At 71.9% G+C, this 171,600-nt stretch carries 124 protein-coding genes and 2 pseudogenes; 56 read left to right on the top strand and 70 right to left on the bottom strand.

The annotated features are described in order from the left end of the window. Positions 1 to 151 precede the first annotated feature (151 nt). From ACGFWJ_RS18225 to ACGFWJ_RS18190, 8 genes are all read right to left on the bottom strand, one after another. On the bottom strand, positions 152 to 1,603 hold the full coding sequence (locus tag ACGFWJ_RS18225) for an APC family permease (protein ID WP_392950553.1): 1,452 nt from the start codon (positions 1,601 to 1,603) through the stop codon (positions 152 to 154). A 135-nt stretch (positions 1,604 to 1,738) separates the two neighbouring features. Continuing rightward, positions 1,739 to 2,344: a TetR/AcrR family transcriptional regulator gene (locus tag ACGFWJ_RS18220; protein ID WP_392950550.1), complete on the bottom strand. Its 606-nt coding sequence runs from the start codon at positions 2,342 to 2,344 to the stop codon at positions 1,739 to 1,741. A 28-nt stretch (positions 2,345 to 2,372) separates the two neighbouring features. Further along, complete coding sequence (locus ACGFWJ_RS18215) at positions 2,373 to 3,218, bottom strand: fumarylacetoacetate hydrolase family protein (protein ID WP_387859054.1); 846 nt, start codon at positions 3,216 to 3,218, stop codon at positions 2,373 to 2,375. Positions 3,219 to 3,231: 13 nt separating this feature from the next. Next, a complete protein-coding gene (locus ACGFWJ_RS18210) occupies positions 3,232 to 4,158 on the bottom strand; it encodes a 3,4-dihydroxyphenylacetate 2,3-dioxygenase (protein WP_392950547.1) in 927 nt (308 codons plus the stop codon). Then, positions 4,151 to 5,614, bottom strand: coding sequence for an aldehyde dehydrogenase (locus ACGFWJ_RS18205; protein WP_392950545.1), 1,464 nt, complete (start codon positions 5,612 to 5,614; stop codon positions 4,151 to 4,153). The genes ACGFWJ_RS18210 and ACGFWJ_RS18205 overlap by 8 nt, the downstream gene beginning before the upstream one ends. 29 nt (positions 5,615 to 5,643) lie before the next feature. Then, positions 5,644 to 6,456 carry an acetoacetate decarboxylase family protein gene (locus ACGFWJ_RS18200; protein ID WP_387636028.1) on the bottom strand — a complete coding sequence of 271 codons (813 nt, stop codon included), beginning with the start codon at positions 6,454 to 6,456 and terminating at the stop codon, positions 5,644 to 5,646. Positions 6,457 to 6,465: 9 nt separating this feature from the next. Next, a complete protein-coding gene (locus ACGFWJ_RS18195) occupies positions 6,466 to 7,662 on the bottom strand; it encodes an NAD(P)/FAD-dependent oxidoreductase (protein WP_392950573.1) in 1,197 nt (398 codons plus the stop codon). Between the two features lie 19 nt (positions 7,663 to 7,681). Beyond that, positions 7,682 to 7,870 (bottom strand): ferredoxin, encoded by a 189-nt coding sequence (locus ACGFWJ_RS18190; RefSeq protein WP_387636030.1) that lies wholly within the window; start codon positions 7,868 to 7,870, stop codon positions 7,682 to 7,684. A 290-nt stretch (positions 7,871 to 8,160) separates the two neighbouring features. Between ACGFWJ_RS18190 and ACGFWJ_RS18185 the strand changes: the two genes are divergently transcribed. Further along, positions 8,161 to 9,516 (top strand): glutamine synthetase family protein, encoded by a 1,356-nt coding sequence (locus ACGFWJ_RS18185; RefSeq protein WP_387636032.1) that lies wholly within the window; start codon positions 8,161 to 8,163, stop codon positions 9,514 to 9,516. Positions 9,517 to 9,533: 17 nt separating this feature from the next. Next, positions 9,534 to 10,820, top strand: coding sequence for a cytochrome P450 (locus ACGFWJ_RS18180; protein WP_392950540.1), 1,287 nt, complete (start codon positions 9,534 to 9,536; stop codon positions 10,818 to 10,820). 91 nt (positions 10,821 to 10,911) lie between these two features. On the opposite strand, the gene ACGFWJ_RS18175 is transcribed toward ACGFWJ_RS18180, so the two are convergent. The 4 genes from ACGFWJ_RS18175 to ACGFWJ_RS18160 all read right to left on the bottom strand — a co-directional run bounded on the left by ACGFWJ_RS18175 (position 10,912) and on the right by ACGFWJ_RS18160 (position 15,364). Then, positions 10,912 to 12,012 (bottom strand): Gfo/Idh/MocA family oxidoreductase, encoded by a 1,101-nt coding sequence (locus ACGFWJ_RS18175; protein WP_392950537.1) that lies wholly within the window; start codon positions 12,010 to 12,012, stop codon positions 10,912 to 10,914. Positions 12,013 to 12,031: 19 nt separating this feature from the next. Continuing rightward, positions 12,032 to 13,153, bottom strand: a complete 1,122-nt coding sequence (locus ACGFWJ_RS18170; RefSeq protein ID WP_392950534.1) for a DegT/DnrJ/EryC1/StrS family aminotransferase — start codon at positions 13,151 to 13,153, stop codon at positions 12,032 to 12,034. 34 nt (positions 13,154 to 13,187) lie between these two features. Continuing rightward, positions 13,188 to 14,417 (bottom strand): UDP-N-acetylglucosamine 2-epimerase, encoded by a 1,230-nt coding sequence (locus ACGFWJ_RS18165; protein ID WP_392950531.1) that lies wholly within the window; start codon positions 14,415 to 14,417, stop codon positions 13,188 to 13,190. A 215-nt stretch (positions 14,418 to 14,632) separates the two neighbouring features. Further along, positions 14,633 to 15,364: an SDR family NAD(P)-dependent oxidoreductase gene (locus ACGFWJ_RS18160; RefSeq protein WP_387636047.1), complete on the bottom strand. Its 732-nt coding sequence runs from the start codon at positions 15,362 to 15,364 to the stop codon at positions 14,633 to 14,635. A 146-nt stretch (positions 15,365 to 15,510) separates the two neighbouring features. On the opposite strand from ACGFWJ_RS18160, the gene ACGFWJ_RS18155 reads away from it, so the two are divergent. Together ACGFWJ_RS18155 and ACGFWJ_RS18150 are read left to right on the top strand one after the other, a co-directional pair. Continuing rightward, on the top strand, positions 15,511 to 16,434 hold the full coding sequence (locus ACGFWJ_RS18155; RefSeq protein WP_392950528.1) for a carbohydrate kinase family protein: 924 nt from the start codon (positions 15,511 to 15,513) through the stop codon (positions 16,432 to 16,434). A gap of 91 nt (positions 16,435 to 16,525) precedes the next feature. Further along, entirely contained in the window at positions 16,526 to 18,544 is a 2,019-nt protein-coding gene (locus ACGFWJ_RS18150) for an HAD-IIB family hydrolase (RefSeq protein ID WP_392950525.1), read from the top strand. Between the two features lie 14 nt (positions 18,545 to 18,558). Here the strand turns inward: ACGFWJ_RS18150 and ACGFWJ_RS18145 are convergent, their stop codons facing one another. From ACGFWJ_RS18145 to ACGFWJ_RS18130, 4 genes are all read right to left on the bottom strand, one after another. Continuing rightward, positions 18,559 to 19,584 carry an alcohol dehydrogenase catalytic domain-containing protein gene (locus ACGFWJ_RS18145; RefSeq protein ID WP_392950522.1) on the bottom strand — a complete coding sequence of 342 codons (1,026 nt, stop codon included), beginning with the start codon at positions 19,582 to 19,584 and terminating at the stop codon, positions 18,559 to 18,561. 29 nt (positions 19,585 to 19,613) lie between these two features. Then, positions 19,614 to 21,455: a glycoside hydrolase family 15 protein gene (locus tag ACGFWJ_RS18140; protein ID WP_392950519.1), complete on the bottom strand. Its 1,842-nt coding sequence runs from the start codon at positions 21,453 to 21,455 to the stop codon at positions 19,614 to 19,616. A 157-nt stretch (positions 21,456 to 21,612) separates the two neighbouring features. Continuing rightward, entirely contained in the window at positions 21,613 to 24,258 is a 2,646-nt protein-coding gene (locus tag ACGFWJ_RS18135) for a glycosyl hydrolase (protein ID WP_392950571.1), read from the bottom strand. 274 nt (positions 24,259 to 24,532) lie between these two features. Beyond that, on the bottom strand, positions 24,533 to 25,900 hold the full coding sequence (locus ACGFWJ_RS18130; RefSeq protein ID WP_392950517.1) for a DUF1254 domain-containing protein: 1,368 nt from the start codon (positions 25,898 to 25,900) through the stop codon (positions 24,533 to 24,535). A 486-nt stretch (positions 25,901 to 26,386) separates the two neighbouring features. Between ACGFWJ_RS18130 and ACGFWJ_RS18125 the strand changes: the two genes are divergently transcribed. Further along, complete coding sequence (locus ACGFWJ_RS18125) at positions 26,387 to 29,092, top strand: glycosyl hydrolase (protein WP_392950514.1); 2,706 nt, start codon at positions 26,387 to 26,389, stop codon at positions 29,090 to 29,092. Positions 29,093 to 29,158: 66 nt separating this feature from the next. Here ACGFWJ_RS18125 and ACGFWJ_RS18120 read toward each other — a convergent pair whose 3' ends face one another. Continuing rightward, positions 29,159 to 30,049 (bottom strand): hypothetical protein, encoded by an 891-nt coding sequence (locus tag ACGFWJ_RS18120; RefSeq protein WP_392950512.1) that lies wholly within the window; start codon positions 30,047 to 30,049, stop codon positions 29,159 to 29,161. Positions 30,050 to 30,065: 16 nt separating this feature from the next. After that, positions 30,066 to 36,470 carry an RHS repeat-associated core domain-containing protein gene (locus ACGFWJ_RS18115; protein WP_392950509.1) on the bottom strand — a complete coding sequence of 2,135 codons (6,405 nt, stop codon included), beginning with the start codon at positions 36,468 to 36,470 and terminating at the stop codon, positions 30,066 to 30,068. 314 nt (positions 36,471 to 36,784) lie between these two features. Here ACGFWJ_RS18115 and ACGFWJ_RS18110 point away from each other — a divergent pair, with 314 nt between their 5' ends. From ACGFWJ_RS18110 to ACGFWJ_RS18065, 10 genes are all read left to right on the top strand, one after another. Further along, positions 36,785 to 37,705, top strand: coding sequence for an ABC transporter ATP-binding protein (locus ACGFWJ_RS18110; RefSeq protein ID WP_392950506.1), 921 nt, complete (start codon positions 36,785 to 36,787; stop codon positions 37,703 to 37,705). Positions 37,706 to 38,105: 400 nt separating this feature from the next. Next, positions 38,106 to 39,473, top strand: a complete 1,368-nt coding sequence (locus tag ACGFWJ_RS18105; RefSeq protein ID WP_392950503.1) for an ABC transporter permease — start codon at positions 38,106 to 38,108, stop codon at positions 39,471 to 39,473. Positions 39,474 to 39,475: 2 nt separating this feature from the next. Beyond that, positions 39,476 to 42,214: an alkaline phosphatase family protein gene (locus ACGFWJ_RS18100; protein ID WP_392950501.1), complete on the top strand. Its 2,739-nt coding sequence runs from the start codon at positions 39,476 to 39,478 to the stop codon at positions 42,212 to 42,214. A 419-nt stretch (positions 42,215 to 42,633) separates the two neighbouring features. Beyond that, on the top strand, positions 42,634 to 43,473 hold the full coding sequence (locus ACGFWJ_RS18095) for an IS5 family transposase (protein ID WP_392950498.1): 840 nt from the start codon (positions 42,634 to 42,636) through the stop codon (positions 43,471 to 43,473). 459 nt (positions 43,474 to 43,932) lie between these two features. Then, a complete protein-coding gene (locus ACGFWJ_RS18090; protein WP_392950496.1) occupies positions 43,933 to 45,060 on the top strand; it encodes a helix-turn-helix transcriptional regulator in 1,128 nt (375 codons plus the stop codon). 96 nt (positions 45,061 to 45,156) lie between these two features. After that, positions 45,157 to 45,600: a hypothetical protein gene (locus tag ACGFWJ_RS18085; RefSeq protein WP_392950493.1), complete on the top strand. Its 444-nt coding sequence runs from the start codon at positions 45,157 to 45,159 to the stop codon at positions 45,598 to 45,600. Positions 45,601 to 46,016: 416 nt separating this feature from the next. After that, entirely contained in the window at positions 46,017 to 46,259 is a 243-nt protein-coding gene (locus ACGFWJ_RS18080; protein WP_392950491.1) for a DUF397 domain-containing protein, read from the top strand. A gap of 299 nt (positions 46,260 to 46,558) precedes the next feature. Beyond that, positions 46,559 to 47,047 (top strand): hypothetical protein, encoded by a 489-nt coding sequence (locus tag ACGFWJ_RS18075; RefSeq protein WP_392950488.1) that lies wholly within the window; start codon positions 46,559 to 46,561, stop codon positions 47,045 to 47,047. A gap of 14 nt (positions 47,048 to 47,061) precedes the next feature. After that, positions 47,062 to 47,958, top strand: a complete 897-nt coding sequence (locus ACGFWJ_RS18070) for a JmjC domain-containing protein (protein WP_392950486.1) — start codon at positions 47,062 to 47,064, stop codon at positions 47,956 to 47,958. A gap of 410 nt (positions 47,959 to 48,368) precedes the next feature. Further along, positions 48,369 to 49,634 (top strand): acyltransferase, encoded by a 1,266-nt coding sequence (locus ACGFWJ_RS18065; RefSeq protein WP_392950484.1) that lies wholly within the window; start codon positions 48,369 to 48,371, stop codon positions 49,632 to 49,634. Positions 49,635 to 49,724: 90 nt separating this feature from the next. Here the strand turns inward: ACGFWJ_RS18065 and ACGFWJ_RS18060 are convergent, their stop codons facing one another. From ACGFWJ_RS18060 to ACGFWJ_RS18045, 4 genes are all read right to left on the bottom strand, one after another. Beyond that, positions 49,725 to 50,129 (bottom strand): hypothetical protein, encoded by a 405-nt coding sequence (locus tag ACGFWJ_RS18060; protein ID WP_392950481.1) that lies wholly within the window; start codon positions 50,127 to 50,129, stop codon positions 49,725 to 49,727. A gap of 109 nt (positions 50,130 to 50,238) precedes the next feature. After that, on the bottom strand, positions 50,239 to 53,160 hold the full coding sequence (locus ACGFWJ_RS18055) for a BTAD domain-containing putative transcriptional regulator (RefSeq protein WP_392950479.1): 2,922 nt from the start codon (positions 53,158 to 53,160) through the stop codon (positions 50,239 to 50,241). A gap of 176 nt (positions 53,161 to 53,336) precedes the next feature. After that, entirely contained in the window at positions 53,337 to 53,891 is a 555-nt protein-coding gene (locus ACGFWJ_RS18050; protein WP_392950476.1) for a hypothetical protein, read from the bottom strand. A gap of 128 nt (positions 53,892 to 54,019) precedes the next feature. After that, complete coding sequence (locus ACGFWJ_RS18045) at positions 54,020 to 55,327, bottom strand: BTAD domain-containing putative transcriptional regulator (protein WP_392950473.1); 1,308 nt, start codon at positions 55,325 to 55,327, stop codon at positions 54,020 to 54,022. A 167-nt stretch (positions 55,328 to 55,494) separates the two neighbouring features. Between ACGFWJ_RS18045 and ACGFWJ_RS18040 the strand changes: the two genes are divergently transcribed. The 5 genes and pseudogenes from ACGFWJ_RS18040 (at position 55,495) to ACGFWJ_RS18020 (ending at position 58,187) form a co-directional block, all read left to right on the top strand. After that, positions 55,495 to 56,103 (top strand): VOC family protein, encoded by a 609-nt coding sequence (locus tag ACGFWJ_RS18040; RefSeq protein WP_392950470.1) that lies wholly within the window; start codon positions 55,495 to 55,497, stop codon positions 56,101 to 56,103. A gap of 25 nt (positions 56,104 to 56,128) precedes the next feature. Next, a pseudogene (locus ACGFWJ_RS18035) lies at positions 56,129 to 56,575 on the top strand (ATP-binding protein); the annotation flags it as partial. A gap of 177 nt (positions 56,576 to 56,752) precedes the next feature. After that, positions 56,753 to 56,941, top strand: a pseudogene (locus ACGFWJ_RS18030) (helix-turn-helix transcriptional regulator); the annotation flags it as partial. Between the two features lie 29 nt (positions 56,942 to 56,970). Next, positions 56,971 to 58,011: an alpha/beta fold hydrolase gene (locus ACGFWJ_RS18025; protein ID WP_392950468.1), complete on the top strand. Its 1,041-nt coding sequence runs from the start codon at positions 56,971 to 56,973 to the stop codon at positions 58,009 to 58,011. Beyond that, the gene (locus tag ACGFWJ_RS18020) at positions 58,008 to 58,187 is read left to right on the top strand and encodes a hypothetical protein (RefSeq protein WP_392950466.1); all 180 of its coding nucleotides are present in this window, start codon (positions 58,008 to 58,010) and stop codon (positions 58,185 to 58,187) included. Before ACGFWJ_RS18025 ends, ACGFWJ_RS18020 begins: the two co-directional genes overlap by 4 nt. Before the next feature lie 28 nt (positions 58,188 to 58,215). Here ACGFWJ_RS18020 and ACGFWJ_RS18015 read toward each other — a convergent pair whose 3' ends face one another. From ACGFWJ_RS18015 to ACGFWJ_RS17995, 5 genes are all read right to left on the bottom strand, one after another. Beyond that, positions 58,216 to 59,547 (bottom strand): alpha/beta fold hydrolase, encoded by a 1,332-nt coding sequence (locus tag ACGFWJ_RS18015; RefSeq protein ID WP_392950464.1) that lies wholly within the window; start codon positions 59,545 to 59,547, stop codon positions 58,216 to 58,218. A 57-nt stretch (positions 59,548 to 59,604) separates the two neighbouring features. After that, positions 59,605 to 59,952 carry a hypothetical protein gene (locus tag ACGFWJ_RS18010; protein WP_392950463.1) on the bottom strand — a complete coding sequence of 116 codons (348 nt, stop codon included), beginning with the start codon at positions 59,950 to 59,952 and terminating at the stop codon, positions 59,605 to 59,607. Positions 59,953 to 60,259: 307 nt separating this feature from the next. Beyond that, positions 60,260 to 61,489 carry a biotin carboxylase gene (locus ACGFWJ_RS18005; protein WP_392950461.1) on the bottom strand — a complete coding sequence of 410 codons (1,230 nt, stop codon included), beginning with the start codon at positions 61,487 to 61,489 and terminating at the stop codon, positions 60,260 to 60,262. Between the two features lie 8 nt (positions 61,490 to 61,497). Further along, a complete protein-coding gene (locus tag ACGFWJ_RS18000; RefSeq protein WP_392950459.1) occupies positions 61,498 to 62,487 on the bottom strand; it encodes a hypothetical protein in 990 nt (329 codons plus the stop codon). A 247-nt stretch (positions 62,488 to 62,734) separates the two neighbouring features. Beyond that, positions 62,735 to 64,360 (bottom strand): tannase/feruloyl esterase family alpha/beta hydrolase, encoded by a 1,626-nt coding sequence (locus ACGFWJ_RS17995; RefSeq protein ID WP_392950457.1) that lies wholly within the window; start codon positions 64,358 to 64,360, stop codon positions 62,735 to 62,737. 195 nt (positions 64,361 to 64,555) lie between these two features. Here ACGFWJ_RS17995 and ACGFWJ_RS17990 point away from each other — a divergent pair, with 195 nt between their 5' ends. Next, positions 64,556 to 65,374: an alpha/beta fold hydrolase gene (locus ACGFWJ_RS17990; protein WP_392950455.1), complete on the top strand. Its 819-nt coding sequence runs from the start codon at positions 64,556 to 64,558 to the stop codon at positions 65,372 to 65,374. 7 nt (positions 65,375 to 65,381) lie between these two features. Here ACGFWJ_RS17990 and ACGFWJ_RS17985 read toward each other — a convergent pair whose 3' ends face one another. The 8 genes from ACGFWJ_RS17985 to ACGFWJ_RS17950 form a co-directional block, all read right to left on the bottom strand. After that, a complete protein-coding gene (locus ACGFWJ_RS17985) occupies positions 65,382 to 68,096 on the bottom strand; it encodes an ATP-binding protein (protein WP_392950454.1) in 2,715 nt (904 codons plus the stop codon). A gap of 77 nt (positions 68,097 to 68,173) precedes the next feature. After that, positions 68,174 to 70,015, bottom strand: a complete 1,842-nt coding sequence (locus tag ACGFWJ_RS17980; RefSeq protein ID WP_392950452.1) for a hypothetical protein — start codon at positions 70,013 to 70,015, stop codon at positions 68,174 to 68,176. Next, positions 70,008 to 75,275, bottom strand: coding sequence for a hypothetical protein (locus ACGFWJ_RS17975; RefSeq protein WP_392950450.1), 5,268 nt, complete (start codon positions 75,273 to 75,275; stop codon positions 70,008 to 70,010). Before ACGFWJ_RS17975 ends, ACGFWJ_RS17980 begins: the two co-directional genes overlap by 8 nt. After that, positions 75,257 to 78,469 carry a hypothetical protein gene (locus ACGFWJ_RS17970; protein WP_392950448.1) on the bottom strand — a complete coding sequence of 1,071 codons (3,213 nt, stop codon included), beginning with the start codon at positions 78,467 to 78,469 and terminating at the stop codon, positions 75,257 to 75,259. Before ACGFWJ_RS17970 ends, ACGFWJ_RS17975 begins: the two co-directional genes overlap by 19 nt. Then, positions 78,466 to 79,626: a Kelch repeat-containing protein gene (locus ACGFWJ_RS17965; protein ID WP_392950446.1), complete on the bottom strand. Its 1,161-nt coding sequence runs from the start codon at positions 79,624 to 79,626 to the stop codon at positions 78,466 to 78,468. Before ACGFWJ_RS17965 ends, ACGFWJ_RS17970 begins: the two co-directional genes overlap by 4 nt. Before the next feature lie 83 nt (positions 79,627 to 79,709). Continuing rightward, on the bottom strand, positions 79,710 to 84,404 hold the full coding sequence (locus tag ACGFWJ_RS17960; RefSeq protein WP_392950444.1) for a DUF6603 domain-containing protein: 4,695 nt from the start codon (positions 84,402 to 84,404) through the stop codon (positions 79,710 to 79,712). Continuing rightward, the gene (locus ACGFWJ_RS17955) at positions 84,397 to 86,958 is read right to left on the bottom strand and encodes a hypothetical protein (protein WP_392950442.1); all 2,562 of its coding nucleotides are present in this window, start codon (positions 86,956 to 86,958) and stop codon (positions 84,397 to 84,399) included. The genes ACGFWJ_RS17960 and ACGFWJ_RS17955 overlap by 8 nt, the downstream gene beginning before the upstream one ends. A 141-nt stretch (positions 86,959 to 87,099) precedes the next feature. Further along, complete coding sequence (locus tag ACGFWJ_RS17950) at positions 87,100 to 88,254, bottom strand: cytochrome P450 (RefSeq protein WP_392950439.1); 1,155 nt, start codon at positions 88,252 to 88,254, stop codon at positions 87,100 to 87,102. 155 nt (positions 88,255 to 88,409) lie between these two features. Between ACGFWJ_RS17950 and ACGFWJ_RS17945 the strand changes: the two genes are divergently transcribed. The 6 genes from ACGFWJ_RS17945 to ACGFWJ_RS17920 all read left to right on the top strand — a co-directional run bounded on the left by ACGFWJ_RS17945 (position 88,410) and on the right by ACGFWJ_RS17920 (position 103,544). After that, positions 88,410 to 89,306 carry a sterol desaturase family protein gene (locus tag ACGFWJ_RS17945; protein ID WP_392950568.1) on the top strand — a complete coding sequence of 299 codons (897 nt, stop codon included), beginning with the start codon at positions 88,410 to 88,412 and terminating at the stop codon, positions 89,304 to 89,306. A gap of 45 nt (positions 89,307 to 89,351) precedes the next feature. Next, positions 89,352 to 98,627 carry an amino acid adenylation domain-containing protein gene (locus ACGFWJ_RS17940; RefSeq protein WP_392950437.1) on the top strand — a complete coding sequence of 3,092 codons (9,276 nt, stop codon included), beginning with the start codon at positions 89,352 to 89,354 and terminating at the stop codon, positions 98,625 to 98,627. Beyond that, positions 98,614 to 100,248, top strand: a complete 1,635-nt coding sequence (locus ACGFWJ_RS17935) for a phytoene desaturase family protein (protein ID WP_392950434.1) — start codon at positions 98,614 to 98,616, stop codon at positions 100,246 to 100,248. The genes ACGFWJ_RS17940 and ACGFWJ_RS17935 overlap by 14 nt, the downstream gene beginning before the upstream one ends. 20 nt (positions 100,249 to 100,268) lie before the next feature. Continuing rightward, positions 100,269 to 101,903 carry a phytoene desaturase family protein gene (locus ACGFWJ_RS17930; RefSeq protein ID WP_392950566.1) on the top strand — a complete coding sequence of 545 codons (1,635 nt, stop codon included), beginning with the start codon at positions 100,269 to 100,271 and terminating at the stop codon, positions 101,901 to 101,903. 61 nt (positions 101,904 to 101,964) lie between these two features. Continuing rightward, complete coding sequence (locus ACGFWJ_RS17925; protein WP_392950431.1) at positions 101,965 to 103,020, top strand: MDR family NADP-dependent oxidoreductase; 1,056 nt, start codon at positions 101,965 to 101,967, stop codon at positions 103,018 to 103,020. A 32-nt stretch (positions 103,021 to 103,052) separates the two neighbouring features. Next, a complete protein-coding gene (locus tag ACGFWJ_RS17920) occupies positions 103,053 to 103,544 on the top strand; it encodes a peroxiredoxin (protein ID WP_392950428.1) in 492 nt (163 codons plus the stop codon). Positions 103,545 to 103,714: 170 nt separating this feature from the next. Here the strand turns inward: ACGFWJ_RS17920 and lysA are convergent, their stop codons facing one another. Together lysA and ACGFWJ_RS17910 are read right to left on the bottom strand one after the other, a co-directional pair. Next, positions 103,715 to 105,067, bottom strand: a complete 1,353-nt coding sequence (gene lysA, locus ACGFWJ_RS17915; protein ID WP_392950425.1) for a diaminopimelate decarboxylase — start codon at positions 105,065 to 105,067, stop codon at positions 103,715 to 103,717. Positions 105,068 to 105,128: 61 nt separating this feature from the next. Beyond that, complete coding sequence (locus ACGFWJ_RS17910; RefSeq protein ID WP_392950422.1) at positions 105,129 to 105,326, bottom strand: hypothetical protein; 198 nt, start codon at positions 105,324 to 105,326, stop codon at positions 105,129 to 105,131. 277 nt (positions 105,327 to 105,603) lie between these two features. Here ACGFWJ_RS17910 and ACGFWJ_RS17905 point away from each other — a divergent pair, with 277 nt between their 5' ends. Together ACGFWJ_RS17905 and thpR are read left to right on the top strand one after the other, a co-directional pair. Continuing rightward, positions 105,604 to 105,924, top strand: a complete 321-nt coding sequence (locus tag ACGFWJ_RS17905) for an SAV_915 family protein (RefSeq protein WP_392950420.1) — start codon at positions 105,604 to 105,606, stop codon at positions 105,922 to 105,924. A gap of 104 nt (positions 105,925 to 106,028) precedes the next feature. Further along, positions 106,029 to 106,622 carry an RNA 2',3'-cyclic phosphodiesterase gene (gene thpR / locus ACGFWJ_RS17900; protein ID WP_392950418.1) on the top strand — a complete coding sequence of 198 codons (594 nt, stop codon included), beginning with the start codon at positions 106,029 to 106,031 and terminating at the stop codon, positions 106,620 to 106,622. A gap of 3 nt (positions 106,623 to 106,625) precedes the next feature. Here the strand turns inward: thpR and ACGFWJ_RS17895 are convergent, their stop codons facing one another. Further along, positions 106,626 to 107,138: a hypothetical protein gene (locus ACGFWJ_RS17895; protein ID WP_392950415.1), complete on the bottom strand. Its 513-nt coding sequence runs from the start codon at positions 107,136 to 107,138 to the stop codon at positions 106,626 to 106,628. 347 nt (positions 107,139 to 107,485) lie between these two features. On the opposite strand from ACGFWJ_RS17895, the gene ACGFWJ_RS17890 reads away from it, so the two are divergent. Then, entirely contained in the window at positions 107,486 to 108,061 is a 576-nt protein-coding gene (locus ACGFWJ_RS17890) for a hypothetical protein (protein ID WP_392950412.1), read from the top strand. Between the two features lie 113 nt (positions 108,062 to 108,174). Continuing rightward, positions 108,175 to 108,468, top strand: a complete 294-nt coding sequence (locus tag ACGFWJ_RS17885; RefSeq protein ID WP_392950563.1) for a DoxX family protein — start codon at positions 108,175 to 108,177, stop codon at positions 108,466 to 108,468. Between the two features lie 337 nt (positions 108,469 to 108,805). Here the strand turns inward: ACGFWJ_RS17885 and ACGFWJ_RS17880 are convergent, their stop codons facing one another. The 4 genes from ACGFWJ_RS17880 to ACGFWJ_RS17865 form a co-directional block, all read right to left on the bottom strand. Continuing rightward, complete coding sequence (locus tag ACGFWJ_RS17880; RefSeq protein ID WP_392950409.1) at positions 108,806 to 110,548, bottom strand: hypothetical protein; 1,743 nt, start codon at positions 110,546 to 110,548, stop codon at positions 108,806 to 108,808. Positions 110,549 to 110,568: 20 nt separating this feature from the next. Then, positions 110,569 to 113,619: a helicase-related protein gene (locus tag ACGFWJ_RS17875; RefSeq protein WP_392950406.1), complete on the bottom strand. Its 3,051-nt coding sequence runs from the start codon at positions 113,617 to 113,619 to the stop codon at positions 110,569 to 110,571. Beyond that, on the bottom strand, positions 113,616 to 114,761 hold the full coding sequence (locus ACGFWJ_RS17870; RefSeq protein WP_392950403.1) for an RNA polymerase sigma factor RpoD/SigA: 1,146 nt from the start codon (positions 114,759 to 114,761) through the stop codon (positions 113,616 to 113,618). The genes ACGFWJ_RS17875 and ACGFWJ_RS17870 overlap by 4 nt, the downstream gene beginning before the upstream one ends. A 1,684-nt stretch (positions 114,762 to 116,445) precedes the next feature. Beyond that, positions 116,446 to 117,084 (bottom strand): ScbR family autoregulator-binding transcription factor, encoded by a 639-nt coding sequence (locus ACGFWJ_RS17865; protein ID WP_392950401.1) that lies wholly within the window; start codon positions 117,082 to 117,084, stop codon positions 116,446 to 116,448. A gap of 123 nt (positions 117,085 to 117,207) precedes the next feature. Here ACGFWJ_RS17865 and ACGFWJ_RS17860 point away from each other — a divergent pair, with 123 nt between their 5' ends. The 3 genes from ACGFWJ_RS17860 to ACGFWJ_RS17850 all read left to right on the top strand — a co-directional run bounded on the left by ACGFWJ_RS17860 (position 117,208) and on the right by ACGFWJ_RS17850 (position 119,794). Further along, positions 117,208 to 118,131: a ScbA/BarX family gamma-butyrolactone biosynthesis protein gene (locus ACGFWJ_RS17860; RefSeq protein ID WP_392950398.1), complete on the top strand. Its 924-nt coding sequence runs from the start codon at positions 117,208 to 117,210 to the stop codon at positions 118,129 to 118,131. Between the two features lie 13 nt (positions 118,132 to 118,144). Further along, positions 118,145 to 118,990 (top strand): SDR family oxidoreductase, encoded by an 846-nt coding sequence (locus tag ACGFWJ_RS17855; protein ID WP_392950396.1) that lies wholly within the window; start codon positions 118,145 to 118,147, stop codon positions 118,988 to 118,990. Positions 118,991 to 119,104: 114 nt separating this feature from the next. After that, the gene (locus ACGFWJ_RS17850) at positions 119,105 to 119,794 is read left to right on the top strand and encodes an antibiotic biosynthesis monooxygenase (protein WP_392950393.1); all 690 of its coding nucleotides are present in this window, start codon (positions 119,105 to 119,107) and stop codon (positions 119,792 to 119,794) included. A 73-nt stretch (positions 119,795 to 119,867) separates the two neighbouring features. Here ACGFWJ_RS17850 and ACGFWJ_RS17845 read toward each other — a convergent pair whose 3' ends face one another. The 4 genes from ACGFWJ_RS17845 to ACGFWJ_RS17830 all read right to left on the bottom strand — a co-directional run bounded on the left by ACGFWJ_RS17845 (position 119,868) and on the right by ACGFWJ_RS17830 (position 123,165). Beyond that, positions 119,868 to 120,023 (bottom strand): hypothetical protein, encoded by a 156-nt coding sequence (locus tag ACGFWJ_RS17845; RefSeq protein WP_387636175.1) that lies wholly within the window; start codon positions 120,021 to 120,023, stop codon positions 119,868 to 119,870. A gap of 215 nt (positions 120,024 to 120,238) precedes the next feature. Next, positions 120,239 to 121,210, bottom strand: a complete 972-nt coding sequence (locus ACGFWJ_RS17840; protein WP_392950389.1) for an alpha/beta hydrolase — start codon at positions 121,208 to 121,210, stop codon at positions 120,239 to 120,241. After that, complete coding sequence (locus ACGFWJ_RS17835; protein WP_392950386.1) at positions 121,203 to 121,853, bottom strand: DsbA family oxidoreductase; 651 nt, start codon at positions 121,851 to 121,853, stop codon at positions 121,203 to 121,205. The genes ACGFWJ_RS17840 and ACGFWJ_RS17835 overlap by 8 nt, the downstream gene beginning before the upstream one ends. A 58-nt stretch (positions 121,854 to 121,911) precedes the next feature. Further along, complete coding sequence (locus tag ACGFWJ_RS17830) at positions 121,912 to 123,165, bottom strand: MFS transporter (protein WP_392950383.1); 1,254 nt, start codon at positions 123,163 to 123,165, stop codon at positions 121,912 to 121,914. Between the two features lie 162 nt (positions 123,166 to 123,327). Between ACGFWJ_RS17830 and ACGFWJ_RS17825 the strand changes: the two genes are divergently transcribed. Then, positions 123,328 to 124,206 (top strand): hypothetical protein, encoded by an 879-nt coding sequence (locus tag ACGFWJ_RS17825; protein ID WP_392950380.1) that lies wholly within the window; start codon positions 123,328 to 123,330, stop codon positions 124,204 to 124,206. Between the two features lie 71 nt (positions 124,207 to 124,277). Here ACGFWJ_RS17825 and ACGFWJ_RS17820 read toward each other — a convergent pair whose 3' ends face one another. From ACGFWJ_RS17820 to ACGFWJ_RS17745, 16 genes are all read right to left on the bottom strand, one after another. Further along, positions 124,278 to 124,778, bottom strand: coding sequence for a nuclear transport factor 2 family protein (locus ACGFWJ_RS17820; RefSeq protein WP_387858964.1), 501 nt, complete (start codon positions 124,776 to 124,778; stop codon positions 124,278 to 124,280). Continuing rightward, complete coding sequence (locus tag ACGFWJ_RS17815; RefSeq protein WP_392950377.1) at positions 124,775 to 125,014, bottom strand: acyl-CoA carboxylase subunit epsilon; 240 nt, start codon at positions 125,012 to 125,014, stop codon at positions 124,775 to 124,777. The genes ACGFWJ_RS17820 and ACGFWJ_RS17815 overlap by 4 nt, the downstream gene beginning before the upstream one ends. Positions 125,015 to 125,043: 29 nt before the next feature. Then, on the bottom strand, positions 125,044 to 126,606 hold the full coding sequence (locus ACGFWJ_RS17810) for an acyl-CoA carboxylase subunit beta (RefSeq protein WP_387636191.1): 1,563 nt from the start codon (positions 126,604 to 126,606) through the stop codon (positions 125,044 to 125,046). 67 nt (positions 126,607 to 126,673) lie between these two features. Further along, the gene (locus ACGFWJ_RS17805) at positions 126,674 to 127,444 is read right to left on the bottom strand and encodes a 4'-phosphopantetheinyl transferase family protein (RefSeq protein ID WP_392950375.1); all 771 of its coding nucleotides are present in this window, start codon (positions 127,442 to 127,444) and stop codon (positions 126,674 to 126,676) included. Continuing rightward, positions 127,441 to 127,842, bottom strand: coding sequence for an acyl carrier protein (locus ACGFWJ_RS17800; protein WP_387636196.1), 402 nt, complete (start codon positions 127,840 to 127,842; stop codon positions 127,441 to 127,443). Before ACGFWJ_RS17800 ends, ACGFWJ_RS17805 begins: the two co-directional genes overlap by 4 nt. 67 nt (positions 127,843 to 127,909) lie before the next feature. Further along, complete coding sequence (locus tag ACGFWJ_RS17795; protein ID WP_387636198.1) at positions 127,910 to 128,491, bottom strand: NADPH-dependent FMN reductase; 582 nt, start codon at positions 128,489 to 128,491, stop codon at positions 127,910 to 127,912. Positions 128,492 to 128,512: 21 nt separating this feature from the next. Further along, positions 128,513 to 129,940, bottom strand: coding sequence for an MFS transporter (locus ACGFWJ_RS17790; RefSeq protein WP_392950372.1), 1,428 nt, complete (start codon positions 129,938 to 129,940; stop codon positions 128,513 to 128,515). A 150-nt stretch (positions 129,941 to 130,090) separates the two neighbouring features. Then, complete coding sequence (locus tag ACGFWJ_RS17785; RefSeq protein WP_392950369.1) at positions 130,091 to 132,388, bottom strand: SDR family oxidoreductase; 2,298 nt, start codon at positions 132,386 to 132,388, stop codon at positions 130,091 to 130,093. 2 nt (positions 132,389 to 132,390) lie between these two features. Next, positions 132,391 to 133,350, bottom strand: coding sequence for an aromatase/cyclase (locus ACGFWJ_RS17780; protein WP_387858956.1), 960 nt, complete (start codon positions 133,348 to 133,350; stop codon positions 132,391 to 132,393). 48 nt (positions 133,351 to 133,398) lie between these two features. Next, on the bottom strand, positions 133,399 to 134,184 hold the full coding sequence (gene fabG / locus ACGFWJ_RS17775; RefSeq protein ID WP_387636208.1) for a 3-oxoacyl-ACP reductase FabG: 786 nt from the start codon (positions 134,182 to 134,184) through the stop codon (positions 133,399 to 133,401). 111 nt (positions 134,185 to 134,295) lie between these two features. Continuing rightward, positions 134,296 to 134,568: an acyl carrier protein gene (locus ACGFWJ_RS17770; RefSeq protein ID WP_392950366.1), complete on the bottom strand. Its 273-nt coding sequence runs from the start codon at positions 134,566 to 134,568 to the stop codon at positions 134,296 to 134,298. A gap of 43 nt (positions 134,569 to 134,611) precedes the next feature. Beyond that, the gene (locus tag ACGFWJ_RS17765) at positions 134,612 to 135,829 is read right to left on the bottom strand and encodes a ketosynthase chain-length factor (RefSeq protein WP_392950363.1); all 1,218 of its coding nucleotides are present in this window, start codon (positions 135,827 to 135,829) and stop codon (positions 134,612 to 134,614) included. Then, positions 135,826 to 137,094: a beta-ketoacyl-[acyl-carrier-protein] synthase family protein gene (locus ACGFWJ_RS17760; protein WP_392950360.1), complete on the bottom strand. Its 1,269-nt coding sequence runs from the start codon at positions 137,092 to 137,094 to the stop codon at positions 135,826 to 135,828. The genes ACGFWJ_RS17765 and ACGFWJ_RS17760 overlap by 4 nt, the downstream gene beginning before the upstream one ends. Before the next feature lie 37 nt (positions 137,095 to 137,131). Beyond that, complete coding sequence (locus ACGFWJ_RS17755; protein WP_387636218.1) at positions 137,132 to 137,461, bottom strand: TcmI family type II polyketide cyclase; 330 nt, start codon at positions 137,459 to 137,461, stop codon at positions 137,132 to 137,134. 30 nt (positions 137,462 to 137,491) lie between these two features. Next, entirely contained in the window at positions 137,492 to 138,148 is a 657-nt protein-coding gene (locus ACGFWJ_RS17750; protein ID WP_392950357.1) for a TetR/AcrR family transcriptional regulator, read from the bottom strand. A 46-nt stretch (positions 138,149 to 138,194) separates the two neighbouring features. After that, positions 138,195 to 139,670, bottom strand: coding sequence for an FAD-dependent monooxygenase (locus ACGFWJ_RS17745; RefSeq protein WP_392950354.1), 1,476 nt, complete (start codon positions 139,668 to 139,670; stop codon positions 138,195 to 138,197). A gap of 277 nt (positions 139,671 to 139,947) precedes the next feature. On the opposite strand from ACGFWJ_RS17745, the gene ACGFWJ_RS17740 reads away from it, so the two are divergent. Then, positions 139,948 to 141,408 (top strand): FAD-dependent monooxygenase, encoded by a 1,461-nt coding sequence (locus ACGFWJ_RS17740; RefSeq protein WP_392950351.1) that lies wholly within the window; start codon positions 139,948 to 139,950, stop codon positions 141,406 to 141,408. A 129-nt stretch (positions 141,409 to 141,537) separates the two neighbouring features. Here ACGFWJ_RS17740 and ACGFWJ_RS17735 read toward each other — a convergent pair whose 3' ends face one another. Next, positions 141,538 to 142,227, bottom strand: a complete 690-nt coding sequence (locus ACGFWJ_RS17735) for a ScbR family autoregulator-binding transcription factor (RefSeq protein ID WP_392950348.1) — start codon at positions 142,225 to 142,227, stop codon at positions 141,538 to 141,540. Between the two features lie 434 nt (positions 142,228 to 142,661). Here ACGFWJ_RS17735 and ACGFWJ_RS17730 point away from each other — a divergent pair, with 434 nt between their 5' ends. The 4 genes from ACGFWJ_RS17730 to ACGFWJ_RS17715 all read left to right on the top strand — a co-directional run bounded on the left by ACGFWJ_RS17730 (position 142,662) and on the right by ACGFWJ_RS17715 (position 146,021). Further along, positions 142,662 to 143,357, top strand: coding sequence for a response regulator transcription factor (locus ACGFWJ_RS17730; protein WP_387636234.1), 696 nt, complete (start codon positions 142,662 to 142,664; stop codon positions 143,355 to 143,357). A gap of 194 nt (positions 143,358 to 143,551) precedes the next feature. Then, positions 143,552 to 145,324, top strand: a complete 1,773-nt coding sequence (locus ACGFWJ_RS17725; protein WP_392950344.1) for an acetyl/propionyl/methylcrotonyl-CoA carboxylase subunit alpha — start codon at positions 143,552 to 143,554, stop codon at positions 145,322 to 145,324. A 6-nt stretch (positions 145,325 to 145,330) separates the two neighbouring features. Further along, the gene (locus tag ACGFWJ_RS17720) at positions 145,331 to 145,819 is read left to right on the top strand and encodes a nuclear transport factor 2 family protein (protein ID WP_387858944.1); all 489 of its coding nucleotides are present in this window, start codon (positions 145,331 to 145,333) and stop codon (positions 145,817 to 145,819) included. A 106-nt stretch (positions 145,820 to 145,925) separates the two neighbouring features. After that, complete coding sequence (locus ACGFWJ_RS17715) at positions 145,926 to 146,021, top strand: alpha/beta fold hydrolase (RefSeq protein ID WP_392950341.1); 96 nt, start codon at positions 145,926 to 145,928, stop codon at positions 146,019 to 146,021. A gap of 7 nt (positions 146,022 to 146,028) precedes the next feature. Here ACGFWJ_RS17715 and ACGFWJ_RS17710 read toward each other — a convergent pair whose 3' ends face one another. After that, on the bottom strand, positions 146,029 to 146,694 hold the full coding sequence (locus ACGFWJ_RS17710; protein WP_392950338.1) for an ABC transporter ATP-binding protein: 666 nt from the start codon (positions 146,692 to 146,694) through the stop codon (positions 146,029 to 146,031). Further along, on the bottom strand, positions 146,691 to 147,800 hold the full coding sequence (locus ACGFWJ_RS17705; RefSeq protein ID WP_392950335.1) for an FtsX-like permease family protein: 1,110 nt from the start codon (positions 147,798 to 147,800) through the stop codon (positions 146,691 to 146,693). Before ACGFWJ_RS17705 ends, ACGFWJ_RS17710 begins: the two co-directional genes overlap by 4 nt. A gap of 98 nt (positions 147,801 to 147,898) precedes the next feature. Here ACGFWJ_RS17705 and ACGFWJ_RS17700 point away from each other — a divergent pair, with 98 nt between their 5' ends. The 6 genes from ACGFWJ_RS17700 (at position 147,899) to ACGFWJ_RS17675 (ending at position 153,586) form a co-directional block, all read left to right on the top strand. Beyond that, positions 147,899 to 148,495: a TetR/AcrR family transcriptional regulator gene (locus ACGFWJ_RS17700; protein WP_392950332.1), complete on the top strand. Its 597-nt coding sequence runs from the start codon at positions 147,899 to 147,901 to the stop codon at positions 148,493 to 148,495. Between the two features lie 16 nt (positions 148,496 to 148,511). Then, positions 148,512 to 148,910 (top strand): alpha/beta fold hydrolase, encoded by a 399-nt coding sequence (locus ACGFWJ_RS17695; RefSeq protein WP_392950329.1) that lies wholly within the window; start codon positions 148,512 to 148,514, stop codon positions 148,908 to 148,910. A 152-nt stretch (positions 148,911 to 149,062) separates the two neighbouring features. Beyond that, positions 149,063 to 149,716 (top strand): hypothetical protein, encoded by a 654-nt coding sequence (locus tag ACGFWJ_RS17690; RefSeq protein ID WP_392950327.1) that lies wholly within the window; start codon positions 149,063 to 149,065, stop codon positions 149,714 to 149,716. Next, a complete protein-coding gene (locus ACGFWJ_RS17685) occupies positions 149,713 to 151,671 on the top strand; it encodes a GMC family oxidoreductase (protein WP_392950324.1) in 1,959 nt (652 codons plus the stop codon). Before ACGFWJ_RS17690 ends, ACGFWJ_RS17685 begins: the two co-directional genes overlap by 4 nt. Continuing rightward, complete coding sequence (locus ACGFWJ_RS17680; RefSeq protein ID WP_392950321.1) at positions 151,668 to 152,852, top strand: ferritin-like protein; 1,185 nt, start codon at positions 151,668 to 151,670, stop codon at positions 152,850 to 152,852. Before ACGFWJ_RS17685 ends, ACGFWJ_RS17680 begins: the two co-directional genes overlap by 4 nt. A 47-nt stretch (positions 152,853 to 152,899) precedes the next feature. After that, on the top strand, positions 152,900 to 153,586 hold the full coding sequence (locus tag ACGFWJ_RS17675) for a ribonuclease H (RefSeq protein ID WP_392950318.1): 687 nt from the start codon (positions 152,900 to 152,902) through the stop codon (positions 153,584 to 153,586). A gap of 12 nt (positions 153,587 to 153,598) precedes the next feature. Here ACGFWJ_RS17675 and ACGFWJ_RS17670 read toward each other — a convergent pair whose 3' ends face one another. Together ACGFWJ_RS17670 and ACGFWJ_RS17665 are read right to left on the bottom strand one after the other, a co-directional pair. After that, a complete protein-coding gene (locus ACGFWJ_RS17670) occupies positions 153,599 to 154,090 on the bottom strand; it encodes a flavodoxin family protein (protein WP_392950315.1) in 492 nt (163 codons plus the stop codon). A 120-nt stretch (positions 154,091 to 154,210) separates the two neighbouring features. Beyond that, complete coding sequence (locus ACGFWJ_RS17665) at positions 154,211 to 156,724, bottom strand: glycoside hydrolase family 65 protein (RefSeq protein ID WP_392950312.1); 2,514 nt, start codon at positions 156,722 to 156,724, stop codon at positions 154,211 to 154,213. A 141-nt stretch (positions 156,725 to 156,865) separates the two neighbouring features. Here ACGFWJ_RS17665 and ACGFWJ_RS17660 point away from each other — a divergent pair, with 141 nt between their 5' ends. The 5 genes from ACGFWJ_RS17660 to ACGFWJ_RS17640 all read left to right on the top strand — a co-directional run bounded on the left by ACGFWJ_RS17660 (position 156,866) and on the right by ACGFWJ_RS17640 (position 161,785). After that, entirely contained in the window at positions 156,866 to 157,909 is a 1,044-nt protein-coding gene (locus ACGFWJ_RS17660; protein WP_392950309.1) for a zinc-dependent alcohol dehydrogenase family protein, read from the top strand. Between the two features lie 20 nt (positions 157,910 to 157,929). Continuing rightward, positions 157,930 to 158,613 carry a pyridoxamine 5'-phosphate oxidase family protein gene (locus tag ACGFWJ_RS17655; protein ID WP_392950306.1) on the top strand — a complete coding sequence of 228 codons (684 nt, stop codon included), beginning with the start codon at positions 157,930 to 157,932 and terminating at the stop codon, positions 158,611 to 158,613. Positions 158,614 to 158,749: 136 nt separating this feature from the next. Then, entirely contained in the window at positions 158,750 to 160,048 is a 1,299-nt protein-coding gene (locus tag ACGFWJ_RS17650) for an extracellular solute-binding protein (RefSeq protein ID WP_392950303.1), read from the top strand. Continuing rightward, the gene (locus ACGFWJ_RS17645) at positions 160,038 to 160,964 is read left to right on the top strand and encodes a carbohydrate ABC transporter permease (RefSeq protein WP_387858909.1); all 927 of its coding nucleotides are present in this window, start codon (positions 160,038 to 160,040) and stop codon (positions 160,962 to 160,964) included. Before ACGFWJ_RS17650 ends, ACGFWJ_RS17645 begins: the two co-directional genes overlap by 11 nt. Next, positions 160,961 to 161,785 (top strand): carbohydrate ABC transporter permease, encoded by an 825-nt coding sequence (locus ACGFWJ_RS17640; RefSeq protein ID WP_392950300.1) that lies wholly within the window; start codon positions 160,961 to 160,963, stop codon positions 161,783 to 161,785. The genes ACGFWJ_RS17645 and ACGFWJ_RS17640 overlap by 4 nt, the downstream gene beginning before the upstream one ends. Before the next feature lie 14 nt (positions 161,786 to 161,799). Here ACGFWJ_RS17640 and ACGFWJ_RS17635 read toward each other — a convergent pair whose 3' ends face one another. Next, positions 161,800 to 162,864, bottom strand: a complete 1,065-nt coding sequence (locus tag ACGFWJ_RS17635) for an NAD(+)/NADH kinase (RefSeq protein WP_392950298.1) — start codon at positions 162,862 to 162,864, stop codon at positions 161,800 to 161,802. Positions 162,865 to 163,102: 238 nt separating this feature from the next. Here ACGFWJ_RS17635 and ACGFWJ_RS17630 point away from each other — a divergent pair, with 238 nt between their 5' ends. The 5 genes from ACGFWJ_RS17630 (at position 163,103) to ACGFWJ_RS17610 (ending at position 167,122) form a co-directional block, all read left to right on the top strand. Continuing rightward, positions 163,103 to 163,258 carry a hypothetical protein gene (locus ACGFWJ_RS17630; protein ID WP_392950295.1) on the top strand — a complete coding sequence of 52 codons (156 nt, stop codon included), beginning with the start codon at positions 163,103 to 163,105 and terminating at the stop codon, positions 163,256 to 163,258. Positions 163,259 to 163,343: 85 nt separating this feature from the next. Further along, complete coding sequence (locus ACGFWJ_RS17625) at positions 163,344 to 163,682, top strand: hypothetical protein (RefSeq protein WP_392950292.1); 339 nt, start codon at positions 163,344 to 163,346, stop codon at positions 163,680 to 163,682. 135 nt (positions 163,683 to 163,817) lie between these two features. Beyond that, positions 163,818 to 164,981: a radical SAM protein gene (locus ACGFWJ_RS17620; RefSeq protein WP_392950290.1), complete on the top strand. Its 1,164-nt coding sequence runs from the start codon at positions 163,818 to 163,820 to the stop codon at positions 164,979 to 164,981. Positions 164,982 to 165,031: 50 nt separating this feature from the next. Further along, complete coding sequence (locus ACGFWJ_RS17615; RefSeq protein WP_392950287.1) at positions 165,032 to 165,835, top strand: class I SAM-dependent DNA methyltransferase; 804 nt, start codon at positions 165,032 to 165,034, stop codon at positions 165,833 to 165,835. Between the two features lie 15 nt (positions 165,836 to 165,850). Continuing rightward, a complete protein-coding gene (locus ACGFWJ_RS17610) occupies positions 165,851 to 167,122 on the top strand; it encodes an MFS transporter (RefSeq protein WP_392950284.1) in 1,272 nt (423 codons plus the stop codon). Positions 167,123 to 167,128: 6 nt separating this feature from the next. Here ACGFWJ_RS17610 and ACGFWJ_RS17605 read toward each other — a convergent pair whose 3' ends face one another. Together ACGFWJ_RS17605 and ACGFWJ_RS17600 are read right to left on the bottom strand one after the other, a co-directional pair. Beyond that, the gene (locus ACGFWJ_RS17605) at positions 167,129 to 169,999 is read right to left on the bottom strand and encodes a S8 family serine peptidase (protein ID WP_392950282.1); all 2,871 of its coding nucleotides are present in this window, start codon (positions 169,997 to 169,999) and stop codon (positions 167,129 to 167,131) included. 54 nt (positions 170,000 to 170,053) lie between these two features. Further along, on the bottom strand, positions 170,054 to 171,229 hold the full coding sequence (locus tag ACGFWJ_RS17600) for a radical SAM protein (RefSeq protein WP_392950280.1): 1,176 nt from the start codon (positions 171,227 to 171,229) through the stop codon (positions 170,054 to 170,056). Between the last annotated feature and the right edge of the window lie 371 nt (positions 171,230 to 171,600).

The raw sequence follows: 171,600 nt of genomic DNA, 5'->3' as shown, positions 1-171,600 counted from the left end.
CGCCGCCGGCCTCGTGGGCGCCTTCTATCTGGTGGGTGGTGCGGGGGCGCTGGGCCTCGGCCGGGCGCAGCCTGTCCTGGTGGGTCAGGCGGGGCCCGCCGGGGGGGGGGGCCCCCCCCCCCCACGGGCGGGGGGCCCGCCGCAGGTTGAATCAGGTGAGTGAACGCCGTTGCCGGATCCGCTGGTTGACCACCCCGGCCGCGAGTACGACGGGCACCGACAGCACCAGCCAGAGGGCGGTGCTCAGTTGGCCGCCGATCAGGGTGGTGAAGTTGGCCAGGATCAGCCAGATGGCGCCGGCGATGCCGAGTGCGCCCAGTACGGGGGCGATCAGGGTGTTCCACAGCCGGGTGTCGACCTGCTTGCGGCGGAAGAACACCACCACGGAGACCGAGGTCAGCAGGTAGAGCAGCATCATGGCGAGGACGGCGAGGCCGCTGAACCAGGAGAACAGGGTGAGCACCGGGTCCTGCCCGGCGATCGCGAACGGCACCACCAGCAGCGCGGCGATGGCGGTCTGCACCCGGCCGGCGATGGCGGGGGCGTGCTTTCCGTTCAACCGGCAGAGTGCGGCGGGGAGTTGACCGTCGCGGCCGAGGCAGAACAGGTAGCGGCTGGCGGAGTTGTGGAAGGTGAGGACGCCGGCGAACAGCGAGGTGGCGAGCAGCACCGGCAGCACGCCGTTCACCCAGCCGCCGAACAGGTCGGCGATGGGCGCGAACACGAACCCGGCGGAGTCGCCGGCGGCGAGGGCCTGGTTGGCGGCCTCGGGGGCCTTGGAGGCGCCGTGCGCGGAGATCAGCGACCAGGAGGTGAGAGCGAAGAATCCGGTGACCACCAGCACCGAGAGGTAGGTGGCGCGCGGCACGGTCTTCTTGGGCTCGCGGGCCTCCTCGCCGTAGATGGCGGTGGCCTCGAAGCCGAACATGGACGCCAGGGCGAACATCACGGCGATGCCGGGCGCGCCCTGGAGAGCAGCCGACGGGGAGAAGCTCTCGGCCAGTCCGAGCCCTTCGGGGCCGCCGCCCTTGAACAGCGTGACCAGGCTGAACACCAGCAGGATGCTGAACTCGGCGAGCACGAACGCGGCGAGCACCTTGGCGCCCATCTCGATGCCCGCGGCGCCGAGTGCCTGCACCACGGCCATGGTGACCAGGGTGTAGACCCACCAGGGCAGGTCGACCGAGGTGTGGTCGGCGACCAGCGAGCTGACGATGGAGCCGTACAGGCCGTACATGCCGGCCTGGATGACGCAGTAGGAGAACAGCGCGACACTCGCGCCGCCCGCGCCGGCGGTCCGGCCGAGGCCGGTGCCGATATAGGTGTAGAAGGCGCCGGCGTCCACGACGTGCCGCCCCATCGCGATGAAGCCGACGGAGAACAGCAGGACCACGGCGCCGGCCACCACGTAGGCGGCGGGGGTGCCGGAGCCGTTGCCGATGGCGACGGAGATCGGGGCGGCGCCGGCGATGCCGGTCAGCGGCGCCTGGCCGGACAGGACGAAGAAGAGGATGCCCAGGACGCCCAGGGCGTTGGGCTTGAGGGTGGCACTGGTGGGGGCGTGCCGCACGGTCCGTTCACGGGAAGCCGTCTGACTGTCCACACGGATCACCTGCCAGATCGAAGTGGGGGGAATCGTTTCAGGTCAAACGAGTTGCCTCATCGTGGAGGCAGGCGATCCGTTTGGCAAGGGTTTCGCACCGCTCCCGCGGTAACGGTTTGAAGCAGGCCGCGCAGGTCAGCGGTCCGCCAAGCCCTCCAGCAGGGCGCGGAGTTCGGACAGCGCGTCCTCGGTGGCCGCCCGCTCGCCGAACACCAGCTGATGCAGCACCAGGCCCTCCAGCGCGGCGAACACCAGCCGGGACAGGCCGGGGCTCACCGGCTCGGGCAGCAGGCGGCCCAGCTCGCGCCGGCTGGCCTCGAAGTACTCCTCGTACAGCCCGCGCAGGTGCGCCAGCAGCTCCGGACGGCGGCGCGCCTCCAGCAGCAACTCGTACTGGAACACCTGGAGTTCGGGCCCGGCCTCGACCATGTCGGCCAGGCCGGTGGCGAACTCCGCCGGGCTCTCCGCGCCGGCCTCCAGGGCGCTGCTGCTGATCGAGGAGCGGACGGCGTGCGCCACCGCCTCCTCGATCAGCGCGTCGCGCGAGCCGAAGTGGTGCACGACCAGGCCGTGGGTGACCCCGGCCTCCTCCGCGACGGCCCGGTAGGTGAGGTTGCGCAAGCCCCCCCGGGCCACCACCCGCACCGCCGCCTCCAGCAGCGCGGTGCGGCCCGTCCCGTAGTTCTTCACGCGCTTGCGGGTGGTGGGGTTCGCGGAAGGCAGCTGGTCGGGGTCGTTCATGGCCGTGACCCTACCGGGAGGCACCGGTTCAGCGCTTCGGAGGCCGGATGCCGCGGAACTCCCAGTCCCCGCCCAGCGCGGTGGACAGCACCTCCTCCGACTCGGTGGGCTGGGCGCCCACGTCGGTGCGGATCGCCGTCGGGCCGGTGACGATGTGGTTGGTCAGCTTGCCGAGGCCCTCGACCTCCACCTCGACGACGTCACCCGGCTGCACGGGGCGGGAGTTGGCGGGGGTGCCGGAGAGCAGCACGTCGCCGGGGTACAGGGTGATGGTGCGGGCGATGTCGGCGACCAGGTAGTGCATGTCCCAGGTCATCTCGTCGGTGGAGCCGTCCTGCACCACCTCGCCGTTGACGTAGGTGCGCAGCTTCTTCCCGCGGAAGTCCCAGTCGGTGACCAGGCCGGGGCCGAGCGGGCACAGCGTGTCGGCGCCCTTGACGCGCAGCATCGAGCCGGCGTCGGTGTCCCGGAAGTCGTGCAGGCCGTAGTCGTTGGCGACGGTGTAGCCCGCGATGTAGTCACCCGCCTCCTCGGGGGAGATGTTGCGCGCGGTCTTCCCGATGACGATGGCCACCTCGCCCTCGTAGTTGAGCCACTTGCAGCCCTCGGGGCGGACGATGGCGCCGCCGTGCGAGTTCAGCGAGGAGGTGGGCTTGTGGAAGTAGGTGGGGGTGTCGGTCAGGTTGATCTGGAACTCGTCCACCCGGCTGCGGTGGTTGAGGTGGACGGCGATCACCTTGGACGGCACCACGGGCGGCAGGTGGTGGGCGTCGGCGATGGCGACCCGGCGGCCGTCACCGGCGACCAGCTCGTCGCCGTCGCGGACGGTCTCGACGACGGCGCCGTCGAGGAGGATGCGGCGGTACTCGGGCACGGTGGGGCCTTTCTCAGACGAGGCTGTGGGGATTGCGCGGGGCGGGCAGGCCGGTGCCGGTCCAGCCGTCCTCGGGGCGGTCGAACCAGAGGTGGACCTGGCCGGTGCCGATGGAGTTCTCGTACTCGCCGTACTGGCGGGCCTTCGCGGTGCACGCCCGCTCGCCGAGGGCGCCGGCCATCATCAGGTAGTGGGCGAACCTGGCCTCGGGCTTGTAGGTGGCGAACTCGTCCATGGTGTCGAGCACTTGGTCGTGCCGCCCTTCCTTGAACCATTCGATCCGCTGCTCGTCGGCGGCCCGCGCCTCGGGGGTGAAGATGTGCGAGGGGTCGCTGGACTCGTGCCCCCGGAGCTCGCGCAGCGGCCAGAAGGTGTGCGACAGCGCGCCGGAGGCGATCACGATCACCCGGCGGCCGGGCGTGGCGGCGATGCCGTCGGCCAGCGCGCGGCCGAGGCGCAGGTGGTCCTCCGCGTCGCCGGTCTGGCAGACGCCGATGGTCACCCAGCGCTTGTCGGGCAGGCCCTCGCCGAGGTACTTCCACAGGTTGACGGTGGCGTAGAAGATCGGCAGGTACGGGTCGTCGATCGGGGTGATCCAGGTGCCGTGCTTGTCGGCGAACTTCCCGATGTTGTAGGCGAGTTCGGGGTCGCCGGGGTAGTCGTAGGGCATCCGGCACATGCCGCGCGGCAGTTCCTCGGAGGTGAACAGCCCGGCCCGGCGCTGCTGCGCGGTGACCACGAATTCGACGGTGGTCGCCCAGTGCGAGTCGAGCACCACCACGGTGTCGTAGTCGTCGCGCCCGAACACCTCCTCGCGCAGCTGCTTCAGGCCGGTGACGAGGGTGATCTCCTTGCCCTCGTTCAGCTCCCGCCGGATCTCCTCGGGGAGCACGACGGTGGGGACGTGGGCCAACAGGCCGGCCCCGACGATCTCACCCATGGTCCTTCCAACCCTTCGGCGCGGTGACGGTGTTCTTGACGTCGCAGTAGAAGTCGAAGCTCCAGGTGCCGCCCTCCCGGCCGACGCCGGAGTGCCGGGAGCCGCCGAACGGGGCCTGGAGGTCGCGGACGAAGAAGCAGTTGACCCAGACGGTGCCCGCGACCAGCTGCCCGGTGACCCGCGCGGCCCGCTCCTGGTCGCCGGTGGCGAGGGTGGCGGCCAGGCCGAACCGGGTGTCGTTGGCGAGGCGGACGGCCTCCGCCTCGTCGCGGAAGGTCTGGAGCGTCAGGACGGGGCCGAACACCTCCTCCTGGACGATCTCCGAGTCCTGCGCGACGTCGGTGAGCAGGGTCGGCGCGTAGAACTGTCCGGCCAGGCGCTCGCCGCCGATGACGGCGCGGGCGCCGGCCTCGATGGCCCGCCGCACGAAGCCGTCGATCTTCTCCAGCTGGCGCTCGTGGATGTTCGGGCCGATGTCGGTCGGCAGCTCGCGCGGGTCGCCCTGGCGCAGCTCGGCGGCCTTCTCGGCGAAGCGGCGGGTGAACTCCTCGGCGACGGACTCCTCGACCAGCAGCCGGGTGGCGGCCAGGCAGACCTGTCCGGCGTTGTCGTACTGCTCGACGGCGAGGTCGACGGCGAGGTCGAGGTCGGCGTCGGCGAACACCAACAGCGGTGACTTGCCGCCGAGTTCGAGGCTGAGCGGGGTGAGGTTGGCGGCGGCGGACGCGGCGATGTGCTTGGCGGTCGGCACCGAGCCGGTGAAGCTGATCCGGCGCACGTCGGGGTGCGAGGTCAGCGCGTCGCCGATCTCCGAACCGAGGCCCTGCACCACGTTGAACACGCCGGCCGGCAGCCCGGCCTCGGCGGCGATGTCGGCGAGCAGCGAGGCCGTCATCGGCGTCCACTCGGCGGGCTTGAGGACGACCGTGTTGCCGGCCGCCAGCGCGGGGGCGATCTTCCAGGTCGCGAGCATCAGCGGCGCGTTCCACGGCGTGATCAGCACGCAGGGGCCGGCCGGGTCCCAGCTGACGTGGTTGGTGTGGCCGCGGGTGTCGAAGTCCTCGTGGCCGAGGGTCAGCAGCCAGTCGGCGAAGAACCGGAAGTTGTGCGCGACCCGGGGCATCACGCCGCGCCGGTGCGAGCGCAGCAGGGCGCCGTTGTCGGCGGTCTCGACGACGGCCAGGTCCTCCAGCCGCCGCTCGACGCCGTCCGCGATGGCGTGCAGCAGGCGGGCGCGCTCCTCGCGGGAGGTGGCGGCCCAGGCGGGGAAGGCGGCCTTGGCGGCGGCGACGGCCGCCTCGGCCTCGGTGGCGGTGCCGCGGGCGATCTCGCCGAGGACGGTGCCGTCGATCGGCGAGTGGTCGGTGAAGGTCGCGGCGGAGGCGACGCGTTCGCCGCCGATCCAGTGCCGGGTGTCGACGGTGACCCCGGCGACGGTGGTGAGGTGTCCGCTCATTGCGTCAATTTCCTTGCTGGGCACGGGAGTTACTCGGCGGCGACGGTGGTGGTGTTGGAGGCCAGCAGCCGGCCGCCGTCCCAGACCACGCCGACCTGGCGGTAGTAGGCGGCGATGGGCTCGCGGATCTCGAGCCGGGCGAGCTCCTCGGTGGGCGACTCGAACAGGTCCAGGTCGAAGTCGCCGACCCAGGCCGGTCCGGCTTCGAAGGAGGCGGCGCCGGAGGCGACCAGCTCGTCCAGGGCGAGGCCCTGGCCCTTCTCGATCGAGGGCAGCCAGCGGTGGTGGGCCATCGGGTGGCCGTTGACGAACCCGTTGGTCTCGGACGGCTCGCGCAGCGTCACCACGGCCTGGGCGAGGCGGCGGTCGGCGGCGGCGAGGGTGGCGCCGAACCGGGCGCCGGCCTCGATCCGCGGCGCGGGGCCGTAGGGGTGCGGGCGGGTCTGGTGGATCGAGCCGAGCTTCTTCGGGTAGCCCTGGTGCAGGCCGCGGGCGATCGCGAAGTCCTTGTCGACCCAGATGTACACACAGCGCGAGTACGTCTGCCCCTGGAACTTGCAGCGCACGACCGCGAAGGCTTCCTTGTACTGGGCGAGCACCGGGTCGAGCAGTTCCCGGCCGGAGGCGGAGCAGGACTGCCAGTCGGCCCAGATCAGCGCGACCGCGCCGGGGTCCTCGTCGGCGAGTTCCAGCGGCTCGGGCAGCAGTTCGCGCACCCGCTCCGGGTCGGTGCGGTACTCGATGGTGAGCAGGTCGCCGGAGTAGCGCCACGGCGGCGAGGGGATCAGCGACGAGGAGCCCGTCGCGGTCTTGGGGTGGAAGTATCCACGGACATCGGCCACTTGGGTTCCTTACGCGGTGGGGGCGGGCTGCTTGAGCAGCTCGGCGCGGTAGCGGGCGGCGGCGGCCGCGGCCTGCTGGCCGCCGAGGGCGACGACGCCGACCAGGCGTTCGCCGTGGTGGTAGCCGACCAGGACGTCCCCGTCCGGGTCGCCGTCCAGGACGCGCACGTCCTCGCGGCCGAGGGCGGGGGCGCCGAACGACTGGAGGCGGAAGTCGTGCTGGTCGCTCCAGAAGGTCGGCAGCGGCGCGAACGGGTCGAGGCCGTGCTCGGTGCCGGTGAGGTGCGCGAGGAGCACCTTGGCGGCGTGCTTGGCGGTGTCGGTGGGGATCGACCAGTGCTCGACGCGGCGCGGCACTCCGTCGTAGCGGGCGTTGGGGAAGCGGGCGACGTCGCCGACGGCGACCACCTCCGGCCGGCCGCCGACCCGCAGGTGCTGGTCGGTGAGCACGCCGTCGGTGAGGTCGAGTCCGTTGCCGTCGAGCCACTCGGTGTTGGCCACCGAGCCGACCGACTCCACCACCACGTCGGCGGGCAGCACCCGGCCGTCGGCGAGTGCCACGCCGGTGACGTGCTCCTCGCCCTCGAAGCCGGTCACGCCGCAGCCGAGCGCGAAGCGGACGCCGCGCTGTTCGTGCCGGCGCTTCAGCGCGCCGCCGAGCAGTTCGCCGAGCGGTCCGGCCATCGGCAGCGGCAGCGGGTCGACCACGGTGACCTCGGCGGCGCCGAGCGCCACGGCGGTGGCGGCGACCTCGCAGCCGATGAAGCCGGCGCCGACCACCACCACCCGCGCGCCGGGCGCGGTCAGTGCGGCGCGCAGCTCCTGGGCGTCGTCCAGGGTGCGGACGGTGTGCCGCCCGGCGGTGGGGCCGGGGCAGCGCAGGCGGCGCGAGCGCATGCCGGTGGCGGCGACCAGCGCGGCGTACGACAGGCTCTCGCCGTCGGAGAGTTCGACGATCTGCCGGGCGAGGTCGGCGCGGACCACCGAGGTCCCGAGGCGCCACTCGACGTCGGCGACGGCGGCCCGGGGGCGGAAGGCGAGCGACTCGAAGGTGGCCTTGCCGGCCAGCACTTCCTTGGACAGCGGGGGCCGGTTGTACGGCGCGTGGGGCTCGTCCCCGACGAGGGTGATCGGGCCGGTCCAGCCGGCGGCGCGCAGCTGTTCGGCGGTGCGCAGGCCGGCCATGGAGGCGCCGGCCACCACGATGGGTGCGGCGTTCACCGGCTCAGCCTTCGATCCGGATGGCCTGCAGCGGGCAGACGTCGGCGGCTTCCTCGACGTCGGCGCGCAGCGCCTCGTCGGGGTCGGCGACGTACGCGAGACGGCCGGCTTCGTCGAAGGAGAAGACGTCGGGGGCGGCGAAGACGCACTGGCCGTGGTCCTGGCACTTGTTCATGTCGACGACGACCTGCATGGCCGGTCCTCCTGGGGGTGGGTGGGGCTGAGGGGGCGCCGGAAAGTCATTTGGCGTCAAACAACATAGGAAGCAGCCAGCCCCGGGTCAATAGCTATACGGATGGATAAATTTATGTGCCGGACCCCTTGCGGGCCGGTGACCTGCGTCTCTACGGTTGGCCACCAACAGCGAGCGGTTCCTGCGCCCAACCGCAGTCCGAACCTGCCGCTCCCCTCCCCCCAGCACCGCGAGCGCCCGTACCCCGCGCGTCCTGGGCGGCGCCCCACACTTCCCCACAGGAGACACCGGTGAGCGCATCCGACACCCCGCCCGTCCGCCACCACCAGGAGCGGCTGGCCGCCCAGGGCATCGACGTGGTCCGGGTGACCTATCCCGACCTGATCGGCACCGAACGGGCCCGGGACGTGCTGCTGGACCACCTGCCCTCGGCCTGCGACCACGGCCTGGCGTTCTGCCGCGCCGTCTACCACACCAGCCCGCAGGGCGACGTCGTCGCCGTCCCCGGCGGCCTGGACGCGGGCCTGCCCGACATCTGCGTGCGCCCCGACCTCGACACCCTCACCCCGCTGCCGTGGGAGCCCGGCGTCGCCACCTGCCTCGGCGACGTCACCGACCCCGCCACCGGACGCCCCGCCCCCGAGTCGCCCCGCGACCTGCTGCGCGCCGTCGTCGAACGGGCCCGCGAGTACGGGCTGCACCCGATCGTCGGCCCGGAGCTCGAGTACTTCCTGTGCGACCCGGCCCCCGACACCGCCCGCGGCTGGCGCCGCTACAGCGACGCCTCCGGCGTCGTCTACACCGCGGGCCTGCGCGCCGACGGCGACAACCACCTGCTGCGCACCCTGCGCCGGCTGCGCGAGCTGAACATCGGCGTCACCAGCGGGAACCACGAGTTCGACGGCTCGCAGTTCGAGATCAACCTGACCCACTCGGACGCCATGTCGGCCGCCGACCGGGCCTTCCGCTTCAAGTCCGCCATCAAGGAACTGGCCCGCACCGAAGGCCGGTTGGCCACCTTCATGGCCAAGCCGTTCATGGGCGCCGGCGGCTCCGGCTTCCACCTGCACCTGTCCTGCACGGACGACGAGGGCGGCAACCTGTTCGACGACCCGTCCGCCCCGTACGGGCTGAGCACCACCGCCCGCCACGCGGTCGCGGGCATCCTCGCGCACGCCCCCGCGCTCGCCGCGCTGTCCAACCCGACGATCAACTCCTACAAGCGCTTCGGCCCCGACACCCTCGCCCCGTGGCTGATCGACTGGGGCCTCGACAACCGCAGCGCCATGGTCCGCATCCCCCCGGAGCGCGGCGGCGGCTCCCGCTTCGAACTGCGCCTCGGCGACGCCAGCGCCAACCCCTACCTGCTGATCGCCGGCACCCTCGCGGCCGCGCTGCTCGGCGTGATCGCCGGAGACGAGCCGCCCGCCCCGCTGGAGGGCTACGGCTACGACCCCGCCAAGTCCCCGGTCCTGCCGCAGTCCCTGCCCGACGCGCTCGACGCGCTGGAGGCCGACACCGCGCTGACCGAGGTGCTCGGCAAGGACTTCACCACCGCCTACCTCTCGTACAAGCGCGACGAGGTCGCCCGCTTCCATCGGCACGTCACCGACTGGGAGTTCACCGAGTACGCCTACCACCTGTAAGCCGAGGAGCGATTCCCATGACCACCGCTGCCGTTTCCGGTGCCGTGCCCGAGCCGATGCCGCTGGACCAGGTGAACCTGGCCGATCTCGACAACTTCACCGACGGTGTCACCCCGTACCGGATGTTCCACACCCTGCGCCACCAGGACCCGGTGCACTGGCAGGAGGAGGAAGCGCCCAACTCCGGCTTCTGGGCGCTCACCAAGCACGCCGACATCGCCCGCGTCGACCGCGACGCCGAGACCTTCACCTCCGCCCGGTTCGTCAACCTGGAGGAGGTCGACGACGACCAGATCAAGAAGCGCGCCTCCATCCTGGAGCTCGACGGCGTCCGCCACCGCGCCCTGCGCAGCCTGCTCCAGCGGCAGTTCGGCGCGAGCGTCATCAACAGCTACGCCGACTTCCTGCGCGGCCTGACCGCCACCACGCTGGACGCCGCGCTCGCCAAGGGCACCTTCGACTTCGTCAAGGAGGTCTCCGCCGACTTCCCGATCAACGTCCTGGCCCGGCTGCTGGACGTCCCGCCGGAGGACAACCAGCAGCTCATCGACTGGGGCAACCGGATCATCGGCAACACCGACCCCGACTACGCCGACGTCCTGCTGCACAGCGCGGAGAGCGAGAAGTACCGCGACCTGCCGTTCCGCTCCCCCGCCTCGCTCGAGGTGTTCGCCTACGGCCGCGAACTCGCCGCGCAGCGCCGCGGCGGCAACGGCACCGACCTGATCTCCCGCCTGGTCAACGAGACCCCGAAGGACGGCGTCCCGCTGACCGCGCAGGACTTCGACAACTACTTCCTGCTGCTGGTCGTGGCCGGCAACGAGACCACCCGGCACACCATCAGCCACTCCATGCTGGCGCTGCTCCAGCACCCCGAGCAGCTCGCCCGCCTCCAGCAGGACCCCTCGCTGATCCCCGCCGCGGTCGAGGAGTTCCTGCGCTGGGCCTCCCCCGTCTACCACTTCCGCCGCACCGCGACGCGCGACGTCGAGCTCGGCGGCAAGAACATCAAGGAGGGCGACAAGGTCGTCATGTGGTTCGCCTCCGGCAACCGCGACGAGGAAGTCTTCGGCAACCCCTACGACTTCGACGTCACCCGCCAGGACAACGACCACATCACCTTCGGCAAGGGCAGCCCCCACCTCTGCCTGGGCAACCTGCTCGCCCGCACCGAGATCCGCATCATGTTCGAGGAGCTGATCCCGCGCCTGGCCTCCATCGAGCTGGCCGGCGACGTTCCCCGGGTCCGCTCCAACTTCGTCAACGGCATCAAGAAGCTCCCGGTCTCGGTGACCCTCGCCTGACCTTCCGCCGGCCGCGCCAAGGCCGCCCTGGCCGTCCGGGGCCTCTCCTCGTCCCGAACGGCCAGGGCGGGCCTGAACGCGACAGCGGGCGCTACACCTTGACGGTCGTCCACGTCCCCGGCTCGGCCCGGCGGTAGGCCTCGAAGAGCTGGAGGATGTGGAACGCCTGGTCCAGCGAACCGAGTTCGGGGGACGTGCCGTTCAGCACGCAGTCGCAGAAGTACCTGATCTCGTCGACGTAACCGAGGAAGAACAGGTTCTTGTTGTACAGCTGCCCGTACGAGTACTCGGGCTCCCAGTGCAGCGGCGCGTCCTCCGTCGGCACCAGGTACGACCCGGTGCGGCCGTACGCACGGGGCGGCGTCGGCCGGTAGTAGGTGACCGAATTGCCGTTCTCCACCACCACGTTGGCGTTGTGGCCGATCACCTCCACCCGGCTGGACGGGCTGCTGGGCGACTCCCCCGCCGTCAGGTGCAGCGTGCCGATCGCGCCCGACTCGAACCGCATCACGGTGACGCTGGCGCCGGTGCGCTCCTCCCACTCGTGGCTGATCCGGTCCAGCGGGCCCATCAGGTGCAGCAGCACGGCGGCCGGATGGAAGATGCAGTCGAGGAACCAGTTCATCTCCACCAGGCTGTCGCGCCGTTCGAACGCCGGCATCGACAGCGGGTAGCGGACGGAGATCGACGACGGCCCGCCGAACTCGGCCCCGGAGACGATCTCCTTCACCCGGGTCATGGCCGGCGAGAACACCGTCTTCATTCCGGTCACCACCACCCGGCCGGCCTGCCGCGCCGCCTCCTGGAGCAGCCCCACCTCCGCGCTCGACGTCGCGGTGGGCTTCTCCATCCACACGTGCGCGCCCGCCGCCAGGCAGTCGAGCGCCAGATCGACCGCCTGGAGCCGCCCGTCCTTGTCGTACGCCGTCACGATGAACACCGCGTCCGGCCGCTCCCGCTCCAGCATCTCCCGGTGGTCGGTGTAGCTGTGGGCGGCGCCGAAGATCCGCGCGTACTTCGCCGCCCGGTCGCCGTCGAGGTCGCAGATCGCCCGCAGGTCGACCGGCGCGTACTGGAACGACGGATAGACGTTCCGGTACGAGTGCCCGCCCGCGCCGATGAAGGCGCAGCGGATCGGGTTCTCGTACTCGAACTGGTAACGGACGTGCCCGTCGAAGTCCGTTGTGGTCATGGTCTCCTCCGCCTGTAGCTCAGCCCGCGAGCAGCGCTTCGCGGGTGCTGGTCACGACGTGGGCGATCTCCTCGTCGGTGAGGTAGGGGTGGATCGGCAGCGAGATCACCTCGGCGGCGTGCTTCTTCGCCCGGCCGTCGCCGACCACCCGGTGCGGGTGCCGCTCCAGGAACGGCAGCGTGTGCAGCGCGTACGGGTAGTGCACCAGCGTCTCGACGCCGGAGGCCCGCAGGGCTGCGGCCAGTTCGTCCCGCTTCGGGGTGCGCAGCACGTACTTGTGGAAGATGTTCTCGCGCAGCGAGCCGTGCTCCGGCAGGCCGCACCCGAGGTCGCCGAACCCCGCCGAGTAGGTCGAGGCGGTAGCACGGCGTTGCTTCAGCCACCTTTCCTCCTGGGCGAGTTTCACCGCGAGGACGGCGGCGGTCAGCGAGGACATCTGCGAGTTGTGCCCCAGCCGCACCACACGCCGCTTCTCGGCGTCCGCGAACCCCCAGTGCCTGAGCTGCTCGACGCTCTCGGCCACCGCCGGATCGTCTGTCAGCACCACCCCGCCGGTGCCCGGTGCGGGAATGACCTTCATCGCGTCGAAACTGTGGCAACTGGCCAGCCCCAGCGTGCCGCTGCGCCGCCCGTTCACCTCGGCGCCCAGCGACTGCGCCGCGTCCTCGACCAGCGCCAGGCCGTGCGCCCGCGCGAACTTCTCCACCGGGTCGGGCGCGGCCATCCGCCCGTACAGCTGCACGACCACCAGCGCCTTGCTGCGCGGCCCGACAGCCTCCTCTGCCAGGTCGAGGTCGATGGTGCCCTCGTCGGTCACGTCGACGAACACCGGTGTGGCGCCGGTCCGGACGATCGCGTGCAGGGTCGCGACGAACGAGACGTCACCGAGCAGCACCTCGTCGCCGGGCCCGATTCCGGCCGCCACCAGGGCGAAGTACACGGCGTCGGTGCCCGAGTTGACCACGCGTGCGTGGCGGCGGCCGGAGAGCTCGGCCAGCGACTGCTCCAGGCGCGGCACGGACTCTCCGTTCATCACCTGCCCGGAGCGGAACACCTTCTCGATCGCCGCCATCATCTCCTGGCCGATGTCGTCGAATTCGCGATCGGCTCCGGTGAACGGCACATGCAGAACTCTGCTCATGGCTCGGTCTCCTGGGGTTCTCGGTGTTTCCGGCTCAGCGCCCGGAACGCGCCCGGGTGCGGGCCCGCGACTGCCGCGACTGCCGCAACTCCCGCGACTCCCGCGACTCGCGCGGCTGGCGCGGCGTCCGGCTGCCCAGGCGCTCCGCGCGCGGGTGGACGCCGCGGTGCGGCAGCGCGGGCAGGATGCCGTCGAGGGCGGTGGCGATGCGGTCGCTGACCCGGGAGTCCCAGCGTTCCGGCCGCCGGGTGGGCCGGCCGGCCGCCAGCGCGAGGATGTCCCGGGTGGGCAGGTGCAGCCAGCTGTCCGCGAAGTGCGTGCTGCCGACGGCCCGGGTGACTTCGCGGGCACTGCCGGGCACCGTGGCCAGGCAGGCGACCTGCGCGGCGGCGGCCTCCTCCTGGACGCCGTCGGAGTCCGTCACCACGAACGCGCAGTTGCGCAGCAGCGCCCCGAAGGCCAGGTACGGCTGCGGCGGCAGCACCCGTTCGCTCAGGCTGCGGTCGAGCAGGCCGTTCTCGGCCAGATGCCCGGCGGCCCGGGGGTGCAGCGGGAGGACGGGCGTCAGGCCGTGCGCGGCCAGGTCGCGCAGCACGTCCAGCACCGGCTTGGGGTGGCTGAGCGCGGCCGGCTTGTGCAGCGTGGCCAGCACGTAGGTGCCCGGGGTGAGGCCGAGCCGGTTCAGGGTCGCCGCGTCCCGGTCGGGGTCGTGGTGGGCGAGGTGGCACTCCGCCATGGGGTTGCCCACGAAGTGCACGGACCCGCCCGGTATGCCCTCGCCGTGCAGCGCGTCCACGGCCTCGGCGGTGGTGGCCAGGTGGTGGTCGGTGCAGGCGGTGACGATGCGGCGGTTGGCCTCCTCGGGGGTGCGGTCGGGCGAGCGCAGGCCCGCCTCCAGGTGGATCACCGGAGTGCCCCGGCGGGCGGCGACCAGCGCGGCGGCGACGGTGGAGTTCACGTCGCCGACCACCACCACGGCCTCCGCCGGGTGCTCGTCGAGGTCGCGCTCGACCAGGGCGCACAGCCGGCCGATCTGCTCGGCGTCACTGGCGGCGTCGCCGCAGCGCAGCCACCGGTCCACGTGCAGGTCGAGCTCGTCGCAGAGTCCCTGCCCGAGGCGTGGGTCGAAGTGCTGGCCGGTGTGCACGTACGTCCAGGCGGCGCCTGGCGTGCGCATCTTGCCGACCGCCTGCTGAAGCGTCCAGACCTTGGGCGTGTTGGGGCGGGCGCCCAGGTACACGGTGATCGTCGGGCCGGTGTCCATGTCTCCCACCTGCCTCCCTGGCAGCTGTCGCAAGGCTGTTCGCCGAGCTACGAGGAGCCTAGGTTCGGCCGGGGCGGGCCGGTCCGGCGCTTGGGCCAGGTGGCCCAAGGGGGCGGTGCCCGGCCGTCGGACCGGCCTTCACGGTGCTTCCGCGGGCCCGACGGCGCCCCGCCGCTGGGCCCGCCGCCACTCGTTCGAGTGACACCGCTTGCGCGCTACTTACCGGCCAGGCCATACCCGCCGTCGACCACCAGGGTCTGGCCGGTGATGTGCCGCGCGGCGTCCGAGGCCAGGAACGCCACCGCCGACGCCACCTCGTCCGGCTCCGCGGGACGGCCGAGCAGATTGCCGCGGGCCTGCCGCCAGGTGCCCTCGTCCCAGGTCGCGACCATGTCGGTGACGGTGAACCCCGGCGCCACCGCGTTGACCCGCACCGCCGGAGCGAAACGCTTGGCCAGCGAAACCGTCAGGTTGCCCAGGGCGGCCTTCGCCATCGAGTAGAAGACCGTGCGGTCGCTGGCCAGGCCGTCAACACCCCGGATCGAGGACACCAGCACCACCGCCCCGCCGCCCTGCGCGGCCATCTTCGGCAGCACCTCCTGCAGCACCCCCACCGCGCCCCACACGTTCACGGCGAACGCCTCCGCGAGATCCGCGCGCGACGCGTCCTCGAACGGCACCACCCGGTTCACGCCCGCGCTGTACACCACCACCTGCGGCAGCCCGTGCTCCGCCACCAGATCCGCCACGCCCCGGCGCACCGCCGCCCCGTCCGCCAGATCGAACGCCGCCGTCGGCGCCCCCAGCTCACTCCCCAGCCCCGCCAGCGCCGCACTCGGCGCCCGGCCGTGCAGCACCACCCGATGCCCCTGCGCGCTCAACGCCCGCGCGGTCGACGCACCGATCCCCCGGGACGACCCGAGCACCAGCGCCATGCACTCCGCCATGTCCACTCCCTCTGCTTTCGGCTACATGGCGATGCTGCCGCGCTGCGTGCCGCCTGTACGGGGACCCGCCCGTGGGCGGACGAAGACGCCCCGATCGGCGGCCGAAACCCACCCGTCCGCTCCCCGGCCACCCGTATGCTCCTCCGATGGAGAGCGACAGCAGCTGTGAAGTCCTGGTCGCGGGGCCCTACTTCGCGGATCTGGTGTTCCACGGCCTGCCACGCCCGGCCCAACCGGGCGGCGAGGTGTTCGCCGACGGCTTCGCCCTGGTCCCCGGCGGCGCGTACACCCTCGCCATGGCAGTCCACCGGCTCGGCCGCACGGCGGTGTGGAGCGTCGACTTCGGGACGGACGTCTTCAGCGCCGAGGTCCTGTCGGCGGCCCGCGCGGAGGGCCTGGACGAGCGAGCCTTCCGCCACCACCCGTCCCCCGTACGGAGCTTGACCGTCGCCCTCTCCGGCCCGGACGACCGGGCCATGGTCAGCTACCAGGACCAGGTGACGCCCGCACCGCTCGTCCCGCTGCTGCGCCAGTACCGCCCGCGCGTCCTGATGCTCCCCCAACTCCACTGGGACTCAACGACATTGGCCGCCCTGGAGGTCGCCCGACAGCTCGGCACGCTGGTGGTACAGGACTGCCACGACGTCCCGGCCTCCCTGACGGACCCGGCGGTGCGCCGCATCCTCGCCGAGGTCGACGTCTTCACCCCGAACGCCGCCGAGGCCCTCCACCTCACCGGCGCCACCGACCTCGACGACGCGATCACCGAACTCGCCGCCCTGGTACCGACCTTGGTGGTCAAGCGCGGCGCGGACGGTGCCGTCGCGCTCCGGTCCGGCAAGCGCCACGACGCCCCCGCCGTACCGGTGCGCGCCGTCGACACCACCGCGGCCGGCGACTGCTTCAACGCGGGCCTCGTCCACGGCCTGCTGTCCGGCCACGACCTCCCCACCTGCCTGACCATCGCCACCACCTGCGGCACCGCCGCCGTCACCGCCCCGGGCTCCAGTGCGGCCCTGCACGCGGCCGACCTCGAAAACCGGCCGGAACGGCTCCCCCGAGCCCAATAGGGCGCACAACTACGATGCGGATCACCGAGTTGCCCCGGTGTCCCGAAGTGACCTCTTCACCACATCCGGCCGTCGTGTTAGCGTCCGTCAGATGTCGAGGATTCTGGTCACGGATCTGGACGGCACCTTGCTCGGCGGCGACGCCGACGACCGGCTCCGGCTGCGCGAAGCACTCGCCCGCCACCCCGAAGTGACGGTGGTCTTCGCCACCGGCCGCGGCCCGGACTCGGTCCGCGACGTCCTGCGCGACCCCCTCGTCCCGCGCCCGCGCTGGATCGTCGCCGATGTCGGCGCCACCGTCCTCGACGGCACCGACTTCTCCCCCGTCGAACCCTTGCAGGGGCAGCTGCGCACCGGCTGGCCGGGATCGCACCGGGTACGCGCCGCGCTGAGTGCCTTCCCCGCACTCCAGTACCAGAGCGAGGTACCGCAGGACGGCCGCTGCTCGTACTACCTGACGCCGGACGGCCTCACCGGCGAACTCCTTTCAGCCGTCCAAGAGTTGGGCCTCACCTGGATCTACTCCGGGGACCGCTACTTCGACGTCCTGCCACCGGAGGCGTCCAAGGGCGGGGCGGTCCGGGCGCTGGCCGAGAAGCTGAACTGGCCCGCCGAGTCGATCCTGGTGGCCGGGGACTCGCTCAACGACCTGTCGCTGTTCCGGCTCGGCACCCACGGGGTGATCGTGGGCGGCGCCGAAGCCGCGCTCGACGCGGCCGTCGGCGACGACCCGCTGGTGCACCGGCCCGACCGGCCGGGCGCGGCGGGCATTCTGGCGGCCCTCCGGACCCTCGGCTGGGTGACTCCCTCCTCGCCGCCGCGCCGCCAAGGGCTCGTCGTCGGCTACCACCGCCCGCCCCCGCAGGACCGGCCGCCTGCCAGCCCCAACGGCATCCTGCCCACCCTGAGCAGCGCCTTCGCCGACGGCTTACCGGGCATCTGGGTCGCTGCCGCGCCGGCTCCGTCACCACCCCCCGATCAGCCTTTCCTGGTCTCGCTGAGCCCCGAACAGTGGAGCGGCTTCGTCCACCGGGCGTGCAAGGAGATCCTCTGGCCGGTCCTGATGTCCGAACCGGGACGCTCCGTCTTCGACCCTCACGCCTGGGCCGTCTACCGCGCCGTCAACGCCCGCTTCGCCGAGCACATCACTGCTCTGGCCGCACCCGGTGCGACGGTCTGGCTGCACGACTACAACCTCTGGCTGGTCCCCGGGTTCCTCCGCGCCGCCCGCCCCGACCTGCGCATCGGGCTGTTCCACCACACGCCGTTCCCGTCGCCCGAGGTGTTCGCCACCCTTCCGGTCGCCGCCGAACTGCGCGCCTCCCTCACCCGCCTCGACTGGGCCGGCTTCCACACCGCCGGCTTCGCGTCCCGCTTCCGCCGCGCTCTTCCTTCCCCGCCGCGCACCGGCGTCCACCCGCTGGGCGTCGACCGCCCCGCCATCGAGGCACTCGCCCGCACCCGCACCCCCGCGCCCCGCCCGCCGACCGGCCAACTGGTGCTGTCCGTCGAACGGCTCGACTACGCCAAGGCCCCCGTCCAGAAGGTCGACGCACTCGACCGCCTGCTCGCCACCCGCCCCGAGCTCCGCGGCCGACTGACCTTCCGCCTGATCTGCCCACCGCCCGAACCCGGCATCACCGCCTACGACACCACCCGCACCCAGCTCGAAAGCCGCATCGCCGAGGTGAACGCCCGCTGGCAGCACGGCAGTTGGCAGCCCATCGACTACCACCCGCACAGCCTCCCGTTCGCCGAGGTGGTGGACGAGTACCTGGCGGCGGACGTCTTCTGGGTGACGTCGCTCCAGGACGGAATGAACCTGACGGCCAAGGAGTTCATCGCCGCCCAGGCCGCCCTCCCCCGCCCGGGCGTCCTGGTCCTCTCCCACCACGCGGGCGCCGCCGAGGAGTTCGGCCCCGCCGCCCTCCTCACCGACCCGCACTCCCCCGAGGACCTGGTCACCCAACTGGCCCACGCCCTCACCACCACCCCCACCGACCGCCGCACCCGCATGACGGCCCTCTCCGGCCTCCTCGGCCACCACCGCCCGGTGGACTGGGCCCACCGCGTCATCGACGCCATCCGGCAGGCCCCGCACCGCACTTGAGCCCCTCGGCGCCGTCAGGCGGTGGTGAGGACCATCCGGAAGCGGGCGCGGCCGTCGAGCATCTTCTGGTATGCCTGTTCGGCCTGGTCGAGAGGGACGGTCTCGGTCATGGGGCGGATGTTGTGCAGGAGGCTGAACTCCATGGTGTCCTGCACGTCCTGGGCGGTGCCGGAGGGGTGGCCGCGGATGATGCGGCCGGCCATCAGGAGTTGGGCGGGGGTGATGCCGAGGGGGGCGGTGTCGGCGCCGATGACGACGAGTTCGCCGCGGGGGGCGAGGCCGTCGGCGGTGGCGGTCATGGCTTCGGCGTTGGCGGCGGTGGCAAGGACGACTTTGGCGCCGCCGAGGGCTTGGAGGGCGGTGGCGACGGGGGTGTCGGAGGTGCTGTCGAGGTAGTGGTGGGCGCCGAGCTGTTCGGCGAAGGCGGCTTTCTCGTGGCCGCGGGCGATCGCCACGGTCTCGAAGCCCATCGCGGCGGCGTACTGCACGCCGAGGTGTCCGAGGCCGCCGAGGCCGAGTACGGCGACCAGGTCGCCGGCCCGGGCGGAGCTGCGTCGCATGCCGTTGAAGACCGTCACGCCCGCGCAGGACATGGGTGCGGCGTCGGCCGCGTCGAGCTTCGCGGGGATCCGGGCCAGGGCGTCGACGGGGGCGATCACCTTCTCGGCGAATCCGCCGTCGTACGCCCAGCCGGGGACCTTGAGGTTGGGGCAGACGATGAAGTCTCCCTCCCGGCACTGCCGGCAGTGGCCGCAGCTGCCGCCGAACCAACCGACCGCCACCCGGTCCCCGACCTGCCAGCCGAAGATGTCGGCGCCCGCGCCCAACTCCTCGATCCGGCCCGCGATTTCGTGGCCGGGGACTTCGGGGAAGGACACGCCCGGCAGCACGCCGCTCAGGAAGAGCGCGTCGCTGTGGCAGACCCCGCACGCTTCGACGGCGATGCGAACGTGGCCCGGGCCCGGCGGTGGCACCGCGCGTTCGGCCGGCTCCAGCGGGCCGTTGGGGGCGGTGGCCTGCATGACGCGGTAGGTGCCCATGTCAGCACTCCTAACAGAGGTACGAGCGGTCAGCCGAGCGCGCGGTCCAGGTTGAAGGCGGCGCTGATCAGCGAGAGGTGGGTGAACGCCTGTGGGAAGTTGCCGAGTTGCTCGCCGGTGCGGCCGATCTCCTCGGCGAACAGGCCGACGTGGTTGGCGTAGGTGAGCATCTTCTCGAACGCCAGCCGAGCCTCTTCCAGCCGGCCGGCCCGGGCCAGTGCCTCGACGTACCAGAACGAGCAGATCGAGAAGGTGCCTTCGGCGCCGCGCAGGCCGTCGGGGCTGGACTCCGGGTCGTAGCGGTACACCAGGGAGTCGGAGACCAGGTCGGCGGTGAGCGCGTCCAGGGTGGACAGCCACTTGGGGTCGGTGGGTGAGATGAACTTGGCCATCGGCATCATCAGCAGCGACGCGTCGAGGACCTTGTCGTCCAGGCCCTGGACGAACGCGCCGCGCTCGGCGGACCAGCCGCGGGTCATGATCTGCCGGTAGATCGCGTCGCGGGACCGTTGCCAGCGCGCCAGGTCGGCGGGCAGGCCGCGCCGGTTGGCCATCCGGATCGCCCGTTCGAGGGCGACCCAGCACATCAGCCGCGAGTACACGAATTCACGCCGGCCGCCCCGGGTCTCCCAGACGCCCTCGTCGGGCTGGTCCCAGTGGTCGCAGAGCCAGTCCACCACGGCGCCGACCTCGTCCCAGTGCGCGCTGCTGATCGGCTGACCCCACTTGTCGTACAGGTAGACGGAGTCGATCAGCGCGCCGTAGATGTCCAGCTGGAGCTGCCCGGTGGCCGCGTTCCCGACCCGGACCGGCGCGGAGCCCGAGTAGCCTTCCAGGTGCGACAGTTCCTGCTCGGGCAGGTCGCTGCGGCCGTCGATGCCGTACATGATCTGGAGCGGGCCGCTCTCCCGGGTGCCGCGCATGATGCCGTACTCGGAGATGAAGCCCATGAACGCCTCGGCCTCCGAGCTGAAGCCCAGCCGGAGCATGGCGTAGATGCAGAACGCGGCGTCGCGGACCCAGACGTAGCGGTAGTCCCAGTTGCGTTCGCCGCCGATCTGCTCGGGCAGGCTGGTGGTCGGGGCGGCGATGATCGCGCCGGTGGGCGCGTAGGTGAGCAGTTTCAGCAGCAGCGCCGAGCGGTGCACCATCTCCCGCCACCGGCCGTGGTAGCGCGAGCGGGACAGCCAGTTGCGCCAGAACCGGACGGTGGCCTCGAACTGCTGCTCGGCCTCCCGGTTGGGGCAGGCGCGCGGGCCGATCTCCTCGCTGACCCGGTCGAGTACGAACACCGCGGACTCGCCCTCCAGCAGCTTGAAGTGCGCCCACACGTCCCGCCCGTCGGTCTCGACCGGCACGGTGGCGGTCAGCGCGATGTCCAGATCGGGCGAGCGGAACACCGCGTGGCCGGCCTCGAGCTCGACGGTGTGCTCCTGCGTCCCGTAGCCGAACCGCGGCGCGACCTTCGCCCGGAACGGCAGCGTGCCGCGGACGGAGATCACCCGCCGGATCAGCCGGTGCCGGTCCGCCTCGCGGGACTCGTCCACCACGGGCATGAAGTCCTGGATCTCCGCCACCCCGTCGGCCGCGAAGAACCGCGTGATCAGGACGTTGGTGTCGGGGAAGTAGAACTGCCGGGTGCGGGCCGGCGTGTCCGCGGCCAGTTCGAAGCGGCCGCCGCGGTCCGCGTCCAGCACGGACGCGAACATGCTCGGGGCGTCGAAGCGCGGACAGCAGTACCAGTCGATGGTGCCGTCCGTCGCCACCAGCGCGGCGGTGCGCAGGTCGCCGATCAGTCCGTGTTCGGAGATCGGCAGGTACCGATAACCGCCGAGGTCTCCGAATCCGCCAGTACTGCCTGGCCGTCCCATACGGCCTCCTCACCTGAATGGTGCGGGGCATCGAGCCGAACCTTCCAGTTCATGCTAGATCGCATGCCGCCGGAGCGCCGAAGCGGACCGTGGACCGCAGAACGCCGGTGCCCGGCGTCCGCCCGGGTGAGCGGGGCCGGGCACCGGCGTGCCGAGGTCACTGCCGGTCGTCGTCCTCGCGGTGGACGCGGCCGAAGCGGTCGGGGTCGATGGACCAGATGCCGCGGCCGTGGGTGGCGGCGTAGAGCCGGCCGTCGGGGCCGGTCCTGAGCTGCATCACCGTGGTGGTGGGCAGGCCGTCGCCGATCACCTTCCAGTTCTTCTCGCCGGGCGCGCGGTAGAACGCGGCCAGGTCGGTGCCGAGCGCGAGGCCGCCGTTCGGCAGCAGGCGCAGCGAGTTGGTCGGGACGTCGGGCAGGTTCGCCGAGACGTCCGTCCAGGTGGCGCCGCCGTCAAGGCTGTCGAAGACGTGGCCGTAGCCCGCGCCGGGGCCCTCGCTCCACGCCCGGGAGAAGCCGCTGAACGCGACCAGCACGTGCTTCGCGTTCGCCAGGTCGACGGCGAACGAGGAGACGTACCGGTTGGGCAGGGTGCCGTCCACGGGCAGGTTCAGCTGGTGCCAGCCGGTGCCGTCGGCGTTCCCGACCGCGATGCCGCGGGTGAAGCCCTGGTTGTTGCAGGGACCGCACCAGCCGGCGTACACGGTGCCGCCGGAGGCGGCGACGGCGGTGGCGTAGTGCCCGGCGCCGAGGTCGTAGGCGCTGTTCCACTCCTCGCCGCTGCGGATCGCGAAGCCCTTGTTCTGCACCCAGACGTGCCGGCCGCCGGTCACCCAGGTGTCGGGGTTCTTCGCGTCGGTGGTCATCGGCGCGATGAACCGGGCGGCGTGGGTGTCGTGGTCCGGCGGGGCGATCTCGTAGCTGGTGGCCTTGGACGGGTCGTCCTGCCAGGAGCCGTCGTTGACGGCGCAGTTCTGAGTGGACCGCAGCTCGGCGTACGCGTACTCCGCGACGATGTTGCAGCCGTTGTTCGGGTCGACGATGGTGTCGCCGCCGTCGCCGCCGAAGTTCGAGCCCATCGCCTTGTCGCGGGCCCGCAGGATCGACTGGCCGTTGTCCTGGAGGCCGCCGGAGACGACGACGCCCTTGCCGGAGCGGTCCGCCGGGTCCTTGCCGATGCCCACCGAGTAGTACTGGAGGGTGTCCATGGAGCCGTCGTTGAGGGACGTCCAGTCGGTGGCGTGGCCGGACGGGTCGGCCTTGCCGTTCAGCGGGCGGCCGTAGATGCCGCCGTCGTTGCCGACGTACACGGAGGTCCTGCCCCGGTAGCTGCCGAGGGCGATGGCGTGCTGGTCGGAGTGCGGGGTCGTCGAGCAGGTCCGCTTGGCCGGGTCGATGTTCCAGCACGGGAAGTAGAAGTTCCAGTACGGGCCGGGGGTGGTCCAGTCGGTGCCGCCGTTGCGGCTCTCGTAGACCTCTTCGAGGCCCAGGTAGACGTGGTCGGCGTCGTTCGGGTCGACCTGGAGGAACTGGTTGTACCAGGACTGGATGCCCGGGTGGTAGTTGTCGTCCTGCTGCGCGGAGCCGGAGCCCTTGAGCTTGTCCGAGTCCGCGACGAGGGTCCACGGGCCCAGCGGCGAACCGGACTTGGAGACGTACACGCCCTGCAGGTTGGTGTCCGGATCGCCGGCCAGCTTGGTCGGCGACTCGTCGATCGCGTAGTAGCGCGAGCCGTCCTTGGACCGTTCGAAGGTGACGTTGCCGACGTCCGCGGCATCGGTCGGCAGATCGCCGAGCGAGCTCAGCCGCTGCCAACTGCCGTCCGCGGCCTTGCTGTAGAAGCCGTTGTAGGCGTCACCGCTGCGCCAGCCGAACGCCAGCACCACCTTCGACGGGTCCTTCGGGTCGAAGGCGATGTCGTTGGCGATGTTCTTGTACGGGGCGTTGGGCACCTTGGAGTCGGCGCCGCCCGGCAGGAACGTCGGGTTGGGCGCGAACTCCAGCTTCCACGGGCCGGACAGGTCGGTGGTGGAGTGCGTCCACACGCCCCGGCTGGTGGCCGCCCACACCTTGTCGCCGTTGAAGCGCAGGGCGTGGATGACGGTCGACTCCAGCTCGGTGCCGCCGATCCGGTCGCGGGGCTGGAACTCGCCGCGCTTCGGGTCCGCGAGGACGTACACGCCGGTGCCCACGTACGCGGTGCCACCGGTGTTCGCCTCGCCGGTGGCGTACCAGAGCCGGCCGGAACCGTCGAGGCTCAGCGCGCCGGTGGACAGCGACGGCAGCTTGTCCGAGATCGCCTGCCAGTGGCCGCCGCCCGTCCGGGAACGGTACACGCCGCCGTTGGCGCCGCCCGCGTACACGTAGCCGCCGTCGTCGGCGGCGATGCCGGTGACCCGGCCGGTGACAAAACCGGACCCGGCACCGGAGTTGGAGTCGATGTCGCGGTAGCGCGGGTCGTCGGAGTTGTACGGCTTGTCGGTGACGTGGCCCCAGGACCCGCCGGTGTGCGGCAGCGACCGGAGCTGCGCCCAGGCCGCGCTGTACGCGCCCGGCGCGACCAGGCCGGGCGCGGTGCGGGCCTCGGTGAACTGCTCGGTGGCCTCGGCGGAGTTCTCCGCCTCGTCGCCCGGGTCCTCGCCGCCCGCGAGGGCGGCGGACGTCCGGGCCTTGACCTGCTGCGCGTGCTGCTGGCCGAGTTCGGCCATCTGGCGGACCGGCCAGGGCTGCGGCTTGGGCCCCGCGGGCGCTGCGATCGCCTGCGAGGTGGTCAGTCCGAGCGCCGTGATGGTGACGGCGCACATCAGCAGCCGTCGTCTCTTCCCGTTCGGCACGATGCGGTGTCCTCCCCAGAAGTGGTCCGGGCCGCGCGATCGCGCCACCCGGCGGAACCAGTCGCAGCTTTCCGGTTCACACCGTCCGGGTAAAGAGCATGCGCCTAAGCGGCGCTTAAAAACCGGTACAGGGCATTGGAGTTGACGGGGTATCAGAATATGGGAGTGCCCGCCGTGCGGGGGCACGGCGGGCGAGGGGTGCCGGTTCGGGGAAGCGGGAACCGGCTGGGGGGGGAGGGCTGGGTCAGTCCTGCGGCTGCACCGGGGTGAGCGCCGGCGGCCAGTCGGGGAGGATCTCGTCGGTCACGGGGGCGTACAGGCGCAGGGTGACGGAGAAGTTGCCGGCGGTCGGGATGGGCAGCCAGTTGGCCGTCGCCATCTCGGGGTCGGCGGGCTCTTCGGCCTGCACGTAGAGGGTGGTCGAGCCGTCGGCGTTGGCCAGCGGGGGCGCGAAGTGGCCGATCGCGTAGATGTTTTCGTTGTTGTCGACCAGGAAGCTCGACGCGTCGTAGGCGGTCAGCGACCAGAAGGCGTCCACCGGCGGCAGCTGGCCCTCGGGGAAGGTGACGGTGTAGGCGATCGGCGTGCCGTCGGCATCGGTGGAGGTGTTGAAGGTGCTGGGGTAGAGCGCGTCCTGCGGCAGGTTGGCGCCGAGGCCGAACATGGCGATGTTGGCGCGCTGCAGGTAGTCGGTGCCGTAGGTGCCGATGTTGGTCTTGGCGAACTTCCACCCGTTGATGAACGGGGCCCCCTGGTGGTTGGTGATGGCCGGCAGCGCCGCGCCCTTGGCGGCGTCGAGGGTGGCGGCGTCGGGCAGCCGGCTCTCGTCGCGCGGGTGGACGCCGAGGTCGGCGAGCAGCGCGGAGGTCTTGTCGTCCGGCGGGTCCAGGGGGGTGTGCTCGAGCAGGGCGGACAGCTCGGCGAAGAACTCGGTGCCGCTGAACTGGGTGATCAGCTCGGACGGCGGGGTGGTGGGCACGTTCGGGTCGTAGTGGCCGTCCGGGGCCGCCCAGGTGCCGCCGTCGGTCCAGGCGCTCAGCGGCATCAGTCGCATCTGGTTCTGGTAACCGACGACGGTCTGCACCTCGTCCGGGCTGAGGTTGTGCAGCTCGATGCGGCCGATCAGCCAGAGGGTGTCGGTCGGGAACGTCACCTGCTTGATGCCGGCGGGGATCTCGCCCTCCCAGCCGGGGCCGGTCAGCGCGTAGGCGTAGACCGGGATGTCCTGCACGGGGTCGGTGCTGGTGGCGGTGAGCGGCGTGATGCTGCTGGGCGAGTCCTCGCTGGTGTTGGACCAGGCGTCCATCAGCTGCATCAGCCAGTAGCGGTCGTCCATCTGCGGCACCGTCAGCACCATCGGCCCGTCCGCCAGGTCGATCCAGGCCTGGGTGTAGAGGGTGTCGACGTTGGGCCGGACCACGTCCTTCATCTCGGGAGTGGGCGGCGAGGTGTACTGGCAGAACTGGTTGACCGGCGCCTGGGTCGCGTTCACCTGCTCGGTGTTGGTCTGGAGCCGGCGGGTCAGCTCCATCATGATCAGCGCGTAGCCGAAGACGTAGAGGTCCGTCGCCCCGGCCAGCGGGTCCTGCTCGTTGGTGGTCGGTGTCGTCATGTCGTCCGTCCTCTCCCCCGGTGTGTTCGAGCAGCGACGCTAGTGGCCGGTGCCGGACCGCCACAGCGCGAGAACAAGCCGTTGTGAAGATCCCTCACAATCGGACGATTTGATTCCGATTCATCTCGCCAATCACCTCAGTCACACCAGTCGCAGCCCGCGAGGACCTCGGATCCGCGGCCACCCGGCACCCGGCGGCGGCAAGCCCCCTGCTCGCAGCGCCGGGCCACCCCCGACCCGCCCCTCCCGGCCGCCCGCCGGCGCAGGGTTCGGGCTCCGTGGCCGAATCCGGCGCTGTCCGGTCGCGGCCCGGGCGGAGTGCGGAGCGCCGCGCCCCGAACCGACCGCCGCCCGCTCAACTCCCGTCCACGGTTCGGGTTTTAACCATTCATTGCCTCCAGTCCCTTCCCAGCGACCCGCCGAACCGCGAAGCTTCGCTCTGCGCACACGCACCCCCACCCGTCCGGGAAGGACACCATCGTGCCCATGAGGCAACGCCGACGGCTGCTGCTGCCCGCCGTCGCCCTGACCGCGCTCGGCCTGACCACCTCGCAGGCGCTCGCGGCACCGGCTCCGACCAAGGAGCTCCCGCGTCAGGCACAGCAACTCGCCAAGGGCGGCAAGCAGCATGCCGCGAAGGTGCAGGGCAAGGTCACCGGCCGGTCCGCGTTCGCGGCGGCCGAGGCCGGCGGGGACGACGGCGCGGACGAGGCGGAGAACTCCGCCGAGGGCGTCGCCCAGTACACCGAGGCCCGCACCGCCCCGGGCGTCATCGCCCCGGGTGCGTACGGCGCGGCCTGGGCGCAGCTCCAGTCGCTGCCGCACACCGGCGGTTCCTGGAACCACGTCACCAACAAGCCGTACAACTCGGACGACCCGCGCTACCGCGACATCAACTCCAACTCCAGTGGCGGTTCGGGGTACGTGACGGGCCGGATCACCGGCATCGCCGCCGACGACGACGGCTACGTGTACGCGGGCGGCGCCAACGGCGGCGTGTTCCGCTCCCGCACGGGCGGCGGCAACTGGGAGCCGATCGCCGACAAGCTGCCCACGCTGTCGACCGGCACGCTGGACCTCGACGAGCGCGGGCGGCTCTGGTACGCCACCGGCGAGTCCAACACCGGCGCCACCTCGTACGTGGGCACCGGCGTGTACCTGCTCGCCGACCCGCAGCACGGCCGGTTCGAGCCCCGCAACCGGGTCGGCGGCCCCGAGCTGGAGTCGACCGTCATCCACGCGCTGCGCTTCGGCGGCGGCAAGGTGTGGGCGGCCACCAGCCGCGGTGTGTGGAGCCACTCCAGCACCGACCTGTCCGGCCCGTGGAAGCTGGAGTTCGCACCCAACCCGGACTACCTGCCGGGCGGTTCGAAGGCCAAGGACCCGGCCGCGCCGTACAAGAACATCGCCAACGACATCGCGATCGACCCCAAGGACCCGTCCAAGGTCGTCCTGGCGATCGGCTGGCGCGGCGGCGACACCTACAACGGCTTCTACAGCAAGGCCGCGGACGGCAGCTGGCAGCGCGTCGGTTCGCTCGGCGAGCTGCCGACGGACGCGGCGAACGTCGGCAACGTGACCTTCGCGCGTTCGGCGGACGGCTCGCGCTACTACGCGATCGACCAGTCGCCGCTGCTCACCAGCACCGACCCGGACTCCGGCCTCAAGGGCATCTACGTCTCCAAGTCCGGTTCCCCGTACGGCCCGTGGACGCAGATCGCGGACAAGGACAAGCTCAAGGACTCCGGTTCGGCGCTGCAGGACGAGGGCTACCAGCCGGGCATCCAGTCCTGGTACAACCAGTTCCTCCAGGTCGACCCGGTCGACCCCGACCACGTGTACGCGGGTCTGGAGGAGGTGCTGGAGACCAAGAACGGCGGCGCCAGCTGGACCGTCCCCGGCCCGTACTGGAACTTCCCGTTCTCCTGCTGGAGCATTGACCCGAGCAAGCAGACCGGTGACTGCTCGCCGACCACCCACTCCGACCAGCACGCCGTCGCCATCGGCTCGTACCACGGCAAGCCCAGCGTGTACGTCGGCAACGACGGCGGCGTCTACAGCCGCCCGGTCGCCGGCGCGGCCGACGCCTCCGGGCACGCCACGGACTGGAAGTCGCTGGCGGACGGCACCATCGACACCCTCCAGTACTACTCGGTCGGCATCGGCAAGGACCCGGCGGACCGCTCCGGAAAGGGCGTCATCGTCTCCGGCGGCCTCCAGGACAACGGCGAGTCCATCCTGCGCGCGGGCGACAAGGTGATGGGCTCCAACTTCGGCGGCGACGGCGCCGACACCCTGGTCGACCCGAACAACGGCTGCAACATCGCCGAGGAGTACGTCTACCTCGACATGTGGGTCACCCAGAACTGCGCCGTCAACAACGGCGCCGCCCTGGACGACCCGAGCAAGGCCACCTCCTACGAGGTCGCCCCGCCCGACCAGAAGCTCGGCGGCGCCGGCGCCCGCTTCATCGCGCCGATCACCAGTGACCCGAAGAACGGCGACACCTGGATCGCCGGCGGCCGGCACGTCTGGGTGCAGAACAAGGGCTACGCGATCCGCAGCGGCAGCGAGTGGAGCAACGCCTACGACCTGGGCGCCGGGCACCTCGCCACCGCCGTGGCCACCGTCGACGGCACCGTGTACGCGGGCTGGTGCGGCCCCTGCAACAACCAGGGCTTCAGCCGCGGCATCGCGGTCGGCAAGACCGACGGCACCGGCTGGCACCAGCTGAACCTGCCGGTCGACGGCACCCTGCCGAACCGTTACATCAGCTCCTTCGGGGTGGACCAGAAGGACGCCCAGCACGTCTTCGTCGCCTTCAACGGCTTCTCCCGGACCTGGACCGAGGGCCCCGGCGCGGGCATCGGCCACCTCTTCGAGACCCGTGACGGCGGCGCCACCTGGACCGACGTCTCGGCCAACCTGCCCGACGTCCCGGCCACCTCGGTGAAGATCCTGCCGGACGGCGCGCTGGTGCTCGGCACCGACCTCGCCGCGTTCTACCGCGCGCCCGGCGAGAAGAACTGGAAGGTGCTCGGCAAGGGCCTGCCCACCACCTCGGTCCAGCAGCTCAAGACCGGCCCGGACGGGCGCCTGTACGCCGCCACCTTCGGGCGCGGCATCTGGTCGATCGACCCGCGCTCGCTGAGCGACGACGACAACCAGGGTGACGACAACAACCAGCACTGACCCCCGCACCACCGCTGCCCGGCCCGCTCACCCGAGCGGGCCGGGCAGCCGCGTTCCGTCGACTCCTCAGCCACCCGGCCGCAAGGTCTGCTCGGGTCCGGCCCCGAACAGCTCCGGGTGCAGGTAACGCCCGTGCTCCGCCCGCGATTTGGCCTGCTCGACCTCGACGCGGTGGGCGCCGGCCCAGGCATCGGCGCGCACGCCGGTGACCTGCCAGGCCACCTTCAGCCCGGCCGGTGCCCCGGCGATGCGGAAGCGGCGGTGCTCGATCTCCGCGGCGATGTGCAGCTCGGGGGCCGGTGCCCCGATCGGGGTCAACTGGTAGCGGAACTCCCGGTTCAGGGCCTCGAACCAGTCCGGTAGCTCGACGCTCGCCGTGCCGTCGGCCTCCGTGGTGACGACCCCGTCGTAGACGTTCTTCATCTCCGACGATTCGACGAACGAGTGCGTCAGGAACTTCTCGGCCGGCGCCAGGGGATGGTCGATGCGGAAGCCGCCGCTGCTCTTGAACAGGTTGCCGGCGATGTTGACCGGGCCGGTGAACCAGGCCGCGCAGCAGTCGCTCGCGAGGTACGCGGCGTGGTCGTTGTTCGGGTTGAACGCGGCCACTCCGGCGTTCGGCGCGATGCCGACCACGCCGAAGTCGCCGCCCAGGCAGGTGCCCTGGACGGCGGCCGCCGAGCTGCTCTGCGCCAGCACGGCGATTCCGCTGTCGCTGGTGGCGTTCACCGCCATGCCCTGCTGACTGCGAGCCAGGACGCCGATCCCGGTGCCGAGGCAGTTGCCGACCACGCCCACCCCGTTGGTCGTTGCGCCGAGCAACGCCGTGGAACGGTTGTTGGTCACCTCGACGGCCATGGCCGCGTCGCTGGTAGCGGAGATCGCGGCGGCGCCGCCCGTGCCGGTGGCGGTGACGGCCGGGGTGGCCGGGGCGGAACTGCTGAAGTCGCCTTGCACGGTGGTCTCAACTCCCTCACATGATGTGTCTCGTGTAGTCCAGGAATTCGAAGCCCTCCAGCTCGAACCGCTCCAGAAGATCGCCAAGGAAGTAGCCGATCTCTTCGGCCGACGGTGCGCCGCCGTGCTCCAGGATGAAGGCGGCCCACAGGGCATTCCACTGGCTGTGCAGCCAGACGTGCAGCAGGTGCGGGATGCGGATGCAGTACAGCTGGGTGTTGATTCCGGCGGCCTGGAAGACGCGGAGGAACTGGGTGGGCAGGAGGTGGTGCAGCTCCATCTTGAGCGCGGTGACGATCCGGTCCAGGTTGAGCCAGGTTTCGGCGCTCTGTTGCAGGACGCCTCCGGCCGAGGCCCCGGCGGCTGCCGTTCCGCCGGGTGCCGAAGCCGCGCCTGCGGCCGTCCCGGCCGCCACGACGGCGCCCAGCCCCAGCGCGGCGAGACCGGCGCCGGTCACCCCGGCGAGGACGGACCCCACGCCGATCAGTGGCACGTTCCGCTGCCGGCTCCCGAACGGTGTCGCGCTGTACGCCGTCACGGGTCGGTCGGCCCACCGCAGCAGCAACTCCGCCGGGTCGCGCTGGGGTCGTCCAGCATGACTGCGGTTGCCCGTGGCGACCCCCGCGTTCGGCGGCAGGCCGACCTGGGCGGCGCCGCCGCTGCCGTCGTCGTTGCGCGGGGGCGACGGCGGTGGCGTGACCGGGCCCGGTGTGGGAGGTCCGCTGCCGGGCGGCACGGCTGCCGTCGGCCCGGCGGGCGGCCGGGAGCCCGCCCCGGCAGCGGCCCGCCCCGGCTCGGGCGGCCGCCGGTGCCCGATGACAACACTGCGGTAGACCGGCTGCCGGGGCGCGGTGCCAGTGGTGGGCTGCGCCGGCGGCGGGGTGGGAGGCGGCGGGGTGGGAGGCGGCGTCCGGTCCTCGTCCGGTGGCTCGTCGTCGAACCCGGTGGGGTCGCGCAGCGACAGCGGGTTGTTGACGACGTAGGCGTAGCGGTTCCAGGACTGCGGGTTCAGCGGGTTCGGGGTCAGCGGGTCGGCGCTGAGGAAGCGGCCGGTGACCGGATCGTAGAAGCGGCCGTGCATGTCGATGAGGTACCAGCCGTCGACGTGCCGCTGCCCGGTGTACCCGGTGTGCAGGGGGGTGTCGTGCTCGGCCAGCGGCAGGGCGGGGTCGGTGGGGTCAGTGCGGCGGCCGAAGGGGTCGTAGGCGTAGCGGTGCAGCACTTTGCCGTGGCTGGTGGTGACCAGGTCGATGGACTGCTGGTGGTCGGCGTGCAGGTATTCGACGCGGTCGGCGGTGCGGGCGCCGGCGGCCAGCACCCAGGTGCGCCGGGCGACCAGCCGTCCCGGTACCACGATGTCGAAGATGTGCTGCCCGTCGGGCCGTTTGGTGCCGATCGGGCGCCGGTACTCGTAGAGTCCGTCGAGGCTGTCGGTGGCCAGGCCGCTCAGCCGGTCGACGGTCTGGACCCGGCTGCCTTCGCCGTCGTAGCGGAGTTCGACGGCGCGCGGCTGCTTCGGGCCGCTCTGGGTGATGCGGGTCGGCAGGTTGCCGCGGCCGTAGCGGACGGCCCGGCCGGGTGCGCCGGTCTGGTTGCCGCGGGCGTCGTAGGTGTAGGCGCCCAGGGTGGTGGCGACGACGGCGTGCGGCCCGGCGACCGCCGGGTTGTAGGTGTAGGCGAGGTCGGTGCCGGGGCCGGCCTCGATGGCGCGCAGGGTGATGTCGCCGATGTCGTCGTAGTCCCAGCGGACCTTGCGGTCCCCGGGGTCGCCGCGCCAGGTCCAGCGGCGCAGCCGGCGGCGGTTGTCGTAGCCGAACGCCTCCTTGGTCCGGCCCACGCTGTCGGTGCGTCCGACCAGGTTGAGGTTGGCGTCGAACCGGTAGCGGGTGTCGCGCAGCAGCTGCTTGGCGCCGTCGAGGGTCTGGATCCGCTGGAGCACGCCCGGGCGGGCGCCGTCCTCGATCCGCCGGTCGGTCAGGCCGTTGCCGAGTGCGTCGTCGCCGAACAGGCCGGAGGCGTCGGCGTTGACCCACTGCCAGTAGACCCGCCGGTCGGCGGCGTCGACGGCGCGCAGCAGTTGACCGAACTTGCCGTACTCGTAGCGCAGTTCGAACGGTTGGAGGTTTCCGGCCTTCGGGTAGACGATGGCGCTGAGGCGGCCCATCGCGTCGTACTCGTGGGTGAGCGTGTACCGGTTGGGGCCGACCGAGCAGGTCTTGGTCACCGGGCGGCCGATCGCGTCGTAGCCGAACACCACGGTGACGGCGGATTGCGGCGCCGCGATCCGGGTCACCTGGCCGGTGGCGCCCACGTCCCAGTCGATCGTCACATCGCCGTCGAGGGCGTCCCGGATCGCGGTGGGCCGGCCGGCCGGGTCGTACTCGTAGCCGACGGCGTGGCCGTCGGCCTGGATGTCGCGCAGCGGATCGCCGAACACGTTGTACGCATAGGTGAGGTGGCCGCGGTCCGGATCCGTCTCGCTGATCAGGCGCCCGAGCCGGTCGGCTTCGTAGCGGGTGACGTTGCCGGCGATGTCCGTGACGGACGCGACCTGGCCGAACGGCGCGTAGTCGACGGTCATCCCGGCGGGGGCGGTCGCCGTCCCGACCAGCGCGGCGTCGCGGTCCGTGACGAAGACCGGGCGCTCCAGGCAGTCGGTCCGGGTCGCGGTGGCGTTGTGCTCGCCGTCGGTGGCGATCAGCCACTCGCCTCGGTACTCGTAGCCCGCGCTGGTTCCGTCGGCCCCGGTCCGCGCGGTGATCCGCCCGAGCGTGTCGTACGTGAAGGTGTCCCAGCTGGGCGCGTCGGCGGCGAAGTGCGGCAGCGATTGGCGGACGGCCCGGCCGAGCGCGTCGTACTCGGTGTCGCGGATCACGGCCTTGCCGTCGTCGCGTGCGAAGAGCGTCCGGGTGACCACCCGGCCCAGCTCGTCGTGGTCGAACAGGGCCTCCTCACCGGATCCGGCCAGCACCGAGATCCTCGCCCGGCCGCCCACGTCGAGGTGGTGGGCGAGGGTGCGGGTGCCGTCCGGGGCGAGTTCGCCGCGCAGCCGGCCGAAGCCGTCGTACTGCCGGAAGGTCTGCACGCCGTTCTGGTCGGTGCTGCTGATCTGAACGCCGAGCCCGGGGTGGTGGGTCGCGCTGACCGTGTGCCCGAGGCCGTCGGTGATCTGCACCGGGAACTGGTGCTCCAGGCCGTCGTACTGGACCTGGACGGAGCGTTTCGCGCCGCCCGGGCCGATGCTCTCCTCCAGGGTCACCCGGAGCAGGTTGCCGTCCGGGTAGCGCTCAAGGGTCCGGTAGAGCGTCCGCACGCCGTCCGGCTGGGGGCCGATCGGCAGCCAGCCGTCGGGGCCGAGCACGCCGGGTTCGACGGTCTCGCGGGTGAGCAGGCCGTCGCTGCCGTACTCGTACCCAAACCGTCTGATCTGCGCCGAGCCGTTCGGGCTGGTGCTGCGCTCCGTCACCTCGGTGCACAGTCCGATCAGCCAGCTGACCGGGTCGTTGCTGTAGGCGGACTTCACGGCGAGCGCGTTGCCGTCGCTCCAGGTCTGCGAACGGACGGTCAGGTTTCCGTAGGCGTCCATGTCCTGCGCCGTGGTGCAGCGCCGCACCGGCATGGTGGGCACCCCGTTGCGGGTGACGACCTGCTCCTCGTCGATGCCGATCGGAACGACGAAGTACGGGACGGTGCCCGCCGGGCCCGGCCGCTCGGTGTAACTGGTCGTGATGCTCGCGCGGTGCTGGAGGCCGTGGCCGAGCGGGGTCGTGGTGACTTCCTTGACGGGCAGTCCGAGCAGCGGGTAGCTGCCGGCGGCCGGGGCCAGGTCGGGCAGGTAGTCCGAGACGGTGCTGACACCGGTCTCGACGTGCACGGCCGTGCGCCGGCGGAAGCCCAGGAACCCGGCGCCGGTGACGTCCTGGACGCCGCCCGCGTAGGTGTACCGGTGCGTGTTCACCCCGCCGACGCCGTTGTCCTCGCGGTACTCGGCGACCACCCAGATCTTCCCGGTGCTCGCCCGCAGCGGGAAGGTGAACCCGTACTGGGGGGTGTGCACGGCCGGGTCGGAGATCGGCCGGTAGCCGATCGCGGTATGGGCGCCCAGCCCGTCGGTGATGCCGGTCAGCAGGTCGGCCCGGTTGCCGCCGCGGACGAACAGGCGCAGCTGGCCGTCGCTGTACATCACCACGCCGTCCAGGCCGTCGCCGTTGTGGTCGATCACCTCGCAGAGGTCGAAGCCCTCCGGGAACTGCTGGTCCCAGCTGCTGGTGAACGGCAGCTGGATCTGCGAGAAGCCCTGGCCGTTCCAGCGCAGCACGTACATCGGGTCGCCCAGTTCCTCGGCGGTCCGGGTGCGGACCAGCACGGTGGCGTGGCCGTCCTCGTTCCAGTCGATGACCCGCAGTGCGGGAGTGAACTTGCTGGGCGGCTGCGGGAGTTGGAGCGCGACGGGGACCGCCTGGCCGAACGTGCCGCCGAGGTTCTCGGTCAGCGTCGGGTCGGACACGGCCGCCGGGGCGGGTCCGGGTGCGCCGCCGAGGCTGAACGCGGACGGCAGACCGCTGCGGGTGAAGTCGCCGAACAGGTAGTCCTGCCCGCGCGGGAGCGTGCCCAGCGCCACGGTGGTGCTCACCTGACCGGCCTGCCTGGTCACGCCGACGGCCGACCAGCGCGGGTCCCCGCCGGTGGTGCCGGAGTCGTCGACCAGCAGCGCCGTCGCGCTGCCGCCGTCCGGGGAGACCGTCAGGTGCGGGAACGGGTAGGTGCCGAGCGGCTGCTCCACGTCGAAGTTGAGGTTGCCGCCGAGGTTGGCGCGCAGGTACCAGTTCGGATCGACGCCGCCGCCACCGGTGAAGCCGTGCACCAGGTCGGGCAGCCCGTCGCCGTCCAGGTCGGCCACCTCCACCGGCCCGTCCACCGAACCCGCCGGGTTGAAGACGTCCCGGCCCCGGAAGACCCAGAACGAGCCGATGCTGCCCGACGCGCCCGAGCGGTCTATCCCCGCGTGGTGGACGCGGTAGGTCGGGCTCCCTGCGGTGCCGGGCTGCGCCGAGTCGTCGAGGACGAAGATGTTCATGAAGTCCCCGGCCGGGTCCGGATACACGTACACCCGGCCGTCCGCGTTGTCCGCCGGGACGGGGATGTCGGTGTAGTACGGGTCCAGGAAACCGGTGGGCGAGGCCGGATCGGAACGCAGGATCGCGAAGTGGTCCGGATCCGAGCGCGGCACGTAGAGGATGTCGTCCCGCCCGTCACCGTCGAAGTCGGCGACCCGGATCCGGCCGGGGAGCGTGCTGCGCCCGGCCGGTGTGGTCTTGATGTCGGTGATGCCCGTCGCGATCTCCTGGAAGCCGCTCCCGCCGAGCTCCCAGTCGAAGGTGTGCCCGCCGAGCGCGATCCCGGCGCCGTCGAGTTCCTGGACGCCGGCGAGCAGGCTGCGGCCGCTGACACTGGTGTTCCGGTACGCGAACAGGTAGCGGCGCAGCAGGGCGACGTTCGACGGGTCGGCGGCGGTCGGGTCCGGGCCGCTCATCCGCAGCTCCCGCAGCCGGGTGTGCTGGGTGACGGGGAGACCGGACAGCAGCCGGGTCTCGGGGTCGGGGCGCGGCTCCCACCCGAAGTCGACCGAGCGCAGCGCGGGCACGCCACCGCCCCGGGAGCCCGTGTACTGGATGCGGACGGGCACGAAGTCGCGTTCGGGCGGCGGCAGGTCGGGCCGGAACGGGTAGCCCTGGTAGGTGATCCGGAGCTCGTTGCCGGAGCGGTCCCTGATGCTGCGCAGGCCCCAGCCGTAGCGGACCAGTTGCTGCGACACCGCGACGGCGTCCCGCACGGCGGCGGGCAGGGTCCCCTCCGGCACCTGGACCGGCGTCACCACCTGGGCCAGGCCCTCGAAGCGCGAGCCGAGATCCTCCCGCCCGAGGCCGCCGAAAGTCAGGATCCGGCCGTCCTTCTGGAAGGCCTCGAACCAGGTCGGGCCGAGCGGGCGCCCGTCGGGCGCGGTGTCCACGTCGTGCAGCACGATCTTGGTGAAGGTGTCGCGTTTCGTCCGGTACTCGGCACCGTCCGCGCCATGGGTGCCGCCCACCAGGACCAGCGGCTCACCGTCCAGCGCGAACGGGTCGGTGCTGTCGTACCTGATCGGCCCGTCGGCGCCCTCGTCGGGGATGGTGCGGCGGCGACGGGTGATCCGGGGCAGCCCGCTCAGCGACCAGCCGACACCGAGCGGCCCGTTACCCCCTCGGCTGTGATAGTGCAGGTCCAGCTCGGGCTGAACCCCCAGCCGCCCGGCAGGCACCCAGAGCGACAGCGTCAGGCTGCCCGCACCGTCCGGCGTCACCCCGAACGCCCCGCCGTCGAGCTTGCCCGGCGTCACACCCGCCACGTTGTCGGTCGGAACGATCGGAGTGGGACCAGCCATGGCATGTCCTCCCAGACGCCAGGAATCACCGAACCGGCCAGGTCCACAGGCCCGCTCGGAGCGCAACCCCTGTTCCACCGTACGCATGACCCCACCCCCACGCGCCCGCTGACGCCCACCCGCCGGGCGCCCCGCTCCCCGTCGCCGAAGGCCTATTCATCGGATGATTTCCGGCCCGGTCCACCGATTCGGTGACGAATCGTCAATTCCCCTTCGGGTCCTCGCCTTCCGTTCCATGAATGTTCAGAAAGCGGTCCCTGATCGCGTCGCGTCAACTGCCTAGGGTCTCCAACGGCTTGGGAGGGAAGAAACTCATGGACACACCGCTCGCGGTCCGGGCCCGGGGGATCACCAAACGCTTCGGCGAGGTGATCGCCCTCGACGGCGTCGACCTCGATGTGACGCAGGGGCAGATCCACGGCCTGGTGGGGCCGAACGGCGCCGGAAAGACGACGCTGCTCGGGCTGCTGCTGGGGCTGGCCGTCGCCGACGGGGGCCGGCTGGAGATCCTGCGGACACCGGTCGGGCGGGCGCTCGCCGCGCCGGACGGGGTGGCCGGGTTCGTGGACGGGCCCGGCCTCTACCCCGCCCTGACCGCCCGGCAGAACCTCACCGCACTGGCCGCACTCCAGGGCCGGGCCGCGAGCGTCGAGGAGCAACTCGACCAGGTCGGCCTCACCGACGTCGCCGACGACCGGGTGAACGGCTTCTCACTCGGCATGCGCCAGCGCCTCGGCCTCGCCGCCGCCCTGCTCACCCGGCCCCGGCTGCTGGTCCTGGACGAGCCGTCCAACGGCCTCGACCCGGCCGGCAAGCGCCAGGTGCACGGCGTACTGCGGCGGCTCGCGGCGGACGGCTGCGCCGTCGTGCTCTCCAGCCACCGCATGGACGACCTGGAGGCCCTGTGCTCCGAGGTCACCGTCCTCGCCACCGGACGGGTAAGGTTCTCCGGCCCGCTGACCGAACTGGCCGCCCGGAACCGCGAACTCGACCACCGGCTGCTCACCTCCGACCCGACAGCAGCCCGCCGCGTCGCCGCCGAAACGGCGGGCGTCCGCCTCACCGACGACACCACCGACCGCCTCGTGATCCGCGCGGCCGTACCCGCGCTGGACGCCCTGGTGACACGACTCGTCCAGGCCGGCATCGCCGTGCGCGAGCTCGCGCCGGTGGTGTCGCCACTGGAAGCCGCCTTCCTCGCCCTCACCAACCAGCCGCAGGCGGACGCCCAATGACCACCACCCACCGCCTCGACCTACTCGCCTACCGGCCCGCCCCGCCGCTCGAAGCCGCCTTCCCCGCCCTCACCAACCAGCCGCAGGCGGACGCCCAATGACCACCACCCACCGCCTCGAACTACTCGCCTACCGACCCACCCCGGCGCTCGAAGCCGCCTACCTCGCCCTCACCGACCAGCCGCAGGCGGACGCCCGATGACCACCACCCACCGCCTCGAACTGCTCGCCTACCGGCCCGCCCCGGCGCTCGAAGCCGCCTTCCTCGCCCTCACCGACCAGCCGCAGGCGGACGCCCGATGACCACCACCCGCCGCCTCGAACTGCTCGCCTACCGGCCCGCCCCGGCACTCGAAGCCGCCCTCCCCGCCCTCACCAACCAGCCGCAGGCGGACGCCCAATGACCACCACCCGCACGCCCGCCACCGCCACCACCCCCGCCGCCACCCGCGTGCCGGTGTCCCGCGCCTACCGCTTCGAGCTGCTCAAGCTGCTCGCGCAGTGGCGCATCCGCGTGCTCCTGCTCGCCTGCTGGCTGGCCCCGGCGGCCTTCGTCGCCGCCGTGAGCCAACAGAGCACGCTCCCCACCGACACGCTGTTCGGCCGCTGGATGCACGCCACGGGCTGGGCGGGGCCGCTGGTGACGCTCGGGTTCGCGGGGAGTTGGGCACTGCCGCTGCTGACCTCGATGGTCGCCGGTGACGTGTTCGCCGCCGAGGACCGGCTCGGCACCTGGCGCCACCTGCTGGTCGCGGTCCGCTCACCGCGCCGGATCTTCGCCGCGAAGGCGCTGGCCGCGCTCACCGTGCTGGTGCTGCTGGTGACGGGGCTGGCGGTGTCCGCCTCGGCCGGCGGCCTGCTGGCGGTCGGCCACCATCCGCTGGTGGGCCTCGACGGCCACCTGCTGTCGCCGGGCGACGCCGCGCTGAAGGTCCTGCTGGCCTGGCTGTGCGCGCTCGCACCGACGCTGGCGCTGGCCGGGATCGGCCTGCTCGGTTCGGTCGCCCTCGGCCGCTCCCCGATGGGGCTGCTGCTGCCCGCGCTGGTGGCGCTGGCGATGCAGCTCGCCCAATTGCTGCCGCTGCCGGTCGGTGTGCGGCTCGCCCTGCCCGGTTACGCGTTCGTCTCCTGGAACGGCCTGTTCACGGGCCCGGTGCAGCTCGGCCCGCTGCTGATCGGCGTCGCGGTCTCCCTGGTGTGGGCGGTGGCCGCCACGCTGCTTGCCCGACTGCTGTTCCTGCGGCGCGACTTCACCAACCCGGTGCACGACGGCTCCGGCCGCCGCGCGCTCGCCCTCGGCGGGCTGCCGCTGGCCGCCCTGCTCGCCGCCACGATCGGCGTCCTGATCCCGGCACTCGGGGCGACGGGCTCCGGCATCGAGCAGGACAAGGTGCAGCGTTCGGTCGCCACGGCCTTCGCGCACCTGTACCGCCTGCAGACCGCCGAGCTCAACCGTCCCGACGTCACCGAGGCGCAGTTGCAGGTCACGGCGGCGTGCGACAAGGGCAGCACCGGGGTCGAGCCCGAAGGCGCGGGCAACGACTGGCGCTGCGTCGTGTCCTGGCACCTCCCGGGCGTCGAGGCCACCGGGACGGCCGTCTACCAGCTCGACATCGCCCCCGACGGGAGGTTCGTCGCCGACGGCGACGGGCCGAAGGAAGTGAACGGCTACTTCCTGGTACGCACCTCCACCGGTGACGCGCCGAACCCGCTCTGGCAGTTCGACGGCAACGTCGAGCTGCTTCCGGCACCTTCGAAGGGACAGTAACGATGCAGGTCACACGTCGTCGTGTGAAGGACACCCCGAGCACGTCCGGCCGCCGGACCCGCCGCCGGACGCTGGTCACGGCCGCCGCCACGGCCGTGGTCGTCGCGGCCGGCGCCGGTGTCGGCTGGGCCAAGTCGGACACCTTCGGCACCAACCGGGTCGGCCAGGTCTACGACCAGGGCGCACTGGTCTCCAGCAACCAGTACCTCGCCCCCTACGGCGAGCGGCTGGTCATCAACAACGGCAAGATCATGTCGTCCACGGTGAGCCCGGACGGCACCCACCTGGCGGCCTCGGTCACCGACGGCGGCGCGGCGCTGGCGATCGTGGACGTGCGGAACTGGAAGGTGCAGCAGCTGGTCGGCAGCGGCGCCTCGTCCACCCCGAAGATCAGCAGCAACAACGTGGGCCAGGAAGGCCCGACGTACTCCCCGGGCGGCAAGCAGCTGTGGCTCGGCCAGCCCGACGGGTACACCCGGTTCGACGTGAACCCGGACGGCAGCGTCACCAACCCGGTCGTCGTCAAGATCGCCAAGACCGGCTCGCAGCGCGCGCTGGTGGCCGGCCTGGTGTTCTCGGCGGACGGCGCGACCGCGTACGCGGCGGTCAACGGCCAGAACCGGGTGGTGGCGATCGACACCGCGAGCGGCACCGTCAAGCAGAGCTGGGCCGTCGGCAACGCCCCGCGCGGCCTGGTCCAGGCCGGCGGCAAGCTGTACGTCAGCAACGAGGGCGGCCGCCCGGCGCAGCCCGGCGAAAACACCGTCAACTCGTACGGCACCCAGGTGCCCGCCGACCCGAACACCGCCGCCACCACCTCCGGCACGGTCAGCGTGATCGACCTGGCGAACCCGTCCGCCGCCCCGGCGAGCATCGACGTCGGCCTGCACCCGACCGCCGTGTACGCCAAGAACGGCGCGGTGTTCGTCACCAACACCGCCGGCAACAGCGTCTCGGTGATCGACACCCGGAACGACAAGGTCGTCCAGACCATCGCCACCCGGCCCTGGTCCGAGGCCTCGATCGGCTACGAGCCCAACGCGGTGACCCTCACCGACGACGGCCACCTGCTGGTGACCCTCGGCCGGGCCAACGCGGTAGCCGTCTACCGGTACAGCGGCCCGCAGGAGCCCGCCAGTTACGTCGGCCTGCTGCCGACGGACTACTTCCCCTCCGAGATCTCCTCGTCCGGCAACCAGATCCTGGTCTCCAACACCCGCGGCATCGACGCCCGCCGGGTGGACGGCGCGCACGGCACCCACGACACCACCTCCAGCGTGGTGCGGTTCGCCCTGCCCAGCGACAAGGAGATCCGGAAGCAGACCGGCAAGGTCTTCGCGCAGAACAACTGGACCAACAACGCGGCCAAGCTCGCCACCGGTGACAAGGCCAAGGCCGTGCCCGTCCCCAACAGGATCGGCGACCCGTCGACGATCAAGCACGTCTTCCTGATCGTCAAGGAGAACCGCACCTACGACCAGCTCTTCGGCGACCTGCCGCAGGGCAACGGCGACCCGTCGCTGGCCCAGTTCGGCCAGAACGTGACGCCCAACCAGCACGCACTCGCCCAGCAGTTCGGCCTGTACGACAACACGTACGACATCGGCACCAACTCCGCCGAGGGCCACAACTGGCTGATGCAGGCGGACAACCCGGAGTACACCGAGTCCTCGGCCGGCGAGTACATCCGCAGCTACGACACCGAGGACGACGCCCTCGGCCACCAGGCCAGCGGCACCCTGTGGAGCGGCGCCCAGGCGTCCGGCAAGAGCGTGCGGGACTTCGGCGAGTTCCACCAGTTCCTCACCAAGCCGGCCGACGCGACCTGGCAGAACCTGTACTGCGACGCCAAGACCATGCAGACCACCGGCAACCCCTCGGCGTACAAGCTGAACTCGTCCTCGCCGATCCCCTCGCTGAACAGCGTCTCGGTGCCCGGCTTCCCGATGTTCGACACCAGCGTTCCCGACATCTACCGCGCGCAGATCTGGCAGCAGGACTTCGAGAAGAACGGTCCCGCCAACCTCAACATGCTCTGGCTCTCCAGCGACCACACCGGCGGCCCCGCCAACGGCGCCGCCCAGGTCGCGGACAACGACCTCGCGGTCGGCCAGATCGTCGACAAGATCACCCACAGCCAGTACTGGAAGGACTCGGCGATCTTCGTCGTCGAGGACGACTCCCAGGCCGGCCTCGACCACGTCGACGGCCACCGCGCCCCCATCCAGATCATCAGCCCCTACGCCCAGCGCGGCGTCGTCGACAGCCACTACTACTCGCAGATCAACATGATCCGCACCATCGAACAGATCCTCGGCATCAAGCCGATGAACCAGAAGGACACCGCGGCCACCCCCATGGCCTCGGCCTTCACCAGCACCCCCGACCTCACCCCCTTCAACGTCCAGCCCAACCGCACCTCCCTCACCAACGGCCTCGCCACCGCCCCCTCCTGCGGCCTCGACGTCCCCGCCACCCAGAACCCGGCCGCCGCCCGCGCCGCGACCGGCACCGTCCCCGCCGAACAGTCCGACCTCGTGCAGAAGTGGTCCGACTGGAAGCAGCAGCAACACCTCACCGGCACCGGCGCCGCCCCCGACCGCGCCAACCCGTCCCAGATGAACCACCTCACCTGGTACGAGGCCCACGACTGGACGACCCCGTACCCCGGCGAACAAGCGCTGCTCGCTCCGGCGGACGTCCCGGGCGCAACCTTGCCTTCGGCGGAGCTCGACGGCTGACGAGCGCAGGCGGGTACGCAACCAGGGACGCGGGGAACTGCGCGACAAGCGCAAGACCCGTCCGCAAGGTCGCGATCAAGTGCAGGTCATTGTCCTGCGTTGCGATCTTGCGGTCGGGTCCTTTCGCTTCGCGCAGTTCCCAGTAGGCGCAAAGGTCTGGCAACGCCTACTCGAGCCGGGCCGACCCGCGTCTCTGAGTGGGCGTTTTGGTAGCCCTGGTGCGATATGCGGCCCTTGCGTCTGACCGACTTCGCTACGTTTGCCGGGTAAGTCGGCATTCTGCCCGAGCTGCCAGCAAGGACCGCCGCCCGTCTCGTCCGCTTCTGCGACTCGAAGTCCGTCTGGTTTGCGGACGTCATGGAATCGCCCAACCAGCAACGGAACTGCATCCTCCGGCATGCTCGTGCTGACCCTGTGTCATGACCCAGCGCAAGCCGTACCCCAGCGACCTGTCCGACGCTCGATGGGCCCTGATCGAGCCGACTCTGACGTCCTGGAGAAAGGCTCGGCTCGACCGCAGGCCTACCGGACAGCCGGCGAAAGTCGACCTGCGCGACGTCTTCAACGCGATCCTCTACGTCAACCGCACCGGAATCCCCTGGAAATACCTTCCACACGATTTCCCCAGCCACGGCACCGTCTACGCCTACTATGCCGCGTGGCGCGACGAGGGAATCTTCACCCAACTGAACTACGATCTCACCGGGCTGGCTCGAGTGAAGGAAGGCCGCAGGCCCGAGCCGACCGCCTCGGTGATCGACACCCAGAGCGTGAAGACCTCCACCAACGTGCCTCTGGCCAGCCAGGGAACAGACGCCGCCAAGAAGATCGTAGGCAGGAAGCGCGGCATCCTGACCGACACTGTCGGACTGATCCTCGCCGTTGCCGTGACCGCCGCAAGCCTGTCCGAGAATGCCGTGGGAATACAACTCCTCAACCAGGCCAAGAAGACCTACCCCAGCATCTCCAAGAGCTGGGTCGACACTGGCTTCAAGAACGCCATGATCGAGCACGGAGCAAGCCTCGGAATCGACGTCGAAGTCGTCCACCGGAAGTCCGACGTCCCCGGATTCCACGTTGTGAAAAGGCGGTGGGTGGTCGAACGGAGCCTGGGATGGATCATGCTGCGGCGGCGCCTCGCCCGCGACTACGAGACCCTCCCGGCCAGCTCCGAAGCCATGATCCACATCACCTCGATCGACAACCTCACCAAACGCATAACGGACGAGACCACGCCAACCTGGCGAGGGACTTACTAGGGCACAAAGGGCAATTCGCTCACATCAAACGCCCTCTGAGCTTGTTGCTCAACCTCGTGGGTCACTCGACCTGCCGGGGCTGGTGCGAGCCCGCGCGCCTGCGCCGCGCCCTGACCGGCCTGCCGCTGCCGAAGGCGGCGGACCGGCGGATCGTGCCCGCCGTTGGGACTGAACGAACCTGGCTCGGCCAGCAGTTGAACCGCGCCACAGCACATGCCCCGCCTTGTCCTCCCCATGCGGGTGGTCGAGGCGGGGCCATTGTCGCTTCCGGGGTCTTCTGGCCGCGCTGGTTGACCGTAGCCGGATTGCCGGTGCCGCCGCTGGCGACCGGGCAGATGCCGATGGCCGGACGCGCCGTGGCGGTCGAGTTGCGGCGATTGGCTGCATAGATGCTGCGTACGCCGTTGGGGAGAATCAAGTGGACGGCTTTGCGGCACGGTCCGGCGTAGGCTGCCGGTCATGACGACGGCGGTGGGCAGTCTGATCGAAGAGTTGCGCCGTGGCCTGGGCATGTCTCAGGACCAACTTGCGGCGCGGCTAAATGAGTTGGGCAACCGTACGACGGTGACGCGGCAGTTGATCAGCCGCTGGGAGAACGGATACCAGGGACGGAAGCCTGGCCCGCTTTGGCTACGTCATTTGGCTACCGCCTTGCAGGTGCCCCTTCACGCTCTTGAGAGTGCGGACGTGAACCGACGAGCCTTTTTGACGAACGTTGCCGCGACAGCCATAGCACCCGCGACCGCCTCGGACTTGTTGTCCCACGGCTTCGCGACTGCTCTCCGCGGCGGGCCCTCCCTGGACGACTGGCAGGAACGGCTCTACACCTACGGCCAGGACTACATGTCGTCCGGTGCGGAGGAGATCCAACGCCGTCTCGCCGCGGACATGGTGGTGCTACAGCGGCAAGCCGACGGCCCGCATATGTGGGAGGTGGCTGCTCGGCTCGCAACTCTGTTCGCCAAGACGTTCCCTGGCACCGATGCGGCAAGAACCACGGGTTGGTACGGCATGGCGGCAGCTGCGGCCGACCGGTCCGACGACCAGACTGCTCGGGTATGGGTACGGGGGCGTGCTGCGATCGCACTCGGCTATGAAGGCGCATCGCTGGCGGTCGCGGAACGGCTCGCCGACCAGGCTTTGGCGATCGACTCGCGTCCCTCCCTCGGCCGACTCAACGCGCTCATGGGCAAGGCGCACGCTGCCGCGATCCGCGGCGACCGGCGGGCAGCTTTGCAGCTCAACGACGAGGGGTGGCGCGTCTTCGAGCGGGTTGCCTCACCAGCGAACGAGCAGTCGGACTACGCGGTGCCCGAGTGGCGAATGAACGTCTTTTCGTCTCTGCTACTTGCTCGGCTCGGTGAGGAGAAACGAGCCGAACACGCTCAGGAGCAAGCACGCTTGTTGCTTCCGCCTTCGCTCCCGCGGTTCGCCACGCATCTTGAGCTACATCGCGGACTCATGCTCGCTCAAGCAGGAGATCGTGTCGGCGGAGTGGCGTATGCGCGAGCGGCGCTGAGTCAACTCCCCTCAGGCAAAAGGTCACTGACGCTACGCCTGCTGATGGCTGAGGTGGAAGCGGCCTAAAGGGTCTGGCTACCCCAAGCGGATACCCCCTGTCTGACGACCTGTTGCGGCACGCAAAGTTGTGTCCCCGCACGGTTCGGAGCGATCGGGGACAGCGTGATCAACGAGCTACTTGCACAACTTCGAGCAGAACAGTTCGAGCAGGCGCGTACCGCGTGCGACTACCTGGGAAGTGCGCTCAAGTCCATCGGTGTCGCGCTGCCGGGACTCAAGGTGGAGCAGACGGAGTCGGGCGACTTTCGGTTGGCACTCGGCAATTTGGACATTGACCCCGGCAAGGAGTTGGCGTTCGTCGTTCTCGCAGGTGCGTCGGTGCTCCACGCCATCAAGGCGGTCCCGAACGCCGGCGAACTGCTGGTCGACACGTCTACGAGCCGACTCGGCAAATTCTGCGGTGTGGAGGGCGAACAGTGGCGGCTCGCCGGGGCGTTCGGCAATGGCGAACCGTGGACGGCCGATCCGCTCAAGGTGAGGGAGCCGACCGTCAACGAACGGGTCCGCGCGGACATGGCGGCAGTCATCGGCGGGAAGGCGGGGTGAACGGTGACCCGCTTGACTGCCTTGACGGGCCTTGCGGTGCTCGGATTTGGCGCTGTGCCGGCTGGCGCAGTACTCGCGTTCGCCATGCTGGCACCGGATGACGGGGTGCGGTGGGTGGCGTGCTCCGTCGCTCTGGCGCTCGCCATGATCGGCGGCGCGTACGGCCCGGACTGGCTCGAAGCATGGCAGCGCCGCAGACGGGCCCGCGCTGCCGCAGGGACCGAACGGCGAGTGCCGAGGCCGAGACACCGCACGAACTCGCCAGCACTGTCCGGTGGGCAGATGTCCTGGCCTGCCCCACCGAGTAGCCCCAACAACTCCCGTTTGGGTCGCGTGCCAACCCCGCGAGCGGAACGGGCGCACCACCCGGCCGGTCACCCGATTGGCCGGACACTCAATCACCCCTTGGAGGGGAAATGACGACCAACCTGTACGACCTGCCGGCCGAGGGCCTGGCGCTGTCCAAGGCGTGCGGCGGCAACAGCGGCGACGGCGAGTCCGAGTCGTGCGCGACCATCGGTGCCATCCCGGGCGCGGTGGACGCCTACGCGCTCGGTGACAGCAAGCTGGGCGACGGTTCGCCGCTGCTCCGTTTCACCGGGGCCGAGTTGGACGCCCTCGCCGACCGGATCGGCACCATCCGGGGCACGGCGGCCTGAGTCCCAGGCTGACGCGCCACTGAATCCCACGGGGGGGGGGGGGGGGGGGGGGGGGGGGGGGGGGGGGGGGCCCCCCCCCCGCGGGGCCCGGCCCCCCCCCCGCCGCCCCCCCACCCCCCCCCCCCCCCCCCGGCGCGCGCCCCCCCCCCCGCCCGCCCCCCCCCCCCCCCCCCCCGCGCCGCGGGCGGGCCCCCCCCCCCCGCCCCCCCCCCCCCCCCCCCCGGCCCGGGGCCCCGCCCCCCCCCCCCCCCCCCCCCCCCCCCCCCCCCCCCCCCCCCGCTCCGTGGAGGATAACCCCAGTGACAGAACTCGCCCACTTCCACGGCTACGGCCCGTGGATCGGCAGGCCCGACCAGTACCACGCCGAGTATCTGCGGCGGCCCGCCCCATTCAACACGGAATGGCGCGACATGGTGGACGCGATGAGGCGCCCCGACCAGGAGGCATACCTCCGGTTCGAAGAACGGACGATTCCGCCGATGCGTACCGGGCATTGGCTGTTGCGTCGACCGGACTACCTTGCAGGCCAGACGTGGAGGGAATCGAAGGAAGCTGCGGAGTGGCTGGCCGGCGAGTTCGAGCGCCACCCGCCGGTGCCGCTTCCGGACGGCCGCCCGGTCCACCCGGGCCTCTCCGCCAAGGTGGAGTACGCGGCTGCCGCGCTCACCAACGGCACGGACGTGGTGTGGATGCACTACCTGCCCGGGGACTACATGTTCAACGCGTGCGTGGTCGTATGTCCGAACCGGCACTTGCCCGATCTCCCCTGCCCGCTTCCCCCCTCGTGATCGGAGAAGACTGCATGGCGCTGGCAACCCTGGTCGGCCCCGAAGCGGCTGAGGCACTGCTACGTGCCTGCCCTGTCGAACCGGCGGTGTACCGCCGCGACGGGTCCGAGCTGGACGAGCGAATCACGCTGCCTTTCATGGGGGCGTACATCGACCACGGGCTGACGGACCCCGCGTTCACGGCCGCTGTGAAGGACGGGAAAGCCGTTCACCCGGGACGGTTCTCACGGGACGGCAGGATGCGTCCCGGGAAGCTGCGGGAGCTGTTCGAAGGCGGGCACACGGTCAACCTGCGGTACCTGCAAACGCGAGTACCGTACGTGGCCGAGCTGTGCCGCGAGATCGAAGCGGAGACCGGGTACACGCTGTTCGTCTCGGGCTTCGTCACCCCGCCCGGAGCGCAGGGGCTCAGGCATCACTGGGATCAGTTCCTTGCCGTGGTGACACAGCTCCACGGCCGCAAGCGCTGGCCGATCTGGCGTCCGGAAGTGGAGTTCCCGGTGGACGAGTACCTGTCGTCTCCCACCACGTGGACGGCAGACATGCAAGATCGGTGGAACAACACCGAGCCGTACGCGGTGTTCGACCTGAACCCTGGCGACACGCTGGTCATGCCGCGTGGGTGGGTCCACAGTCCGCACTGCCTCCCGGACGATCCTGATCCGTCGCTGCACCTGACCTTCGCCCTGCGGGAGCGCATGCCGCTCGACCTGGCGGAAGCACTGGTGCGTACCGCGCTCGATCGTCCCGAGTTCCGGGCCGGGATCGCACCTTGCCGGCTCACCCCCGAGAACCTGCCTGCGACGCTGACAGACGTGCTGGAACAGACAGTTCGGCACCTGGCTACCACTTCCCCGGCAGACGTCGCGGACACCGTCCGTGCGGCACTGCTCCCGAAACCCGCCGGATAGGGCCGTAGCGGACGGGGCCGGGTCGTCAGCCCGCTCGTCCTGGTCTGTCACCAAGCTACCCATGCCGAACTCGGTCCGGACCAGCTTCCGCCACCGAAGTTCCGTGAACACCTTCGCCGAGGTTGCCTTAGCAAGACCGAACTCGGCCTGCACCATCGGGCGGTGATCACCGAACCGTGCGTAAAGCCGGAGTCTCCGCGTTCGATGCGGGCAGCAAGCTCGGCAGCAACCTGCGGCCACTTCGGGCGGGTCGGGTCTGGTCGCGCCCTGGTTTCGCACCCGCCTGCTCGCGCAAGTCTCCCCGCGCCCCTGTTTTCACGCCCGCCTGCGTCCACACCCCGCCACACCTTGCGGGGCAGCCGGATAATGAGGTGTACGGGCCAAGACCTCCCGGATCCGGCGCGAACCCCATGCCCCACCACCCCGCCGACCACAACCACTACGCGGATCTCCTGCGGGTAGCAGCCATCTGCGCCGTCGTGCTGGGCCACTGGCTGCTGACCGACCTCACCTATCGCGCCGGGCGGGTGACCGGCCACGACGCCCTGGCGTATGTCGGGTGGGGGCGCTGGGTCACCCTCCTCTTCCAGGTGATGCCGGTCGTCTTCCTGGTCGGCGGCTACGCCAACGCCGCCTCCTGGACGGCGCACCGCGAGGAGTCCTGGGCGGGCTGGGTGCACCGCCGCGCGCTACGGCTGCTGTGGCCGACGGCGGTGTACGTCGGCGTGATGGCCCTCGCCGCCGCCGCGGCCTGGGCGGGTGGAGCGGACGCGGGCGAACTGGCGCAGGCCGGCTGGTACTTGGCGCTGCACCTGTGGTTCCTCCCGGTCTACCTGCTGCTGATCGTCCTGACCCCGGCGCTGCACGCCGCGCACACTCGCTGGGGGTTCGCCGTACCTGCTGCCATGGCGACCGCCGCCGCGCTGGTGGATCTCGCGATCCTGGGTCCGCGGCTGCCGGTGGTCGGGTTCGTCAACTACGTGCTGGTGTGGGGCGCCATGCACCAGTGGGGGTTCGCCTGGCACGACGGCAGCCTCACCCGGGGACACCGCCCGCTCGGGCTGGCGCTCGCGGGGACGCTTCTCCTCACCGTCCTGCTGACATGGGGCCCGTTCCCGGTGGACATGGTCGGCGCGGGCCTGCACGCCGGCAACACCACGCCGCCGTCGATCGCCCTGCTCGCTTTCGCCGCCGCCCAGTGTGGCCTCCTGCTGGCGGCCGAGCCCGCCGCGCAACGTTTCCTGGCCACCCCGGCGCGACGGGACGAGGTCACCCGCCTCAACCGGGCGGCGATGACGGTCTACCTGTGGCACCCCGTCCCGGTGCTCCTGGTCGCCGTCACCCTCTACCCGGCCGGTCTCGTCCCGCAGCCGGGCATCGGCTCCTGGCAGTGGTTCGCTCTGCGCCCGGCCTGGTTCGCCGTCCTGACCGTGCTCCTCGTCGCCCTGGTCGCCGTCCTGCAACGGGCCCAGCGCCCCCTGCTCGGCCTCACCGGCAGCACCGGGCGATCCCCAGCCCTGCTCCTCGGCGGCCTCGCCGCCGCTCTCCCCGCCCTGGCCTGGCTGGCCGTCAACGGCTTCGCCCCGTCCGGCCACCCGCCCGTCCTCGCCCTCGCGGCCTTCGCCTGCGGCTTCGCCCTGGTCCTGCGCTCCGGCCGCCGCCCTGCCCGGTCCTGAACGGCTCCGCCCCACCGCCGAAGGGGGTGGCGGTGGGGCGGAGTGGCGTCCGGGGGGAGAAAGCGTCGGGTCAGATCTTCAGGGGCGTGCTCAGAAGTGCAGGTCGGGGCTGGTCTGGTAGGTGTAGCCGCTGCCGGGCTGCCAGTAGAAGCGGGCCTCGGCCTTGTAGTCGTGGCCGGCGGTCGGGTTGGAGAGGGCCCAGGTGAAGGTGAACTGGCCGGCACGGCAGGGGAACGAGGTGTTGATCGCCTGGGTGTTGGTGGTGTAGTCCCAGATGATGACCTGCTCGGTGCAGTTGTTGCTGGCGAAGTTGGTGGTCACCGAGGTGTTGACCTGGGTCCACCCGTCGCTGATGCAGACCTTCTGGTAGTCCGGCCCGGCGCAGCCGCCGCCGACGGACGCGGATGCGGACCCGGCGCCCGTCAGTGCGATACCGCCGGCCATCGCCATCGTCGCCAGGGCCAGCGTGGCCTTGCGGAGTCCCTTGATGGACATGTGCGTCCCCTCTCTCGGACGGCCCGGCCGGGGTGACCGGGCACGTGGGAGAGATTCGTCGGCCGCGATGGACATCCGATGAGCATGGGCATGACCACCAGGCCGGACCTCACGGCAAAAGGCCCAGCAGCTCCTCGACCTCCGCCGCGTCGCCCGCCAGCTCCAGCTGCCGGTAGTGGCCCAGCGCCTGCTGGAGACAGATCCGGGCCCGGTCGGTGTGGCCCAGCCGGGTCAGCGCCTCGCCGAGGGCACGCAGCAGCCCGCCCTCCAGCAGGCCGCCGACCTGCCGGGCCTTCGGCAGTGCTTCCTCGGCGGCCCGGACGGTGGCCCGGTCGCGGCCGGCCGCCAGGTGGATGCGGGTGATCAGGCTGCCGGTGGCCGCCTCGAAGGCCAGCATGCCGAAGGAGCGGAAGCGCTCCACCACGTGTTCGGCCTGCTCCAGCGCGGGGCCGAGGTCGCCGCACAGGTGCAGTACCCGGGCCAGGTAGTACCGGCCGATGGACTCGGGGATCGAGATCTGGCGGCCGGTCAGTTCGACGCACCGTTCGGCGGCGGCGCGGGCCTGGTCGAGGCGTCCGCACTGGGCGTGGTTGAAGGCCAGTTCGCCGAGCACGAGCCCTTCGCCGCTCTCGTCGCCCTGCCGGTGGAAGAGCTCCGCCGCCTCCTCCAGGCAGAGCACCGCCTGCTCGAAGTCCCGCAGCGCGCGGGCGTTCGCGCCGAGCAGTTTCAGCGTGTCGGCTCGCAGCCGCAGCCGGTCCGGGCCGTCGCACAACGCCAGGCAGCCGCGCAGTTCCTCGCCCGCCTCCGCGTAGGAGTTGGCGTGCCAGAGCATGCCGCCGCGCACCGAGCGAGCCAGTGCCTCGGCGTCCCGTTCGCCGCGGGACATGGCGGCGGCGGCGACCTGCCCGGCCAGGTCGGCGACGGTGGTCACGTAGCCGCGGCCGAACAGGACCGAGCTCATCTTGTCCAGCAGGTCCACGGTCCGGGCCAGCGACAACCCGTCGTCGCGGCAGGCCCGTTGGATCACCGCGCGGTGCAGCGCGGTCCGCTCGCGCATCCAGGCGGTGGCCTCCTCGATGCTGGCGAAGCCGTGTCCGTCGGGGTCGCGGTGCGCCGCGTTCTCGGCGTTGCGGGCGCTCGCCACGCAGAAGTCGAGGAGCCGGGCGAACGCGGCCGTCACCGCCGCCGGGGTGTCCCCGTCGCGCTGCCGGGCGAACACCTTCAGCAGGTCGTGGAAGCCGTACCGGTCGGCGGCGGGCGACTGGAGCAGGTTGAGGTCGACCAGCGCGTCCAGCAGTTCGCGGGTCTCGGCGGGGCCGCGGTCGAGCAGCACGGCGGCGTCCGCGGGGCCGAGGTCGGGGGCGTCGGGCAGGGCGAGCAGCCGCAGGGCGCGGGCCTGTTCCTCGGTGAGCCGGGCGTAGGAGAGAGCGAGGACGGGCTCCACCGCGGCCTGTTCGTGGGTGAGTTCGCCGAGCCGGGTGCGTTCGTCGGCGAGGTTCGCGGCCAGCTCGGCCAGCGACTGCGCGGGGTCGGCGGCCAGCCGGGAGCCGGCCACCCGGACCGCGAGCGGCAGGCAGCCGCAGGCGGTGACGATCGCGGCGGCCGCCTCGGGTTCGGCGTCGATCCGGGCCCGGCCGACGACGGCGGCGAGCAGGTCGAGCGCCTCGTCCGCCGTCATCGCGTCGAGCGGCAGGTGGCGGGCGCCGGGAAGCGTGGTGAGCCAGCCGCGGCTGGTGACCAGCACCGCGCAGGTCCGGGAGCCCGGGAGCAGCGGGGCGACCTGTTCGGGGGTGGCGGCGTTGTCGAGCAGGACCAGCAGGCGACGGCCGGTGACGGTGGTGCGGAACAGCGCGGCGCGCTCGGCGAGATCGGCGGGGATGTCGCGGTCCGCGACGCCCAGCGCGGTCAGGAAGCCGGCGAGCGCCTCGCCCGGGTCGAGCGGTACGGGCTGCGCGCCGCGCAGGTCCACGTGCAGCCGTCCGTCGGGGAAGCGCGCCCGCAGGGTGTGTCCGACGTGGACGGCCAGGCTGGTCTTGCCGACGCCGCCGAGGCCGTTGATCGCCGAGATGACGACGGCGCCCGGGTCCGGGTGGGAGAGGGCGTCGGTGAGCCGGACGATGTCGGCCCGGCGGCCGGTGAAGTCCGGTAGCCGGGTGGGCAGTTGCTCGGGCACCGCGGGCGCCGGGCCGGTCGGCCGTTCGTCGGCGGCGGCAGGGCGGGCGGCGGCGGGGCGGGCGGCGGTGGCGAGGCCCGGGTCGGAGCGGAGGATGCGCCGGTGCAGCGCGTCCAGGTCCGCGCAGGTCAGCCCCTCGCCGAGGTAGAACCGCCGGGCGTCCTCGTACACCGCCCGGGCCTCCGCGGGCCGGCCCGACAGGTGGTACTCCAGCATCAACAGAGCGCGAAATCGCTCACGGAAGGGGTGGGCGAAGACCGCCTGGTCGAGCTCGACCAGGCAGGACGGGCCGCTCCCGAGTTCGACGTCCAGGCCGAGCTTGGTCTCCAGCGCGTCCAGCCGGCGCTCGGTCAGGTGGCGACGGAGTTCGGCGGCGTGCCGGCCGGGCAGTCCGGCCAGCGGCTCGCCCTCGTGCAGGGCCAGCGCGTCGGCCAGCAGGTCCCGCGCCCGGGGCCGCTCACCGGCGGCGAGCGCCTCGGCGGACCGGGTGACCAGGCGGTCGAAGGCGACGAAGTCCAGCGCCTCGGCGGGGACGTCCAGGCGGTAACCGCCGTCGACGGTGACCAGCAGGTGCCCGACCGCGTGGTTGCGGAGCTCCCGGCGCACCCGGTAGGCGTGGGTGGCGAGCACGGACTTGGGGTTGCCCGGCGGGTTGTCCTCGTCAAAGATCCCGTCCCCGAGGCGACCGGTGGTCAGCACCCGCCCGGGCGCGGCGATCAGCATGGCGAGGAACGCCTGCTGCTGACGGCGGCCGAGCGCCAGGCCCTGCCCGCCCGCCCACCCGGCGAGCGGCCCGAGCAGCCGGAACCGGATCCCAGCCTTCCCGGCCCCGTCGGCGGCGATGGCGGCTGTCTCCATGTCAGGTCTCCCCGTGAGCTCGGTGCCCCCGTGCCGTCGCGGGCGCCGGACCGGCCGGACACCCACGACGGCACGGGGTGGTGCGTGGTGGTGCGTGGTTCTGCGTGGTGCGTGGTGCGTGGTTCTGCGTGGTGCGTGGTGCGTGGTGCGTGGCGGTGCGAAGTGACGGGCCCGGCTCAGCAGTCGGTCGGCACCGGCATCACGACGTACGGGCTCTCGACCGAGCTGGGCGCGTAGATCCCGCCGTGCGTCTGCCCGGGGACGTACGTCGTGCCGGGCTGGCGCTCGAAGACGGTGCGGTTGCAGGCGTCGGTGATCAGCAGGTCACCGCTGCGCCAGAGCGTCACCCGGGCGTGCGGGTACCCGGCGGTGCCGCTCTCCCAGCACAGGCCGCCGTTCGCGTCGAGGACGACCAGGTTGCCGTCGGTGCGGATGACGGCCTTGGCGCCGCACCCGACGGTGCCGGTCGCCCAGGTCGGGTACTGGCGCGAGAAGTCGTTGTTCGGCGCGTAGTAGGCGACGAGGTTGCCGTCGGGCTGCAGGACGAGCCGCGCCGTACCGAACCCGCCCCGGTTGTCGATGTGCGCGCCGTTGTTCGTGAGCTGTTCGCCGTCCCAGATGGTGGCGGTCGGCTGGTCGTAGACGGCGTGGGCGGTGCCCTGGGCGGTCAGCACGCTCGCTGCCGCCAGTGCGACGGCGGCGAGGGTGGTTCGTACGGTGGTGCGGCTCAACGGTCCGGTCCTTTCGATGGTGCTGTCCACGACGGCCGGCCATGCCCGCAAGCTGCGTCTCCGGGCAGATGATCACGTCGCAATCGGATTCTGCGGCGCCCGGATTGACGCGCGATGAACGGTGGCGTTTACGCGTCGGCGGACAACCCGGACGGGAGCACCGCGGAGATCGGCCAGGCGGGGCGGCGCACCAGCCGCTCGGCGGCGTCCCGCAGCGCGCGGGGCAGGTGGCCGCAGGCGGCGGCGAGCGCCCGGGCGGCCTCCGGTTCGCGGTCGGTCCGCTCCCGGCCGATCATCCGGCCGAGCAGCTCCAGCGCCTCGTCCGGGGCCAGCGGCCCGACCTGGACCGAGCTCGAACTCCCCTCCCCCGCCGTCCCGTTGACGACCACGACGGCGGCGCAGCCCGGCCCGGCGGGCAGCAGCGGCCGGACATCCTCGACGCCCCCGGCGCCGTCCAGTACGACCAGGATCCGGCGGTCGGCGAGCAGCCGGAGGTACAGCGCACGGCGCTCGGGGGTGCTCGCGGGCACCGCCTGTTCCTCGACGCCCAGTGCGCGCAGGAACGGCGCCAGGTACCCGGAGGCGTCGTCCGCGCCGTGCAGGTCGGCGTACAGCTGCCCGTCCGGGTGGTCGGGGCCCGCGAGGTGGGCGGCGCGGACCGCCAGCGCGCTCTTTCCGGCGCCGGGCGGGCCGGCGACGGTGACGAGCGGCGACTGCGTCCGCCCTGGCACGGCCAACAGCTCGCTGATCCTGGCGAGTTGAGCGACCCGACCGGTGAAGTCGCCTGGATCGGGCGGCAGTTGGAAGGGCCGCAGCACCGACCGGGCGGCACCCGCCCTGAGTTCGACCGGCCCCGAGCCCGGCCCCGCGCCCAACTCCCTGACCGGCAGGTCGAGTTCGCGCAGCGCCTCGTCCCGCCGCCCGGCCAGCATCCGGCGTTCGTGTTCGGCGAAGGGGCCGGGGACGCCGTCCAGGGCGGCCGGGCCCTGCCAGAGGTCGAGCGCGGCGGTCAGCAGCTCGCGGGCACGCTGCGGCTGCCAGTTCAGGCGGGCGGTGGCGGCGTCGGCGAGCGCGGAGAGGAAGACCGTCCGATCGATGCCGGCCGGGTCGACGTCCAGGCAGTACCCCTTGCCGACGTGCCGCAGGAGGTTCCCGTCGCCGCCCAGCGCGCTGCGCAGCCGGTACATGTTGCCCGGGAGCGCCCCGGCCCGGTCGGGCGCCTCGTCCCCCTCCTCGCCCCAGACCCCGTCGATGATCTCACCGACCGTCACCGGCCGGCCCGCCTGCGCGAGGAGCACGGCGAGCACCGCCCGGTCCCGGGCCCGGTTGATGCGCAGCTCCTGGCCCGCGCGCCGGGCTGTCAGGGGGCCGAGGGTGGTGAAGTGGAGCTCCAGCGCGTCCTCCCCGAGACGATCGCCATGTTGACGTTCCGTCATGTTATCGCTCTCCGTCACGCCACCCCCGGGCCCGCATATGGCCTGGCCCGTGCCCGTGCCCGGGTACCGGCCAGGGTTCTCCACGGGCTCGACCGGCCCGCGTTCCCGGGATCGTGAGCGGTGGAGGCCGAAGGGCGGCTTCCCGCACCAGCAGAGGGAGCTGACGAATGATGGAGTTCAAGATCGAGGTTCTGGTCCTCCCGGTCTCGGACGTGGACCGGGCCAAGGACTTCTACGCCCGGATCGGGTTCCGCGAGGACGTCGACCACTCCGGCCCCGGCGGCTTCCGGGTCGTCCACTTCACCCCGCCCGGCTCGGCCGCCTCGCTGATCATCGGCAGCGGCGTGACCGACGCGGCGCCGGGCTCCGAGCGCGGCGTGCACCTGATCGTGGACGACGTGGTCGCGGCCCGCGCCGAACTGGTGGCGGCCGGGGTCGAGGTCAGCGAGGTCTTCCACGACGCGGGCGGCGTCTTCCACCACGCGGGCACCGCCGGCCGGGTGGCCGGCCCGCACCCGGAGCGGCGCTCGTACGGCTCGTTCGCCTCGTTCGCCGACCCGGACGGCAACGTCTTCGTCCTGCAGGAGGTCACCGTCCGTGGCCCGGGCCGGATCAGCCACGTGGTGCACCGCGATGCCGCCGAACTCGAGTCGGCGCTGCGCGACGCGGCCGCCGCCCACGGCAAGTACGAGGAGAAGGAGCTCGGTCACCACGACGCCGACTGGCCCGCCTGGTACGCCGCCCACATGGCCCGCGCGGCCGGTCTCGACAGCTGAGACGGCTGAAACGGAGGAATCAGGCATGACCGGGTACGGCGAGCAGGCCGAACTCACCGCGTTCGTGACATCCGCGTCCGGCGGGGCCCTCGTGCTGCGCGGGGAGGCGGGGTCCGGCCGCAGCACGCTGCTGCACCACGCCGCCGCGCTGGCCGAGCAGCAGGGCCGGGCCGTGGTCCGGGCGGCGGGCGCCGAGGTGGAGTCCGCGCTGCCCTGGGCGGGCCTGCACCAGCTGCTCCACCCGCTGCTCGGCCACCTCGCCCGTCTGGACGACCGGACCCGGGCGGTGTTCGACTCCGTCTTCGGCGGCCTGCGGAGCTGCTCGCCGCCGGTCATGCCGATGGGCATCGCCGTCCTCCGCCTGCTGGAGCTCGCCACCGAGCAGCGGCCACTGCTGCTGGTCCTCGACGACGGGCAGTGGCTGGACGAGGCCAGCGCCGACGTCTGCGGCTTCGTCGGCCGCCGACTGGCCGGCCGGCCGGTGCAGCTGCTGGTCGCGGTCCGCACCGACCTCCCGTCGCGCTTCGACGCCGCCGCCCTGCCCGAACTCCCGGTCGCCTCCCGCCCCGACGAAACCGCGCTGCTCCGGCCGGCCCCGGACGAACTGCACGCCGCCCGGGCCGCCCGCCGCGCCTGCGCCCCCGAGCCGGGCGCGCTGACCTGGCAGGAACGCCGGGTCGCCGACCTGGCGGCGGGCGGCCTGACGAACAAGCAGATCGGCGTGCGGATGCACCTGTCGCCGCGCACCGTCAGCTCGCACCTCTACCGCGTCTTCCCCAAGCTGGGCGTCACCAGCAGGGCGGCGCTGCGCGACGCGCTGAGCCGCGCCGCCGGATGACGTTCTCCCCCCCTCGGAAAGGACCGAACATGATCAGCAGGCGTACCTTCACCACCGCGGTCGGCCTCGGCCTCGGCGCCACCGCCCTCACGGGCACCGCGTCCGCCGCCGCACCCACCCCGACCGTCCCGGACATCGCCCCCGGCACCCACACCGCCTTCACCGACCTGAAGCGCGTCCAGGCCGGCGTGCTCGACATCGGCTACGCCGAACTCGGCCCCGAGCACGGCCCGGTGGCCGTCCTGCTGCACGGCTGGCCGTACGACATCCACAGCTACGTCGACGTGGCCCCGCTGCTCGCGGACGCCGGGTACCGGGTGATCGTGCCGTACCTGCGCGGCCACGGCACCACCGCGTTCCTGTCGCCGACCACGCCCCGCAACGCCCAGCAGTCCGCGATCGCGCTGGACATCCTCGCCCTGATGGACGCCCTGAAGATCCGGCAGGCGACGCTGGCCGGCTTCGACTGGGGCTCGCGGACCGCCGACATCATCGCGGCCCTCTGGCCGGAGCGGGTCCGGGCCCTGGTGTCGGTCAGCGGCTACCTGATCACCAACGTCGCGGCGCAGCGCACCCCGCTGCCGCCGAAGGCCGAACACACCTGGTGGTACCAGTACTACTTCGCCACCGACCGCGGCCGCCTCGCCATGGAGACCAAGCAGAACCGGCACGACCTGTGCCGCCTGGTCTGGGACGAGGTCTCCCCCACCTGGGACTTCGACGACGCCACTTTCGAACGCACGGCCGCCGCCTTCGAGAACCCCGACTACGCCGCCATCGTGATCCACAACTACCGCTGGCGCCTGGGCCTGGCCGACGGCGAACGCCGGTACGACCAGTACGAACAACTGCTCGCCGCCCGGCCCACCATCCCCGTACCGACCATCACCCTCGACCCCGCCCTCGACCCGTTCCTCCCCTCCACCGACGGCGCCGCCTACCGGCAGCTCTTCACCGGCCCCTACGACCACCGCGTCCTCCCGGGCATCGGCCACAACGCACCCCAGGAGGCCCCGACCGCATTCGCCCGGGCAGTCCAGGACGCCGACCGGCTGGCGGCCCACAAGTGACCGGCCCCGAGCAGGTCGCCGAGGCCCGCCGCACCCGCTTCGGCACCCTCCCCCAGCGAATCCCCTTCGCGGACATGGTCGAGGAACGCCCGGAGATGTCTACCGATCCGGCCGCCTTCGACCCCGACAGCCAGGCAATCCGGTTCTCCTGCCTGGCTGCCGATCTGGGCCTCTGACCACCCCGGCCGAAGCGGGGACGCCGTCCTACCTCAGCGACCTGAAGGCGGTGCGGAGTTCCTCGGCCAGCAGCTGCGGCTGCTCCCAGGCGGCGAAGTGGCCGCCCCGGTCGACCTCGTTCCAGTGGATGATGTTGCCGAAGGTCCGCTCGCCCCAGCTGCGCGGCGCGGGGTAGATCTCGGACGGGAAGACCGTCACCGCGACCGGCAGCTTCGGGATGGACACCGCGTTGAACGGTCCGCCGCCCGCCTGGGCGCCCTCCCAGTACAGCCGGGACGACGACGCGCCCGTGCCGGTCAGCCAGTACATCGAGATCGCGTCGAGCATCTCGTCGTACGTCAGCACCTTCTCCGGCTCGCCGCCGGAGTCCGTCCACTCCGCGAACTTGTCGTAGTAGTACGACGCCATGCCGACCGGGGAGTCGGTGAGCGAGTAGGCGATCGTCTGCGGGGTCTGGTTCATCATCGCCGCGTAGCCGAAACCGTCGCGGTAGAAGTGCAGCAGCCGGTCGTACGCCCGCTTCTCCTCGGCCGACAGGTTCGTGGGGGCCGAGTCGAAGTTGCGCACCCGGCGCAGGATGTCGTCCGGCACCGTCCCCGGCATGTTGACGTGGATGCCGAGCAGCCCCTTCGGCTGCTGGACGGCGAGCACCTCGGAGAGGATCGCGCCGTGGTCGCCGCCCTGCGAGACGTACTCCGGGTACCCGAGGCGCAGCATCAGCTCGTGGAAGGCGTGCGCGATGCGGGTGAAGTTCCACCCCGGCCCGGTCGGCCTGCCCGAGAAGCCGTAGCCGGGCAGGGTCGGCAGGACCAGGTGGAAGGCGTCCTCGGCGCGCCCGCCGTGCGCCGTGGGATTGACCAACGGGTCGATGACCTTCAGCAGTTCGACGATCGAACCGGGCCAGCCGTGCGTCATCAGCATCGGCATCGCGCCCGCGTGCGGGGAGCGGATGTGCGCGAACTGGATGTCCAGCCCGTCGATCTCGACGATGTACTGCGGCAGGTCGTTGAGGCGCCGCTCCAGCGTCCGCCAGTCGTACCCGCTGCCCCAGTACTCCATCAGCGGCCGCATCTTCGCCAGTTGCGCACCCTGGGTGCGGTTGTCGACGGTCTCACGGTCCGGCCACCGGGTCGCCCGGATCCGCCGCCGCAACTCATTGAGGTCCGCCTGCGGAACCTTGATCCGGAACGGACGGATACCCGCCCCCGGTCGCGGCGCCTCCCCGGCGCCCGTCGATCCCGCCGCCCGCCCGGTGACCGCCTGCGCCGGAGCGGACAGGGCAACCTGGCCGGCAACGACCCCGGCCGCCGCCAGACCGAGGAAACGGCGTCGGCCGGTGGTGTTTTCGTGCGCTGCCATCGAGGCCTCCTTGCATGAGAAAGAGATGTGAGGTGTTCCGCCCGCGACAGGACGGAATCAGACCGGGACCACCCGGTAGCTCAGCGCCGGCCACGGCAGGTCGAACTGGGCCAGCGAGCCGGTGGCCCACGGGTGGTCGCCGGTGCAGCCCGCGCCGGTGTACAGCACCACGGACGCGGCCCCGGAGGCGACCTGCACCGACCGGGCGGGCGCCGACAGCGTGTGGCAGGTGCCGAAGTCGTCGAGATCGACGACGGTCACCGCGCCGCTCCCGCCGCTGCCCGAGTAGAGGTGCGCACCCGGCTGCAACGGGGGCCAGCCGGCGGCCTGCGCCGATCCGGCACCGAGGCCGATCACGGCCGCGACGAGAGCCGCCGCGACGGCCGAGGCCTTGGGAGTGAACATATGAACCACCTTCCGTTCGTGGGACGTTGTTGCTGAGGGGATCAGGCCCGGTTCTCCGCCCTTCGGAGCGGGCGCGCCCTGTCCATCATTGGCGCCGAACCGCCTTTCGAAATCGGTCATTTGACCGCACATCCGCTTCCCCCGATCCGGCCCCGGGTGCGCGGCGCATTCAGTCAAATCACGGCCGCCGGCAGGGGGAGCTTTACGCTGAAGCACCAGTGGGAGTACGAGGTGACGGCCGGAGGCCGCGTGCGAACTGGCCTCAACTTGACGTTCAACCTCGCGCGTCACCGCACCCTGGTCCGATTCAGGCGATCTCGTACATCCCGGCGCCGTCGAGGTACCGCACCGTGTTGAGGTCGCGCTGGAGTACGGCGTCCACCGGGTGCTCCAGCGTGAGGGTGGCCGGGTAGCCGCGGTCGTAGGTGGTCGGGGTGATCGGGGCGCCGGGTTCGAGCAGCACGGTGAGGTCGCGGAAGCTTTCCAGCTCGCGGATCCGGTCGAGGGCCCGGTAGCGGACCAGTCGCCCGGCTGCGGGGGCGACCAGTGCGGCCCAGGCGAACGCGTGCCGTCGTTGGTACGCCCGGCCGGCCCGGGTGCGGAAGCGGTCGGGGCGGGCGTAGGCGTCGACGATCCATTCCAGTTGGCCCTCGCCCAGCAACCGGTCGGTGTAGTACGGGAGTCCGGACATCCGGGCGCCCGCCTCGATCAGCCGGGGGCCGTCCGGCGTCAGCTTGATCTCCAGGTGGGCGGCGCCGTGCCGGATGCCGAGCGCGTCCAGCACCTGGCGTCCGTACGCGGCGAGTTCGGGCACCGGCGGTTCGTCGGAGCGCAGCAGCACCTGGGCGACGACCAGGTCGCGGACTCCGTTGGCGGTGATCCGCTCGGTGCGCCAGGCGTCGGTCAGGTGGTGAACGCCCCTGCTGCTGACGGTGTTCAGGATGTACTCGGTGCCGACCAGGTACTCCTGGGCCACCACTTGCTCGATCGGCTCGCCGTGGATCGTCCCGCTGCCGCGGAGCCGGCGCAGCGCCACGACCGATTCGTCCGGCGAGTTACAGAACGACACGCCGTCGCCCCAGTAGCTGCGCAGCGGTTTGACCACCGCCACCCCGCCCAACTGCGCGTGCCAGGAGTGGAGTTCGCTCTCGTCCCCGGTGCGGAGCTGCCGCATCGCGGGGACGCCCCGGGCCCTGAGTGTCTCGATCTGTACATACTTGTCCCGGCGCGCGGCGCTCAACTCGGTGCCGTTGGTGGGCAGTCCGAGCTTCTCGGAGAGCGCGTCGGCGAGTTCCACCCCGGTCTCGCGTCCGGGCAGCACCGCGACGACCCCCTCCAGCCGCGCGGCCAAGGCGTCCAATTCACCGTCGTGGACCAGCACTTGAGCAAACCGCGCCGCATCCACCGGCTCGACACCGAACGGCAGCCCGGGCGTGCTCTGCACCTGGACGACCTCGCCGCCGACCGCCGCGAAGGCGTCGATGTGGCCGTAGGCCGGCCCGAACGCGTCGACGACTGCCACACGGAACGCGGACATTCTGCCCCCTACTGGTTGGCCGGAGCCGATGCGGACGAAAGGACTTCCCGGCGGAGTTCGAGCAGCCGGTGGACGGCGTTCGTGAGGACGTCGCGCACGCTGAACCCGGAGGTGCCGGGGTGCTCGGCGTTCAGAACCCCCCGCTCGCCGGCCTGCGCGCCGATCTCCCTGCGGGTCAGCCCGGTCCGGTCCGGGAACGCCTCCGGCAGCATGCGCCGGGTGATGCCGAGGTGCACCATGCGGAAGTCGACGAACCTGTCGATCAGTTGGACCAGCCGTTCGGCCCCGGCGCCGTCGAGCACCAGCCTGCCGTCCCGCACCGACTGCCACACGTTCATGCCCAGGCTGGAGGCGCTGCGCCACTGGGCGACGACCGGCCGGGACCAGGTCGGGAAGTAGGACATCGCCAGGTCCAGGTAGCTGCCGTACTCGGTGGTCGGCGGCAGCAGGGCCAGTTCGAGCAGCTGCACGCTGGGCATGAACGCCCCGCTCGCGCCGCGCGGACCGCCGGGGTGGCCCATGTGGAAGTGCCGGAACCGGCCGAACGCCTCCCCGGACAGCCGGCGGTAGCTCGCCATGTGCGAGGTGAACTCCGCGACGCAGCGGGCGGCGTCGTCCAGCACCGCCACCGGTTTCACGGCGTCCGGCGCGGTGATCAGCGCGCGAAGCCCGTACGCGGCGGACCTGATCCACGGCTCGGAGAGGTAGTGTCCGAGGTAGAAGTCCCGTTCCAGGGTGCCGAGTTGGCCGGGCGAGAACACCCGGATGTCACCGCAGCGCCGGTACTCCTCGCAGTTCACGTCGATCAGCAGCTCGTAGCTCAGGTGCGGATCCAGCGAGCGGAACCGCGCGCTCTGCGCGGAGATCAGCTCCGTCAACTCGCGGGGCGCGGCCAGCGGCCCGGCGGGGGCGAACCCGCCCAGCATGAACAGCAGGTCGAGCTGCGTGACGCGCGCGGCGCGCGGGTCGTCCCCGACCAGACCGAATGCCTTCACCAACTCCCGTTGCTTAAGCGCCAGTTGCCGATAGGAAAGGCCGCCACGCCCGACCTCGGCCAGGTCCCCCGGAAGGTCGTGCAGAACGTAGTCGCGAAACGGCGACGGGGACCGAACCAACGCACGAGGCGCGGATTCCACGGAACCGTTGAAGAGATCGTTGCTGTCCACTTCCACTCCTTGTCCGCAACCGAAGCAACCGAAGCAACCGAGGACGGGGGGCGGATCGGCGACCCGCCCCCCGTTCAGGTCAGGGCTTGACGCAGCGGAAGCTGCTCGCGGCGTTCGGGTCGCCGAAGGCGTAGCGGGAGACCATCGGGTACTGGCACACGTCCCGGGTGACGTTCCGCCCGTCGGCGGTGGGCAGGGTGGCGTGCAGCACGCCGGGGGCCTGCCCGCGCTCGACCCAGGCGGTCAGCGCGGCCATGTCGTCGGCGCCGTTCAGGGCGCAGTGCCCGACGCCGGGGGCCAGGAAGACCCGGTAGAAGTCGTCGACCTTCGCGCTGCCGCCCATCCGGTCCTCGACGCGCTTGCGGTAGTCGACCGTGCCCGCGGTGGGGATCACCGGGTCGGCGTCGCCGTGCCAGCTGAGCAGCTTGCCGCCGGCGTCGCGGAACGCGGACAGGTCCGCGTCGCGGGTCCCGATGGCCGGGTCGAACTCGGTGCGGGCCTTGCGGAAGATCTCCTCGAACTGCGGGTACGTCAGGTTCGCCGAGCTGAACCCGAGCTGCTTCTGCACGAAGTTGGCGACCCACTCGGCGGGGACGATGAACGGCGCGCCGGTGGTGACGCCGTCCGTGGTGGTGCTGGCGGCGAGGGGGCCGAAGTCGGCGCCGATCGGCAGCCCGTACCAGAGCCGCTTGCCGCGGCTGTCGCGCGGGCCGTCCCAGATCTTGCGGACCACCTCGGCGTCGGCGGCGCTGATCGTGTACTCCTTGCCCTCGCACACCACCTTCATGCCGATCAGGCGGCGCGGGTCGAAGTCGCAGCGGTTCGGGTCGCTGATCAGCCCGTCCGCGATGCCGTCGAGCTTGTCGCAGGCCTTCAGCGCGGCCTGGTTGAACGCGTTGAACTCGCAGGCGGTCGGGTAGGTGTGCTGCTCGTTCATCACGACCTGCGGCCACAGCGTGGCCACCTCGAACTGGTTCCAGTTGACGGCGGGGGACGCCGCGTTGATGCCGTCGAAGTCGGTCGGGTACTTCTGCGCCTCCATGTAGCCCTGGCGGCCGCCGGTGGAGCAGCCGTTGAAGTAGGAGTGGAAAGCGGTGTGGCCGTAGACGCCGTCGACGACCTGCTTGCCGACGAGCGCCATCTCGTGGACGGAGCGCGAGGCGAAGTTCTCCAGCAGCGCGGCGTTGATCCGGCCCTGCCCGTCCAGCGCCCAACTGCTGTCCAGGCCACTGGTGTCCACGCCCGCGTCGGTGGTGGCGGCGGCGTAGCCCTGCTTGACGGACGCGGCCACCGAGCCGATGTTCCCGGCGGCGTACGCGGCGCCGCCGGCCGCCTGGAAGCGACCGTTCCAGCCGGACTCCGGCAGCCAGATCTGCACCTTGGCACGGTCGTTGGCGCCCGGGTGGGTCAGCGTGACGGTCACCTCGCAGTGCGCCGGCACGTCGGGGACCACGCCGCCACCCAGCGGCGGACTGCCGGGCACCTGGAACGCGCCCGCCGGCACGGCCGTCGCCGTCACCGACTCCACCGAGGCACCCTCCGGCGCCGAGGGCTGGAACGGGGTACAGGCGAACGGTACGGAACCGGAGGCGGTCAGCGTCGCGCCGCCCGCCTGGCCGGCCGAGGCGCTCGCCGGTGCGTTGACGGCCGCGGCCGCCGCCAGCGAGAATCCTGCCGCCGCGAGCCTCAGAAGCCGTCGATTCATGTGTCTCTCCTCGAATTTCGGGAATCGCGCGAACACTGTCGCCGCCCCGCCGACTGGAACACATCAGTCATCCGACGCTCTGTGGCCATGCAGTCATCCAACCGATGCGGACGCCCGGCGCGCGGGAGACAGTGAACGCCCAAGCCCCCGAAGACCAAAGACCGAAGACCGAAGACCGAAGCCAGGAGCGTCGCCATGTCGATCACCCAGAACGGCCGCGGACGGCGGCTCGTCGCGGCCCTCGCCGCAGCCGCGGGCGTCCTCGCCCTCACCGGCGCGACAGCCGGCCCTGCGGCGGCCGACCGCGGACCGAAGCCGACCGTCGTCCTGGAGCACGGCGCGTTCGCCGACGCGTCGAGCTGGAACGGCGTCATCGCCCGCCTGCGCCACGACGGTTACCCGGTCGTCGCCGCCGCGAACCCGCTGCGCGGCCCCGCCTCCGACGCCGCCGCGCTGCGCGGCGTCATCGACCACATCGACGGCCCCGTCGTGCTGGTCGGCCACTCCTACGGCGGCTCGGTCATCAGCGCCGCCGCCGTCGGCGAACCGCGCGTCAAGGCACTGGTCTACGTCGCCGCGTTCCTGCCCGCACCGGGCGAGTCCGCCCTGCAACTGACCGGACAGTTCCCCGGATCCACCCTGGCCGGCGCCCTCGACCCGGTGCCGTACCCGCTCCCCGACGGCAGCACCGGCACCGACCTGTACATCCAACAGGGCAAGTTCCGCGCGCAGTTCGCCGCCGACGTCCCCGCCGAGAAGGCCGCACTGGCGGCCGCCACCCAGCGCCCGATCGCCCAGGCCGCGCTGACCGAACCGGCCACCGCCGCCGCCTGGCGGACCGTCCCCAGCTGGGACATCGTCACCACCCAGGACCTGAACATCCCGGCCGCCGCCCAGCGCTTCATGGCCGAACGCGCCCACGCCCGCACCACCGAGGTCGCCGCGTCCCACTCCGTCGCGGTCTCCCACCCCGACCTGGTGGCCGGCGTCATCGAAAAGGCGGCCATGAGCTGACGCTCGGTCAACTCAAAGCCAGCGCCCCCTCGATCTCCCGCCGGTTGGTGATCCCCAGCTTGCCGAACACCTTCCGCAGGTGCCACTCCACCGTCCGCGGGCTGAGGAACAGCTGCGCGCCGATCTCCGCATTCGGGTGCCCGGCGGCGGCGAGGCGGGCGATCTGCGCCTCCTGCGGCGTCAGTTCCGGCCCGCCGACGGCCCGCTTGCGCACCGTCTCACCGGTGGCGAGCAGCTCGCGCCGGGCCCGCTCGGCGAACGCCTCCTGGCCCATCCGCGCGAACTCCTCGTACGCGGCGCGCAGTTCGTCGCGGGCCAGGGCCCGCCGGTTCTGGCGGCGCAGCCATTCGCCGAACAGCAGCCGGGCCCGGGCCTCGAACACGCCGAGCCCGCCCGCCCCGAAGTGCCCGACGGCCTCCCGGTAGCGGTCCTCGGCCTGCTCGGGCGGCCCGGCCAGCGCCTCGGCGACCGCCCGCGCGCCGAGCGCCCACGGTGTACCGGCCCGGCCCCAATCGGCCAGCCGCTCCCGCGCCCCGGCCGCCGCGGCCGGGTCCCCGGCCCGGACGGCCGCCTCGACGAGTTCGCCGCACGTCCACTGGTGCACCGCGAGATCCCGGTACTCCGCGCCCCGCAGCGCCGCCTCCAGCGCCAACGGGTAGTTGCCGAGGCCGTTGTGGAGCACGGCCCGCGCCCACGCCGCGGTCGCGGTGAGCCGGCCGAGGCCGCACCGCTCGCCCTCCCGTTCGGCCGCCCCGATCGCGGCCAGGGCCGGCCGTTCCCGGCCCTGGTACGCGCCGATGCCGGCCGTCGCGGCCAGGCGCATCGCCAGGCCGGCGCCGTTCTCGACGGCGGTCGCCCCGGCCAGCAGTTCACGGGTCTCGGCGAGCCGCCCCGCGAAGCCCAGCGCGGCCGCCCGGTGCGGCAGCGCCGTCGAGAGGATCGACAGCGCGCCCGTCGTCCGGGCGGAGCGGACCGCCCGCTCGGTGACGTCCAGCCAGGCCGCGAGGTCGCCCAGCTCGGCGGCGGCGTTCGCGGCCGCCCACAGCAGGGCCGGGTCGTCGATGTCGGGGACGGCGCGCAGCGCCCGCGCCAGCAGCGGGTGCGCGGCGGCGGGCCCGTCCGTGGTCCACGCGGCGAGGGCGCGCAGCAGGATGCCCGCCGGCTCGTCGCCGGGCGGCAGCGCGCGGGCCGCCCCGGCGACCTGCCGCAGCGCCCCGTCGTCGTGCCGGCCGGCCCAGATCGCGGCGCCGAACGCCATCAGCGCGGTCTCCCGCGCGGCGGCCGGGTCGAGCGCGCCGAGCCGGTCCGCCGCGTCCAGCAGCGGCCGCACCACACCGAGTTCCGGGCCGGCCAGGGCCGCCACCCTGGCCCGCAGCCGGTGCACGTGGGCCTGCTGGAGCGGGTCCAGCGCGCCGAGTTCGGCGGCGGCGAGCAGGTCGGGCACCCGGGCCGTCAGCCCGGCCGCGAGGTACGCGTCCGCGGCGGCCAGCGCGCGCCGCGCCCGTCCCTTCGGGTCGGGGGTGAGCGCGGCGGCCCGTTCCAGGAAGGACGCGGCGGCGGCCCGCCCGCCGCGGGCCAGCGCCCGGTCGGCGGAGCACTCCAGCTCGACGGCGACCTCCTCGTCCGGCCCGAGCGCGGCGTGCGCCCGGTGCCAGGCCCGCCGGTCGGGGTCGCGCCCGCCGTCGGTGGCCTCGGCCAGCGCCTGGTGCGCGGCCCGCAACGCGGTCGCGTCCGCGCCCCGCCAGACGGCGGAGCGCACCAGCGGGTGCCGGAACCGCACCGCGGCCCCCACCGTGATCAGCTCCCCGGCCGGCGCCGCCGCCTCCGGCCCGACGCCGAGGAACCGCAGCGCGTCCCACAGCAGCGGCCCGTCGCCGACCGGTTCGACCGCCGCGACCAGCAGCAGCGCCCGGGTGTCGGCCGGCAGCGCCTGCACGCGGCGCCGGAAGCCGTCCTCGACCCGGGTCGCCAGCGGCCCGGCCCCGGGCCCGCCGAAGCCGAACGCCAGCTCCGCGGGCGACAGGCCCCGGGGCAACTCCAGCAGCGCCAGCGGGTTTCCGCCGGTCTCGGCGACGATCCGGTCCCGCACCCGGGCGTCCACCGGCCCGGGCAGCACGCTGTCGAGCAGCGCCCGGGCCTCGGCGTCGCCCAGCCCGCCCAGCGCGAGGTCCGGCAGCCCGGCGAAGCCCTCGTCGCCCGCCCCGTCCACGGCCCGCTCGGCGAACACCAGCGCCACCGACTCGGCGTCCAGCCGCCGTCCGACGAACGTCAGGATCCGCTGCGACATCAGATCCAGCCACTGCGCGTCGTCGACCAGGCACACCAGCGGCGCATCGGCCGCCGCCTCCGCGAACAGCCCCAGCACCGCCATCCCGACCAGCAGCATCTCGGGCGCCGCCCCACCGCTCAGCCCGAACGCCACCCGCAGCGCGTCCCGCTGCACCTCGGGCAGCCGCTCCAGCCGGTCCAGCAGCGGCGCGCACAGCCGCTGCAACGCCGAGTACGCGAACTCCGCCTCGGCCTCCACCCCCGCCGCCCGCACCACCTGCAACTGCCCGGCCAGCCCCGCCAGTTGATCCAGCAGCGCCGACTTCCCGACCCCCGCCTCCCCCCGCACCACCAGCACCCGGCTGCGCCCGCCGCGCACCTCGCGCAGCAGCCGCTCCAACTCCCCCGACTCCCGCTCCCGCCCGAGCAGTTGACGCTTCGCCTGGTCCGCCATGGTCCCCTCCGGTACGAATCCCCTCCCGGAGGAGCCATGACCATCCTACGAACACCGCCCGAACTGCCGATACGACCTCAGTTCGCGGGCGCCTGAGGGGTGTCCACCAGCAGGTCGAACGCCAGCCCGCTCGCCCCCTCGCCCCGGCCCGCGCCGCGCTGGGCGCCGAGCCAGACGCAGACCCGGCCGCTGCGCCACCGGGTCCGGTGGTAGGCGACGGAGAGCCGGGTGCCGGTCTGCGGGACTTCCTCCTGGTTGACGAAGTACCCGTGCGGTGTGGCGGCGTCCAGTCCCTCGCGCAGCAGCGAGGTCCGCGGCTGGACGGGCGGCAGTACGCCGACGACGTCGGGCATGGCGGCGCGTTGCAGCTGGACGGTGCGGTTGTCGCCGGGGACGTGCACGGGGATGAACGGGATCCAGTGCTCGGGGACGGAGTTCATCGCCTCGTAGGCGATCGGCGCGAGCGGCGCGTCCGGTGGGGCGGGCGGGTGGAGGCGCAGGTGGTAGGCACGGATCTCGGCGGCGACCTCGCTGCCCCGGCGGCCCGGGCCGGTGGGGCGGGGGACGGTCGCCTCGATGCCCCAGACCAGGTCGGCGGCCTCGTCGCGGACCAGCGACACTTCCTCCAGCGCGGGTCCGTCGGCGACCTTGGGCACGCTGGCGGGCAGCAGCAGGCTGGTGTCGGCGGGGGTGTCGGGTCCGGCGTCGATGGTGTCGAGGGTGTACATCGACCAGCGCTGCCAGTTCTCGTCCAGGCCGGTGCCCGCGGGGGTGATCCACAGCCGCTGTCCGAACACGTCGGTGACGGCGAGTCCCTGGATCGACGCGAGGGTGCCGACCGGTAGTTCGCACGGGAGTTGGTACCAGTTGTTGCTGTAGACCAGCGCGAACTCGAGGAAGATCAGCCGGGCCAGGTCGGTGCTGTCCGGCGACACGGCGGCGAAGTTGGTGCCGCCGTCCTCGATCGCCCACCAGCGCGGCAGTGGCATGCCGGCGTAGCGCAGCGGCGCGGGGAAGACGGTGCGGTTGATCGGCGGGAGTGGCGGTTCGGCGCCGCCGACGGGGTGGTCGGGGTCGATCGAGAAGGCGTGCCAGTCGAGTTCGCCGCCGGGGAACTCCTGCGCGGTGAGCACCTTTTCGGTGCCGTCGGGGGCGGTGCCGGCCACCGAGAAGCGGTGTTCGAGGCGGCGCGGGTCCCAGCTGTCGTCGCCGTCCGGCTGGTCGATGAGGTCGTCGAACCAGGCGACCAGGCGGGTGCCGAGGGCGTCGAGCGCGGGGTAGTGCAGGTGCAGGATGTCGTTGATGCCGTCGGAGGCGTGGCCGCCGCCCTTGATGTGCCGGTACAGCAGGTAGCCGTCCATCCGCCGTCCGGCGACGGCTTGGAGAGTGGACCAGGTCTCCGGGTCGGACACCCGCGGGGCGTCGGTGTCGGCGGTCGGGTCGGGCAGCGCGATCGGGTACATCCGGACGTACTGGCCGCGGAAGTCGAACGCGATGTTGGCCAGCACCGGGTCGCGGCCCAGCAGTTTGAGCCACCGCCGGCCGATCGCCAGCCGCAGGTCGAAGGCGATCGGGTCGTTTCCCGCCACGAAGGCCGGCGGGCGCCGCTCGGCGAGGGCTTCCAGCGGCCGGTCGTCCGGCAGTGGTTCGGCGGCGCCGTCGTCGGGGCGGAACCGGCTGGGCCGGGTCCCGGCGATCGAGTACGTCGCGGTGACGGGTGAGCCGCCGTCGGTGGCGCGGAACTCTCCTAGCTGCCACTGCCGGGTCAACAGCCATAGCGGGTCGCGCAGTTCGGCCCGCAGGGCGCGCTGGAAGTCGGTGGTGCGGGGCCGTCCCTCCAGCCGGTTCCACACCCCGACGGCCGGGTTCGTCCGGCCGGCGAGTGCCGTGGGCAGGTCGGCGATGCGGGGCTCAGGCATGGGCGGCCTTCCAGCGCTGGTTGGCGGTCGCGAGGTCGGTGGAGATGGTGATCGGCTGCCGGGTCGCGGACATCACGGTGGCGGGCAGCAGTTGGGCGTAGGCGGTGTTGTCGAGGTGTTCGGGTTCGACGCCGCGGGTCTTCGCCAGGTCGAGTGTCTCGCCGATCGCGGCGATCAGGTCGTCGGTGTTCCAGGTGCCGGTGCGCACGGGCGGCACGACCAGCAGCATGGCCTGCGGCGGCTGGGAGTCCGGGCCGTCGTAGTGCAGCGCGATGCCGGTGGTCTCGCGGTCGGTGGGGATCACCTCCGTCCATTCGTCGAACAGCAGGCCGACCCGGGTGGTGGAGGGCAGCAGCGGGTCGGGCGCGTAGTGGGCGGTGAACAGCACCTTGTCCTCGGTGATGGGCGTGTCGTCGGCGAACTCCATGGCCAGCCAGTGGTCGCCGGGCCGGAACGGCAGCTGGATCGGCGTCAGTTGCGGTTCGGCGGACCCGAGCAGGGAGCCGAGCAGCCCGCCGGGCCCGCGCAGGGCGTCGCTCAGCAGCACTGCCTGTTCCCACAGCCGGGGCTTGTCGCGGACCCGGGCGACGCCGTGCGCCCAGTCGTCGATCGGGAAGTCCCTCCCGAACGGGGGCTGGGTGAGGTGCTGGACGAGCGTGCCGCTGGCGGTGACGGCGTTCTGCCAGTCGGCGGCGAGCTGCGGGTCGGGCGTGAACTCCGGTACGGCGAGGGCGTCCTGGCCGAGCAGCGCCTTGAGCGCGTCGAGCGCCGCCGTGACCTGGTCCGGCCCGGTGACGGCCGCGTCGTACGCGGCGAGCGCCTGGTCGGCGCCGGCCAGCCGGGCGAGGACGTCGGTGTGCAGCGCGCCCGCACGGTCCAGCAGGTCGCGGCAGAACAGCACCACCCGGTCCTGGAACGGCTGGAGGCTGAGGTCGGTCGGGTCGAAGGCGGTCAGCGGGAGCTTGCCGGCGACTTCGGCGAGCAGGCCGCTGAGCGTGGTGCGGACGGTCCTGGCCTCCGCCCGGAGCGAGGCCAGCTTGTTGGCGAAGGCCTGCCGCCGTCCCACCAGGATCCCGCGCAGGACGGCCGGCAGGGCGGGCAGCGGCGTGGTGGGGGTGGTGGCGATCAGCCGCTCGGCCTGTTGCAGCAGCCGGAACCGCTCGGCGGCGGAGGTGTTGAACGGCAGCGCGTCGTAGGTGGCGAGCAGCGCGTCGGCCTGGGCCAGCGCCCTGGTCATCCGGTCCGCGGCATCGGCGACGGCGGCCAGCACGTCGCCGAAGACGCCCCGGCGCCACATCGCGAGTTCGCCCCAGCCGCTGCGGACCATGCCGAAGCCGGCGGCCGTGGTGACCAGGTTGGCGTACCCGGCGAGCAGGGTGTCGACGGTGGCGAGGATCTGGGCGCGCTGCGGCGGCGCACCGGCCGGGTAGAGCGGCGCCAGCGTGGCGAGGTAGCTCTCGACGTTGACGCGCAGCACGTCCAGCGAGGCCCGGACGGCGGCGGGGCGTTCGCGGGGCAGCGAGACGGCGTCGTCGGCGGCCCGGTCGGCGGGGGCCGGTCCGGCGGCGGGCATCAGGTCGGTGGGGCGCAGCGGCCGGGCGGTGGTCAGCAGCGGGCGCAGCACGTTGATCAGCGGGGCGAGTTCGAAGAAGGTGATCTTCCCGGCGACCCGGTCGGTGTAGTGGATGGTCAGTTCGGCGTCGGGCCGCGGGTTGTCGAGGGCGATGACGGCGCCGGTGATCCGGTCGTCGAGGTCGGTCATGGCGCTGTCGCCGGCCGGGCGGACCGCCCAGAGCAGGTCGATCGGCTGGAGGTGGAGGTCGAACTGGCTGAGGGTGCGGCTGCGGGGCTGTCCGGTGATCGGGTCGGTCCAGGTGACCTGGGCGACGACGCCGGTGGCGGGCGGCAGCAGGGCGGGCAGCCAGGCGTTGACGGCGGGTTCGGCCTGGGCGCGCGGGGTGTTGTGGGAGAGCGGGGGCGCGCCGGTGTCGGGTTTGAGGCCGGGGGTGAGGCGCAGGCCGAAGCGGTGGGTGAGGGTGGTGCCGCTGCGGGGGGTGGTGACGACGGCGGGTTCGGGTGGCAGTCCTTCCTTGGCGTACGCGTCGAGGGTGGCGGAGGCGCGTTCGGGGTTGCCGAGCAGCGCCTGGTGGGTGCTTTCGGCGACGGCGAGGTCGGAGAGCGCGTCGTGGACGTCGAGGAGGTCCTGGACGGAGCGGTCGACGACGGCCTGCTGGGCGCCGTTGACGGTGGGCAGGCCGTCCAGGCCGAAGGGGTAGGTCTGGGGTGCGTCGCCCCTGGTCAGCAGGCGGACCAGGGCGAGGCCGTCGATGACGTTGTGGGCTTCGAGCTGGCCGATCGCCAGGGGTTTGGCCGGGTCGGGCTGGTCGGCCTGGCCGGGGACGGTGTCGGCGATCCGGCCGGCCCGGAGCGGGAATTTGAGGCGCAGTGCGGAGATCAGGAAGTCGACCTCGGCCTGTTCGTGGGCGTCGTGCAGGGCGCGTTCGAGCCGGTAGCCGAGCAGCGCGCCGAGGGACTGCCCCTGCCGCATGCCGTCGAGCAGGCCGAGGGCGATCCGGACCCGTCCGGAGCTGAGGTTGACGGCGAACGAGCCGGGGTTCTGCGGTGAGCCGTTGGCGAGGTAGCCGGCCCGCAGCACGGCGGCGGTGCGGGCGTGGCCGGGGGACGGGGCGTGCAGGTGGCCGCCGTTCTTCGCGTCGTGCAGCAGCGGCGTGCTGCCCTGGAAGACCTGGGCGAGCGGCCCGGTGAGGGTGATTTCGGTGAGTGTGCTGGTGTCGCGGCGGCGGACGTCCTCCAGCCAGCCGTACACGCCGAGGTGCAGGCCGGGGGTGGCGGGGGCGGTGCCGTCGGGGCCGTAGCGCAGTTCGGCGAGGCGTTCGTTGGCGAGGCCGAGGCGCCAGGCGTCGAGCCGGTAGGTGGCGCAGTCGAGGTGTTCGGCGAGGACGCGCTCCAACCGGGCGGTGGGCAGGGTGGTCAACAGGTCGAGGGCGGTGGCCTGTTCGGCGAGGCGGGCGGTGCCGGGGGCGGTGCCGAGGACGCGGGGGATGTGGTCGACGACCAGCCGGGTCGGGTCGCCGGTGATCTCCGGCGCGGCGGAGTAGAGCCGCCGGTAGCGGCTCTCGCTGGGCAGGGTCTGGCCGGGCGCGGGGATCTTGACGTGGATGAACGCCGGGTCGGCGGCGGCCTGTTCGGCGGGGCCGGCGATGCCGGCGGCGATGGCGAGTTCGGTGGCGGCGTCGGCCCAGCCGAGCAGCAGCGCGTGGCGGGCCAGCAGGTAGAGCAGCGCGGACGGCAGGTCGTCGTCGGGGAAGCCGGCCTCGGTGCGGACGGTCTCCAGGTCGGTGCGGGCGTGGGCGGCCAGCCACTGGAGGTAGTTGGCGCCGTCGGCGGTGTAGGGCCGGATCGGGTCGGTCTCGGAGAGCGGCCGGTCGTCGACGGGCGGGGCGAGCAGCGGGTGCTGGGTGTCGGTGAAGAGGCGGCGGACCAGGTCGGGGTCCTGGGCGTTGCCGGTGTCGGGGTAGCCGAAGCGGGTCAGCAGGTCGCGGATCGGCCCGGGCTGGCCCAGGCGTTCGAGCGCGGGAAGGACGGTCGAACCGAGTGCGCCGAGGTTCTCCCGGTTGAAGATGTCCTCGACGCTGAGCGCGTACCGCTGGTAGTACTCGGCGGAGGTGGGGTGCGCGGCAAGGATGTCCAGCAGGTGCTGGTGGGCGTCGGCGCCTTGAGCGCCGAGGTGGGCGACCTTGCCGGTGGCGGCCTGCCAGTCGGCGGCGGCGGCCTGGAGCACGGTGTACAGGCCGCGGCGGTGGGGCGCGACGGGGTTGGTGTCCGGCCAGGCGAGCCGGGAGAACGCGGTGGTGGGCAGGATCCCGTAGGGCTGCCGGCCGATCTGTACGGCGGGGACGGGGCCGCGGCCGGAGACGTGGTCGAGGTAGTACTGCCGGGTCTGTTCGACGACGGCCCGGCCGAAGATCGGGTGCAGCACGGTCTGCAGCTGGTTGCCCCAGGTGGCGGGCCACAGGGCGGTGTCGGCGGCGCGGGCGTCGCGCTGGTCGGTGCTGTCGGAGTTGGCCATGCCGGCCAGGGCGGCGGGGTCGAGGCCGAGCAGTTCGGCGAACCACTGGCCGTCGGTGCGGGTGGTCCAGTCCGCCCCGGCGGCGGCGGAGCGCAGGGCGCTGTCGGCCTGCCGGGTGGGGTCGGTGCCGGCGGGTGCCTGGGCGCTGTTGTTGGTGGGGGTGCCCTGGGGCAGCAGGCCGAGTCCGGCGGGGCTGCGGAGTTGGCGGGTGAGCCGGTCGGTCAGGTCGGCGGCGGACTGCGCCGGGGTGGACTGGGCGCGCAGGCCGAGCACCACCAGCCGGTCGAGGCCGCCGGCCAGGGCGGTGGTCAGTGGGATCCGGAAGCCCATGCCGTCGGTGACGGCCCGGTCGAAGTCGGTCAGCCACAGCAGCGCGTCGGGGACGGTCAGCACGCCGGTGGTCTCGTCGACCTTCATCGGGTCGGTGGAACTCGGGTCGGGGCTGACCTGGAGGCTCGCGGGGACGGGGTTGCCGACCAGGTCGACGACCTTGGTGCCGCCGGCCCAGCCGAGCAGCCGGAACCGGTCGGGCAGCAGGCCGGCGGTGGCGGCGACCGTCCAGGACTGCGGGGCGATGCCGGTGTCGGGCGGGCGGGGCACCACGGGGAAGGCCACCAGGACGGCGTCGCCGCTCGCCAGCGGCGCGGCGTCGATGCCGGCGGGCCGGCGGGCCCGGATCGGCGCCGCCCTGGCCGGGCCGACGGCGGCGAGCAGCGCGGTGTCGGCGGCCCGCAGCTTCACCCGGTCGCCGTGGGCGCGCCAGACCGCCGTCCAGTAGTCGACCGTCGGCTGCCGGTCGGCGGCGGCCAGCGCGGTGGCGGTGAGGATGACGAGCACGGTGGTGCCGGCGGGGACGGGCATCGGCCGGTCGCCGGGGTTGGCGGGCTGGTGGTTGCTCAGCAACCAGGTCGCCCGGCCGGGGGCGATCCGGCCGACCAGTTCGTGCCAGGCCGCCCGGTCGCCGACGGGGTCTCCGCCGGTGCGCCACAGCGCCGTCCAGTAGGCGTCGAGGGCGCCGAGTTCGGCCTCGGTGGGCCGCGGTTCGAAGGTGTCGACGGACCAGTCGTCGGGGAAGACGCGGACCAGCAGTTCGGTGGCGGTGAACGTGGTCTCGATCCGTACCGGGCCGAGCAGGACGGGGAAGTCGTCGCTCAGGGCGTTGTCGGCCATACGGGGAGCATCTCCTGTGCGTGAATGGCGACCATGATCGGCGCCCGGAAGAGGATGTAGGCGATGTCGGCGGAGCTGAGCCGGGAGTACCAGAGCGGCAGCGTCGCGTCCTCGGTGTGCTGCTGCTTGGTGTCCGGGTCCTCCTCGGCGGGGTCGAGGGGCGCCAGCGGGACGTTCGTGGTGTCGGTGAACTCGACGAAGCCGGTCCCGCCCGGGTCCACGTCCTGCCAGTTGAGGTCGTTCCACAGCTCGACGGGCGGCTGCGGTCCGGCGTCCGGCTCGTTGAGGCCGAAGCGGGGTTCGCCGGGGCGTTCCTTGAGGACGAAGAACCAGCCGGGGTCGGCGGGCGGATTGCCGCGCGCCTCGGCGGCGTCCAGGTCGAACCCGATCAGGTAGATGTCGGGTTCGACCTTGGCCTCGTAGAGCGGCAGCCGGACCAGGTCGGGCGTCGGGTGGTCCTCGTCGGGCAGCGGCGCGGGGATGCGTTCCCCGGTGGTGATCGGGTTGCCGGCGTCGTCCAGCGGCCAGGCGGCCTTGTGGGCGTACACGGCGGTGTTCGGGTACTTCTTCAGCAGTTCGCCGCGGACGACCAGCACCAGGTCGTCCTTCTGCGCGGTGCCGGGCTGCTGCCGGTTGTCGTTCTCGCCGAGCAGTGCGGCGGGGCCCCAGCGGTGGATCGGTTGGATGTCGTAGAGCCGTTCGCGGCGCTGGTCGGCGGTCTCGCCGGGCGGGGAGAGCGCGGCCCGCGGGTCCCAGAACTGGCGGAACGGGGTGCCGCGCTGGTCGGTCGGGTACTCGCGCCAGAGCATCAGCCGGGCCATCTCGTGGTTGAGGCCGACCAGGTACGACTCGATGAAGCGGCGGTTGTTGGCCAGCAGGGTGATCGAGTTCGCCGGGATCAGGTCCAGGTTGGGCGCGAAGACGTCCGTCGACTGGTCGAGCAGCGAGCGGTACATCGGCAGGTCGATCACCGGGTAGGCCATCGCCTCGATGAAGTTCTCGGCGAACGGGCGCAGCCGCTCCGGCACGTCCACCGAGCCGAGCAGGCAGCGGGGGACGGTGGTGTCCGGGTGCAGCCCCGTCAGCACCGCGTCCGTCGTCCCGGCGACGCCGAGCGGGCCCCGGGCGGGGGCCTGTCCGACGGCGTCGGCGTCGCCCCAGCCCTGGTAGAGCTCGGTGAGGGCGCCCTTGTACCGCTGCGCCTCGGGGCTGTCGACGGTGCCGCCGGTGGTCGGCGGGACGGGGTCGCCGATGTCCTTGAGGACGAAGTCCGGGCTGTGCGGCAGCGATCCGACCGGATCCGCCGCCGCCAGGCCGATCACGGGGTGCAGGACGTGATCGAGCTGATCCGGGGTGACCAGGGCGGCCGGTTTGACCTTGGGCGCGGCGGCGGTGACGGCGCCGGTGTCGGCGTCCATCCGCGGCAGCAGCGCCTCGCGGGGCTGGTCGGGCGGGAAGGTCAGCGAGCGCATCAGCCGGGCGCCGGGGCGGATGAGGCGACGCATGGTGGCCGACAGCGGGGCCTCGGCAACCCGGCTGGCCGCCACCTGGAAGCCGACGGCCAGTTGCTCGGCGGCGGCGTCGAGCGCCGCACCGGGCCCCGGAGTGGTGACGCGGGGGTGGGCGGGCGCGGTCAGCGTCAGGTACTTGCCGGTGGGCGGCGGCGGCACCGCGCCGGCCGGGGCGGCGGGCGGCGACAGGTGCTTGACCTGGAGCCGGTGCCCGACCTCGCGGGCCAGCTGGGCGGCGCGGATCTTCGCGTTGGCCGTCAGGACGTCGCCGATCTGGGCCCACGCGACGTCCATGAACTCGTCCTGCCGCGCCTGGACGACCTTGGTGCCGAAGTTCGCGGCGACCCGGTGCCGCGGGTCGAGGTTGAGGCGGTGCACCCAGTTGCGGTTGGCGGGCGAGGGCAGCGGCTGACCGGCGTCGTCGATCAGCAGGTGGTTGGTGAGCGCGTGCCAGCGGCCGTACAGCGGCGGGGTGATCACCGGGTCGACGCCGGCCGACAGCGACATCGCCTGCTCGGCCGGCAGCGCGCCGTTCACGGCCGCCGGGGTGGCGGACTGGTAGGCCTCGGCGAGGTTGACCAGGTTGGCCAGCGCCTGCTCGAAGGGGTGCGGGTAGGGCGCGGCGGGCGCCGGCTGGTCGTAGAAGTTGTCCCAGTTCTCCCAGGCGTCGATGGGCTGTTCGGGCAGCTGGAGCGCGCCGCCGAGCTTCAGCACCCCGCCGATCGCGGCCGGGGTGGTGATCGGCGGCAGACCCGGCCCGGCCGAACGGTGCACGTCCATGTCCCGGCGGCCGACCGCGGGGTCGGGACGGCGCGGCTTCAGCAGCCGTACCAGGTACTCGAAGTCGCCGGTGGCGCCGGTGGTGAACGCCCACCGCTGGTAGTAGGGCAGTTGGCCCGCACCCATGCGGTTGGGGTAGTCCGGGCCCCAGCTGGAGTACAGCGCGGCGGGCGACAGCGCCGGGTCGAACCCGAGCCCCGCGAGCCGTCCGGTCTCGAACGCCGGGACGAGGAACGCCTCGTACGCCACGTCGTGCTGGAGGTGGCGCGGGCAGACCAGCCGCGAACAGGCCCGGTCCGGGTCGGTGCGCAGGATCTCGGCGAGCTCCCCGAGCACCGGGTCACCCGGTCCGCCGAGCTCCCGCGCCACCGGATCGTCCAGCGAACCGTTCACGTGCACGTGCGCCCAGGCGCCGAGCTGGTCGGGCGGCGGAAACACGTTCGGGTTCTTGACGGTGACGAACGGCAGCGGGGTGCCGCCGCCGCCCTCCTCGAACTCGGCGGGCGCACCGTTCGCGTCCGCCCTGGCGGCGAGCACGACGAGCGCCAGCCAGGGCGCGAGCCGGTCGGTGGAACCGTCGGCCACCGCCGGGCTGTACCGCCAGGGGAAGTCCTCGTCGTAGAACTCGATGTGCGCCAGGTAGTTGGGCTCGATGTTGGTGGTGCCCGGCAGCGGCTCCCGCCGGGAGATCGCCCGCCCCTCGACGCCGACGATGTCGCCCGGACCGTACAGCTGCACCGCCCGCTCGACACTCTGACTCAGCGGGCTGCCGTCCAGGCCCTCACCGCTCAGCAGCAGCTTGACCGGGATGGTGGCGCGGGCCGCCGTACCCGGGTCCTGGGTGATCCGGGTGGACAGGCCGGTGCGCAGCCACGGCAGGAACGAGTAGCCGTTCGCGGTCATGCCCCACTCCCGTTGAACAGCTCGGTGGCGGCGGTGAGTTCGGTCGTCGTCGGGTCGGCGGCGGCCAGTCCGGCGCGGGCGGCGCCGCCCGCCGCGAGCACCCGGCCGTCGGGCAGAACGGCCACCGCGAAGCCCCACCGGCCGGTGGGCATGCCCGGTTGGGCGGTCCAGGCATCGGCGGCCGAGTCGTACTGGACGACGCTGCGGAAACCGGCCTCGTCGGCCTCGCTGCCGGTGCCGCCGACCACCAGCACCCCGCCGGTGCCGACCGCGACGGCGCGGTGCTGGGCGCGCCCGGCGGGCATGTCCTTGGCGGCGGTCCAGACGCCGGTGGTGAGGTCGTACTTCTCCGCCGTCCGCCGGCTGACCGGGTCGAAGGTGCCGTCGTCCGCGGCCCCCGGCGCCCGGCCGCCGGTCACCAGCACGGTGGTGTCGGACAGCGCGGTCGCCTGGTGCAGGGCGCGCGGACGCAGCAGGCTGCCGGTCGGGCTCCAGGTGCCGGTGGTCGGGTCGTACAGCTCGCAGAACGCGAGAGCCGGGTCCTGGCCGGGCCCGACGGACGCGGTGCCGCCGACCGCCAGCACCTTGCCGTCCTTCAGTACCACCGCGACATGCCCCGACCGCGCGTCGGTGAGATCACCCGTCACCGTCCAGGTCCCCGCCGCCGGGTCGTACAACTCGGCGGACCGCAGCGCCTTGGTGGTGCTCCCGGACCGGACGGCGCTGCCTCCCGCCACCAGCACCTTGCCGTTCGGCAGCAGCACCGCGCTGTGCCCCCAGCGGGCCTGGTTCATCGTCCCGGCCGGCGTCCAGGTGTTGGCCGCCGGGTCGTAGACCTCGGCCGAGGCCAGCCCCGGCGCGGTGGATCCGCCGATGCCCCCACAGGCCAGCACCTTCCCGTCGGCCAGCGCCACCACCGCGTGCAGCCGCCGCGGCGAGGGCTGAGTGGCGGTCGCCGTCCAGGTGTCGGCGGCCGGGTCGTACACGACGGCCCGCCCGAGAGCCGCTCCGCTCGGGTCGCTGCCGCCGACCGCCAGCACCTTCGAGGTCCCCTTCAGCACGACCGGCCCGTCGTGCTGCCCGTACCAGGCCGTGGCCCCGGTCAGATCGTGAGCGGCGGTCCACTTCGCTGCGGCCGGCGCGATGGTGCTGGTCATGGGGGTCGAACCTTCCGTCATGGGGTTTACGTCATCGGGCCTCGGCGGCGGCAAACGGGTCCGCCCGAAGGCGGGTCACGTCATCAGGGCACGTACGCCTCGACGGCGACGGCCAACTCGACCGGATCCGGTCCGGGAGCCGCCGCGCCGGCCGAGGCGGTCCCGCCCGCCACCAGCACCCGGCCGTCCGTCAGTTCCACCACCGCGAAGCCGTAGCGGCCGGTGCCGAGCGCCCCGGTGGTCGTCCAGCTGCCGGCGGCGGGGTCGAGGACGGCGACGTGCCGGAAGCCCGTCTCGAACCCCGGCCCGCCCGTACCGCCGACCAGCAGCACCAGGCCGGAGCGCAGCGCCAGGCAGCGGTGTCCGCGGCGGCCGCCGCCCGGCAGGGGGCCGAGGGCGGTCCAGGCGCCGGTGGCCGGGTCCCAGATCTCGGCGGTGGCGAGGCTGCGCGGGTCGTACCCGGACGGACCGGCCACCGCGTCGCCGCCGGTGACCAGGACGCGGCCGTCGGCGAGCAGCGTGGCCTGGTGTCCCTTGCGGGCGGTGAGCAGGCTGCCGGTCGGCGTCCAGGTGGCGGCGACGGGGTCGTACAGCTCGCAGTGGGCGAGCGCGGCGTCCGGCCCGCCGGTCGGCAGCGCCCCGCCGACCACCAGGACCTTGCCGCCCTTCAGCAGGACGGCCCGGTGTCCGGTGCGGGCGTCGGTCATCGCCGGGCCGGTGGCGGACCAGGTGAGGGTGGCGGGGTCGAGCAGTTCGACGGTGGCCAGCGCCCGGCCATCGGTGTCGGTGCCGCCGGTGACCAGCACCCGGCCGTCGCCCAGCGCGGTGGCGGCGTGCCCGTGGCGGGCGGTGCCGAGCGCGGCGGTGGACGCCCAGGTGCCCGGCGCCGGGTCGTAGACCTCCGCCGAGGCAAGGACAGCACCGCCGGCGCCGAGGCCGCCCACGACGACCACCCGGCCGTCGCCGAGCCGGCTCGTGCTGTGCCCGGAGCGGGCGGTGGCCAGGCCGGCCGCAGCCGTCCAGGTACCGGCGACCGGATCGAACAGCGCCACCGACCCCAGCGCCGCCCCACTGGCGTCCGCTCCCCCGGCCACCAGCGCCTTGCCGTTGGCCAGCCGGACCGCCTCGATCTCCCGCGCGGGCACCGGCAGCGGGCCGACGGCCGTCCAGGCGCCCGACACGGCGGGCGAGCCGACGGACTCCTCCTCGGGAATGACGTGCAGCTGGTTTGCAAGAGCACCATCGAGGCCGATCCAGTCGGCGAGCGCGTCCTCGGCGGTGGCCCGGCTGCGGAAGGTCCCGCCGGTGCCGCCGGCCGGCGGGTGCGCCTGGACGTTGTTGCGGATGTTCGCGACCACGAACCGCCGGTCGGTGAGCTGCACCGTCTGGTCGGGCGCGAACGGCTGCCGCAGCTGCGACTCCCGCTGCGAGATCGGCGAGCGGCTGGTGCTGCTGCCCTGGAGCAGCTGGCCGAAGATCGCGGGGCTGACGTTCTGGAAGCGCTTCGGCGCGGCGACGGCGGATCGGGCCGCCATCGGGACGACCCGGCGGGCGGCGGCGGCCGTCGCGGGCGCGCCGCTGTCGATGATGTGCAGCTCGTACCGGGCGCTGCGGCGCACCACCCGAGGCGCCAGCAGGGTGCCGGCGGCCGCGGTCAGTTCCAGTCCGGCGTCCTGGCTCTCGTACGCGGGGCGGGAGAGTTTGGCGGCGTCGTCCAGGTCCTGGAACTGGGCCATCGCGAACCTGTCGCCGGTGACGGAGACCCTGGCGAGGCCGCTGTCGGGCGCGGGTGCGATGCCGAACCGCCGTCCGTCGCTGGGCCGTTGGGCGCCGATCCGGTCCAGCCGGACGTCCAGCGGGACGGCCCGCTGGCGGACGAACAGGGTGCCGAGCGGGTGCAGCACCAGCTGGTCGGTGGGGGGCAGCTGCCGGAGGGTGACCAGCGGGTTGAAGCCGCCGGTGGGCAGCTGGGTCTGCCAGCCCTCGATCTTTCCGAACTCCCCTGCCAGCAGCGGGAGTACGGCCACCGGGGGCAGGGTGGTGTTGTGTTCCTCGCCCCAGGTGATGTCGAAGTCGGCGGAGATCTCGAAGAACAGCAGCGAGATGGAGCCGCGGCCGTGCGCCCGCCAGGGCGCGGGGCCCTCGAGGGCGAAGTTCAGGTCGATGCCGAAGACGCCGACGCCGAAGGCCTTCAGGGTGACGCCGGCGGAGATCTGGATGGTGAACGCGAACGGCGAGAAGCGGAACAGCGCGTCGAAGGAGAGGTGGCCCTCGATACGGAACCCGCCGAAGCCGAGCCGGAGTTCGGCCGCAGCACCGAACTGCACGGTGTTGCTGGTGACGGCGAAGTAGCCGGACACCCGGATCAGTTGGCCGGGCCGGTTGAGGATGTCCACGGAGAGCCGCTTGGGCACCGGGAACGGCAGCGGCGGCGGCTTGAAGGACGGGTGGAACCCGCCGACGGTGAGCACGAAGTCCGGTGCGTCGCCCCAGGCGACCAGCAGGCCCATCCCACCGTCGATGGTCATCGTCAGCACGTGCGAGTCGAACAGTTCGGCGAAGAACCAGAGCCTCGACTTGTCGACCTCCAGCGCGCCCACGAAGTTCACCTGGAGTGCCAGCAGCGGCAGGTCCTCGCTGGGCAGCAGGCACTTCAGCACGCCGAGGATGGCGATGTCCCCGGGCGGGATCTCGATGACCACGCCGAGCGAGACGCTGACCAGGGTGGGCGTCCCCCAGCCGATCTTGGCCATCGGCCCGATCAGGAACCGGCCCTGCTCGGGCGGGAAGAACGTGCGCAGGTCGGAGAGGATCCGGGGGGCGTTGGCGATGACGTCCTTGGGGAACATCACCGATTCGACCGAGCCGGTCCGGACGCCTTCCGCCAGCGCCTGCAGGTTCATCGACCGGTTCAGGCCGATCAGGCCGCCGACCGCCAACAGCGTGAATCCGTAGCCGAGTTGGATGCCGGTGGAGCCGAAGTCGGTGGTGATCACGATCAGCAGCGAGAAGCCGTTGCTGCCGTCGGGCATCCGGGTGCTGATCAGGCCGATCGCCTTGAGCTCGACCAGTCCGGCGAAGTCCAGGTCGAGGGCGCCCGCGTACTCGCCGTGGTCCGGGTCGAAGGCCAGGAACCCGCCGCCCTTGACCGCCCCCGCGTCCACCGAGAGGCCCACGCCCTTGGGCGGTTTGAAGCCGAAGGTGAGGTCGACGGGGCCGAGGTTGCCGTCGCCGCCGGAGCGGAACGCCACATTGGCGGTGAGGCCGACCTGCTCCACCACGGCCGTGACGGGGCCGAGCCCAGCTCGGAAGGACGCGCCGAGGCCGATCGGCAGCCCGTCCGGCCCGGGTGCGACGGAGATGGTGAGGCCCTGGATCTCCAGTGGGCCGAGTTCCAGGTGCGCGGGGAGCTGGATCTCCAGGTTGGAGGTGCCGCGGAAGTAGAAGCCCTGCCGGTAGGAGAGTCCGACGGTGAGGTCGGTGCCGAGGGTGAACCCGCCAGCGGGCAGCACGGAGCCGATGAAGCCGTCCGCGCCGGCCGGGGAGAGGACGAACTCCAGCCCCTCCAGGTCGAATTCGGCGAAGAAGTCGACGGCGTCGCCGACCAGCCGCACCCCGCCCCCGCCGCTGATCCGGCTCAGTTGCAGCCGCGTCCCGTCGGCCTGGCCGAACAGCACCCGCGGCTGGTCGGTCGGCCCGAACCGGTCCACTTGGACGTCGATGGAGCCCTTGGCGTGCACCGGCGCGGAGGACGACTCGAACCCGAGCACCATGTCGATGCCCCGGCCGGGGCGCACCAGCAGCGCGACGCCGCCCTGCAGGTCGAGGTCGCCGCGGATGGTGACGGCGATGTCCGGCCCGAGCTCGAACCGGAAGCCCTGCATCCCGGTGAACGAGGGCAGCAGCGCCAGCCCGGGCGGGGCGCCGTCGGCGGTGGCGGGCAGCGGCAGCAGCCGGATCGCGGCGGTCATCTCGGCCGAGGGCTGGACGCGCTGGAACAGCACGGCGGCCAGCGCCCTGGTCCGCGGCCCGAACGGGTCCGGCGTCGCACCCTGGACGGCCAGCGCCGTGGACGGCACCACCCGCTCGCCCTTGACGTTGGCGCCGATGCTCCGCAGCAGGTTGTCGAGCTGGTTGAGCACCTCCGGCTGGTCGAACGCGGCGGTGCCCCAGCCGAAGGCGTCCTTCAGCACCTGAGCCGGGTCGGCGAGCGTCCGCGGCAGGTCGCCGAGGTCCAGGGCGAGGTGCTGGTACGGCGGCCGGTTCCCGGTGGGCGGGGCGTAGCCGGCCTTCACCACGCCGAGGCCGCGCAGCGCGAAGCCCAGGTTGGGGTGGTAGCGCTGCAGGTAGGTGACGATCAGGAAGTCGATCAGCTGGCCGGGGAAGAGCGTGAGGAACCCGTCCGCGCGCAACGTGTCGGGGATCGCCGAGGCCGGCGCGTTGGCGATCGCCTGGATGCCCTTGATGAGCGCCTGCACGGCGCCGAGGGCCCGCTTGACGTCGTCCGGTGAGAACGACGCCGCCGCGGCGGCCCCGCCGTCGCCGACCGTGCCGTCGACGTTCAGCCCGCCGTCGCCGAGCAGCGAGTGCAGGCTGTCGTACAGCGTCTCGACGGCGCCCCGGAGGTCGACGAAGGGCTGCGGGATCGCCGTCACCGTCCAGCCGAGGCGGCGCAGCAGCGCGGTGAACGCGGCGGGGGTGGCCAGCCCGTCGCGCAGCGGCAGCAGTGCCTGGCCGATCTCCGCCAGGATCCGTTCGAAGGTGCCCGGCTCACTCATGCTTCTTCTTCTCCGCCTTGGACTCCGGGTAGAACTTCCGGTCGAGGAGCGCGTGGAAGGTGGGGTCGACCCGGTTGACGATCAGCCAGGCGCAGACGTGGCAGAAGTCGGTCTCGCCCTCGCGCATCTTGCAGCGGCCGGTGGGCCGGTAGTGGGCGCCCGCGAAGCGGTCGCCGCCTTCGAAGATCCCGATCGTCCTGGCTCCCTTGCAGGGCGGGCTGAAGTCCGGGATGTCGACCGGGGTGTCCTCCTTGGGGTTGGTGTCCGCGTGGTTCGGGTCCTGGTTGAGCGGGCTCTGGCTGGTCTGGAGGAACCTGAGCACCTCCGGTTCCACCACCTGGAGCGGCTGGTGCAGCTTGTCCTTCAGCGGGACGAAGGCGATCGAGCCCTTCACGAAGGTCGGGAACGGGGCGCTGCCCGCCCTGGTGAGGATGATCGCGCCCTCCCCCGGCAGTACCTGGCCGACGATCAGCCCTTCCAGGTAGTGGGCGGGCGTGGTGTCCAGCGGGAGCTGCTGGCCGCCCGGCGCGATGCCGAAGTTGCGCACCCGCACCTCGGACAGCTGCGTCTTGACCTGCTGCCACTCGGCGATGTTCCGGGTGCCGATGGTGAGTTTGAGGCCCTGGACGGGGCTGGTCACGTTCACCGAGTCGGCCAGCAGGACGGCGGCGGAGCTGATCCGGGGCAGCTGGAACCACTTCACCTTGGCCGGGTCGATGCGCCGGTCCGGGGCCGGGGCGACCCGCAGGAATCCGAGCCTGGACACGTTGTCCCCTGCCAGGTCGACGGGTTGCTCCTCGTCGGGCCCGCCGTCGCCGCGGAACTCCTCGTACTCGTCGAGCAGGTTGAAGCTGTGGCCGAACTCGTGTGCGACGGTGTCGATGACTCCGGCGAAGTTCACCTCGGTCTCGCCGGGCGGGTCGCGGCGCAGTTCCCGCTTGTCGGTGGCGTTGGCGTAGACGTACGAGACCCCCTGGATGGTGTTGACCGTCTGGGCGGTCACCGTCCGGACGTTGAAGTTGGTGCCGCCGTCCACGCCGTCGTTGACGATCAGCGCGATCAGGCCCCGGCTGGGCTGGAAGTGCTGGTCGTCGGGCTGCCACACGGCGCCGACCGGGACCGTCGAGCCGGTGACCTTCAGGCTGCCGACGAAGCGGAGCAGCGTGTTGGCCACGTTGATTTCCGAGGGGCTCATGTACAGCTCGGGCGGGTGCCGGCGGACGTCCAGGGTCAGGTTCCGGGTCGGCCTGTTCCGGTAGAACTCGTACACCCGGGCGACGAAGTCCTTGACCCCTTGGTCCCCGACCGTGTCGGCGGCGGGCCTGACCACCGGGCCGAAGCCCGAGAACCGGTCGCCGGGCCGGGGGCCGAGGCGGACGCCGAAGAAGGTGTCGCGGGCGTGCAGGATCCCGACCGACTGGTGCGCCTTCCAGGCCTTGATCAGGTCGTCATTGATCTTGGCCGGCTCGATGACGAGGTCCTGGGCCTGCCAGGTCGCCACCAGGTTGGTCCGCTGGTCGCCGCGCATCGGCAACCCGACCAGGTGAACCAGCTCCTCCAGGCTGTAGAGGTTGCCTCCGCCGATCTGGTTGGTCGGGATCGGGAAGCCGATGCCCCTCGCCTGGCCGGCGTCGATCCGCTCCTCGCCGGCGGCGACCCGGAATCCGCAGGTGACGGTGTGCTGCTGGGAGGCGGTGAAGGCCTTGAAGACGTTGAAGCTCTTGTTCAGCATGCCGTACGGCTCGTGCGCGGGCTTCTCGAACATCTCGTGGATGGCCCGGGTGACGATCTGGTCGAACTTCGGTCGGTCCTGGTCGCGGAACCCCTCGGCGAGGAACAGCACGTTGTGCTTGTCGGCCAGGGTCGTCAGGTCGTCGCCGCCCATCTCCCGGGTCACCGCGTGGTCGGCGGCGTAGTCGACCACCCACACGTTCAGCAGTTGCGCACCGCCCAGGCCGGGGAACAGCCCGGACAGCACCCAGGGGGTGCCGGGCTGGGTGGGCAGCACGCCCCGCAGGCGGCCGGTGGGCGACACGGCGAGCTGCCGGGCGTCGGCCGGCACCAGCTGGACGTACCCGTGGCCGGTGATGTCGCCGATCAGGTCCGTCCCGGTGCCGGGGTCGTCGCTGAACTTCGCGTACAGCGACGGCTGGGCGTGCGCCACGGTGGTGTCGAGGGCGGTGGTGATCGAGTCGTTGCCGAACCACCAGCCGACCACCGACTTGTGCACCTGGAGCCGGCCGACGATGTACTGGCCGCCGGCCTGGGCCTGGAACAGGAAGACCCCGGGGGTGGTGGCCGTGACCACGCCGGTGGTGTTGTCGTACACCGGCACCCCGTCGAACCGGTGGCCCTTGTCGTTGAAAGGCGCGAAGAAGTCGACCGTGCACTGACGCGGCAGGACCGGGGTGATGGTGAATCCGTTCGTCGCCGGCACCGCCACCTGGCGGGTGGCCAGCGAGAGGGTGAGCGGCGGCGTTCCGGTCAGCGCCATGTGCAGGTCACTGTGCGGGAACAGCAGCAGATCGGGGGTGGGGTCGGGCGGCTGGGCCACGGAGGACCTCCTGTCCAATGCTTCGCAACCGTACTGACCGGCGCCGGGAAATTCGGCACGAACACGGCGTCAATGCCTCGAAAGAGGTCATTCGCCCCACCGATCGTCAGATCATGTACCACACAAGGGAGTTGAGCCCGATCACCATTCCGCCCGAAGGCTGCGCGGGCTGCGGGTGGTGCCGCCCAGGCGCCACTCGACGGCCGCGCCCGGCTCGGCCAGGCGCAGGCCGGGGAGCCGAGTGGCGAGCCGTTGCAGGACCACCTGGAGCTGGGTCCGCGCCAGCCAGGTGCCCAGGCAGTGGTGCGGGCCCGCGCCGAACGCCAGGGTGGGTGCCGGCAGCGGCGCGAAAAGGTCGCCCGCCATGCCGTCCGGGAAGACCGCCGGGTCCCGGTTGGCGCTGCCGAGGCAGACCGCGACCGTCGATCCGGCCGGGATCCGCACGCCGCCGACTTCGACGGCCTCCACCGCCCGACGGGTGGTGAACTCGTCGTCACCCAGCTGGATGTGATGCAGCAACCACTCGGTGGCCGTCCGCGCCCGCTCCTCCTCCGCGAGCTGCGGCCAGCTGCCGAGCCGCCCACCCAGCAGGTACAGCAGCGCGTTGGCGAGGACTCCCGCGACGCTGTCGCTGCCGCTGGCCGCCAGGCCGCCGAGCAGGTACGTCAACTGTCCCTCGGGGATCCCGCCGGCCTGGTCGGCGGCCTGTACCAGGCGGCTCGCCAGGTCCTCGCCCGGCCGGCGCCGTCGCTCGGCCAGCAGCGCGGCCGCGAATTGCGCGAACTCCCGCTGATCCGACGCCAGTTCACCCCCCGCTTCGGCGTCCTCGACGGTCAGGCAGGCGGCCCACCGCCGCAGCCGTCCGGGCTCCAGGCCCTCCAGGCCCATCAGTCGCTCCGCCACCGCGAACGGCAGGACGGAGGTGAGACCGGCGACCAGATCGCCCGGCGGTCCGGCCGCCACCAGGTCGTCCAGCAACCGCCCGACCTCCGCCTCCACCCAGGGCCGCCACTGGGCGACGGCCCGGACCGTGAACGCGCCCTGCGCGGTGCGCCGCAGGCGCTGGTGGCCGGATCCGTTCTGGTTGTAGAGCGACGCCGGATCGGTGGACACGTTGAGCGCGCCGCCACCCCCGGGCTCCAGGTCGCGGACGAACCGCGGATCGGTCAGCACCTGCCGCACCTCGTGGTACCTGGTCACCACCCAGGCCGCCGAGCCGTCCCGCAGGGTGGCCGACCGCGGCGGGGCCGACTCGGGTAGGTCCAGGGCGTGCAGCGGCGAAAGTTGGGCGGGCATGGCACCTCCACGCGGGCGGCGGGATTTTCCGATTACGCTAGCTGATGGATCGTCAGATTTTCTTAAGCCGTGCCACGTCGGTTCCGCGTCGACCGCTCGCCCTGCGGTTAGCATCGAATCCCGTTCAGTTCGGTGACGATTCATCTGGAGGGCCGTTGAACCAGGAAAGATCCTTTGGTCAGACGGCCGAATTTCGCACCGTTCTTCGCTACGCCGCCTATCCCGCCCTGCTGTTCACCGTGCCCGCCTGTGCCGTGGCAACTCTCCACCAGCACTGGGACATCGGCCGCGTCCTCGCCGCGTTCCAGGTCGGCACCATCGGTTACCTCTGGGCCCTCGAGCGACTCATCCCCTACCGGCGGGACTGGCACCCGGGCGGGCGTGAACTCCGCTGCTACGCCGTCTACTTCGTTCTGACGATGGTGGGCGGGGCACTCGGCCAACTGCTGGTCGCGGCGCTGGTCGCCCGGCTGGCGCCGCCGCATCCGACGCTTCCGCTCCGGGTGGAGATCCCGCTCGCCCTGCTCACCGGTTCACTGGCGAAATACCTCTTTCACCGGTGGTCGCACCACCAGCCGTGGCTGTGGCGGCTGCACGGCGTCCATCACGCGCTGGACAAGGTGAACGTCACCAACAACGGCGTCAATCATCTGCTCGACGTCCTGCTCGGGCAGGCGTTGGTGCAACTCGCGCTGGCCTGGCTCGGTTTCTCCCGGGAATCGGTTTTCTGCACCTCGCTGTTCGTCGTCGCCCAGGGCTATTTCGTGCACGCGAACATCGATGTCCGAATCGGCCGGCTGAACCACGTGTTCGGCAGTCCGGAACAGCACCGGCTGCACCACAGCACCGTGTTGGCCGAGTCCGGGCACTTCGGCGCGGACCTCGCGATCTGGGACCACCTGTTCGGCAGTTTCACCTGGCGGCCGGGGCGCCGGCCGGTGGCGGTCGGACTGCACGACCCGGCGAGTTTCCCGCCCACCACCAGCGTCCTCGCCAGCCTGCTGCACCCCTGGCGCCCCGCCCCCGACGCCACCACCGGACCTTCCAACTGACCCCACCCGTCCCTTGCCGGGGCGCCACGAGACACGGATTGGACCATGACGGACTCGACCGACCAACCCCAGGACCGGATCGCGATCATCGGCATCGGCTGTCGGTTTCCCGGCGGCGTCCGCGACCACCGGAGCTTCTGGCGCAACCTGATCGAGGGCCGGGACTGCATCGTCCCGACCCCGGCCGACCGCTACGACACCACCACCCTGGCCAGCAGGGACCGCGCCAAGCCCGGCCGGCTGATCGCCGGGCGCGGCGGATATATCGACGGCGTCGACGAGTTCGACCCGGAGTTCTTCGGCATCAGCCCGCGCGAGGCCCACCACATGGACCCGCAGCAGCGGAAGCTGCTGGAGGTGGCCTGGGAGGCGCTGGAGGACGGCGGACAGCTGCCGAGCCTGCTCGCCGGACGCGAAGTCGGCGTCTACGTCGGCGCGTTCACCCTCGACTACAAGATCCTGCAGTTCGCCGACCTCGCCTTCGACACCCTGGCCGCGCACACCGCGACGGGCACCATGATGACGATGGTGTCGAACCGCATCTCGCACTGCTTCGACTTCCGCGGCCCCAGCGTCTCGATCGACACCGCGTGCAGCTCCTCGCTGGTGGCGCTGCACCTGGCCCGCCAGAGCCTGCTGCGCGGCGAGACCGATCTCGCCCTGGCCGGCGGCACGTTGCTGCACCTGGCGCCGCAGTACACCATCGCCGAGACCAAGGGCGGCTTCCTGTCCGCCGAGGGCCGCTCGCGCGCCTTCGACGCGACGGCCGACGGCTACGTCCGGGCCGAGGGCGTCGGCGTGGTGGCGCTCAAACGCCTGGCGGACGCGCTGCGCGACGGCGACCCGATCCACGCGGTGGTGCTCGGCAGCGGCGTCAACCAGGACGGCCGCACCGACGGCATCACGGTGCCCAACGCCGATGCCCAGGTCACCCTGGTCCGCCGGGTCTGTGCGGAGGCGGGCATCGCGCCGGGCAGCCTGCAGTACGTGGAGGCGCACGGCACCTCCACCCCGGTCGGCGACCCGATCGAGGCCCAGGCGCTGGGACGGGTCCTCGCCGACGGCCGTGCGCCGGGCGCGCGGTGCTACGTCGGCTCGGTGAAGACCAACATCGGGCACACCGAGGCGGCGGCCGGCATCGCCGGGCTGGTGAAGACGGTGCTGGCGCTGAAGCACCGTCGGATTCCGCCGCACATCAACCTGGAGCGGCCCACCGACGCGATCGACTGGGCCGCGCTGCCCTTCGAGGTCCCGACCCGGGCGGTGGACTGGCCCGCGCACGAGGGCCCGGCCCGGGCGGGCGTGAACTCGTTCGGCTTCGGCGGCACCAACGCCCATGTGCTGCTGGAGGAGGCGCCGGTGCGCGAGGCGCCCGCCCCGCCCGCACGGGTGCCCAGCTGGACCGTCCTGCCGCTGAGCGCCCGGGACGAGGCAGGCCTGCCCGAACTGGCCGCCGGGATCCGGCAGGAGCTCGCCGGCGCGGACGGCCCGCCGGTGGCCCTCGCCGACCTCGGCCACACCCTGGCCCGGCGCCGCGAGCACCACGAGCACCGCCTGTCGGTGGTGTACCGGCCGGAGTCCGCGGCGTCGCTGGACGAGGCGCTCGCCGCCCACCAGCAGGGCGAGCCGCACCCCCGGGTGCTGACCGGCCGGCGGCTGGAGCGCGCGCAGCGGCGGCTGGTGTGGGTGTTCACCGGGATGGGCCCGCAGTGGTGGGGCATGGGCCGCGGCCTGTTCGAGAGCGAGCCGGTGTACCGCGAGACGGTCGAACGATGCGACGCCGAGATCCGCCGGCAGGCCGGCTGGTCGCTGCTGGACGAACTCGCGCGCGGCGAGGCCGAGTCGAGGATGGCCGAGACCTGGCTCGCCCAGCCCGCCAACTTCGCCGTGCAGCTCGGCCTGGCCGCGCTGTGGCGCAGCTACGGGGTGCGCCCGGACGCGATCGTCGGGCACTCCACCGGTGAGGCCGCCGCGTTCCACGAGGCCGGCGTCCACGAACTCGCCGACGCCGTCGCGGTGATGCTGCACCGCAGCCGGCTCCAGCACCGCCTGGCCGGGACGGGCGGGATGCTCGCCGTCGGCCTGACCGAGGTGGAGGCCGCCCGCCGGATCCGGCCCTGCCAGGACCTGGTGTCGGTGGCCGCCGTCAACAGCCCGTCCTCCGTCACCCTCTCCGGAGACCTGGACGCCCTGAAGCAGCTGGCCGCCGAGCTGGAGCGGGAGCAGGTCTTCGCCCGCTTCCTGCCGGTCCAAGTGCCGTACCACAGCGTGCGGATGGACCCGATCCGGGATGAACTGCTGGCCGCGCTCGCCGACTTGAAACCGCGCCAAGCCGAAGTCCCGCTGTACCTGACGGCCCGCGAGGGGCGCGCCCACGGCACCGAGCTGGAGGCCGATTACTGGTGGCAGAACGTCCGCGAGCCGGTGCGGTTCCGCTCCGCCGTGGACCTGCTGGTCGACGACGGCCACCAGCTGTTCCTGGAGATCGGCCCGCACCCCGTCCTCGGCCACGCGATCCGCGAGTGCCTGGACGGCCGGGAGGCGGCGGGCTGGACGGTGCCGTCGATCCGCCGGGAGGAGGACGAGCCGGAACGCATCGCCCGCTCGCTGGCCGAACTGCACAACCTGGGCGTCGAGTTGGACTGGGAGGCACTGCACCCCGGCGGCCGCCCGGTGCCACTGCCGGGCTACCCGTGGAAGCGGGACAGGTACTGGGTGGAGCCGGAGCCGGTCGAGCAGATCCGGCTCGGGCGGCTCGACCACCCGCTGCTGGGCCGCCGCACCGCGAACGTCCGGCCGACCTGGGAGGTCCAGCTCGACCTGGAGCGGCTGCCGTACCTGGCCGACCACCGGATCGAGGACGCCGCGGTGTTCCCGGCCGCCGGCTATCTGGAGATGGCCGCGCAGGCGGTACGGGTGCTGACCGGCGCCGACCGGGCGGTGCTGGCGGACATCGAACTGCCCAAGGCGCTGTTCCTCTCCGAGTCGCTGCCGCCGACCGTCCAACTGGGCTTCGACTCCGACGGGGTGAGCTTCTCCGTCGCCTCGGTCGGCGCCGAGCGCACCATCCACGCCGCCGGTGTGGTCCGCACCGATCAGCGCCGCGGGCCCGCCGCCGCGCCGGACCTGCCCGCAATTCGGGAACGCTCCGCCCGGCGGCTCGACCGGGCCGGCTGCTACCGGGAGCTCGCCGAACTGGGCTACGGCTACGGCCCGGCGTTCCAGCGCATCGAGGAGGTCTGGATCGGCCCCGGGGAGGCCCTGGCGCGGATCTGCCCGGCCGAGCCGCGCCCGGCGGACGCCGACGCCGCGCACGTCCACCCGACCCTGCTCGACGCCTGCTTCCAGGCCCTGCTGACGCCTCAACTCCTCGGCGAGGAAAGCCCGGTGAGCGGCATCCGGCTCCCGCTGTCCATCGCGGAGGTCAGCCTCGACCGGGTCGGCGACCGGCCGTTCTGGGTGCACGCGACCGTCACCCGGGAGAGCGGGGACGAGCTGATCGGCGACCTCACGCTGTACGCCGAGGACGGCGACCTGCTCGGCCGGGTCACCGGCTTCCGCGCGGCCGGCGTCGAGGGCGCCTCGGCCTCCGCGGGTCTGGCCGCGATCGACGGCTGGCTGGCCGAACCGGTCTGGATCGACCAGCCGTTGGCGGACGCCGACGCGCCGGCCCCGGAGCGGCTGGTGGTGCTGGCCGACGCCGCCGGTCTCGCCGAGGAGCTCGCCGCGCAGGTCCGCGAGCGCGGGGGCGCCTGCCACCTGGTCCGGCCGGGCGACAACTACCTTTACAGCGACGGCGGTTCGACCGTCCGGCCCGACTCCGCCGCCGACCTGCGCCGGTTGTTCGAGGACCTCGACGACAGCTTCGACACCGTGCTGCACCTGTGGAACCTGGACCTGCCGTCGCTCGACGCCGTCGGCCGGGAGCAGTTGGCGGACTGCGGCACCCTCGGCGGCTGGTCGCTGATCGCGCTCGCCCAGGTATTGCCGTCCGCCCGGCCCGGCGGGCGGCTGCACATCGTCACCCGGGGCACCCAAGCGGTGGTCGAGGGCGAGCCGGTGGAGCCACTGGGCGCGCCCGCCTGGGGCATCGGGCGGGTGCTGTGGCAGCAGGAACTCGTCGCGCAGCGCGGCAAGTTGATCGACCTGGGGGCGGTGGCCGAGCCGCACGAAGAGGCGGCGGCGCTGCTGCGGGAGCTGGCGGTGGCGGACGCGGAGGAGATCGCGCTGCGCGGCGAGCGGCGCGCCACCTGCCGCCTGAGCCGGCCCGCCGGGCTCACCCGGCCGCTGCCGCTGCGGCTGCGCGCCGACGGCTCCTACCTGGTGACGGGCGCGTTCGGCGCGCTCGGGCGGCTGCTGTGCCGGACGCTGGTCCGGCGCGGCGCGCGGCGGCTGATCCTGGTCGGCCGGACGGCACTGCCCGCGCGCGAGCAGTGGTCGGAGCTGGACCCGGCGAGTGCGGCGGGTCAACGGGTCGCGTTCCTGCGGGAGTTGGAGGCGCTGGGGGCGCACCCCGTGCCGGTTCCGCTGGACGTGACCGACGAGGCGGCGCTGGCCGACTGGCTGGCGGACTACCGGCGCCGTCAACTCCCGCCCGTACGGGGCGTGTTCCACCTCGCGGGGCAGGTCAGGGACGCGCTGGTGCCCGAGCTGGACCGGGAGGTGTTCGACGCCGCGTGGGAGCCGAAGGTGGTCGGCGCGCACATCCTGCACCGGCACCTGCGCGAGGAACCGCTGGACCACTTCGTACTGTTCGCCTCCATCGCCTCGGTGCTGACCACCGCCGGGCAGACCAACTACGCGGCGGGCAACGCCTTCCTGGACGCGCTGGCCCACCACCGCCGGGCCCGCGGCCTGCCCGCGCTGAGCATCGACTGGGGTCCGTGGGCGACGGGCATGATCGAGGAACTGGGCCTGGTGAGCCACTACCGCGAGGCGCGCGGGATGAGTTCGCTGCCCCCGGCGGCGGGCATGGCGGTGCTGGAGCGGGTCATCGGGCAGGACCGGGCGCAGCTGCTGGTCGCCACGGTCGTCGACTGGCCGGTGTTCCAGGCCTGGTACGCCACACCGCCCGCTCTGGTCGCCGAGCTGGCGGCCGCCGCCGACGTCCCGCAGGCCGCCCCGGCCGGGGGTTTCCCGGCCGCTTTCCGGGCCGCCGATGCCGGGGTGCGGCGCCAGCTGGTGACGGAGCGGTTCACCGAGCTGGTGGCGCACGTGCTGCGGGCGAACCCGGAGCGGATCGACCCGGCGGCGGGCCTGAACAGCCTCGGTCTGGATTCGCTGCTGGCGATGGAGCTGCGCGCCCGCACCCAAGCCGAACTGGGCGTCGCCCTGCCGGTGGTGACGCTGCTGAGCGGCGATCCCTTCGACGAGCTGGTCGAGCGGCTGTACACCGGACTGCTGGAGAAGGCGGCGACCGACGGACCCGCGCCGGAGGCCGAGGTGGAGGTGCACACCGACGAGCACCGGTATCCGCTGACGCACAACCAGAAGGCCCTGTGGTTCCTCAAGCACCTCAACCCGGACGCCTTCGCGTACAACATCGGCGGCGCGGTGGAGATCCGCACCGAGCTCGACCCGGAGCTGATGTTCGACGCCTTCCGGGTGCTGCTGGAGCGGCACCCGGCCCTGCGGGCCAACTTCGTGCTGGAGGACGGCCGGGCCGTCCAGCTGATCTCCCCCGAGGCCCGTCCGGACACCGGCCTGTTCGACGTCCAAGGCCAGGAGTGGGACGAGATCCACGGGATGATCGTCCAGGAGTACCGCAAGCCGTACGACCTCGAACGGGACCCGCTGGTGCGGCTGCGGCTGTTCAAGCGCGGCCCGGACCGCTGGGTGCTGATGAAGGCCGTCCACCACATCGTCTCGGACGCGATCTCGACCTTCACCTTCATCGACGAGCTGTTCACCCTCTACGAGGGGCAGCGCCATGGTCGCCGGGTCGAGCTGCCGCCGGTGTCCGCGCGCTACCTGGACTTCCTCAACTGGCAGAACCGCCTGCTCGCGGGGCCGGACGCCAAGCCGATGCTGGACTACTGGCGCTCCCACCTGCCGGCCGAGACGCCGGTGCTGGGCCTGCCCACCGACAAGCCCCGCCCGTCCGTGCAGACCCACAACGGGGCGTCCGAGTTCTTCCGGCTGGACGAGGAGCTCAGCGCCCGCGTGCAGGAGTTGGCCCGCGAGCACGACGTCACGGTGTTCATGGTGCTGCTCAGCGCGTACTACCTGCTGCTGCACCGGTACTCCGGGCAGGACGACATCATCGTGGGCAGTCCGGTCACCGGCCGCACCCGCGAGGAGTTCGGCTCGGTCTACGGGTACTTCGTCAACCCGCTTCCGCTGCACGTGAATCTGGCCGACCGGCCGTCGGTGGCCGAGCTGCTGGGCCGGGTCCGGGAGACCGTGCTGGGCGGCCTGGACAACCAGGAGTACCCGTTCGTGCTGCTGGTCGAGCAGCTCGGGCTGCAGCGCGACCCGAGCCGCTCGGCGGTCTTCCAGGCGATGTTCATCCTGCTCACCCACAAGGTGGCCACCGACAAGTACGGCTACCACCTGGACTACATCGAACTCCCGGAGGAGGAAGGGCAGTTCGACATCACACTGTCCGCCTACCAGGACCGGGCGGACGGCTGCTACCACTGCGTGTTCAAGTACAACACCGACCTGTTCGAGCCCACGACGATGGAACGGATGGCCGGGCACTACCGCAACCTGCTGGACGCGCTCACCCGGTCGTCCGCCGAGCAGCCCGCCGACCGGTTGCCGCTGCTCGACGCCGCCGAGCGGGAGCGGCTGCTCGACCGGTGGAGCGGCGCGGGGCGCACCGAGCCCGCCGAGCTGCCGGTGCACGAGCTGATCGCCCGGGCCGCCGCCGAGCGGCCCGAGGCCCTCGCCGTGACCCTCCCGGCACCGGACGGCACCGTCCGGCGGCTCGACTACGGCGAGCTCGACCGCCGCAGCCGCCGGGCCGCCGGGCAGCTGCGTCAACTCGGCGTCCGGGACGGCTCGGTGGTGGCCCTGTGCCTCGACAAGTCGCCGGAGCAGATCGTCGCCCTGCTGGCCGTGCTCCGGGCCGGCGGCGCCTACCTACCGCTGGACCCCGGGCACCCGGTGGACCGGCTCACCTACATGACGTCCAACGCCGACGCCGTCCTGCTGCTCACCGACCGCGACCGCCCCGAACTGGCCGGCCTCGCCCCGCGGGTGCTGACCCTCGACGAACTGGACGCGGCGTCCGAGGGCCCGGCCCCCGAGGCCGTCGCCCTGGACGCCCCCGCGTACGTCATCTACACCTCCGGCAGCACCGGCCGCCCCAAGGCGGTCCGGGTCAGCCACCGCAACCTGGCCTCGGTGTACGCCGGTTGGCGCGCCGAGTACCGGCTGGACAGCGACGTCCGGGTGCACCTCCAGATGGCCGCCCAGTCCTTCGACGTCTTCACCGGCGACCTGGTGCGCGCCCTGTGCTCGGGCGGCCACCTGGTGCTGGTCGACCGCGACCTGCTGTTCGACACCGCCCGGCTGTACCGGACGATGGTGCAGGAGCGCGTCGACTGCGCCGAGTTCGTCCCGGCGGTGGCGCGCGGCCTGCTGGCGCACTGCGAACGCGAGGGCCACCGGCTGGACTTCATGCGGCTGCTGATCGTCGGCTCGGACGCCTGGAAGGTCGAGGAGCACCGGCGCCTGCACGCGCTGTGCGGCCCCGGCACCCGGCTGGTCAACTCCTACGGGCTGACCGAGGCGACCATCGACAGCGCCTGGTTCGAGGGCCCGACGGACGGCGTCGAACCGGGCCGGATGGTGCCGATCGGGCGGCCGTTCCCGAACAGCGCGCTCTACGTCCTGGACGAGCACGGCGAGCCCGTGCCGCCCGGGGTGGCGGGCGAACTCTGGGTCGGCGGCGCGGGCGTCGCGGACGGCTACGTCGGCGACCCGGAGCAGACCGCCGAACGCTTCACCGTGCGCTCCCCGGGCGGCCGCCCGGTCCGGCTGTACCGGACCGGCGACCTGGCGCACTGGGCCGCCGACGGCACCGTACGGCTGCTCGGACGGGCCGACAACCAGGTCAAGGTGCGCGGCCACCGCATCGAACCCGGCGAGATCGAGACCCAGCTGGCCGCTCTGCCCGGCATCGCCGCCTGCGCCGTGACGGTGCGCCAGGTCGACGACGGCGGCGGCGTGCTGTGCGCCTACTACGTCCCCGAGCCCGGCGCGCGGCCCGACCAGCGCGAGCTGCGTCGCCAACTCGCCGACCGGCTGCCCGCGTACATGACGCCCTCGCACCTCACCGAGCTGCCCGCCCTGCCGCTCACCCCGAACGGCAAGGTCGACACCGCCGCGCTGCCGTCCCCCCGATTCGACCCGGGCGACGGCGAACCCGAGCCGCCGACCACGCTGTTCGAGGTACGGATGGCCGCGCACTGGACGTCCCTGCTGGGCGTGGAACGGGTCGGTCTTCAGCACGACTTCTTCGAGGCGGGCGGCAGTTCGATCAAGCTGATCGAACTGATCCACCACCTGCGGACCGAGTTCAACGTCTCCATCCCCGTCAGCCTGCTGTTCGAGTCCACCACGCTGCGCGGCATGGCCCGGACCCTGGAGCACGTCATCACCGGCCGGATCGCCGGCGCCCAGCCGTACCTGCGCTTCAACCCCGGCGACGAGAACGGAACGGTGTTCTGCTTCCCACCCGCCGGCGGGCACGGCCTGGTGTACCGGCAGCTCGCCGCGCACCTGACGGAGTACCAGTTCGTCGCGTTCAACTACCTGACCGGCGAGGACAAGATCGCTCGCTACGCCGACCTGATCGAGTCCTTCCGGGAACAGGGCCCGTACACGCTGCTCGGCTACTCGCTCGGCGGCAACCTCGCCTTCGAGGTGGCCAAGGAACTGGAACGCCGCTCCCACGAGGTGCCGCACGTGCTCATCGTGGACTCCTACCGGATCACCGACTCCTTCACCCTCGAAGCCGAGCACCTCGACGCCTTCGAGCGCGAACTGCGCGAACACCTGCGCCGGCACACCGGATCGGACCTGGTCGCCGAGGAGACGCTCAGCCAGGCCCGGGAGTACCTGCACTTCTGCGCCCGCACACCGAACCTCGGCGCCGTCCGCTCGCTGATCAGCGTGATCTCGGACCAGGAGAAGGTCCCGTTCTACGCGGCGGGCAACCAGGGTACCTGGCACGGCAGTTCGACCACCCGGACCACCGTGTTCCGCGGCTTCGGCAGCCACGCCGAAATGCTCGACCAGGACTTCGCCGCCCGCAACGCGGAACTGACGCGCGGCATCCTCACGGGAGGGGCGACCGGTGCCGCAGGGTGACGACGGACCCCGGGTGATCGTCATCGGCGCCGGGCTCGGCGGGCTGGCCACCGGCTGCTACGCCCGGATGAGCGGGATGCGGACCCAGATCTTCGAGAAGCACGTCCTGCCGGGCGGCTGCTGCACCGCCTGGTCCCGCAAGGGCTACCTGTTCGACTACTGCATCGACTGGCTGATCGGCACCGCCCCGGGCAACGACGCCAACCGCGTCTGGCGGGAACTCGGCGCCCTCGACGGGAAGAGCGTCACCAACTTCGACCTGTTCAACCGGGTGGTCGACGAGCACGGCCGGGCGGTGAGCTTCTACAACGACCCGGACCGGCTGGAGCGCCACCTGCTCGACCTCTCCCCCGCCGACGCCCGCCCGATCCGGGCGTTCTGCCGGGACCTCAGGCGGTTCGCCGCGCTCGACCTGCACCCCTTCCTCAAACCGTCCGCCCTCCAGACGCCCCGCGAGAAGCTCGCCACCCTGCGGAAGGTACTGCCCTCGTTCCGGCTGCTGTGGCGGACGGCGGCGACCCCGCTCAACACCTTCGCCGACCGCTTCCAGGACCCGCTGCTGCGCCAGGCGTTCCGCAACATCCTGTTCCAGGACCCGGACGGCTTCCCGCTGCTGCCCTACCTGTACAGCATGGCCGCCGCGCGCAACCTCAACGCCGGTTTCCCGCAAGGGGGTTCGCTGGGCCTGGCACGGTCGGTCGAGCACCGCTACACCTCGCTCGGCGGCGAGATCGCCTACCGCGCCCGGGTCGAACGCATCCTGGTCGAGGACGGGCGCGCGGTCGGCGTGGAACTCCGCGGCGGCGAACGGCACTACGCCGACCACGTGGTCGCGGCCTGCGACGGACAGACCGCCATCTACCGTCTGCTGGAAGGCCGTTGGACCGGGCCGCGGATCGACCGGCTCTACCAGGACGTGCTGCACGAGCCGGGCACGCTGTTCCCGGCCGTGGTCTCGGTCTTCCTCGGCATCGACGGCGAACTCGACGCCGGCGGCCCGCACTGCACCACCTACCTGCTCCCCGCCGAACAGGCCGCCGAACTGCCCGGCGCCCTCCAGCGCGGCCTGGTGGTGCAGCAGCGCTCGCACTACTCGGACGGCTTCGCCCCGCCCGGCAAGTCGGTGATCCACTGCACCTACTTCAGCGACTACCACCACTGGAAGTCGCTGCGCGGCCGGGACCGCCGGGCGTACCGGGCGGAGAAGCAGCGGGCCGCCGACGTGGTCCGGGGCTTCCTGGAGCGGCGGTACCCGGGGATCGGCGAGCGCATCGACCTGATCGAGGTCGCCTCGCCCGCCACCATGGAGCGGTACACCGGCAACAGCTTCGGCAGCATCCTCGCCTGGAAGGCGTTCTCCGGGGCCGACGACCTGGTGACCAAGCTGATCAACCGGGACCGGATGCGCCTGCCCGGACTGAGCGGCTTCTCCATGGCCGGCCACTGGGCCAGCCTCGGCGGCCTGATCCGCGCGGCGTCCAGCGGCCGGTTCGCCGTCCAGTACCTCTGCGAGGAACTCGGCCTGGAGTTCCGGGCCTGGGAGAGCGACAACCAGGACCCCTGGCACCCCGGCAAGCTCGGACACCTGCCCCAACTCGCCCGCTGGAGCGCGTCGGCATGACGGAACCACGCAGAGAGACCATGATCGTCATCGGCGGCGGCCTGGGCGGACTGTCGACCGCCTGCTACGCACAGATGAACGGCTACCGCAGCACCGTCGTGGAGATGCACGAACTGCCCGGCGGCTGCTGCACCGCCTGGGACCGCGGCGACTTCACCTTCGACTGCTGCATCAGCTGGCTGCTCGGCTGCGGGCCGGGCAACGAGATGCACCAGATCTGGCTCGAACTCGGCGCCCTCCAGGGCAAGCAGATGCGGCACTTCGACGTCTTCAACATCGTCCGCACCGAACACGGCGAGGTCTACTTCTACTCCGACCCGGACCGGCTCGAGGCCCACCTGCTGGGCATCTCGCCCCAGGACGCCCGCCCGATCCGGGAGTTCTGCGCCGGGCTGCGCAAGTTCCGTGCCTGTCTGGCGAGTTACCCGTTCCTCAAGCCGGTCGGCCTGATGGGGACGGTGGAGCGCTGGCGGATGCTGGCCGGCTTCCTGCCCTACTTCAATGTCGTCCGGCGCTCCATCGGCACCCTGATGACGGACTACTCGGCGCGGTTCCGGCACCCGCTGCTGCGCGAGGCGTTCAACTACATCCTGTACGAACGCCACCCCGCCTTCCCGGTGCTGCCGTTCTACTTCCAGCTGGCCAGCCACGCCAACCTCTCGGCCGGCGTCCCCGAGGGCGGCTCGCTCGGGCTGGCCCGCTCGATCGAACAGCGCTACCTGCGGCTCGGCGGCGAGATCCACTACAACGCCAAGGTGACCGAGGTGCTGGTCGAGGACGACCGGGCGATCGGCGTCCGGCTCAGCGACGGGCGCGAACTGCTCGCCGACATCGTGGTCTCCGCCGCCGACGGCCGCACCACCCTGATGGACCTCCTCAAGGGCCGCTATCTCGGCGACACCTACCGGGAGTTGTACACCAGCACCATCACCCAGCCCGGCATGGTCTTCCCCGGCTACGTCACCGTCTTCCTCGGCCTGCGCCGCCCCTTCCCCGAGGGCGATCCGTGCGCCACGTACCTGCTGGACCAGGACCGGGCCGACGCGCTGACCGGCATCCGTCACCCCAGCATCAACGTCCAGTTCCGCAGCCGGCACTACCCCGAACTGTCGCCCCCCGACTCGACCGTCGTCTACGCCAGCTACTTCTGCGACATCGCCCCCTGGCGGGCCCTCAGCACCGGCCCCGAGCAGGCCAGCCGGGTGCGCCGCGGCGAGGAGTTGCACACCCTGCCCACCGGGCGCGGCAAGGCCTACCAGACCGCCAAGCGCCAAGTCCGGGACACCATCGTGGACTTCCTCGACCAGCGCCACCCCGGCCTGAAGGCCGCCGTCGCGGTCAAGGACGTCTCCACCCCGCTCACCCAGGTCCGCTACACCGGCAACTACGACGGCACCGTGCTCGGCTGGCAGCCGTTCGTGACCAGCGGCGAGACGCTGGAGACCGAGATGAAGCGCAACGGCCCCGTACTGCCCGGGCTGCGGAACTTCTACCTCTCCGGCGTCTGGGCGACCACCGGCGGCCTGATCCGCGCCGCCGCCGCCGGACGCCACGTCATGCAGTTCGTCTGCCGCGACGACGGCGTGCCGTTCCGCGCCGAGATCGACCGCAGCGCACCCCTGCCCACCCATGTCGTCATCCCCGTCGGCCGTTGAGTCGTTGAGTCGTTGAGTCGTTGAATCGTTGAATCGTTGAATCGTTGAGGAGAACAGCACCGTGCAGATCGCCAAGTGGGTCGTCCAGGAACACCTCGACGGAGTGCCCGATGCCCGACGGATGTACCGGAAAGTGGTCGAGGACACCGACATCCGACTGCGGGACGACGAAATGCTGTTCCGCACCCGCTACCTCTCGCTCGACCCCTACCTGCACGGCATCACCCTGGACACCCCGATCGGCGACCTGATGGGCGGCGACGCCGTCATGGAGGTGGTGGCCGCCGGGCCGCGCGCCCGGTTCGCGGTCGGCGACCTGGTGCAGGGCTACGGCGGCTGGTGCACCCACCTGGTCGGCACCGGGGAGGCCCGGCTGTGGCAGACCGGAACCTTCCCGATGATCTTCCCCGACTACCGCCGCCTCGACCCCGCGCACTACGACGACACCCTGCCGATCAGCACCGCGCTGGGCATCCTCGGCGGCCCCGGCATGACCGCCTGGGGCACCCTGACCAAGTTCATGACCGTCCGCCCCGGCCACACCGTCCTGGTCAGCGCCGCGAGCGGCGCCGTCGGCTCGCTGTTCGGACAGCTCGCCACCCGGGCCGGCGCCCGCGTCATCGGCACCACCAGCTCCGAACAGAAGGCCGACCACCTCACCGGCCTCGGCATCGAACCGCTCCTCTACCGGCACGGCGACCACCCCGACCGGATCGGCGAACTGCTGCGGAAGGCCGCGCCCGACGGCATCGACCGCTACCTCGACAACCTCGGCGGCGCGATCACCGACGCGGCGTTCACGATGCTGAACGTCGACAGCCAGGTCGCGGTCTGCTGGCAGTGGGCCACCCAGGTCGGCAACGACCACACCGGGCCCCGCCTGCTGCCGTACATCATGTTCCCGCGCACCACCGTCCGCGGGATCTTCGCCCCCGAGTGGTTCACCGAGCCCAACTGGACCGCACTCCGCACCGAGGTCGGAAGCCTGGTCCGCAGCGGCGAGATCTTCCACCGCCAGACCGTCCACCAGGGCTTCGACGCCATCCCCACCGCCTACCAGAGCCTGTACGGTGAGGCCCGAACCGCCAACCGGGGCAAGGTAGTTGTCGAACTCTGAACCACTGCCGCCCCCTCGGAAAGGACACCACGATGGCCCGACCGCCCGAACCGGGCACGCCCGCCCCCGACTTCACGCTGGCCGGGGTACAGCTCGACCAGGACACCGCCCACCGCCGCGAGTACCGGCTCGCGGACGCCAAGGGCACCCCGCTCGTACTGGTCTTCTATCCGGGTGACGACACCCTGGTCTGCACCCGGCAGCTCTGCTCCTACAACTCCGAGCTCGACCAGTTCACCGGACTCGGCGCCGCCGTCTGGTGCATCAGCGGCCAGGACCTCGACAGTCACGAACGCTTCGCCCGCAAGCGCGGCCTGCACCTGCCGCTGCTGGCCGACACCGGCGAGCGGGTCGCCAAGCTCTACGGCATCACCGCGCCGGGCATCGGGGTGCGCCGCTCGGTCTTCGTGCTGGACGACGAGGGGGTGGTCCGCTGGCGGCACGTCGCACTGGCCGGGCTGACCTTCCAGCGGCCCGGCACGCTGATCGAACAGCTCGCCGCACTGGCCTCCTCACCCGCCTGAGCCGGCCGGGCCGGTCAGCGGCCTGAGCCGGCCGGACGGGTCAGCGGCCTGAGCCGGCCGGGCCGGTCAGCGGCCTGAGCCGGCCGGGCCGGTCAGCGGCCTGAGCCGGCCGGGCCGGTCAGCGGCCTGAGCCGGCCGGACGGGTCAGCGGCCTGAGCCGGCCGGGCCGGTCAGCGGCCGACCTCGCGGGTGCGGAAGTCGTCGACGGTCTCCCGGCGGATCAGCAGCCGGATCCGGCCCTCGCGGACCGCGGCGACGGCCGGGCGGCCCACGTGGTTGTAGCTGGAGGCCATCGACAGGTGGTACGCCCCGGCGGCCGGGACGGCCAGCAGGTCGCCCGGCCGCAGGTCGGCGGGGAGCGGCGCGTCGCGGGCCAGCAGGTCGCCGGCCTCGCAGTGGCAGCCCACCACGTCGAACGGCCTGGTCTGGGCGGTGCCGGTGCGGCCGATCGGGCGGACGGTGTAGGCGGAGCCGTAGAGCGCGGGCCGCGGGTTGTCGCTCATGCCGCCGTCGACGGCGGCGAAGGCGCGGCCGTCGGCCGTGTGCTTCACGGAGAGCACCCGGTAGACGGCGACTGCGGCGGGGGCGGCGATCGCCCGACCCGGCTCCACCGTCAACTTCGGTACGGCAAGGCCGTGTTCGGCGCAGCGGGCGGTCAGCCGGGCGGTGATCTCGGCGGCGAATCGGGCGGGGTCGAGTTCCGGGTCGCCGGGGAGGTAGCGGACGCCGTGGCCGCCGCCGAGGTCGAGTTCGGGCAGCTCGACGCCGTGCCGGTCGCGGATCCGGGCGAGCAGCTCGACCAGGCGGTCCAGCGCCGTGAGGTAGGGGGCGGTGTCGGTGATCTGCGAGCCGAGGTGGCAGTGCAGGCCCGCCAGTCGGAGGCCGGGCTGGGCGAGGATGCGGCGGACGGCTTCGGTGGCCTCGCCTGCGGCGATCGAGAAGCCGAACTTCTGCCCGTCGACGCCCGTCCGGACGGCGCTGTGGTGTCCGGCCGCGACACCGGGCAGAACGCGCGCCAGGACGCGCTGCGGGGTGTCGGCGGCGGTGAGGGCGGCCAGGCGCGGGATCTCGGCGAGGTTGTCGACGACGATCCGGCCCACCCGCAGGCGGCGGGCCAGGCGCAGCTCCTCCGGGGACTTGGCGTTGCCGTGCAGCAGGATCCGCCCGGGCGGGAAGCCCGCGGCGGCGGCCAGACGCAGTTCGCCGGCCGAGCAGACATCGAGGCCGAGGCCCTCGTCGGCGATCCAGTCGGCCATCGCCGTGCACAGGAACGCCTTCGCGGCGTACAGCACGTCGGCCTGCGGCAGGGCGCGGCGGTAGGCCCGGGCGCGCAGCCGGACCTCGTCCTCGTCGAGCACGTACAGCGGGGTCCCGAAGCGCTCGGCGGCCTCGCGCAGGCCGACACCGCCGAGCAGCACGTCGCCGCCGCGCCCGGGAACGGCGGACACGGGCCAGGGGCTGCCGAGGGGCCGGGGCGACGGGTCCTGCGGGCGCGCGAGCGGGCGGGTGGACAGGGTGGTCATCGCGGGGTTCTCCTGGGCTCGACGGGAGGGTACGGGCTTCGGCCCGGCGTGCGGGGCGCCGTCAGTCCTCGTAGTGCATGGTGAAGCGGCAGTGTCCGGCGGCGGGGCGGCCTTCGGGGTGGTCGTTGGTGCGGTCGGGTGCGGCGTCGAGGGCCGGTGCGCGCAGCAGGCGGCGGAGGATCGCGTCGTCGGGTCGGTCCTGTTGCGTGCTCGGGGCGGGGTTCAGCAGGTTCGCGGGGACGAGTTGCAGGTCGGTCATGGTGGGCTCGCTTTCGCCTGGAGGTCACGGGGGCCTTCGTCCGGGCCCCGACCACTCCAGTGCAAGCCCGGCGCGCGCCGATCGCACCCCTCCTTGACGCAGGGGCTACACCGATCGGCCTTGCCCTGACGGGACGTTGACGGGCGTCACGGGGCGCGCGTCAACGGGCCGTACGAATCTTGCCGGAAGGTAACAGCCCCGGTGGTGAGCGGGGATAGCGTCTCTGCTGCGCCCGCGAGCGGCGCTTGGTGTCTCGACCGTTGTGTGGAGGTATGCCGTGAAGCAGCAGCTGCACCCCGTCCGTCCGAAGCCCTCGGAACGCACCCCGGCCGGACGGCTGGTGGTACCCGTCCGGCCGGGCCCGCTGGGCCACACGGTCCGTGTCTTCCGTACCGCCGTCGGTGACCGCACCGCGGTCGCCTTCTCGTCGGAGCAGCAGCTGATCGCCGTGCTCGGCCCCGGCCAGCCCTGGATCTCGCTCGCCGAGCCCGCGCTGCGCGCCCTGTTCGAGCCGCTGGGCGTCAGCGCGCTCACCCTCGACCCGCAACTGACCGCAGCGGCCCCGATCCCGCTGGACCTCGGAGGAGTCGCAGCCTGACCTGCGGGTACGGGCTGGGAACCGGCTGGGTTCGTGGTGTGTACGGTTGTTGCAGGTGGTGGCCAGGCCGGTGGCCGCCCGGGAGCTGAAGGCGGTGCTGGGCGGTGAGCCCCGAAGAGCCCCCGACCCGGCGCATATTCGTGGCGCTGGCACCGCCCGACGAGGCCAAGGACGAACTGGCCCGCGCGCTGGCGCCCGCCTACGCCGCCCACCCGCAGCTGCGCTGGAACCGGATCGAGGACTGGCACATCACGCTCGCCTTCCTCGGTGAACTCCCCACCGCCGTCGTGCCGTTGCTGCTCACCGCACTGGCCGGCACCGCCGGCTCGCGGCCGGCCCTGGAGCTGCGGCTGCGTGGCGGCGGACACTTCGACGGCCGGCTGCTGTGGAGCGGCATCGACGGCGACCTGACGGGGCTGCACGCCCTCGCCGACGAGGTCCGGCGGCTGGTCAGGTCCTGCGGGATCGACTTCCTGGAGCGCCCGTTGCGCCCGCACCTCACGCTGGCCCGGGCCCGCCGCGACGACCCGCTCGGCGTCCCGGCCGTGGCCGCCGACCTGGCCGGCTTCACCGGGCGCAGCTGGCACACCGACCGGCTCCACCTGGTCGGCAGCAACATCGGCCGCGGCCCCGGCCCGATCCACTACCGGGACATCACCGCCTGGCCGTTCGCCGCCGCCACTCCTTCGCAGCCGTAGCCGTCAGCGGCAGCGCGAGTCGGCCACGGCCCGGTAGTCCGCGAGCGTCATGACCTCCTGCTCGTGCCGGCCCTGGCCTCGGACGACCTGGTCCGCGCCGAACCCCAGCAGGACCGCACCGTCCACCGTGAACGCGCCGGTGTGCGGCCGGTCACCCCGGCTGACCGTCACCGTGAAGGAGTAGGTCGCGTCGGCCCGGAGGCCGGGCGCGTCACCGCTCCCCGTCCAGCCCGGGGCGAGCGCCCCCGAATCGACCTGGTCAACCTTCGTTTCCATGGTGTCCGGGCTCGCGAACCAGTGGTTCTCCCCCTCCTCCCCGTTCACCCTGGTCCTGATCATCACGTCGTTCACCTTCTCGTTCGGACACCGGGCGGGATCGATCACGAGGTGCCCATCCACCACCCGCACGCCGAAGACCCGGTCCCAGGCAGGCGTGCACGCGGACAGCAGGGGCAGCGCCAGGCAGCCGGCGACCGCCGCGACCGCGAGCCGCTGCCGTCGTCCATGGTTCTCCACGTCGTCAACTTCTGCTGCTCCCAGGGTGATTGCCGGTGTCAGCCTTCCCCAGTCGGGTAGCCGCCCCGGCACGGCTTCGCGTCGATCTCGTTGCGGTTCCCGGCAGTCGTCCGACCAGGTCCGATGCGGCGCAGGCCAAGCCCCCCCAAAGAGGCACCACAAGCACGCGGCGCGGTCGCAGGCCGGCAAGTTCCGCGCGGTATACCCGCCGGACGCGGAGAGCGCGCGGCGGCTGCTGGACCCGCTAGCAGTAGAGCTGAAGGACGAGGTCGGTCCGTACGTGGTCTCCGACCGGCGGTGCGGCGACACCTGGGTGGTCTACTACCGCTACGGCCCGGGAACGGGCGGTGCGCGCCGAGACCGCCCGCACCCGCCGCGCCGAATGCGTCGCCCAGCAGCGGATCGACCCCACCGCATCACGCTTCCGCGAGCGCTGCGCCCGCGAGGCGTCCTACCTTCGGCGGCTGATCCAACGCCTGGACGAGGGGGAGGGCCAGAACGGCAACGTCGCCGCCGGAGAGGTGCTGGAACAGGCGGTCTCCCACACCGAAGGCATCGGACTCACCGTCAGCGCCCGCTACCACGCCCTGCCCGCCCTCCCGGCCCTGGTCGCCAGCTCGCTGGCCGCCGCCGTCACGGAGGCACTGAACAACGTCCGACACCACGCCGGCACGTCGACCGCCCACCTGACCGCCACCAGGCAGGGCGACGGCATCGCCGTCACCGTGGTCGACGACGGCTGCGGCTTGGACACCGCCCTCACCCGCACCGGCGGCACCGGCCTGCGGCAGTCGATCCACAGCCGAATGAAAGAAATCGGCGGCACAGGCGTAACCGAGGTGGCCCGCATGACCAACAGCCCCTGCGATGAGTTCTCGCGACCGCTGCCGTCCAACCTACGAAAGCAGCAGCCGATCCCCTGAGACCCTCATGTCCGGCACCGTCGCCACCGCCCCCGTGAACTCCCGCAAGACCGTCCTCCGGACCGTATGGACGCTGCGGATCCTGCTGGCTCTCTTTCTTCGCCCTCCCCGAGCTGCTCGCGATGCCCGCCGCCACCACCGTCTTCGACGCGATCGGCGCGGGCCACTGGTTCATGTACCTCACCGGCCTGATCGAACTCGTCGGCGCCATCGGCCTGTTGCTCCCCCGCCTGGCCGGCCCCGCCGCGACCGGCCTGATCGTCTTCCTGCTGTTCGCGTTCCTCACCCAGATCACCGCCATGCACGGCGAGAACGCGGGCACCCCGTTCCTCTTCATGGTCCCGCTCGCGGTCATCGCCTGGCACCGGCGCACCGAGACGGCCCACCTCCTCCACCTCCCGCGCTGACCGCGCCGGGCGGGAGGGAAAGGCAGGTGACCGCACACCAAGTCGCCGCTACTGTAATGATGTTGACGGATGATCAATTCACTGTCAGGTTCCGCGCCCTCAGGTGAGCCGGGCTCCGAAGCGGCCGCGTTTACCCGGACGGCACCCACGCCCTCGTCACCGGCTGACGCCGGAGGCCCGGCCAGGTGAATGCCCTCGCGCTGCAAACCGAGATACGAGACAGTCGTTTGAGGATCACGCTCACGATCTGCCACATGGCGCGGGCGCCCAGCTGACCCCTCACGTGATCTGTGACCGAGTTGGTTCGTGGGGCGCATTTCGCCATCAAGAGGTCGGATCACGGCGTGGCAGTGGCCAAGAACCCGGCTTGACCGAAGAGGACTGTTCGGTCGAGGTAACGGTTGAAGTGATCACAGGCGGGTTCGCCGAGGTGCAGGCAGGCGTTGCAGGCACCCCCGTTGCGTTCACAAGCGGGGTCCATGGCGCATCGCGACTCGGCACCCGCGATGTTGGCGAGAAGAAGATGAAGGTCGTTCTCGAAGACGGCTTGAAGCCCGCCGAGTACGAAGTCGCCCCGGCTGGCGGCGAAGAGGAAAAAGCCGTTGTGGCGGGGAATGAGGTACTCACCCAGGCCCTCGCGATCCACGCCGGCGAACACAGCGAGTTGGCGGATGGCTCGATGAGCGTATGAGTGGATGAGGGTGAGGAGATCCCGGCCCACGGATGTCGCATCCTCCGGGTCGCTGAAGCGCGACGGCGGGATGACGTGGGCGGCGAGGACGCTCCGAGCGGCCCGCGTGTCGGCGGCCGGCGGCAGAGCGTGTCCACGTTGGACAAGGGCGGCGTGGACCAGCATCGGGTTGAGCCGGAAGAAGAGAGCCTCTGTGGCCCGCAGATCGGCGTAGACGCGTCGGCCGCTCCGCCCTGTGAACAGGCTCAGGCGCGAGGCACCTGGCTCGCCGCTTCCGCGGGTGTAGCCGTAGACGGCTTTGAGGACCGGGAAGTCTGTGAACAGATCGACTCCAGTCAGCCCAGCCCGGTGCAGACCGGCTGGGTACTCCACCTGATAGCGGTGCAGGGCATCGGCGGGTGTCGTTGGTGTGACCAGGTCGGCGATGCGCCTGCGGGAGCCCTTGTCGGTGGCCGCCAACGCGACATCGACGGCCTCACGTTCGGCGGCGGCGATCTGATCGGGCGCGCCGGCCAGTGCGCCGAGGTTTTCCTCAGGGCTCAATTCCCCTGCGCCGCTGGCGATGGCGGTCATCTGTTCCGCCAATGTCCGTGTCAGCCCAGAGGCGACCAGCTGGTCGACCAAGGAACTCTGGGTTTGGCGTCCCGCGCCAGGCTCCGCGTCCTCGAACCCGCCCAGGGCCCAAGTCAGCGCGCGGCGCGGTCCGCCCGACTCCGTGACGCGGCGCATTGCCGCACGGCTCGCGGGGTTCACTTGGGTGAAGGTCTGAGGCGTGTAGACGCTGGCCGACCGGTGAACGTTGTAGCGCATGGTCTCGGCGTTCTTGGCATCGGAGTAGCGACGGCCGCACGGGCACTTCCGATAGCCGAAGCCCTTCTGAAGCTCCCGATGGCAGACGGGACACTCGAAGCGAATGCGAGTGGCGTCCATGCTCGACTGGTGCGGCATTCGCACCTGGTGGTGCTCGCGGCAGGTGGGAATGACGGGCTGTTCGAGCGTTCCGCAATCGTGGAAGCTGACGAAGTGCAGTTGCTCCCAGCGATCGTTGCCGCATCGACAGCTCTTGGGATGCCCCGTCTCCAGTCGGCGACAGACCCGGCACACCCAGACCAGCGGGAAGCGCTCGACGCGAACACCGCGCTCGGGATTGACGGCGACGACCTCGATTGGTCCGCCGGAGCGCAGGAAGTTGACGGTACTTGGGTCCATGCCGTGGTCAACCCAGCCTTGAAGTTCGGCGATCAGGCGGTTACGGATGATCGTGTCGTCAACGTCGATTGGACGAGGATCCTTCCACTCGACAGTCCGCCAGATCCCGCCCTTGAGGTCAGCGGTCTGCTGGGGCAGGAAGCCGTAGAGGATCTGCGATCCGCTGCGCTTGTCCTTCATGATGTGCTCTCCGGATTCGGCTAGTCGTCGCTGACGGGGATTTGGACCTCGACGTCTCGCAGCGACCGCATGGGCGAACGCTTGAGCAACTGGTGTGGCCACCTGGCACCATCGCCGGGATTCTCCAGGCGCATGAAGTACGTCTCCAATTGTTGGACTACGTCTCCGAGAGCCAGGTGGTGATGTTCGTCCAGCCCCAAGGCGGCCGCACAGGCTCGCGCCTCCTCACCGGCTGCCAGACCGGTCTGGCTGGAGTACTTACGCAACAGGTCCACGGTGGTCAACCTGCCGCCGGCAGACCGCGGCTCATGGACGAAGAGGCGGCGAGCCTCGATGGCCGCACTGGTCGTCAGCTCCAAAACACGGCGGCTGGAACGGGTGACCGGGATGGGTTCCACGAATCGGTCACCCTGCTCGATGAAGGGGGTGAAGTGCGAGAACACCGCGGCGTCGCGTTCTCGTCCGATCTTGTGGATGACGTAGACCAGGCCGGGATGGGTTCGCCCTACGCGCGCGGTCGCCTGGATAAACTCGGCTGTGGTCAGCGGTACGCCGAGCACGGTCATGATGTTCAAGCGGTCGACATCGACACCGTGGGAGATCATCGACGAGGCCGTGATGACGTGCAGACGGTCGTGGAAATCGCCCTCGGGGCGCAGCAGACGCCCCAGCGTTTCGCGGACCTCCTCGAACGGGGTTTGACCGGTCAGCTGAGCCACGTTCAGCAGTGCGACGGGGACCTGGGTGCCCAGGGAGCGGTGAGCGCCTTCGACGTCTCGTACGGTGTTCCCGTACACCACGTGCGTGCCGTACAGGTTCAGAAGCATGGGCACATGGACACGGTCGACGCGGGCCTGCGAACACACGACATCAGGCTCATCGAGGAGTCGGCGCACCGACTGCTGCACGATGGTGGTGGTGCGGTCGGACACCCACTCAAGGGTGACCCCGCGGGGCCAAACCGCGACGAACCTGCGAAGCAGACTGTCCGTCTCACGAGTCCAGAAGGATTCGCGGGCCGAGGGGCCGGGGACAGGAAAAACCCGCCCCGGGCGGTTGTACAGGACCCGTACCTGACGTTCGAAGCCAGTCAGGGTCGCCGATGAGGCAATGATCTTCGAAGTGCCACCGGTGAGCTCGAGTTGCAGCGCGTCCAGCAGCGACTCGTAGTGGGAATCCACCGCGCCAAGGGAGTCACGCAAGAGGTGCAGCTCGTCCTGAAGCCGGAAGGAGGGGGCGAACCGCCGGCGAATCGTCGGGGCCACAGGAGTCACATCCCCCTGGCAATCGGGCACCAGACAGCCGTTCGGACGCTTGGACCGCTTGGCGTAGGTGAAGCCGTGACGCGGCCGCGAACAGTGACCTGCCGGCCCCTCGATGAAGGCGCGCATGCTCCCCTGCATCGCGATCAGCGCGGCCTTGTCCAAGGTGCCAATGATCACGGTGGGCAGGAACCGGTAGATTTCCTGATCGACCACGTACACCGGGAGCGGCTGGCCTTCGGAGGGACACCCGGTAGCCGGGCAAAGGTGGCGCAACGTCCAGTCACCCCGGTGGAACTTCATACGGACTCGCTCCGAACCACAGAACGGGCACGCGGAGAGCACTCGGTACCGATTCGCCATCTCTGGATCGTCGACATCGATCGGGTTGTACTCGGTGGGTGCTGCGGGGATCTCGTTCGGGGTGGCGCCGGCGCCGATGAAGTAGCCGAGCGAGATCGGCTCACCGCCCACATGACTGTCACGGCGCACCAACTCGGCGGCGGCCAGCGCGTCGGCGAAGCGTTGGGTCTGTTGCAGCGACAGCATGCGCAGCGGGAACCTGCTCCATGCGGTGATTCCCGCCAGCTTTCCCCGCAGACGGTCGTAGAAGGCCGCGAGGACGAGCAGGCCCAGATACGTCTCAGTCTTTCCGCCGCCGGTGGCGAACCACACAGTCTCAACCGTCTGCCAGTCAGCCCCCTCGCGAACGAGCGAGGGCAACACCGAGACGACGAAGCCGATCTGGAACGGCCGCCAGCCCTCATATCGGCCGCAGGCCGCTCGGCGCATCGCCAGGTTCATCAGCCGGAACGCTGTGCGAAGGTCGGTGTCCGCCTCGAGCGCTGCCACGCCAGCTCGCAGCCGCCGCAGTTCCGCGGTGTGCTCACCGGCGGCCACCCGCGCTTGCTCGATCATCTCGGGTTGCCAACGTTCCTCAGCGGCGCGATGCCGCAGGCTGTCGGCAGACCAGTGATCACGACCCCACGCCGCGTAGGCGTCGACAAGCTGTGTCAGCGTGGGAACCGGGTCCTCCGACAGACGCTCGAACGTCAACGGCAATGTCCTGGCATCGGTCCGCCCGAAGGTGTACTCAGGACGGCGCCGGTCAACCACCACCCGGTCGGTGGTGGCCAGCTCCTCAGGGCCAAGGACAGCCACGCCGCAGTTGATCCCGATGGCGGGGAGACGCCGGTCATAGCGGAAGCTATCGGGCAACGACTCCAGCAAAAACGGACGGGTAGGAAGCTCAAGCACCCGAAGCTCGACCTCGAACAGGTGGCGCTCGCCGCGCTGCCGAGGCCCCTCAGCGGTGGTGTTCACGAGCTCCACGACAAGCTCCGGCGACCCACGCCAGGATTCGTCGGTCACCCGTACCTCGGCGCTCGAGCCCACCGCCCCCGCCAGATGTAGGGCATCAGCGATCCGGCGCCCGCCGAAAGCACGCCCCACCGCACCCATGGGGACCTCAATCCGGAGCGGCACGTCGATCGCCGCCGTCTTCTCCCACTTCTCGTTCCGCTCTTGGGAGTTACCCACCCGGCTCCAAGCCAGTGCCCGCACCCGGACCACAAATGACCAAGGCCCGACGTGGGCAGGCCGTACCCGCATGCCAACGGCGCACGGGTCCATTCGGCGCTCCCGGCCGATCAAGGCCGCTTCGCTCTCGGGAGCGAGCCGCCCCAGCCAGTACACCCCGGACGGATCGGTGTCCAAGACGCTGTCGGCATCGCCGCGGCCCTCGGCCGCCACCCGACCATCGAGCCAGTCCAGGAACCGGGTCTGTGCCTCAACCACGTCCTGCGTCACGCCACTGCCTCCATCGCCAAGTACTCCGCTGTCAAGGTCCTGAGTTTGTTGTTGGCTCGCAGCCGATCGAACAACTTCTTTTCCAACTGACGCACGCGCTCACGGGTGCAGCCGAACTCCTTGCCCAACGCGTCCAGCGTCATCGGCACCTCGCCGTCCAGGCCGAATCGGCCCTCCAGCAGCCGGGCGAGCCTCGGATCCAGGCCGACCAGCTCGGCCTCGATCGTGTCGAGGATTTGCCTCCGCAGGAGTTCGTGGATGGTCCCTTCCTCGGGGAGTTCGGCTCTGGAGGCAAGTACTAGGTCGCTCAGAGTTGCCCCTCCCTCCCTGTTGACCGGAACATCCAGTCGAACGACAGGCGCGGAGTAGTCCAACAGCGCCCGAACCTCGCCCGCCTTTTCCCCAAGCCCCTCGGCCAACTCGGCCAGGGTGGGCGCTCGCCCGTTGCGCTCCTCGAAACCGCGCGCATAACGGTTCACGCGTCGCAGGTCTCCGTGGACACGGACGGGAAGTCGTACTGTCGAACCGGTGTTCGCAATGGCCCGAATGACCGCCTGCCAGACCCACCAGGTCGCGTACGTCGAGAACTTGAAGCCCATCGTCGGATCGAACTTCTGTGCCGCGCGGTTGAGCCCCAGGACGCCCTCTTGGATCAGGTCGTCGAGGTCCAGGTCTCCCGCACCCGGGAGGTGGCGCCTCGCGATGTCGATCACGAGTCTCACGTTGTGTCGAACCAGTGTTCTGCGAGCGGCGTGACCGTCCTGCACCAGCTCCACGGCCTCCCCCAGATCCTCTCCGGCCGCCAAAGACTGAGCGGCGCGTTCTCCCATCTGGATTCGCCGACCGAGCTGCACCTCCTCCTCGGCACTCAGGAGACGATGACGCCCGATCTGGCGAGGTGAGGAGCTCGGGCGGGCCGGCGCAGCAGCGCAAGCGTCGGTGATGACAGGCCCGCCGCGACTCATCCCCGCAACAGCAGGCCCTCCGTCAAGCAGCCCGTGCGAACGAAGAACCGCAAGCGTACGGTCCAGTTGCTGCGGCGTGATGCCCCGACGGCTTGCCACCTGAATGACATGAGCCCGTTCAAGCCGACCAAGGCGCTCACAATCCTCCAGTAACACCCCAACGAAGACCTCGATCACGCGTTCCATTAGCGAGAACGCCTCCCGTGAACTCGAAAAGTAATATCATCAACTCGGCGAAACCCCCGCCGCCACCCATTCAGGGCGCTCAGCAAAAAAGCTAGAGCGGCACGCCAAGAAAAAGCAAATCAAGTTCACTTCATCCGGATTAGTTCCATCTTGATACGGGACGCGGCGATTCATTCTTTAAATGCCCGTCCAGGCGTTTTGTCCGATTCGTTGACGCCAGATTTCCGGCTGGCTAAGTTGGCTGCGTGGAGCTCAACCCTTCCCCCAATTAGCCTAGTTGGGAGATTGACATGAGCGCATCCGTCAGCAGGCGCACACGCCCGCCGCGCCAGTGAGGATCTCAACGGACCTCGATTTGATCTCGAAATCTCTCAAAATTCCACCTACTTCGGGGGCTTGAAGTGGCGCGTCGACAATTTAGCTGCGACAGCGCCGAGCGGGTGGTTTATTCACGTCGAGACCTTCGGCCACCCTCCGCCTCCGGAATTAGCGGTGATCGAGCCCTCTGCCACTGACACGTCCAATCACAGAGAGGACGACCCCACTTGTCGCAGGCATCGATCGTGCCCGACCGGCAGTAGCGGTGTTGACGGAGAACGGCCCTGCCGCGCACGCTCGTCCCGTCGGGGGTCGGTGCGGTGGAGTGAGGGGGGCCGGGTGGTCGAGTGGGATGGGGTGGCGGAGCGAGGGCAGCGGCATGAGTTGGACCAGGCGCGGCGGGACGAGGTGGCCGAGGCGGCACATCGGGGGACTGGTCGGTTGTGCTGGGTGCCGTTGCGGAGGTGTCCGGGATGGCGAATAACCGTCGGACCGGTGGGCCCAGCGGGTGGGCGTTGTTGCACAAGGCTGCGCGGCATGGCGCCCCGGTCGCGGTGGTTCGGGAGTTGGTGGACGCCGGGGCTGGCGGACGTTGCGGTCGACGGAGGGGGAACGGCCGGTCGATGTCGCGGGGCGGCTCGGGCGGGACACTCTGGTGCCGTTGTTGGAGCCGGCGCCGGTGCATGCGGTGCGGGAGGAGGATCCGCGGGCGATGGAGCACTTTCTTCATGCGCTGATCCGGGTGCGTACACGTCGAGGCGGCGCTGGTGCTGCCGCAGGTGTGCGTGTTGACCGAACTGGCCGATCCGGAGCTGTGGTTCGGCGCGCCCGGGATGTACGGCGGCTTCAGCATTCGGCTGGAGGAGGACTCGAAGGCGCCCCGGCTCACGGTGAGCAGTCACTGCCGGGTGGTCGGCTACTCCGGCCAGGTCCCCACCACGTCACGCGGGACGGGTGCGCACTGGTCGAGTCCGGGCTGTGACGGGGGCTGCACAGAGTGCTCGAGGGGTGCTCGAGGGAGCCTTGATTAAAAACCGACCCGCCTGTATCTTATTGGCTACTTGCTCCTGATCGATGAAGTCAGCCGGCCGCCTCGGAGCTTGTGCGGGGCGCTCTGGGGTGTGGCGTCCGATTTGTTCGGCGGGCGTACGGGGTGTAGTGGCTGTTATTCGATCAGGGTGATGCGGCGATCAGTGGGACGTGCGGTGCGACTGCCCGCTCACGTTCGCCCGCGCGCGATCCACCCAACTGGCCAGAGTTCGCTTCTCATTGCTGGAGCCGTCATGCCAAGGTCGCTGTGCACCGCAACACAAAGCCGCACCACCCGGAATGACGGTGGCGCGGCTCACGACTCGCCCTACGGGGCCGTCAACTCCTCGTACACCTGACCACCTCGGTCGGCGCCGTAGAGCAGGGCGGCGAGGACGGAGGGGACGACGATGCTCGGCAGCAGGTAGCGCAGCAGGGACTGGGCGCGGCGGTCGAGGTCCTGGTAGCCGGTGAGGGCCTCGGACATGGCCTGGATGCCGCCGAAGGAACCGACGACCACGTCGGAGGCTTCCGCCACGTCGACATGGGGCAGCAGTTCGCCCTGTTCCTTCGCGGCGGCGAGGATGCTGCGGCAGATCCTGCCGAACTCCTGGAAGGGGCCGGAGCGGTCGAGGTCCTGCTCCAGCGAGTTGAGGGTCAGGCGCACCGAGGCGCGGACCAGCGGGTCCGTCTGCAGGCGGTGGGCGTGCAGCATGACCAGGTCGACCAACTGCTGGGCCTTGATGTTCCGGTCGGGCAGTTCGGCGGTCTGCCCCTGTTCCGCGAGGACCCCGCGGGCCAGGTCCTCCTTGGACTTGAAGTGGAAGTACAAAGCACCCTTTGTCACGCCGGCCTCTTTGAGGATCTGCATGATCGTGGCGGCCTGGTACCCGTGCTCCTCGAAGACCTTCGCCGCCGCGGCGACGATTGTCTTTCTGGTTCGGATCGCCCTGTCCTGAATGGCCATACAGCCTCCTCCGTGCCCCTCAAGCGTTGCTGGTTACTGAACGCACACTGACACATACTCACCGTACAGCGAAACCGTCCAGTCTGTATTTTACAACACATTACCTACCCCAAGGGGGGGACCATGCTCGAGGCGACGCTGACCGCACCCGACGCACTGCACGTTCAGCCGGAATCCGGCATCGCGACGCTGGAGATGCTCCACCGCGCCCGCGCCCAGGACGCGTTCCTGCACGGCTGGCGGCGGACCGGCGCGGACACCTTCGTGCTGACCGGGCAGTGGCCCGCGCGTCACCCCTTCTTCGAGCTGATGGCCGGGCGCCGGGTGGATCCGCTGCTGGTCGCCGAAACCGTGCGCCAGTCCGTCCACTTGGTGGCGCACGCGGGCTTCGGCGTCCCGGTCGGTCAGGCGTTCGTGCTGCAGAACATGCGGTACCACTGCTCCCCCGAGCGTCTCGCGGTCGGGGCGGATCCGACGGACCTGCGGGTCCGGGTCTCGATTCCGGGCTTCGGGGGCAGGTCGCGGGGCACGACCGAGGCCAGGATCGAGATCCGGCTGGCGGGGGTCACCGTGGCCGGTGGCAGCATCGACTTCCAGGTGGTCAGCCCGGGTGTGTACCGGCGGCTGCGGGGCGGCCGGACCGATCTGCTGTCGGTGCGGCCCACGGTGCCGGCCGTCGCGGCGGCGACGGTGGGGCGCTCCCGGGACGAGGACGTCCTGCTGTCGGCCACCTCGCGGGAACGGGAGTGGCTGCTGCGGGTCGACACCGAGCACCGGACCCTGTTCCAGAGCCCCAAGGACCACGTGCCGGGCATGCTCCTGCTGGAGGCGGCGCGGCAGGCGGCCACGGCGGTGGCCCGGCCGGGGGCGTTCGCTCCCTGGGCCGCCGACGCGTCCTTCTTCAACTACGTGGAGCTGACCGAGGATTGCCTGATCCAGGCGCAGGAGGTCACGGACCCGGCGACCGGGGAGCCGGCCGTGCGGGTGACCGGGCGCCAGGGCGACCGTCCGGTGTTCGAGGCCACGCTTCGCGGCGAGCTCGGCTGAGCGGGCGGCGACGATGATCCTGGTCACGGGTGCCACCGGGACGGTGGGACGCGAGGTGGTCCGTCGGCTGTCCGGCCGGGTGCCGTTGCGCATTCTGGCCAGGGATCCGGGCCGTGTCACGCGTATGAGTGAAGCGGACGAGGTCGTTGAGGGTGACTATCGGGACGAGGAGTCGCTGAAGCGCGGTTTGCGGGGGGCGAGTTCGGCGTTCGTGGTGACCAGCGACGTCGGCGGGCAGGACGACGTCCGCTTCGTCGCGGCGGCCCGGAACGCCGGTGTGCGGCACCTGGTCAAGCTCTCCGCCGCGGCCGTCACGGATCCGCTGGCCGACGATCTGATCACCCGCTGGCAGCGCGGGGCGGAGGAGAGCATCCGCGCGTCGGGGCTCGACTGGACGTTCCTCCGGCCGCGATCGTTCATGTCGAACACGCTGGGCTGGGCGGCGACCGTCCGGGCCGAAGGTGTCGTCCGCGCGCTGTACGGCACGACGCGCAACTCGTGCGTGGACCCTCGCGACATCGCGCGGGTGGCGGTGAAGGCACTCACCGAACCCGGGCACGAGGGCAAGGCGTACACGCTGACCGGCCCGGAGGCCATCAGCGCGGCCGAGCAGGCGGAGTGGATCGGCCGGGTGCGCCAACGCCCGGTCAGGTTCGAGGAATTGGGCCGGGAACAGGCCCTGGCCCAGTGGTCGCGGCGGTACCCGGGGCCGGTCGCCGAGGCACTGCTGGCCAGTGCCGAGCGGCAGTTGGCGGGAGCGAAGACGGGGGTGGACACCACGGTGGAGCGGCTGACGGCCCGTCCGGCCGGCTCCTTCGCCGGCTGGGCCGAGGAGCACGCGGCGGCCTTCGCCGGGTAGCGCACGGCTGGTTCGCCGCACAGTTCGAAGCGCTGTCCGGTCGGTTGAAGTGGCCTCGGGACGGAGCCAGGAGTCCCGGACAGCGCAATTTCCCTCAAGTCAGGAGCCGAGAGAATGCCGAAGATCACCGCCAACGACGGGCGCCTCACCGTCCTCAACCTGTTCACCACCGCCACCCCGGAGAAGCAGCAGGAGCTGCTGACGGCCATGCGCGGGGTCACCGACACCGCCGACATCGAGGGCTGGATCTCCACCACCGTCCACGCGGGGCAGGACAGCCCGGGCACCGCCAACTTCATCCAGTGGCGCAGCGCCGCGGACCTGGAGGCCCGCTACGCCGACGAGGAGTTCAAGCGCCGCACAGCGCCGGCGTTCGGTCAACTCGCCACCTCCGTACGGCTGTTGCAGAACGAGATCGCGTTCACGCAGCAGCGGGAGGCCGGCGGCACCGAGCTGTCGCCCGAGCGGGACGACTGGACGGTCATCGAGCTGTTCGGCGTCGCGGAGGCCGACCAGGAGGAGCTGATCGACGCCCTGGGCGCCTCGCAGGGGTGGCTGGTGGACGTGCCCGGCTACCGCACCCACACCGTGCTGCGCGGGCTGCGCGCCCGCGGTGTCGAGGGCAGGTTCGTTGTGGTGTACGGGCAGTGGGAGAGCAAGGAGGCCCACGACGCGTTCCGGGGCCGGCCGGAGGGCGAGCGGGGAGCGGAGCGGGTGAAGGTGGACGAGCGGGTCGCGGCGCTGAGCACCTGGCGGGACGTCAACACCTACCGGGTGGTGCACACCCGTTCCGCGGGCGAGTAGGTGGGTGAGTAGCACGCCGCCCGGCGGTCGGTGACCCCGGCCCGCCCCACCGGGCCGGGGCACCGCGGGCCGGTCAGTCGGTGCCCCGGAAGATGTGGTGGTCCGGGGCGTCCCGGTCCTCACCGGCCAGCAGGGCGGGGCGGGTGAACACGCGGCCCGCGACGGCGGGCCTGGTGCCGAATATCTCGAAGGTGGTCCGGTCTTGGCTCTCCAACAGGTCGGAAGTCACGCGGGGATCCTTTCCGGGTCGGCGAAACAGGCGGAACGAGTCGGTACGCGCGGGACGCGCGGGACGCGCGGGACGCGCAGGACGCGCAGGACGAGCAGGACGCGCAGGACGAGCAGGACGAGCAGGACGAGCAGGACGAGCAGGACGAGCAGGACGAGCGGGACGAGCAGGCGAGTCGGAACGAGCGGGACGAGCGGGAACAGGCGGAGCAGGGGTCAGACCAGGCAGGGGGCCGCACGGTCGTCGAGGCGGTCGTCGAACTCGTCGGCGGATGACGGGAGTTCGGCGGAGGCCCGGCGCCGTACCGGCCGCGGCGGCGCGGCGTCCTGGGCGAGCAGGCACTCCTCCAGGAAGGCCAGCGCGCGCAGGTGGTAGGTGCGGGCCGCCCAGCCGAGGCTGATGTTGTGTCCGGCGTCCGGCTGGTGGTCGACGGCGACCCGGGGGGCGGCGAGCGGTCTGCGCAGGGCGGCGATGGCGTCCTCGTCGAAGTGCCACCACTGTTCCTGCTCGGCGAAGGTGAACCGGACGGGTACCCGGACGAGTTCGGCGAGTCCGGGGTAGAGCTCGGGCCACAGCGGGCCCTCCTGGGCCTCGCGGGTGGGGACGGGCGAGACCAGGGAGCGGCCGAGCCGGAAGGCGTCCGGCGGGTAGAGGCGCAGCGCGCCCCAGTGTTTGCGCCAGGCGCCGTGGCCGTCGGAGCCGGGCATCTGGTGCGGTTCGACCGCGAGGCGGCTGCCGAGGCCGGAGATGTCGAGCCCGATCAGGGGGTGTTCGCCGGTGCGGGCGCCTGCGGCGAGGGCGAGTTTGCCGCCGTTGGAGTGGGCGAGGAGGAAGAAGCCGCCGCCGATGTCGCGGTCGCGGGCGAAGTCGGCGAGGGCGGCGTTCAGGGTGTCGGCCTGGTCCAGGACGCCCTGTCCGTCGGGCAGGTGTTCGGCGGACGCGCCGTAGCCGGGCCGGTCGATCGCCAGGACGGTGTAGCCGAGTTCGGCGCCGAGGGTGAGCAGGGAGAGTCCGGGGCGGGCCCGGCTGTCGAAGTAGCCGGCGCTCATGCCGCCGCCGTGGATGGCGACGATGACGGCGCGCGGCGGTGCGGGTGTCTCGGCGAGCAGGGCCGAGAGCGGTACGCCGGCCGCGTCGAGGGTGATCCGGCGTACCTGGGGTGGGCGGGTGCTCTGCGGCTCAGTCATGGGCGTTCGCGTGTGGCGCCGCGGCGCGCAGGGCGGCTTCGAAGGCGCTCACGGGCTGGGCGCCGCTCAGCACGGTGCCGTCGTCGAACAGGAATTGCGGGATGGAGCGCACCCGCATCCGGTGGTGCACGTGCTCGAGCATGGTGCGGGTCTCCTCCGTGCCCTCGCCGTCGGCCATCGGCTTGTCGACTCCGACTTCCTGGCCGAGGCCGGCGAGGACGTCCGGGTCGGCCACGTTGAGGCCCTCGGTGAAGTAGGCGCGGAACAGGCGTTCGGTCATCTCCTCGGCGCGGCCGGACCGGGCGGCGTGCAGGATCTGGCGGTGGGCGTCGAAGGTCTGGGTGTGCACGACCTCGGCGAAGCGCAGGTCGAGGCCGTCGGCGGCGGCGGTCTTCGCGACGCGTTCGGTGCTGGCGAGCGCGTCGGGGCCGAACTTGCGCAGCAGGACGGGGATCAGCGGCTCGCCCTCGCTGGTGGAGTCCTGGTCGAGCTGGAACGGCAGGAAGGTGACTTCGAGCCGGCCGCCGTCGGCGCGGAAGCGGCGGGCGGCCTCGGTGAAGCGCGCGTAGCCGATGTAGGAGTGTGCGCAGATGATGTCGAGGACGATCTCGACGCGGCGGACCGGGGTCTCGGCGGGAGCCATTCGGGGGCCTTTCTCGAATAAAGGACGTACGGGACGCGGGCGGTGGGCGGCTGACGGCTCAGGCCTCCGCGGGGACCTCAACGGGCTTGCGTACGGCGTCCGTTCGCGGTGCCGGTCGGGCCGCCCCGCCGCGCACCGTGAGCAGGACCAGCACGGCGACGACGGCGGCGAAGCCGGCGGCGGTCAGGTAGACGCCGCCGATGCCGACGGAGCCGCTCACCGGCTGGCTCACCAGGGGCGAGACGAACTGGCCGAGGAACAGGGTCGAGGTGACGCCGCTCAGGGCCCGGCCGCGCATCGCGACGGGGGTGCGCGACACCAGCCAGGTGTTGAGGTTGGGGATCAGCAGGCCGATGCCGGCGCCGGCCACCAGCAGCCCGGCGAGCACCAGCGGCACGCCGGTGGCGGCGCCGATCGCGGTGTAACCGACCGCCAGCAGGACGAAGGTGGTGACGGCGATGGTGCGGTGGCTGCGGTTCTTTCCGATGCGGCCGTAGGACAGTCCGACCAGTGCGGTGGACAGGCTCATCAGGGCGATGGCCAGTCCGCTGCCACCGGCTCCGACGTGGGCCAACTCGTCGAGGTAGAACGGAAGTTGGGATGGGATGGCGTAGAAGACCAGCTGGGCGGCGAAGACCAGGGCGTAGATGCCGAAGGCCAGCTTCGGGAAGCCGCCCGCGGTGTCGGCCGCCTCTGCCTCGGCGGCGGCGCCGTCCGCGGGGCGCGGTTCGCGGATCAGCCACAGGGTCAGGAAGGTCATCGGCACGGCCACCAGGTAGATGGCGAACGGGCCGCGCCAGCTGATGTCGGCCAGGGCGCCGCCGAGGGACAGGAAGGCCACGCCGCCGAAGCCCATGAAGCCGGCCTGGAGTCCGAGGACCCGGGAGCGCTGCTGCCCGGGGTAGTGGTCGGCGACCAGGGTGGTGGTCGCGGTCATGATGCCGGCGACGGCGATGCCGAGCAGCAGCCGGAACACCAGGATCGCGTACAGGTTGCTCAGGAACAGGCCGGTGCTGCCCGCCACGGCGAACAGGGCGACCGAGGCGACCAGGATCGGCTTGCGCCCGCTCCGGTCGATCAGCGCACCCACCACCGGCGCGCCGAAGGCGATGGCCAGGCCGGGCACGGTGAGCACCATGCGCACCAGCAGCCCGACGTGGCCGACGTCGGCGAAGTGCTTCTCCATCGCCGGAAGGGCCGGTGCCACGATCGCCCCGGCCATGGTGGTGAGCATGCTGGCCAGCAGCAGCGTCACCAGCAGCGGGCGGCCGCCGGCGGGCCGCCCGGCGGCGGCGCTGGTCTCGTGTGTCATGACTGTTCCTCTTCCTCGCCCGTATTCGCGCACGTCTCGAACCTCAACTCTCCGCTCCCCCACGGCGAATTCGGCATTCTTTTCCTCGTTCTGACATTTGTTTCAGCAGTTCTGACACAGCGGCCTTTCGATATGACACGGGCGCCATTTACCGTCTCGGCCATGACCCCGATTCCGCTGTCCCCGCTCGCCGGGCGCCGCTGCCAGGAAGCCCTCAACGCGCTGCACTCGACCGTGTACTTCAGCCCGGACTTCGCCGAGAGCCTGGCGGAGTACGGCGTCGACGACTCGATGGCCGTCTACCTCGCGGGCCGGGCCGGCCCGCTCGGCCCGGTGGCGGCGGGCACGGTCACGGCCGCGTTCTACGGCTTCGCGCACCCGCTGATCGCCGAGCACCTGCCGCACGTGTGGAGCCTGGTGCCGCCCGCCACCGTCGTCGAACTGCGGCTGGCCGCGGTGGACGCCCTGCTGCGCCGCCACCTCGGCGAGGAGACGCTGGCCTCGGCCGGGATGGCCGAGGCCGCCCGGCTCGCGCTGTCCGCCGCCGAGGCCGGGCAGCGCGCCGGGCGTCCGATGTTCTCCGCCCACGCCGACCAACCGGTGCCGCAGGAACCGCACTTGGCGCTCTGGTACGCCGCCACCCTGCTGCGCGAACACCGCGGCGACGCCCACATCGCGGCGCTCCAGCACGCCGAGCTCGACGGGATCGACGCCCTGGTCTCGCACTGCGCGAGCGGCGACGGCATGCCCAAGGAGGTCGTGATGACCAAGCGCGGCTGGACCGAGGCCGACTGGTCCGCCGCCGAGGGCCGGCTGCGCGAACGCGGCCTGATGGACGCGGACGGGGCGCTGACCGCGCACGGCGAGCTGCTGCGCACGCAGCTGGAGGCGGAGACCGACCGGCTCGACCGCGCACCGTACGAGCACCTGGGCGCCGAGTCCGTGGCCCGGCTGACAGGGCTGGCCGAGGCCTTCACCGCGCAGGCCGCGGCGTCCGGCGCCTTCCCGCCCGAGTTGCTGGCGTTCTTCGGCAAGCGCTGAACACCCCGCCCGGGAGGCGGTACGAGCGGCCCGCTCGTATCGCCTCTCCTGCTGCCCGCACGGCGGCCGGTTCACTGCACCGGGGTCCCGTCGGGGCCGGGGCCGTCGGCCCAGGTGAGGTTGAAGCTCCACTCCTGGAAGCGCCAGCCCTGCGGGGTGCGCACCACCACGCCGCCGTAGTGGCCGCCGATGTCGAACAGCGCCGCGCCGGCCTCGCGGTGGTGCACGTGGGTGGCCACCACGTGGAACCGGACGGTGCCCCGGTCGCCGTCCAGGCTGATCGCGTGGTTGGCGCTCAGGTGCAGCGTGCGGTCGAACTTGGCCTTGGCCTCGTAGTGGAACCGCGCCACCCCGTCGATGCCCCGGTGGGTGCCGATCGGGAAGTGCAGCACCGCGTCGTCGGTGAAGACGGTGGGCGGCCAGGTCTCGTCGTAGCCGTGCTCGTCCTGGGTGTCGAGCAGGGTGACGTAGCGGTTGATCAGTGCGCTGATCTCCGCGCCGTCGGTGAGTTCCTGGACCCGGGCGCGCAGCGCGGCGAGTTCGGCGGCGAGGTCCTCGATGGTGAGCGTCATGCGGCTTCGCCGAAGGTGCGGGCGAGGTGCGAGGCCTCGCTGCGCCAGCTGCGGGGGGTGCGGTGGCCGAAGGTGCGGTCCACCCGCCGCCAGCGGGCGCGGGCCAGCGTGGCGGTGCCGGCGGGGTCCGCGGCCCGGCTGGTGGCGAGGAGCAGGGCCACGGTGACGGCGGCCAGTTCCTCGTCGGTGGGCATGCCCTTCTCGATGCGGAGGACGTCGGAGGGTTGAGTGGTCACGTCGGGTCTTCTCTCTCGGTGGCGGGTGGTCACTGCGGCGGGTTGCCGTGCTTGCGGGACGGCAGTTCGGAGTGCTTGGCGCGCAGCATGTCCAGCGAGCGGATCAGCACGGAGCGGGTCTCGCGCGGGTCGATGACGTCGTCGATCAGGCCGCGCTCGGCCGCGTAGTACGGGTGCATCAGCTCGTCCTTGTACTCCTGGATGCGCGCCTCGCGGACGGCCTCGGGGTCGTCGGCGGCGTTGATCTCGCGGCGGAAGACCACGTTGGCGGCGCCCTCGGCGCCCATCACGGCGATCTCGTTGGTGGGCCAGGCGAGCGCGAGGTCGGCGCCGATGGAGCGCGAGTCCATGACGATGTAGGCGCCGCCGTAGGCCTTGCGGACCACCAGGGAGATCCGCGGCACGGTGGCGTTGCAGTACGCGTACAGGAGTTTCGCGCCGCGCCGGATGACGCCGTTGTGCTCCTGGTCGACGCCGGGCAGGAAGCCGGGCACGTCGACCAGGGTGATCAGCGGGATGTTGAAGGCGTCGCAGAACTGGACGAACCGCGCGCCCTTCTCGGAGGCCTCGATGTCCAGCACGCCGGCCATCGCGGAGGGCTGGTTGGCGACGATGCCGACCACGTGCCCGTCGAGCCGGCTGAACGCGCAGACGATGTTCGGCGCCCAGGCCGAGTGCACCTCGAAGTACTCGCCGTCGTCGACGACTTCGGCGATCACCTTGCGCATGTCGTAGGCCTTGCCGGGCTCGGCCGGGACGAGGTCGAGCAGCGACTCGTTGAGCCGGTCGGCGGGGTCGCCGGAGCGCTCGACGGGGGCGAGTTCGCGGTTGTTGGCGGGCAGCAGGGACAGCAGGTAGCGCACGTCCTCGATGCAGTGCTCCTCGTCGTCGTACGCGAAGTGCGCGACGCCCGAGGTGCCGGCGTGCACGTCGGCGCCGCCGAGGCCGTTCTGGGTGATCTCCTCGCCGGTGACGGCCTTGACGACGTCCGGTCCGGTGATGAACATCTGCGAGGTCTCGCGGACCATGAACACGAAGTCGGTGAGCGCCGGGGAGTAGGCGGCGCCGCCCGCGCACGGGCCGAGCATCACCGAGATCTGCGGGATGACGCCGGAGGCGCGGGTGTTGCGCAGGAAGATGCCGCCGTACCCGGCGAGCGCGGTGACGCCCTCCTGGATGCGGGCGCCCGCACCGTCGTTGAGGGAGACCAGCGGGGCGCCGGCCGCCTCCGCCAGGTCCATGATCTTGTGGATCTTCTGGGCGTGCGCCTCGCCGAGCGCGCCGCCGAAGATCCGGAAGTCGTGGGCGTACACGAAGACGGTGCGGCCGTGCACGGTGCCCCAGCCGGTCACGACGCCGTCGCTGTGCGGTTTCTTCCGCTCCAGGCCGAAGCCGGTGGCGCGGTGCCGGCGCAGCGCCTCGACCTCGTTGAACGAGCCCTTGTCCAGCAGGAGTTGGACGCGCTCGTGGGCGGTGAGCTTGCCCTTGGCGTGCTGGCGTTCGGTGGCGGCGTCGTCTCCGGCGCGCACCGTCTCCTTGAGCTCCGTCAACTCCTCGATGCGGGCCCGTATCGTCTGGTCGCTCGCGGACATGTGGTTCCCACTCTCCTTGGTCAAAAGTCGGGTCGGACGGGGCCCGGCCGTTCAGGGGCCCGGTCGTTCAGCCGGCGAGGGCCGGCACCGGAGCGGCGTGCAGCCACCCCTCGTCCAGCCAGCGGACCCCGGCGGTCAGGGGGCCAGCGCCGCGCACGGCCGCGGCGGCCGCGTGGGTGGTGGTGCAGGGCACGTCGAACACCGTCCAGCCGGCCGGGTGGCGGGCGGTGTGGGCGCCGAGGTAGTCCTGGGCGGGCGACCGGCTCAGGCCGGTGCCGATGCCCTTGAGGTAGGCCTCCTTGCGGGTCCAGATCCGCCCGAAGCCCTCCGCACGCTCGAACTCGTGCTGGTGGCACGCCAGTTCGGCCTGTTCCTCGGGGTGCAGGGCGCCGGTGCAGACCTCGATGGTCTCGGCCCGGGGCAGCCGTTCGACGTCCACGCCGAGCGGTGCGGTGGCGACGCCGATCAGGGCGACGGCGCTGCTGTGCGACAGCGAGAAGTGCAGGGGCAGCGGGGACCTGTCCAGCGCGGGGCGGCCGTGGCGTTCGCCGCAGCCGGGGCACGGCTCGCGGGTGAAGCGCACGTCCTCGGGCGCGGTGTGCAGGTAGCGGCCGAGCAGCCGGCGCAGCGCGACGTGGACCGTCGCGTACAGCAGTCCGTCGGCGGGGCGGACGAAGGAGTCGGCGCGGCGGCGCTCGGCGGCGTCGAGCTCGGAGCGGTCGAGCAGGTGCGCGGTGGCGGGGTGCGGGCTGCGCATCAGCCAGAGGTCGAGCCTGCCGTCGCCGAGGGTGAACTCCTGGTCGGCAAGCGTGCGGACGGTGGCCCGGGCGGCGGTCATGCGGGGACCGCGGTGCCGTGGGGGGCGGCCACCGCCGCCGGGTGCGGGCCGAGCGGGCCGAGCTGTCCGGCCAGGCACTCCACCAGTTCGGCCGCGCTGTTGGCGAGCAGCAGCATCTGCAGGTTGAGCTCGACCTGGAGGGCGTGCTCCATCCGGCGCTGGAGTTCCAGCCCGGCGATGGAGCCGACGCCCAGGCTGCGCATCGGCCGGCCGGTGGTGTCCACCTGGTGGGGGGCGATGCCGAGGACCCGGCCGAGCTCCTGGCGAACGTAAGCGTCGAGGACCCGGGTGCGTTCGGCGTGGTCGGCGGCGGCGAGTCGGGCCCGGTCGGGCGCCGTCACCGCCCCGGTGCCGGCGGTGCACGTGCGGGTGGGGCGCGCCGTGCGGTTCACAGTCATGTCCCTTTCCGGTAGGCGCCGCTCCGGGGGAGCGCGGTGCGTGCCGCGCTCCCCCCGGAGCCGCGGGTCAGGCCTGGTACGGGATCCGGGTGCGGCCCTCGCGCAGCACGTTGGCCCACCAGGAGAGCTGGTCGAGGAGCACCTTGGCGGCGCCGGCCGGGCCGGTCTCGTCCTTGGGCTTGCCGTTCTCGAAGTTCTCCCACGGGGTGTGGAAGCTGACGACGTCGCGGACGGTCACCGCGTGCAGCTCGGCGAAGATCGGCCGCAGCTGCTCGACGGCGCGCAGGCCGCCGGCCAGACCGCCGTAGGAGACGAAGCCGACCGGCTTGGCGCGCCACTGCGTGTAGTGCCAGTCGATGACGTGCTTCAGCGAGGCCGGGAAGCTGTGGTTGTACTCCGGCGTCACCACGACGAACGCGTCGGCCGCCTCCAGGCGGGGCGAGATCTTCGAGAGCTGCTCGAGGGCGTCACCGGAGGGGTTGAACGAGTGCGCGAACGGCATCTCGTGCTCGATCAGGTCGATGACGTCGACCTCGAGGTCGCCGCGTCCCTTCGCCTGCTCCGTGAACCACTCGCCCACGACCGGTCCGAACCGGCCCTCGCGGACGCTGCTGATGATGACGGCCAGCCGCAGCGGATCGTTCGACATCTTCTTCACCTTTTCCTGTTCTCATTCGGGGAGTTGACGGGCGGCGGTGTGCGCCGCCCGCCGGGGCACGAGGGCCTGTCCTAGGCCGTGGAGTGCGACGGCCAGGCCGAGCAGGCCGACGGCCGTGATCAGGTACAGCACCGGCCGCTGCCCCGCGGGGTACAACGAGCCGCACAGGGCGGTCATGACGGCCGCCCCCAGCTGCACGAAGGTCTGGTAGAGCCCGCCGGCCGCCGCCTGGTCGGCGGGGGCCACGGAACCGGTGGCCTGCACGTGGAAGGCGGTGAAGGCCAGCACGAACGCCGCTCCGAGCAGCAGCATCGTGGGCAACACGCCTGTCACGTACGACAGTTCGGATCCGTCGGGCGAGTAGAGGAGGTAGCCGAGCGGCGCCGCGGCGGCGCCCGCCGCGATCAGCCGGGGCGGGCCGAAGCGGGCGACCAGCCGGCCGGAGTGCAGCGCGGTCAGGGCGAGCGGGGCGGCGGCCGGCAGGAACGCCAGGCCGGTGAGCCAGGGGCCGTGGCCCGCGCGCTGCTGCAAGTCGAGGGTGGCGACCAGCAGCAGGCCCAGGTACGAGCCGTTGAGCGCGCCGGCGCCGAGCGCGGAGCGCAGCAGCGGCCCGTGGCGCAGCAGGTCGAGCCGCACCAGCGGTTCGCGGGCGGTGAGTTCGATCCGCACGAACGCGGCCGCGAGCAGCGCCGCGAGCAGGAACGCCGCGACGGTGACCGGGGCGTCCCAGCCGTACCGCGCCCCCGAGGTGAGGGCCGCCGGCAGCAGCATCACCGCGCCGGTGAGGGTGGCCGCGCCCGCCGCGTCATAGCGGCGCGGGGCCTTCTCGTCGGGCAGGTCGCGCGGGACCAGCCGGAGCGCGGCGGCGAACAGCGCCAGGGCGACGGGTGCCGGGAAGGCGAAGGTCCAGCGCCAGCCGAGTCCGGTGAGCGCCCCGGACAGCAGCAGCCCGGCGGAGAACCCGCCCGCGCCGAACAGCGAGTACACCGACAGCGCCCGCCGGCGGGCCGGTCCTTCGGGGAAGGTGGCGGCGATGATGGCGAGTCCGGTCGGCGCGGTCAGCGCCGCGCAGAAACCCTTGACGAAGCGGGTGGCCACCAGCAGCGCCATGCTGTCGGCCAACGCGCCCACCAGTGAGGCGGCGGCAAACACCAGCAGCGCGGCCAGGTAGACCGGGCGCCGGCCGCGGATCGCGACCAGGCGGCCGCCGAACAGCAGCAGCCCGCCGAAGCCGACCGCGAATCCGGAGACCAGCCACTGGAGTTCGGCCGTCGCGAGTCCCAGGTCGGCGCCGACCGAGGGCAGCGCGACCAGCGCGACGGACACCTCCAGGGCGTCGATGAGCATGTTGCCGGCGAGCACGAACAGCAGGCCCCACAGGACGGGGGTCCAGCGTGCGTCGGCCCGGGCGGCCGGGCGCGTGGGTGTCGAGAGCGTCATGATCCCGTTCCGCAGGGGTGGTTGGGGTGCCACAGGGTGGGGTGCCGGGGCGTGGGCGTTCCGGGCGTGGGGTCCCGGGGCGTGGGTCTCGGGGGCGGGCCGGCCGCGGGCGGGGGGTCCCGCGGCCGGCCCCGATGGGGTGGCCCGGCCTCAGCCGAGCAGGGTGCCGCCGGTGGCGTCGACGAACGAGCCGGTGATCCAGCGCGCCTCGTCGGTGGCGAGGAAGGCCACCACGTCGGCGACGTCCTCGGGCTCGCCGACCCGGTTGAAGGCGGACAGCTGCGCCATCGCCTGCACCGCCTCGGGGATGGCGAAGACCGGGTTGCTGTTGCGGGTGATGCCCGGTGCCACCGAGTTGATGGTGATGTTGCGCGGGCCGAGGTGCTTCGCGAAGTGCAGCGCCAGCTGGTCGACGGCGCCCTTGGTCATCGCGTAGGCGATCTCGTCGGGGTTCGCGAACCGGGTGAGGCCGGAGGTGATGTTGATGATGCGTCCGCCGTCGGGCATGTTCTTCAGCGCCCGCTGGATGAGGAAGAACGGCGCCTTGGCGTTGACCGCGAACAGCTCGTCGAACTTCTCCGGGGTGGTCTCCTCGGGCTTGACCCCGCCCATCACACCGGCGTTGTTGACCAGGATGTCCAGGTCGGTGCTGCCGGTGCGCTCGCGCAGTCCGGCCTCCAGGGCGAGGAACAGCTCGTGCACGTCGCCGGGGACGCCGAGTTCGGCGCGCACGGTGAAGGCGCGGCCTCCGTCCTTCTCGATGGTTTCGACGACCTCTTCGGCCGCCTCCTGCTTCGCGGTGTAGTGGACGGCGACGAGTGCGCCTTCCCGCGCCAGCCGGATCGCCGTCGCGCGGCCCATGCCGCGGCTGGAACCCGTGACGAGCGCCGTCTTGCCGGTGAGCCTTCCCATGTCTGTACTCCACTTCGTGGCCGGCGCGGTGGCCGGTGTCGTCGTCCTGGTGGTGGCCGCGGGCTTCCCGAACCAGCGGGTCAGCGCCTGCGGCAGGTCGGCGGCGTCGGCGGTGTCGGCCCAGACGACGTAGCCGTCCGGTCGCACCAGCAGGGCGCCGCCGCCCGGCGCGGGGGTGTCGGGCAGCGCGGTCGCGCGGACCGTGCGCACCAGCGGTGCCCACGGTGCGGCGGCGGCCGCCGCGGCCGTGCGGCGCGCTTCGTCGCCGGGCAGGAGCAGCAGCACGCCCTGCCCGGCGCGCAGTGCCTGCGCGGTGGTCGACGTGCCGTCGTCGGTGGTCAGTTGCCAGTGCGGCAGGCGTCGTCCGAGCAGGGGGTGGGCGCCCGGCCCGACGTCGTAGCGGATGTCGAGGCCGGAGATCATTCCGGCCAGGTGGGTGCGGACGTTCTCGCTGCCGCCGATCAGTTCGGCGAACACTTCGCGGGTGGCGTCGGTCCCGCCGTCGCCGAGCAGCAGCAGGGCCTGCGCCCCGATGTTGCCCAGCACCTGCCGGCCGACGGCGTGCCGCTCGGTGTGGTAGCTGTCCAGCAGCCCGTCAGGGCTCCGACCGGCGACCTGTGCGGCGAGTTTCCAGCCGAGGTTGGCGGCGTCCTGGAGGCCGAGGTTGAGGGCCTGTCCGCCGATCGGCATCTGCTGGTGGGCGGCGTCGCCGGCCAGCAGGAGCCGTCCGTCGCGGTAGCGGGTGGCCTGCCGGGAGGCGTCGCCGAAGGAGTTCACCCACAGCGGGGTGCCGCCGCCGATGTCCTCGCCGGTGACGCGCTTCCAGGCGTCGGCGACGTCCGTGAACTCCGGCTGCGTTCCGCGCGGCGCCGCACCGAACTCGTGCACCATCACCCGGGTCACTCCGTCGGGACGCCGGGCGGCGATGGCCAGTCCCCCCGCGAGCCGCTGGAAGCGGCGGTTGGGGATGTCGATGCCCGCCACGTCGGCGCGCAGCAGTTCGCGGCCGGCGTCGGCGCCGGGGAAGTCGAAGCCTCCCAGGCGGCGCACGGCGCTGGTCTCGCCGTCGCAGCCGACCAGGTACGCGGCCCGGAGGAACTCCGTCGTCCCGCCGGCCGTCCGTACCTCGGCCTCGACGTGATCGGCCGTCACGGTGAGGCCGGTCAGCTCGTGGCCGCGCCTGATGTCCGCGCCGAGGTCCGCCGCCCACTGGCCGAGGAGTTCCTCGATGCGGGTCTGCGGGACCTTCCACTGCCCCGGGTGGGGGCCGGGCAGGGTGAGGTCGAGCGGGATGCCGCCGAAGTGGCCCATCGGGTCGGACGGGATCTCGCCGAGCGGCGCGAGCAGGCCGCGGCCGTCGAGGAGTTCCATGGTGCGGGCGTGCAGGGTGGACGCCCGCGATTCGGTGGTCGGTGCGGTGAGCCGGTCGAGGACCACCACGTCCGCGCCTCCGAGCCGGAGCTCGCCGGCCAGGAACAGCCCGACCGGGCCCGCGCCGACCACGACCACCTGGGTCCCGGTGTGGTCCCCGGCCATGGTCAGGCCGCCTTGTTCTTCGCGAGGTTCTCGGCGTGCTCCTTGGCGTGGCCGAGGGTGGCGCGGCTGTTGGTGCTCAGCGCGGTGTGGACGTAGAACCGGGCGTCCTCGACCGTGGCCTGCCCGCCGAGGATCTTCTCGATGTTGGCGGTGTTCAGGGTGACGGTGTGCTGCGAGGAGGCGGCGACGCCGTCGGCGTTCTCGGTGAACGTCCAGTAGCCGGTGTGCAGCGTCATCAGCGCCGGCAGCGTGACCTGCTTGTAGGCGATCTTCTGGTGCGGGAAGGCCACCCGGTACGACTTGGTGGTGTGCACCGAGCCGTCCTTGGCGCGGGTGTCCATCTCCAGCTCCTGGAGGCCCGGGTAGGGCTCCTCGAAGCGGACGGTGGCCACGTGCGGGAGGCGCTCGGACCACAGCTGGGCCTCGTTGACGAAGTCGAAGACGTCCTTGGCGGAGCCGTTGATCTGGACGGTGTCCTCGAAGGAGAACGTCAGGTACTCGGCGGCGTGCGCGGCCTCGACGTTGGTCTTCAGGGCGGCGAGTTCGGAACGCGAGTTGCGGTCCACGGCCTCGTCGATCCACTTCAGCGACTCGGGGTCGTCGTCGACGGCCCGGTAGTCGTGCAGCAGCCGCACGCGGGACGAGTCGGCGGAGAGCGGTTCGATGATCCAGGTGCCGCCCATGGCGGCGACCGGCGGGGCGGAGACCTCCTGGCGGAAGGTGATCCGGAGGTTCTCCTGGTCCAGGGTGCGGTGCGAAGTCCAGTTCTTGGCCTCGCCGTTGGCGGTGGCCCAGATGCGGATGCGCTCCTCGTTCGCGGACTTCTCCACGTGGTCGACGAAGATCGTCGGCGGGAAGATCCGCGGCCAGTTCTGCACCTCGGCGATCAGCCGGTACACGGCGGCGGCCGGGGCCGAGATCGTGATCTCGTGCTCCACCTCGCGCAGGCCGGGCTGCGACATGCTGGTGACTCCTTCGGTCTGGGGGCGGGTTGGTGGGGGCCTGACGGGTCAGAAGTTGCCGAGGCCGCCGCAGACGTTGAGCGCCTGCGAGGTGATGGAGGCGGCCGTGTCGGAGGCCAGGTAGCCGACCAGGCCGGCCACCTCCTCGGGCGTCGAGTAGCGGCCCAGCGGGATCTTGGCCTGGAACTTCTCGAGGATGGCGTCCTCGGTGGCGTTGTAGGCGGCGGCGTAGCCCTGGCGGACGCGCTGGGCCATCGGCGTCTCGACGTAGCCGGGGCACACGGCGTTGACGGTGATGCCGGTCGGGGCGAGCTCGTTGCCGAGGGCCTTGGTGAAGCCGACCACGCCGTGCTTGGAGGCCGAGTACGGGGCGCCGAGGACGACGCCCTGCTTGCCCGCGGTGGAGGCGATGTTGATGATGCGGCCGCGGTCCTTGTGGCGCAGGCCGCCGGTGGTGAGCACCTCGCGGGTCAGCCGGAACACCGAGTTGAGGTTGGTGTCGATGACGTCGTTCCACAGCTCGTCGTCGATGTCGGCGGTGACCCCGCCGCCGGACCGGCCGGCGTTGTTGACCAGCACGTCCACGGTGCCGAAGCGGTCGACGGCGGCCTGGACGAAGGCCCGGGCGTCGTCCGAGGAGCGCACGTCCAGGGTGGTGCCGTCGACCTCCAGGCCCTCGTCCTGGAGCTGCTTGACGGTCTCGGCGACGTTCTCGGCGTTGCGGGCGCCGATGAACACCTTGTGGTTCTGGGCGGCCAGCAGCCGGGCGACGGCGAGGCCGATCCCGCTGGTGGCGCCGGTGACGAGGGCGACCCGCTTGTCCTGCTGCGACATGGCTTTGCTGCTCCAAACGAAGAAGAGTGGGGTGAGCTGCGGGCCCGCCGGGGCGCGGGACCCCGGCGGGGGCCGGTCAGGGCTCAGGGCTCAGGGCTCAGGGCTCAGGGCTCAGGCGGCGTCGACGAGTTCGGTGAAGTAGCCGTTGATCGCGGCGACCAGGGTCCGCGGGGTCTTGTTGTCGGCGAAGATCTCGTCGTCGAGGGATATGCCGTACTCGCGCTCGATCCGGCCACCGGTCTCGAGCAGCGCGAGGGACTCGTAGCCGAGCTCCTCGAAGTCGGTGTCGAGGATGTCGCCGTCGAGGTCGACGTCCTCGTCGGCACCGGCGCCTTCGAGCAGGATGCGCTTGAGGTCCTCGATGGTGAATTCCTGGGCGGACATGGGGGTCCCCTTCGGTAGGTGTGGTGTTTGGTGGGGGTGGGGGTCAGTCGAGGGAGCGGACGACCAGGGCGGAGTTGAAGCCGCCGTAGCCGCGGGCGAGCACCAGCGCGTTGCGCACCAGGGCGGTGCGCGGCTGGCCGACGACGAGGTCGATGTCGTACTCGGGCGAGAGTTCGACGTTGGTGGTCGGCGGGATCAGGCCCTCGCGCATGGCGAGGACGGCCGCGACCACGTCGACGGGGGCGGCGCCGGAGTAGAGGCGGCCGATCATCGTCTTGGGCGCGGTGACCGGGACGCCGGAGGGTCCGAACACGGCGATCAGCGCGTCGGCCTCCTCGCGGTCCAGCTGCGGGGTGCCGGCCGCGTCGGCGAAGACCACGTCGATCTCGCTCGCGGTGACACCGGCGTCGGCCAGCGCGGTCTCGATGGCGCGGCGCAGCCCGGGTTCGCGTCCGCTGCCCGGCTTCGGGTCGAACGTCGAGCCGTAGCCGGCGACTTCGCCGTAGATGTTCTGCGCGCCGCGTTCGCGGGCGGTGTCCTCGTTCTCCAGGATCAGCAGCGCCCCGCCCTCACCGGCGACGTAGCCGCCGGCGGCGGCGTCGAACGGCAGGTAGGCGCGGTCGGGCTCGTTGCTGGTGGTCATCCGGCCGCCGGCGATCTGCGCGACCCAGCCCCAGGGGCAGATCGAGGCGTCGAAGCCGCCGGAGAAGATCAGCTTGCTGCCCTTGCGGATCTGGCGGCGGGCCTGCGCGATGGCGTCGAGGCCGCCGGCGTGGTCGCTGACGACGACGCCGCTGGGGCCCTTCATGCCGTTGCGGATGGAGATCTGGCCGCTGTTGACGGCGTAGAACCAGGCGAAGGACTGGTACGCGGAGACGTACTGGCTGCCCTGGCTCCACAGCTTCTGGAGTTCGTTCTGGCCGAACTCGAAGCCGCCGGAGGTGGAGGCGGTGACGACGCCCATGTCGAACTCGGGGATGTCGTCGGGCTTGACGTCCGCGTCGTCGAAGGCGCATTCGGCGGCGACCAGGGCGAGCCGGGTCATCCGGTCGGTCTGCGGGATCAGCCGGCTGGGCAGGTGCTCGGACGCCTCGAAGTTGCGGATCTCGCCCGCGAGTTGCGACGGGTACGAGGACGGGTCGAACCGGGTGATCCGGTCGATGGCGTTCTTGCCGATCCGGGTCGCGGCCCAGAACTCGTCCACGCCGAGCCCGTTGGGGGTGGCGACGCCGATACCGGTGATCACTGTCCTGGCGCTCATGCCACGCTCCTGTCGGGACGGGCCAGCACCATCGCGCTCTGGAACCCGCCGAATCCGCTGCCGACCGTGAGGACGGCGTCGGTGCGGTGCTCGCGCGCGGTGAGCGGCACGTAGTCGAGGTCGCACTCCGGGTCGGGGGTGTGCAGGTTCGCGGTGGGCGGCACCACGTTGTTCTCCATCGCGAGGATCGACGCGGCGATCTCGATCGAGCCGATCGCGCCCAGCGAGTGCCCCACCATCGACTTGATGGAGGAGACCGGGGTGCGGTAGGCGTGCCGGCCGAGGCTCAGCTTGAACGCGGCCGTCTCGTGGCGGTCGTTCTGCTTGGTGCCGGATCCGTGCGCGTTGATGTAGTCGATCTGCTCCGGGTTCATCCGGGCCTCGGCCAGCGCCACGTTGATCGCCTCGGACATCTCGCGGCCGTCGGGGCGCAGGCCGGTCATGTGGAAGGCGTTGCAGCGCGAGGCGTAGCCGGCGATCTCGGCGTAGATGTGCGCGCCGCGCCGCTTCGCGCTCTCGTACTCCTCCAGGACGAACGCCGCGCTGCCCTCGCCGAGGACGAAGCCGTTGCGGGTGCCGTCGAAGGGCCGGGAGGCGTGCGCGGGGTCGTCGTTGCGCGGGGTCGTCGCCTTGATGGCGTCGAAGCAGGCCATGGTGATCGGCGAGATCGGGGCGTCGGTCGCGCCGGTGATCATCACGTCGGTGGTGCCCTCGCGGATCAGCTCGACGGCGTGGCCGACCGAGTCGATGCCGGAGGTGCAGCCGGTGGAGACCACGGTGGCCGGGCCCTCGGCGCCGACCGCCCAGGCCACCTCGGCCGAGAACGAGCTCGGGACGAAGTAGTTGTACAGGTGCGGCACGGCGTAGCGGTGGTCGACCTCGTTGAGCACGCCGTTGTCGCTGACCACCCGGTACTCGTCGTCGAGCCCGGTGGTGGCGCCGACCGCGGAGCCGATGGTGACGCCGGTGCGGTGCGGGTCGAAGCCGGCCAGGTCGAGGCCGGAGTCGGCGAGTGCCTCGCGGGCGGTGACCACGCCGAACTGGGCGGCGCGGTCCATCCGGCGGATCTCCTGCGGGGTCAGCCCGTGCAGCTCGGGGTCGAAGTCGGCCTCGGCCGCGACCCGGGAGCGGAAGGAGGACGGGTCGAAGAAGGTGATCCCCCGGGTCGCCGTGCGTCCTTCGCTCAGCAGACTCCAGAAGTTCTTGGCGCCGATTCCGCCCGGCGCCAGCACTCCCACCCCGGTGATGACTACGCGGCGGCTCACTGGCGGTGCCTTTCCCTGGTGTCGGTGGCGGTCGGCGTCACTGGGAGGCCGTCCAGTTGTAGAAGCGGGTGGCCATGGCGTCGGCGGGCGAGCGCCAGGTGGCCGGGTCGAAGGCGCCGATGAACGGCTTGAGGTCCTCGCTGATGCCGACGAACCGCGGGTCGGTCTTGGCCGCCTCGATCAGCTCGCCGCCGTTGTCGCCGTCGAAGTCCTGGAGGTGGAAGTACAGGCCGTTGTAGGCGAACAGCTGGCGGCGGCGGGTGCCCATCCGGTGCGGCATGTCGGTGCCGTCGAACTCGCCGAAGAGCTTGGCGACCTGGGCGCTGGACTCGACGTCCATGCGGGCCACGATCAGGGTGCTGTGCATGGTCTTCTCTCTTCCGTGGGTGTCGGCGCCTCAGGCGGCGCGGGTGGGGCCGAAGAGCCGGATGAAGTCCGCCACGCCCGCGTCGACCAGGGCGTCGCGTTCGAAGTCGGCGAGCGGCAGGGCGCCGTGGAACGAGCGCTGCACGACGCTGCCGGCGACCAGCTGGACGAACCGGCCGGCCGCGTGGTCGGCGTCGGCGATGTCCAGCAGTCCGGCGTCGGCGATCCGCTGGAGCCGGCGGGCCAGTTCGCGCTGGGCCTGCCGGGGGCCGGCGGTCTGCCACATCTCCAGGACGCCGGCGGGCAGCCGGGTGACCTCGGCGCCGATGTGCCGGACGATGGCGAAGTGCTCGGGGAAGGTCGTCATGGGCGTCAGCCAGGCGCGGCCGAGGGCGGCGAGGTCCGCCGCCAGGTCGTCCACCTGGACGAGGTGGTCCTCGGCGATGACGGTCAGCGCGGCGGCGACGGACGCGGCGCTGTCCAGCAGCACCGACAGCAGCAGCTGTTCCTTGTCCCTGAAGTAGTGCTCCACCGCGGCCGGTTCGAGGCCGGCCTGCTCGGCGATCGCCTCGACGGTGGTGTGGGTCCAGCCCTCGCGGGCGAAGACCGTGCGGGCCGCGGTGACGACGTCCCGGCGTTCCTCCGCCGGACCGGCGTGGACCGCGATCGTTGCCTGCAGCGTGGCCATGGGCGTACTCCTCCTTGACGTGCGGTTCGGTGGGGGGGTCGGTCGCTCAGCCGGCGAGCGGCTTGCCGAACCAGCGCTCCAGCGCCATCGGCAGGTCGTGGTGGCTGCCGGGCGCGGCCCAGGCGATGTAGCCGTCGGGGCGGATCAGCACGGCGGTGGTGTCCCCCAGGCCACTGGCGGCGGTGCGGCGGCCGGGCTCGGCGGTGACGATGTCGACCCGGTCGGACCAGCCGGCCGCCCGGGCGCGCAGCCGCGGGTTGTCGGTGAGGTCGAGCAGCAAGCCGCGGGCGGAGTGCAGCAGTTCGGTGCTGGTGGTGACCCGCCTGGCGGTGGTGAGCTCCAGGTTCGGCATGCGCTTGCCGAGCAGCGGGTGGGTGCCCGTGCCCACGTCGTAGGTGATCTCCAGGCCGCTGACCATGGCGGTCAGGTGGGTGGCGACCTCGGGGTACTCGATGAGTTCGGACAGCACGTCGCGCAGCGGCTGCACCTCGGGTCCGCTCAGGAAGAGCAGGCCCTGGGCCTGGGTGTTCATCAGCAGCCGCTTGCCGACCCGGTGCCGCTCGGAGTGGTACGTGTCGAGCAGGCCTTCGGGGGCGGTGCCGTGGACGACGGCGGCGAGCTTCCAGCCCAGGTTCACCGAGTCCTGGATGCTGGTGTTCATGCCCTGGCCGCCGGCCGGCAGGTGGATGTGGGCGGCGTCGCCGGCCAGGATGATCCGGCCGCGCCGGTACTCGGTGACCTGGCGGGTGGCGTTGCCGAAGGCGCTGACCCAGACCGGCTCGGCGTGCGAGATGTCGTCGCCGGTCAGCCGCTTCCAGGCGTCCGCGACCTCCTGCCACGGCGGCGGGGTGTCGCGGCGCTGCGGCGGGTTGCCGCGCTCGCAGACGATGATGCGGGTGGTGCCACCGGGCAGCGGGCCGACCATCACCATGCCGCCGGGCAGGGTCTCGCCGATCATGCGGGTCTTGAGTTCGACGCCCTTGATGTCGGCGAGGAACATCTCCATCGTCGCCGCGGTACCGGGGAAGTCGAACCCGGCCGCCTTGCGGACCATCGAGCGGCCTCCGTCGCAGCCGACCAGGTAGGCGGCGCGCAGCGTCTGCTCGCCCTTCGGGCCGCGCACCTTCACGCGGACGCCGTCGCCTCCGTCGGTCACCTCCAGCACCTCGTGGCTGCGCCGGATGTCGGCGCCGAGGCTGGTCGCCCACTCCTCCAGGTGCGTCTCGGTGGCGGACTGCGGAACCGACTTCGCGGCCTGCTGGGCGCCTTCCAGAACGGAGAAATCGATCGGCAGACCACCGAAATGACCGAGGTCGCTGGTCTCGACGTCGCCGAAGCGGCCGAGAATTCCGCGCTGGTCGAATATTTCCATGGTGCGGGCGGTGAACCCGAGCCCACGGGATTCTCCGGTGCGCTCCGCGAGACGCTCGAGAACGACGACATCGACGCCGGCGAGCCGCAGTTCGCCCGCCAGCATCATTCCGGCGGGGCCCGCGCCCACAACGATCACTGAAGCGTCCATGTACCTCTCCTCGGCCATTTCCGGGTTCCTTCGGTTCGACACACAACTGCGGCGACGTCAATGAGTCTGTTGGCCCGGAGAAAGGACTTCAAGGCACTTCTGTTCAGGCCTCCGCAGGGTTTCTTCACGGCTCTGTGCGCCCTGTGCAAATACGTCCGGCGAATGTCAGGGAATGGACAGATCACCGGGCGCCCGGCGGCCGGCCGCCCCGAACGGCCGGGGTTCGGCCGGGCTGTGTTAGGTTGCGCGCCGGTTTCGGCGTGATCAGGGGGGCTCCATGCGCAGGGGTGCGGCAACACGGGTCGTGGTGGCCGGAGGCGGTCCGGTCGGGCTGCTGGTGGCGGCGGAGCTGGCCGGCTACGGCGTCGACACGGTGGTCCTGGAGGCCCGGGACACCGTCGACGAGCACCCGAAGGCCAACACGCTGCACGCCCGGACGGTGCAGTGCCTGGTGCGCCGCGGTTACCTGGACCTGCCGGTGTCCGCCGAGCGCGCCGGAACGGTGTCCACGCCGTTCCACTTCGGCGGGCTGCACATGCTCGCCATCACCGCGCCCGCGAGCGAGCCGCCCGCCGTGGTCAAGCGCCTCCAGGCCGACCTGGAGCGGGAGTTCGAGGGACGGGCGACCGCGCGCGGCGCCCGGATCCTGCGCGCGCACCGCGTCATGACGGCCCGCCAGGACGCCGACCGGACCGTGGTGGTGGCCGAAGGCCCCGACGGGACGGCCGAGTTCACCGCCGACTTCCTGGTCGGGGCGGACGGCGCCCGCAGCACCGTGCGCGAGCAACTCGGCTTCGGCTGCGAGGAGCAACTGCCCACCGTCTCCGCGGCCATGGGCGTCGTCCGGGTCGCCGAGCCGGGCGCGCTGCCGGAGGGCTGGCGGAGCACACCGCGCGGCTGGACGGTCGCCCGCCCGCTGCCGGACGGCCGCCACCTGGTCCGCGTCCTCGACCTGAGCGCCCCGCACCCGGACCGGCGCACGCCGCTGACCCGGCAGGAACTCGAGGCGGAGCTGTCCCGGATCACCGGCCACCCCGTGCCGCTGTCCGAGGCCACCAGCCTCAGCCGGTTCAGCGACTTCACCCGGCTCGCCGACCAGTACCGCCGGGACCGGGCCTTCCTGGTCGGCGACGCCGCGCACGCCCACTTCCCCATCGGCGGCCAGGGGTTGAGCACCGGGCTGCTGGACGGCCTGAACCTCGCCTGGAAGCTGGCGTTCGCGGTCCGCGGTACCGCGGGCGAGGGCCTGCTCGACACCTACGAGTCCGAGCGCCGGCCGGTCGCCCAGCAGGTCGTCGCCAACACCCGGGCCCAGCTCGCCCTGATGAAGCCCGACCCCGCGCTGCGCGAACTGCGCGAACTGTTCGAGCAGTTGCTGACCCGCGCCGAGGGCGGCCGGCTGGTCGGCGGCATGATCAGCGCCCAGGGCCTGGACCTGCCGGCCCGCGGGCCGGGCGCGTCACCGTGGGAGGGCCGGTTCCTCGACAACGCCGCCCTCGGCGGCACCGACCTCATCGGCCTGCTGGCGGGGGGCCGCCCGCTGCTGCTCACCAGCGACGACTCCCCCGCGCGGGAGGCGGCCGGCTGGGCGCACGTCGTCACCACCGTCCCCGTGCCGCGATCCGCGCTGCCGGCTCCGGCGCTGCTGGTCCGCCCCGACGGCTACATCGCCTGGGCCCCGGACGGCGGCCGGCTCACCGAGGCACTGCGGAGCTGGTTCGGGGAACCGCGCCCCTGACCCTCCCGCACCAAAAACCGATCGTGCTGTTTGTCAACGCGCGGGCCGGCCCTCAACCAAGGGCTTCTCGGCACGCGCGGACAACGACGGCCCGGCTTTTCCGCCAAAAACGGTACCGTGCGGTCGGCTTTACTGGTCCGGCGAGCGCCCGGGCGAAGCGATGTACGGAGCGAATCGCCGGTGGATCTCGGCGATCTGCCCCAGGACCTCGTCGCCGCCCTTCGGGTCGGTCGCGGCCCGGGCCTGCTCGGTGCAGGCAGCGAACAGCATCTGCTGCCAGAAGCCCGTGACCGTGCGGCGCGACAGCCACTCCCGGTCGCGCCGGCCGAGTATCTCCATGCCGAGCGTCGCGCTCGTCACGGTGTTCACCAGGTCCTCCAACTCCGCGTCGGGCCGCAGCGCCCCGTCGGCCGCGGCCCGGGTGACGCGGCTCTGCACGCACCCCTGCCACTCCCGGCGCAGGTCGATCTCGCCCTGCGCCCAGTCGCAGTTGAGGCGGAAGCCCGCGCGGACCACCACGTCCTCCGTCAGCAGGTACGCGAAGCCGTGGGACATGTCTGCCATGGCCTGCACGGCATTGCCCTGCCAGAGGGTGGCCCGGCGCGCGGCCAGGCGCAGGACGTGGACGGCCGACTGCTCGACGGCGCGGGCAACGGCGGCCTTGTTCTCGAAGTGGAAGGTCAGGGCACCACGGCTGACCTCCGCACCCGAACTGATCGCGGTCAGCCCGGTCTGCACATAGCCGTGCTGCTCGAAGAGCCCGGCCGCCGAACGGATCAGCGCGTTGCGGGTACGGGTCGCCCGTTCTTGTTTGCTCACTCTCTCGGCTCCGTCTTGGGAGGCGCGGCACAGTGCGCCCTACTATAAAACCAACTCCCCGGTATTGAACAATCGGGCGTCCGATTTGATCACGATCGGACCGGCCGGACCGGCGTCGCGGCGGCACGCCCGAGCCCGTCCCGGGGGCGCGGAGATCAACTACAGGGGCACGTCAAGTCTGCTGCTGTGCGGCTGCGTTGAGACACCCTCCGAGACCGCGCCCGAGACCGCCTCCGCTCCGGCGCGACGGCCTCGGATCTTTGACAAACCGGCATGCCGGTTTGTATTCTCCTGACGTCTACTCACCATGAGCTCAGCGCCGACTTGCAGGGGGAGAGCAGATGACCAGGTCATCCTCGGATCTTTTGGTGCACCGGGCACACAGTGCGCATCACGACCGTCGCCACCAGGCAGAACAGTCGGTCGCCGGGCCGGTGGTGGAGCAGCCCGTGCGGCCGCAGCGCGAGCCCCTCCGGGTGCTCGTCGTGGAGAACGAGACCAAGGCCGCCGACTCCCTGGTACAGGGCCTGCGCCGCCAGGGCTACCGGTCCGACAGCGTGGCGACCGGGGCCCGGGCCCTGCAGACCTACCGCAGCGCGGACCTGATCCTGCTCGACCTCGACCTGCCCGACATCGACGGCCTCGAAGTCTGCCGCAGCGTGCGCGCCATGTCGGACACCCCGGTCATCGCCCTGACCGCCCGGGACTCCGAACTCGACCGGGTACTCGGCCTGCAGGCCGGCGCCGACGACTACATGGTCAAGCCGTACGGGTTCCGCGAACTGGTGGCCCGGATGGAGGCCGTCATGCGCCGCGTCCGTCCGCCGCACGTCCTCGAACAGGTCATCAAGCACGGCCCGCTGCAGATCGACGCCGGCACCCGCGAAGTGCTGCTCGACGGCGAGCCGGTGGAGATGACCCGCAAGGAATTCGACCTGCTGCACCTGCTCGCGGCCCAGCCCGAGACCGTCGTCTCGCGCCGACAGCTGATGACCCAGGTCTGGGACGACTCCTGGTCGCGCCCCGGCCGCACCATCGACACCCACGTCAGCAGCCTGCGCAACAAGCTGGGCTCCAGCAGCTGGATCATCACCGTGCGCGGCGTCGGATTCCGCCTCGGCCACGCCTGAAAACGGCCGCCCGGAGCCGGAGTTGACCAAGGCGTGTAGTGCGGTGCGTAGATCCCTGAAGCGAGCACCGGGCAGGGTGGGATTCCCGAACGCAGGTTTCCGAACGCAGGTCTCCGGACCCAACTTTCCGGACGCAGGTCTCCGGACCCAACTTTCCGGACGCAGGTTTCCACCCTTGGGAGAAGTGACTCGTCATGCGCAAGGTGCTCATCGCCAATCGTGGTGAAATCGCTGTCCGCGTCGCCCGGGCGTGCCGGGATGCCGGTATCGCGAGTGTCGCCGTGTATGCCGAGCCGGACCGGGACGCGCTGCACGTGCGGGCGGCCGACGAGGCGTACGCGCTGGGCGGCGACACCCCCGCGAGCAGTTACCTGGACATCGCGAAGGTCCTGAAGGCGGCCGCCGATTCGGGCGCGGACGCGATCCACCCCGGCTACGGCTTCCTGTCCGAGAACGCCGACTTCGCCCAGGCAGTCCTGGACGCCGGCCTGACCTGGATCGGCCCGCCGCCGCAGGCGATCCGCGACCTGGGTGACAAGGTCACCGCCCGGCACGTGGCGCAGCGCGCTGGTGCGCCGTTGGTGGCTGGTACCGCCGACCCGGTGTCGGGTGCCGAGGAGGTGGTCGCGTTCGCGTCGGAGCATGGTCTGCCGGTCGCGATCAAGGCGGCGTTCGGTGGCGGTGGTCGTGGTCTGAAGGTGGCCCGTACGCTGGAGGAGATTCCGGAGCTGTACGAGTCGGCGGTGCGTGAGGCGGTGGCCGCGTTCGGCCGCGGTGAGTGCTTCGTCGAGCAGTACCTGGACAAGCCGCGGCATGTCGAGACGCAGTGTCTGGCCGACCGGCACGGCAACGTGGTGGTGGTCTCCACTCGTGACTGCTCGTTGCAGCGTCGCCACCAGAAGCTGGTCGAGGAGGCGCCCGCGCCGTTCCTGACGGCGGAGCAGAACGCCGAGCTGTACCGGGCGTCGAAGGCGATCCTGCGCGAGGCGGGTTACGTCGGCGCCGGTACCTGCGAGTTCCTGGTCTCCCAGGACGGTCTGATCTCCTTCCTGGAGGTCAACACCCGCCTCCAGGTCGAGCACCCGGTGTCCGAGGAGGTCACCGGCCTGGACCTGGTCCGTGAGATGTTCCGGATCGCCGACGGCGAGGAGCTCGGCTACGACGACCCGGAGGTCCGCGGTCACTCCTTCGAGTTCCGGATCAACGGCGAGGACCCGGGGCGCAACTTCCTGCCCGCGCCCGGCACCGTCACGCTGTTCGCCCCGCCGTCCGGCCCGGGCGTGCGCCTGGACGCCGGCGTCGAGTCCGGCTCGGTCATCGGCCCCGCCTGGGACTCGCTGCTGGCCAAGCTGATCGTCACCGGCACCGACCGCAAGCAGGCCCTTCAGCGCGCCAAGCGCGCCCTGGAGGAGTTCAAGGTGGAGGGCATGGCCACCGCCATCCCGTTCCACCAGGCCGTGGTCACCGACCCCGCCTTCGCCCCCGAACTCACCGGCGCCACCGACCCGTTCACGATTCACACCCGCTGGATCGAGACCGGGTTCGTCAACGACATCCCGGCCTTCGTCGCCCCGGCCGCCGCCGAGGAGAACGACGAGCCGGAACGCGAGAACCTCGTCGTCGAGGTCGGCGGCCGCCGCCTCGAGATCTCCCTCCCTGCGGGCATGGGCATCTCGGGGGCCCGTTCGGCTGCTGCCCCGGGCGTCAGGCCGAAGCGGCGCACGGCGTCGGCGTCCGGCCCGGCGGTCTCCGGCGACACGCTGGCCTCGCCGATGCAGGGCACCATCGTCAAGGTCGCCGTCGAGGAGGGCCAGGTCGTCGCCGAGGGCGAGCTGATCGTGGTCCTGGAGGCGATGAAGATGGAACAGCCGCTCAATGCCCACAAATCCGGCACCGTCACGGGCCTGTCCCTGGAGGTCGGCGCCGCCCTCACCTCCGGCGCCGCCATCTGCGAGATCAAGGACTGACACCCCATGCCGAACAGCACTCAGGACCGCATCGACCGCCTCGAGGACCAGCTGCGCGAACTGACGGACCGCAGCCGGATCGGCGCGCTGATCGACCGCTTCGTCTCCGGGCTCGACCACCCGGATCCGCGGTGGTGCGACGAGGCGTGGTACCGCTCGGTGTTCAGCGACGGCATCGTGCTCGACATGCCCAACGGCACCCACACCGGGATCGCCGGTCTCCCGCTCTTCTTCGGCGGCCCCAAGTCGCAGTGGGCGCGCACCCACCACGTGACCACCAACCACCTGATCGAGGTGGCCGGTGACACCGCGACGGGCCGGGCGAACGTCCAGGCCACCCACGTCCCGCACGGCCCCGACGCCCCGCTCTTCACCGGCGGCGCCCGCTACGACTTCCAGGCGGTCCGCACCCCCGCCGGCTGGCGGATCAGCCACCTGGCCACGGCGATCGTCTGGCTCGACCACGGCACCCCCGCCATGGCGGCGCAACGCTGAAGCGCTGCGGGGCCGGGCAGTTGGAGGCCCTGCCCGTCCCGCGCACCTCCTCCACCCGGCCGCCGACGGCGCGCCCGCCGACGCCGAGCGGCTGGTGGCCTCGGGCGTGACCGTCCGGGCGGTCCCGGACTGCGGTCACAACATCATGCTCGACAACCCCGAGGCCTTCGCCCGCGCGGTCGCCGAAGCTCTCCCCTGCTGACGCCGCCTCAGCGCGGCCCGGCAGCCATGTCGATCACGTCCCCCGCCGCTTCGGTCACCACCGGGTCGTGGGTGGCCACCAGTGCCACGCAGCCGCGGGCCTGCGCGGTGTTGGCGATCAGCTCGGTGAGGGTGCCGGCTTGTTCGCGGTCGACGGCGGCGGTGGGTTCGTCGATCAGCAGCAGGTCCGGCTCGAGGAACAACGCCCGGGCCAGCGCGACGCGTTGGCGTTCGCCGCCGGAGAGCTGGTCGGCGCGGTGCCGCAGCCGGTGGCCGAGTCCGACCTCGCCGAGCGCGGCCTCGGCCCGGGGGCGCAGCCGACGGGCGGGGCGTCCGGCGATCGAGGCGGCGGCGAGGAGCTGTTCGACGGTGGTGAGTCCGCCGAGCAGGTTGCCGCTCTGGAACATGTACCCGATCCGTTCGCGGCGGACCTTCGCCCGCTCCGCCTCGCCGAGCGGCGCCAAGTCGGTGTCGCCGAGCAGCACTTGGCCCTCGTCGGGGCGCAGCATCGCGCCCGCCACGGCGAGCAGGGTGGACTTCCCGGAGCCGGAGGGGCCGACGAGTGCGGTGAGGACGCCCGGGCGGCAGGTTGCGTCGATGCCGCGCAGCACGGGGGTCCGTGCGTCGCCGCGGCCGAGCGAGACGGACACCTGGCGGAGGGTCAGCGTGGTCATCGTCCGGCTCCCAGCATGGTCATCGGGTCGGCGGTGGCGACCCGGCGGAGGGTGAGGGCGGCGCCGGCGAGGGCGGCCAGGGCGACGGTGCCCATGGTGGCGGTGAGCGCCAACCCCGGGAGGCTGAACGGGACTTCGGTGCCGACCAGCAGCCCGACGGCGGAGGCGAGCGCGGCGCCGGCCGCGGTTCCGCCGATCACCACGACCGCGGCCTGGACGAGGGTGTGGCCGAGCAGCCGGCGCCGGGAGGCGCCCATCGCGCGCAGCAGGGCGAGTTCGGGCTGCCGCTGGACGGTCCAGACGCCGAAGAACGCGCCGACCACCAGCGGGGCGATCAGGTACAGGAAGAACTGGATGGACGTCATGGTGACGCGTTCGCCGGTGTAGCCGGGCGCGGCGGCGAAGGCGTCATCCAGCGCGACGGTGCGGGTGCCGAGCTCGCGGTCGGCGGCGGCGAGGTCCGACGTCCCAGCCTGCAGGGCGATCGCGCTGTACTGGTGCGGGAGTTCGGCGGCGGGAGTCTTCGCGCCGGGGGTGGTGAAGCGGATCCGCTGCCAGGTGGCGGTGGTGACGTAGCCGACCGGGACGTGGCCGTAGGAGGCGCGGCCGGTGATGCCGGTGACCTTGAGGGCGATGCCGAGCCGGTCGACGGTGAGGGTGTCGCCGATCGCGACGCCCTCGTCGGCGAGCTTTCGGGAGATCACCAACTGGTCGTCGCCGCCGAGGCGTTGGCCGTCCTCGGCGCCGGGGTCGAGGAACGAGCCGGGTTCGACGCCGAACGCGGCGAGGTCGACCTCGGTGTGCCGGTCGGTGGTGCCGCGGGTGATGCCGACGCCGAGCGGGGTGGCCCGGACGCCGGGCTGCTGCTGCCAGCCGGTCAGGGTCTCGGCGGGGACGAGGCTGCGGGCGAACTGGTCGGACTTGGTGTCCGGGGAGAACGCCAGGTGGGTGGCGGGCAGGCGGCGCAGCGCGGAGACGGTGTCGTCACCGAGTCCGGTGGTGAACCCGGAGACGATCCCGACCAGGGCGGCGACCAGCAGGACGACGCAGCCCATGAGCAGGAAGCGGCCGCGGGCGGCCTTGAGTTCGAGCAGGGCGAGGTACACCGTGCTCCTTCCGAGATGGGGACAGTGTGTCCCCAAGATAGAACATGGGGACGCGGCGTCCCCAAACCGGGGGCCGTCCGGGCTCCTAGACTGTTGAGATGCCGAAGATCAGTGCCGCCACGGTCGCCGACCACCGCGCCCAGCAGCGCCGGGCGCTGGTCACGGCTGCGCGCGAACTGCTGGAGACCGAGGGCGACGCCGCCGCCGTCACCTTCACCGCCGTCGCCCGCCGCACCGGCCTGGCCCGCAACAGCGTCTACAAGTACTTCGCGGACCGCGCCGAACTGCTCGCCGCCGTGGTCCAGGAGTCCACCCCGCGCTGGACCGAGCGGATCACCGCCGCGATGGCCGCCGCCGACACCCCCGAACTCCGCGTCGCCGCCTACGTCCGCGCCCAGTGCGAACTCGTCCGCGACGGCGAGCACCGGATCGCCCGCGCCCTGGCCGGCGACCGCGACGCCGCCGCCCTCCGCGAGGCCGCCGGCCACGCCCACCACGAACTGCTCGCCCCCCTGCTCCAGGCCCTCACCGACCTCGGCGACACCTCCCCCGAACTCACCGCCCGCCTCCTCCAGGGCCTGGTCAACGCCGCCGTCACCGCCCTCGAATCCGGCGCCCCCTACCACCCCACCACCAACCGCACCACCACCCTCGCCGTCGCCGCCCTCACCGCCGTACGCCCTTCCGCCGACTGACGGCCCGCCGGGCATCGTGGCCTATCTGCTCGCCCAGCGCCGGCCGCGGCGGGTCCGTGGGCTGGTGCTGGAGGACGTACCGGTGCCGCGCCCGCGGACGCCGAGCGTCCCGACCCGGCCGGACGGCGAACTGGCCTTCGACTGGGAGCTGGTGGCGCCCGTCCGCCGGCAGATCGACCGGCCCGATCCCCGCTGGCTCGAGCAGCTCGGCGAGATCACCGCGAAGACCCTGGTGCTGGCCGGCGGCCCGTCCAGTCACCTCCCGCAGGACGGCGTCGCCGAGCTGGCCGCCCGGATCCCCGGCGGGACTCTCGTCACCATCGACGCCGGGCACATGATCCACGACACCGAGCCCGAGGCGTTCCTCGAAGCGGTCTCGGCCTTCCTCGAAACCCTGGCTGACCCGGACGAGTGAATTCCGGGCCCCCCTTTGGCGGACAGCACAACGCGGTACCCAGGTGGGCGAAGAATCAAGGCAGTTCGCCCGAGAACAGTTCAGGATCCCGGCATCCGCCCCGGGCCGGGCGACCTCCCCCGTGAGAGAGGAGCGCGATGACAATTCCCGCTGTGACCGAAGAGGTTGAGGACTTCGTCGAGCTGTCCGTGCCGCTGACCGGGTTCTCCGCGTTCGACCTGTACGGCACCGGCATGGCCGAACGCTACTTGGAGACCGCCCAACAGCAGGTCGGGGCCGAGCAGTTCGGCGAGTTCTGGGCCGCCTGGAAGGCCGCCGTCGCGGACGGCGGCGGCCCGCAGAGCCTCTCCCCCGTCCACCTGGAGGTGGCCCGGGCGCTCACCTACCTGTGGCTCACCGGCGCCTGGCCCCGCCTGGCACCGGCCGCCCACGCGGCGCTGCGCCGCCAGGTGGCCAACGAGGAGTTCGTGGTCGCCCCGGAGTCCTACGTCGAGGGCCTGGCCTGGCGCACCTTCCACGGGCACCCGTCCGGCGCCAAACCGCCGGGCTTCGGCACCTGGGCGGTCGAGCCGCCCGCCCAGCCCGACACCGCGGCGCTGCGCGAGGGCCTCGGCCTCGCCGAACTCCCCTTCCGCACCGGGCTGACCGCCGAGGTCGCCCTGGACGCCGTCCCCGGGCACCTGCTGCCCGGGCTCCGCGCCGCCCGCCACATTCCGCCGTCCGCCGTCCCCACCGCCGCCGAACGACCGTCCGCCGTCGTCCCCACCGCCACCGAACGGCGCGGCAGTTCGAAGGAGGAGGCATGACCGGGACCGTCAGCGCGGACGAGGCGGTCCGCCGCCGCTACGATGTCGTCATCGTCGGCGGCGGCTGGGCCGGCAGCCTGCTCGCCAAGGACCTCGGCGACCGGGGCTGGCACGTGCTGGTCCTGGAGGCCGGGAACGGCGGCACCGAGACCTGGCCCGGCTACCTGGGCTCCTTGTCCACCTTCTACTCGGCCGTCGCCAAGGTGCCCAACTCCGCCTACCGGCGCAGCACCGCCGCCCCCTTCCCCGACGTCCTCGACCTCGCACCGGTGACCGACCCGGAGCCCGGTGAGCGGGAGTACACCGCAGGCGGCTACTTCGTGCAGAACGGCCGGCTGCCCTACGGCACCGACTACCTGCGGGAGTTGGGGGGCGCGGCGATGCACTGGCTCGGGGCGGTGCCGCGCATGCACCCCGAGGACTTCGCCACCAAGGAGCGCTTCGGCTACGGCCGCGACTGGCCGATCGACGCGGCGGACCTGCAACCCTGGTACGCCCGGGCCGAGTTGGAGATCGGCGTGGCCGGGGACGCCGCCGATCAGCGCGAGCTCGGTGTCGTCACGGACCCCGACTACGTCTACCCGATGCACCGGATCCCGCCCAGCTACATCGACCAGTACTGCACCGGCCTCGACGGCACCCAGATCCCGGACCAAGTCGCCCACGACACCTACCCGTTGAAGATCCACAGCCTGCCGCAGGCCCGCAACTCCACCCCGAACCCGGACTACAAGCCGGAACCGTACCGGCCGGCGAGCGCCGTGGGCCTGCCCAACTACGGCGAGCGCTGCGTGGGCAACGCGAGCTGTGTGCCGATCTGCCCGGTGCAGGCCAAGTCCCACCCGCTGCGCCAGCAGGCCCGCTTCCCGAGGACGGTCACGCTCGTCACCCGCTGCGTGGTGACCCGGGTCCGCCTGGCGGGGCCGACCATGGGCGGCCGGGTGAGCGGCGTCGAGTTCCGCGCCTACACCGACCCGGTCTCGCCGGTCGGCCGGTCGTACGTGGTCGAGGCGAACACGGTGGTGCTCGCCGCGCACGCCATCGAGAACGCCCGCCTGCTGCTGTTCTCCGGGCTCGCCAACGGCAGCGACCAGGTCGGCCGCAACCTGATGGACCATCCCACCATCCTCAACTGGGCGCTCGCCGACGAGAAGCGAGGCCCGGTCGGCCCGTTCCGCGGGCCCGGGCACACCTCCGGCTGGGAGGTCTTCCGGTTCGGGGACGGACGCCGGCGCCGGGCCCCGTTCCGGATCGAGATCGGCAACTGGGGCTGGGGCTGGGCCACCGGCGCCCCGATGAGCAACGTCGCCACCGCGCTCGGCATCGGCGGCGACAGGAACGGCGAGGTCCGCCCCGACGGCGTCTTCGGCCCCGAACTGCGCCGCCTGCTCGGCTCCACCATCGGCCGGCAGCTCCAACTCCAGGTCGCCGTCGAGCAGTCCGCGAACCCGGCCAACCGGGTCACCGTCGACCGCCGCTACCGCGACGCGATGGGCAACCTGCGCCCCGTCCTCACCTACGACCTCGACCAGCACACCCGCGACGGGATCTACGCGGCCCGCCTGGTCGCCGGGCAGATCTTCCAGCACCTCGGCGCCACCGACTACACCGACTTCGCGCCGCGCGACGGCGTCCCCTCGCTCGGCCACTTCACCCACACCGTCGACGGCACCACGATGGACCTGGGCTACAGCGGCGCCGGGCACGGCGCCGGCACGCACATCATGGGCAGTTCCCCGAAGGACTCCGTGGTCGACGGCTTCCAGCGCACCTGGGAACACCCCAACCTGTACGCCGTCGGCTGCGGCAGCATGCCGTCCGTCGGCACCAGCAACCCCACCCTCACCATGCTGGCCCTCGCCCTGCGCAGCGCCGAGCAGATCCACACCGACCTGCTCCTCGACCGGCGCCCGGCCGACATCCGGGGCGCCGACGAAGCGGAGGTACCCGCATGAGGACCGCCCTGGCAGTGGAGAAGGCCGGCTTCGCCGTCCCGAAGACCCTGGACGAGCTGCGCACCTACCTCCAGGCGGCGCTGGAGGTCGAGCACCTCACCATCCCGGTCTACATGACCGGCATGTACACCATCCGCCCCGGCACCAACACGCCCGCCTACTACGGGATCCGCGCCGTCCTGATGGAGGAGATGCTCCACATGACGCTGGCCGCCAACCTGCTCAACGCCGTCGGCGGCACCCCGATCGTCGACTCCCGGGTCGTCGCCGAGTACCCGGCGAGGCTGCCGTTCAGCGGCGAGACCGTCCCGTCGATCGGCCTGCGGCACTTCTCCCCCGAGGCGCTGAAGACCTTCCTGCGGATCGAACAGCCGAAGAGCATGACGCCCCCGGCCACCCCCGGCGACGGCTGGACCTCCATCGGACAGTTCTACGACACCATCCGCCAGGGCCTGGAGTACCTCGTCCGCACCCTCGGCCACGACCGGGTCTTCACCGGCGGCCCCGAACGCCAGGTCGGCCCCGAGGACTTCTACAACTCCGGCGGCGAAGTCTTCCCGATCGGGGACCTGGCCACCGCGCTGCTGGCGATCGAGACCATCACCGAACAGGGCGAGGGCGTCCACGACACCATCTGGAACAGCAACGAGGTGTTCGGCGAGGAACGCGAACTCGCCCACTGGTTCCGCTTCAACGAGATCTACACCGGCCGCGGTTACGGCCCGCACGACCGCCCCAAGGACCCGCCCAGCGGCCCGCTGATCGACGTCTCCTGGGACGACGCCTACCCGATCCACGGCGACTCCAAGGTCGCCGACTACCAGCGGTACGAGCAGACCAGCGGCGTCTACGAGCAGGCCGTCGCCTTCAACTCCCGCTACGCCGTCCTGCTCCGCTACCTCGCCTCCGCCTTCGACGGCTGCCCCCGCCACCTCGCCCTGGCCATCCCCACCATGCTCGAACTCCGCGACCGCGCGGCCCAGTTGTCCCACAACCCGCACCCCGACCCGGCCCTCGCCGCCCAAGGCCTCTTCGCCAGCGCCACCTTCGAGATCACCGCCCCCCAGTTCGACGCCGCCACCACCGAAGTCACCCACAACCTCCGGGCCACCACCCTCCACCCGGGCGCCCCCATCGACCTGTCCGCCGCCCACTCCCCCTCCCCCGAGGCCTTCGCCTGACCAACCACCCGCCGCCGCCCCGGTGCGGCGCCTGGCATGATCGACACATGCTTGAACGAGTGATCGCCGCATGTGACGGAGCAGCCAAGGGCAACCCCGGGCCGGCGGGCTGGGCGTACGTGGTCGCCGACAGTGCGGCCGTGCCGCAGCGCTGGGAGTCCGGGGCGCTCGGCCACAGCACCAACAACATCGGCGAGTTGACCGCCCTCCAGCAACTGCTGGCCTCCACCGACCCGGGCGTGCCGCTGGAGGTGCGGCTGGACAGCACCTACACCCGCGACGCCGTCACCAAGTGGCTGGCGGGGTGGAAGCGCAACGGGTGGAAGACCGCCGCGGGCAAGCCGGTCGCCAATCAGGAGCTGATCCAGCGGATCGACGCGCTGCTGACCGGCCGGGACGTCACCTTCGTCTACGTCGCGGCGCACCAGGTGGACGGCGACCCGCTGAACGCCATCGCGGACAAGGCCGCCAGCGACGCCGCCCGCACCCAGCAGGGCGCGTCCGGCACCGCGGCCGACCTGCCCGAGCCCGACCCGCAGAGCTCGGCCGCCAAGCCCGCGAGCAGGCCCCGCCGGGCCACCGCCGCGAAGAGCACCACCAAGTCCGCCGGAGGCCGCACCCTCGCCGCCCGCTTCCCGGGCACCTGCCCGTGCGGCACCGCGTACCCGAAGGGCGCGACCATCACCAAGGTCGGCTCCGGCTGGGGCCACCCGGACTGCGCCGCCGCCCACTGACGGCCGCGCCCGTCAGGCGATCGCCGCACCCCACTCCTTGGCCCGGTCCAGCTCGCCGTCGCGCAGCGGTCCACCGACGTCCTCCACCAGGAAGCCGACGGGCTCGGCAGTGAGGTCGTAGTTGTGGCGGGTGAGGCGCGCGGCGATGCCGTCGGCCGCCGCTCCGGAGTGCTTCCCCTCGACCCGGGTGTCGAACGCGGCGGCGCGGGTGCCCGCGCCCTCGGCCGGCAGGGACCGGAACCAGGAACGCAGGCCGGGGCTCTCCTCCGGTGCGCCGGTCTTCGCGGCGACGGTACGGCTGAGGCCGGTGGACATGCCCCGCATGTGTGTGGGGCCGCCGACCACCAGCAGGTCCGCGTCCCCGACGGCCTCGGTCTCGGCCTCGGCGACCGGCAGGCACCGCACGTCGGCGTCCGGCTTGGTCGTCCGGATGCCGTGGGCGATCGCCTGGGCGACCTGCCCGGTGTTGCCGTACATGCTCTCGTAGACGATCACGGCACGCATCGTTGCTTCCTTCCTCCGTCGGCGGCTCGAACGGCCGCACACCGGCAATTTCCACGGTAGGCGTGCCCGGTGGGACGGGCGAGGGCCGACCGGCCCTGGCCCGTGGGGCATCGGGCCCGGTCAGAGCGTGAAGGTGCGGCTCTCGCCGGGCCGCACCGGGACGGCCGTGCCGCGGAAGCGCACCGTGACGGGTTCCGGCCGGTCCGTGCCGAGGGCGACGGTCGCGGTCTGCCGGTCGACGGTGATCCGCACGCCCCAGTGGCCGCGGTAGTGCAGGTCGAGGGCGAGGCCGCTGAGCGCGGCAGGCAGCCTCGGGTCGAGCCACAGGGCGTCCTCGCGCAGTTCCAGGCCGGTGTAGCAGCGTTGCAGCAGGTCGGCGGCGCCGGCCATCGCGCCGAGGTGGATGCCCTCGCGGGTGGTGCCGCGCTGGCTGTCGCGCAGGTCGGCGGTGAGCGCGTCGCGGAAGTGCTTCCAGGAGGCGCGGCGGTCGCAGCGGGTCAGTACCCAGGCGTGCACGACGGAGCTCAGGGTGGAGCCGTGGACGGTGCGGTGCAGGTAGTGGGAGACGGTGCGGCGCATCAGTTCGTGTTCGGCGGGGTGGCCGAGGCGGCGCAGCAGGTCGCGGACCTCGTGGGCGGAGAACAGGTACCAGAGCATCAGCACGTCGGCCTGTTTGGAGGCCCGGTAGCGGTTGACGGTGTCGCCCTCGGCCTCCAGGATCCGGTCGAGGCGGCGCAGGTCGGGGTAGCGGCGGCGGTAGGTCGCCCAGTCGAGTTCGGCGAGGTGTTCGTAGCCGTCGAACTGGCTGATCACTCCGTCGTGGAAGGGCACGTGCAGGTGCCGGCCGACGTCCTGCCAGTGCTGGAGTTCGGCGGCGTCCAGGTCGAGGCGCTCGGTCAGTTCGCCGCGGCGGCGGTCGGGCAGCAGGTCGAGGGTGTCCTGGGCGCGGGCGAGGACCCAGGAGGCGAGGACGTTGGTGTACGCGTTGTCGTCGAGCCCGGGCCGGTCCGCCCAGGGGTAGGCGTCGTGGTACTCGTCGGGGCCGAGCACCCCGCGGATCGACCAGTGCCCGCGGGACGGCACGTGCTCGGCGGCCGACGCCCAGTAGCGGGCGATCTCCAGCAGCGTCTCGGCGCCGGTCTCGGCGAGGAAGCCGAGGTCGCCGGTGGCCTGGTAGTGCTGCCAGATGTTGTAGGCGACGGCGGAGCCGATGTGCCGTTGCAGGTGGCTGTGGTCGGGCAGCCAGCGGCCGGACAGCGGGTTGAGGTGCACCTGGGCGGACTGTTCCCGCCCGTCGCTGCCGCTCTGCCAGGGGTAGCTGGCGCCGCGGCGGCCCTCCGCGCGGGCGGCGCGCCGGGCGGCGTCGAGGCGGCGGTGGCGGTAGCGCAGGACGGCGCGGGCGAGTTCGGGGAAGCGCAGGTCGAGGACCCGCAGGACGAACAGTTCGTCCCAGAAGACGTGGCCGCGGTACGCCTCGCCGTGCAGGCCGCGGGCCGGTACGCCGACGTCCAGGTCGGCGGAGTGCTCCGACCAGGTCTGCAGCAGGTGGAACAGGTCGAGGTGCAGCGGCCCGCGGCCCGGGAAGTCCGCGTCGATCCGGCAGCGCCGCCACAACTGCGCCCAGCGCAGGGCGTGTTCGGTCAGCAGGTGGTCGAAGTCCTCGGCTTCGGCGACGAGTTGGCGGGCGGCGTCGAGCGGGTCGCCGGTGGCCGGGTCGTGCGAGGTGTGGACGGCGACGGCCTTGTCGACGGTGACGGCCGTGCCGGCGGACGCCTCCACGGCGAAGGTGGTGGCGGCCAGGCCCTCGCCGGCCAGGCCCTCGCCGGTCAGGCCGGCGGACGCGGCCTCGACGGACGCGACTTCGACGGACGCGACTTCGACGGACGCGGCCTCGGCGGGCGCGGCCATGGCGGACGCGACTTCGGCGGGCCGGCCGCCGACCCGGACGCGGTGCCGGGCGGCGAGCGCGATGCGCCGGCCCGCGCCGGTGGACACCTCCAGCCACAGCGTGCCGTCCGGGTCGAGGCCCTGGCGCAGCGGGGTGAGGTGCCGGCCGGTGAGTCCCGCGTAGCGTGGCACGCCGCTGTTGGTGACGGTGCCGTCGAGCGCGGAGCGGACCTCCAGTCGGCCGGACCAGTTCTCGGCGGTGAGGACGGTCTCCAGCGCCACCAGGTGCGGCCGGGCCTGGCTGGCGATCCGGCGCTGGACCAGCCGGGTGCGCCGCCCCGCGCCGTCCACGCACAGGGCGCGGCGGGTCAGGACGCCGCGGCGCAGGTCGAGTTCGAGTTCCTGCTCGGCGGGCGGGCCGGTGAACCAGTCGCCGTCCGCGCAGCGGAAGGTCACGGGCAGCCAGTTCGGGCAGTTGACCAGGTCCTCGTGGGTGAACACCCGCCCGCCGACCTGGGAGGCGGTGCGGTCGTAGCAGCCGGCCAGGTAGGTGCCGGGGTAGTGCACGCCGTCCGCGACGGCCTCGGGCGCGGCCCCGCGGGTGACCAGGTAGCCGTTCCCGACGGCGCACAGCGCCTCGCGGAGCCCTTCGTCCAGTGGCGCGAACCCGCGGTGGCGCAGCGTCCACGCGTCCGGCATCAGCCGGTGCAGGGCCTCGGCCCGCCGCTGCGGGGTGTCGGACTGCACGCGTCCACCTCCATCCGTGTGCGTCGCCCGGTTTCCAGTGTGCGCACGGGGTCGGCGGCCGTGCCGCTCCGGCAACCGTGGCGGGGGCGGCCGGAACCGCCCAGGCTGGTAGGGGAAGCGACAGCGGAGGGCGTGAGAGCGATGAAGGCACTGACCTACCACGGGCCCGGCCGGCGCACCTGGGGCGAGGTCCCCGACCCGGTGGTCCGCGACGCGGAGGACGCGGTCGTCCGGGTGGACGCCGTCACCATCTGCGGCACCGACCTGCACATCCTCAAGGGCGACGTGCCCGAGGTCACCGAGGGCCGGGTGCTCGGCCACGAGGCCGTCGGCACGGTCGTCGAGACCGGCAGCGCGGTCCGCACCGTCGCGGTCGGTGACCGGGTGCTGGTCTCCTGCATCTCGGCCTGCGGGCGCTGCGGGTACTGCCGGCAGGGCAGGTACGGGCAGTGCACGGGCGGCGGCGGGTGGATCCTGGGGCATCTGGTCGACGGGACCCAGGCCGAGTACGTGCGCGCCCCGTTCGCCGACAACTCGCTGCACCCGCTGCCGGACACCGTCGACAACGAGACCGCGCTGATGTTCGCCGACATCCTGCCCACCGCGTACGAGGTGGGGGTGCTGAACGGCCGGGTGGGGCCCGGCGACACGGTGGCGGTGATCGGTGCCGGGCCGATCGGCCTGGCCGCGATCGCCACCGCCCGCCTGTTCAGCCCGCGCCGGATCATCGCCGTCGACCTGGCGCCGGGCCGGCTGGCCGCCGCCGAGCGGGCCGGGGCCGACGAGGTGCTGCCCGGCGACGGCGACCCGGAGGAGGCGGTGCGGGCGCTCAGCCCGGACGGGCTCGGTGTCGACGTGGCGATCGAGGCGGTCGGCGTCCCCGACACCTTCGAGCTCTGCACCCGGCTGGTGCGGCCCGGCGGGCACGTCGCCAATATCGGCGTGCACGGCAGTCCCGCCGTGCTGCACCTCGAAGACCTGTGGATCAAGGACATCACCATCACCACCGGCCTGGTCGACACCGACAGCACCCCGCTGCTGCTCGACCTGCTGGCCGCCGGGCGGCTCGACGTGACCGGCCTGGTCACCCACCGGTTCGGGCTCGACGAGATGCCGGACGCCTACGACGTCTTCGGCAACGCCGCCGGGACCGGGGCGCTCAAGGTCGCCCTGTTCCGGGCCTGACCGCCAGGAGGTGGAAATCCATGGAACCGCACCCCCGGACCGGCCCGTCGGCCGCCGCCGCGGTCGCCCACCGGATCGCCGACCGGCAGGCTCAAATCGGCCTCGGTCCGGACGCGCTGGCCCACCGGGCCGGCATGTCGCGCCCCTACCTGGAGCTGCTGACCGCGGCCGGTCCGGGCTTCGACCCCAACGGCTTCCTGCGGATCGCCGCCGCGCTCGGCCTGACCTACCACGAGCTGGTCGCCGGCCGCGCCGACCCGCCTCCCGGGCAGGCACCGCCCGCTCCCCGGCCGGTGCTGGTGCGGCTCACCGAGGAGGAGTGCTGGGACCGGGTGGGCACCCGGGGTGTCGGACGGATCGGGCTGCCCGGCGAACACGGCCCGGCGATCCTCCCGGTGAACTACGCCGTCGACCGGCACACCGTCGTCTACCGCACCCACCACCACAGCGCCGCCGACCCGCCGCCCGGCACCGACGTCTCCTTCGAGGTCGACCGGATCGACGACCACCGGAGCAACGGCTGGAGCGTGCTGGTCACCGGCACCGCCGAGCGGATCGACGACGAGCCGACGCTCCAGCGGCTGATGCGCGACCTCGCCGTCCAGCCCTGGGCGGGCGGGCCGCGCACCAGCTGGATCCGCATCCGTCCGGTGTCCGTCACCGGCCGCCGGATCACCAGCATGCCCGCCGAGGACGAAGACTGAGCCGGCGACCCCGGGGCGCCGCACCTCCGTGGGACACCGGCCGTCGTCTTCCGGCCAAATGTCTAGACCTTTGCAAGCTCCGGCCCGCCTGAGGGGTAGTCAGGACACAACCCCCACAGTGCAGTTGGAGACCCCCATGACCACTCGCCCGTTCATTCGCCCTGCCGTCCTGGCATTACTCCTCCTGTCCCTGGCCGCGGCCGGGTGCGGCTCCGGCTCCGGCTCGGGAGGAGGTTCCGGGTCGGGCGGCAAGCTCACGGTGTGGCTGGCCGTGGACGCCCAGGAGAGCTGGCCACAACTGGTCCAGTCCACCAATGACCGGTTCGCCAAGGCCCACCCCGGGGCCAAGGTCGAGGTCCAGTACCAGCAGTGGACGACGAAGAACCAGAAGCTGGATGCCGTCCTCGCCGGGAAGAACGTGCCCGACGTGGTGGAGATGGGCAACAGCGAGACCACCAACTACATCGTCAACGGCGCCTTCTCCGCGCTCGACCCGGCCCGCTTCGACCAGTCGGACGCCTGGCTTCCGGCGCTGGCCGACGCGTGCCGCAACGACGGCAGGACCTACTGCGTGCCCTACTACGTCGGGGCCCGGGTCGGCATCTACCGCACCGACCTGTTCACTCGGGCCGGCGTCCCCGGGGCGCCGAAGACGTACCCCGAACTGACCTCCGCCTTCGACAAGTTGAAGAACACCTTCGGCGCTGCCGACCCCAACTTCTCCGCCTTCTACATGCCGGGCCGCTACTGGTACGCGGCCATGGCGTTCGTGAAGGACGCGGGTGGCGAGATCGCGGTGAAGGACGGGGGCCGCTGGAAGTCCTCGCTGTCCTCCCCGGCCTCCGTCGCGGGGCTCACCGAGTGGAAGCGGCTGATCGACACCTACTACGTCGGCGACCGCTCCAAGGACAACGGCGATCAGCCGGGCGTCGTCGGGCAGGGGCACGTGGGCGTGTTCTACGGCAACACCTGGGAGGCCGACGGCGCCGCCGACCCGACCGTGGGCGGGGACCCGAAGCTGAAGGACGAGTTCGCCACCTTCCCCTTCCCCGGCCCGTCCGGAAAGCTCCTGCCGCCGTTCCTCGGCGGCTCCACCCTGGCCGTGCCGGCCAAGTCCGCGCGCAAGGACCTGGCCGCCGACTGGATCAGGATGTTCACCGACCGGGAGTCGCAGCAGGAGCTGATCGCCGCGAACACCCTGCCCAACAACACCGCCCAGCTGGCCGAGGTCGCCGCCGGCGGCATCAACGGCCCGGCCGCGCAGGCAGCGGCCACCGGGGGCTGGATGACGCCGTTCGCACCCGGCTGGACGTCGGTGGAGAAGTCCAACATCCTGCCCGAGATGCTCGAACGGATCGCCAACGGCAAGGCCTCGGTGCAGGACGCCACCCGGGACGCCGACAAGCGGATCGACGCAGTGATCAATGAGCGCTGAATCGAAGGGCGTTGGCAGGCCCCGGCGCCGCCCGTCCCTGCTGCCGTACCTGCTGATCGGCCCCACCGTGCTCGCGCTCGTCCTGGTGCTCGGCTACCCGCTCGTGGACATGGTCGTGCTCGCCTTCCAGGACATGACCCGCGAGCAGCTGTTCAGCGGCGCGGCGCCGCCCTGGGCGGGGCTGGAGCAGTTCCGGCGGATCCTCGGGGACGGGTTCTTCTGGACGGTGGTGCTCCGCACGGTGCTGTTCACCGCCGTGTGCGTCGCCCTCACCGTGGCCTGCGGACTGTTCACCGCCCGGCTGATGCACCGCGTCTCGCCGTGGGTGCGGGCCGTCATCGCCGGGGTGCTGGTCACGGTGTGGGCGATGCCCGCCATGGTCGCCGCGTCGATCTTCCGCTGGCTGTTCGACGCCGACTACGGCGCGGTGAACTGGACGCTCTCCCGGCTGCCCGGCGTCGACCTGGCCAAGCACAACTGGTTCACCGACCCGTGGGAGGGCTTCGCCGTCATCGTCGCGGTCGTGGTGTGGGGGGCGCTGCCGTTCGCGGCGATCACCCTGCGGGCGGCGCTGGCGCAGGTCCCGGCGGAGCTGGAGGAGTCCGCGGTGCTCGACGGCGCCCGGCCGTCACAGGTCTTCCGGCACGTCACCCTTCCGGTGATCAGGCCGGTCCTGCTGATGGTCACCACGCTGATGGCCATCTGGGACTTCGGCGTCTTCAACCAGATCTGGCTGATGCGCGGCGGCCAGCCCGAACGGGAGTACTACCTGCTCGGCATCTACTCCTTCATCGAGTCGTTCGCCGTCAACCGGTACAGCACCGGCGCCGCGATCGCGCTGGTGACGGTCGTCCTGCTGCTCGCCGGATCGGTCGTCCACCTGCGTCAGATGCTCAGAACGGGAGAGATCGAATGAGGCACCGGCGATCCCTCGGCCGCGACCTGCTCGGACTGGCCGTGGCCGCGGTGATCGGATTCCCCGTCTACTGGATGGTCCTCACCGCGTTCCGTCCGGCCAGCGAAATCCTCAGCCTGCCACCCCACTTCTGGCCGGGCCGCCCCACGCTCGCCAACTTCGCCCGGGCCCTGAACACCGAGACCTTCTGGGCCAACGTGCGCTCCAGCGTCGTGATCGGCGTCGGCACCGTCCTGGTCTCCCTGGTGGTCGGCACCCTCGCCGCGTTCGCCCTGGCCCGCTTCCGCTTCCTGGGCCGGCGGGCGTTCGTGGTGGTGATCCTCGTCGTGCAGATGGTCCCGCTCACCGCCCTGATCATCCCGGTGTACCTGCTGCTGAACGACGTCGGAATGACCGACAGCATCGCCGGTGTGATCATCACCTACCTGGTGTTCACGCTGCCGTTCACGGTGTGGATGCTGCGCGGCTTCATCGCCGGCGTCCCGGTGGAACTCGAGGAGGCCGCCATGGTCGACGGCTGCAGCCGCCTCGGCGCGTTCCGCCGGGTGGTCCTGCCCCTGCTCGCCCCCGGCATCGTCGCCACCTCGGTGTTCGCACTCGTCCAGGCCTGGAACGAGTACGTCCTGGTCTACGTCCTGCTCTCCACCCCGACCAAACAGACCGTCAGCATCTGGCTGGTCTCCTTCCAGACCAGCTTCGGCACCGACTACGGCGGCCTGATGGCGGGCGCCACCCTGACCGCACTCCCCGTGGTCGTCTTCTTCCTCGTCGTCCAGCGCAGAATCGCCTCCGGCCTCGCCGCCGGTGCCGTCAAGGGCTGACCCCGGCGCGTGTCTCAGCGGGCCGCGGCCGGCGGCGTCAGGCGCAGGCCGGCCAGGTCCGGGGGGACGCAGGAGTCGGGGCGGAAGAACGGGGCGGCCGCCCCGTCGGCGGAGGTGGCGGGGGCGTCGGTGAGCCGGAAGCGGTCGCGGAGCCGGCCGTAGAAGTCGGTGGGGTGGAGCCGGACCAGCCGTACGCGCTGCGGGGCCCGGTAGACGCCGATCCAGTCGCCGGGGTCGAGCACGCCCCGGAGCTGGCCGTCGACGCTGACCGCGGCGCGGCCGGAGTTCGGCAGGATGCGCAGCGCGACCGGTTCGTCGGGGGCGGCGACGACGGTGCGGCTGAAGGTCATGTGGGCGGCGATCGGGGTGAACACGACGGCGTCCATGTGCGGGGAGAGCACGGGCCCGCCGGCGGAGAAGCTGTACGCGGTGGAGCCGGTGGGCGTGGCGACCACCAGGGCGTCGGCGGAGTAGGCGGCCAGCAGCCTGCCGGAGATGTAGACGCCCGCGCCGACCTGGTGGTCGCGGGCGAGTTTCTCCACCACCACGTCGTTCAGGGCGTTGACGTCCAGCGGCACGCCCCAGCCGTCCCCGACGATGCCCTCCGGCCGTGCCTGCGGGGGCGGCAGGGTGGGGCCGCGTCCGTGGCTGAGGAACGGCTCCAGCTCGGCGGGGACCTCCGGCGGCCGGGAGGCGCGCATGGTCAGCGTCATCCGCTCCTCGACGGGGGCGTGGCCGGCGTGCACGGTGTCGAGGGCGGTGGCGAGGTCGTCGGCCGGCACTTCGGTGAGGAAGCCGACCTTCCCCAGATCGACCCCGAGCACGGTGGCGCCGGTCTTCACGGCGATCCGGGCGCCGCGCAGGAAGGTCCCGTCCCCGCCCAGGGTGACGACCAGGTCCGGGTTCCCGGCCGCGCGGGCCTCCTCCCGCCCGGAGCGGCGCTGCTGGTGCGGCGACCACACGTCGATCTCGGTGCACGGAACCCCCCGCGCCGCGCACCACCCGCGCACGACCCCCGCCGCCTCCCGCGCGGCGGCCCGCCCCTGGTGAACAACCAGCCCGACGTGCTGCACGGCCATGCTGGACCTCGTCCCGTTCGGCGGCCCCTCCCGCCGGAGTGCGGGCGCCGCATGCTGTCATCCGGCCAATCCTCGGATCCCCGCGCACGATCGGTCCGCCGACATGCCGCCGACGCGGCCTTGACCTGTGCATTAGCCGGTAATTAAGCGATGACGGACCGCTTTTGAACCGGACCCGCCAATGCTGGTGCCGCGCTGGTACGGCAATCCGCCGCACAGCCGACGCGGGAGGCGCCAGATGATCGAGAAGTTCGAAATCGGGTCCGACCTGATGGGCTGCAAGCTCTACATGGAGCCCCTCAGCGTCTCGGACGACGAGGTCGTGGCCCACGGCATCGACCTGCCCGAACCGGCCCCCGAGCCGGACGGCGAGCGCACCGAAGACCCGGCCTGACGGCCCGTCCGGCAGTCGCTCCGAGGCTGCCCGGGCACTGGCGAACGACACCCGGAACATCCGCTTCCACCCCCTGGAGAGACTCATGTCCGAGAAGTCCGAGAAGTTCGAGACCCCCGAGGTCGTCTGCGGCATCTACGACAAGGCGTCGCCCCTCGGCAACGCCGACGACGTCCTCGCCCACACCGCCGAGAAGCTCGAGGCCCCCGAGGTCGTCTGCGGCGTCTACGACAAGGAGTACCCCTCCAACTCCGAGGACGTCCTCGCCCACACCGCCGAGATGCACGAGGGCGCCGAGGTCGTCTGCGGCATCTACGACAAGGAATACCCCTCCAACTCCGAGGACGTCCTCGCCCACACCGCCGAGATGCACGAGGGCGCCAAGGTGATCTGCGGCGTCTACGACACGGACCTCGAGAGCTAGTGCTGCGTGGCCGGATCCGTGGAGCCGCGCCCGGGTTCCGGCCACGCGCCCCGTTTCCGCTCGGATGCCCCGTCCGACTCGTCGCAGGAAGCACTCGCCGCAGGAAGCCCCCGTCACAGGAAGCGCAGGCCAACCGTGAGAATCATCGAAGGCAGGTCCGGCGTCTGGCACCTTGGCCCCGGCGGGACGCTGCTGCTGCCCCACCGCTACTACCGGGACGGTGTGCTGACCGAGGAGGGCGCGCGGGAGCTGGAGCAGGCGGACCTCACGCGGCGCGCGCCGAAGAGCGACTACAGCCTGACGGTGGTCACCTCGACGGCCTGCAACCTCGGCTGCCCGTACTGCTTCCAGAACACCGACGCCGCCCAGCCGGGGCGCTTCGACCCGCCGCGGATCGACAGGCAGGTGCTCGACGGCCCCACCATCGACCGGATCGTCGAGTTCACCCGGCCCCGGATGGAACGCGCGGGCGCCCGGCGGCTGTTCGTCCTGCTGTTTGGCGGCGAGCCGCTGCTCAACCCGTGGGCGTGCCGTGAACTCCTGGTCCGCCTGGCCGCGTTGGGGCCGGTCGCCGCCTCGATGGTCAGCAACGGGGTGCTGCTGACGCCCCGCCGGGCCGAGAAGCTGGAGCAGGTCGGGCTGCGCTCGGTGCAGATCACCCTGGACGGCCCGAAGGAGCTGCACGACTCGCTGCGCGCGACCCGGTCCGGTCGCGGCACCTACGAGTCGATCCTCGACAACCTCGCGGCCGTCCAGGGCGCCACCGCCCTGCGGTTCGGCCTGCGGCTCAACACCACCGCCGAGGGCCTGCCCCACCTGGAGGGCCTGGTCCGGTCGCTGGCCGAACGGATGGACCCGTCGCGCTGCACCCTGGACATCGCCCCGGTGCTCAACTACGAGGGCATGTTCGGCGACGTGCTGGACCGCTCCGGCGGCGAGGTGGAGACCATCCTGGCCGCTTACACCGCCGCCCTGGAGGCCGGGTTCACGGTGAACTGGCCCGGCGGCGGCGAGTGCGGCTTCTGCGGCGAGCGGGACGGCACCTCCGGCGCGGTCGTCAACGCGGACGGCACGCTGTACAGCTGCTGGGAGACGATCGGCAAGCCCGGGTACGAGGTCGGGGACATCGACGGCGGCTACACCTCCTACCCGCAGGAACGCTGGGTCAGCTGCGGCGAGTTCGCCCAGCAGTCGGCGACCGAGGCGGCCTCCCGGGCGTTCGACGACACCCTCTCGGTGGGCCTGCTGGAACTGCTGCGCACCCACAAGCGCCGCACCGAGGCGCTCGCGGCCGGGTGAGGACACCGGCCGGCACGCCCCACCGCACCCACCCCGAACAGGAGTCGCTCATGAGCACCGTCCCCACCGACCACGCGGCCGTCGCCTACGACGCCACCGCCCCGTTCTACGACGCGCTCACCCGCGAGGACAACTACACCCTCTTCGGCGACCTGCTGGAGCAGCTGATCAAGCGCGCCACCCCGCCCGGGGACCGCCTGCTGGACGCGGGCTGCGGCACCGGTCGCAGCACCGTGGCGTTCGCGGAGCGCGGCTTCCGGCCGACGGGGACGGACATCAGCCCCGCCATGATCGCGATCGCGCGGACCACCCACGCGGACACCGGCATCGACTTCCACGTGCACGACATCCGGCTGCCGTTCGCGCACGGCGGGCCCTACGACGTGGTGCTGTGCATGAGCGACATCGCCAACTACCTCGCCGACCCCGCCCACTTGGCCGAGGCCCTGGTCAGCCTGGGCCAGGTGATGAGCCCGGGCGGCGTGCTGGTCTTCGACGCCAACACCCGGCACGGCTACCGGCTGATGCACGAGCCGCACGTCTTCGAGTCGGAGGGCCTGCACGTGACCCTGCGCGGCCGCTTCCTGCCCGAGGACGGCGACCCGGAGCGGTTCCGGCTGAACATGACCGCCTTCCGGCGGTCCGCCGAGGCCCCCGGGGTGTGGTCCCGGGAGAGCATCGACCACCTCCAACGGCACCACTCCGTCGAGGAGTTCACCCGTCTCCTGGACGCGGCCGGCCTGGACCTGGTCGCGGCGCACGGCCTGAACCGCGACGGCAGCATGGCCGACTCGGTGGACGAGGACAGCCACACCAAGGGCCTGTACGTCGCCGTTCGCCGCACCGCCGGCTGACACCGGGACCGGGCCGTGATCAGCAGGAGTTACACGCTCATCTGGGTCAGCCAGGCGATGTCCGACATGGCGAGCGAGATGACCTCGCTCGCCCTGCCGCTGGCGGTGCTGGCCTCCACCCGGTCGGCGGTGGACGCGGCCCTGGTGGCCACGGCCGTGGGTGTCGCCCAGCTGGTCGCCAAACTGCCCAGCGGTCTGATCGCCGACACGGTCAACCGCAAGTCGCTGATGCTGCTCTGCGACGCCGGCCGGGCCGTGATCGCGCTGCTGCTCGTGCTCACGCTGGCGATGGGCCATCTGACCACGGTCGTCGCGGTGGCCGCCGCGGCGGCGACGGCCGTAATCTCGACGCTGTTCTCGTCGGCCGAGTCGGGCGTCCTGCGGCAGTCCGTCCCGGTCGAGCGGCGGCGGGAGGCGATCACCCGCACCATCGTCCGCACCAACATCGCCATCGCCGTCGGCCCGCCACTGGGCGGGCTGCTGCTCACCCTCGGCGCGCCGATCGCCTTCCTGGTGGACGCCGTCTCCTACCTGCTCTCCCTGGCCCTGCTCTCCCAGGTGGTGTACGAGCACCTGCCGCGCCCGCCGTCCGACCGGAACGGCGCGGGTCCGGTGCGCCACACGGCCGGGGAGCTCACCCGGGGTTTCGGCTGGGTGGCCCGACGGCGTCCGCTGCTGTTCCTGGTGGGCGTCGTCGCCTACATCAACCTGCTGGGCCGCGCCATCGAACTGCTGGCCGCGATCGGCGCCTCGGACGTGGGACGCCACCCGGTCTCGGCCGGCTGGGTGCTGACCGCCGCCGGGTGCGGCGGGATCGTCGGCGGCGTCTGCACCGGGTGGGTCCTGCGCCGGTTCCGGCCGGCCACCGTGCTGCTGGGCGTGATGACGGTGTGGCTGGTGGTCACGCCGCTGGTGGCGCTCGGCTCGATGCTGCTCACCGTCGCGGCGGTGGGCGTGATCGTCTTCTTCCTGCCGCTGATCGGCTCGCTGGTCTTCCTCCAGGTCAGCCTGGATTCCCCGACCCACCTCCAGGGCCGGATCTCGGCGGCGGTCATCCTGCTGGCCGGCAGCATCGCCTGGGCCGGGCCCGGCATCACCGGTTTCCTGATCACCGGCGCGGGCGGCCCGACCGCCTCGATCGTCCTGGTCGCGCCCCTGATCCTCCCCCTGGCCGCCCTCGCCACCAGCCCACGCCTGCGCGCCGCCGTCAACACCGCCCCCACGCCGACGCCCGACCCGGCCACCGCCCAAAGACCCGCACCGGTCGCCCCGGCCGCACAGAAGTGAGCTCCGTCAGAGCTGACGCCAGTGGAGTTCGTCGGGATCGGTGACATTGGTGGCACCTGTGGCGAGCACCCGGCCCGTTCCGTGTCCGCCCAGCGGAGCGGTGACGGCCAGGCGCGGGGCGCGCTCGGCGACGGCGTCGGGCGTGGAGTAGTCCAGGGCGACCCAGTCGGGTGCGTCGGCCGGTGTGCTCGCGGCCGCGATCCGGTAGTAGAGGTCAGGGTTCTGCCGCAGCTGCTCCCACACCGCGCCGGGCAGCCGGTACTGTCCGGTTCCGCGCGCGTTGGCAGTCGTGGAGGCGAAGAAGTTGAGCGCGTTCCGGCTCGCGGCCGCGGCCGCGTCGAGCAGCCCGGCGTCGGCGGCGATCTCCACCCGGTAGGACCGCATGGCGGCAGGCAGGCTGAAGCCGAACACCGGCGCCGGGCCGTCCGAAGCCACCTCGGCCGGTCCACTGATCTGCGGATGCTCCACGGAATGCAGGGCCGCGACCTGCTCCGCCGCCCCGACGGCGACCGAGGGCGCGCCGGCGTAGTCGGAATCGGGCGTGGTCGCCAGGGCGTCCGTCCACTGCTGGGACGAACTGCTGAACCAGGCACGGTAGTACAGGACGTCCGCCGCGCTCAGCCGCTGCCACGCCTGATCCGGCAGGCTGTACTGACCGCCCGACAGGAACCCCGTGTCCTGCCACGACGCATAGAACGTGTCCGCCGTCCGCTCCGCCCCATGACCGGCACGATCGAACAGCATCGCCGCCGTCGCCACCTCCACCGCGAAGAACAACTGCGGCCCCGGCCCCGCATCCAGCGTGAACACGGGCGGCGGACCCGAGCGGCTGACACCCGCCGGCCCCGAGACCGACAACTCACGGTCCGCCGAGGCCTGACCGGTAATGCTGATAGCGGGTGCGGAGGCGAAGTCGGGGTCGGACGTGGTCGCCCGGGCGTCCGTCCACTGCTGGGACGAACTGCTGAACCAGGCACGGAAGTACAGGGCATCCGCCGCACGCAGCCGCTGCCACGCCTGATCCGGCAGGCTGTACTGACCGCCCGACAGGAACCCCGTGTCCTGCCACGACGCATAGAACGTGTCCGCCGTCCGCTCCGCCCCATGACCGGCACGATCGAACAGCATCGCCGCCGTCGCCACCTCCACCGCGAAGAACAACTGCGGCCCCGGCCCCGCATCCAGCGTGAACACGGGCGGCGGACCCGAGCGGCTGACAGCGGCCGGCCCCGAGACCGACAAGTCGCGACCGGACTGGGGCGGGGAAGCGGACGAGGACGAGGACTGCGACTGGGACTGGGCCGCCAGGACGGCGGCGTGCGCGTCCACCTGACCGTATCCGTAGTCGGGGCTGTGCCCGGTCGCGTCGTAGCCGTCACCGATCTTGCGGGCGGTGTCCTTGAGGATGCCCCGCACCTGCTGGGCGGTCAGCCCGGGGTTCGCCGAGAGAACCAGCCCGATGATGCCCGCCACCAGCGGCGCGGCGGACGAGGTGCCACCGAAGGAATTCGTGTAGTCGGCGTCCACGCCCTCGGATCCGTCGTTGTATCCCTTGGCGCCGGTGCGGTCGGTGGTGAGGATGGACTTCTCGCCGAGCGAGCCGGCACCGCTCGACGGGGCACAGACCCAGATCGCGTTGCCGAAATCGCTGTAGTAGGCGCGGCGTTCACGGTTGGTGCTGGCGGCCACCGCGATGACGTTCGGATTCGAGGAATAGCCGTCCTTATCCACCGACTCGTTGCCGTTCCCGGCCGCCCAGCAGATCGGGATCCCCCGGCCACCGCGGCCCTTCTGCAGGCAGTACGCGATGGCTGCGTCCGTGGCGCCGGGCAGCGGCTCGGCGGCACCCGCCCCGTCCGGCGGGCCCCAGCTGCAACTGATGACGTCGGCCCCGTTGTCCGCGGCCCACTGGAACATGCGCGCCTCGTCGGCGGATCCGAGGTACTCGGGGAAGCGCGCGAGCATGAGCGAGCACTCCGGAGCCGCACCGGACGCCCGGATCCCTTTCGCCGCGGCAACCCCGGTGCAGGCGGTGCCGTGGTTCTCCAGGTCCGACTTCGGCGTGGCGTCGGGGATGTGCGCGGAGAAATCGAATTGAGGCCCCAGCTTCCCGGCGAACTCCGGGTGGCTCGTATCGGTGCCGTCGTCGAGGATCGCGACGTGAATGGCGGGGTCGCCCATGGTGAGCGACCACGCGTCCACCACATTCGCGGCCTGGAGATGCCACTGGAGGGAGACATAGCCGGCATCGCGCAGCGCCTGCACCGACGGCCCCGCCCCCGCCGGGGCCGCCACCGTGGCGGCCCGGCGCCGGTGCTTCTTCGAGATCAGGTCGGGGTGGGAGAACAGGGTGAGGCCCGTGGCGCGGTAGGTGTTGGCCATCCGGATGGCCCCCAGCCCGTCCGCGCCGGCGGGAGCCGCGAGCAGAAACCCGTTCTCGGCGTACCCCAGCTCCTCCACGACCCGCACCCCGTGCTGACTGTTCAGCTGGTCGATCTGTGCACGGGTCACCTCCGGCCGGAACTGCACGACGAAGTTGCTGGTGACGTAGATGTCGTCCTGCCCGCCCCCCGCCCGATGGAGCACCGGCGCGGCGACCTCCACACTGCGCTCCCGGTTGAGCACCTGCACCGCACTCGCCGCCTCGGCCGGGCTCAGCGTGTACACGATGAGCTGCTGGCCGGCCAGCTGCTCCACCTGAGTGGCCCGGTTCCGCAGCAGGTCCTGGGCCTCGGGCTGCAACGCATCGCGTTCGATGCCGAAGCGAACGCTGAACTTCACCGGGTCGCGGACAAGTGCGAGCTGCGCACTGCCCGCGTTGGGAAAGTACGCGAGTTCATCGCTCGCGGATTGACCACCCGTGCTGGGGTCGCTCATCGTCACTTCACTTTCTTCCTTCGGCGCACGAACAGCTGGTTCCGGCCGGGCCCATCACGCCGGGGCGCCGGCCAACTCGCGGCGGAGCCGGAGCGTTTCCTTGGGTTCCACATCGAGTCGCCGGCGCAAATGCCCGAAAATCTTCAGCAGGTCGGCGCACCACACACTGCGATTGTCGAAACCACGGTCCCGCGAATACCGGTGCGGGTGATAGCCGCCCGCACACGTGCTCATCTCGACGCACCCCACGCAGTCGTTCGGCAGGGGAGCACCGTCGAAAACCATCTGACTGTGCAACGGGCTCGCCTCGATCAGGTCCACGAAATCGTCCCGGAGAACATTGATGCCCGTCCGCACCATCCCTTCCTCGCACGCCTTGAGGACATCGAGCCCTTCGATGTCACCACTCGGATTGACCACGACGAATCCCAACGGAATGTTCCCCAGGGCATCGACGTGGCTCGACCCGCCGAGAATCAGACGGGACACCTCCCAGAAGTTCCGGATCCGCACTTCCAGCGTCGAATTGTTCCACCAGTCCTCGAAAATGGGGATCAGATAGTCGGCACAGGGAGTCGGGCCGTACTTCTCGTGCACGTCGCCGATGGTTTCGTGAGTCATGTCCGGCATCAGATAGCTGATACTGCGACAACCGATCTCCAGGAAGTGCCGGTGAATCTTCAGCGGGTCGGCCCCCAACTGCACCACGGCCAGAATCCCGTACCGCACGCCATGCTTCTGCAACAGATCGAGACCGCGGCGCACCGCACGGTACGACCCGCTCCCGTTGCGCCGGACCCGGAAGGTGTCATGGACGTCCGGAGGCCCGTCCAGGCTGATACCGACATCGACGTCATGCTTCAGCAGGACATCGATCCACTCGCGGTTGAGGAGCGTGCCGTTGGTCTGAATGGAGATGTACACCCGAAGGCCCGGCAGCGAAGCGCGCGCCTCCGTACACCAACGGTCGAAGCGCGCCGCCCCGACCAGACACGGCTCCCCTCCGTGGAAGGACAGCGAAACGGAGCGCTGTCCGCTCATTTCGGCATGCCGGCGAAGGCGTTCCATCGTGGCGGAGAAAACCTCGTCCGACATCATGCGCGGACCTTCGGCCAACGTCTGGTCCGCCAGATTGAATTCGTAGCAGTACGTGCAGTCCAAATTGCACCTCCCCGCCACCTTCAGGATGGCGAGGCCCAGCCTCGGGGCGGCGGCAATGGCAGTTTCCACTTTCTCTCCTTACGGCGCAGCGCGGCACATCACGTGATGGAGCGAGAGGCGATCACGACCTCTCGCTCCCTTCGGTACGTCAGTACGTCACTCAGGAAGGAGGCGGCCCCGCCGGCCCGGCCCCCGAGGCCTTCCCACCGCCGGCCCCGCTGGGAGGCCCCGAACTGTCGTGCCCCGGCCCGCCGCCGCCCCCGCAGCACTTGAGTTCGTCCTCGATGATGGGCCGAAGCGCCGCCGCCACCCGTTCCACGAGACTGTCGGCGCTGCCTCCGCCGTCCTTCGTCGACTCGCTGCACGTCTGCGAATGCGGCTCCTCCCCACCGACATCCCGCGTGGCGGCCGCAACCTGCTTGGTCCCCCCGCCCCCACCC

The sequence above is a fragment of the Kitasatospora sp. NPDC048407 genome (assembly GCF_043200475.1).
Classification (GTDB): Bacteria; Actinomycetota; Actinomycetes; order Streptomycetales; family Streptomycetaceae; genus Kitasatospora.
The sequence above is the reverse complement of the archived record's forward strand: the minus strand, read 5'-3'. Positions and strand labels throughout refer to the sequence as shown.

What these genes read in the sequence shown, in the direction of transcription:
- ACGFWJ_RS17940 (WP_392950437.1), top strand. Translation starts at nt 89,352, where the DNA reads ATGACGGACTCGACCGACCAACCCCAGGACCGGATCGCGATCATCGGC.
- ACGFWJ_RS17710 (WP_392950338.1), bottom strand. Translation starts at nt 146,694, where the DNA reads ATGACCACGCTGACCCTCCGCCAGGTGTCCGTCTCGCTCGGCCGCGGC.
- ACGFWJ_RS17680 (WP_392950321.1), top strand. Translation starts at nt 151,668, where the DNA reads ATGAGGACCGCCCTGGCAGTGGAGAAGGCCGGCTTCGCCGTCCCGAAG.
- ACGFWJ_RS17765 (WP_392950363.1), bottom strand. Translation starts at nt 135,829, where the DNA reads ATGAGCGCCAGGACAGTGATCACCGGTATCGGCGTCGCCACCCCCAAC.
- ACGFWJ_RS18055 (WP_392950479.1), bottom strand. Translation starts at nt 53,160, where the DNA reads ATGGAGACAGCCGCCATCGCCGCCGACGGGGCCGGGAAGGCTGGGATC.
- ACGFWJ_RS17615 (WP_392950287.1), top strand. Translation starts at nt 165,032, where the DNA reads ATGAGCACCGTCCCCACCGACCACGCGGCCGTCGCCTACGACGCCACC.
- ACGFWJ_RS17990 (WP_392950455.1), top strand. Translation starts at nt 64,556, where the DNA reads ATGTCGATCACCCAGAACGGCCGCGGACGGCGGCTCGTCGCGGCCCTC.
- ACGFWJ_RS18005 (WP_392950461.1), bottom strand. Translation starts at nt 61,489, where the DNA reads ATGTCCGCGTTCCGTGTGGCAGTCGTCGACGCGTTCGGGCCGGCCTAC.
- ACGFWJ_RS17810 (WP_387636191.1), bottom strand. Translation starts at nt 126,606, where the DNA reads ATGTCCGCGAGCGACCAGACGATACGGGCCCGCATCGAGGAGTTGACG.
- ACGFWJ_RS17950 (WP_392950439.1), bottom strand. Translation starts at nt 88,254, where the DNA reads ATGCCCGCCCAACTTTCGCCGCTGCACGCCCTGGACCTACCCGAGTCG.
- ACGFWJ_RS17975 (WP_392950450.1), bottom strand. Translation starts at nt 75,275, where the DNA reads ATGGCCGACAACGCCCTGAGCGACGACTTCCCCGTCCTGCTCGGCCCG.
- ACGFWJ_RS18125 (WP_392950514.1), top strand. Translation starts at nt 26,387, where the DNA reads ATGAGGCAACGCCGACGGCTGCTGCTGCCCGCCGTCGCCCTGACCGCG.
- ACGFWJ_RS18110 (WP_392950506.1), top strand. Translation starts at nt 36,785, where the DNA reads ATGGACACACCGCTCGCGGTCCGGGCCCGGGGGATCACCAAACGCTTC.
- ACGFWJ_RS17745 (WP_392950354.1), bottom strand. Translation starts at nt 139,670, where the DNA reads ATGGACGCTTCAGTGATCGTTGTGGGCGCGGGCCCCGCCGGAATGATG.
- ACGFWJ_RS17635 (WP_392950298.1), bottom strand. Translation starts at nt 162,864, where the DNA reads ATGGCCGTGCAGCACGTCGGGCTGGTTGTTCACCAGGGGCGGGCCGCC.
- lysA (WP_392950425.1), bottom strand. Translation starts at nt 105,067, where the DNA reads ATGACCACCCTGTCCACCCGCCCGCTCGCGCGCCCGCAGGACCCGTCG.
- ACGFWJ_RS18130 (WP_392950517.1), bottom strand. Translation starts at nt 25,900, where the DNA reads ATGACGACACCGACCACCAACGAGCAGGACCCGCTGGCCGGGGCGACG.
- ACGFWJ_RS17630 (WP_392950295.1), top strand. Translation starts at nt 163,103, where the DNA reads ATGATCGAGAAGTTCGAAATCGGGTCCGACCTGATGGGCTGCAAGCTC.
- ACGFWJ_RS17800 (WP_387636196.1), bottom strand. Translation starts at nt 127,842, where the DNA reads ATGACTGTGAACCGCACGGCGCGCCCCACCCGCACGTGCACCGCCGGC.
- ACGFWJ_RS17930 (WP_392950566.1), top strand. Translation starts at nt 100,269, where the DNA reads ATGATCGTCATCGGCGGCGGCCTGGGCGGACTGTCGACCGCCTGCTAC.
- ACGFWJ_RS18115 (WP_392950509.1), bottom strand. Translation starts at nt 36,470, where the DNA reads ATGGCTGGTCCCACTCCGATCGTTCCGACCGACAACGTGGCGGGTGTG.
- ACGFWJ_RS17960 (WP_392950444.1), bottom strand. Translation starts at nt 84,404, where the DNA reads ATGAGTGAGCCGGGCACCTTCGAACGGATCCTGGCGGAGATCGGCCAG.
- ACGFWJ_RS18095 (WP_392950498.1), top strand. Translation starts at nt 42,634, where the DNA reads ATGACCCAGCGCAAGCCGTACCCCAGCGACCTGTCCGACGCTCGATGG.
- ACGFWJ_RS17645 (WP_387858909.1), top strand. Translation starts at nt 160,038, where the DNA reads ATGAGCGCTGAATCGAAGGGCGTTGGCAGGCCCCGGCGCCGCCCGTCC.
- ACGFWJ_RS18165 (WP_392950531.1), bottom strand. Translation starts at nt 14,417, where the DNA reads ATGGACACCGGCCCGACGATCACCGTGTACCTGGGCGCCCGCCCCAAC.
- ACGFWJ_RS17995 (WP_392950457.1), bottom strand. Translation starts at nt 64,360, where the DNA reads ATGAATCGACGGCTTCTGAGGCTCGCGGCGGCAGGATTCTCGCTGGCG.
- ACGFWJ_RS18205 (WP_392950545.1), bottom strand. Translation starts at nt 5,614, where the DNA reads ATGAGCGGACACCTCACCACCGTCGCCGGGGTCACCGTCGACACCCGG.
- ACGFWJ_RS18135 (WP_392950571.1), bottom strand. Translation starts at nt 24,258, where the DNA reads ATGTGCGCCGTCACCATCACGGCGCTCGGACTGACCACCTCGCAGGCG.
- ACGFWJ_RS17785 (WP_392950369.1), bottom strand. Translation starts at nt 132,388, where the DNA reads ATGGCCGGGGACCACACCGGGACCCAGGTGGTCGTGGTCGGCGCGGGC.
- ACGFWJ_RS17855 (WP_392950396.1), top strand. Translation starts at nt 118,145, where the DNA reads ATGATCCTGGTCACGGGTGCCACCGGGACGGTGGGACGCGAGGTGGTC.
- ACGFWJ_RS18060 (WP_392950481.1), bottom strand. Translation starts at nt 50,129, where the DNA reads ATGTCCATCAAGGGACTCCGCAAGGCCACGCTGGCCCTGGCGACGATG.
- ACGFWJ_RS17660 (WP_392950309.1), top strand. Translation starts at nt 156,866, where the DNA reads ATGAAGGCACTGACCTACCACGGGCCCGGCCGGCGCACCTGGGGCGAG.
- ACGFWJ_RS18100 (WP_392950501.1), top strand. Translation starts at nt 39,476, where the DNA reads ATGCAGGTCACACGTCGTCGTGTGAAGGACACCCCGAGCACGTCCGGC.
- ACGFWJ_RS17910 (WP_392950422.1), bottom strand. Translation starts at nt 105,326, where the DNA reads ATGACCGACCTGCAACTCGTCCCCGCGAACCTGCTGAACCCCGCCCCG.
- ACGFWJ_RS17835 (WP_392950386.1), bottom strand. Translation starts at nt 121,853, where the DNA reads ATGGCTCCCGCCGAGACCCCGGTCCGCCGCGTCGAGATCGTCCTCGAC.
- ACGFWJ_RS17790 (WP_392950372.1), bottom strand. Translation starts at nt 129,940, where the DNA reads ATGACGCTCTCGACACCCACGCGCCCGGCCGCCCGGGCCGACGCACGC.
- ACGFWJ_RS17820 (WP_387858964.1), bottom strand. Translation starts at nt 124,778, where the DNA reads ATGACGCTCACCATCGAGGACCTCGCCGCCGAACTCGCCGCGCTGCGC.
- ACGFWJ_RS17865 (WP_392950401.1), bottom strand. Translation starts at nt 117,084, where the DNA reads ATGGCCATTCAGGACAGGGCGATCCGAACCAGAAAGACAATCGTCGCC.
- ACGFWJ_RS17700 (WP_392950332.1), top strand. Translation starts at nt 147,899, where the DNA reads ATGCCGAAGATCAGTGCCGCCACGGTCGCCGACCACCGCGCCCAGCAG.
- ACGFWJ_RS17725 (WP_392950344.1), top strand. Translation starts at nt 143,552, where the DNA reads ATGCGCAAGGTGCTCATCGCCAATCGTGGTGAAATCGCTGTCCGCGTC.
- ACGFWJ_RS18220 (WP_392950550.1), bottom strand. Translation starts at nt 2,344, where the DNA reads ATGAACGACCCCGACCAGCTGCCTTCCGCGAACCCCACCACCCGCAAG.
- ACGFWJ_RS17605 (WP_392950282.1), bottom strand. Translation starts at nt 169,999, where the DNA reads ATGAGCGACCCCAGCACGGGTGGTCAATCCGCGAGCGATGAACTCGCG.
- ACGFWJ_RS17720 (WP_387858944.1), top strand. Translation starts at nt 145,331, where the DNA reads ATGCCGAACAGCACTCAGGACCGCATCGACCGCCTCGAGGACCAGCTG.
- ACGFWJ_RS17965 (WP_392950446.1), bottom strand. Translation starts at nt 79,626, where the DNA reads ATGACCAGCACCATCGCGCCGGCCGCAGCGAAGTGGACCGCCGCTCAC.
- ACGFWJ_RS18160 (WP_387636047.1), bottom strand. Translation starts at nt 15,364, where the DNA reads ATGGCGGAGTGCATGGCGCTGGTGCTCGGGTCGTCCCGGGGGATCGGT.
- ACGFWJ_RS18025 (WP_392950468.1), top strand. Translation starts at nt 56,971, where the DNA reads ATGATCAGCAGGCGTACCTTCACCACCGCGGTCGGCCTCGGCCTCGGC.
- ACGFWJ_RS17755 (WP_387636218.1), bottom strand. Translation starts at nt 137,461, where the DNA reads ATGCACAGCACCCTGATCGTGGCCCGCATGGACGTCGAGTCCAGCGCC.
- ACGFWJ_RS18140 (WP_392950519.1), bottom strand. Translation starts at nt 21,455, where the DNA reads ATGGGACGGCCAGGCAGTACTGGCGGATTCGGAGACCTCGGCGGTTAT.
- ACGFWJ_RS18145 (WP_392950522.1), bottom strand. Translation starts at nt 19,584, where the DNA reads ATGGGCACCTACCGCGTCATGCAGGCCACCGCCCCCAACGGCCCGCTG.
- ACGFWJ_RS17640 (WP_392950300.1), top strand. Translation starts at nt 160,961, where the DNA reads ATGAGGCACCGGCGATCCCTCGGCCGCGACCTGCTCGGACTGGCCGTG.
- ACGFWJ_RS17840 (WP_392950389.1), bottom strand. Translation starts at nt 121,210, where the DNA reads ATGACTGAGCCGCAGAGCACCCGCCCACCCCAGGTACGCCGGATCACC.
- ACGFWJ_RS17685 (WP_392950324.1), top strand. Translation starts at nt 149,713, where the DNA reads ATGACCGGGACCGTCAGCGCGGACGAGGCGGTCCGCCGCCGCTACGAT.
- ACGFWJ_RS18210 (WP_392950547.1), bottom strand. Translation starts at nt 4,158, where the DNA reads ATGGGTGAGATCGTCGGGGCCGGCCTGTTGGCCCACGTCCCCACCGTC.
- ACGFWJ_RS18155 (WP_392950528.1), top strand. Translation starts at nt 15,511, where the DNA reads ATGGAGAGCGACAGCAGCTGTGAAGTCCTGGTCGCGGGGCCCTACTTC.
- ACGFWJ_RS18010 (WP_392950463.1), bottom strand. Translation starts at nt 59,952, where the DNA reads ATGTTCACTCCCAAGGCCTCGGCCGTCGCGGCGGCTCTCGTCGCGGCC.
- ACGFWJ_RS18190 (WP_387636030.1), bottom strand. Translation starts at nt 7,870, where the DNA reads ATGCAGGTCGTCGTCGACATGAACAAGTGCCAGGACCACGGCCAGTGC.
- fabG (WP_387636208.1), bottom strand. Translation starts at nt 134,184, where the DNA reads ATGTCGCAGCAGGACAAGCGGGTCGCCCTCGTCACCGGCGCCACCAGC.
- ACGFWJ_RS17860 (WP_392950398.1), top strand. Translation starts at nt 117,208, where the DNA reads ATGCTCGAGGCGACGCTGACCGCACCCGACGCACTGCACGTTCAGCCG.
- ACGFWJ_RS17655 (WP_392950306.1), top strand. Translation starts at nt 157,930, where the DNA reads ATGGAACCGCACCCCCGGACCGGCCCGTCGGCCGCCGCCGCGGTCGCC.
- ACGFWJ_RS18180 (WP_392950540.1), top strand. Translation starts at nt 9,534, where the DNA reads ATGACCACCGCTGCCGTTTCCGGTGCCGTGCCCGAGCCGATGCCGCTG.
- ACGFWJ_RS17675 (WP_392950318.1), top strand. Translation starts at nt 152,900, where the DNA reads ATGCTTGAACGAGTGATCGCCGCATGTGACGGAGCAGCCAAGGGCAAC.
- ACGFWJ_RS18040 (WP_392950470.1), top strand. Translation starts at nt 55,495, where the DNA reads ATGATGGAGTTCAAGATCGAGGTTCTGGTCCTCCCGGTCTCGGACGTG.
- ACGFWJ_RS18070 (WP_392950486.1), top strand. Translation starts at nt 47,062, where the DNA reads ATGGCGCTGGCAACCCTGGTCGGCCCCGAAGCGGCTGAGGCACTGCTA.
- ACGFWJ_RS17830 (WP_392950383.1), bottom strand. Translation starts at nt 123,165, where the DNA reads ATGACACACGAGACCAGCGCCGCCGCCGGGCGGCCCGCCGGCGGCCGC.
- ACGFWJ_RS17625 (WP_392950292.1), top strand. Translation starts at nt 163,344, where the DNA reads ATGTCCGAGAAGTCCGAGAAGTTCGAGACCCCCGAGGTCGTCTGCGGC.
- ACGFWJ_RS18090 (WP_392950496.1), top strand. Translation starts at nt 43,933, where the DNA reads ATGACGACGGCGGTGGGCAGTCTGATCGAAGAGTTGCGCCGTGGCCTG.
- ACGFWJ_RS18080 (WP_392950491.1), top strand. Translation starts at nt 46,017, where the DNA reads ATGACGACCAACCTGTACGACCTGCCGGCCGAGGGCCTGGCGCTGTCC.
- ACGFWJ_RS18015 (WP_392950464.1), bottom strand. Translation starts at nt 59,547, where the DNA reads ATGGCAGCGCACGAAAACACCACCGGCCGACGCCGTTTCCTCGGTCTG.
- ACGFWJ_RS17980 (WP_392950452.1), bottom strand. Translation starts at nt 70,015, where the DNA reads ATGCCTGAGCCCCGCATCGCCGACCTGCCCACGGCACTCGCCGGCCGG.
- ACGFWJ_RS18065 (WP_392950484.1), top strand. Translation starts at nt 48,369, where the DNA reads ATGCCCCACCACCCCGCCGACCACAACCACTACGCGGATCTCCTGCGG.
- ACGFWJ_RS17795 (WP_387636198.1), bottom strand. Translation starts at nt 128,491, where the DNA reads ATGTCGAACGATCCGCTGCGGCTGGCCGTCATCATCAGCAGCGTCCGC.
- ACGFWJ_RS18175 (WP_392950537.1), bottom strand. Translation starts at nt 12,012, where the DNA reads ATGACCACAACGGACTTCGACGGGCACGTCCGTTACCAGTTCGAGTAC.
- ACGFWJ_RS17770 (WP_392950366.1), bottom strand. Translation starts at nt 134,568, where the DNA reads ATGTCCGCCCAGGAATTCACCATCGAGGACCTCAAGCGCATCCTGCTC.
- ACGFWJ_RS18045 (WP_392950473.1), bottom strand. Translation starts at nt 55,327, where the DNA reads ATGACGGAACGTCAACATGGCGATCGTCTCGGGGAGGACGCGCTGGAG.
- ACGFWJ_RS18150 (WP_392950525.1), top strand. Translation starts at nt 16,526, where the DNA reads ATGTCGAGGATTCTGGTCACGGATCTGGACGGCACCTTGCTCGGCGGC.
- ACGFWJ_RS17985 (WP_392950454.1), bottom strand. Translation starts at nt 68,096, where the DNA reads ATGGCGGACCAGGCGAAGCGTCAACTGCTCGGGCGGGAGCGGGAGTCG.
- ACGFWJ_RS17740 (WP_392950351.1), top strand. Translation starts at nt 139,948, where the DNA reads ATGCGCAGGGGTGCGGCAACACGGGTCGTGGTGGCCGGAGGCGGTCCG.
- ACGFWJ_RS17850 (WP_392950393.1), top strand. Translation starts at nt 119,105, where the DNA reads ATGCCGAAGATCACCGCCAACGACGGGCGCCTCACCGTCCTCAACCTG.
- ACGFWJ_RS17920 (WP_392950428.1), top strand. Translation starts at nt 103,053, where the DNA reads ATGGCCCGACCGCCCGAACCGGGCACGCCCGCCCCCGACTTCACGCTG.
- ACGFWJ_RS17780 (WP_387858956.1), bottom strand. Translation starts at nt 133,350, where the DNA reads ATGTCGCAGCCCGGCCTGCGCGAGGTGGAGCACGAGATCACGATCTCG.
- ACGFWJ_RS17880 (WP_392950409.1), bottom strand. Translation starts at nt 110,548, where the DNA reads ATGAAGGACAAGCGCAGCGGATCGCAGATCCTCTACGGCTTCCTGCCC.
- ACGFWJ_RS17670 (WP_392950315.1), bottom strand. Translation starts at nt 154,090, where the DNA reads ATGCGTGCCGTGATCGTCTACGAGAGCATGTACGGCAACACCGGGCAG.
- ACGFWJ_RS18170 (WP_392950534.1), bottom strand. Translation starts at nt 13,153, where the DNA reads ATGAGCAGAGTTCTGCATGTGCCGTTCACCGGAGCCGATCGCGAATTC.
- ACGFWJ_RS17750 (WP_392950357.1), bottom strand. Translation starts at nt 138,148, where the DNA reads ATGGCCACGCTGCAGGCAACGATCGCGGTCCACGCCGGTCCGGCGGAG.
- ACGFWJ_RS17650 (WP_392950303.1), top strand. Translation starts at nt 158,750, where the DNA reads ATGACCACTCGCCCGTTCATTCGCCCTGCCGTCCTGGCATTACTCCTC.
- ACGFWJ_RS17805 (WP_392950375.1), bottom strand. Translation starts at nt 127,444, where the DNA reads ATGACCGCCGCCCGGGCCACCGTCCGCACGCTTGCCGACCAGGAGTTC.
- ACGFWJ_RS17825 (WP_392950380.1), top strand. Translation starts at nt 123,328, where the DNA reads ATGACCCCGATTCCGCTGTCCCCGCTCGCCGGGCGCCGCTGCCAGGAA.
- ACGFWJ_RS18105 (WP_392950503.1), top strand. Translation starts at nt 38,106, where the DNA reads ATGACCACCACCCGCACGCCCGCCACCGCCACCACCCCCGCCGCCACC.
- ACGFWJ_RS17970 (WP_392950448.1), bottom strand. Translation starts at nt 78,469, where the DNA reads ATGACCGCGAACGGCTACTCGTTCCTGCCGTGGCTGCGCACCGGCCTG.